The following is a 230,686-nucleotide window of genomic DNA, read 5'->3' as shown; positions in this document are numbered from 1 at the left end:
CGAACCGGCCGAGGTCGTGCGGTACTGCATCGTGCGCGACACGGCCATGCACCACGCTGTTCCGCGCGACGTGTTCGCCGCCCAGGCGGCACCGGCCGAATAGCGCGTATGACCGGTGAGCACCGACTATCAGCAGGCACGGGCGGCCCTGGGGGCGCGACTTCGCGAACTCCGGTTCACCTGCCCTGGTGGCCGGGTCACCGGCCAGCAGCTCGCCCAGCGGTTGGGCTGGCCCGGGTCCAAGGTCAGCAAGCTGGAGAACGGCAGACAGACGGCGACCCCGGAGGACCTGAGGGCGTGGGCCGACGCGACCGGGCAGCCGGGCGTGTACGCCGAGCTGGCCGCCCGGCTGGCGGGGTTCGAGTCGCACATCAGGTCATGGCGTCGCGCGCTGGCGAACGGCTTCAGGCCGATGCACGAGGGACTGAGCGCGGAGCTCGACCGCACCTCGGAAATGTGGCTCTGGGAAGAGTCCGTGATCCCCGGGCTGTTGCAGACACCCGAGTACGCGCGCCATGTCATCCGCCGGTACTCGGAGCTGCTGGGCGGTGCCGACGACGTCGAGGCCGCCGTGCGCTCCCGGGCGCAGCGGCAAGAGTGGCTGTATCGGCCTGGCCGCACGCTGCACGTCCTGGTGTGGGAGGCCGCGCTGAGGTCGATGATCTGCCCGCCCTCGGTACTGGCCGCTCAGCTCGACCGGCTCATGGGCCTGATCGGTATGGACACGGTCGAACTGGGGGTGGTCCCGTTCACCGCGTCGGTCAAGATCGTGCCCGCCAACGGCTTCTGGCTCCTTGACGACCGCTTGGTGGTCGCCGAGGACTGGCACGCCGAGCTGTGGTTGGACGATGCCGACAACATCGCCTTGTACGCGAAGGTCTGGCGCGTCCTGCGCGATTCGGCGGTGTACGGGACCGACGCCCACAGCGTCATCGACTCGGCCCGCCGCGCGCTGAGCCCGCGTTGACCCGCGTGTCCTGGCCGGGCCGGATGCCCCCGGAAGGGGTGTGCGCACGGGAACCGGTGTGCCACCGGCCGCCACCTGCCACCGGCAGCGGGCTACAGGCGGCCGAAACCGATTACCGGCGGCCACCAGCGCGGTTGCCGCCGAGGAGCGGGCATCAGCCCTCGGCAGGCACCACCAGCCCCCACGCCCCCTCGCGCACCGTCCAGGTCCGGGTGCGGACCGGGCCCGAGACCACCGCGTCCGCGCGGTAGCGGTAGTGCGCGCCGGAGACGGTCACCGCGCGCCCCTCGGCGAGCAGGGGGGAGAGCTCCGCGCCCGGCCCCGACAGCGGCCGTACCTCCACCTCGGCCACGCCCCGGACACCGGGCACCACGGAGACCGCCTCCACCGGCTGGTCCAGGTCCACCAGCGTCACCCCGTCGACCTCCACCCGCAGTCGCGCGGGCCCGGTCCCCGCCTGGGCCTCGGCCGTCGTGCGGGGCGGGCGGGCCACCAGGGTCCGGACGAGCGACTGGCAGGTCCGCAGCCAGTCGCGGTGCGCTCCCGCGCCGAGCACCGCCGGATCCGCCGGGGGCGGGACCAGCGGCGGGATCCGCAGCGCGCCCAGCACCACCCCGTCGCTGTCGTCGACGAGCAGGTCGAGCCGGCGCACGGAGCCGTCGAGCACCGCCCGCGCGGAGGCGACCGGACCGGTCGGCACGCCCAGCGAGCGGGCCAGGGCCAGGGCGCCGCCGACCGGGACGACCGACAGCACGCATCCGGCCAGCTCCCGCCGCCGGTGCAGCAGGGTCACCGCCCGCAGCAGTGCCCGGTCGTCACCGACCACCACCGGCCGCCGCGAGCCCCGCCGCGCCAGTGCGCGGGCGAACTCCTCCGGCCCCTCCGGCAGGCACACCTTCGTGGCGGCACCCGCGCTGAGCACGTCTTTTGCGATCCGTACGGACTCCCCGTCGGTCCGCCGGGCGGCCGGATCGATGATCACGAGCAGCGGATCGGACGTCGGATAGGTCGCCACCTCGGTCCTGCCTCGCTTCCTCGGGTAGCATCTTTGTGCAAGAGCCCCTTGCGCTATTGCGCCAGGGGCTTCGTCTATTCCGGGGCATCCGGTCCGACGGTTGCGCGACCGACGAGGGTCGCGCGGTGCACGCGGCGGTGAACCCGCGTACGCCCCTGACCTTGGACATGCCCCGCCCGGAAGGGGTGTACGCGCGTGCCCGCACTTGTGCTGCTCGGTGCTCAGTGGGGTGACGAGGGCAAGGGGAAGGCCACCGACCTGCTCGGTGGCTCCGTGGACTATGTGGTGCGTTACCAGGGCGGCAACAATGCCGGCCACACGGTCGTCGTGGGCGACCAGAAGTACGCACTGCACCTGCTCCCCTCCGGCATCCTCTCGCCCGGCTGTACGCCCGTCATCGGAAACGGCGTCGTCGTCGACCCGTCGGTCCTGCTCTCCGAGCTGAGCGGTCTGAACGAGCGCGGCGTCGACACGTCGAAGCTCCTGATCAGCGGTAACGCGCACATCATCACGCCGTACAACGTGACCGTCGACAAGGTGACGGAACGCTTCCTCGGCAAGCGCAAGATCGGCACCACCGGCCGCGGCATCGGCCCGACCTACGCGGACAAGATCAACCGCGTCGGCATCCGGGTCCAGGACCTGTACGACGAGTCGATCCTCACCCAGAAGGTCGAAGCGGCCCTCGACGCCAAGAACCAGATCCTCACCAAGCTCTACAACCGGCGCGCCATCGCCGTGGACCAGGTGGTCGAGGAGCTGCTGGGCTACGCGGAGCAGCTCGCGCCGTACGTCGCCGACACGGTCCTGGTGCTCAACCAGGCCCTGGAGGAGGACAAGGTCGTGCTGTTCGAGGGCGGTCAGGGCACCCTCCTCGACATCGACCACGGCACGTACCCCTTCGTGACCTCGTCCAACCCCACCGCGGGCGGTGCCTGCACCGGCGCCGGTGTCGGCCCGACGAAGATCAGCCGGGTCATCGGCATCCTCAAGGCGTACACCACCCGTGTGGGCTCGGGGCCGTTCCCGACCGAGCTGCTCGACGAGGACGGCGAGGCGCTGCGCCGCATCGGCGGCGAGCGCGGTGTGACCACCGGCCGCGACCGCCGCTGCGGCTGGTTCGACGCGGTGATCGCCCGCTACGCCACCCGCGTCAACGGCCTCACCGACTTCTTCCTCACCAAGCTCGACGTCCTCACCGGCTGGGAGCGGATCCCGGTCTGCGTCGCCTACGAGATCGACGGGCGCCGTGTCGAGGAGCTGCCCTACTCCCAGACCGACTTCCACCACGCCAAGCCGGTCTACGAGTACCTCCCGGGCTGGCAGGAGGACATCACGAAGGCCAAGACCTTCGCCGACCTGCCCAAGAACGCCCAGGACTACGTCAAGGCCCTGGAGGAGATGTCCGGCGCCCCGATCTCCGCGATCGGCGTCGGCCCCGGCCGCGACGAGACGATCGAGATCAACTCGTTCATCTGACCCGCACCCCCGTCCCCGAACGGCGGCCGTCGCCCACCGCGCCGGCCGCCGTCGGCGTTCCCGCCCGCCGCCAACCGGCCCGGCGGGTCACCGGTGCGGTGTTCGCCGCGCACCGGACGGCCGGCCCCCGGTCAGCTGAAGACGATCATCGAGCCCTGGGCCAGGCTGCGGGTGGCCGCCGCGTGCAGGCCGAGCCAGACGTGGCGTTCGCGGGCGAAGGGGCTGGGGTCGTAGGGGGCGGGCGCGGCGGGCTGTTCGAGTTCGGTGGGGCCCGGCGGCGGGGCCGGGGGAGCCGGGGGGGCGGCCGGATCGATGCCCAGGGCCGGGGCGACCTGCTGGAGTTCGCGCAGCAGGGCCTGGGAGGAGCCGAGCGGGCCGCCGCCGGCGAGGAGTTCGTCGTTGGACAGCGGGTGCGGGAAGTCCACGGGGACGTAGGCGCCCGCGTGGTCGTAGTGCCAGACCAGGTGGGACTGCTGTGCCGTCGTCTCGAACATCTCCAGCAACTGCTCGTAGTCGCCGCCCAGTTCGTCGACCGGGGTGAGCGGAAGGCCGCAGAGCTGGAGCAGGTGGGCGCGGCGCAGGAAGTGCAGGGCGTCGTAGTCGAAGCCGGCCACCGGCGCCACGTCACCGGACAGGCCCGGCATGTACTGGTACACCGGCACCGGCGGCAGTCCGTTCTCCGCGAGCGCCTTGTTGTACTGCGCGAGTTCCTCGGCGAACGGGTTGTCGGGGGTGTGGCACAACACGTCGACGAGCGGTACCAGCCACAGGTCACAGGCCAAAGGAGGGCTCCTCACTCAGCGTTCGGCACGCGCGAAGCACAGTGGTCAACGAAGGGTAGTCGGTGCGGAGCGGACCGGCCCCACCCGTGCAGTTCCCCCGCCCGCCCCGCTCATGCGGCGCAGAGCCGCTCGACGAGGGCCAGGGAGTGCGCGTTGTAGGCGGAGACGAGGGTCTGCGCGGTGGTGATGTCGCGGGACGCCAGGGCGTCGACGAGTTCGGTGTGGCCGCACCATAGGACACCGCGCAGATCACCGAGCCTGCGGAGCTGCTGCACCGCGCACACCCAGGACTGCACGCGCAGCCGGTGCAGGAAGTCGGCGAGGTGCGCGTTGCCGTAGAGGGCGCTCAGCTCGCGCCAGAACCGCAGGTCGTAGCCGATCAGCACGGTCAGGTCGCCGGCGGTCGCCGCCCGCTGGGCCTCCTCGCCGCGCCGGCGCACCCCGGCGAGCACGGCGGCCGTGCGCGGGTCCAGGGGCTCGCGCGGCATCGCCCGCGTCCGGGACCTCGCGCGGGCGCCCCCGGTCTCCGCGCCGCCGCCCGGTGCCTCGTCCGCGGCGGCCAGGACACGGAACATGCCCTCGGTGACCAGGGCGCGGGCCTCGATCATCTCGCGGAAGGCGGCCGCCGAGTACACGCGCACCCGGAAGCCGCGGTGCTGGTCGGCGTCCAGCAGCCCCTGCGCGGACAGGTCCACCAGCGCCTCGCGCACCGGCGTCGCGGACACCCCGTACTGCTCGGCTATCTCCTTCACCGTGAACTCGCGCCCCGGCTGGAGCCGCCCGGACAGCACCTCGTCCCGCAGCGCGTCCGCGATCTGCTGGCGCAGGGTGCTGCGCGTCACGGCACCGGTTCCGCTGAAGCCGGGCATGGTCGGGGCGTCTCCCTCACGCGTGCGGTGGCGTACGCGTACGTCTGCTCGTACGTCTGTCTGATCATGTACTCGTACGGGTGTATGTGTACGAGCACGCCACCTTACGCACTCCGGGGCGTTTCGAGGGACTCCCCGGTGCTCACCGGTGCTTTCCGGCCTACTCCGTGTGCTCGTCGGCCACGGACAGGGCCGCGTCCAGCGCCGCGAACCCCTCCTTCAGCTCGGCCTCGGTCACCGTGCACGGCGGGACGACGTGCGTGCGGTTCATGTTGATGAAGGGCCACAGGCCGTGCGCCTTGGCGGCGGCGCCGAAGGCGGCCATCGGGCCGTTCGCCGCACCGGCCGCGTTGTACGGCACCAGCGGCTCGCGGGTCTCGCGGTTCCGCACCAGTTCCAGCGCCCAGAACATGCCGGTGCCGCGCACCTCGCCGACGCTCGGGTGCCGCCCGGCCAGCTCGCGCAGCGCCGGGCCCACCACCTCGGCACCCAGCCGCCGCGCGTTCTCGACGACGCCCTCCTCGGCCATCACGTTGATCGTCGCGACGGCCGCGGCGCAGGCCAGCGGGTGCCCCGAGTACGTCAGACCGCCCGGGTAGGGCCGCTTGCCGAACGTCTCGGCGATCTTCCCGGAGATCGCCACACCGCCCAGCGGCACGTACCCCGAGTTCACGCCCTTGGCGAAGGTCATCAGGTCGGGGACGACCCCGGACAGGTCCGCGGCGAACCACTCACCGGTCCGCCCGAACCCGGCCATGACCTCGTCCAGCACGAACACGATCCCGTACTTGTCGCACAGCTCGCGCACCCCGGCGAGATAGCCCGGCGGCGGCACCATGATGCCCGCCGTGCCCGGGACCGTCTCCAGGATGAGCGCCGCGATCGTCGCGGGCCCCTCGAAGGCGATCGTCGTCTCCAGGTGCTCCAGCGCCCGCGCGCACTCCTCCTCCTCGGTCTGCGCGTAGAAGCGGGAGCGGTAGAGGTAGGGCGCCCAGAAGTGCACGACACCCGCCGCGCCGTCGTCGGAGGCCCAGCGGCGCGGGTCGCCGGTGATGTTCACGGCCTGCTGGGTGCCGCCGTGGTACGACCGGTACGCCGACAGCACCTTCGGGCGCCCGGTGTGCAGCCGGGCCATGCGGATCGCGTGCTCGACCGCGTCGGCGCCGCCGTTGGTGAAGAAGATCTTGTCCAGATCGCCGGGGGTCCGCTCGGCGATCAGCCGGGCCGCCTCCGAGCGGGCCTCGACGGCGAACGCGGGAGCGAAGGTGGCCAGCGTCGCGGCCTGCTCCTGGATCGCGGCGACGACCTTGGGGTGCTGGTAGCCGATGTTGGTGAAGACGAGGCCGCTGGAGAAGTCCAGGTAGCGCTTGCCGTCGTAGTCCCAGAAGTACGACCCTTCGGCACCGGCCACCGCCGGCGGGTCGATCAGGTCCTGCGCGGACCAGGAGTGGAAGACGTGCGCGCGGTCGGCGGCCTTCACGGCCGCGCCGGCCTCGGGGTCCGGCTGCGGGGCCCGGTGGGCGGAAGAGGGCTGAGGGGTCATACCGCGAGCGTAGAGGCCGCCCCGGCGGTGCCGGTATCGGCGCCCTGTCTGCGGTGACGGCGATTTGACGACACCTTGTCGCGGGGAGCACGGGGAGCACGGGGAGCACAGGGGCGCGTCGGGGAGCACGGGGGCGCGGGAGAGCGCGTACGGCCGGGCGGCCCGCTGTTACGGAACCGTCGACGGCGGGCCGCTGTCCGCCCGTGGTCCCCGCACTATCCTCGGGCTGACGCGCAGGGGCGTACCGGGGCACATCGGGGGAGGCGGTTCTGCCATGGAGAAGCTGGCGTCCGGCGATCCGCGGGAGATCGGGGCGTACCGGCTGCTGGCGCGGCTCGGGGCGGGCGGCATGGGACAGGTGTACCTGGCCCGCTCCGGCCGGGGCCGTACGGCCGCCGTGAAGGTGGTGCGGCAGGAACTGGCGCAGCAGGAGGAGTTCCGGGCCCGGTTCCGCCAGGAGGTGCGGGCCGCGCGCCGGGTCGGCGGGAACTGGACCGCGCCCGTGCTGGACGCGGACACCGAGGCAGCCGTGCCGTGGGTCGCCACCGGCTATGTCGCCGGGCCCAGCCTCCAGCGGATCGTCGGCCACGACCACGGGCCGCTGCCCGAGCGGTCGGTGCGCGTCCTCGCCGCCGGTCTCGCCGAGGCGCTGCGGGACATCCACGCGGCCGGGCTCGTCCACCGCGACCTCAAACCGTCGAACGTGCTCGTCACCATCGACGGCCCCCGGGTCATCGACTTCGGCATCGCCCGCGCCCTGGAGACCGTCGCGGACAGCGGCCTCACCCGCACCGGGGCGCTGCTCGGCTCGCCCGGCTTCATGGCCCCCGAGCAGGTGCGCGGCGACCGGATCACCCCCGCCTGCGACATCTTCTGCCTGGGGTCCGTGCTCGCCTACGCCGCGACGGGCACCCTGCCCTTCGGTACCGCCGACAGCGGTGTGCACGCGCTGATGTACCGGATCGCCCAGGAGGAACCGGACCTGGACGCGCTGCCCGAGGGCATCGCCGACCTGGTCCGCGCCTGTCTGCGCAAGGACCCGGCGGCCCGGCCCGCGCTGGAGGAGATCCTGGAGCGCACCGGCGCCGAGGACACGGTGTGCGACGGCCGGCTCCGCGACCCGTGGCTGCCGAGCGCCCTGGTGGCCCAGCTCGGACGGCACGCGGTACGGCTGCTGGACGCGGAGAATCCCGAGGCGCCGCCACCCGCCACCCCCGGCGAAGCCACCGTCCCCATCGCTCCCTCCCCTCTCACGGGTCCCACCGTGCCCGCTCATCCCGAGGGGCTCCCGCAGCACGACTCCGCCGCCGCCTCCTCCTCCTTCTCCCATTCCTCCTCCCGGGAGCAGCCGCCTGGGCACACCCTCGCGGCCTCCCCGGGCCGCGCCCCGGGCCCCGCCGCGGAAGCCACCCCGTGGCCCTCCCCGGAGCACGCCGCCGCCGTCCGGCCCCCGGCCCCCGGCGAGCCCGCCGGCCAGGGCCACGCGCCGCCGGACCACCCGCCCACCCGGGCCGACGGCCCGGCGCCCGCACCGGCACCCGGGTCCGCGCCCGTGCCCGCACAGCGGGCGTACGGCCATCCCCAGCACCCCCACCCCCACCAGCACCCGCATCCTCACCCGTACCGGCCCGCCGACCCTCCGTACTTCGCCCCGGCCCCGGACCCGGCTCAGGACGGGCCGCGGCGCGGTGGTACCTCCACGGTGGCGCTCCTCGCGGTGGCGCTGGTCGTCGCGCTCGGCGCGGGCGGTTCGGTCTACGCCCTGATGCAGGGCGGCGGGCACGAGGACCACCGCGGCGGCCCCGGCCCCTCGCCGACCGCCACCGCGTCCGGCACGGGCGGCCCGGACCCGTCCCCCACCGCCACGAGCGCGCCGCCCGGCCCCTCGGGCGGCGTGGTCCCCACCGGCTACCTCGGCACCTGGCGGTCGGCGATCGACAGCGAGCTGGGCTCGAACCCCCGGCGGCTCACCATCGCCCAGGGCGGTGTCGGGGACCGGGTGCTCACCCTGGTCGCGGACGGCCCCACCGCGACCGGCGGCACCTACCACTGCGTGTTCGAGGCCCGGCTGGTCCGGCGGCCGGACGCCGGCGGACCGCTGGAGCTCGGGCCCTCGACGGTCAGGAACGGCACGGGCGGCGCCTGCAATCCGGGCGCGGCCACCCAGGTGCTGCTGCTCCCGCAGGGCGGCCTCCAGCGCGTCAACAAGGACAGCGGCGAGCGGCTGACCTACACCAGGGAGTGAGCACGGGACGGGACACGGGACGGGAGAAGCCGCCGCGGTGCTCGGCATCGCCGCGTCCGTCCGGGACGCTCCGGTACGAGCGCCGGGTGCCGCGCCGCCGGGGGTACCCCTGCTCGAAGAGCTCGGGGGAGCGGTGTCAGGCCCCGCACCGGTGACCGGTGTCCCGGCCGGGGAGGCTCTACCGGGGCTCGGGGGGCCGCTGGCGCGGCATGTTCGGCCGGGTGCCGCCCGGCGGCAGCGGGAAGCGGCCCGGACCGGCGCCGCCGGGCTCCGGGCGCGCGCCGCCCGGCACCGCCGGATGGATCCCCGCCGGTGCCGCCCCGACGCGGAACTCCACCATCCAGCCAGCCGTCTCGGCCCGCACCAGCTCGGTCACGTCCTCCGTGAAGCGCCGCAGCACCGCCAGGCACCGCTCGGCGGCCTCGCCCGCCGTGCCCTCGGCCGGGCCGAGCACCTCCCGCACGCTCTCGGTGGCCCAGTCGAACTGGAGCAGCTGAAGCCGCCGCTGCACGGCCTGCGCGGTCGCCACGTCCCGCATCCAGCCCGAGGTCAGGCCGAAGTACCGGTCGGCCGCGACGCACGCCACCGACAGCAGCAGCGCCAGATACCCCCAGGGCGCCGCGCCGCGGGCCGGCCCGGTCAGGTCCAGCAGCGGCAGCCCCGCCCCGGCCAGCGCCCCGGCCGCCGCCCCGCACCGCAGCGCCCGCGCCCCGCGCCGCTTCCACACCCGCTCCGCGAGGTACCAGGCGGCGGTCTGGAGCGCGCCGCGCTCCACCCACCGGTACAGCTCGTCCAGCCGCCGGGCGGGATCGCCCCAGTCGCCGGGCGGGAACACCCGCCCGGTCAGGTCCCCGGGCAGCGGCCCGGTCGCCGCCGCCGCCCCGTCCTCCCGCCCGTCCCGAGCCCCGTCCTCCCGCCCGTCCCGAGGGTGACGCTCGGGCTGCATCTCCGGCTGACCCACCCGGCACTCCCTACTGATCACCTACTGATCACGTGCTGTGACGCTGGCTGACCGCCGGACCCCTTCCTACCCCCCAACGGGTGGCGAAGCGGGGGAATGCGGTGCTTTTCCGCCCGGAAGAGGGCCTTGATCAGGTATAGGACGCACCCGGAACTCACTCGAAAGAGTGGCGGGGCGCCGCCCGCCGGGACCACGTAGGCTCGTGCCAGCGGGGAATCGCCGGTACGCCGGCGGACGGGCCCCGCCCGGAGACCGGGCCGTCCGGATCATCCGGACGCACGGAGGAAAGCAGGAGCTGATCGTGATTCCCGGTGGTGGCCAGCCCAACATGCAGCAGCTGCTCCAGCAGGCCCAGAAGATGCAGCAGGACCTGGCGCAGGCCCAGGAGGAGCTGGCGCGCACCGAGGTCGACGGGCAGGCGGGCGGCGGCCTGGTGAAGGCCACCGTCACCGGCGCCGGCGAGCTGCGCGCCCTGAAGATCGACCCGAAGGCCGTGGACCCCGAGGACACCGAGACCCTCGCGGACCTGGTCGTGGCGGCCGTCCAGGCGGCCAACGAGAACGCCCAGGCGCTCCAGCAGCAGAAGCTCGGCCCGCTGGCCCAGGGCCTCGGCGGCGGCAGCGGCATCCCCGGGCTGCCTTTCTAGGCGCCCCCCGGGCAACTACGGTACGTACCGAAGCAGCACACACCGAAACAGCGGCACACGCAGAGCAGGAAGGACGGGCGTCCGGTGTACGAAGGCGTGGTCCAGGACCTCATCGACGAACTGGGGCGGCTGCCCGGCGTCGGTCCCAAGAGCGCGCAGCGGATCGCCTTCCACATCCTCCAGGCGGAGCCGACGGACGTGCGCCGGCTCGCCCACGCCCTGCTGGAGGTGAAGGCGAAGGTCCGCTTCTGCGCCGTCTGCGGCAACGTGGCGCAGGAGGAGCTGTGCGGCATCTGCCGTGACAGCCGCCGCGACCAGAGCGTCATCTGCGTGGTCGAGGAGCCCAAGGACGTCGTCGCGATCGAGCGGACCCGCGAGTTCCGCGGCCGGTACCACGTCCTCGGCGGGGCGATCAGCCCGATCGAGGGCGTCGGCCCCGACGATCTGCGCATCCGGGAGCTGCTGTCCCGCCTCGCCGACGGCACGGTCACGGAACTCATCCTGGCCACGGATCCGAACCTGGAGGGCGAGGCGACGGCGACGTACCTCGCCCGCATGATCAAGCCCATGGGCCTCAAGGTCACCCGCCTGGCCAGCGGCCTCCCGGTGGGCGGCGACCTGGAGTATGCGGACGAGGTGACCCTCGGCCGCGCCTTCGAGGGGAGACGACTCCTAGATGTCTGACGCCACGCTGCACGCGACCAGCCAGAACCCCGACGACTTCGCGGTCCAGATCGCCGACCAGATCGAGAGCTTCCTGGTCGCCGTCACCGAGGTCGCCAAGGGCGACGAACCGGACTCCGCGGTGCCCTTCCTCCTGCTGGAGGTCTCCCAGCTGCTGCTGGCCGGCGGTCGGCTCGGCGCGCACGAGGACATCGTCCCCGACGAGCGCTACGAGCCCGACCCGGGCCCGGAGCAGGACGCGGACGTCCTCCGCGAGAACCTGGGCCGCCTGCTGGAGCCCATCGACGTCTACTCCGAGGTCTTCGACCCCTACGAGCCGCGCCGCGCCCCGGTGCCCGCGCGGATCTCCGACGACCTCGCCGACGTCGTCGCCGATCTGCGCCACGGCATGGTCCACTACCGCGCGGGCCGCACCACCGAGGCGCTGTGGTGGTGGCAGTTCTCCTACTTCTCCAACTGGGGCGGCACCGCCTCGGCGGCCCTGCGCGCCCTCCAGTCCCTGGTCGCCCATGTGCGCCTCAACCAGCCCCTGGAGGAGCTGGACGGCCTCGACACCGACCAGGCCATGGGCGACGAGACGCTGGAGTTCGAGGCGGGCCGGGTCATGGCGGAGGAGATCGGCGGTCCGCTCGGGCTGCCCGGGGCCAAGTGAACCCGGCCCGCACGCGCTGAGTCCGGCCCGCCCGCTCCTTCGCGTCCTTCGCGGCACGGCGGGAAGCACGGAAGCACCGGGCGTCGGCCGTCCCGGTCAGGGGCGTACGTCCCCGGAATCGGCGGCCGGGACGGAGACGGCCGGGGCGGAGACGGCCGGGACGGGGGCCGAGGCCGCCGCGTCCCGCACATGGGCGGCGATGCCCCGCACCGTCGGGTCCTCGAAGAACTCCGCCAGCGTCATGTCCGCGCCGAACCGCCTGCTCACCTGGGCCAGCAGCCGGATCGCGAGCATCGACTGCCCGCCGGCCTCGAAGAAGTCCTCCTCGTGGCCGACGCCCGGCACGTCCAGCAGACCGCTCATGAGCGCGGCGATCTCTTCGTCCATCGCGTCCATCGCGTCCGCGCCCGCCGGGCCCGCCGCACCGCCCGCCGGGGCGGCCGGGGCCTGCGGGGCGGGCAGCCGCTCCCGGTCGATCTTCATGTTGGCGTTCTTCGGCAGCTCGGGCAGCCGGGTCAGCCGGGAGGGGAGCATGTAGTCGGGGAGCCGGTCGCGCAGGAACGCCCGCAGGGCGGCCGTGTCCGGGGCCTTTTCGCCCGCCCCCACGTAGTAGCTGAGGAGCGTCCGGTCCCCCGAGCGGGCGTCGGTGCCGGCGACCGTCACCGCCTCCCTGATCCCGGGGTGGCGCAGCAGCGCCGCGTCGACCTCGTTCGTCTCGACCCGGAAGCCCCGGATCTTGACCTGGAAGTCGGCCCGGCCGAGGAAGTCCAGTGAGCCGTCCGGCAGTTCGCGCACCAGATCGCCCGTGGCGTACATGCGGGCGCCGGGTTCGGCGGCGAAGGGGTCGGGCAGGAACCGCTCCTTCGTCAGGTCCGGGCGGCCGAGATAGCCGCTCGCCACGCCGTCACCGCCGACGTGGAGCTGACCGGTCTCCCCGGCGGGCACCGGCCGCAGCTCGTCGTCGAGCACGTAGCACGTGGTGTGCGAGACGGGCACGCCGATCGGCACCCGCACCTGGTCGGCGGGCATCGGCCTGACCCGGTGCGCGGTGGCGATCGTCGTGCACTCGGCGGGCCCGTACCCGTTGACCAGGTGGCAGCCCGGAACCGCGGCCACGGCGTTGGCCTGGTCGACCGCCAGGGCGTCGCCGCCGACCAGGACCTGGGAGACCGTGGCGAACGTCGCCGGGTCGTCCCCCGCGAGCTGGTTGAACAGCGGTGTCGCCATCACCACGGTGTCGATGCGGCGTTCGCGCAGCGCGGTCGCCAGCCGGCCCGGCGAGAGGACGGTGTCGCGGTCGAACCCGATGAGCTCGCCGCCGTTGAGCAGCGCGCCCCACACCTCGACGGTGGCGGCGTCGAAGGCCGCGTTGGAGATCTGCGCGACCCGGTCGCCCGCATCGAACGTGAGGTAGTCGGCGTCCCGGGTGCGCCGGACGACGTTGCGGTGCGTCGTGCAGATCCCCTTGGGCGTGCCGGTCGAACCCGAGGTGTACATCACGTAGGCCAGGTCCTCGGGTCCCGCGCCGCCGTCCGTGCGGACGTCCAGGGCGGCGTCGTCCCGTACGCTACGCCCCAGGTGTCCGGCGGCCGTGAGCACCGGGATGCCGAGGCCGCTGGGGTCGTCCGTGCCGGCCTCGGTGAGCAGGGCCACCGGCTCGGACTCCTGGAGGATCATGCGCAGCCGGGCGGCCGGCTGCGCCGGGTCCAGCGCGAGATAGGCGCCGCCGGCCTTGACGGTGGCGAGCATGCCCAGGATCACCCCGATGCCGCGGTCGGCGAGGATCGCCACCAGCCGGCCGGGCCGTACGCCCCGGTCGCGCAGCCGGATCGCCAGGGAGTTGGTGACCCGGTCGAGCTGCCGGTACGTCAGTGTGACGGAACCATAGGTGAGGGCGGGCGCCTCGGGCCGGCGTACGACGTGCTGCGCGAACAGGTCGCTCAGCGAACCGTCCTGGGGCCGAGCGGCGGGCTTGGGCATGGGCGTCCAGTCCTTTCTCGTCGGATGACGCGTTGTCGGCGAGGCGGGGCCGGCCGCCACACCGGCATAATGCCGCCGGCCTGCCCGGTCATTCCGCGGCAGCAGGAACCAGGCCCTAGCTGCGCTCGCCCACCGTGGCGGGCTCGGGGGCCGGGGGCGCGGCCACGGACGTCCGCCGTTCCACGACCCCGAGCGCCACCCCGGCGACGATGATCGCCCCGCCGAGCACCTGCCCGAGCCGGACCGTCTCCCCGTTGATCACCACGGCACCGAGCACGCCGAACACCGGTACCAGATTGAGGATGTTGACCGCGACGCTGGAGGTCATGCGGCGCAGCCCGTAGTTGTAGAGGAGGAAGCCGCCGACGGAGCACGCCACGGCCAGATAGACGAGCAGCAGCGAGGCCGATCCGTCCGGTACGTGCCAGTCCCCGGCCTCCAGGCAGGAGGCGAGCAGGAAGCCGGCGGCGCCGGCCACGGTCTGGTGGTAGGTGAGGTCCAGGGCGTCGTGGCCGCGGCCCATGGACTTGACGAGCACGTTGTACCCGCCCCAGAGCAGCCCGCCCAGCAGCAGCAGGACATCGCCGAGCCAGCGCGAACTGCCGCCCACCTGAGCGCCGTTGCGCACGACCAGGAAGGCGCCCGCGGTGGCGAGCAGGACGCCGCCGACCCGCAGCAGCGGCATCCTGGCCTTGAACAGCACCAGTTCCAGCAGCATGGTCATCAGCGGGTAGGTGGCCACGATCAGGGAGGCGTCGGAGGCCGTCGACAGTTCGACGCCGATGTTCTCCAGGACGAAGTAGGCCGTGATGCCGAGCAGTCCGCTGAGCTGGATCAGGCGCCGCTGCCGGGCGTCGAGCCGGGCCCCCGGGCGGCGGCGCAGCCGCATCATCACCGCGAGCAGCCCGGCGGCGAGCGTGAAGCGGATCGCGCCGATGCTCAGCGGTCCGACGTCCGACAGCACCTGCTTGGTCACCGCGTAGGAACTGCTCCAGAAGAGGGCCGCCGCCACCACGGCGCACAGCGCCAGGATCCGTCCTTTCCTCTCGTCCACCGCAGGTCTCCTTCTCCGTCGTCCGCACGCACAGGGTCCGCCCGGCTCGCGCCGCAGAGAGAGGCGAATCATGGACGGAATGGATGCAGTCATGCTAGCAATCCAACGGAGAACAGGGCATACTCGCCGAATATAATTCGGCCTCCCAGGAATGCGGCAGAACATGGATGAACTTAATTCGGCGTTGCTGCGCCTTCTCCAGCAAGACGGTCGGCGCACCAACCGCGAACTCGCGGAGGAACTGGGCATCGCACCCTCGACCTGCCTGGAGCGGGTGCGCGCGCTGCGCGAGCGCGGGGTGCTGCTCGGCTTCCACGCCGAGGTGGACCTCACCGCACTGGGCCGGGGGCTCCAGGCGATGATCGCCGTACGGGTGCGGCCGCCGACCCGCGCGATCATCGAGCAGTTCCAGACCTTCGTGGCGCGGATGCCCGAGGTCATCTCGGTCTTCGTGCTGACGGGTACCGACGACTTCCTCCTCCATGTGGCGGTGCGGGACGCCGACCATCTGCACTCGGTCGTGCTGGACAAGCTGACCGAGCGCCCCGAACTGGCCGACGTACGCACCTCGATGGTCTACGGGCATCTGCGCAAGACGGTCATCGACCCGATCTGAGCCCCTCCAGGGTCGCGATCAGCAGGTCGTTCGCCTCCGGGGCGCCGACCGTGATCCGCAGCCCGGCCCCGGGGAAGGCGCGCACCAGCAGCCCGGCGCGCTCCAGGGCGGCGGCGACCGGGCCGGCGTCCTCGCCCAGCGGCAGCCACAGGAAGTTGGTCTCGCTCGGCGGCAGGGTCCAGCCCCGCGCGCCCAGGGCCGCGCGCAGCCGCTCCCGCTCGGCGGTGATCCCGGCCACCTGCCGGAACAACTCGTCCTCGGCGTCCAGCGCGGCCAGCGCCGCCTGCTCCGCGATCCGGCTCACCCCGCACGGCACGGCGCACTTGCGCAGCGCCTCGGCGATCCGCGGGTGCGCGACGCCGTAGCCGACCCGCAGGCCGGCCAGCCCGTACGCCTTGGAGAAGGTGCGCAGCACCACCAGGTTGGGCCGGTCGCGGTGGAGTTCCACCCCGTCCGGCGCGTCCGGGCCCCGGTGGAACTCGAAGTACGCCTCGTCCAGCACCACCGTGACATGTTCCGGCACCCGGTCCAGGAACCGCTTCAGCTCGGCGGCGCCGACCGCGGTGCCCGTGGGGTTGTTGGGCTCGCACAGCAGCACCATGGCGGTGCGCGGGGTGATGGCGGCGGCCATGGCCTCCAGGTCGTGCGCCGCGTCGCTGAGCGGCACCTCGACCGGGACGGCCCCGGCCATCCGCACCACGATCGGGTACGCCTCGAACGACGGCCAGGCGTAGACCACTTCGTCGCCCGGCGACAGCATGGCCTGGCCGATCTGCTGGTAGATGCCGACCGATCCCGGGCCGGTGACCACGTGCGACAGCGGGACGTCCAGCCTGCGGGCGAGGGCGTCCGTCAGCTCTTCCGGGAAGATGCCCGGGTAGAGGTTGGTCCGCTGAGCGGCCCGGGAGACGGCGGCGAGGGCCGAGGGCAGCGGCGGGCAGGGGTTCTCGTTGAGGAACAGCCGGTACGAGGTGCCGGTGGCGGGCGGCTGCGGCGGCTTGGGCACATAGGCCGGTATGCCGTCGAGCACGGCACGCGGCGCGGGCGGGTGAGCACTCACTCCTGTCGTTCTCCTTAGCTGGGTCCCACTGCTGGGGCGCTCTGCCGGTGCCTGTGCCGGGCCGCTCCGCGGACGCGGGTCCCGGACGGGCCGGCGGGTCAGTCGAGCGTGACGGTCCGGCCCAGTCCGCGGGCCGCGGCCTCGCGGGCGACGGCGAAGCCGGACATGATGTCCTGCACGCCGAGGCCGAGCGATTTGAAGACGGTGATCTCGGTGGGTTCGGCGCGACCGGGCCGGGTGCCGAGCAGCACCTCGCCCAGCTCGGCCCGGATGTGGTCCGGTCCCACCAGGCCCTCGGTGAGCGGCCCCCGCAGGTCCCCGGACTCGGCGAGCGCCGACTCCCGGCTGTCGACGAAGAAGGAGGCGTCCGCCACGGCCCGGGAGGACAGCTCCCGGTGGTCGGCGAAGGAGGCCCCCACGGCGTTGACATGGACGCCGGGCGCGAGGTCGGCGGCCTCGACGACGGGCTCCCTGGCCGCCGTCGTGGTGCAGACGAGGTCGGCCCCGGCCAGGGCCAGCGCCGGGGTGTCCGCGGTCTCCACCTCGATGCCCAGCTCCTTCGCCGCCCACGCCCGGTAGTCCTCGGCGTGCTCGGCGCTGCGGCTCCACACCCGGACCCGGCGCAGCGTCCTGACCAGGCGCATGGCCTCCAGGTGGCTGCGCGCCTGCACCCCGGAGCCGAGCACCGCGAGGTCCCCGGCGTCCGGCCGTGCCAGCGCCTCGGTGGCGACGGCGGAGACGGCCGCCGTCCGCACGGCGGTCACCGCGCCGGCGTCCATCAGGGCCAGCGGGGCACCGGTCGCCGGGTCGAAGACCATGACGACCCCGACGTGCAGGTCCAGGCCGCGGGCCGGGTTCTCGGGCTTGAGCATCATCGCCTTCAGCCCGTAGCCCGCCAGGTCGTCCCCGGCGACGAAGCCCGGCATGGTGCCCAGCAGACCGCTGTCCTTCTCGGGCCTCAGGATGGTCCGCAGCGGCAGTTCCGCCAGGCCGCCGCTGTAGCGGCGCATGGCCTCCGCCATCACCGGCAGGGCGCGCTCGACCGGGTACAGCTCGCGCACGGTGGCACGGTCGATCAGGAGCATGGAAGTACCTGTTTCCTTGGGCGGTCCGGACGGCTGCGGTGGGCCGGTTTCCTGTGGCGGCCCGTCAGGCGTCCGGGTCGGCGAGGGTGAAGACCGACCAGAGCATGCGGATCGGCCGGGTGCGGGAGATGAACTCCAGGGCGTGGGCCTTGGCCGCCGGGCGCGTGGTGAGCGCCAGGTCGGTCTCCCTGCGGCGGGCCTGGCCGGCCGCCGCGCTGGTGGAGGTGGCGTAGCGGATCTCCGCCACCGAGTAGGCGTCCGGGAGGAGTTCCCGGACGAGGGCGACCGGCGCCGGGTGGGTGGCGATCCGGGCGGCGTCGGGGATGCGGTGCCCCGGGGAGACGGCGATGCCGTAGTCCGGGGTGTCGAAGAGGAACGCCCCCGCGAACCGCAGCGACGGGTCCATGTAGAAGCTGTGCACCGACGCGTACGCGTTGGCGATGACGACATGGCTGACGGCGCCCTCGCGCAGCGCCGTGCCGGCCTCCTCGTAGGTGCCGTAGAGCCGGATTCCGGGCGGTCCGCCCAGGCCGCGGTCCGCCCAGAGGTACAGGGCCGCCTGCTCGCTGCTGGTGCCGGCGGGCCCCAGGGTCCCGATGGCCTCGATCTCGGGCCCCGAGGACAGGGCGGTGTCTATCCATCCCGCTGTCTGAATCATGTTCTCCCCCTGCGGTCGGCGGTCAGCCCGTGCCGGGGCCGACGCTCTGGAGCCAATGGCGGTAGCGCTGGTCCTTGCCGCGGACGACCTCGTGGTAGGCGGCCGTCAGGGCGGTGGTGAGCGGTCCGGGGACGCCGTCCCCGACGGGGCGGCCGGCGATCTCGGTCACGGGGACGATCTCCGCGCCCGTGCCGGTGAGGAACACCTCGTCGGCCAGACACAGGTCCTCGCGGCCCAGGTCGTGGAAGTCGGTCGGTACGTCCAGCAGGTCGGCCGCCAGGGTGACGGCGGTGTCCCGGGTGATGCCCTCCAGGAGATCGGCCGTGACGGGCGGGGTGACCAGCCGGCCGCGGACGACGGCGAACACGTTGGACGTGCTGGCCTCCGCGACCTGGCCGCGGCTGTTGAGCAGGATCGCGTCGTCGTACCCGGCGGCGCGGGCCTCGTCCACGGCGAGCGCGTTGTTGACGTAGCCGCCGGTGACCTTCGCGCGGACCGGGAGCACGGCCGACTCCGGCCTGCGCCACGAGCTGATCGCGACCCGGATGCCGCCGCGGTCGGTGTAGGACCCCATCCGGAAGGCGTTGACCGACAGCGCGTCCGAGACGCCCGTGAGCTGGACACCGGGCGGTGTCCCGGGCAGCAGCGCGCGCTTGTAGGCCAGCGGGCGGATGTACATGTCGGTGTCCGCGCCGATCCGGCGCAGCAGCTCGGCCGTCAGCGCGCACAGCTCCCGCGCGTCCGGCTCCAGCCGGATGCGCAGGGTCCGCGCGCTGCGCAGGAAGCGCTGGTAGTGGTCGTGGCCGCGGAAGACGGCCAGGCCGCCGTCCGCCTGCGCGTAGGCGCGGATGCCCTCGAAGACACCGGTGCCGTACTGGAGGGCCTGCGTGGTGACGGGCACCTGGGCCCGCTCCAGGGGGACGAACTCCCCGTCGTGGTAGGCGAGGGCCGCCAGGGCGGGCGTCGCCTTGCCGCTGTCCGCTGCCACGGCACTGGTCACTGGGCCCTCCCGCCGGCCACGCCGAGGGCGGCGGCGCGCTCCTCGTCCGGCGCCGCGGTGCGCCGGTCCTCCACCCGGGCCGCCTTCCAGCTCACCATGGCGCCGGTCGTGGTGACCGAGCCGAGCGGGCCGTAGGCGAACCGGAGCGGGACGTCGAGCCGTTCGCGCACCAGGGCGGCGACGGCCGCCTCGTCGACGCGCACACCCTCGCCGTCGGGCGGTGTCTCCAGGTGCAGGGTCAGCTCGTCCTGCCCGTCCACCGCGTCGATGACGACCTGGTAGTCGAGGTAGCCGCGGGGCAGCGACAGCAGCAGTTCCTCCAGGTCGTAGCCGCTGATCCGGTGGCCGCCGATCGACAGGGTGTCGCGGGTCCGGCCGAGCACCTCCAGGACGGGCGCGGGCAGGGTGCGCCCGGCGGAGGCGGGGGCGAGCCGGACCAGGTCGCCGGTGCGGTAGCGGACCAGCGGCTTGCTGCCCCGGTAGAGCGCGGTGACGACGAGCTCACCGGTACGCACGCCGTCGGGTCCCGGCTCGACCGCGCGGGCGGTGTCCGGGTCGATCACCTCGTAGAAGTTGAGCAGCGGGGCCGTGTACAGCGCGCCGTCGGCGCCGGACGCGCCCATCACCGAGGCCTCCTGCGAGGCGTACAGGGCGTTGTAGACCTTGGCGCCCCACACCTCGCCGATGTTCTCCAAGAGGCTCGGGGAGGCGAGTTCGCCGGTGCACATCAGGACGTCGAGGCGGAAGTCCCGGCGCGGGTGCAGTCCGGCCGCGTACGCCTTCTTCGCCAGGGACAGGGCCATGCCGGGCGTGCTGAACAGGCCGGTGGCGGGCAGGACGCGCAGGGTCTCCAGGGCGCGGTCGTAGCCGACCATCGGGGAGTGCGGCCACATCTTGGCGACCGCGTGGCCCAGGTTGCGGCAGACGTCGCCGAAGGTGTCGCCGAAGGCGTGCAGTTCGGTCGGCCCGGAGACGCCGATCACCTGCTCGTCGCCGAACTGCCGGAAGACGGTGTCGTAGTACACGGTCAGCGCCGTGTTGTTGTGCAGCGAGTCGGTGTTGTCCCGCGGGCACGGTGTGCTGCGGCCGGTGGTGCCGGTGGTCTCGTAGAAGATCCAGGCCTTGGACAGCGGGAGCGAGAGCACCTTGTCGAACTCGTTGCGCAGGTCGTCCTTGGTGGTGAACGGCACGCCGGCCAGATGCTCGGGGGCGAGGGAGCGGATGGAGTCCGGGTCCACCGCCGCCAGGCGGCTCGCGTAGAAGGGGGACCTGTCCTTGACGTACGCCAGCGTGCTGCGGAATTCCCTCAGTTGGTGGTCGGCCAGGTCGGCGTCGCTCCAGCGGCCCGCGGCGAACGCCTGGTGCCGGTCGCGTATCTCGCGGGCGAGCCGGTCGAGTTCTTCGTTGAAGACGGTGAACATGCTTCCCTCGTGTCGGTTGCGTCAGCGGTACAGCGGCAGGCTTCCGGTGAGCTTGTTCACCGCGCTTCTGCTGCCGCAGACGGCCACGCCGATGTAGGGCAGCTCGGCGGTGCCCAGGTCGGCGGTCCGGCGGATGTACTCGTCGTAGCTCCGTGACGACTGGGCGACCGCGGTGAAGTCGGCCACGAAGACGTCGGGCAGGCCGGCCGCCTTCAGCACGATGTCCCGCAGATCCGTCGCCGCGCCCTTCAGAATGGGCAGCGGAATGGCCGTGATACCGGTGTGCGCCTCGCCGTCGCCGTCCTTGACGGCATCGCCGATGATTCCGTCCACGAACCGCCCCACGGACATCGAGAGAGCCGCCACGGTGTTCATCGCGAGCCCCGCGGCGAGGTCCTGTTCGACGACAAAGGCGCACTTCTCGTACTTGGCACTCACCGCTGGTCCTTGCCTCTCGTTCACTGTGCTGTTCTTCTTCTCGTTCTTCGCGTCATTCTTCGAGGTCGGCGATGACCCATTCACTGATCTCCCGCCACCGGCGGATCGCCTCCTGGTGGAACGGGTGCACCAGATAGCGGTCGAGCGCCGCCTCGTCCTCCAGCAGACCGATCACCGCGAAGTCGTACGCGATGGGCCGGGTGGATATGTTGCGGCCGGTGCTCCATTCCTGGAGGTCCGGTACCTCGCCGCCCACCTTCGCGGCCATGCCTTCCGCTTCCAGCGCCCGGGGATCGTCCCACGAGACACCGGGCTTGAACTTGAAAAGTACGATGTGACGAATCATGGTCATCCTCCGTGGACGGGAATGCGCGCGGGCAGGGGGCGGACCGTCTCGCCGCGGGCCGCGGCCCGTGCGGAGAACTCCTGGACGGCGGCCAGCTGGCGTTCTCCGAGCGAGTAGTCGAGGGTCCGGAAGTAGTCGAGGAGCACGGGCTCCCCGAGCGCGCCGGACCGGCCGCCGCGGGCCGCCGCCGCGGCCACCCGCGCGGGGTGCGCGCGGGCCCGTGCGACCGCGTCCACGAGCGCTGCCCCGACCTCGCGCACCGTCTCCGGCCGGTCCCGCGCGAAGTCGCGGCGCACGGCCCAGACGGCGAACACCATGGGCAGCCCCGTCCAGCTCCGCCACATCGCGCCCGTGTCGTGCACGGTCAGCCCGTCCGGCGCGGCCGCCCGCACCCGCAGCGCGTCGTCGCCGATGACCACCGCGGCCCGCGCGGTGCGCAGCATCGCGCCCACGTCCTGGCGCAGGGTGCGGTACTCGGGCCGCACCCCGACGGCGTCCTCCAGGAGCATCCTGGCCAGCAGGCTGGTGCTGCGGCTGGCCGCGGAGAGCGCGACCACCCGCCCGTCCAGCGCTTCGAGCGGATCGCGCGAGACGATGTGGCAGGAGCCCACCGGGCCGTCGCTGCCGATCGCGATGCCGGGCAGCAGGCACAGCTCCTCCGCGTGCCGCAGATATCTGACGACACTGATCGGGCTGATGTCCAGATCACCCGAAAGAAGGAGCGCGGACAGCTGTTCCGGTGGAGCGGAGACCATGTCGAGGCCGTGCACGGCTCCGCTGTCGGCCAGGCCCCAGCGGATCGGTGCGCAATTGAGGAAGGAGATGTCACCCAGGCGTGCCCGCGGATTTCCGCACGCCTTCACGAAGTGCCCTGCGGCTCGCCGTCCGCGGCGGAGGCGGCTCTTGAGATGCCGCCGGAACCGCCCCGGCACAGGCTCAGGATATTCAGGGCGAGGGCGGTTCCCTCGGTGCCGAGCCCGGTCGCGTAACGGTCGAGAATGAGCTTCTCGCGAGCGAGTACCGTCCGTGTACCGCCCTCGCTCATGCGTTGCCGCTGAATGCGGCGGGACAGGTCGCGGCGATTCTGCAGGATTTCGATGATCTGCAGGTCCAGGGTATCGATCGCCTCGCGAGCCTCGTCGATGGGAAATGCTGTCACACATGCGGCGTTGTCGTGCTGCTCCACATCAACCTCATCGGGGGAGTGGCGCCCGCCAAAGGCAGGTTCGCTGCATCACTGGTTTTCGCTGCCATCGAGACGACGTTGCGTCGGTGAAACGCCGTTGTTCGCCATCCTTGACGATTCCCGCCGCGAGAGGCAAGGACGTTCCCCAACGGTGTCCCACACCATCAGAATCGCTTCTGACCTGCGGGTTTCCTCGGACACCGAACGGACACCGAAGGGAAACACCCGGCACGGCGGTCACGGCTTCCGGGGCGCGCGCCCCGGCCCGTCACAGCACCGGCGGACAGTACGGGCCCGTCCCCGCGCCGAGCGCGTCCGGCGCCAGCGCCGAGCCCGTACCGGCCAGCGCCGCCGCCGCGCGGGCCCGCAGCACCTCCGCCTCCGCCCCCGCGTCGCCGCGCCGGTCGAGCAGTTCCGCGTGCGCGTACAGGCACCGCGCGTAGCGGACCGGGGTGCCGAGGCCGTGGTAGATCGCGGCGGCCCCGGCCAGCAGCCGCTCCGCCTCCTGTGTCCGGCCGTCGTGCCCGAGCGCCGCGGACAGTCCGACCATGCCGAGCGCCTCCAGCAGCGGGTCGCCGACCGAGCGCGCCGACTCCCGGCAGACGCCGAGGAGCCGGCGGCCCTCGGCGTACCGGCCGCTCTCCAGCGCGATGACGCCCAGGCCGAAGTGGGCGTAGCCGATGCCCGAGACATCGCCGAGGGCCTGCGCCCGCTCCCGCCCCGCGATGTACTCCGCCTCCGCCTCCGCCGGGCGGTGCCGCGCCCGCAGCAGGTCGGCCAGGGCCAGCCGCACCTGTCCGGCCGCCCGGCCGAGGAGGCCCCGGGCGGCCTCCTCGGCCTGCCGCAGATACGACTCGGCGCCCTCCAGGTCGCGCAGTTCGAGCAGGGTCAGCCCGAGCCAGCGCAGCACCTGGACCCGGGCCTGGAGGTCCCCGTGCGCGGCGAGCACGGGCAGGCAGTCGCGCCAGCGTTCCAGCGCGCGTTCGTAGCGGCCCAGGATCCGGTCCACGCAGGCCGCCCTGCGCAGCGCGAGCACCGCGCCGTAGTCCTCCCCGGCCGCGGTGAACGTGGCGTACGCCTGCTCCAGCGGACCGGCCGCCCGGGTGTACTCGCGCTTGTCGATGTACAGGTCGCCCAGGCCCAGGAGCAGCGCGGCCTCGCCCTTGCGGCTGCCGACCGCCCGGACGGCGGCCAGCGCGTCCTGGTGGGTCGCCAGCCACTCGTCGTGGTGCCCGCGCGTGCTGAACAGACAGCGGCACACGGCCGCGAGGTCCCACGCGATGTCGTCGAGCCCGTGGCCGGCGGCCTGCCGCACCAGGGTGGTCAGCGTGGTGCGTTCGGCCTCGTACCAGTGCAGCGGGTCGGCGTCCTCGTGCGGAGGGGAGTGGCCGGCACGGGCGCGGCTCGCCGCGCCGCTGCGGACGACGGTGTAGTCGCCGCCGCAGACGGCGCGGTGGGCCGCGTCGGCGCCGGCGAGCGCGGCGAGGGCGGTGCGGCGGACCGCGGTGCGGCGCTGGGACGGCGACTCGGCGCCGTCCGCGCGTTCGAGGCCGAACAGCCGGACCAGGTCGTGCAGGCGGTAGCGGAGCTGCCCGGCCACGTCCCGTCCGCGCACCTCGACGAGCCGGGCGTCCACCAGTTCCTCCACCAGGTTCTCGGCGTTCTCCGCCGCCGATCCGCCGAGGTCCACCAGATGCCGGGCGAGCCAGTCCGCGAAGTCCGGCACGGCGAGCACGGACAGGCGGCGCAGCAGCAGCTGGGCGCCGGCGCTGATGCCGTCGTAGGACAGCTCCAGGGTGGTGCGGACGGCCAGGTTGTCGTGCTCCAGCTCGTCCAGCCTGCGCCGTTCGTCGGCGAGCCGTGCCGCGACCCGGGCCATCGTCCAGTGCGGCTTGGCCGCGAGCCGGGCGCCGAGGATGCCGACCGCCAGCGGCAGGTTGCCGCAGTAGGCGACCAGCCGCCGCGCGGCGTCCTGTTCCGCCGCCGAGCGCTCGCGTCCGGCGCCGCGGTGGAGCAGTTCCAGGGCCTGCTCCGTGGACAGGCCGCCCAGTTCCACGACCCGCGTCGAGAACGCCGAGGCGACCCGGGAGCGACTGGTGACGATGACGGCGCAGGTGTCCGTTCCTGGCAGCAGAGGGCGTATGCCGGTGGTTTCGGAGGCGTTGTCCAGAATGATGAGCACGCGTTTGTCGGTCAGCAGCGCGCGGAATTTCTCGGCGCGCTGGTCGAGCCCGTCCGGGATGTCGGACGCCGGCACTCCCATCTCCCGCAGAAACCGGGCGAGGGCCTCCTCCGGCCGGACCGGATTCCGGTCGAGTCCGCGCAGATCGATATAGAGCTGGCCGTCGGGAAAGTTGACGCGCTGCTGATGTCCGACATGAATGGCGAGGGTCGTCTTGCCCGTTCCTCCCGCGCCCACCAGCTCGACCAGGGGCACGTTTCTGCCGGTGGGCCGCAGGAATTCCACCAGGTCGGACATCTCCCGCTCGCGGCCCACGAATTCCCCGATGTCGCTGGGCAGCAGGCAGGGCCCGGCGGGCGCGGCGGGCGCGGGCGCGGCGGGCTCCGGCGGGGGCGGCAGCGGCGCGGCGGATAAGTCGGTGCGGACGGCCTCGGGACCGGGCGGGAGGGCCCCCTTCAGGATCTCCTGGTGCAGGCGCTGGAGTTCGGCGCCGGGCGCGATGGCGAGCGCCTCGTCCAGCAGGCGGCAGGTGTCGCGGTACAGGCGCAGCGCGTCCGCCTGGCGGCCCGAGCGGTACAGGGCGGTCATGAGCTGGGCCCGCGGCCGCTCGAAGAACGGATGCTCCGGCAGGAAGGCCGACAGCTCGGCGATCACCGGCTCGTACTGCCCCAGCGCGAGCTGCAGTTCGGCCTTCTTGACCTGGAGCGCGACCTGCGTCTCCTCCCATACGCGGGCCTCGGCGCGCCACGCCTGCCGGGTGATGCCCGCCAGCAGCGGGCCGCGCCACTGGGCGAGTGCCCGCTCCAGGCAGGAGACCGCCTCGGCGCTCTCCCCGGCGTTCGCGTACGCGTCGGCCTCCGCCTTGAGCGCCTGCACCCGCTGGGTGTCCAGCTCGGCCTCGTCCGTGCTCAGGAGGTAGCCGGGCGGCTGGGTCAGGATCAGGTCGCCCACGGTCCCGGTCCGCTGGAACCGGCCGCGTATCTTCGAGACGCAGACGGCGATCTGGTTCGCCGGATCGGCCGGCATCCGGGCCTCCCAGAGGCTCTGCGCCAGCTCCTCCACGGACACGGTCCTGTCGGGCTTCAAAAGCAGCGTTCCGAGAGTGATCTGAAGCCGCGGGGCGGTGAGCTGGAGCCGTTTACCGCCCGCCCATATTTCCAGTGGGCCCAGCACCCGGAATAGCAGCTTTCCGGCACGTGACGACGCCATCAGAACTCCTTCCACCAGGTACTTCTTCCCGCCCGAACCGGGCTCACAGTGACACACCCTGACGGCCGTTCACGACAGCTTGTCCACATGAAGAGACGGGGAATGGACAACCGGGCCGGTATGCATTGCCTTCCCCGGTCCGCGACGGGTTCGGATCGAGTCGAAACCGGTCACACGAACGGAACGGATTCCCTTCGCCGGGCCCCGGAACAGGGCGGCGGGCGGCGCGGGGAGCGGATCGGACCGCAGCATTCCGGCCCCGATGGGGAGGTGGCCGGATCGCCGCCCGGCGGGTGTGTGACGCCGCCCACGTTTCGAGTGCCGCACCGCTCCCTGGGCATGAGCCGCCCTGACAAGCGGGCGCCGGACATCTCACGATGCGATATCGCGAAGGGGAAATCCGGGCGCTCGATAGACTGAGTCGACCGCACTGCATATGCGCGAGTGCGACAGACACGGACTGAGCGAGGAGCGCACGTGGGCCTTGTCGTGCAGAAGTACGGAGGCTCCTCCGTAGCCGATGCCGAGGGCATCAAGCGCGTCGCCAAGCGGATCGTGGAAGCCAAGAAGAACGGCAACCAGGTGGTTGTCGTGGTCTCCGCGATGGGCGACACGACGGACGAGCTGATCGATCTCGCCGAGCAGGTATCCCCGATGCCTGCCGGGCGGGAGTTCGACATGCTGCTGACTGCCGGTGAGCGGATCTCCATGGCCCTGCTGGCCATGGCGATCAAGAACCTGGGCCACGAGGCCCAGTCCTTCACCGGCAGCCAGGCAGGTGTCATCACCGACTCTGTCCACAACAAAGCCCGGATCATCGACGTCACGCCGGGCCGTATCCGCACCGCGCTGGACGAGGGCAACATCGCCATCGTCGCCGGTTTCCAGGGCGTCAGCCAGGACAAGAAGGACATCACCACGCTGGGGCGCGGCGGGTCCGACACCACGGCCGTGGCGCTGGCCGCCGCCCTGGACGCCGAGGTCTGCGAGATCTACACCGACGTGGACGGCGTGTTCACCGCCGACCCGCGGGTGGTGAAGAAGGCCCGGAAGATCGACTGGATCTCGTTCGAGGACATGCTCGAACTGGCCGCTTCCGGGTCGAAGGTGCTGCTCCACCGGTGTGTGGAGTACGCGCGCCGGTACAACATCCCGATCCACGTACGTTCCTCCTTCAGCGGGCTGCAGGGCACGTGGGTCAGCAGCGAGCCGATTCGGCAGCCGAGTGAGCAAGGGGAACAGCAGGTGGAGCAGGCCATCATCTCGGGTGTCGCGCACGACACCTCCGAGGCCAAGATCACGGTCGTCGGCGTCCCGGACAAGCCCGGTGAGGCCGCCTCCATCTTCCGGACGATCGCCGACGCAGAGATCAACATCGACATGGTCGTGCAGAACGTCTCCGCGGCCTCCACCGGCCTGACGGACATCTCGTTCACGCTGCCCAAGGCCGAGGGCCGCAAGGCCATCGACGCGCTGGAGAAGAACCGCCTGGGCATCGGTTTCGACTCGCTGCGCTACGACGACCAGATCGGCAAGATCTCCCTGGTCGGCGCGGGCATGAAGACCAACCCGGGCGTCACGGCCGACTTCTTCACCGCGCTCTCCGACGCGGGCGTGAACATCGAGCTGATCTCGACCTCCGAGATCCGTATCTCGGTGGTCACCCGCAAGGACGACGTGCCGGAGGCCGTCCGCGCCGTGCACACCGCTTTCGGACTCGACTCCGACAGCGACGAGGCCGTCGTCTACGGCGGCACCGGGCGATGACCGTCCCCCGCCGGGGCGCCGGGCGTCCGGGCGTACGCCGGTGACCGGACGGCCCACGCTCGCGGTCGTCGGCGCGACCGGCGCCGTCGGCACGGTCCTGCTCGGGATCCTGTCCCAGCGCGCGGACGTCTGGGGCGAGATCCGCCTGCTCGCCTCGCCTCGCTCGGCCGGCCGCAAGCTGACCGTGCGCGGCGAGGAGACCGAGGTCGTCGCGCTCACCGAGGACGCCCGCGCGGCGGGTGTGTTCGACGGCGTGGACATCGCCCTGTTCGACGTGCCCGACGAGGTGGCCGCCCGCTGGGTGCCGGTGGCCGCCGCGGCGGGCGCCGTCGTGGTGGACAACTCCGGGGCCTTCCGCGCCGACCCCGAGGTGCCGCTGGTGGTGCCCGAGGTCAACGCGCACGCGGTGCGCCGGCGCCCGCGCTCCGTCGTCGCCAGCCCGCACTGCACCACCCTGACCATGATCGTGGCGCTGGGCGCGCTGCACGCCGAGTTCGGGCTGCGCGACCTGGTGGTCTCCTCCTACCAGGCGGTCAGCGGCGCCGGCCAGGAGGGCGTCCGCGCCCTGCGCCGCCAGCTGTCCCTGGTCGCCGGTACGGAACTGGGGACGAGCCCCGGCGACGTACGGCGGGCGGTGGGCGACGACACCGGCCCGTTCGCGGAGCCGGTCGCGCTGAACGTGGTGCCCTGGGCCGGTGCGCTGTGCGACGAGGGCTGGTCCTCGGAGGAGATGGCGCTGCGCGAGGAGACCCGCCGGATCCTCGGACTGCCCCGGCTGCCGGTGGCCGTCACCTGCGTCCGCGTCCCGGTCGTCACCACGCACTCGCTGACCGTGCACGCCCGCTTCGAGGACGAGGTCACCGTCGACCGGGCGCGCGAGATCCTGGCCACGGCCCCCGGGGTGGTGCTGTGCGACGACCCGGCCTCCGGCGAGTTCCCCACCCCGGCCGACGCGGTGGGCACGGACCCGGCCTGGGTCGGCCGGGTGCGGCGGGCGCTGGACGACCCGACCGCGCTCGAACTCTTCGTCTGCGGCGACAACCTGCGCAAGGGCGCCGCGCTCAATCTGGCGCAGATCGCCGAGCTGGTGGCGGCCGGGCCGGAGTGAGCGGGCCGGTGCGGCCGGAGGGAACCCCGTGGGCCGGTGTGCTCCTCCCGCTCTCCGCACCCTCCCCGCCCTCCCCGCCCTCTTTCACGGAGGGATAACCCCTGGCCATTGATCGGTCCCTTTGTAGGATCTGTGCACAAGGTGTGGACCGGCTGACTACGGTCCGCGCCGCGTGAACCGTGCCGCCCCGGCGCCCGGCGATTTCCCTTCCCGCCCTCCGCAACCGCGCGGAGGGCGGGAGGCGTCTTTGCGGTCGCCCTGCGGGGGCGTGGGGACGCTGAGGGGCGTGGGGACGTCCCGGTCGCTTCGCGGCACGCCGCGACAGAGGGAAGAGCGGGGCGCATGAGGGCATGTGAGGCACCGGCCGCGGTGCCGCCTGACGCGGGAACACGGCCGCACGCGCCGCTCGGTCGGCCGGGCGCGGATGCGACGGGCGATCTGTACAACCCCGGCGGGGGGCGGTGCGTCCAACTGGCGTGGCAGACGTACTCGACTTCAGCGCGGCGGCCCGCGGCGCCGCTCTGCGGCCGCCCCGCGCGGCCCTCCGGCCGCGGATGCCCGCCCTCCCCGGGCGGCCGGCGTCCCCCGGCCGGTCCGGGAGCCCCGGCGCTTCCGTGCTGCCCGGTGCGTCCGGCCCGTCCGGTGGCATGCCGGTGATCGCCCCCATGCCCGCCGCGCGGCCCGCCCGCATACCGAACCAGCGCCCGGCCGCCGAGGAGGCGGCGGCGGCCGGTACCACCGTCGACCACCTCACCGAGACCTACCGCACGCACTACCGCTCGCTGCTGGGCCTGGCCGCGCTCCTCCTCGACGACACCGCCTCCTGCGAGGACGTCGTCCAGGAGGCGTTCATCCGCGTCCACTCCGCCCGCAAGCGCGTCCGCGAGCCGGAGAAGACGCTCGCCTATCTGCGCCAGACGGTCGTCAACCTCTCCCGCTCCGCGCTGCGCCGCCGCATCCTCGGCCTGAAGCTCCTGTCCAAGCCGATGCCGGACATGGCCAGCGCGGAGGAGGGCGCCTACGACCAGCTGGAGCGCGACTCGCTGATCAAGGCGATGAAGGGCCTCCAGCGCAGACAGCGCGAGGTGCTGGTGCTGCGCTACTTCGCGGACATGACCGAGGCGCAGGTCGCCGAGACCCTCGGGATATCCCTCGGCTCGGTGAAGGCGTACGGCTCGCGCGGCATCGCCGCGCTCCGGATCGCCATGGAGGCGCAGGCATGACCCTCAGGGAGGCGCGGGTATGAAGGAGCACGCCGAAGGGCGCGACGCGCGCGACCGCCATGAGGACGCGCGCGAACGCCACGAGGACGCGCGGCAATGCCATGAGGACGCGCGCACACGCCACGAGTCCGGCGCGCGGTCGGACGAGGCCCGTGAGCTGCACGAGGCCCGTGGGTCGGAGGAGGCCCGTGGGTCCGGCGAGGCCCGTGGGTCGGGCGAGAGCCGCGAGCCCCGCGAGCCGTATGAGGACCGGGCTCCGGTGGCGGGCCTGCCCGACGAGCCCCGTGCGGATGCGGACCGGGCGTCCCGGGCGTCCCGCGAACAGCAACAGCAACAGCAACAGCAACAGCAACAGCACCTTCACACGTCAGCGCATTCTGGGAACACCACGGTGAACGACAGCCCTGACGCCGAGGGCCCGGCCCCCGAGCGCACGGCCCCGGCGGACGAGGCCCTGGGCGGGCTCGCCCCGGACGAACTGGCCCTGCGCCGGCTGCTGCACCGGGCGGTCCAGGACGTCGAACCGAGCGACGGCACCCTGGAGCACCTGCGGCGCGCGATCCCGGCCCGACGGGCCCGCAAACGGCAGGCCACGATCGGCATGGCCGCCGCCGCCCTGTTCCTCGGCACCGCCGTCCCGGCCCTCGTCCACGTCTCCCGCTCCGCCGGGCCTGACGCCAACCCGGCCATCGCGGGCCAGGCGTCCCAGGCGCAGGGCGGCGCCGGGCGGTCCAAGGACCCGGCCGCCGGTCCGGACGCCGAGGGCAGCCCCTCCGACCGGGCCGCGGGCCGGGAGCAGGGCGGGAAGAAGGACGGCACCGCGGACGACGGGGCCACTGCCACCGGCGCGGCGCCCGGCGGCGCCTCGGACCACCCCTCCGCCTCCGCCCGCGCCGGCGCACCCGTATGCACGGCGGCGCAACTGGGCTCCGGCGGCGCGCGGATCGGCACCCCCGACTCCTCGGGCGCCGTCTACGGCGTCCTGCGCGTCACCAACACCTCGTCCGGCAGCTGCACCGTCGGCGGGCCCGGCACCGTCACCTCGTTCCCGCAGGGCGCGGCCGAGACCGCCCGGGTCAGCGTGGTGCAGCACACCCCGGGGGACGCGGCACCGGGGCTGCCCGACCCGTCCACCGAGTCCCCGGCGCTGGTGCTGACGCCGGGGTCGGGCTACGAGGTGAGGTTCGCCTGGGTGCCCTCCGACTCCTGCCCGACCACCGGTGGCAGTGGCGGCAGCGGCGGCACGGGCGGTACCGGGGGCGGTGGCAGCGGCGGTACGGAGACCGGACAGCCCTCGCCCGGCCCGTCCCCGAGCAAGGACCAGGGCGCGGCCGGCGGCACGGCCACGAACAGCGGCTCGGGCACGGACACCGGTTCTGCGGCCTCGGCCCAGCTGGTCAGGGAGGACGGCGCCAAGGCCGACGGCAGCGTGGTGGTCTCGCACACCCCGGAGCCCGGCTCGCCGACGGTCTCGGCGACGGTGCCGGACGCCTGCGCGGGGACGGTGTACCACACGGGGGTCCTGGCGGCGGCCACGCCGTAGCCGGACCCGGACCTCCACGGCGGGCGGAAGAGCCGTGGACGCGGCATGGCCACGGCACACGGCACGGCAACACGGCACGGACGCGGAAGGGGCCGGAGGGACGGCGGCGGAGGTCAGACCCCTGCGGTACGCCCCTCCAGAGGCTCGCCGGAGCCCTCCGCGTCGTCGGGCACCAGCCCGAGCGCGGCGTCCCGCGCGGCCTCCAGCTCGCGCCGCACCAGCCGGAACCACATGAAGACCACGAACCCGGCGAACACGAACCACTCACCGGTGTACCCGAGGTTCTGGAACGCCTTCAGGTCGAGCCCGCTGCCCTCGGGCGCCTTCGCGGGCACCGCCTTCATCCCGGCGTCGGCCTTGTCGAGCGTGACCCAGGCGTCGTAGACGTCGTAGGGCACCAGGTTCACCAGCGAGGCCGCGCTGATCGCCCCGGTCTGCCCGGACGGCAGCCCGCCCCGGGTGCCGACCCCGTTGCCGCCGGGCGACTCGGACGCCTGGAGCGCCCCGGTCACGGTGACCTCGCCGACGGGCGGCGCGGGGGCCTTCGCCGCGTCCGCGGTGCCCGGCAGCCAGCCGCGCACGACGGGCAGCGCCTTGCCGGAGCCGGTGCGCAGCAGCGTCAGCACGTAGTACCCCTGCTTGCCGTCCAGCTCGCGGTCCGGGACCAGCAGTTGCTTGCCGTAGCGGCCGGTCGTGGTGGCGGGCATGCCCGAGGTCCGCTTGTCGACGGGGAGCAGCGCGGCCAGCGGACGCGGCGGCTCCGTACGGGCGGAGGCGGTCTGCTCGGACAGGTTGCGGTGATCGTCCACGCGCGCGTCGAACCGGCTCAGCTGCCACGATCCCATGAAGACGCAGAACGGGATGGCGAGCAGCACGAAGACGTTGATGCCCCACCAGCGGGGCGTCAGAAGAAACCGGTACACGGCCCCAACGGTACGGCCCCCGCCGGTCGCGGCAGGCCGCGGGGTGGGAGTTTTCCACAGGCGCGTGGCCGCAGAAGGGTTCCGGACGGGCGGTTTTCCACAGGCTGGGGAACGGGGCGGCGCGTTGTCGGCCCGGCCAGGCAGTATGGGGCCATGACTGAGAGCAACGGGAACGGCGCGCAGAACCGGCGGAGCGAGCGGAGCGGGCGGGGCCCGGCCGGACAGGACGGGTCCGCGGCGCCGGGGACGCCGGAGGCGGGAAGGACGGCGGGGGCGCAGGGCACGTCGGCCGTGCCGGACTGGGAGAAGCGCTTCCGCGCGCCCCGGGTGTCCCTGCCCGACTGGGCGGAGGACGCGCCGGACCGCTCCCTGTTCGTGTCGAACGCGACGGGGACGTACGAGCTGTACGCCTGGGACCGCGCGAGCGGCGCCCAGCGCCAGGCCACCCACCGGCCGAACGGCACGACGGACGGCGTGCTCTCCCCGGACGGCGCGTGGATCTGGTGGTTCGACGACAAGGACGGCGACGAGTTCGGCGTCTGGCGCCGCCAGCCGTTCACCGGCGGCCCCGACGAGGCGGCGGTGCCGGACCTCGAACCGTCCTACCCGGCCGGCCTCGCGCTCGGCCGCGACGGGCGCACGGCGGTCGTGGGCCGCTCCACCGACGAGGACGGCACCACCATCCATCTCGCGCGCGTGGGCTCCGGCGAGGCCCCGGCGGAGATCTACCGCCACCGCGAGTCGGCGGGCGTCGGCGACCTCTCCCACGACGGCACCCTGATCGCCGTCGAGCACACCGAGCACGGCGACGCGATGCACTCGGCGCTGCGCGTGCTGCGCCCGGACGGCACGGCGGTCGCCGAGCTGGACGACACCAAGGGCGGCACCGTCGAGCTGGGCCTGGAGGTGCTGGGCTTCGCCCCGGTCGACGGCGACACCCGGCTGCTCATCGGGCACCAGCGCCGGGGCCGCTGGGAGCCGCTGGTCTGGGACGTGGCCACCGGCGAGGAGACGGACCTCGCCCTCGACCTGCCGGGCGATGTGAGCGCGGAGTGGTACCCGGACGGCAGCGGCCTGCTCGTCGCGCACAGCTTCGAGGCCCGCAGCGAGCTGTTCCGCTACGACCCGGTGAGCCGCGAGCTGACCAGGATCGCCACCCCGCCCGGCACGGTCTCGGGCGCGAGCGCCCGCCCGGACGGCGCGGTGGAGTACCTGTGGTCGTCGGCGGCCGAGCCGTCGGCGGTCCGCTCGACGGCCGGCGGCGTGGTCCTGGACCCTCCGGGCATGAAGTCCCCCGGCTCGGTCCCGGTGGAGGACGTCTGGGTGGAGGGACCCGGCGGGCGCATCCACGCCCTGGTGCAGAAGCCGGCGGGCACCACCGGCCCGCTGCCCACCGTCTTCGACATCCACGGCGGCCCCACCTGGCACGACAGCGACTCCTTCGCCGCGGGCCCCGCCGCCTGGGTCGACCACGGCTACGCGGTGGTCCGGGTCAACTACCGCGGCTCCACGGGCTACGGCCGCGCCTGGACCGACGCCCTCAAGCACCGGGTCGGCCTGATCGAGCTGGAGGACATCGCGGCGGTCCGCGAGTGGGCGATCGGCTCGGGCCTCGCCGACCCGGAGCGGCTGATCCTCACCGGCGGCTCCTGGGGCGGTTACCTCACCCTGCTGGGCGTCGGCACCCAGCCGGACGCGTGGACCCTCGGCATCGCGGCGGTCCCGGTCGCCGACTACGTCACGGCGTACCACGACGAGATGGAAGCCCTCAAGGCGATGGACCGCACCCTGCTGGGCGGCACCCCGGAGGAGGTCCCCGAGCGCTTCGAGGCGTCCTCCCCGCTCACCTATGTGGACCAGGTCAAGGCCCCGGTCTACATCTCCGCCGGGGTCAACGACCCGCGCTGCCCCATCCGCCAGATCGACAACTACGTCAAGCGCCTGGAGTCGCGGGGCGCCGTCCACGAGGTCTACCGCTACGACGCGGGCCACGGCTCCCTGGTGGTCGACGAGCGCATCAAGCAGGTCCGGCTCGAACTGGACTTCGCCGAGCGTCATCTGCCGAAGTAGCGGACACCGCGGGGGAGCCCGGCGTACCGGAAGCGCGCGGTGCGGGGCGCCGACGGGGTGGGTGCGAGGTGCGGGGTGCGGGTGCCGGGGGCTGGCGCACCGCCCCGGCCACCTACACCGCCCCGGCGCCCGCCCCCGCCGCCCCGGATCCCTCCGGACCGTCTCGTCCGTCCCGTCCGTCCCGTCCGTCCCGTCCTCGCCGCCCCAGCAGCTCGGCGAGTCCCCGGCGGGTCGCGGCCAGGACGACCCGGTCCTCGGTCCGCAGGACATAGGTGTCGGGCAGGTTCCACCGGGGCCCGCCCGCCGCCGTCCCGGGCGCCCGCCCGGCGGTATGCCCGCTCGGGCGCCCGCCCGTCCGCGCGGAGGGGCGCCCGGCGGTGTGCCCGGACGGTCCGCTGTGCCCGGTGCGTCCGGCCGCGGGTCCGGTCCCCGGATCCGGGTCCTCGGCCGCCGCCTGCGCAGCGGGCTCCCGCCGCTCCCCGCCCCCGCCCCCGGCTCCCGCGGCGCCCCGCGAGCCCGCCTCCAGCGCCAGCACCCGCCAGTACCCCGGCCGGAACGCCTCGGCGACCGTCCGGCCCTCCAGCTGCGGATGCCCGCCCACGTCCACGGAAGCGAACAGCAGCACCCGCCGCTCCACCGGGATCGCCCCCAGGATCTGCCGCCCGAACATCGCCCCGGCGAACGCGGGCGCCGCCAGATGCGTCACGCTCCTGCTCCGGGTCAGCGCCCGCGGATGCGCGGCCCGCAGCGTCCGGTACACGGCGGTCGCGAAGTCGTCGTCGTACAGCCGCAGCACCACCCGCAGATCGGGCCGCACCGAGCGGGCGTAGAGCACCGCCTCCAGGTTCGTGGTGTCCGCGCTGGTCACCGCGAGCAGCGCGTGGGCGCGATGGATCTTCGCCGACTCCAGTACGCCCTCCTGCGTGACGTCCCCGAGCACCACCGGAACCCGCAGCCGCCGGGCCGTCGCCAGCCCCCGCGCGTCCGGGTCCGACTCCACGCACACCACCGGGACCTGGAGTTCGCGCAGCCGGGTCAGCACCCGGGTGCCGATCTTCCCCAGCCCCAGCAGCACCACGTGCCCGCTCAGTCCGCGCGGCGGCTTGCGCAGCGTGGACGCCGTCCGGAAGGTGCCCAGCGCCTCCAGGACCGCCGCCAGCAGCACCGGCAGCAGCAGCAACCCGACGAGCCCGGAGAGCAGTTGGAGCAGTTGCCGGCCGACCGGTTCGCCGATCGCCGGATCGTCGATGGCGAACAGGTCGAGCAGCGTCAGATAGAGCGCGCCCAGCGGACGCACCCCCGTCACCAGCCACAACGCCACCGCGAGGGCGAACACACACGCCACGAGCCCGGCCACCGACCAGCGCAGCCGCCGCGAGAACAGCGACGTGAGCGGCGGTACGACGCCGACCCCGCGCCCGGCCGGCAGCGGCGGCCCGGCGGCGTACGAGACCTGTTCGAGGACCACGGTCCCGCGCCCGGTGGCCTCCCGCACCGCCGCCGCGTCCGGCAACAGCCGGGGCCGCTGCTCCCCGCTGACCTCGGACCCGTCGGCCCCGGCCGGGTCGCTGCTCGTCGCGGACAGCAGGGCCAGCGTGCACAGCCCCGGGTCGGCGACCTGGCCCGGCGCGGGCGGCGGGCGTTCGACCGCGTGCAGCAGCAGGCCCTCGGTCTGCACGACCTTGCTGGTGCCGACGACGGCTCCGGCGGCCAGCGCGGGCGCGGCCGTGTCGGCGTCGGACAGCACGGTCGTGGACGCGTCGCCACCGCCGAGCGCGGCGGCGCCGGACGGGGTGGACCCGGGCGGTGCGGAGCCGTCGCCGGTCGCCAACGCGGCGGCTTGATCGAGGAGTTCCTCGATGTGCTGGCCGAGCCGCCGGTTGTACAGCCGCAGCACGAGCCGCAGCCGCGGATTGAACCGCCGGACGGTGAGCGCGGCCCGGATGTTGGTCTCGTCGTCGTCGTACACCAGGGCCAGCGCGCTCGCCCGCTCCACCCCGGCGTCCACGAGGACCGCCTCGGTCAGCTCGGCGGCCTCCACCACCCGGTCCGCCGCACCCAGAGCCGCGGCGCCCGCCCCGCCGCCTCCGCCGCCACCCCCGCTGCCGCTGCCGCCGCCGTGCGCGCCCGCGCCGCCGTTCCCGCCGGCCCGGCCCACGGCCGCGCTGACCATCCGGTCCAGCAGCGCGGAGGCCGCCCGCGCCCGGCCGACCACCGGGGGCCGTACGGCCCGCTCGGAGGGCGGCACGACCAGCGTGACCTGCTCGCCGTACACCCCGCGCAACTCCGCGGCCAGACGGTGCGCGAGCCCGTCGTCGCCGCACACCACCATGTGCGCCCCCGTGCCGCCCGACGCACCACCTTGATACGGAACGCTCCCCACGAGCGGAAAGACTGCCGCACGGGCGCGCGCGGTTCCAGCCCCGCCCGCCGCCCGCCGCCCGCTGCGCGCCGCGCGCCCCCGTGTACGGCTGCGTACGGCTGCGTACGGCTGGGTGCGGCTGGGTGCGGCTGGGTGCGGCCGGAAAACCGGTGGCCGTCCGCGCCCCGGACGCCTACCCTGGACGCACTTCGAAGAGACCTCCCCGGAAGTACGCCGCAGAGTGGGAGCGTCCCGCCTCACCGAGGCGCAGGAGAGGGCGGCAGCGACCCGGCCGGACGCGACAGCGCGACCGGCCTCACCGCCTTGCCCTGCTCTGCCCTGCCCTCACGGAGGTTCCTTCATGAACGTCGGTATCGGCCTGCCCATCAGCGACCCCGCCACCCTGCTCACCTGGGCCCGGCGCGCCGAGGACGGCCCGTTCACCACGCTCGGCCTGCTCGACCGGCTGGTCTACGACAACCCCGAACCGCTGATCGCGCTCGCCGTCCTGGCCGGCGCCACCTCGCGCGTCCGCGTCCAGACCGAGGTGCTGCTCGCCCCGCTGCGCGACACCGCCCTGCTCGCCAAGCAGACGGCCACCTTGGACCGGATGTCCGGCGGCCGGCTGGTCCTCGGCCTCGGCGTCGGCGGCCGGGCGGACGACCACGAGGCCGCGGGCGTCGACCTGCACACCCGCGGCCGCCGCCTGAACGAGCAACTGCCGCTGCTGCGCCGCCTGTGGTCCGGCGAACCGTACGGCGCGGACGCGGGCCCCATCGGCCCGGCCCCCGCCCGCCCCGGCGGCCCCGAGATCCTCTTCGGCGGCTTCAAGCCCATGGCCCTGGAGCGGGTGGCCCGCTGGGGCGACGGCTTCCTGGCCGCCGCGCCGCCGTCCTGGGCGGGCGGCCTGTTCGACACCGTCCGCGAACAGTGGCGCGCGCACGGCCGCGAGGGCGCCCCGCGCCTGGTCGCCCAGGCGAACGTCGCGCTGGGCCCGCAGGCGGTCGTCGACGACGCGCGGGCCGCGATGCACGCGTACTACGCCTTCACCGGCATGCCCGACCGCATGGTCTCCGGCATGCTCACCACCCCGCAGGCCGTCCGCGACATCGTCACCGCCTACGCCGACCTGGGCGCCGACGAGGTCATGTTCTACTGCTACGGCCTCGACCCCGACCAGGTCGACCGCATCGCGGAAGCCCTGTGAACTCAACCGCTGACCCGCCGGGACGCGGGCAGACACGACCGGCCCTCGACGCCGGTCAGCCGCCGCTCCCGTACGACAGGTCGGAGCACAGGTCGTCGTCGGCGGACCGGGCGTCGTGGGCCACCGAGTCGGGGACGGCGGCGGACGGGTCGGCGGACGGCGTGGGGGAGGCGGGGGCGCCGCCGTCCCCGGTGGCCGAGGCGGCCGCGTAGGCCGTCCCCACGATGACGTCGACACCGGCGCCGGCCCCCGCGACGGTGCGCAGCTCGGCCCCCGGGAAGAGCCGCGCGACCGTCTCGGCCCGGCCGCGCAGCCCGCTGCCGTACTCGACGACGGTGGTGGTGTACCGCCGGTTGTCGGCGTTGCCGACCACGGTGACCGTGAACCCGTGCCCGGTGAGCGCGGCGGCGGCCTTGGCGGCGAGGCCGCGGGCGGTGGTGCCGTTGAGCACGGCGACGTCGATCCCGGCCCCGGACACGCTCGCGGAGGCGGTCCCGGAAGGAGCCCGCTTCGTGCCGTTCCCTCCGGCGTCCTTGCCGTCGACGGTGCGGTCGGCCTTCAGCGCGGCCCACAGATCGGACGCGTCCGGCTCCACGACGGCGACGCGCTCACCCTGGTAACGCCAGGGAATCGTCACGAACTTGGTGTTGTGCAGGTCGATGTCCTTCAGCGACATGGCGAAGGAGACGAGCTTGGCGGCCGAGCCCAGCCCCGGATCGACGGTCATGGAACCGGTGGCGGCGCTGGCGAGCGGCAGCAGCTTGGTCGGGGTGAGCCCGTCACTCTTGATCTTCTTCAACAGGCTGGAGACGAAGGCCTGCTGGCGCTTGATGCGCCCGATGTCGGACCCGTCCCCGATGCCGTGCCGAATGCGCACGTAGTCGAGTGCCTTGCGCCCCGAGACGGTCTGCTGCCCCTTCCTGAAGAGCAGGGACCCCTTGGTGGTGCGGTTGGGATTGAGATCGCCCTGGTAGATGTCCTGCGGCAGACACACCGGCACACCCCCCACCACGTCCGTCAGGGCGGCGAACCCCTTGAAGTCGACGACGACGGTGTGGTCGACCCGCAGCCCGGTCAGGGACTCCACGGTGTTCTGGGTGCAGGCCGGATTCCCCTTCTCCGTCTGCCCGACCGAGAAGGCCTCGTTGAACATGGTCTGCGGCCGGGCCTTGGTCCAGGCGCCGTCGGGCAGCCGGCACGGCGGGATGGTGACCAGGGTGTCCCGGGGTATCGACACGGCGATCGCGTGCCGGTGGTCGGCGTAGACGTGCAGCAGGAACGCGGTGTCGGACCGCCCGATGTCGTCCTTGCTGCCCCCGCCCAGCGCGTCGTTCCCGTCCGTGCGCGCGTCCGACCCGATCACCAGCACGTTCTCCCCCTCGGAGGAGCCCGCGCCGGGCCGGTCCGTGGCCAGCCCGCTGCCGTCGAAGGTCTTGATGTCGCCATTGAGCTTGAGGTAGATCCACCCCGCCCCGGCCGTACCGAGCACGGCCACCACCAGCGCGACCATCAGCACCACCCGCACGGGCCCCCGCCGCCGCCCCGCCCGACCGTGCCTCCGGGGGCTGGAAGCGGCCCGCCGCGTGCGTTCATACGTACGACTCATACCGAGAAGACGAACGAGCCCGCCAGATGGTTGCACACTTACGCAATCATCCGAACCAAGATCCAGAAGAAGGACTGACGGGGCGCAAGGCCCAAACGACTCAACGGCTGACGGGGCTCAAAACTGAAGCGACGCAAGGCCCGGCGGGGCTCAAAACTGAAACGGCGCAAGGTCCGGCGGGGCTCAAGACTGAAGCGACGCACCGTCTGGCGGGACCCAGGAACTGGAACGGCTCAGGGACTGGCGACATCGAACCCGTACCGCACCCCCCGTCCCGCACCCCCTCCCTCCCCGGCCTCCCCGAGAACCCGCCGATACACATAGACCCCCTCCACCCGTGCCCCCTCCACCCGCACCCCGTCCGGCCCGCCCTCGACCCCGCACGGATACGTCACCTGCACCACCCGAGGCCGCCCCGCGACCACCACCCGCACCCCGTCCGCAGGCCCACCCACGAGCACCGCGTCCTCCCGCACCGTCACATCGGCTGTCTCCATGCCCCACAGTTTAAAGATTGCGCAACTCACCGACAAAGCCCGATCCCGACGGCGTGAAGTCCGGTGCCGACCGCGCGAGCCTCTACGGGCGCGATGGTTCAGGGAGTTCCCGGGCGCTCGTACCCGACCCACAACCGGCCGCCGCCCTGCCCGAGCACCTCTTCGACGACGGCCGCGAGCGGCTCCACCCTCCCGCCGAGCACTTCCCGCAGCCCGTGGTGGAGACGTCTGCCGAGCCCTGGCACGGCCGCCTCCAGGCGGCGTGCCAGCCACTTGCCACCCCCGCCCCAAGACCCGGAGAGCGCCAGCGCCAGTTCACCGGTGCGACGGACCAGTTCGGTCGCGATGAAGAGACGCTCGCTCGGGTCGTTGCTTCCCACCAGGTCGTCGAGGAGGTCGGTGATCGCGTAGCGGCGATCGTCGATCTCTTCCGCCGGCACCGGAGGCGGTCCCGCGGCGACCAGCTTCCGGGCATGCTCCGCGAGGCGCGTCCCGACTCCATCGCCATCGAAGAGCAGCAGCCCGTCGGCACACATCCACAGCAGTGGCGACCGGCGTGTGGGCAGTTCCCGTTCGATGTAGGCGTGCCACGTCGCTTCGGTGTGCACGAACATCTCCACCGGCCAGTCGGCATACCGGAGGCTCACCCGGTACGGCGCCGGGGCCCCGTGCAGCAGCACCACGACGTCGAGATCCGACGTCACCGTGCGACGACCCGTCGCCCCACTGCCGCCCAGGAACGCGGCGCGCGCTTCGGGGTGCTGTTCCTCCACGACGGCGCGTGCGGCCTTGATCGCATCCATACGGCAACTATCACCACCGCGCCCGCCGGACGCACGCCCTTTCTCCGCCCGCCCGCGCCATCTCGCCCTCTGCGTCTCACTTCGGGCGGACGTGCTGCCGCCCTGGGCATCACGAGTCGTCGGTCACTCGTCCGGCGCTGGCCATGAACAACCCCTGAAACGCTCGCACGGCCGCTCAGCGGAGGAGGCAGCGGCGATGAACGTGATCTTCACAGCGACGCGGTGTGACTGCCCACGACGTTTGACCGGATTCCCTTGGCCCCTGTTCGGCCCTCAAACACGTCAAAGGGCCTGGCGCAACTTACACACCAAGCCCTCTGACCAGCGTCGGGGTGGCGGGATTTGAACCCACGACCTCTTCGTCCCGAATGAGGGTCGGGCGTGATCGACACCGGGTGGTTTGCTGTTTTGCCTGGTCAGGGCGTTGGGGTGCGGTGGTCTCGGGTGGTCTTGAAGAGGCTCGGGGAGCGGGTCGGCTCCCAGGTGGCTCCCAGCGGGGCATCAGCCAACGGCCGCCAAGTCCGTCTGGCCCGCCGTATCAGCTCACACGAATCCTTGGCGCCATGGCACTCGACCAGCGGGCTCAGATCACCATTGTGGGCGCCGCTCTGGCCGGCTCACAAAGCTGCCATGGCCGCTCGGCCGCGCCGATCGGCCACAGGGCATCCGGGCCGGCGGGATCCGCAAGACCACACCACTCGGTGGGACCTCGGTGTCGTCATGGGGCCTTGACCCCGAATCCTGGACACGGGTTATGCGGCTGGTGTCAGCGTAGTTGATGTTGTTTCGGACGCTGTCTCGTAAGCGATCGGGCTGCGTTGCCCGAGGCGGGAGTGACGGCGTCGGGTGTTGTAACGGTTGAGCCAGCGGAATGCGTCGAGGCGGGCCTCACGTTCGCTGGACCAGTGCTTGCGGCCCTGAAGCGTCTCGCGTTTGAACGTTGCGTTGAAGGACTCGGCGAGGGCGTTGTCCGCGGAGCTGCCGATTGCGCTCATGGACTGGCGGACGCCGGCTTGGCGGCAGGCGTCGGCGAAGACCCGGCTGGTGTACTGGGCCCCGTGGTCGGTGTGCATGACCGCTCCGGCGAGGCTGCCGCGGGTCCGTTCGGCGGCGGCCAGTGCGTCAGTGACGAGGTCAGCGCGCATGTGGTCCGCAATGGCCCAGCCGGCCAGGCGGCGTGAGGCGAGGTCGATGACGGTGGCCAGGTAGAGGAACTTCCCGCCGTCCAGCGGGAGATAGGTAATGTCGCCGACGTACTTCGTGTTCGGCTCGCTTGCCGTGAAGTCGCGGCCGACGAGGTCCGGGGCCTTCGCCGCGGCCGGGTCCGCAACAGTGGTGCGGTGCCTGCGGCGCAAGCGCACGCCCGCCAGACCGGCGCCCCGCATCACACGCGCGATCCGCTTGTGATTGACGTGCTCACCCGCTTCGCGGAGCTCGGCTGTGATCCTCGGAACGCCATAGGTGCCGTCCGACTCGCGGTGCACGACCCGTATCCGGGCGGCGAGGCGAGCGTCGGCCGCCTGCCGGGCGGCCCGGTCCGCGGCCGTCCGACGCCAGTAGTAGAAGCTGGAGCGGGCGATGCCGAGGATGGTGCACAGCCGCTTCACGCCGTAGCGGCGGTGGTGGTCGGCAACGAACTGGAAGCGGTTCACCAGCGCGTCTCCCCGGCGAAATACTTCGCCGCCTTGCGCAGGATCTCGCGTTCTTCCTCCAACTCGCGGACCTTCTTGCGCAGAGCGGCATTCTCCGCTTCCAACGGCGTCGGTGGCTCGGTCGACACCTCCGCCCGGCGTCCCCGAGGACGGCTCGCGCCGGCTGCCCGCACCCAGTTCCGCAGGGTCTCGGGGTTGATGCCCAGATCGGCGGCGACCTGCCGGATCGTCGCCTCGGGCCGCGACTGGTACAGCGCGACCGCGTCCGCCTTGAACTGCGGCGGATAGTTCTTCATGACCACGAGATGTCCATTCTCAGATCCTCAGGATCCAGTGTCTCGTGTGTCCAGGATCAAGGGGCAAAGCCCATCATCCTTCTGGGACCGAAGCCCCTGATCTTCGATGTCCGTCAAAGCGGATCAAGCCCAGACCGCATCTGTGCCTTACTGGTGATGCATGACACTGAGCCGGAGGACGTGGCCGAATCCGTTCGTGCGCCCCTGGTGCGTACTTGTTGCGCTCCCCGGCACTTTCCTAGCGTCCAACGGCTCACACCACACGGCATCGACAGAGGGGGCGCCGGTGAAAGAGGACGGAACCAAAACCGTCACCGAGATCTTGGGCGAACTGAGCACCACCTCCAACATTCAGGTCCGCTCGTCTCACGAACTCGCTGCCGAGGTCAACAAGGCGGCTTCAGACGAAGACAAGAAGCGTGCGGAGGACGGGCGGGGCCCGCTGCGCAGGCGCACCGACTACAGAGCCGTCCGGAAAGCGCCGCGATCACTGTCACTCACCCCTTGGCAAGTCCTGCACGCCATCGGCCTGGGCGCTGCCGCGGCCCGTCAGGGAGCCGGCCGAGGACTCGCCGAGCACTGGGGCAGCCTGCGCTACAGCCAGGCACTGGAGGCGAACAGGGGGCGATTCCTGCAGTTGTCGTCCGAGGGACGCGACCTCCTGCGCTTCTACAAGGCCACGCAGTCCGGAGAGATCGGCACCGGCTTCGCCTCGCTGCTGGCCGAGCACATAGTCAGGTCCCGGTACCCTGACCACTCGGTCTCCGTAATACCGGCGGACATCGCCCTTAAAGCTGGCTGGACACTGCGCAGCTCCGGCACCGGGCCTCGCCCGGAACCGTTGCAGCGACGCCCCCACTTCTTCGTCGAAGCCTGGCAACCCGGACAGCCGTCCAAGATCTTCCTGATGTCCTCGAAGGGGACGCACAGCAGCGTTCATCAGGTGTACAAGCAACTCAGCACCGCCAGTGCCCACGTGGAGTCAGTCCACATCGGCCCCTACGGCACCGTCCCCTACCTCCTCATAGGTACCGAGATCCCAGCCAAGGAAAGTCTCGCCCTGCATGTTCTGGAAGCGCCGGGCACAACTCTGCTCCGCCCGCCCGGCGGGAAACCGGGAATCGACCTCGACCTCGCACTCACGCAGGAAGAGTTCATGCCCGATGTCGTACTGCCCACCGACGGCGACAGGGCGACCATTCCCGGGTTCCAGATACAGCCCGAGTCCTTCGCATGGTTCAGCATCGTGCTGGCCCGGACGGAGGCAGCCGCACTCACCGCCTTCACCGGCGGTGGCAAACCCACCGCTCGGTACCTGACCAAGGAACAAGGGCGACGGCACTTCCAGCACGACACCCATGCCAGCACGGCCAGGCTGCGAGACGCGGAGCACCGCATCCACGACATCGACTTCGTCGGCACCGATCACATCTACCGCCTCAACGGCACCCGGGTAGAAGCCTTCTCCGGGCTAGAGAGAAGCCTCTACACGCATCTCCACCACGGACACGTCAACGAGTACCGCCGCCAGGTACACGACCTGCGAGGACAGTGGCCGCCGCGCAGCACATCGAAGTACTGGAACACGGTGTCGGTCCGAGCCGACGGGACAGTCCTGGCTATCCGCCTCCGGGACGAGTGACCCAGGAGCCGGTGAAAGCTCTAGATCCGCGTCCGCGGCCTGCCGGGCGGAGGTGCACACAGCCGCGCATGCGCTGGCGAAGAGAGTCGGTGCAGCTGAGCCGCCTCCTGATCGCGGTGACAACAGCCGAATCCGTCCGGCAGTGCCTTACGCAGAGCTTCCCGCAGCTGTATCCAGCAGGAGCAGCCCACAGCAAGCGGGAGTACCAGAGTCGCCATCCTGCCCGCCCTTCGCCGGGCAGGATGGCTGCATGACACCCACCGACCTGTCTCGCCTGCAATTGCCACGCGCGTGCCGTGAGGCTCTTGCCCAGCAGCGGTCAGAGCGAATCGACGATCACACCATTGCCATACCTGCCCACTGGTGGAACTCCGAGGTAGCCGCAGCTCACCTGCCTGGCGCTCCCGTCACTGGCCCAGGCACCACGCATCTCAGCCGGGGCGACCTCTTCGCGCATGCAGCCAGCCTCGATTTGGATTCGGAAGAGGAGCTGCTGCGATTCCTGTGGCGGATCCTTGCCTGGGGCAGCGGCATGAAGCTCCGCCACAACCGCAAGCGCATCCGAGCTGTGGCGGATGGCCTGCCATCGGCTACGGCGGCTCTTCGCCGGGCCCTACTGGCGGCCCGCGAAGATCCGGGGCAGGCTTACGAAGCTCTGCGCCCAGGAGGCCGCAACGCCATCGCACACCTGGGCCCGGCCTTCTCGACCAAGGTCCTGTATTTCGTCGGCGGCGGCGCCCTGGACCACCCGTGCTCGATCTTGGACTCCCGTGTCGCCGACACGCTCAGAACGGCCTGCCAGTGGGACTCGCTCGGCAATAGCGGATGGCCGACCAGTACCTACGCCCGGTACTGCGCGCTGCTGCAGCGCTGGTCCCAGGAGGAAAGTCAGCAGCTCGGGCGCCGCATTGGCGCCGATGAGATCGAGCGCTGGCTGTTCGCGCCGGACCCCGGGGATTCGGCCTCTTTGGGATCCCAGAGCAGAATCCGGCTCCCTTATCAACCCACCCGCCTGTCAGTGCCTGCCGCTACCGTCGATGGGGACAGTACCGCTCGACCGTGAGTGGTGAGCAAGACATGGCAAACCGAGTGGCCGAGGGCGGCGCAGACCGTTACAAGGTGGCGCGATCCTCTGAAACGCCTCGTAGGAAGCGGAGCCAGTGGCTAGCGTTTGATCTTATGACTGATGCCGCACCCGAACGGGTGGAGCTTCTGATGTCCCTGAACCGTCTGGAGTTACGTTTCGGCTCCGCCGCATCTCTTGTCGCATCGGACGCCCACGACGATCCAGCGACGCTGGAATGGGGCTGCCGTGCCGTCCTGCCCCTGTGGGAGCCGGAAGACGAGGAGGCCGTGGCCGACAACGCCCGCCTCCTCGGCCCGGGCATATCACTGGCCCAGACGCTCCAGGGCCAGCGCCAGGAGTTGACGATCCTCTCCATGTCCGGGCTCACGCTGGACCTGTGGCGCATCGGCCACATCTACGCGTCGCTGGACTCGCGCGACGCCGACTACGAACACTTCGCCCCGCTCTTCGACAAGTCCGGCGATCTCGGCCTCCACAGCGACCTGGAAGCGTGCCTGGTGAGCGGCACCCACGTCGTCATCATCGATCGGGCGCGGATCGCGCCGGCCTGGCGCGGCCTGGGCGGCGTCGGCCGGTTGTTGATCGGTCGCATGCTCCGGTGGGTGGCCGGCCAGGCGGCGCTCGTGGCGACGCATCCGTACCCCATCGACATCCCTGTCGACGAACGGGACGACAGAACACGGGAGACACGCGAGAAGACCGTCGTCCAACGGACCTGGCAATCCTTGGGATTCGAGCCTTTCCGCGAAGATCTGTGGGTGATGCGACCGCATATGAGTGCCCACGACGATGCCGTCGAGCGCTTGGAGACGGCCTTCGGCCGGTACCTCTGAGCCCCCCCACCCAATCAGCACACGAGAGGACGCACCGGTACCGCGATGCGCGAGTTCACCAACCACAAGGCGCAGCACACGCTCGGCGTTCTGCGCACCTTCCACCTGGAGACCTTGAACTTCTCCGGAACGCATCCTGAGGCGACGCTGGCTGACTTCGAGCGCCACTTGCGTCAGCGGGTCGACGCCATGGAGGCGGAACTGGAGGCAGGTGAGGAAGCAGCCCAGACGGCCGTCGTCACCAAGCCGCTGTCCGGCCCCCTCGCCGATCCCGAGCGCCAGCGAGCGTTCCGTCACCTACAAGACTCGAGGACACCGGCGGCAGGGCCCGAGAGGGAAGCCTGGTGGAAGGAGCGCAGGGCGGTGCTCGACGAGATTAGGGGGCAGGGGCTGGCCGAGGCCCTTGACTGGGAGTGCCGTGCCTGCGGCGCCGCGGTTGGGGTCGCTTGCCGTACGGGCGGCGGAAGACCCAGGAAGCAGCCGCACTTCCTCCGGTCCACCGACGCCGAAGCGCCCTACAACCACGCGTACGGGCTGCGCTGAAAGCCGGGTCTGAGGCCGGGACGATAGACGGCGTCTCGGCCTTCCGACTTCCCAGGTCGTAGGAACGAAAGCCCTGCGGCAAAGCGCTGGTCCACAGATCCTGACCCGCGCCCTTCGGCAATGGGACTGGCAGACCAGCTGGCAGCCGCTGGGGGAGCGACGCAAGTCCCTTCCCCCAGCGGCGCATCAGACGAGTCTCAGCACAGGGCGGCTGTCCGGCATCCCCAGCAGCTCGCGCACCCTCGCCGGCTTCCAAGCAAGTTCCGCGGCAAGCGCGCGGATCGTCAATCCCGTATCCTGTTCCGCCAGCTCAAATGCCTTGCGAAGCATCACCGGCTGTTCCCCGGGGTATCCGCGGACCGTTTCCGGGGCGAAGCCCGGCTGCCCGCTGAGACCCCGCAGCCGCTGGTACGCGCGGCTGATCGTCGCGTCTGAGACGAGCCCGAGTTCCCGGTACCGGTAGATGAGCGAACTCACCGACACGCCCCAGGTATGGGACAGGTCGGCCAGCTGTGCCAGGTCCACCCGCCGCGACAGCAGAGGAAGGATCGATTTCTGAGGGGTGAGGAACTCGGCGGCGAAAGCATCTGCCTCCCGCTCCAAACGGCTGTCACCAGTGGCACCTGCGTGGAGGACCAGGTGCCCAAGCTCGTGGGCCGCGCTGAAGCGATATCGGTAGACATCATCAGCGCGATTGGGTGTGAGCACGACGACAGGACGCAGTAGGCCGGAGCTGGAGAAGGCGTCAACCTTGGATGCCGCCTCGTCGGCCTCTACAGGTGCCACCACAATGAGGCCGTGTGACTCCATCCGGCGCGCCAGATGGCGCACCGGTCCGTCACCCAGTCTCCAGTGGCGCCGGAGCGCTCTCGCAGCACCCACGGGATCGTCAGGTAGGTCGATCCCGGGGTACACCTCGCCACCCGTGAAGCCCGGAAGGTTCACAGGTGGAAGCTGCACCCGCTTCTCGAGGGCATGAGTGAGCTCCCATACCTGTTCGACGAAGCCGAGGGCTCGCTCGCGCTGGGCCCCAGAGGTGGAACGCAAAGCCCGGAAGTGCGCCATGGAGGTATCGACCTTGCCCATCGGCCGGCCGGCGACGAAGAACTGAATCGGCACGTCCAACACTTCAGCGAGCCGAGGGATCAGTTCAGGGCGAGGGCGGCTGGTGCCGGCCTCGTACTGACCTACAGCAGCTGCCGACACACCAATGCTGTCCGCGACCTCACGCTTCGTGAGCCCGGCGAGACGTCGCGCCTGTGTCAGTCGGGGCGCGTGGAAGCCGTCCCAGACCGCTTTCGGCGACGTACCGCCCAGGCTCGTCCCTGGAAGTAGTGGTTGCTCAATCTTCATTGCCCTCAGCAGCGCTCACGAACGCGTCGTACTCGATCTCACTCTGCGGCGGAGTTCCCGTGGCACGGGCCGCCTCACTGCGCGTGGAAAGCGCCACCTCGGGAAGATCACCAGAGGCGAAGTTATCCCCTGTACGCTGATCCGGCACGGCGTAGAGACGGCTTTCGGTGCCGGTCGTGAGGAGAGACTTCTCGGTCACCCACTGAAGGTTTCCGGCCTCGTCCAGGAGATTAGCCTGTCCCCACCAGGCTCGTTGCAGGCCACTCATGTTCATCTCGTACGGGATGAGGACCAGGCCGGGGCGCGGGTCCCGTTCAGCCAGATCAGCCAGGGATCGTCGGAGAACCAGCTCCTCGCCCTCCACCTTCAACAACGGATCGGCGACCCAGCGTGGGGTCGGCGCGTCAGTGAGCGCGAACAGCTCCCGCATCACGCGCGACAGCTTCTTCGGCCACTTGTCACCCGGCTCGAAGCCGTCGACCGACTCCACGCGGTAGGGACAGAGGAGGGTGTTGTGCACCAGCACGAGTTCGTAGAAGGTGCCCGGCTTGATCAGCTCAGTGCCCGGGATGCCGAGGTCAAGCACATGCTCGGCGATCCGGTCGTACTGATTGGTCATGCGAGCCGCTCCCGCGGCGAACTTGTGCTTGGACCGACCGGCCACGTGTGACTCGAGCATCGCCGACTCGGTGTCGAGAAGCCCCATCTGGATCGCCAGTCGCAGACCGGCGACATCTTCCCCAAAGCGAGCACTGGCCCAGGCCGGCATCGGCCCGTCGACGTTCGCGTCCACGCATCACTCCGATCCACGACAGCTTGCGTTGCTCCGAGGATGCTACCGCACGAACTTTAGTTGATCTAGATTTTCTTGCACCTCTGCTACTTCTCGCCGATCTCCCGGTGGCAAGTTGCCGCACCGATCGCCTGCGATCGCGCGAGTCGTGCCTCCCCCGCCGTGTGGCGCGGGAAGGAGCTGGCGCACCAATCGCGCCGAGCTCGTAGCCGAGGGTGGCCGCGGTAGCGGGCCTGCCGCCCAACCTCATGTCGTCTTCTCGGCGGAGAGCCGCCATCAACGGGTGCACCTGCAACTCCTGGTTCGGAGGAAGCGACACCGAGCCCAAGCAGGACAGTAAGGGGCGACTCAGGATGCGGCGCGTGAGGGAACGACTCTGCGTGGAGAACCTGGGGGAGGCCGCTGCCGAAAACGTCGCCCTGGAGATGAGGCCCGTCGGCGAGGGCAACAATCCGGACGCATTCGATCCCTGACCACCAGCGGCATCCCACCCAAGTCCTTCGTGGACTTTCCCCTTGCTCTCGACCTCGAGACCGCTCGCCAGGGGACGATCGTGCACCGGTAAACCGAATCCGGCAGGCCGTGCGCGGAGGAACAGACGGGCTTTGCCCCTTGATCCTGGACACACGAGACACTGGATCCTGAGGATCTGAGAATGGACATCTCGTGGTCATGAAGAACTATCCGCCGCAGTTCAAGGCGGACGCGGTCGCGCTGTACCAGTCGCGGCCCGAGGCGACGATCCGGCAGGTCGCCGCCGATCTGGGCATCAACCCCGAGACCCTGCGGAACTGGGTGCGGGCAGCCGGCGCGAGCCGTCCTCGGGGACGCCGGGCGGAGGTGTCGACCGAGCCACCGACGCCGTTGGAAGCGGAGAATGCCGCTCTGCGCAAGAAGGTCCGCGAGTTGGAGGAAGAACGCGAGATCCTGCGCAAGGCGGCGAAGTATTTCGCCGGGGAGACGCGCTGGTGAACCGCTTCCAGTTCGTTGCCGACCACCACCGCCGCTACGGCGTGAAGCGGCTGTGCACCATCCTCGGCATCGCCCGCTCCAGCTTCTACTACTGGCGTCGGACGGCCGCGGACCGGGCCGCCCGGCAGGCGGCCGACGCTCGCCTCGCCGCCCGGATACGGGTCGTGCACCGCGAGTCGGACGGCACCTATGGCGTTCCGAGGATCACAGCCGAGCTCCGCGAAGCGGGTGAGCACGTCAATCACAAGCGGATCGCGCGTGTGATGCGGGGCGCCGGTCTGGCGGGCGTGCGCTTGCGCCGCAGGCACCGCACCACTGTTGCGGACCCGGCCGCGGCGAAGGCCCCGGACCTCGTCGGCCGCGACTTCACGGCAAGCGAGCCGAACACGAAGTACGTCGGCGACATTACCTATCTCCCGCTGGACGGCGGGAAGTTCCTCTACCTGGCCACCGTCATCGACCTCGCCTCACGCCGCCTGGCCGGCTGGGCCATTGCGGACCACATGCGCGCTGACCTCGTCACTGACGCACTGGCCGCCGCCGAACGGACCCGCGGCAGCCTCGCCGGAGCGGTCATGCACACCGACCACGGGGCCCAGTACACCAGCCGGGTCTTCGCCGACGCCTGCCGCCAAGCCGGCGTCCGCCAGTCCATGAGCGCAATCGGCAGCTCCGCGGACAACGCCCTCGCCGAGTCCTTCAACGCAACGTTCAAACGCGAGACGCTTCAGGGCCGCAAGCACTGGTCCAGCGAACGTGAGGCCCGCCTCGACGCATTCCGCTGGCTCAACCGTTACAACACCCGACGCCGTCACTCCCGCCTCGGGCAACGCAGCCCGATCGCTTACGAGACAGCGTCCGAAACAACATCAACTACGCTGACACCAGCCGCATAACCCGTGTCCAGGATTCGGGGTCAAGGCCCGATGTCCATCATGGAGAGCATGGGGAAGAAGAAGCCGCGTCCTCGCCGCTCGTTCACGCCGGAGTTCAAGGCCGAGATCGTCGAGCTGTGCCAACGCGGTGACCGCTCGGTAGGTCAGGTTGCCAAGGACTTCGACCTGACCGAGACCGCGGTACGCGACTGGGTCAAGCAGGCCGAGGTCGATGACGGCAAGCGCGACGGCCTGACCAGCAGCGAACGCGAGGAACTGGCCCAACTGCGGCGGGAGAACCGCCGCCTGCGGGAGGACGTGGAGATCCTCAAGCGGGCCACGGCTTTCTTCGCGAAGGAGACCCGGTGAACGTGCACCCGTTCATCGAGGCGGAGAAGCAGGCGGGCCACAGCGTCAAACGCGCATGTGAGCTGCTGAAGGTCTCCCGTGCCGCCTTCTACACCCGCCGCACCGGCGCCGTCAGCCCCCGGGTCGTGCAGGATGCGGAGCTGACCGATCAGATCACCGCCATCCACGTCCATTCCCGGGGCACCTACGGGGCCCCGCGCATCCACGCCGTCCTCAAGCGCGAGGGCACCGCCTGCGGCCGCAGACGCATCGCCCGGCTGATGCGGGCCGCCGGGCTCGTCGGCCGGCACCGCAGACGCCGACACCGCACCACCCTGCCCGACCCGCACGCGGCCACCCGCCCGGACCTGGTCCTGCGCGACTTCCGCCCCGACCCGACCGCGGTCGACACCCGCTGGTTGCGGCGACATTACCTACATCGCCACCGACGAGGGCTGGCTCTACCTGGCCACCGTCATCGACATCGCCTCCCGACGGGTGATCGGCTGGGCCACCGCCGACCACCTGCGCACCGAACTGGTCGCCGACGCACTGCGAGCCGCCTGCCGCCAGCGCCGCCCGGCAGGTTCCGTGATCTTCCATTCCGACCGCGGCTGCCAGTACACCAGCCGTGAACTCGCCCTTCTGGCAGAGAAGTTGGGTGTCCGGCTATCCGTTGGCCGCACCGCCAGTGCTGGGACAACGCGCTGGCCGAGTCGCTCTTCGCCACCCTGAAGAACGAGCTGATCGGCACCCAGCCCTGGCCGAGTAGGTCCGCCGCCCACACCGCGATCTTTGAGTGGATCGAAAGCTGGTACAACTTGCACCGACTCCACAGCAGCCTCGACTACCGCAGCCCCGCCGACTACGAGGCCGCACTCGCAGCCTGACCACCACACCGATGGTGTCCGTCAAAGCGGAACAAGCTCAACCATCCAAGGTAGAAGCGGCCGTCCTTCGAATTGACGTGCACGTCCGCGCGGTCGTCCACGACCAAGTGGAAGTCGTCAGCGGAGAACTGATCCATCACGAGCGTGGCCTGGCCCGGGCCGAGCAGCCACTCACGCAGCCGCAGAGCCTCGACGGTGGTGGAGAATCCGGGACCCGGGGACGCCGCAGCCACAGGCAATCACCTCTCTGACCTGGTGTTTTACGAGAAGGTCGTCCAGGTTCACCTGCCACTGCGGCGTCGGCCAGTCATTCGTGGATCTTCGTTGTCTGCCGCCGGCGAACTGAGACGCAAGAGCGGAGACGTCACGGTCCAGCCGCAGAAAACGGCGCGCGCCCGGTGGGGCACTGCTGATAGTTGCCCCATGGAGTCGGTCGAGGCCGCACGCACCGTAACGGAGGCAACGTGGCACGCCCATGTCGGACATTCCGCCGACCAGTCGGCGTACGAGGTACTGGGCGGGAGAGTGGAGTCCCTCGTGGCCGTCGTAGACGAGGTGCGCGGGCAAGCCGACAGTCGGCGTTCTTCCATGTGCAGATCACGTGTCGGAGAGCAATGCCCAAGTCTCCTCGGCGCACCCCCACGACAGCGTGACGCCGGCGCCTCCATGCCCGTAGTTGTGCACCACCGCAGTGCCGTCCTCCCACGCCTCTTCCTCCACACGGACCGTGGCGCGGGTCGGTCGAGCGCCGACTCGGTCGCCGTGAGGGTACAAGCACAGGAGGTCCGGGGAGAGGCCGGTGTCCTCGGAGAAGAAGTCGGTCAGCCCGGGGTTGGTGACGACGACGTGCTGGCCGCGGATGGGCCGGAGGTCAGGGTCCGGAGCCACGTTGCGCGCGCCGAGGCCAGCGCAGTTGACGATCGCCGAAGCCGGGTCGGCGCCTGAGAGCAACGTCAGCCGTCGCTGCTCGACAGCACCGCCGGCATCGCGGAGCCGGCGCAGGAGGTAGTCGAGGTAGGTGGGCATGTCGATCAGTGGCACTGAGAACCGGTAACCCGTCGTGAACCCGGCTGGCAGTTCGGCCCGTTCGCACGGTCGGAAACCTGGCAAAGTGGTGGCCCAGTCCGGCGCGGCTTCGGTCGTGCGGGATGCCTCGATGCCACTGGTGAGCCGGACGCCCGTCGCCGGATCCTGGGCCAGCTCCCGGAAGATCTCCAAGGACCGTTGTCCCCACTGGTCGACCTTGTCCTTCGGCTCGACCAGGTAAGGCCCCCACATCGCCCCGGCAGCCAGCGACGTGGTCCCCGGCACCTGCTCGGCGATCACGTGCAGCGCAGCCCCGGCCTCGGCGAGAACCACGGCTGTGGTGAGCCCAGCCGCCCCAGCCCCGACAACGACAACGCGCTCCCCTGCTGTCATGAGCCGACCGTAACGGCCTGCGCGTGACGGCGGTGCGTGGGCGAGGTTGTCCTCCAACACATGCGCCGCGGGATTGACCACGGGGCATCGTGAGGACCTTCCAAGCGGGAGGTAGTACCCCGCAGGCCCGCCCTGGTCACGGGGCTCATACCGCGGGGGACGGTAGGCACTTCCGTGACCAGGGCGGGGACTTAACCGCGGCGGAGGAATCCTCGTCGGCCCCGATGTCTGCCGGCCCGCCGTGCTGAGGCCGACGCGGGGGAGGTCGCATCGCTCGGCCGAGCACGACGAGTTGGTTCGTCCCGGCTGAGGAGAGACTGCCAGACCCGCTCCTGGAGTGCCGGGATGCAGGGCCCGCAGGCGTACATGGGCGCCTGGGCTCCGGCGACGCTCGCGGGACCGATCCACAGGACGCGAGTCCACCGCTGCCCGCAGTAGAGCCAGCACGATCCGTCGACCCACTCGTTGCCGTCATCGGTGGCTGCCGGTGCGGGCAGTCCGCCGCGTGTGAACTCGGCGATCCCCGGGATCACCCTGTGCAGTAATGCGGCTTCCGTGAGCATGGCGTGTCCGCCCCCTTGATCAGTGGCTGCGGACAGCGGAGGAAGCGTCCTCCCGCTTCTCGGCGTCGGAGAACAGGAGGGTGGGCTCGGCGAGGATGTTGCGGCCGACCTCGCTCTTGTAGATCTCGTCGACGCTGCCGAAGCGGGCTTCGGAGTAGTCGAGGTTCAGCAGCGCGGCGGCCTGCCGGACCGATGCCTCGTCGGGCCCTTCGATCTCCAGGAAGGTGGGGAGGTCGGGCCAGGTGTCGAAGTCGAAGGCGACCTCGCCCAGGCGCCACTCCCCGCGGTAGTTCTCCTGGTAGCGCACCTCGGTGAGGCCGACCCGCCGCAGGATGTCGGCCATGGCGTGCAGGTCGGACACCTCCGTCTCGATCTCCTTGGTGCCGTCGATCGTCGTGGCGTCGGTGACCTGCTTGAGCGTGAGGGTCGACCGGGTGCCTTCGTCCCGAAGGCGGATCCAGGCCCCTCCGTCGAGGGAGTCGTTCTCGAAGATCTTGCGGGTGAGGAGGGTGCGAGGGAACGCCTGGACGGCTCCGAGGGCGGTCAGCTTGGCCTGGAGGTCGGTGGCGTCGACGGCCAGGAACTTCGCCTCGTACTCGTGCTTCATGTGTCCTTCTCTCAGAAGTGGTCGGTGAAGGGGGACGTTCGGGCTGCCACGAGCAGGCCCATGCGGTGGGTGTGGTCGTTCGGCTGACCGACGTGGGCCCGTTCCGTGAACACGTTCGTACGCAGGGTGAGCAGGATTTCCCAGTCACCGATGAAGTGAGGGAGCAAGCGCTCGGGAGAGGTGTAGTGCTCGGTCATGTGGTGGCGTCTTTCGACGGGCATCATGAACTCCGCACCGAACACACCGCCCGGGCGGACCAGGCGTTGCATGCGGTCGACGAACTCGGCGAGCGGGCGGTGGTGGTTGGCACTGTAATGCCACGAGCAGCTCGTCCAGACTGCCTCGCACTGCACACCAAGGGGCTCGCCCTCAAGGAAGTCGTCCTCAACCACGTCGACACGGGAATGGAGTTCTTCGAGCTTCAGCCGATCGATCAGGCCCATCGCGTGGGCCTCGCTGTCACCCGGAAGGCGTACATCGCCTCCGTGCAGGGCAAGCGCGTCGCGTTCGATGGCGACCACGTGGTAGCCGGCGGCGGCCAACGGCAGGACGAACTTGCCGTCGCTGGCGCCGACGACCGCGACGGTGGCGTCAGGGGCGACACGCTCGCGCAGTGTGCCGAGGAACTGGGGGAAGAAAGTGAGGGTGTGCTCCCACAGGCTCTGGGTCTGCATGGGAGTTCGCTCCTTGACTGTCGGTTTCTGTGATCACACTGAGGACCTCTTCGGGGCTGCGCCCCGTGGTGTCGACGCGACGCATCGGGAACGAGGCGTAGGCGTCGATCACCTGGCCCGGGACGGTTTCGATCAGTGCGTCCCACTGCGTCGCTGGCTTGTCCCGAGCGGCCAGACGACGGCGGCGTTCGTCGTCGCCGCAGACGAGGTAGTACGTGACGGGTGTCGGGAGCCGGCGTGGCAGCGTGACGCCGAGCCGAGCCCCCATGGCCTGGTGGCTGGCGAGGCACCGGGCGAAGTAGCTCTCGACGACTACGGGGACGCCGGCGTCGAGGTGGCTCTCGATTTCCTCGGTCGCGGTGAACAGCGCGGAGAGGTAGAGGCACATCCGCGCGTCGACGTTGGTGCGCTGGTCCACGGCCGCTCTGAGGGGCTGGTACAGGGCGGGCACGGTGGGGACGAGGACGGCTTGTCGGGCGGCGGCGAGCATCGGGGCGATGGTCGACTTGCCGGTGCCCCGTAAGCCTTCCAGGCTCTCGAATCGCGGGTGGTCAGGCACGGGCGTACACCACGTCCGGCACCGCGAGCGTGAGCTCGTCGCTGGCCGAGGGCTGGTGGACGATGCGGCCAGCGCTCTTCTCGTACCAGAAGGCGTGAGAGTCCTTGCCCACGGCCTTGCAGGACATGGTCAGGGCACCACGCGGGTCGGCCTCGATGCGGTCGATCTCGCGGGGCCCGCCGGTCGGGGCGCAGAGCTGTGGGGCGCCGTGCTCGGAGAGGTCCTCGTCGACGATCACCTCCAGGGGCAGGTCGGCCGCCGCGAGCTCTTCGCGGAGCCGGCCGTAGGCGGCAGGCCCGGTGACCAGTAGCTCGGGGTGGTCGGCTGCATTGCCTACGGGCCGCAGGTGGTGGAGCTTGAGTTGCTGGACCCCGAGCCCGGCCAGGATGCCGGCGAGGGGGAGTACCTCACCGATGTTCCGTGAAGTCACGGTCATGGTCGCACCGGTCGGCACTCCGAGGTCCCGTGCCAGGCTCAGTGCGTCGAGGGCGCTCTGGTAGCTGCCGTGCCTGCGGATGCCGTCGTTGGTCGATCCGACGCCCTCCAGGGACACCCTGAGGAGGTCCAGGTGCGGCGCGATCTCCGTCAGGCGTCGCTCGATCCGGTACCCGTTGGTACAGATCTCGACACGCTGGCCCAGTTCTTCCTTGGCGTGGCGGACGACCTGCGGGAGATCCCGGTGGACGAAGGGCTCCCCACCGAGCAGGGTGACCTCCTCCGTGCCGTACTCGTCGCGCATCAGGGTGAGGAGGCTGGCGGCTTCGTCGGCGGTGAAGGCGTCCGCGTACTGAAGCCGCTTCCCGTGGAAGCAGTGCAGGCACGTGAAGTTGCAGCGGTAGAGCAGCTGCAGGTACAGCATCCGGATCTTCCTGATCCCGGTGACTTCCCTGATCACTTGGGCTCCTTCGGCTGGCTGCCTTTCGGGAACCCGATCGTGGCTGTCTGCCCGGGGACCTCGTCACCGCGTTCAGGGACGGCCCGAGGACGTCCTGGGACGTTTTCCGTCACCTGCGAACGACTCAAGGACGCTTAGAAGGCGCTGGGCGTCTGCCAGGTCCGGCAGGACCTCGGGGGCGCCGGCCGCTGCGAGCTCCGCGCGATCGTGCACACCGGAGGCGACGGCGACGATCCCGCACCCCGTGGTCAGGGCAGCCTCCACATCGCGAGGGGTGTCCCCGACCAGGACGACGGGCGCGTCGACCCGGGCGCCACGCAGCCGCTGCACTCGCTCGCGGGCGACCGCGACCAGGTCGGGACGGAGATCGGCGTCCGCTCCGTAGGCGCCCACCGGCAGGTCCAGCAAGGAGTCGAGGTCGAACGCGGAGAGCTTCACACGGGCGTTGGCTGCGATGTTGCCGGTCAGGACAGAGGAGACCCAGCCGCTCCGTGCCGAGGCGGCCTTCAATGCTTCATGGGCTCCTGGCAGGGCCCAGCCGCGCGAACGCAGAGCGTCCCGGCGTTCGCTCCCTGCCCGTTCGAGGGCGGCCTCGATGCCGGCCCAGTCGGGCACGGGCAGCCCATCCCGAACGAACATGTCGCGCATGATCAGTCGGTCCGTACGCCCCTCGGTGCGTGCCGGCTCCGACGGCTCAAACCCCGCAAGCTCCGAGAAGGCGGCGGCGTAGATCTCCTTGCTCACCCCCGCGTTCTCGATGAGGGTGTGGTCGATGTCCCACAGGACGATGAGCTCCATGACGCCAGCGTAAGCAGCAGCCGGTGGCACTGTGATTCCGCGACAACGTCCCACAACGTCCTTGCGCGATCACGCGTTGCACCGCTTGCGTGGTTGCTGTGAACGACCGACTGCATACCGTGCTCGCCCAACGAGGGGTCTCACCCGATGCGCTCGCGGAGATCTGCGAGGTCGACCCCAAGACAGTGAGCCGGTGGCTGGGAGGACGGGTTCCTCACGCTCGGCATCGCTTTCGCGTGGCCGGTCATCTGCGCGTGGAGGAGACCTTCCTCTGGCCGACGCCCTCCAAGCGGCCCGGTCCACCCCGCGACGGATTAGGCACCGAACTGGTCGGCACCTACCAGAACCGAGCCAGCGTGCCGCGGGACGTATGGCTCTCGCTGCTGCGGGAGGCCCGCAAGGAGATCAGCGTCCTCGTCTTCTCCGGCACGTTCTTCGCACAGTCCAACCCGCACGTCGCCAAGATGCTCTCCGAACGCGCCGCCGAGGGCGTCCGGGTCCGCCTGTGCTTCGGTGACCCCGACGGGCAGGCGGTCGCCGTCCGGGGCCGCGAAGAGGGAATCGGCGACACACTCGCCGCCAAGGTCCGCGCCTCGCTGACGTACTACCGCCCCCTGCTGGGCGAGGCCGGGTGTGCGGTGCGTCTGCACGACACCACGCTCTACACGTCCATGTTCCGCTACGACGACGACCTCCTCGTCAATCCCCACATCTGGGGGCAGCCGGCCAGCGCCAACCCCCTCCTCCACCTCAAGAGAGCCGACGGCACGGGGTGGTTCGACAACTACGCTCAGAGCTTCGACGCCGTCTGGGCCGCCGCACGGCCATGGGCACCCGACCAGGAGAGGACCGCCGACCATGGGCAGGACTGAGTACTACAACGACCCGGCCGCTCCGAAAGCGAACACCCTTATCCCGGCCAGCAACCTGCTCGTCGTCGACGAGACGGGTGCCATCCTCCTCCAGCGCCGCCGCGACACCGGACAGTGGGCACTCCCCGGCGGAGCCCAGGACATCGGTGAGACCGCGGCCCAGTGCGCGGTCCGCGAGTGCCTGGAGGAGACCGGCATCATCGCGGAGATCACCGGCTTCCTCGGCGTCTACACCAACCCGAACCACATCGTCGCCTACACCGACGGAGAGATCCGCCAGCAGTACGAGAACACCTACATCGGCCGCCCCATCGGCGGCGAGCCCGCAATCAACGACGAGGCCGACGGCGTCCGCTTCGTCCAGCCCGCAGACCTGGACCAGTACGACATCCACCCGAGCATGCGCCAGCAGATCGGCGACTACCTCGCCGGTACCTATCCCTACCTCGGCTGAGCCGCCAGAGCGGCCTCGATCCTCTCGGCAGAGGAGAAGATCTCCGGCGCCGCCCGCCGGATGAACCGACCGACCACGCTGTCCGCGCCATAACGGTCGACGATCTCCGCGACCCGCTCTCGCACGATCGTCCGGCCGCCGTCGGGCGTCGTCGTCATGTCGCAATACACGAGGGCGTCCACCAACAGCGGATCATCCAACAACGGGAACTCCCTCGCCAACTCCTCCCGCAGCCCCCGTTCTTCCGCCTCCAGCAGCGCGAACGAGTGGTTCGCCACCAGACGGGTCAGCCTCTCATCGACACCGTGCTCGTCCCGTAGGAAGCGCGCGCCATCGAGCGGATGGAACCCGGTGGTCGCCAAGCGAGGCGCGTATCCCACGTCATGCAGGATCGCGGCCGAGATCAGCAGGTCAGCGTCCTTCCCCAAGATCAGGCCGACCTCGGCCGCCCGGGCTGCGACTCCACAGCTGTGCTCCCACCGTCGTGGGAGCACATTCCCGAGTTCAGTCGCCGCGACTCGCCTGGCCCAGCCCACCATCTCCTCGTCCATGGCCCTCTACATGCCCCGCCGAGTGGCTGCCAGTCGTATTGGTCCCCGTCCCGCCTCAGCGAGCCCGCCGCTCGGCAGTGAGCTGAGCCGCCGGACGACAGGGTCAGCCCAAGAGGGCGCATGTCTGCTCGAAGTCCGACGGGAGCCAGCCACGGCTCAGCAAGCGCGGGTGTGCGGGAAACGCCGTGATCGCGGCAACGACGAAAGCGAGCGATGCCCATGGCGTGTGCACGCGCGTCATCACCTGCTGGCCGCGCGTGCTGATAAAGCTCGTCTGGAAGGTGTCCGGAGCAACGAGTTCGATTGCGCTCAGCGCCCTCCAGTCGAGGTCGAGCTCGCATGTCGGGTGAGCTTGTTCCGCTTTGACGGACACCATCGGTGTGGTGGTCAGGCTGCGAGTGCGGCCTCGTAGTCGGCGGGGCTGCGGTAGTCGAGGCTGCTGTGGAGTCGGTGCAAGTTGTACCAGCTTTCGATCCACTCAAAGATCGCGGTGTGGGCGGCGGACCTACTCGGCCAGGGCTGGGTGCCGATCAGCTCGTTCTTCAGGGTGGCGAAGAGCGACTCGGCCAGCGCGTTGTCCCAGCACTGGCGGTGCGGCCAACGGATAGCCGGACACCCAACTTCTCTGCCAGAAGGGCGAGTTCACGGCTGGTGTACTGGCAGCCGCGGTCGGAATGGAAGATCACGGAACCTGCCGGGCGGCGCTGGCGGCAGGCGGCTCGCAGTGCGTCGGCGACCAGTTCGGTGCGCAGGTGGTCGGCGGTGGCCCAGCCGATCACCCGTCGGGAGGCGATGTCGATGACGGTGGCCAGGTAGAGCCAGCCCTCGTCGGTGGCGATGTAGGTAATGTCGCCGCAACCAGCGGGTGTCGACCGCGGTCGGGTCGGGGCGGAAGTCGCGCAGGACCAGGTCCGGGCGGGTGGCCGCGTGCGGGTCGGGCAGGGTGGTGCGGTGTCGGCGTCTGCGGTGCCGGCCGACGAGCCCGGCGGCCCGCATCAGCCGGGCGATGCGTCTGCGGCCGCAGGCGGTGCCCTCGCGCTTGAGGACGGCGTGGATGCGCGGGGCCCCGTAGGTGCCCCGGGAATGGACGTGGATGGCGGTGATCTGATCGGTCAGCTCCGCATCCTGCACGACCCGGGGGCTGACGGCGCCGGTGCGGCGGGTGTAGAAGGCGGCACGGGAGACCTTCAGCAGCTCACATGCGCGTTTGACGCTGTGGCCCGCCTGCTTCTCCGCCTCGATGAACGGGTGCACGTTCACCGGGTCTCCTTCGCGAAGAAAGCCGTGGCCCGCTTGAGGATCTCCACGTCCTCCCGCAGGCGGCGGTTCTCCCGCCGCAGTTGGGCCAGTTCCTCGCGTTCGCTGCTGGTCAGGCCGTCGCGCTTGCCGTCATCGACCTCGGCCTGCTTGACCCAGTCGCGTACCGCGGTCTCGGTCAGGTCGAAGTCCTTGGCAACCTGACCTACCGAGCGGTCACCGCGTTGGCACAGCTCGACGATCTCGGCCTTGAACTCCGGCGTGAACGAGCGGCGAGGACGCGGCTTCTTCTTCCCCATGCTCTCCATGATGGACATCATCCTTCTGGGACCGAAGCCCCTGATCTTCGATGTCCGTCAAAGCGGATCAAGCCCAACCCCTGCTCGGCGAGCCTTGGCCCGGCGTCCCGGCACGGGAGCGGGGTGCCAGTGACCGAGCCGACGCCTGCTGGTTCCCGATAGCCAAGGGACTCACGCCCCACGGCCTTCGCCACACCCACCGGACGATCATGGAGGACCTGGGAACCGAGAAGGTCCTCATGGACGAACGCATGGGTCACTTCGACGGCTCCGTCTCCGCGCGGTACGCCCACGTCACACCAGGCATGCGGAAACGCCTCATGCTTGGATTGACCAAGCAGTGGGAGGCGGCGCTCGACGCCCGACTGGTGATGTATCCGACGTCACCAGTGCGCGTGCTAAACGATCTACTGCGCATGCGCGCGCTCGTCGCCCGATAATCCCGTGAGGCCCTGCAGCGGTGCTGCAGGGCCTCGCCGTCATTGCCAGGATCACGCGGCCCGTTCATTGAATTAAGCGGCAGATTGTCCACCCAAGCGGTTGCGGGCGCATGGAAGCCGTCCGGTGTTCGGCGTCCGTGTCGAAAGCTGAGTCTCGCGGGCAGAGGAAGCCGACAGCGCAGAAGTCTCTGGACGGAAACGGATCAAAAAGCCTTGAGAGGCAGGCTGACCAGGAAGTGGGCAAGTCGGCCTAGTCAGTGGGGTGCAGACGTCGACAGTGTGCCCCCGCCTGGGAAGTAGCCCCGGAGCGAGTGAGCCTGAGACGATCGAGGCATCGACGCGGGTGGACGTAGCCCAAGTTCCTGCGCGGGCAGCACAGTTGAACTGTCGAACCTACGAACTCACTTCTGGAGCGGCAGTATGTCCAGTTCCCCTTCGAGCGACAGCGACTTCGCCACAGTCATCTTCTGTTTCACGGGTTACCGCCAAGAACGGTGGACTGCGCCGCCAGTGCTGGTCGTGATCGTCGTACTCGTGTGGGCGCTGGCTGCTCACGCTGGTCCTGACCGAGTGGTTCCGGGCACCGTCGCAGTACTAGCCGCAGCCCTGGCCGACTTGCTGGTCGGTCGTCGTTCTGCATGTGCCTGGGCGCAACAGAGCAGGTAGTCGTGGGCCGACGTGCCAAGGGCCCCGACGTGGGTGCGGGGCCCCGACTGCTTGAGCTGGTGAAGTACCTGCGTGAGCTCAAGGCCACCAGCCGCCTCACTTACCGCGAGATGGCGGGGCGTACGGGGCCAAAGCCGTATTACTGCGGTGCTTCGACGCTCAGCCAAGCAGTAACCGGTGCTCGGCTTCCCCGGCTCCAGGTTGTGGAAGCCTACGCTCGCGCAGCTGGTAGCCGCGCCGACCAGGAGGCGCGTCAGCGCCGTGTGGGACGAGCGCGTCAACTGTGGAAAGCTGCGGCCATTGAGCAGGCTCGTCCCCTTCGGGCAGGCCGTGGGCGTCGGCTCCGACAGATCCGTACGTCAGAGGCACTCGGGCAGGGCCTAGCGAGGCTCCGCGCGCGTGCAGGCCAGCCGTCACTGCGTGAGATCGAACGGGAGACCGCTGCTAGTGGCCACCGCGTCCCGCGATCGACGTGCCAGTTGATCTTGGCTGGCCGCGTCCTGCCCACCTCGGAGCAGTTGACTGCCCTCCTGAACGCCTTCGCTGTCACCGAAGCTGCTTCCTTGGGCTGGCGTATCGCGCTTAATCGCATTATGACCGGCATATACCCAGTGCCGACCTGGCCTGCTGGGTGCGTGTGCCCGGACGGGGACCCCTCCGTAATTGGGTTCCTGGAACGTCGTGATCGCGACGAGAGGATCAAGCGAAAGACTGGGCAACTCCGCCAGGACGAGGACTACGACAAATGGCTGGAGGCGCGTGCGGCCAGGGCGTTCCACCGGCTCCGATGGGACTATCTGGATGAGGACGAGCTAAATCACTTTGAGCGGGTGGGTGGTCCACCTTGCTTGACGGGTCTGGATGACATTGCGGAAGGCCGTCGGCAAGCAGTGATCGAGTAGGGCAGCCACGGACGCTGGGGAGCCGGTTCCGGAAGTCGGCTCCCAAACGGCTCCCAAAACGACCCCAGGAACCACTCAGGGGCCCGACCCGCTAAGCGGATCAGGCCCCTGACCTGGTATTACAGCGTCGGGGTGGCGGGATTTGAACCCACGACCTCTTCGTCCCGAACGAAGCGCGCTGCCAAGCTGCGCCACACCCCGATGTCGCTGCTTGTCGCGGCGACGACGTTTACTTTAGCCCACCGGGGGCCTGAGGCGAAATCCGGTTCTGGTGCGGCGGGGGACCGGGTTGGGGCGGGCGTGGTCGAGGGCCACGAGGAGGAGGGCGAGGGCGTAGCAGGAGAGGCCCAGGAGGAGGGCGTTGGCCAGGACGTGGCGGTATCCGTGCTGGTCGACGTCCAGGAAGGCGTACAGGTAGCGGTGTGCCGCGCCGGCCGGGAGCAGTGCGCCCCGGGTGAGGGAGAAGGCCAGGTAGGCCAGTGGGTAGAGCAGCCAGGGGGCGGCCTGGCGCAGGTGGAGGCGGTTCGGGGCGGTCAGCAGGAGCCAGTCCAGCAGGGCGGCGACCGGGATCACCGTGTGCAGGAGGCGCGCGGCGACCGACTGCCACAGGGGGTGGGTGCCGGGGGCGTCCGTGATCGAGAACGGCGGGGTCGCCTCGGTCAGCAGCAGGTGGTGGACCAGTGCGTACAGGGTGACGTAGAGCACGGCCGCCCCGGTCAGGGCCGCGGGGGCGGGGCGGCGGGCGGTCCACGCCCTGCGGGCCGAGACGGCGAGTACCAGGATCAGCAGGATCGTGCTCTGGATCGCGAAATGGCTCAGGACGTGCAGCGGCGGGCCGATGATCATCTCGGCCGTCACCGCCGCCGCAGCCGCTGCGGCGACCAGGAAGCGGTACACCGCCGTCCAGGGGCGGCGGACGGGGGTCACCACCGCGGTCGCGGGGACGGCGGACGCCATCAGCGCGGTGATGCCCGGGATCACGGGGAGGTCCGGTATGTCCCGGGGGATCGGAGGCGTCGGGGAGGCGGACGCTCCGGGGACCGGTGGTATCGGGGCGGTCATGCCCTCACGGTAGGAAGTGGGGGCTTTCCGGGCGATTCGGGTGGGCTGTGTGGGTTACGGGTGGAGTGTCGTGACCGGTGCTCGTACGGCGACCGATGCGACCGATGCGACCGGTGCCTTGCGGCGTCCCGCCCCGTTCCGTTCCGTCCCCATCCCGTCTCGTCGGTCCGGTCAGCCCCGTCGGTCCGGTCAGCCCCGTCGGTCCGGTCGGTCCCGTCGGTCCGGTCAGTCCTTCGCCACCAGCGTCAGCAGTGTCGCCTCCGGCGGGCAGGCGAAGCGGACCGGGGTGTAGCGGTTGGTGCCGCAGCCCGCCGAGACGTGGAGGTAGGAGGTGTGGCCCTCGGCGGTGTGGGTGGACAGGCCCTTGACCCGGTCGGTGTCCAGGTCGCAGTTGGTGACCAGGGCGCCGTAGAAGGGGATGCAGAGCTGCCCGCCGTGGGTGTGGCCGGCCAGGATCAGGGGGTAGCCGTCGGCCGCGAAGGCGTCCAGGGCGCGCAGGTAGGGGGCGTGGACGACGCCCATCGAGAAGTCGGCCCCGGCGGACGGGCCGCCGGCCACCCGGGCGTAGCGGTCCCGTTTGATGTGCGGATCGTCCAGGCCCGTCAGCTCCACCGAGACGCCCTCGATCTTCAGGGTGCCGCGGGTGTTGGTGAGGTTGAGCCAGCCCGCCTCGTCGAAGCCGTCGCGCAGGTCCTCCCACGGGTTGTGGATCACGCCGACCGCGGGGGCGTTGCCGTTCAGGCCGTGCCGGCCGCTCGTCTTCTCCAGCAGATAGCGGGCGGGGTTGCGCGGCCGGGGGCCGTAGTAGTCGTTGGAGCCGAAGACATAGGCGCCCGGGAACTCCATGAGCGGGCCGAGCGAGTCCAGGACCTCCGGCACACCCTCGGGGTCGGAGAGGTTGTCGCCGGTGTTGATCACGAAGTCGGGGCGCAGCCCGGCGAGCGAGCGCAGCCAGCGCTGCTTCTTGCGCTGGTCGCCGACCATGTGGATGTCGGAGACCTGGAGGACGCGGAGGGGGTGCATACCCGAGGGCAGGACCGGGACGGTCACCCGTCGCAGGCGGAAGGAGCGGACCTCGAAACCCGCCGCGTAGATGAGACCGGCGGTCGCGACCGCCGTGATGCCGAGGGGTACTCCGTATCGCGCGCGCATGTGTCCATCGTCTCAAAGTCGTGCCCTGCCAGGGAAATCGCGCGCGCGGCGGGGCCCCGGTGCGGGGTGCCGGGAGCTCGGTCGCCCGCCCGCGACGGGCCGGTAAATCGGCGCGCGGCGATCACGTCGTACCTGCGACAATCGACCTCATGACCACCCTCAAGTCGAAGCTGCACGATGACCTCAACGCCGCGATCAAGGAGCGTGACGAGCTGCGTTCCGCGACGCTCCGGCTGACGCTCGCCGCGATCACCAAGGAGGAGGTCGCGGGCAAGGTGAAGCGCGAGCTGTCCGACGACGAGGTCCTCAAGGTGATCACCAAGGAGGCCAAGAAGCGCCGCGAGGCGGCCGATGCCTTCGCACAGGGCGGTCGTGCGGAGTCGGCCGAGCGGGAGAAGGCGGAGGGCGAGGTGCTCGCCGCGTATCTGCCCAAGCAGCTGTCCGACGAGGAGCTGGAGGCGATCGTCGGACAGGCGGTCGCGGAGGCCAGGGCGGCCGGCGCCGAGGGGCCGCGGGCCATGGGCGCGGTCATGAAGATCGTGAACCCGAAGGTCGCGGGGCAGGCCGAGGGCGGGCGGGTCGCCGCGGTGGTCAAAAGGCTGCTGGCGGGCTGATCCGGCCGCCGGACGTGAGGACCAGCGGACCGGTCCTCTGATCCGCCCGCCGGACCGACGACCAGCGGACCAGTCCTCTGATCCGGCCGCCGGGCCAGAGGGCCAGAGCAGAGGAGGGCCCCGGCGGGAAGCCGGGGCCCTCCTCTCGTTGTGCTCATGGGGTGCGCGGGGCCGGATCAGCCGTGCTGGCCGCCGTTGCCGTTCCCGTGGGTGCCGCCGGTCTGGCCCTGGATGAAGCCGCCGGGGAAGCCGGGGAACCCGGTGCCGCCGCCGGCCGGGCCACCGGGGAGGCCACCGCCGTCGTCGCCGCCGTCACCCCCGTGGCCGCGGCCTTTTCCCTTGTCGCCGCCCTTGTTCTTGTCCTTGTTCTTGTCCTTGTCGGGACCCTTGTTCTTGTCCTTGCCCGGGTCCGGGATGTCGATGATGTTGAAGGACGGGGCGGGCTTGCCCTGGAGGGCGCCGGTCATCGCGTCCCGCCAGATCGGGCCGGGCACGTCGGCGCCGAAGACGAGGTCGTGCATGATGCCGCCGATGCGGATGCCGGTCATCTTGACCTTCTGGCTGGCGCTGCCCACCCACACCGCGCCCGCCATGTTCGGCGTGTAGCCGACGAACCAGGCGTTCTTGCGCTCGTCGGTCGTACCCGTCTTGCCCGCGTTGTCGCGGTCGGAGAGACCGGCCTGCTGGCCGGTACCGGAGTCGATCACGCCCTGGAGCAGCGTGTTGACGGTGTCCGCGGTCTTCTCGGACATGGCCCGTGTGCAGGTGGTCTTCGGCACCGGCAGCGCCTTCGTCTGGCCGCCGATGCGCTGGGTGATCGACTCGATGGCGACCGGGGTGCAGTACGTGCCGCGCGAGGCGAAGGTGGCGTAGGCGCTCGCCATCGTCAGCGGGGAGATGCCGACCGCGCCGAGCGCGATGGAGGGCGCCTGCGGCAGTTTCTTGCCGTCACCCTGCACCACGTGCAGCTTGTCGGTCATGGTCGTCACCGGGCAGAGGCCGATCTCGGAGATCATCTGCACGAAGTAGGTGTTGATCGACTTCGCCATGGCCTCCTTCATGGCGTACGGGCCGTGCTCGGAGGTGTTCTCGTTCTCCACGTCCTCGTGGTACGAGTTCAGCCACCGCTTGCCGTCGCACGCCTGGACCGGGCTCGGGTACGGCATCTTGTACGGCGAGGAGTACTCCTGCGTGGGCGCCTTGCCGCCCTCGATGGCCGCCGCCGCGACGAACGGCTTGAACGTCGAACCGGTCGGGAAGCCGTAGTTCGAGCCGCCCGCGTCGTTGCCGACCGAGTAGTTGATCTCGGTCTCGTTCTTCCCGTAGCCGTACGGCTTGGACTGGCCCATCGCGACGATCCGGCCGGTGCCCGGCTCGACCAGCACGGCCGCCGAGGCGACGGAGTCCGACTGGTAGATGTGGTCCTTCAGGGAGGACTGCACCGACGCCTGGGCCTGCGGGTCCAGGGTGGTGCGGATGGTCAGACCGCCCTGGTTCCAGATCTTGGCCCGGTCGGCGCGGGTCTTGCCGTAGACCGGGCTGTTCAGGAACGCCTTCTCGACGTACTTGCAGAAGAAGGCCGAGTCCTTGACCGCGGTGATGCAGCCGTTGCGCGGCCGGGTGACCTTCAGCTTCAGCGGGACCTTCTTGGCCGCGTCCGCCTCCGCCTGGGAGATGTCCCCGACCTCGGCCATCCGCTGGAGCACGGTGTTGCGCCGCTTGGTGGCCTCGGCCTCGTCGTTGACCGGGTCGTAGCGGCTCGGCGACTGGACGATGCCGGCCAGCAGCGCCGCCTCGGGGAGGGTGAGGTCCTTGGCGTGCTTGGAGAAGTACCGCTGGGAGGCGGCCTCGACGCCGTAGGCCTGCTCACCGAAGAAGGTGATGTTCAGGTAGTTCTCGAGGATCCGCTTCTTGCCGAGGTCCTGCTCGACCTGGATCGCGTACTTCAGCTCCTTGATCTTGCGGCCGAGCGTCTGCTGCGTGGCCTGCGCGACCTTCGTCGGGTCGTCGCCGGCCTCCTCCACGAAGACGTTCTTCACGTACTGCTGGGTGAGTGTGGAGGCGCCCTGGGCCACCCCGCCGCTGGTCGCGTTCTTGTTGAGCGCGCGCAGGACGCCCTTCAGGTCGATCGCCCCGTGCTGGTAGAAGCGGGCGTCCTCGATCGCGACGATCGCCTTCTGCAGATACGGGGAGATGTCCTTGAGCTCCACCACCGTGCGGTCACGGGAGTAGACCTGGGCGAGCTGGCTGCCCTGGCTGTCCAGGATCGTGGTGCGCTGGCTGAGCGGGGGGCGCTTGAGGTTGGCCGGGATGTCGTCGAACCCCTGGACCGACCCCTTCGCCGCCAGGCCCAGCGCGCCGGCCGCGGGCAACGCGATTCCGGCGAGGACCGCTCCGGCGAGCACACTGACACCGAGGAACTTGGCGGCCTGTTGCGTTGGCGACTGACCACCGCCCGAGCGCTTCTTTGGCATGGGGGCAGCCTACGTTCTCATTCGCCGGACACGCGTATATGCCTTGGCCTAAGCTGCTCTCGGCTGTCACAGCAGCACCGCTGTTCCTTCCCTCGTCTCCCTCGCCTCCTTCGTCTCTCTCGTCTTCTACGTCCGGCGAACCCGAATCGTTCCGGACGCGCGCGATGTCCCTTTCCGGCCGGTCTCCGGGCCCGGCGACACGTGCCCGGAATCGCCTTGTGTGATGCGTGACGTCCGTTGTGGCGCAAGAGGAACCTCCCGTTGTGCCGGGAATGTCGCGCATGTCGCCACCTCACTCCCCCGGGTGATCTGCCGCTAACCCATAGTCCGTTCGGACCATTCAAGATTGGGCCCGCTGGGGGTGTTGCGCTGTGTCCACCTTCCGTAACGTCCTCAACTGGCGGCGGTGAATATGCCGCCGTCGCCGTGGGGGAGCCTCGATTCGGGAGAGGACGGCGCCGGTATGGGCTGGGTAACCGACTGGAGTGCGCAGGCGGCCTGCCGCACTACCGATCCGGATGAACTGTTCGTTCAGGGAGCAGCGCAGAACAGGGCCAAGGCGGTGTGCACGGGGTGCCCGGTACGCACCGAATGCCTTGCCGACGCACTCGACAACCGCGTCGAGTTCGGCGTCTGGGGAGGCATGACGGAGCGTGAGCGCCGCGCGCTGCTGCGCAGACGGCCGACCGTCACCTCATGGCGCAGGCTGCTGGAGACCGCGCGCCTGGAGTACGAGCGCGGGGCGGGCCTGGTCTCCCTCGACGAAGACGAGGTGTACGAGGCCTTCGCGGCGGTGGGCTGAGAGCGCTCTCGTGCCCGGGTGCCGCCGCCGTCCTCTCAGGCGCCCGGCTCGGGCAGTTCGCGGCGGTTGTCCGCGAGCCGGGCCCCGATGTCCCGCAGTCCCGTGAGGTCGTGCACATCGCCGGGGAGCGCGGCCACCTCCGCCACCGCGACCTCGGGATGCCGGGCGGCGAAGCGGTCACGCGTGCGCTGCTCGCGCGCGAGCACCTGCATACGCTCGGCGTGCAGCCGCAGCAGACCCGCGGCGACCTGGTCCACGGGGTCCGAGGGATCCGCGGGGTCCGCGGGATCCACGAGGCCGTCCGCCGGGTCCGAGGAGTTTGCCGGGCCGGCCGCGTCGTCGGGGCCGGCGGGATCGGCTGGATCGGTGGAATCCGTGTGCTCGGTCTCGGGGTCGGAAGAACCGGAGCCCGGGGCGCCGGAGTCCGGGAGGTCAGAACTGGAGGAGTCTGAACTTCCGTACGTGTCGGGAGAGTTACGAAGACCAGCTTTCCCATCCCCCTGATCCACAATGCGGGGCTCCTCAAGATTTTCCGCCGCGGCGAGCGCCCGCTCGGCCGACAGCTTCCCGGCCCCGCTGCCGTGCACCCGGTTGAGGACCAGACCGGCCAGCGGCATCCGCTCCGCGGCCAGCCGCTCCACGAAGTACGCGGCCTCTCGCAGGGCGTCCCGCTCCGGGGCCGCGACCACCAGGAACGCCGTCCCCGGCGCCTGGAGCAGTTTGTACGTGGCGTCGGCGCGCGTACGGAAGCCGCCGAAGGTGGTGTCCATCGCGGCCACGAAGGTCTGGACGTCCTTGAGGAGCTGGCCGCCCAGCAGCTTGCCCAGCGTGCCGGTCATCATCGACATACCGACGTTCAGGAACTTCATCCCGGCGCGCCCGCCCAGCTTGGCCGGGGCCGTCAGGAGCCGGATCAGCCGCCCGTCCAGGAAAGAGCCGAGCCGCTTGGGCGCGTCCAGGAAGTCCAGCGCGGAGCGCGAGGGCGGGGTGTCGACGACGATGAGGTCCCACTCGTCGCGCGCCCGCAGCTGCCCCAGCTTCTCCATCGCCATGTACTCCTGCGTGCCCGCGAAGCCCGCCGAGAGCGACTGGTAGAAGGGGTTGGCCAGGATCGCCGCCGCCCGCTCGGGATCCGCGTGCGCCTCGACGACCTCGTCGAAGGTGCGCTTCATGTCGAGCATCATGGCGTGCAGTTCGCCGTCGCCGTCGGTGCCCTTGACCCGGCGCGGGACGTTGTCGAGGGAGTCGATGCCCATCGACTGGGCGAGCCGGCGGGCCGGGTCGATCGTCAGGACGACCACCTTGCGGCCCCGCTCGGCCGCCCGCAGTCCGAGGGCGGCAGCCGTCGTCGTCTTGCCGACCCCGCCCGCGCCGCAGCACACCACGATCCGCGTCCCCGGATCGTCGATCAGCGGGTCGACGTCCAGCACGCGTGTGTGCGCGAGACGGCGGGCGCCCTCCTGCGACGGTCCTGAGGGCGCTTCGGGTCCCCCCGCGGGGGCCGGGTCCGGGCTCATGACATCCCCTGCTTCCGCAGCTCTCTCGCCAGTTCGTACAGGCCCGCCAGGTCCATGCCCTCGGCGAGCAGGGGCAGTTCGTGCAGCGGCAGGTCCAGCTCGCCGAGGACCGAGCGCTGCTCCTGCTCCAGCGCGTACCGCTCGGCGTACTCGTGCGCCTGTGCGAGCAGCGGGTCCACCAGCCGCTCGGCGTTCCCGCCGCGCCGTGCGCCGCCGAGCCCGGCGGAGGACAGCGAGCGGGCGAGCGCGGTGCGCGGCACGCTCCGCACGAGTTCCAGTCCGGCGGCGTCCAGCACCTGGGGGCGCACCATGTTCACGACGACGCGGCCCACCGGCAGCCGGGCGGCGCGCAGTTCGGCGATGCCGTCCGCGGTCTCCTGGACGGGCATCTCCTCCAGCAGCGTCACCAGGTGCACGGCCGTCTCGGCGGACTTCAGCACCCGCATCACGGCCTGCGCCTGATTGTGTATCGGGCCGATCCTGGCGAGCCCGGCCACCTCGTCGTTGACGTTGAGGAAGCGGGTGATGCGGCCGGTCGGTGGCGCGTCCATGACCACGTAGTCGTAGACGAACCGTCCGGCCCGGTCCTTGCGCCGCACCGCCTCGCACGCCTTGCCGGTCAGCAGGACGTCCCGGACGCCCGGTGCGACGGTGGTGGCGAAGTCGACGGCGCCGAGCTTCTTCAGGGCACGGCCGGCGCTGCCCAGCTTGTAGAACATCTGGAGGTAGTCCAGCAGGGCCAGTTCCGCGTCTATGGCGAGCGCGTACACCTCCCCGCCGCCCGGTGCGACCGCGATCTTGCGTTCCTCATAGGGCAGCGCCTCCGTTTCGAAGAGCTGTGCGATGCCCTGGCGGCCCTCGACCTCGACGAGGAGCGTCCGCTTCCCCTTCGTGGCCAGGGCCAGCGCGAGGGCCGCGGCGACCGTGGTCTTGCCGGTCCCGCCCTTGCCGCTGACGACCTGGAGCCTGCTCACGTCTTCGAGCCTAACCAGTCCGCGCTCCGGGCACGCGCGAGGCTGTGGACAACCGCCGCCGCGGTGGCGTCCTCACCGGCCGCGGAGCGGGCGCGCGGCGGGCGTGCGGCCCGGCGCTCGGGCGGTCGGCGTCCCGGGGTGCGAGCGGCCGGCGGCCGGGCGCACGTCCGGCGCACGGCAGGGCCGGCCGCAGCGGCTACAGTCGGCCCATGACCAAGTGGGAATACGCAACCGTGCCGCTGCTCGTCCACGCCACGAAGCAGATCCTGGACAACTGGGGCGAGGACGGCTGGGAGCTCGTCCAGGTCGTGCCCGGCCCGAACCCGGAGCAGCTGGTGGCCTACCTGAAGCGGGAGAAGCAGGCATGAGCGCGGTCGAGGCCAGGCTGGCCGAGCTGGGTCTGACGCTGCCGGAGGTCGTGCCGCCGCTGGCCGCCTACCAGCCGGCCGTGCAGTCCGGTCCGTACGTCTACACCGCCGGCCAGCTGCCGATGGTGGACGGCAAGCTCCCGGTCACCGGCAAGGTGGGCCTCGAGGTCACGGCCGAGGAGGCCAAGGACCTGGCCCGCACCTGCGCGCTGAACGCGCTCGCCGCCGTCAAGTCCGTCGCGGGCGACCTGGACCGCATCGCGCGCGTGGTGAAGGTCGTGGGCTTCGTCGCCTCGGCCGCCGACTTCACCGGGCAGCCCGGTGTCGTCAACGGCGCCAGCGAGCTGCTGGGCGAGGTCCTGGGCGACAAGGGCGTACACGCGCGCAGCGCGGTCGGTGTGGCGGTGCTGCCGCTGGACGCGCCCGTGGAGGTGGAGATCCAGGTCGAGCTGGTTCCCTGAGCGGCCCCGGCCCCGACGCCTCTCGAACATTCGCGCGCCACGGGATAGCCTCCGGCCATGGCGAATGGGCAGGCGAACGGGCAGTGGTTCCCTCCGGACTGGCCGGACCGCATCCGCGCGCTCGCGGACGGCACCCTCACCCCGGCCGCGCCCAGACGGGCGGCCACCGTCATGCTCCTGCGGGACACCGAGGCCGGTCCCGCCGTGCACATGCTGCGCCGACGCGCCTCCATGGCCTTCGCCGGGGGCGCGTACGCGTACCCGGGCGGCGGCGTCGATCCGCGCGACGACGACCAGCAGGTGCGCTGGGCGGGTCCCACGCGCGCGTGGTGGGCCGACCGGCTCGGCGTGGACGACGCGGCGGCGGCCCAGGCGATCGTCTGCGCGGCCGTCCGGGAGACGTACGAGGAGTCGGGTGTCCTGCTCGCCGGGCCCGGCGACGACTCCGTCGTCGGCGACACCACGGGCCCCGGCTGGGAGGCCGACCGCGCCGCCCTGGTCGCGCGGGAGCTGTCCTTCGCGGAGTTCCTCGACCGCCGCGGCCTGACCCTGCGCTCGGACCTGCTGGGCGCCTGGGCGCGCTGGATCACGCCCGAGTTCGAACCCCGCCGCTACGACACCTGGTTCTTCGTGGCCGCCCTGCCCGAGGGCCAGCGCACCCGCAACGCCTCCACGGAGGCCGACCGCACGGTGTGGATCCGGCCCCAGGACGCGGCGGCCGGGTACGACAGGGGCGAGCTGCTGATGATGCCGCCGACCGTCGCCACCCTGCGCCGGCTGCTGCCCTGCGCCAGCGCCGCGCGGGCGCTGGAGGCGGCCGGGTCGCAGGACCTGACCCCTGTGCTCGCCCGCGCCCGCCTGGTGGACGGCGAGGTCGAGCTGTCCTGGCCGGGCCACGACGAGTTCACCCGGCACGTCCCGGCCGAGGGCACCCCGCCCGGTCAGGAGGCCCGCGCATGACGGCCCGCCCGCATCCCCTCCGGCTCCCCGCGGCCGGTGTCCAGGAAGGCCCCCTCGTATGACGGACGCAGCAGCGCTCCCCGGGCAGCCCCGCGGCGGTGCGCTCTCCGGGCCCGCCACCGCGCGGGCGGTCAACGTCCTCGCGCCCAACGCCTCCGCCATGACCCTGGACGGCACCAACACCTGGATCCTCTCCGAGCCCGGCTCGGACCGGGCGGTGGTGATCGATCCGGGACCGCTGGACGAGGGCCACCTGCGCCGGGTCGTCGCCACCGCCGAGCAGGCGGGCAGACGCACAGCCCTGACCCTGCTGACCCACGGCCACCCCGACCACGCCGAGGGCGCCGCCCGCTTCGCCGAACTGACCCGCACGCGCGTGCGTGCCCTCGACCCGGCCCTGCGGCTGGGCGACGAAGGACTGGCGGCCGGTGACGTGATCTCGGTGGGCGGCCTGGAACTGCGGGTCGTCCCGACACCCGGCCACACCGCCGACTCGCTCTGCTTCCACCTCCCGGCCGACCGGGCGGTGCTCACCGGCGACACGATCCTGGGGCGCGGTACGACCGTCGTCGCCCATCCGGACGGACGCCTCGGCGACTATCTGGACTCGCTGCGGCGGCTCAGGTCCCTGACCGTCGACGACGGCGTGCACACGGTGCTGCCGGGCCACGGGCCGGTTCTGGAGGACGCCCAGGGCGCCGTCGAGTTCTACCTGGCCCACCGCGCGCACCGGCTGGCCCAGGTCGAGACGGCGGTCGAGGACGGCCACCGCGGGCCCGCCGAGGTCGTCGCCCACGTGTACGCCGACGTGGACCGCTCCCTGTGGCCGGCCGCCGAGCTGTCGGTACGGGCCCAGCTGGAGTACCTGCGCGAGCACGGGCTCATCTAGAGCTGCCGCCGCCCGGAGCTGTAGCTGCCGTCGCTGTGCTGCTGCCGCAGGTCACGGCCGGGGCGCCTTGACGCCGTGCACGCGCGCGTACTCCGCGGCCAGCCAGGGGCCCAGGTCGTCGGTGTAGAAGCGCAGGAGAGCCCGGTCGCCGACCGGGTCGTAGCCGTGCGCGGCCGCCGCGGCCATGTGCGCGGCCCGGTCGGGGTGGTACGTGCCGAAGGCGGCGGCCATCTCGTGGAGGTCGCTGGTCCAGCCCTGCCAGCGGCCCATGACCAGGGTGAACCCCGTCCGGACGAGATGGCGGGACATGAAGCGCACCAGGGGCCTGAGGGCCTCCTCGGTGCCGTCGGCGGCCTCGGCCGCGGCGATCCGCTCGCGCCACCGGGGGAGGAGCCGCGCCAGGTCGCCGTTGGTCTCCCGCGCGAGCAACGGGTCGCCGGGGCGGTAGCGGGGCAGGCGGGCGGCGAGGTCCTCGCCGAGCAGCGGGGTGCACAGACAGGCCGTGAACCAGCCCATGTCGTACCGCTCGGCCTCGCTCAGCAGCCGGTCCCGGCCGTACACCAGGAGGCCGACTCCGTCGATCTGGGCGAACTCCTGATCGAGGGCGGCGCCGAACACCCGGGCCGCCCGGCGGTCGGCGTCCGTCGGCTCGTCCCGCAGGGCGACCAGCAGGTCCAGGTCGCTGCGGCCGGCGCGTGCGGCGCCCCGGGGCACGGAACCGTAGAGGTAGGCGCTGTGCAGCCGCTCTCCATGGGCGTACGGCAGCCGGTCCCGGACCGCCGCGACGACGGGCCGGAAGGCGTCCTGCACGCGCGCGAGGGACCCTTCGCGCGCGATGTGCCCGTCGGCGGTGAGACCCGGCCGGCCGCCCGGACGGGCGTCGGTGCCGCGCGGGGTCAGCGGGACCTCTTGGCCAGCCGTTCCACGTCGAGCAGGATCACCGCGCGCGCCTCCAGGCGGAGCCAGCCGCGCTGGGCGAAGTCGGCCAGGGCCTTGTTGACCGTCTCGCGGGACGCGCCGACCAGCTGGGCCAGCTCCTCCTGCGTCAGGTCGTGCACGACGTGGATGCCCTCCTCGGACTGCACGCCGAAGCGGCGGGAGAGGTCCAGCAGGGCGCGGGCGACCCGGCCCGGCACATCGGAGAAGACCAGGTCGGACATCTGGTCGTTGGTCTTGCGCAGCCGACGGGCGACGGCGCGCAGCAGCGCTCCGGCCACCTCCGGCCGTACGTTCAGCCAGGGCTGGAGGTCGCCGTGGCCCAGGGCGAGCAGCTTGACCTCGGTCAGCGCGGTCGCCGTCGCGGTGCGCGGGCCCGGGTCGAAGAGCGACAGCTCGCCGATCAGCTCACCGGGGCCCACGACGGCCAGCATGTTCTCGCGGCCGTCCGGGGACGTGCGGTGCAGCTTGACCTTGCCCTCGGTGACCACATAGAGGCGGTCGCCCGGGTCGCCCTCGTGGAACAGCGAGTCGCCACGTGCGAGCGTCACCTCCGTCATGGAGGCGCGAAGCTCCGCGGCCTGCTCGTCGTCGAGCGCCGCGAAGAGCGGATTGCGCCGCAGAACGTCGTCCACGAGTTCTCTCCTTGTCGACCTGCTCAGGGGATCTTGCTCCCCCGTCGCCAGGGGACCGTGTTCCCCATTTTGCCGGACGGTCCAAACAGTGTGATCTGTCACAAGGATGCCGTACAGGTGTCCCGGGGTACGCGGCAGGGGTCCAATCGGGCGCCGATCTTCGGGGTCCGGGGCGGATGTCGGTGCCGGGCCTTAGGCTGGCCGGGTGTCCGAATCGCCGGTGAGAGCACAGGCCGAGGGGGCTGGGCGGGTGGCTGCACGACAGGATTCCGCTGTGGGCGAACAGGCGCCCGACAGCGGCAGCGGAGCGACGAAACCGGCAAAGAGGACCCCTGTGACAAGAGCGGCCAAGAAGACCTCCGAGAAGCCCGGAAAGCCCGAGAAGCCCGCGAAGAAGGCTGCCACCGGGAAGAAGGCGGCGCCCGCGAAGAAGGCTGCACCCGCTAGGACGTCCAAGACGTCCAGGACCTCCGCGGGCACGTCCGCAGGCAAGTCCGCGGCGAGCGGGTCCGCCGCCGTGAAGAAGGCCGTGCCCCCGAAGAAGGTGGCCGTCGCCCCGGAGAAGGCCACCGCCGCCGTGGGGAAGGCGTCGTCCGTGCGGACGGTCGCCCCGAAGTCACGGAAGAACGAGTCGCACACCGCCCTGGTCCGCCGGGCCCGCCGCATCGACCGCGAGCTGGCCGAGGTGTATCCGTACGCCCACCCCGAGCTGGACTTCGAGAACCCCTTCCAGCTCCTGGTCGCCACCGTCCTGTCGGCGCAGACCACCGACCTGCGGGTCAACCAGACGACACCGGCGCTGTTCGCGAAGTACCCGACCCCCGAGGACCTGGCCGCCGCCGACCCGGAGGAGGTCGAGGGCATCCTCAGGCCCACCGGGTTCTTCCGCGCGAAGACCAGGTCGGTCATGGGTCTTTCCAAGGCCCTGGCGGAGGAGTTCGGCGGGGAGGTCCCGGGCCGTCTAGAGGACCTGGTGAAGCTGCCCGGCGTCGGCCGCAAGACCGCCTTCGTCGTCCTCGGCAACGCCTTCGGGCGCCCCGGCATCACCGTGGACACCCACTTCCAGCGGCTGGTGCGGCGCTGGCAGTGGACCGAGGAGACCGAGCCGGACAAGATCGAGGCGGCCGTCGGAGCGCTCTTCCCCAAGAGCGAGTGGACGATGCTCTCGCATCATGTGATCTTCCACGGCCGCCGTATCTGCCACGCCCGCAAGCCCGCCTGCGGGGCCTGCCCGATCGCTCCGCTCTGCCCGGCGTACGGGGAAGGGGAGACCGACCCGGAGAAGGCGAAGAAGCTGCTGAAGTACGAGAAGGGCGGCTTCCCCGGTCAGCGCCTCAAGCCGCCGCAGTCCTACCTGGACGCGGGCGGCAGGCCGGCACCGCCGCTGGCGGCCGGATGACGGCAGCCGACCGGCCCGGCCGCACCGGTCGCCGCGCCCGGTGCGGAACGATCTCGGTGGCCCCGCGCGTTGGACCGGGCAGGACGGCGGCGACGGCCACCGGGACGAGGGCGGGACAGAGGACCGGCCGGGCCGGCGGCTCGGGCGCGGACCCCGTGGGCACAGACCTCGTGGGCACGGACCGCGCGGGTGCGAGCCGCGCGGACGCGGGCGCACGGACACGTACAGGTACACGTACAGGCTCAGGCACGGACGCAAGGACCCGGACGGACCGGGGACGGGGGTGGCGATGACGCGGGCGGGCGAGACGGCGCACGGGACCCGGACGGACCGGGCCGGCGCGGAGGACCGGACGGCCGGCCGGGTGCCGGGCGGCCCGGTGGCGCTGAGCACGGAGGGGCTGCCCGAGTGGCTGGACCCCGTCGTGCGGGTCGTCGGGACGGTCCAGCCCGTCCAGCTGAGCCGCTTCCTGCCGCCGGAGGACGGCGCGGGACGCCAGTCCGCCGTCCTCGTCCTGTTCGGCGAGGGGGCCCGCGGGCCCGAACTGCTGCTCATGGAGCGGGCGAGTTCGCTGCGTTCGCACGCCGGGCAGCCGTCCTTCCCGGGCGGGGCGCTCGATCCCGAGGACGGCGATCCGCAGGGCGACGGCCCGCTGCGGGCCGCGCTGCGCGAGGCCGAGGAGGAGACCGGACTCGACCCGGACGGCGTCCAGTTGTTCGGTGTGCTGCCCCGGCTCTACATCCCGGTCAGCGGGTTCGTCGTGACGCCCGTGCTCGGCTGGTGGCGCGCGCCCAGCCCGGTGGCCGTCGTCGACCCGGCGGAGACCGCCCGGGTCTTCACGGTCCCCGTGGCGGATCTCACCAACCCCGGCAACCGCGCCACGGCCGTGCACCCCAGCGGTCACCGAGGCCCGGCATTCCTGGTCGAATCGGCCCTCGTGTGGGGCTTCACGGCCGGAATCATCGACCGGCTGCTGCACTACGCGGGCTGGGAGACGCCCTGGGACCGCGAGAAGCAGGTCCCGCTCGACTGGCGGTCATGACAGGGTGGGCCCGTGCCGTTCGGGCCGGAGCCTTCCGGAACGATGTGTTCCCTCGCCGCGCGGCGGCGGGCCGGGCCCCGGCCGACCTGTGGTGACCGGAAGACGATGAGGCGAGGCTCGACGCGGTGAACGTGCTGGACATCCTGCTGCTGGTCGCCGCCGTGTGGTTCGCGGTCGTCGGATACCGCCAGGGATTCGTCGTCGGCATCCTGTCGGTGATCGGCTTCCTGGGCGGCGGACTGGTCGCCGTGTACGCACTCCCGGTGATCTGGGACGCCCTGACCGACCACACACCGGTCAGTACGACCGCGGCCGTGGTCGCGGTGGTCGTCGTGATCATCTGCGCCTCGGTCGGCCAGGCCCTCACCACCCACCTCGGCAACAAGCTGCGTGTGCACATCACCTGGTCCCCGGCCCGCGCGCTGGACGCGACCGGCGGCGCCGTGGTCAACGTCCTCGCGATGCTGCTGGTCGCCTGGCTGATCGGCTCGGCCCTGGGCGGCACGACGATACCGACGCTCGGCAAGGAGGTCCGCACCTCGCAGGTGCTGCTCGGTGTCTCCCGGGTGATGCCCCAGCAGGCGGACACCTGGTTCGCGGACTTCACCTCGGTCCTCGCGCAGAACGGCTTCCCGCAGGTCTTCAGCCCGTTCACCGACGAGCCCATCACCGACGTACAGCCTCCGGACCCGGCGCTGCGCGACAGCGCGGTCGCCCGCAGCGCCAAACGGTCGGTGGTCAAGGTCGTCGGCACCGCGAGCAGTTGCGGCAAGGTGCTGGAGGGCAGCGGGTTCGTCTTCGGCCCCCGCCGCGTCATGACCAACGCCCATGTCGTCGGCGGTGTCGACGAACCCACCGTCCAGATAGGCGGCGAGGGCCGGAAGTACGACGCCAAGGTCGTGCTGTACGACTGGCACCGCGACATCGCCGTGCTCGACGTACCGGACCTGAAGGCGCCCGTGCTGCGCTTCTCCGACTCGGTCGCGCACAGCAAGGACGGCGCGATCGTCGCCGGCTTCCCGGAGAACGGCGCGTACGACGTGCGCTCCGCGCGCGTGCGCGGGCGCATCACGGCCAACGGTCCGGACATCTACCACCGCGGCACCGTCCGCCGCGACGTCTACTCGCTGTACGCGACGGTCCGCCAGGGCAACTCCGGCGGCCCGCTGCTCACCACGGACGGCGAGGTCTACGGCGTGGTGTTCGCGAAGTCCCTCGACGACGCCGAGACCGGCTACGCGCTCACGGCCGGTGAGATCGAGCAGGACATCGCCGAGGGGCGCACCGCCGTGCAGCAGGTGGACACCGACCGCTGCGCGATGTGAGGTCAGCACAGCCGGACCCCGCCCCGCAGGGAAGGCGGTCCGGCCGGTGCGGGATCAGCCGCGGGGATGCCGCAGGCGTACGGAGACCCAACGGGCCCGGCGGCGCAGGATGCGCGGAATGCCGACCCGGGGGTCCGTGCCCGTCAGTTGCGGGGCTTCCCGGTGAAGGGAGCCCGGACCGCTCGCCGAACGGCGGGTGCGTGCTACGTCACTGTAGTCGTGCGTCCAGCCCATACCCCGACGTCTGCCCCCCTCCGAAGGTCGATAACCTCCCGGGCGCCCTCGATTTGGCCTATGCGCGGGGCAATTGGCCGTTCGACGGACAGGCGTTCACGTCCGGATACCGGGCGCGACGGCGCCGTCACGGACCGCCCTCGCGGGGGTGCCGCCGGTCCGGTCCCCGAGGGCCTCACCGGTCCGGTTCGGGGTCCTTCAGCCAGTTGACCAGTTCGGTCGAGAAGGCCACCGGGTCCTCCTCGTGCGGGAAGTGCCCGAGACCGTCGAACAGGCGCCAGCGGTAGGGCGCCTCGACGTACTCGCCGGAACCGGCGGCGCTGCGGGTGCGCTGCACCGGGTCGAGGGAACCGTGCAGATGCAGGGTCGGCACGAGCACCGGGCGCTTCATCCGGCGGTAGAACTGGATGCCGTCCGGCCGGGCCAGGGAGCGCACCAGCCAGCGGTACGGCTCCACGGAGCAGTGCGCCGTGGAGGGGATGCACATCGCCCTGCGGTACGTCTCCAGCGCCTCGTCGTCCGGCAGCCGCGGGCCCGACCAGTCCTGGACCAGCCGGGCCACCAGCGCGCCGTCGTCGGCGGTGAGCTGCCGCTCGGGGATCCACGGCCGCTGGAAGCCCCAGATGTAGGAACTCGCCGCGGTCTGCCGGGCGTCGGAGAGCATCGACGAGCGCCAGCGGCGGGGGTGCGGCATCGAGGAGACCGCGAGCCGCCGGACCAGCTTGGGGCGCATCGCCGCCGCCGTCCACGCCAGATAGCCGCCCAGGTCGTGGCCGACCAGGGCCGCGTCCGGCTCGCCCAGGGAGCGGATCACGCCGGTGACGTCGAGGGCGAGGTTGGCGGGGTCGTAGCCGCGCGGTGTGCGGTCGCTGCCGCCGACGCCGCGCAGGTCCATCGCCACGGCCCGGAAGCCCGCGTCGGCGAGCGCGGTGAGCTGGTGCCGCCAGGTCCACCAGAACTGCGGGAACCCGTGCAGCAGCAGCACCAGCGGCCCGTCGCCCGTCTCGGCGATGTGGAAACGCGCGCCGTTGGCGGCGACATCCCGGTGCGTCACCTTCCGGGCGCCGGGCAGGTCGGTCCGTACGACCGAGGTCGGTTGCGCCGAAGGAGTGGCGGGGTCCGTCATGAGGACGAGCGTGCCACAGCCTCGATGGCCTGCGGTGCCCGGTCCTCCAGCGCGGGGGTCTGCGGACGCGGGTGCGGCTTGGCGTTCTGGAGCACTCCGGCGGTCTGCTTCATGGAGGCGGCGACCTTCTGGGGGCCCTTGCCCTTCTTGGCCTTCTTGAAGAAGACGAGGCCGACCAGCAGCAGAAGAAGCGCGATCAGGACGTTGGCCGCGAAGGAGAGCAGGAAGCACCAGCCGAGGTTCCAGCCGCCGCTCCAGGTGCGGATGCCGTACGCGAGCGCGAAGTTGAGCATCGGCAGCGAGAACAGCAGCATGGCGCCGGCCGCCGTGGTCAGCGCGCCGGCGATCCCGCCGCGTGTGACGTCCTTCTTCAGCTGCGCCTTCGCCAACGCGATCTCGTCGTGCACCAGCGCGGACATCTCCGCCGTCGCCGCGGCGACCAGCTGGCCGATGCTGCGTTCGGCGCCGACCGGGCTGCCGTCGGGTGCGCTCATCGCGGTCTCCCTTTTCTGCCTGACCCTGCGTTCCGGGAACGGCCGGGTTTTTGTACCGTCCCGTCAGATCATGCCGGACTGTCGTTCTGCTCGCCTGCCCCGCCCTGCACTTCCGCACTCCGTCCTGCCCGTTCGGCCTCCTGGCGGGCGGCGACGGCGCGGTGTTCGGCGGCCTTGCGTTCGAGGATGGCCGCCATGCGGAGGTGGTACGCGGGGTCGCCCTCCTCGTACACGTCGGGGATGCCGTCGAGATCGTCGTCGCGCTCCTCGTCCGCGCACATCCGGCGGTACTTGGCGTTGCGGACCTTGAGCAGCACCGTCGCGATCAGCGTGGCGATCAGCGAGCCGGTGAGGACGGCGGCCTTGACCTCGTCGGTCAGCGTGGCGTCGCCGTCGAAGGCCAGCTCGCCGATGAGCAGGGAGACGGTGAAGCCGATCCCGGCCAGCGTGGCGAGCGCGAAGACGTCGGCCCAGGCCAGGTCGTCGCTGAGCGAGGCCCGGGTGAACCGGGTGGTGAGCCAGGTCCCGCCGAAGATGCCGACGGTCTTGCCGACGACCAGACCGAGCACGACACCGAGCGTCTCGGGCCGGGTGAACACATCGGCCAGGGCCCCGCCGGAGACGGACACACCCGCGCTGAACAGCGCGAACAGCGGCACGGCCAGACCCGCCGACAGCGGCCGGACGAGATGCTCGATGCGCTCGCCCGGCGAGTGCTCCTCGCCCTCGCGGGTGGAGCAGCGCAGCATCAGGCCCATCGCGACGCCCGCGATGGTGGCGTGCACGCCGCTGTTGTACATCAGGGCCCAGATGACCAGGGCGAGCGGTACGTACACGTACCACCCGCGCACGCCCTTGCGCAGGAGCAGCCAGAAGACGGCCAGGCCCGCGAAGGCTCCGCCGAGGGCGGCGAAGTTCAGGTTGTCGGTGAAGAAGACCGCGATGATCAGGATGGCGAAGAGGTCGTCGACGACGGCGAGGGTGAGCAGGAAGGCGCGCAGGGCGCTGGGCAGCGAGGTGCCGATGACCGCGAGCACGGCCAGCGCGAAGGCGATGTCGGTGGCGGTCGGCACCGCCCAGCCGCCGAGCGAGCCGCCGCCGGTGAGGTTGGTGAGTGCGTAGACGGCGGCGGGGGCCACCATGCCGCACAGCGCGGCGACCACCGGCAGCGCCGCGGCCCGGGGGTCCTTGAGGTCGCCGGCGACCAGTTCGCGTTTGAGTTCGATGCCGGCGACGAAGAAGAAGACCGCGAGGAGCCCGTCGGCGGCCCAGTGCGCGACGGACAGGTCGAGGCCGAGGGCGGCGGGGCCGAGGTGGAAGTGGCTGACGCGCTCGTAGCTCGTGTGCAGTGCCGGGATGTTCGCCCACACCAGCGCGGCGATCGCGGCGAGCAGCAGCAGGACACCGCCGACCGTCTCGGTGCGCAGCGCGTCCGCGACGAAGTTCCGCTCCGGCAGGGACAGGCGCCCGAAGGCCTTGCGGGGGGCGCGAGGGGTGCGGGGGCGGTCGGTGACCACGAAAACCTCCGGTCGGTGGGCAGCGCTGAGCACATGCCGACCAGACTTCCCGGCGCACCTGAGGATCTTGTTGCGTTGTAGCTCTGTCCAGTCTACGCATCCGGGGGCATCCGGCGTCAGCTGCGCCGGGTGCCCCCGGATGAGATGGCCTGCGAGGGCGGTGGCCTGGACGCGGGGTCCGGGGACGCGGTGTTCCCCTGCGGGCGGCGCCCTCGCGGGCCTGGGTCAGTCCTCGCTGGGCGCCGCCGGCAGCTTCGCCTGGATGAAGTCCATGACCGTGGAGTCCGTCAGCGTCGTGACGTCTCCGAGCTGCCGGTTCTCCGCCACGTCCCGCAGCAGACGGCGCATGATCTTGCCGGACCGGGTCTTCGGCAGCTCCGCCACCGGCAGGACCCGCTTGGGCTTGGCGATCGGCCCGAGCGTGCTGCCGACGTGGTTGCGCAGCTCGGTGACCAGGTCGTCGCTCTCGGCGGCCGAACCGCGCAGGATCACGAAGGCCACGATCGCCTGCCCGGTGGTCTCGTCCGCCGCGCCGACCACGGCCGCCTCGGCGACCGAGGGGTGCGAGACCAGCGCGGACTCCACCTCGGTGGTGGAGATGTTGTGGCCGGAGACCAGCATCACGTCGTCGACCCGGCCGAGCAGCCAGATGTCGCCGTCGTCGTCCTTCTTGGCGCCGTCACCGGCGAAGTAGCGGCCCTCGAAGCGCGACCAGTAGGTGTCGATGAACCGCTGGTCGTCGCCCCAGATGGTGCGCAGCATCGACGGCCACGGCTCGGTGAGCACCAGGTAGCCGCCGCCGCCGTCGGGCACCTCGTTCGCCTCGTCGTCGACGACGGTCGCGCTGATGCCGGGCAGCGCGCGCTGGGCGGAGCCGGGCTTGGCGTCGGTCACGCCCGGCAGCGGGGAGATCATGATGCCGCCGGTCTCCGTCTGCCACCAGGTGTCGACGACCGGGGTGCGGTCCGCGCCGATGTTCTTGCGGTACCAGATCCACGCCTCCGGGTTGATCGGCTCACCGACCGAGCCGAGCACCCGCAGGGAGGACAGGTCGAACTTCGCGGGGATGTCGTCGCCCCACTTCATGAACGTGCGGATCGCCGTCGGCGCCGTGTACAGGATCGTGACCCCGTACTTCTGCACGATCTCCCAGAAGCGGCCCTGGTGCGGGGTGTCCGGCGTGCCCTCGTACATGACCTGCGTCCCGCCGTTGGCCAGCGGGCCGTACACGATGTAGGAGTGGCCGGTGACCCAGCCGACGTCGGCGGTGCACCAGTACACGTCGGTCTCCGGCTTCAGGTCGAAGACGGCCCAGTGCGTGTAGGCGACCTGCGTGAGGTAGCCGCCGGAGGTGTGCAGGATGCCCTTGGGCTTCCCGGTGGTGCCCGAGGTGTAGAGGATGAACAGCGGGTGCTCGGCCTCGAACGCCTCAGGGGTGTGCTCGGCCGACTGGCGCCCGACCACCTCGTGCCACCACAGGTCCCGGCTGTCGTCCCAGGCGACGTCCTGGCCGGTGCGGCGGACCACGAGCACATTGCGCACGCCCGTGGCGCGGCCGACGGCCTCGTCGACGGCGGGCTTGAGCGCGGACGGCTTGCCGCGCCGGTAACCGCCGTCGGCCGTGATGACGACCTTGGCGTCGGCGTCCTGGATGCGGGTGGCGAGCGCGTCCGAGGAGAAGCCGCCGAAGACGACGGAGTGCGCCGCGCCGATGCGGGCGCAGGCCAGCATCGCGACGGCCGTCTCCGGGATCATCGGCATGTAGATCGCGACCCGGTCGCCCTTCCGGACGCCGAGTTCCAGCAGGGCGTTGGCCGCCCTGGACACCTCGTCCTTGAGCTCGGCGTAGGTGATGGCGCGGCTGTCGCCGGGCTCGCCCTCGAAGTGGATCGCGACCCGGTCGCCGTTGCCGGCCTCGACGTGCCGGTCCACGCAGTTGTACGCGACGTTGAGTGTGCCGTCCTTGAACCACTTGGCGAACGGCGGGTTCGACCAGTCGAGGGTCTCGGTCGGCTCCTTGGCCCAGGTCAGCCGGCGGGCCTGCTCGGCCCAGAAGCCGAGCCTGTCAGCCTTGGCCTGTTCGTACGCCTCGGCCGTGACGTTGGCGTTCGCGGCCAGGTCAGCGGGCGGCGCGAAGCGTCGCTCCTCCTTCAAGAGGTTGGCCAGGCTTTCGTTGCTCACGACATCTCCCTTTCCCAGGGTGTCCGTTGTGTCCCAGGCCACAGCTCATCAGACCCGGGGGCCGGATGACAAGGGCCGACCGGTAATTGGTTTAGACCTGTTGTGGAGTGTTCGCACAGTTCCTGCGGCGGGTGACGGGTGTCGCCCGGCTTCAGCATGGCCCCCGGGAGCCGGGGAGACCATGCCCGGGGCATGCGTGTCGCCGGGCGGCCGGGTCACACCGCGCTGGGCAGGTCTTTCACCGATTCCGTCGGCCGCGGGGCGTCCGGTCCCGCCGGGGCGCCCGGCGGCCCCGCCGTCCCGGCCGCCGGTACCGCCTCCGCCTTCGCCTCCGCCGCCGACCCTGTCGTCTGTGCTGCCCCTGCTGCCCCTGCTGCCCCTGCTGCCTCTGCTTCGTCTGCGGTCCGTGCCGCCTCCGCCGCCACGGGGACGAAGACCGCGCCGCCGTCTCCGGCCCCGGCAGGGTCCGTGAGCAGGTACGCCTGGGCCTCGGCCACCTGGAAGTACATCCCGTGCAGCTCCAGCGTGCCCGCGCGCAGGGCCCGTGCCACCGAGTCGTGGGCGCGCAGGTGCTCCAGTTACTGGACGACATTGGCCAGGCTCAGCCGCTCGGTCTCGTCGGCGGGCATCCGGCCGGCCAGCAGGGGGACGGTGCCGTCCGTGGCGCGCAGCCGCTCCAGGCTCGGTGCCCCGTGCCGCAGCCAGCGCCCGAGGGACGTCGCGCCGTCCCCGGCGCCGGGCCGCGAGCCGAGGAGGGCCTGCATCGCCCCGCACCCGGAGTGGCCGCACACCGTGAGGGAGCGCACCCCCAGCACGTCCACCGCGTACTCGATCCCGGCGGCCACCGAGTCGTCGCCGCGCTCCTGGCCGGGGAGCGGGACGAGGTTGCCCACGTTGCGCACGACGAACAGGTCACCGGGGCCGCTGGCGGTGATCATCGAGGTGACCAGGCGGGAGTCGGCGCAGGTGAGGAAGAGCTGGGACGGCTGCTGGCCTTCTCTGGCCAGCCGGGCCAGTTCGTCGCGCACATGCGGCGCGGTGGTGCGCTGGAACAGGCCGATGCCGCGGGCCAGTTGCTCCCCGCTGGGTCCGGGTGCCCCGGCCGCGCGGGACGGGGCACCCAGCGTGGGACGTACCTCGGAGCGGGTGGCGGGGGCGGGGCACTGGTGGTTGCGCCAGGGTGTCCAGGGCCGGCAGCGGCACACGGCGCCGTCCGGACCGGTCGGCTCACCGACCCGGACCGCTCTGCGGCGTCCGGTGAGCCGGACGGAACCGCCCTGCGCGGTGTGGGCGCGCTGCCAGTCCTGCAGCGATTCGTAGGCCGCGTGGTCCATGAAGGAGCCGTCCAGCTCGACGACCGAGACCGCGCCCCGGGGCACCCGGTGCAGGACCCGGCTGAGCCGTGGCACCGCGAGGAACGTCAGCTGGCCCCGGACGCGTACGTGATGCACCCCCTTCTTCTCGTCGTGCGTGATGCGGGTGCGGGCCAGGCGGTGCAGGGCGACGGCGACGGCGGTGGCGACGCCGAGGGCCACGCCCTGGAGGACTCCGAGACCCACCACCCCGAGGGCCGTCACGGCGTACACGGCCACCTCGCGGTGGCGGGTCACCGTACGGATGTGGTGCAGGGAGACCATCTGGACGCCGACGGCCATCACCAGGGCGGCGAGCGCGGCCAGCGGGATGGACTCCAGGACCGGGACGAGCAGCAGCGCGGCGGCCACGACGAGCGCGCCGTGCAGCATCGTGGCGTCCCGGCTGACGGCGCCCGCGCGCACGTTCGCCGAGCTGCGGACGGCGACTCCGGCGACGGGGAGCCCGCCGAGCGCGCCCGAGACGACGTTCGCCGCGCCCTGGCCGAGCAGTTCCCGGTCGAGGTCGGAGCGGGCTGCGGGGGCGGGCGGCCCCGGCCGGCCCGCGGCCAGTCTGTCCACGGCGACGGCACCGAGCAGCGACTGCACGCTGCACACCAGAGTGGTGCTGAGCACGGCCGCCGCCAGGCCGAGGACCGGCCCGTCGGGCAGCCCGGCCAGGGCGTGGCTGCGCCAGGACGGCAGGTCGACCCTGGGCAGGATCAGTCCGCACAGGGAGGCGACGGCGGTGGCCCCGGTGACGGCGACCAGCGCGGCGGGCACCGGGCGCAGCAGGCGCCCCGCCCGGCCGGGGAGCCGGGGCCAGGACAGCAGCAGGGTCAGGGTGAGCGCGCCGACGGCGAGCGCGGCGGGATCGGCGCCGGCCAGCTGGGAGGGCAGCGCGCGCAGGTTGTCCGGCACGGAACTCTGCGGGCTGCCGCCGAGGACGATGTGCAGTTGGGCCACGGCGATGGTGAGGCCGATGCCGGCGAGCATGCCGTGCACGACGGCGGGGCTGACGGCGAGCGCGGCGCGGGCCACCCGGAGGCAGCCCAGGGCGAGTTGGACGAGACCGGCGAGGACGGTGATGGCGCAGGTCGTGCGCCATCCGTAGCGGTGGATCAGGTCGGCGGTGACGACGGTGAGCCCGGCGGCCGGGCCGCTGACCTGCAAGGGCGAGCCGCCGAGGCGGCCGGCGACCAGTCCGCCCACGGCGGCGGCCACGAGGCCGGCCTGGAGCGGGGCGCCGGTGGCGAGGGCGATGCCGAGGGAGAGCGGCAGGGCGATCAGGAAGACCGCGACGGCGGCCGACAGATCGGCGCCCGCGACACGGGGGAGGCGTCGGCGCGGCGGCGGACTGTGGGGCGGGTGCGCGCGCCTGGTGCGCGCGGAGTCGGTGGGGGAGGAGGGGGTGCGGACAGGCATGGCTCGGCTCTCCTCTGGGAGAAGGCGAATGCAACGCTTGGTAAAGCAAAAGTAATGCAACGTAAAGTTCCAGCACAGCTTTTCTGTGCAAATGGGGCAGAGAATCACCTTGAAGGGTGAAGTGGGGTTTTTATCGGCTTGTCGTACTAATTCCTTCTCGCCTTCGTGCGACCTTGACGGCGCTGTCGGCACGGCCGGCACAGCACCAGCACACGCCGTCTCGGCGTAGGACGAGAGAAGGAAGAAGGTGGGCGGAACATGGCCGCCAACCAGAGGATCGCCGCGAGCGTCGTCGCCGCCGTGGCCTGTGCCTCGGCGCTCGCCGGTTGCGCGAGTGGCAGCGACGCACCCCGGCGCGAGGGCGCGCACGGCGCGCCCAAGGCCGCGCAGGCGCCCGGGAGCCCCGTCCGTCTCATCGGTGACGGGTCGACCTCGTACACCGGAGCCCAGCCGCACCTGCCCAAGCCGCAACGGCTGAAGGCCGGTGAGAAGCCTCCCCAGTTCGTCGTCTTCTCCTGGGACGGCGCGGGCGAGGACAGCCAGAAGCTGTTCTCCCACTTCCGCAAGGTGGCCAAGGACAATCACGCCAACATGACGTTCTTCCTCAGCGGCGTGTACATGCTGCCGGAGGAGAAGCGCGATCTGTACCGGCCGCCGCAGCACGCGCAGGGCAGTTCGGAGATCGGCTTCAACGACGCCCAGGGCATCGCGGACACCGCCGAGCAGGCACGCCTGGCGTGGCTGGAGGGCGATGAGATCGGCACCCACTTCAACGGCCACTTCTGCGGTCCCGACGGCGGGGCCGGCCAGTGGTCGGTCGACGAGTGGAAGAGCGAGATCGACCAGGCCAAGCAGTTCGTGAAGACCTGGAAGTCCAACAGCGGGCTGAAGAACGTGCCCGCGCTGCCCTTCGACTACGACAAGGAGCTGATCGGCGCCCGCACCCCCTGCCTGGAGGGCCAGAAGAACTTCATGAAGGCGGCGAGCCAGCTGGGCTTCCGCTACGACAGCAGCGGCGTCAACAACCAGTTGTGGCCCAAGAAGAAGGACGGGCTGTGGGACCTGTCGATGCAGCTGGTGCCCTTCCCCGGCCACACCTTCGAGCAACTGACCATGGACTACAACTTCATGGTCAACCAGTCGGGCACCCAGACCCAGGGCGACCCCGACAAGTTCGACTACTGGGGCAACCAGATGCGCGACGGCCTGCTCCAGGGCTTCAACCGGGCCTACGACGGGAACCGGGCCCCGCTGGTCATCGGCAACCACTTCGAGTCGTGGAACGGCGGCACCTACATGCGCGCCGTGGAGGACGTCGTGAAGGAGGTGTGCAACAAGCCCGACGTGCGCTGCGTCTCCTTCCACCAGCTGGCCGACTGGCTGGACGCGCAGGACCCGCAGACCCTGGCCAAGCTGCGCGGCCTGGAGGTGGGCGAGGCGCCCAAGCAGGGCTGGGCGTCCTTCCTGTCGGCCCGTCCGGCTCCGGCGCCCAAGGGAGTGCCCGGGGCGCCCAAGCCGTAGCGCCCGTCAGGCGGAGGCGGTGACGCCCTCGCCGAGCACGAAACCGGGGTCGATCTGGGCCGCGAGGTCGGCCCCGGTGCGCTCGTTGCCCCACGAGGTGGCGTTCTTCAGGTGGAAGTGCGCCATCTGCTGGGTGTAGCGCTCCCAGTCGCGCAGCTCGTACGTGGCGTCGGCGGCCACCTGGAGGGTGCGCAGGGCGCGGCGGTTGGCGTCCTCCACCAGCTCGAAGCGGAGCGGCCGGCCCTTCTCCATGGCGCGCACCCAGTCGGACTGCCCGACGGTCACGAGCAGGTCGTCGCCGACCTCGGAGCGCAGGAAGTCGAGATCGTCCGGCCCCTGCACCTTGTTGCCGACGACCCTCAGGACGACGCCGAAGTCCCGGGCGTACTCCTTGTACTGCCGGTAGACGGAGACGCCCTTGCGGGTCGGCTCGGCGACCAGGAACGTGATGTCGAAGCGGGTGAACATGCCGGACGCGAACGAGTCCGAACCGGCCGTCATGTCCACCACGACGTACTCGTCGCGGCCGTCCACCAGGTGGTTCAGATACAGCTCCACCGCGCCCGTCTTGGAGTGGTAGCAGGCGACCCCCAGGTCGGCGTCGGTGAAGGGGCCGGTGACCATGAGACGAACGGCGCCGCCGTCGAGTTCCACGCCCCGCGCGCAGACGTCGTAGAGCGGGTTGTTCTCGGCGACGCGCACCAGCCGCGAACCCTCGCCGGGCGGCGTGGTCTTGATCATCGTCTCGGCGGAGGCGATGCGCGGGTTGCTGCCGCGCAGATAGTCCTTGATCAGCGGCAGCCGGTCGCCCATCGCGGGCAGCTCCGCCGCGCGGGCCTCCTCCAGGCCCAGTGCCGCTCCCAGATGCTGGTTGATGTCGGCGTCGACCGCGACGACGGGCGCGCCGGTCGCCGCGAGATGGCGGATGAAGAGGGACGACAGCGTGGTCTTGCCGCTGCCGCCCTTCCCGACGAAAGCAATTTTCATGTTCACCAAGCGTAGTACCGCGATAGCTGTACGTGGCAGCTTGCGTGAAGAAGACCACTCCTTCGAGGCAGGGGAGGGCCGGGTGCGTAGGGTCGGACGCATGAGTACGACAGGCGCGACCGCTGATCCGCTCGCGACCCTGGGCTCCCTGCCCGGGGTGGCCGAGTCCGTGGAATCCGTGCGCAAGGCCGTGGACCGGGTCTACGGGCACCGGATCATGCGGCGCCGGAGCAACGCCGTCACCTCCGAGGCGGCGCTGCGCGGCGCGCGCGGCTCCGGGGCGCTGTCGGGGGCGGACTGGGCCCTGGAGGAAGTGCGCCGGCGCACCGACTTCAGCGGTGACGACGAGGCGCGCGTCCTGGGAGCCGCGCTGCGGCTGACGGCCGAGGCCGGACAACTGCTGTCCGTCTGGCGGCAGTCGCCGCTCAGGGTGCTGGCCCGCCTGCATCTGGTGGCCGCCGCGGGTGCGGAGGACTCCGTCGGCCGGCCGCGCCAGGAGGGCGAGGGTGTCGATGAACCGCTGATCGAGCTGGCGCCACCGGGCGCGTCCGAGGTCTCCGGCCGGCTGGAGGGGCTGTCCGAGCTGATCGTCGCGGGCAGTTCCGCACCGGCGCTGGTGACGGCGGCCGTGGTGCACGGCGAGATCCTGGCGCTGCGCCCCTTCGTCTCCCACAACGGCCTGATCGCCCGCACCGCGGAACGCATCGTCCTGGTCGGCAGCGGCCTGGACCCGAAGTCGGTCTGCCCGGCGGAGGTCGGCCACGCCGAACTGGGCCGCGCCGCCTATCGGGCCGCCCTCGACGGCTATGTGTCGGGGACCCCGGAGGGCATGGCGGCCTGGATCGCCCACTGCGCCGGGGCGGTCGAGCTGGGTGCGCGGGAGTCGACGGCGGTGTGCGAGGCGCTCCAGCGCGGAGCGGCGTAGCCGGACAGCGGTCGGACAAGGCTCGGACGACAGTCGGACAAGGGTCGCGGCGGTACGACACGTCGTACCGCCGCTGGCATGAGCACCGCGTTACCAAGCGTCCTCGATATGTCGCCCATCAGGCCGGGGACTTTGCCCGTCACCTGGTGCGGCTGGCCCGTAATCGACGGGTCGACGTCGCGTGGGTGCCCGGTGTTCATGCTCGGTCCGTGGGGCCGAATGCGTTGAAAAGGTGATCCTTTCGGATGTCCTCAGGTCTCGCGGGCCGTTGAGTCCTTTGTACTGCACCCGGGTGACAAGCGGAACCCCTGCCCACACTTCTTTACTTTGCGCCCCAAACGGGTCACAAAGGGGCGCCGTCCGGCCGCTCTCCGCCGCCCCGGCAGCCGCTCAGGAGAGAGCGCGCCGCCGGCTCGCGTACCAGACGAGACCCGCGGTGGCCGCCGCCGCTCCCACGGCCGCCATCGCGACCAGGGCCGGGCGCGGGGGCACGGAGAGCGTGCGCAGCCGCCGCTTGAGCCGCACCGGGCGGTGGAAGTCGAGGATCGGCCACTGGCGCGCGACGGCCTCGCGGCGCAGCGCCCGGTCCGGGTTGACGGCGTGCGGATTGCCGACCGCCTCCAGCATCGGCACATCGGTGACCGAGTCGCTGTACGCGTAGCACCGGGCGAGGTCGTACCCCTCGGACACGGCCAGTTCACGGACCGCCTCCGCCTTCGTCGGCCCGTACGCGTAGTACTCCACCTCGCCGGTGAAGCACCCGTCGTCGCCCACCACCATCCGGGTGGCCACCACCCGGTCGGCGCCGAGCAGTTCTCCGATCGGCTCGACCACCTCGGCGCCCGAGGTGGAGACGATGACGACGTCCCGTCCGGCGCTGTGGTGCTCCTCGATGAGGGAGGCGGCCTCGTCGTAGATGATCGGGTCGATCAGATCGTGCAGCGTCTCGGCGACGATCTCCTTGACCTGTCGTACGTTCCAGCCGCGGCACAGCGCGGACAGGTACTCGCGCATGCGCTCCATCTGGTCGTGGTCGGCGCCTCCGGCGAGGAAGACGAACTGGGCGTATGCGGTGCGCAGCACAGCCCTGCGGTTGATCAGTCCGCCTTGGTAGAACGACTTGCTGAAGGTGAGCGTGCTCGACTTCGCAATGACCGTCTTGTCCAGATCAAAGAACGCCGCTGTGCGGGGCAAGGAGTGGTTTTCCACAAGGTCGAGCATAGGGGCAGCCCATTCGGCGTAAGCTGCGCGTGTGGGTTTGCCTGAGAGGGCTCTCGGGTACACCATGGAAGTCACGGATCGTTCGCGACCGTGCTAACCCGGCCCGACTCCTCCCCCCCCCGAGTCGGCCGTGGAGACGACCCCCGCTCTCCCCCCCGGCGGGGGTCGTCGCATGTCCGGAGGGGTTTTCTCCCGCTCCCTGCCCGCCCGGTGCGGCCTTTCGGCCCCGGCGGGCCCTCGCGCGGCCCTCTCGGCATTCCTCATGATCCGTGACTGCACGTAGTCGTTGGGCTGCGCTGCGGAAGTCGTACGGGGATCGGCACAGGGGTCACCGGTTTGGGTGACCGCCATTTTCACAGGCACTGAGTTGTCCACAGATTTCGACCAAGATCCACATCAATTTCCGGATCGCTGCACCGTGATTCCTGCGCGCACCGCTGACGGCGGAGTTCATGGCCGGTTCCGTTTGTCGGGCGCGTTTGGCCGGTTTCTGTCGGCCGTCCACGCCGGTTTCCGGCGGCCGCTCATATGCGGACCGCTCGCCGGTTCTTGATCTGTCCGGAATCACGCGGGGCGACGAGCCGCGCGCACGACGCAGCGAAGGGGGAGCGGCCCATGGCCGTCACCGTCACCCATGATCCGTCCTCCGGCACCGGAGGGCGCCGGAGCGGCCCGCTGATCATCACCGAGGACGCCGACCTCCTCGACGACCTGCTGCGCCTGTGCGCGGCGGCCGGCGCCACCCCCGAGGTGCACCACGGCGTGCCCGAGCACCGGGGCGGCTGGGAGGCCGCGCCGCTGGTGCTGGTCGGGGACGACGCCGCACCGCGGGTGCGCGCCGCCTCGCGCAGACGGGGCCTCGTGCTGGTCGGCCGGGACCAGGACGACTCCGGCATCTGGCGGCGCGCCGTCGAGATCGGCGCCGACCATGTGCTGGTGCTGCCCGACGGCGAGCAGTGGCTGGTCGACCGGATCGCCGATGTCGCCGAGGGCGTCGGCCGTCCCGCGCTCACCGTCGGCGTCATCGGCGGGCGCGGCGGCGCGGGCGCCTCCACCCTCGCCTGCGCGCTCGCCGTGACCTCCGCGCGGGAGGGGTTGCGCACCCTGCTCGTGGACGCCGATCCGCTGGGCGGCGGGCTCGATGTGCTACTGGGCGGGGAGGCCGCCGAGGGGCTGCGCTGGCCCGCCTTCGCGACCTCGCGCGGGCGGGTCGGCGGCGGCGCCCTGGAGGAGTCGCTGCCCCGGCTGCACTCGCTGCGCGTGCTCAGCTGGGACCGCGGTGACTGTGTCGCCGTCCCGCCGCAGGCCGTCCGCGCGGTGCTGGCCGCGGCCCGGCGCGGCGGCGGGGCCGTCGTGGTCGACCTGCCCCGCCGGGTCGACGAGGGCGCCGCCGAGGCGCTGGCCCAGATCGACGTCGGACTGCTCGTGGTCCCCGCCGAGCTGCGCGCCGTGGCGGCCGCCGCCCGGGTCGCCTCGGTGGCCGGCATGGTCCTGCGCGATCTGCGCGTCGCGGTACGCGGCCCGTACGCACCCGGGCTCGACGACCGCGAGGTGGCCCGGCTGCTCGGACTGCCGCTGGCGGGGGAGGTGCCGGTGGAGTCCGGGCTGCGGCGCCCCGGCGAGGGCAGGACACCGCCCGGCGCGACCGCGCGCGGCCCGCTGGCCCGGTTCTGCACCGGCTTCTGGGAGCGGGCCCTGACCGAGGCGGGCGCCGCGTGAGGGCCCCGGCCGAGCAGTGGCGGCGTTCCTCCGGGAACGGCAGGACCGGACGGCACGGGGACGACCGGGACGGAGCGGGCCGGGACGGGGGCAGGTGGGACACGGCCGGGCGGCACACGGCGGCCGGCGGTCCGCGTGTGCCCCGGGCAGCGGAACCGCCGGGCATGCCCGCCCGGCTCCTGGACGGCGTACGCCAGTGGCTCGCCGAGAGCGGCGCCGAACCGACACCTTCGCGCGTGGCCCAGGCCCTGCGCGAACAGGGCCGTGTGCTCGGTGACGAGGAGGTGCTCGGCGCGGCCGAGCGGCTGCGCTCCGAACTGATCGGCAGCGGTCCGCTGGAGCCGCTGCTCGCCGACCCGTCCGTGACCGACGTCCTGGTGTCGGCGCCCGACGAGGTCTGGGTGGACCGCGGAGGCGGACTGGAGCGGGCCTCCGTCGCCTTCTCCGACGCGGCGGCCGTACGCCGTCTGGCCCAGCGGCTGGCGGCCGTGGCGGGGCGGCGCCTGGACGACGCCCGGCCGTGGGCCGACGCCCGCCTGCCCGACGGCACCCGGCTGCACGCGGTGCTGCCCCCGGTCGCCGTCGGCTGCACCTGCCTGTCCCTGCGCGTCGTCCGGCCCCGGGCCTTCACCCTCGGCGAACTGGTCGCCGCGGGCACGGTTCCGCCGGGCGGGGACCGGGTGCTGCGGGCCCTCGTAGAGGCCCGCCTGTCCTTCCTCGTCAGCGGCGGCACCGGCAGCGGCAAGACCACACTGCTCAGCGCGCTGCTGGGCCTGGTCGGGCCGGGCGAGCGCATCGTGCTCGCCGAGGACTCCGCGGAGCTGCGCCCCGACCATCCGCACGTCGTCCGCCTGGAGACGCGGCCCGCCAACCAGGAGGGAGCGGGCCTGGTCACCCTGGAGGACCTGGTCCGCCAGGCCCTGCGCATGCGGCCGGACCGCCTGGTGGTGGGCGAGGTGCGCGGCGCCGAGGTGGTGCATCTGCTGGCCGCGCTGAACACGGGCCACGAAGGCGGGTGCGGGACGGTGCACGCCAACGCGGCGGCGGACGTCCCGGCCCGCCTGGAGGCCCTGGGCACCACCGCGGGACTGGACCGGGCCGCCCTGCACAGCCAGGTGGCCGCCGCGCTGTCGGTGGTGGTCCACCTGGCGCGCGACCGCTCCGGGCGGCGGCGCATCGCCGAGGTGCGGGTGCTGGAGCGGGACGCGTCCGGGCTGGTGCGCACGGTCCCGGCGCTGCGCTGGGGCGCGGACGCCTTCGTGGAGGAACCGGGCTGGGAGCGGCTGCGGGCGCTGCTCCGTCCGGTGGACCTCGCGGACCCGGGGGACGCGAGGGGCACAAGCGACGCGAGGGACGCGGCCGGTCCGGTGGGCGGGAGGCGGGAGCGGTGAGCGTCCTGGAGCAAGTGGTGCGCCTGCTGAACGAGGCGGTCTCCTGCCTGCTGGTGCCGCCGGCCCTCCCGCAGTCGGTGTATGTCGCGGCGGCCCTGGTGTGCGCGCTCGCGGCAGTCCGGCTGCTGGGCGGATGGCACTTCGGGGCGCGGCGGGCCCGCCTGCTGCTCGCCGGTGGCGGAGCGGTGCCTTCGCCGCCCCCGCTGGAGGCCCGGCTGCGCGACGGGCTGGCGGGACTGCGCGCTCGGCTGCGGGCCGAGTGGTGGGCACCGGCCGCCGGACTGCTGCTGGCCGTGCTGGGCGGCTCCGTGCTGCCGGTCGTCGCGGGGGCGGCCGGGCTGCCCGTGCTGCGCAGGGCCCGGCTGGCACAGGCCGCCCGGCGGGCCCGGGAACGGCGTGCGGACGCGGTGATCGCCCTGTGCGGGGCGCTCGCCGGGGAGGTACGGGCCGGGCGGCAGCCGGGCCAGGCCCTGCTGTGCGCCGTCCGGGACGCGGGCGGCTTCGGGGGCTCCCAGGCGGCCGTGCTGGCGGCGGCGCGATTCGGCGGGGACGTGCCCGGCGCGCTTTCCGTCGCGGCCCGGCGACCGGGTGCCGAGGGACTGCGGGGGCTCGCCGCGTGCTGGCGGGTCGCCGTCGACCAGGGGGCGGGCCTGGCGGCGGGGCTCGACCGGCTCGAAGCGGCACTGCGCGCGGAGCGCGACCAGCGCGCCGACCTGCGGGCCCAGTTGGCGGGCGCCCGCGCGACGGCGGTGATGCTCGCCGGCCTGCCCGCCCTCGGCCTCCTGCTCGGTACGGCCATGGGCGCCGATCCGCTGCATGTGCTGCTGCACACCGGCGCGGGCATGGGCTGCCTGCTCGTCGGGGGCGTGCTGGAAGGCACGGGGCTGTGGTGGGCCCTGGGGATCGTGCGACGGGCGGAGGCGGCGTGAACGCGGGCGGCTCGGGCGTGCCGGACGCCATGAACGTTGTCCACAGGCTGGGGACGGTGGCGGCAGTGGCGACTGCCCTGGGCGTTCCGGTGTGGCGGCTGCTGGCGGTGCGCCGGGGGCGGCGGGTACGGCGGCGCACGGCCTCGCTGCTGGCGGCCTTCCCGGCGGCGCACTCACCGCCGGTGGCGGACGGTCCCTCAGGGGCGAAGCCCGCCGGACGTCTCCCGGTGTCGCGGGCCGCCGTACGGCGGAGAGTTCCGGCGGTGGCTGTCGCGGGCGCCGCCTGGATGCTCGTCGGGGGACCGGCGGGCGTCGTGACGGGGCTGGCCTGTGCGGTGGGGCTGTGGTGGTGGCAGCAGCGATCCGGGGACCGGCCACGGCCCGAGGCCGGGGTCGACGCGGCCGAGGCCGCCCGGCAGCTTCCGCTCGCCGCCGATCTGCTGGCCGCCTGCATCGCGGCCGGCGCCGGTCCGGTGATCGCCGCGCAGGCGGTGGGAGAGGCCCTGGAAGGACCGGTCGGTGAGGCCCTGGCGCGGGGAGCGGCGGAGGTGCGGCTCGGTGGCGCCGACGACGCCTGGCACGGACTCGCCGCGATACCGGGCGCCGCGCCCCTCGCACGGCTGCTGGAACGGGCCGGTGAGTCCGGGTTCCCCGCCGCCGTCCCGGCGGCTCGGCTGGCCGCCGATGTGCGCGCCGACCGCGGACGCACGGCCACGGCACGTGCCCGGCGTGCGGCCGTGCTGGTCACCGCACCGGTGGGGCTGTGCTTCCTGCCCGCCTTCGTCGCCATCGGCGTGCTGCCCGTGGTGATCGGCCTCGCGGGCGGGGTGTGGAGAGGCGGTGGCGGCTGAGAGGACGAGGACCCAGAGGACACGACCGACACGACTGACATGACTGATGCGACCGACATGACCGATGCGACTGATGCGACAAGCGATGCGAACGACAACGGAACGACACCTCACGGGGGTTGAGATGAACACGAAGGCGGCATGGACAAGGCTGCGTGGCCTGGCGGTCCGTATGCGCAGGGACACCGGAATGGTCACGTCCGAGTACGCGATGGGCATCATCGCGGCGGTGGCGTTCGCGGTGCTGCTGTACGAGGTGGTGACCAGCGGGCAGGTCAAGACGGAGCTCCAGAACATCGTGAAGCGGGCGCTCAGTGCCCGGATGTGAGCACCGCAGGGGCGGCGCGCGTGACGGGCGCGGCGTGCCCGGTGGCGACCGGGGGTTCGTGACGGCGGAGGCCGCCATGGTCCTGCCCGTGCTGGTGCTGGTGGTGACCACGCTGGTGTGGGGGCTGCTCGTCGTGCTCGCGCAGATCCAGTGCGTGGACGCGGCGCGGGTCGGGGCGCGGGCGGCCGCCCGCCAGGACCCGGACGGCGCGGTGGTCCTGGTGACCCGCCGGACGGCGCCTCGCGGCGCGAAGGTCACGGTGTCCCGGAGGGCGGGGCAGGTCCGTGTGGTCGTCAGCGCGTCGCCCCCGGGGCTGGGCCTGCTGCCCTTCCAGCTGAGGGAGGAGGCCGTGGCCGAGGCGGAGGAAGCGGCCGTGACGGCCGTGGCGGACGGGAGGCCAGGGCCGGCCGGGTCGAGCGGCGCGGCGGTGCGCGAGGGGCGGGAGGAGGGCTCATGACGCGCCGCTTCGCCGAGCGCGACCGGGGCTCCGCCACCGTCTGGAGCGTCGGGGCGATCGCCCTGCTGTGCGCGGTGTTCGGCACCGGCCTCGCGCTGGGACAGGCCGTGGTCGTCCGGCACCGGGCGGCCGGCGCGGCCGACCTGGCGGCGCTGGCCGCCGCCGACCACTGGGCGCTGGGCGGTGCCCCGGCCTGTGCCCGCGCCGACCGGGTGGCACGGGCGCAGGGCGCCCGCCTCGTCCGGTGCGCGCTCGTGGGCGACGTCTCGGATGTCACGGCGGCCTCGGGACACGGGCCGTTCGCGGCACGGGTCCGGGCCAGGGCGGGTCCATTGGACCAGCCGGACCGGGTGGGTCAGGTGGGTCAGGTGAGCTGGGGTAGCCAGAGGGCCCAGGAGACCCAGGCAGATCCGTCGGCGGGATCAGCCCCGGAGAGCCGTCGCCCCCGCCCCGTCTCCGCCTTCCGCGCTGTCCGCGCTGTTCGCGCCGTCCCCGTCTTCCGACCGGCCCGGGGCTCCCTCCGTACGTCCCGCGGGGTCTTCCGGTCCTTCCCCGGGGCCCTCTCCGGGTCCTTCTCCGGGCCGCTCGGGCGCCCCCTTCAGCAGCACCGTGAGCAGCCGGACGGCGCCGCGCTTGTGGAGCGGGTCGTTGCCGTTGCCGCACTTGGGGGACTGGATGCAGGACGGGCAGCCGGCGTCGCACTCGCAGGAGGCGATGGCCTCGCGGGTGGCGACGAGCCAGTCCCGGGCGGTGTGGAAGGCACGCTCGGCGAAGCCCGCGCCGCCCGGATGGCCGTCGTAGACGAAGACCGTCGGCAGGAGCGTGTCGGGGTGCAGCGGGACGGAGACTCCGCCGATGTCCCAGCGGTCGCAGGTGGCGAAGAGCGGCAGCATGCCGATCGACGCGTGCTCGGCGGCGTGCAGGGCGCCGCCGAGGATCTCCGGGTTGATCCGGGCCGCGTCGAGCTGGTCCTCGGTGACCGTCCACCACACGGCGCGGGTGCGCAGTGTGCGCGGTGGGAGATCGAGTTTCGTCTCGCCGAGCACTTCACCGGTGATGACCCGGCGGCGCAGGAAGGAGACCACCTGATTGGTGACCTCGACGGAGCCGTAGCACAGGCGGCCGTCACCCCAGGGGACGGTGACGTCGGTCTCCAGGACGGAGATCGCCGTCGTGTCCCGGGCGACCGTCGTGTACGGCGGGTTCGCCTCCTCGACCAGGGCGACCGAGTCGTCCAGGTCGAGCGAGCGCACCAGATACGTACGGCCCTGGTGCAGGTGGACGGCGCCCTCGTGCACGGTCGTGTGCGCTGCGGCCTCGTCGACCGTGCCGAGCAGCCGCCCGGTGCCGGCCTCGACGACCTGCACCGGCCGTCCGCCCTGGCCGCGGATGTCGGTGAGGTCCGCGGCCCGCTCCCGGCGCGTCCAGTGCCAGGCCGTGGCCCTGCGGCGCAGCAGCTTCGCGGCCTCCAGCTGCGGCAGCAGCTCCGGGCACGCCGGGCCGAACAGCTCCACGTCCTCCTCGGTCAGCGGCAGCTCGGCGGCGGCGGCGCACAGGTGCGGGGCGAGCACGTAGGGGTTGTCGGGGTCGAGGACGGTGGATTCGACCGGCTGGTCGAACAGGGCCTCCGGATGGTGGACGAGGAAGGTGTCCAGCGGGTCGTCGCGGGCGACCAGGACCGCGAGGGCGCCCTGTCCGGCGCGACCCGCCCGGCCCGCCTGCTGCCACAGGGAGGCCCGGGTGCCCGGATACCCGGCGATGACCACGGCGTCCAGGCCGGAGACGTCCACGCCGAGTTCGAGGGCGGTCGTGGCGGCGAGACCCAGCAGCTCCCCGGAGTGCAGGGCGCGTTCCAGGGCGCGGCGCTCCTCGGGAAGGTAGCCGCCCCGGTAGGCCGCGACGCGCCGGGCCAGGGGCCTGTCGACTTCGGCCAGTCGTTCCTGGGCGATGACCGAGATCAGCTCGGCGCCGCGCCGGGAGCGCACGAAGGCGACCGAACGCACCCTCTGGAGGGTGAGGTCGGTCAGCAGATCGGCGGTCTCGGCGGTGGCGGTGCGGCGGACCGGGGCGCCCTTCTCGCCCGACAGTTCGGTGAGCGGGGGCTCCCAGAGGGCGAACACCAGTTCACCGCGGGGCGACGCGTCGTCGGCGACCTCCACCACGGGCAGGCCGGTGAGGCGGCGGGCGGCCACCGAGGGTTCCGCCGCCGTGGCCGAGGCGAGCAGGAAGACGGGCGAGGCGCCGTAGCGCACGCACAGCCGGCGCAGTCGGCGCAGGACCTGGGCGACATGGGAGCCGAAGACACCGCGGTAGGTGTGGCACTCGTCGATGACGACGTACTTCAGGGACCGCAGGAAGGAGGACCAGCGCGGGTGGGACGGCAGGATCCCGCGGTGCAGCATGTCGGGGTTGGTCAGCACGTAGTTGCCGTACTGGCGGATCCACTCGCGTTCCTCGACCGGTGTGTCGCCGTCGTACACGGCGGCCCGTACGGCGTTGCCCAGCGGCCGGGCGAGTTCCCGCACCGCGCGGCACTGGTCGGCGGCGAGAGCCTTGGTGGGGGCCAGATAGAGGGCGGTGGCCCCGCGGCCGTTCGGTGCCTCGGAGCCCTCCAGCAGCGCTGACAGCACGGGGACCAGATACGCCAGCGACTTGCCGGACGCCGTGCCGGTGGCGACCACGACGGAGTCGCCGTCGAGGGCGTGCTCGGCGGCCTGTGCCTGATGGGTCCAGGGGTGCTCGATCCCGCAGGCTCGGACGGCGGCCAGGACCTCCGGACGAATCCGGTCGGGCCAGACGGCATGACGACCCGCTCGCGGGGGCAGGTGCTCCGTATGAGTGATGCGCGCAGCCCGGCTCGGCCCGGAGGCGAGCCGGTCCAGAACCGCGCCCGGCGTCAGGCGGGTTGCGGTCTCCGTCGGGGTTCGATCGGATCGGTGATTCTTGGCCATTGGCACCGAGTCTGTCACCGGCGTGACGGACAATGGAGCCAAGGCGTCGTGCACGCCTGCCGGTAAGTGATTGAATGCCATCGCGGCTGGCGAACCGTCCCGGGGGCCTCAAGCCGAGGTGCCCGATGGGCGACCGCTCGATAGCAAGGTGCTGGAGGATCCGTGGACCTGTCCCTGTCGACCCGTACCGTCGGCGATCGTACGGTCGTCGAGGTCGGTGGCGAAATCGACGTATATACCGCGCCCAAGCTGCGCGAGCAGCTGGTCGAGCTGGTGAACGACGGGAATTTCCACCTCGTCGTCGACATGGAGGGGGTGGACTTCCTCGACTCCACCGGTCTCGGCGTACTGGTCGGCGGTCTGAAGCGAGTGCGTGCCCACGAGGGCTCGCTGCGCCTGGTCTGCAACCAGGAGCGCATTCTCAAGATCTTCCGTATCACCGGTCTGACCAAGGTGTTCCCCATCCACACCTCGGTCGACGAAGCGGTGGCGGCGACCGACTGACCGCCGGTCCCGGGCCGGAGTCCGGGGCGGAAGACGTTCCTGCGGGGAGCCGGGCTCGGCGGCCCGGTCTCCCGACCGCACGCCCGTAGCTCCTAGGGGGATGCATGGCCACCGTCGAACTCCGCTTCAGCGCGCTGCCGGAGCACGTCAGGACCGCCCGGCTGGTGGCGGCAGCGGTGGCGCGCAGGGCGGGGGTCGACGAGGCCGTCCTCGACGAGGTCAGGCTCGCTGTCGGTGAGGCCTGCTCCCGTGCAGTCGGGCTGCATCAGAGCAACGGGATCGCGGCGCCGGTGACGGTGGTGCTGACCGAGGAGGAGAAGCAGTTCTCCATCGAGGTCGGCGACGAGGCCCGGCACGCTCCGCACCATCCGGGGGAGGCCCCGGGCGCCGTGGACGACGCGGACGCCGAGGAGGACGAGATGGGCCTCGCGGTCATCAGCGGCCTCGTCGACGACGTCGAGGTCTCGGCGGGCGAGGACGGCGGACTGATCAAGATGACCTGGCCGACCGCTTCGGCGGACGCCGTGCTCTCCTGAGCCGATCGCGCGTATGTGCGCGACCCGCCTCCGTCTCCACCCCTCGCTCCGTTTTCGTTTATCTGTTCCATTTGTTGCATTTGTTCTGTCTGTTCTGTTTGTGCCGAAGGGCCCCGGCCACGGGGCCCTTCGGCATGTCCGGGGCGGGGGGCGCCGTCCACGACCGGCTCTCTCGAACGGGCCTTTCGACCGGCCCATTCGGCCGATCCCGCGGCGGACCGGCAGCATTTCGTGAATTAATTCACGATCGATTAACCTGATAATGGATCAAGGGTCAATGCTTTTGAGGCGTTACCGCTTTCGGGTCACCTGTCGGGCGGCGATCTTTTGCTGAGAGCCGTGTGACGGCTGATTCCATTTACCGCACACTGTTTAGTTCGGGTTTCGCTCCCTACAATCCGTCCACATCTTGAGCTCAGCCCAAGCGTCAAGGAGGACGAATGGCGGGGCTTTCTACCCCTCATCAGTCGGCTCAACCGACAACTTTCGCAGCCGCGGTACTGACCGATGACAATCGGATCATCGTGGCGGTCATCGCCGCGGTCGCGGTGGCCGCGCTCTTGGTCGCGGGCGTCCTGGTGCGCCAGGTGCTCGCGGCCGGCGAGGGCACCGACAGCATGAAGAAGATCGCGGAAGCGGTCCAGGAAGGCGCGAACGCCTATCTGGGCCGCCAGCTGCGCACCCTCGGCGTATTCGCCGTCGTGGTGTTCTTCCTGCTCCTGCTGCTGCCCGCCGACGACTGGAATCAGCGCGCCGGACGATCGGTGTTCTTCCTGATCGGTGCCGGGTTCTCGGCGGCCACCGGTTATATCGGCATGTGGCTCGCCGTGCGCAGCAATGTGCGTGTGGCCGCCGCCGCCCGGGAGGCGACTCCCGCGCAGGGCGAACCGGAAAAGGATCTCACCGCCGTCTCGCACAAAGCCATGAAGATCGCTTTCCGAACGGGCGGCGTCGTCGGCATGTTCACGGTGGGGCTCGGCCTGCTGGGCGCCTCCTGCGTGGTGCTGGTCTACGCGGCGGACGCGCCGAAGGTGCTGGAGGGCTTCGGCCTCGGCGCGGCGCTGATCGCCATGTTCATGCGAGTGGGCGGCGGCATCTTCACCAAGGCCGCCGACGTCGGCGCCGACCTGGTCGGCAAGGTCGAGCAGGGCATTCCGGAGGACGATCCGCGCAATGCCGCGACCATCGCCGACAACGTGGGCGACAACGTCGGCGACTGCGCGGGCATGGCGGCCGACCTCTTCGAGTCGTACGCGGTCACGCTGGTCGCCGCGCTCATCCTCGGCAAGGCCGCCTTCGGCAACGACGGACTCGCCTTCCCGCTGCTGGTGCCCGCTATCGGTGTGGTCACCGCCATGATCGGCATCTTCGCGGTGGCCCCGCGCCGCAGCGACCGCAGCGGCATGAGCGCGATCAACCGCGGCTTCTTCATCTCCGCGGTGATCTCCCTCGCCCTGGTGGCGGCGGCCGTCTACACCTACCTGCCGTCCACGTACGCCGGTCTCACCGGCGTCACCGACGCGGCGATCCGCGGCAAGGACGGCGACCCGCGGATCCTCGCCCTGGTCGCGGTGGGCATCGGCATCCTGCTGGCCGCCGTGATCCAGCAGCTGACCGGGTACTTCACCGAGACCACCCGGCGGCCGGTCCGCGACATCGGCAAGACCTCGCTCACCGGCCCGGCCACCGTCGTCCTCGCCGGTATCTCCCTCGGACTGGAATCGGCCGTCTACACCGCGCTGCTGATCGGCCTCGGCGTGTACGGGGCGTTCCTGCTCGGCGGCACATCGATCATGCTGGCGCTGTTCGCGGTGGCGCTGGCCGGCACCGGCCTGCTCACCACGGTCGGCGTGATCGTCGCCATGGACACCTTCGGACCGGTCTCCGACAACGCCCAGGGCATCGCCGAGATGTCCGGTGACGTCGAGGGCGCGGGCGCCCAGGTGCTCACCAACCTGGACGCGGTCGGCAACACCACCAAGGCCATCACCAAGGGCATCGCCATCGCCACCGCCGTCCTCGCGGCGTCGGCGCTGTTCGGTTCGTACCGCGACGCCATCACCACCGGCGCGAGCGACGTCGGCGCCAAGCTGTCCGGGCCCGGCGCGCCGATGACCCTGATCATGGACATCTCCCAGCCCAACAACCTGGTCGGGCTCATCGCCGGGGCCGCGGTCGTCTTCCTCTTCTCGGGGCTGGCGATCAACGCGGTGTCGCGGTCGGCGGGGTCGGTGGTCTTCGAGGTGCGGCGCCAGTTCCGCGAGCACCCCGGGATCATGGACTACACCGAGAAGCCGGAGTACGGGCGCGTCGTCGACATCTGCACCAAGGACGCCCTGCGCGAACTCGCCACACCCGGACTGCTGGCCGTGATGGCGCCCATCTTCATCGGGTTCACGCTCGGGGTCGGCGCGCTCGGCGCCTATCTCGCGGGCGCCATCGGCGCGGGCACGCTGATGGCGGTGTTCCTCGCCAACTCCGGCGGTGCCTGGGACAACGCCAAGAAGCTGGTCGAGGACGGCCACCACGGCGGCAAGGGCAGCGAGGCCCACGCCGCCACGGTGATCGGCGACACGGTCGGCGACCCGTTCAAGGACACCGCGGGCCCGGCGATCAACCCGCTGCTGAAGGTGATGAACCTCGTGTCGCTGCTCATCGCGCCCGCGGTCATCAAGTTCTCCTACGGCGACGACAAGAGCATCGGCGTGCGCGTCCTGATCGCGATCCTCGCGCTGCTCGTCATCGTCGGCTCGGTCTACGTCTCCAAGCGGCGCGGTATCGCCGTGGGCGACGACGAGGACAGCGCCGAACGGGTGTCCAAGCCGGCCGACCCCGCGGTGGTCTCGTAAGGGGGCGCGCGGGGCCGTACGGCACGGTCCGGCTCGTGAGCGGGCGGGCGGCGCGTTCGACGCGCCGTCCGCCCGCGGCGTGTCCGGGGTACTGGCCCGCCGCGCGTGTCGTGAGGCCGTGAGCCTTCTCTCGCTTGGTGCAAATGGCTGCAAGACGGCACGTAAGGGGTCACCGGGCCCCGGCGGCCGTGCGATCGCCGTGTATGTTCCGGGGCCGAGAGCCATGGAAGGGACCGATCCGGTGAACAAGAAGCTCGCGGCCGCCCTGTCCGGCGGTGCGGTACTGGCACTGGCACTGACGGGATGCTCCGGCAGCAGCGACGACGGCAAGAACGACGCGCTGAACACCTGGGCCAAGCAGGTGTGCGACGGTGTCCAGCCGCAGGCGAAGAAGATCCAGGCCGCCAGCGCCGCGATCCAGAAGCAGACCTCGGACAACACCCCGACGAAGACGGTCCAGGAGACGGACGCACAGGCATTCCAGGACATGTCCGACGCCTACAAGGCGATCGGCGCCGCCGTGAACAAGGCTGGCGCGCCCGATGTCGAGGGCGGGCAGAAGAAGCAGCAGGACGCGGTCAAGGAGCTCAACGACCTCGGTGCCTCCTACGCCTCGCTCAAGGAGCAGGTCGACAAGCTCGACACCAAGGACCAGGCCAAGTTCGCGGACGGGCTCAAGGACATCGCCACCCAGCTCGACAAGCTGAGCAGGACGGGCAACGACGCGCTGAAGAACCTGGAGGAGGGCGACGTCGGCAAGGCCATGGCCGGGCAGCCGAGCTGCAAGTCCGCCTCGTCCACCGCCTCCGCGACCGCGTCGCCCGCGAACGGCTGAGCCGCCGCTGCCGCACCGCCACCGCACCGCCGCCCCGGCGACCGCATCGGCACGCGCGCGCGTGCCGTGCCGGGGCGTGCGGTGCGCGCGTGCGATGTCGGTGGGAGCCGACACAATGGGTGCGTGAGTGACTCCAGCGTGCCCGCCCCGAACGTCTCGACTGCCCCTGCCACCCCCGCCACCCCCGAGGCCCCGGCCGGCCCGGCGGCCCTGCCCGCGGCCGACCGCCCCGACGTCGCTGCCCGGCTCCGCGACGCCCTGCTCGGCGCGTCGTTCACCGCCGACGGGCTGCTCGAACTGCTCGGCGCGCCCGCGTACGCGGCGCTCGCCCGCAGCGAGACCGTGCCCGCGCTCCGCGCGACGCGCGGGGACACCCCGCTCGAACTGCTCGTCCGGCTCTTCCTGCTCCAGCAGCCCGTGCCGCACGCGCGCGTGGTGGACGTCCTGCCCGTAGACGCCTGCCTGGAGACCGGCTGGCTGGCGCGCGCCGGCGGGGACGAGCTGGCCGCGACCGTGGACGTACGGCCGTACGCCGGGCTCGACGGCGAGGACTGGTTCATCGTCTCCGACCTGGGGTGCGCGGTCGGCGGCGCGGGCGGCATCGGCAGCCGTGAGGAGGGCGTCGTCCTCGGCGTCGGCGGCGCCTCCACCACCCTGGCGGGTCTCACGGTCCGTACGCCCGTCGTCGCCGCGCTGGACCTCGGCACCGGCTCCGGCATCCAGGCGCTGCACGCGAGCCGGCACGCCACGCGGGTGACCGCGACCGACCTCAACCCGCGCGCGCTGCACATCACCGCCCTCACGCTCGCGCTGTCCGGAGCCCCGGCCGCCGATCTGCGCAAGGGCTCCCTGTTCGAGCCGGTCCGCGACGACGAGCGGTTCGACCTGATCGTGTCCAACCCGCCCTTCGTGATCTCCCCGGGCGCCCGGCTGACGTACCGCGACGGCGGGATGGCCGGGGACGATCTGTGCCGCACGCTCGTTCAGCAGGCGGGGGAGCGGCTGAACGAGGGCGGGTTCGCGCAGTTCCTCGCCAACTGGGAGCACACAGAGGGGGAGGACTGGCAGGACAGGCTCAGGTCGTGGGTGCCGCGCGGCTGCGACGCGTGGATCGTGCAGCGCGAGGTGCAGGACGTCACGCAGTACGCCGAGCTGTGGCTGCGCGACGCCGGTGACCACCGCGCCGACCCGGCGGAGTACCAGGCGCGCTACGACGCCTGGCTGGAGGAGTTCGAGGCGCGCAAGGTGAGGGCCGTCGGCTTCGGCTGGATCACCCTGCGCCGGACGGACTCCGCCGCGCCCTCGGTCGTCGCGGAGGAGTGGCCGCACCCCGTCGAGCAGCCGCTCGGCGACACCGTGCGCGCGCACTTCGACCGCGTCGGCTTCCTGCGGGACCACGACGACGCGGGCCTGCTCGACCGGCACTTCCGGCTCGTCGGTGAGGTCGTGCAGGAGCAGGTCGGGCTGCCCGGCGCCGAGGACCCGGAGCACGTGGTGCTGCGCCAGCACCGCGGGATGCGCCGGGCCACCGCCGTGGACACGGTCGGCGCGGGCTTCGCCGGTGTCTGCGACGGCACGCTCAGCGCCGGACGCATCCTGGACGCCATCGCCCAGCTCGTCGGCGAGGACCCCGTGCTCCTGCGCGACCGCACGCCCGCGCAGATCCGCCTGCTGGTGGAGCAGGGCTTCCTGGAGCCGGCCGACCGGCCCTCGGCGGACTGACCGGCCCTCGGCGGACCGACCGCCCTCGGCGGGCTGACCGCCGCGCCGAGAGGCGCGCAGCGGCCGGAAGGCCCGTCCCCGGCGGGCCGACCGCCGCGCCCCGAGGGACCCGTCCCGCGCGGAGTCCGCCCGGCGGGGCCCCGCCCGCTCCGGACCGCCGCCTCCGGCCCCGCCCGACCATTTTTCGGTCATCGCTCCGGCGTGCGCCGGGGCACGCCCGGCGGTCGCCGAGGGGCCGCGCGGCTGCCCGGCCGCCCCCTGTTCACCCCGGGTTGGGCCGCCCGTCGCCCGGAGGTGCCAGCCTCGCCGACCGGGGGCATCCGGGGCGGAGGGGTACGTACGTGGAAAGCGGTCCGGCGATCTTCTCAGGGGCGGTGTTCGCCCTGTTCGGAGCGGTGCTGCTGGGGTGGACGGCGCTGCGTGCGCGCCGTCGCGAACCCGTGGCGCTGGGGGTGCGCCAGAGCCTCGCGGCAGCCCTCGCGACCGGCGCGGCCGTGGGGTCCCTGGCGCTCGGGACGTGGTGCCTGACGCGGCTGTGAACACCGGCGCGGCGCGGCGTCCCCGGCGTCCGGTGGATCATCTTCCGCTTCGGCCCCGACCGGTCCGTGGGCACTCCGGGCGGCAGGAAGGGCGGTAGTCGGGTTACCGTTCGAGTGGCCGTTGCGGGCTTTTCCCGTTTGACACGGGGGCGGGATGTACCGTCACACTCCGCAGCGTCAGCACTGCCCGGCCCCGGGAACGCAGCCACAGCCTGGGGAGATCCAGCGAGACACAGCGAGACCAAGCGTCGACCGGAGAGAAGAGCGAAGTTGTCCCCGACCAGCGATACCGCACAGGGCGGTCGCCGACTCGTCATCGTCGAGTCGCCTGCCAAGGCGAAGACGATCAAGGGCTATCTCGGCCCCGGCTACGTCGTCGAAGCGAGCGTCGGGCACATCCGTGACCTTCCCAACGGGGCCGCGGAGGTCCCGGAGAAGTACACCGGTGAGGTCCGCCGCCTCGGTGTGGACGTAGAACACGACTTCCAGCCGATCTATGTGGTCAACGCCGACAAGAAGGCCCAGGTCAAGAAGCTCAAGGACCTGCTGAAGGACTCCGACGAGCTCTTCCTCGCCACCGATGAGGACCGCGAGGGCGAGGCCATCGCCTGGCACCTCCAGGAAGTGCTGAAGCCGAAGATCCCGGTCAAGCGGATGGTCTTCCACGAGATCACCAAGGACGCGATCCGGGCCGCCGTCGCCAACCCGCGCCAGCTCAACCAGAAGCTCGTCGACGCCCAGGAGACCCGCCGCATCCTCGACCGCCTCTACGGCTACGAGGTCTCGCCGGTCCTGTGGAAGAAGGTCATGCCGCGGCTGTCGGCGGGCCGCGTCCAGTCGGTGGCAACCCGGCTCGTGGTCGAACGGGAGCGCGAGCGCATCGCCTTCCGCTCCGCCGAGTACTGGGACCTGACGGGCACCTTCTCGACCGGCCGGGCGGGCGACGCCTCGGACCCGTCGTCCCTGGTCGCACGGCTCCAGACGGTCGACGGCCGGCGTGTCGCACAGGGCCGCGACTTCGACTCCCTGGGGCAGCTGAAGAGCGCGAACACCCTCCACCTCGACGAGGCGAACGCGCGTGCGCTCGCCGCCGCCCTGGCGGACACCGCCTTCGCCGTCCGCTCCGTCGAGTCCAAGCCGTACCGCCGCTCGCCGTACGCCCCGTTCCGTACGACGACGCTCCAGCAGGAGGCCAGCCGCAAGCTCGGCTTCGGCGCCAAGGCCACCATGCAGGTCGCGCAGAAGCTGTACGAGAACGGCTACATCACGTACATGCGTACGGACTCCACGACGCTGAGCGACACGGCGGTCAGCGCCGCCCGCGCCCAGGTCACGCAGCTGTACGGCGCCGACTACCTGCCTCCGCAGCCGCGTACGTACGCCGGGAAGGTCAAGAACGCGCAGGAGGCGCACGAGGCGATCCGCCCCTCGGGCGACCGCTTCCGCACGCCCGCCGAGACCGGTCTGACCGGTGACCAGTTCAAGCTCTACGAGCTGATCTGGAAGCGGACCGTCGCCTCCCAGATGAAGGACGCGACCGGGAACTCCGTCACGGTGAAGATCGGCGGCCGGGCCGCCGACGGCCGGGACGTCGAGTTCAGCGCGTCCGGCAAGACGATCACCTTCCACGGCTTCCTGAAGGCGTACGTCGAGGGCGCCGACGACCCGAACGCCGAGCTGGACGACCGCGAGCGCCGGCTGCCGCAGGTCGCCGAGGGCGACGCGCTCGGCGCCGAGGAGATCACGGTCGACGGGCACGCCACCAAGCCCCCGGCCCGCTACACCGAGGCCAGCCTGGTCAAGGAGCTGGAGGAGCGCGAGATCGGCCGCCCGTCGACGTACGCGTCGATCATCGGCACGATCCTCGACCGCGGCTATGTGTTCAAGAAGGGCACGGCGCTGGTGCCGTCCTTCCTGTCCTTCGCCGTGGTGAACCTCCTGGAGAAGCACTTCGGCCGGCTGGTCGACTACGACTTCACCGCCCGGATGGAGGACGACCTCGACCGCATCGCGCGCGGCGAGGCGCGGGCCGTGCCGTGGCTGAAGCGGTTCTACTTCGGCGAGGGCACGGGCGAGGGCGGTGCCGCGGACGCAGGCAACGGCGACGGCGACCACCTCGGCGGCCTCAAGGAACTGGTGACCGACCTGGGCGCGATCGACGCGCGCGAGGTGTCGTCGTTCCCGGTCGGCAACGGCATCGTGCTGCGCGTGGGCCGCTACGGCCCGTACATCGAGCGCGGCGAGAAGGACACCGACTCCCATCAGCGCGCCGACATCCCGGACGACCTGGCTCCCGACGAGCTGAGCGTCGAACTGGCCGAGGAACTGCTCGCCAAGCCGAGCGGCGACTTCGAGCTGGGCGCCGACCCGGTGACGGGCCACCAGATCGTCGCCAAGGACGGCCGCTACGGTCCGTACGTCACGGAGATCCTCCCCGAGGGCACCCCGAAGACCGGCAAGAACGCGGTCAAGCCGCGCACGGCCTCGCTCTTCAAGTCGATGTCCCTGGACACCGTGACGCTCGACGACGCGCTGAAGCTGATGTCGCTGCCGCGGGTCGTCGGCGCGGACGCCGAGGGCGTCGAGATCACCGCGCAGAACGGCCGCTACGGCCCGTACCTGAAGAAGGGCACGGACTCGCGGTCCCTGCAGACCGAGGACCAGCTTTTCACGATCACGCTGGAAGAGGCGCTGGCGATCTACGCCCAGCCCAAGCAGCGCGGCCGGGCGGCGGCCAAGCCCCCGCTGAAGGAGCTGGGCGAGGACCCGGTCAGCGCCAAGCCGGTCGTGGTCAAGGACGGCCGCTTCGGTCCGTACGTCACCGACGGCGAGACCAACGCGACCCTGCGGTCGGGCGACAGCGTGGAGACGATCACGCCGGAGCGCGGCTTCGAGCTGCTCGCGGAGAAGCGGGCCAAGGGCCCGGCCAAGAAGACCGCGAAGAAGGCCCCCGCCAAGAAGACCGCGGCGAAGAAGACGGCCTCCACGGCCAAGAAGACCGCCGCGAAGAAGACGGCGGCCAAGACGACGGCGAAGAAGACGACGACCGCGGCCGCGAAGAAGACGGCGGCGAAGAAGACCGCCGCGAACACGGCGGCGGCCGAGGACTGAGGGCTGAGGACCGAGCGGCACCGCCTCTTCCCGGCGTGCTCCTCTTCCTGGCTCTTCCTGACGGCTTCGTCGGCTTCACCTCCTTCATCTGCTTCATCTGCTTCATTCGGTTCGTCTTCACATCTGTTCACGCGACGCGCGCCCCGGCATCACACACATGCCGGGGCGCGCGTACGTTCGGGCGGTCACCACGTCCTGTCGGTGCGTCCCGATAGGCTGAACGCATGACGCGAGCCGAGCAGCCAACGGCCCACAATCCGGCCCCCGACGACGCACTGGTGACGGACTCCCGCGAGCGCGCCGTGCGTGCCCTGCTGCGCCGTCCTCAGCTGAAGCGGCTGTGGAGCGCGCAGCTGGTCGCGGGCGTGGGCGACACCCTGGCCCTCCTGGTGCTGGTCGCCCTGGTCCTCCAGGCGGCCGTCGCCCAGGGGTCCTTCGGCGGCGGCTACCGGGGCGCGGCGTTCGCAGTGGCGACCGTCTTCGGTGCGCGCATCGTGGCGACCGTCCTCTTCGGAGCGGTCCTCCTGGGCCCGCTCACCACCCTGACCGCGCCGGACGGCCCGCTCGACCGCCGCTGGACCATGGTCGGCGCGGACGGCGTACGCGCCGCGCTGCTGATCATCGCCCCGCTGTGGATCGACTGGACCCCGGCGAACGCACCGACGCTCCTCCTGGTCACCGTCTTCGTGACCGGGGCGGCCGAGCGGCTGTGGACGGTGTGCCGGGAGAGCGCGGCGCCCGCGCTGCTGCCCGCCCCGCCCCCCGAGGGCGCCACCGTGCGCCCCCTGCCCGACCACCTGGACGCCCTGCGCCGCCTGTCGCTGCGCACCACCTTCGCGGCGATCCCGCTCGCGGCCGTCGTCCTGGTCGTCGCCTCCCTGTTCAACAACCTCCTGGGCACCGGCGTCGCCTGGTTCGACCAGCACCAGGCCGCCCTCGGCGCGTATGTCGCGGCCGGTCTGTTCGCCGCGTCCCTGTCCGTCCTCACCTACCTGGAGCTGCCCGGCACGCGCACCCCGCGCGCGCGGTCGCCGCTCGAAGGGCTGCGCCGTCCCAGGACGGCCACCGGCGTGGACAAGGGCCGCACCGGCGCCGTGCCGGTGCTCGTGCTCGCCTGCGCCGCCGTCGCCGGGGCGATCGCCGCGGCCGTCGCCGTCTGCGCGCTGCACGCCCGCGACCTGGGCGGCGGTCCGGTCCTCTTCGGCCTGGACGTGCTCGTCCTGACCGGCGGGGTCGCCGTCGGCATCCGTACGGCCCCCAAGGCGCTCGTCACGCTGTCGCGGCGCCGGCTGCTGGCGCTGGCCATCGCCCTCACCGGCATCGCCCTGCTCGCCGCCGGGCTCGTGCCCGACGTGACCACCGTCCTGCTGCTGCTCGCCCTGGCCGGGGTGAGCGCCGGCGTCGCCGCCAACGCGGGGCACACCGTCCTCGACCTGGAGACCGAGGACCAGCGCAGGCCGCGCATGGCCGGGCACCTGCACGCGGTGGTGCGGGTCGTGGTCGCCCTCGCCGCGCTGTGCGCCCCGGTGGTCGCCGCAGGCATCGGCCCGCACCGGCTGGAGAACGGCCGGTTCGTCTTCGAGCACGGCGGCGCCGCCTTCACCCTGATGCTGGTCGGCGCGCTGCTGCTGCCGGTGGCCGCGCTGGTGCTGGCCAAGGTCGACGACCGCTCCGGCGTACCGCTGCGCAAGGACCTCGTCGATGCCCTGCGCGGCGGCGACGACCCCGTGACGGTGCCCGCCGCGACCGGCTTCTTCATCGCCCTGGAAGGCGGCGACGGCGCGGGCAAGTCCACCCAGGCAGAGGCGCTCGCCGACTGGATCCGGGCCAAGGGCCACGAGGTCGTCCTCACCCGTGAGCCGGGCGCCACGCCCGTGGGCAAGCGGCTGCGCTCGATCCTCCTGGACGTGTCCTCCCAGGGCCTGTCCCACCGCGCCGAGGCGCTGCTGTACGCCGCCGACCGCGCCGAGCACGTCGACACCGTCGTACGGCCCGCCCTGGAGCGCGGCGCCGTGGTGATCAGCGACCGGTACATCGACTCGTCCGTCGCCTACCAGGGCGCGGGCCGCGACCTGTCCCCGACGGAGATCGCCCGTATCTCCCGCTGGGCGACCGACGGGCTGGTGCCCCACCTCACCGTCCTCCTGGACGTCTCCCCGGAGACCGCCCGCGAGCGGTTCACGGAGGCGCCCGACCGGCTGGAGTCGGAGCCGGCCGAGTTCCACGCGCGCGTGCGCTCCGGATTCCTGGCGCTGGCCGCCGCCGACCCCGGCCGGTACCTGGTGGTGGACGCCGGCCAGGAGCCCGAGGCGGTCACCACCGTCGTCCGGGCCCGGCTCGACCAGATGCTGCCGCTGTCCGAGGCCGAGGTGAAGGCCCAGGAGGAGGCACGCCGCAAGGCCGAGGAAGAAGCGCGCCGCAAGGCCGAGGAGGAGGCCCGGCGCAAGGCCGAGGAGGAGCGCCTGGAGCGGGAGCGCCAGGAGCAGCTGGCCCGGCTGCGCGCCGAGGAGGAGGAGCGCAAGCGCCGCGAGCTGGAGGAGGCGCAGCGCCGCGAGGCCGAGCGCCAGGCGGAGGAGGCCAGGCAGCGCGCCGAGGAGGCGCGCCGCCGTGCCGAGGAGGAGCGCGCCCGGCTGCTCGCCGAGGAGCAGGCGCGCGCGGAGGCCGAGGCCCGGCGCAAGGCCGAGCAGGAGCGGCTGCGCAAGCAGGCCGAGGAGGAGGCCCGGCTGCGGGCCGAGGCCGAGGCGCTGCGCCTGGAGAAGCAGAAGAAGGCCGAGGAGGCGCTGCTGCGGGCCGAGGAGGCCCGGCGGGCGGCCGAGCAGGCCGCGGCGGCGGCGGCCTCGGGTCCGCGCCGCCCGGCCCCGCCCGCCGCGGCCGCCGTGCCGCCGTCGGACGCGGTGACCGTCCCGACGCCGGTGGTGTCCCCGGCCGACGCGCCGGACACCTCCGAGGCGTCGGACGCCCGGCCCTCCGCCTCGGCGGGCGCCCCGGCGGACGACGAGACGGCGGTGCTGCGGGCGGTGCGCGCGGACCGGAGCGACGCTCCGGGCGAAGGTGCCGACGCCCGGGAACCGGGTGCACGGGGTGCTTCCCGTGGCGCTGCCGGAAGGGACACCGAGCCGGAGTCCGAGCCGGAGTCCGAGGTGGAGGTCTCCGAGGCGGAGGTCACGGCCGAGCTGCCCCAGCCGGGGCGGTCCGGGCCGCCGTCGGCGCACGCCGGTCCGGCGGACGAGACGGCGGTGCTGCCGCAGATCCGCGCCGACGACGACGGCGAGGGCGCCGGTACCGGTGGCTCCGGCGCAGTCTCCGGTGCGTTCTCCGGCGAGGCCGACGAGACCGCGGTGCTGCCGCCGGTGCGGGACGCGGCTCCGGCGGACGTCCGGGGCGGCGACATCGCCGACCGGGTCCCGCCGGGCTTCTTCCGGGACGAGCGGCCGACGCCTCCCGTACGGCCCGACGGCTCCGACGACGGCACGCGCGAGCTGCCCCAGGTCGAAGCCGACACCGGCGCGCGGCGGCGGCCACGGCCGGACTGGGCCGAGGAGACACCGCTCGACGACCTGCCGACGCTGGCGGACGAGCTGCTCGGCCCGCGCCAGGACGAGCAGGAGGAGTACGGCGACGGCCGGGGACGCGGACGCCGGGGCTGAGGCCGATGGCCGCGGGCGCGGGCGCCGGGGCCGAGGACGAGGGCCGGGGCCGCGGACGCCGGGGCTGCTCGGGACCGGCGGCCTCGCCGGTTCCCGTTGTCCCGGTCCCCGTTGTCCCGGTGCCCGCTGTCCCGGTCCCCGTTGTCAGTGGGCACCCGCACAATGGATCCCGCACCACCACCAACAGGGCGAACACGAACAGGACGAAGGCGTGGCGAGCCATGACGAGGGCGCGGCGGACCGCGGCGGAAGGACGGCGTGACCCATGAGCGTGTGGGACGACCTCGTCGGGCAGGAGAAGGTCGGCGAACAGCTGGGCGCCGCCGCCCGGGACGCCGACGCCCTGGTGACGGCGGTCACCTCCGGCACCGCACCGCCGGAGGCGTCGAGGATGACGCACGCGTGGCTGTTCACCGGGCCGCCCGGCGCGGGGGTCGTCCAGACGGCGCGGGCCTTCGCCGCCGCGCTCCAGTGCGTCAGCCCGGACCGCGCCCTCGGCGGGGCCCCCGGCTGCGGCTTCTGCGACGGCTGCCACACAGCGCTGATCGGTACGCACGCCGACGTCTCCACGGTCGCCGCGGTCGGCACCCAGATCCTCGCCGACGACATGCGGGACACCGTCCGCAAGTCGTTCACCTCACCCGCCAACGGCCGCTGGCAGGTGATCCTGGTCGAGGACGCCGAGCGGCTGAACGAGAAGTCGGCCAACGCCGTCCTGAAGGCCGTCGAGGAACCGGCTCCCCGGACGGTGTGGCTGCTGTGCGCTCCCTCCATCGAGGACGTCCTGCCCACGATCCGCTCCCGCTGCCGCCACCTGAACCTGCGCACCCCCTCGGTGGACGCCGTGGCCGACATGCTCGTACGCCGGGACGGCGTCGAACCCGGCGTCGCCGCCGCGGCCGCCCGCGCCACCCAGGGGCACGTCGACCGGGCCCGCCGCCTGGCCACCGACCCGGCCGCGCGCGAGCGCCGCGCCACCGTGCTGCGGCTGCCGCTCCGCCTCGACGACATCGGCGGCTGCCTCAAGGCCGCCCAGGAACTGGTCGACGCCGCGGCGGACGACGCGAAGGCGCTCGCGGAGGAGACGGACGTCAAGGAGACCGAGGAGCTGAAGGCGGCGCTGGGCGCGGCCCAGGGCGGCCGGCTGCCGCGCGGTACGGCGGGTGTGATGAAGGACCTGGAGGACAAGCAGAAGCGCCGCCGCACCCGTACGCAGCGCGACAGCCTCGACCTCGCGCTGACCGACCTGACCGCCCTCTACCGCGACGTCCTCGCCCTCCAGCTCGGCTCGCGGGTGGCGATCGCCAACGCGGACGTGGAGGACACCCTGGACCGGGTCGCCCGGGGCAGCACCCCGGAGTCCACGCTGCGTCGCATAGAAGCGATCGCCGCCTGCCGCGAGGCCCTCGACCGCAATGTGGCCCCGCTGCTCGCGGTGGAGGCGATGACGATGGCCCTGAGGGCAGGCTGACGGACCCGACGGCGCCGACGGACCCGAGGGAGCCGCCCCACCGCCTACGGGGACATCACTCGTACGGGGCACGACACGCACGTAGCGCACCCGCGTGGTCGCGCAGAGTTACGCTCGCCAGATGTACTTCAGGCGCGCCCCTCGTCCGAGCACCCCCCCTGTCACGTCTGCGAACAGTTCTCCGCCCGCACCCCGGACCCGCCCCGGCGGCTCCCGCCCCGCTCTCCTCGCCCTCCTCTCCGGGCTCTCCGCCGCCGCCCTGCTGGTCTCGGGCTGCTCCGCGGGCGAGGCGCGGCAGCAGCGGGCCGCTCCGGCGGCGGACGCGGTGCTGGCCGCGCTGCCGCGTTCCACTCCGGCCGCGCTGATGCCGTACTACGAGCAGAAGCTGACCTGGCGCGACTGCGGGGCGCCCGGTTTCCAGTGCGCCACGATGAAGGCGCCGCTCGACTACGCGCAGCCCTCGCAGGGCGACGTGCGGCTGGCGGTGGCCAGGAAGAAGGCCACGGGGCCCGGCAGCAGGCTGGGTTCGTTGCAGGTGAACCCGGGCGGACCGGGCGGCTCGGCCATCGGCTACCTCCAGCAGTACGCGGGCCTCGGCTACCCCGCCGAGATCCGCGCCCGCTACGACATGGTGGCGATGGACCCGCGCGGCGTGGCCCGCAGCGAGCCCGTCGAGTGCCTCGGCGACCGGGACATGGACACGTACACGCAGACCGACGTCACTCCCGACGACGGGAAGGAGACCGACGCGCTGGTGGGCGCGTACCGCACGTTCGCCGAGGGCTGCGGCGCCCACGATCCGCGGCTGCTGCGGCACGTCTCCACGGTCGAGGCGGCCCGCGACATGGACGTCCTGCGCGCGGTGCTCGGCGACAAGAAGCTGACGTACGTGGGGGCGTCGTACGGGACGTTCCTGGGGGCGACGTACGCCGGTCTGTTCCCGGACCGGGCGGGCCGCCTGGTGCTGGACGGCGCGATGGACCCGTCCCTGCCCGCGAGCCGGATGAACCTCGACCAGACGGCGGGCTTCGAGACCGCCTTCCAGTCCTTCGCCAAGGACTGCGTGCGCCAGAGCGACTGCCCGCTCGGCGGCCGGGGCACCACACCGGCGCAGGCGGGCGACCACCTGGCGGCCTTCTTCCGCAAGCTCGACGCCCACCCGATCCCCGCCGGTGACACCAAGGGCCGCAAGCTCGGCGAGGCGCTCGCCACCACCGGCGTGATCGCCGCGATGTACGACCAGTCCGCCTGGCCGCAACTGCGCGGCGCCCTGAACGCGGCGATGAAGAACAGCGACGGCGCCCCCCTGCTGGCCCTGTCCGACAGCTACTACGAACGCGACTCCAGCGGCCGCTACACCAACCTGATGTACGCCAACGCCGCCGTGAACTGCCTCGACCTCCCCGCGGCGTACTCCACCCCCGCCGAGGTGGAGAAGGCCCTGCCCGCCTTCGAGAAGGCGTCCCCCGTCTTCGGCCGGGGCCTGGCCTGGGCCTCCCTGAACTGCGCGTACTGGCCGGTGAAGCCCACCGGCAGCCCGCACCGCATCGAGGCCAAGGGCGCGGCGCCCATCGTGGTGGTCGGCACCACCCGCGACCCGGCCACCCCCTACCGCTGGGCCCAGGGCCTGTCCGCCCAGCTCGCCTCCGCCCGCCTCCTCACCTTCGACGGCGACGGCCACACCGCCTACGGCCGCGGCAGCCGCTGCATCGACGCCGCCATCGACACCTACCTCCTCCGCGGCACCCCGCCCGCCCAGGACAAGCACTGCTCCTGACCACCCCGTACCCGCCCCGGCCCCCGTCCCCGGGGCGGGTACGAAGCACCCCCGGAAACTGTGTAGACTTGCCGACGTTGCCGATCGCACCATGGTGCGGCCAGCACGCCGCTTTAGCTCAGATGGCCAGAGCAACGCACTCGTAATGCGTAGGTCTCGGGTTCGAATCCCGAAAGCGGCTCCCTTGGGAAGAAGCCAGGTCACCTTGCACGTGACCTGGCTTTTTTGTTGTTTTGAGGGGGCGTGTCGGGCAGGGTGTGGTCGCCGGTGGGGGCCGGGGGCGGGGTGCTGTGGGCTTCTGGTGTGTCGGGGGTGGTCGATACGATCTGGCTCACCGGCGAGTTGGGGGAGTCTTGCGTGGAACCCTTCATGGGAGTGGTGCTGTCGGCCGTCGGGACGGTCGCGTCCGGCGCGTTGTCCGGTGCGGGCGGGGAGATGGGCAGACGCACCTCTGAGACGCTCTTCGGGCTGCTGAACCGGGCGCGTGACGAGCAGGGAACCGCGGCCGTCGCGCCGGGACGGGCCGGGGGCACCCGGGCGGACGGGGCCACGGGCGGCGGGCGGGCGCCGACGCTGCCGGTGACCGAGTCCGAGCAGCGCGCGGCGGCGTTATGGCTGACGGAGGTCGCACGCCGGTCGCCCGACTTCGCCGATGAGGTGGCTCGGTGGCTCGACGAGGCGGCCTCGCTGGCGCCGGGAGCCGCCAACGGCGGGGCTCACGGGACCGTCCGCCCGCGGATGCTGCCCCCGGCGACCGGAGTGTTCACGGACCGGGAGGACCTGACGGCGTCGGTGACCGCGCTGCTGGAGGAGACCGGCCGCACACGGGGCGCCCCGGCGGTCGCCGTGCTCAGCGGTCCGGGCGGCATCGGCAAGACCGCGGCCGCGGTCAACTGCGCCCACGTCCTGGCCGACCGCTTCCCGGACGGCGCGCTGTACGTGGACCTGGCCGGTGCCTCCGCCGAGACGGCACTGGCGCCGTCCGACGTGCTGGTCCGCTTCCTCGAACGGCTCGGGACGCCGCCCGCCGCGGTGCCCGGGGACGAGGCACGCCAGCGTGACCTCTACCGCGACCGCACGGCCGGCCGACGCCTGGTGATCGTGCTGGACAACGCCAACTCCGACGCCCAGGTCCTGCCGCTGCTCCCGGCCTCGCCCGACTGCCTGGTCCTGGTGACGAGCCGGCGCCGGCTGGACCGGCTGGTGGCCGGAACCGGGGCGCGCCACCTCACCGTCCCACCGCTCACCCCGGAGGATTCGGTGCGCCTGCTGACCCGGATCGTCGGGGACGAGCGGGCGGCGGGCGCGGAGGCGGGCGTGCGGGCCGTCGCCGAAGGGACCGGCGGGATCCCGCTGGCCCTGTGCACCACCGGCGCGCGCCTGGCCGTACGGGAGCACCTGGCGTGGGAGCGGGTGGCCCGGCAACTGTCCGAGCGGCGTACGGGATCCGGCGGCGGGGACGGCCAGGAGGAGGGCGCGGCGATGCCGGAGGGGACACCGGGGGACCCGGTACGGCTCGCGCACGACGGCGCGTACCGCGAACTGGCACCCGAGTGCGCCGCCCTCTACCGGGCGGTGGCGGTGTGGCCGTGGCCGACGGTCACGGTGCGCTGCGCGGCACTCGCGGCCGGTGTCGAGGAGGGCGAGGCACGCCTGCTGCTCGAACAACTGGCAGATGTGCACCTGCTGGAGGAGGTGGCGCCGGAGCGCTATCGGTTCCACGACGTGGCGCGTGCGTTCGCGCACGACCTGGCGGTCGCCGAGGACGGGCACGGGCGGATGGCCGCGGCCGTGCGCCGGGTCGCGGTCGGGCAGCTACGGTTCGCGGCAGGTGCCGATTTCCGGGTCATTCCGTCCCGGTGGCGGCTCGGTCCCGCCTACAGGGCGCTCGTCCGGCAGGAGAACCGCGACCCGGAGGACGGCAAGCGCGCGCTGCAAGAACTGCGCGAGGAGCGCGAGAACCTCGCGGCGGTCGTCCGGGCCGCCGCGCACCACGGGTTCGACGATCTCGTCTGGCAGCTGTGCGAGGCGATGTGGGGGCTGCATCTGCGGCTCGGCTTCCACGAGCAGTGGGTCGACACCCATCTGCTGGGCGTGGCGGCGGCCCGGCGCAGCGCGGCCGAGTTCGGCGACCGGCGGGCCGTGGGCCGGGTGCTGGTCCAGCTCGCCTTCGCCTACATGGGCCTCGGCCGCGCCGCCGACGCGGAGCGGGCCCTGACGCAGGCGGTGGCGGCGGACGCGGACTGCGGTCACCACCGCGGGCAGGCGAGCGCCGTCGAGGCACTGGGGCTGCTCCACCTGAAGCAGTGGCGGTGGGCGGAGGCCGAGGAGAGCTTCATCGAGGCCGGCCGGGTCCTGAGCAGGATCGGACAGGCCGACGAGGGCCGGGAGGACCTCCCGCGGGCCCGCGCGCTGCTGGAGCACCACACCGGGCGGGCGCAGGCCAAGCAGGGCCGGTTCGATGAGGCGGTCGACAGGTTCAACACCGCGCTCGTGCAGTTCCGCGATCTGCCCGGGGGCGCCGACCGGTACAACGAGGGCCGGGTGTACATGAGCCTGGGCGAGACGCATCTCGCCGCGGGGGCCGTCGAACACGCCCTGGTGTGCCTGGACAAGGCGGTCGACATCATGAGCGTGGAGGGCGCCGAGCCGCAGCTCGCCTACGCCCTGGAGCTGCGGGCCGACTGCCACCGCCGTTCCGGCCGGGCGGAGGGCGAGCGTGCGGACCTGCGGGCCACCGTGCCGCTCCACGAGCGCGGCGGTGATCAGCCCGCCCTGGCCCGCGTGCGCGCCCGGCTGGCCGAGCTGGAGGAATGACAGTGCCCCGCTCTCACCACTGCGGGTGCGGTGGTTCCAGGGGGTCGATCCGTACGCGGTGGGTCGCCCGGCCGGTCCGTACGACGATCTCGGCGACGGCCTCGTGCGCGGGCCTGCCGGCGGCGGCCTCGCCGGTGGTCCACGCGTACAGTGCGGACGCGTAGGCCGCCGGATCGCACAGGTCGGCCCTGCCGTCCGGAGCCGCGTCCGCCGTCAGCCGCAGCAGCGCGCCCTCCCGGGTGCCGACGACACAGCGGTCGACACCGTCGACGTAGACGGCCAGACCGCAGTACGGGTACCGGGCGAGTGCCTCCGCCACCCAGGCGCCCGGCGGTCCGACTCTCGGGTCGTCCGCGCTCCCACGGCGCACGACGATGTCGGCGATCCGCAGCCGCCCCGCGTGCTTCGTGTCCTCGTCGACCACGGTGTGGGCGGCGGTGTCGTGTTCGGTCCCGGACACGGTTTCGGTCCCGGACACGGTCTCGGTCCCGGGTACGGCTTCGGTCCCGGATACGGTCTCGGGATTCTCCTCTGTGGTGGCGCGGCGGACCACCGCGACCTCTGGTGGACCGGCGCCGAGCAGCCGGGTCAGGACCCGGACCGGCGCGGTGCGCCGGTCCGGTGTGTACGGCGGCAGCGGCAGCGGGTCGAGCAGGGCGGGCCGTCCGCTGGGCTCGGGCAGGTCCATGAGGCCGTAGAACAGACGGCGCAGCAGTGGGCCCGACTCGCCTGGTGACGAGGTCGTCTGCGCGGCCAGCCGCCGGTACCGGCCCGGCTCGTGCGAGGCGATCACCTGGTCGATCTGCGCCCGCAGAGCCCCCTGACCGGTGCCGTGCCGGACGATCCGGGGAGCGGTGCGCACCAGGGCGGCGACGGGGGAGTGCGGGTCGAGGGCCTCCTCGGGGAAGGCGCCCAGGAGGACGGGAACGCCGATGGACGCCGCGTAGTACGTCACGCTGCCGTGGTCCCCGAGGACGCAGTCGGCCGCGATCAGCGCCTGGCGCCAGCCGTCGAGCGGCGGGATCGTATCCAGTCCGGCCTGCCGCGCGTGGTCCAGCCAGGCCCGGACCTGCCCGGGGCCGTGGCCGTACCAGACGTTGGGGTGCAGCACGGCCGTCACGCGGTACTCGTCGGCGGGCAGTTCGGCGGTCAGCCGGGAGAGCAGCCAGGGCAACAGGTCGTCGGCGTCGGCCGGTTCGCCGCCCTGCCCGGTGGTGTCACCGAAGAGCGAGCGCGCCGACCAGGTCGAGTTGAGCACGATCAGCCGGCGGCCGGGACCGACGCCCAGCGCACGGCGGAAACTGTCGCGGCGCGGGAGGGCGGCGAGGATGCGGTCGTAGCAGGGATCACCGGCGAGGACGGCCGTGGGCGCGGCCTCCGGGCAGTACGCGCTCAGCCGCTCCAACTGCTCCGGATGGGAGAGCACCGTCGCGGTCGCCAGCGGGCGCCGCCCGTCATCGAGCAGCCACTCCGGCGACATACCGAAGACCGGTGCTCGGTGCTCGGTGCTCGGTGCTCGGTGCTCGGTGCTCGGTGCTCGGTGCTCGGTGCTCGGTGCTCGGTGCTGCCAGCTTCTTATTGTATCCGACCCCATGTGACAGAACCACCAATTTGCCCCGGAAAGCCTCCAGTTCGCCCCCATAGCTCGCCGTGATCGCCAGGTCGAAGTCGGTGTCCTTCGCCTGTGACCAGGGGAGGACGGGCAGGCCGGATCGGGAGAGGAGTTCGGGTACTCCGGCGAGGAAGGGGGAGGAGCCCGTGCAGGTGGCGAAGAGCTGGACGCGCAGGTCGCCGTCGAAGAGCGGGAGTGTGTCCAGCAGGCGGGTCGCCGAGGTCACGTTGTGGACGATGAACAGGACGCGGCGGCAGCCGGTGCGGGTGATCCACCGTTCGGCGTCCTCGCCCACCGGTACGCGCAGCCGTGCCACCCCGCCCATGTCCGCGCCGGCCCCTTCCCCCGCCTGTCGGTCCGTTCGGCGTTCCGCCGGGCCGTCAGCCCGGTTGTGTGTCTGTCGGTCGATGTTATCGAGCGGGCGGGCGGTGCCGGGGGCGGTCAGCCGAGGAGGCGGATCGGGGTCCCCGCCAGGTACGCCTCGATGTCCTCGACCGCCTGGCCGTAGTAGCGGGCGTAGTTCGCCCGGGAGACGTAGCCGAGGTGCGGGGTGGCCAGCAGGCGCGGGGCGGTGCGCATCGGGTGGGCGGCGGGGAGGGGTTCGGTGTCGAAGACGTCGACGCCCGCTCCGGCGAACCGGCCCTCGTGCAGCGCCGTGAGCAGGGCGTCCTGGTCGACGATGGCGGCGCGGGAGGTGTTGACGAGGTAGGCGGTCGGCTTCAGGAGGGACAGTTCGCGGGCGCCGAGGAGGCCGCGGGTGCGGTCGCCCAGGGCCAGGTGGACCGAGACGAAGTCGGCGGTGGAGAGCAGCTCCTCCTTGCTCGGGGCCAAGGCCACGCCCGCTTCGTCCGCCCGTTCCTTCGTGAGGTTCTGGCTCCACGCCGTGACCTCCATGCCGAAGGCCAGCCCCACCTGCGCCACCCGGCTGCCGATCTTGCCGAGTCCCAGCAGGCCGAGGCGGTGGCCGTGCAGGTCGGCGCCCACAGTGGACTGCCAGGGGCCGCCCGACCGCAGGGAGTTGTTCTCCTGGACGATCCCGCGGGCCAGGCCGAGCAGCAGGGCCCAGGTCAGTTCCACCGGCGGTGTCGGCGAGCTCTCGGTCCCGCACACGGTCACGCCGTTCGCCCGCGCCGCCGTGTGGTCGATCACCGAGTTGCGCATGCCGGAGGCGATCAGCAGCTTCAGGCGGGGCAGCCGGTCGAGGAGGGAGGCCGGGAACGCGACCCGTTCGCGCAGGGTCACCACGATGTCGGCGTCGGCGAGCGCCCCGGCCAGGGCGTCCTCCGTGGCGAAGTGCTCGCAGTGGGAGACGACTTCCACCCGGTCGTGCAGCGGTGACCAGTCGGCTGCGGTGGTCGCGGCGTTCTGGAAGTCGTCGAGTACGGCGCAGCGCAGGCGCATGGGTGCTCTTTCCCTCGATTCGGTGGCTGGGTCCGTGTGCGGGTGTCGGGTGTCGGGTGTTCGATCGCCGTGGATCTTCAGGAGTACCGCAGGAACCGGTGCGAGGTACACCGCGGGCAGCGGCGGGACGCACCGCGGTGGGGCGGGAAACCGGGCACGAGGCCACGCCGTGTCAGGACCACGGGCGGAACTGAGGCAACATCTTCGTGAACGAGGAGCGGAACGAGCGGAATCAGCGGAACGCCGTGAGACAGGGGCTCGGGCGCCGCCGGTGCGGATGGGGTGAGCGGAACGTGACGGCAGGGGCGGCCAGGGCGGAAGAGGCGGCAGAAGCCGAAGAGGCGGTGGGGGTGGAGGCGAGGCGAGCGCGCGGGCCGCGGATCGCCGTCGCCGTGGTGACCATGGGGAACCGGCCCGACGAGGTCGACGCCCTGCTGAGGTCCGTCGCCGCACAGGATCTCGCGCCCGCGCGCATCGTGATCGTCGGCAACGGCTGCCGGCTGCCCGAGTTCGCCCACCGGCTCTCCCTGCCCGGCGAGGTCACCACCGTCGAGCTGGACGAGAACCTCGGCTGTCCGGGCGGACGCAACGCGGCCCTCGCCCGGCTGCGTGAGTTCGGCGACGTCGATGTGGTCGTCGACCTCGACGACGACGGGCTCCTCGTCGACGCGGACGTGCTGCGCCGCGTACGGGACCTGTACGCCGCCGATCCCCGCCTCGGCATCGTCGGTTTCCGCATCGCCGACGAGAACGGCGAGACCCAGCAGCGGCACGTGCCCCGTGTCGGCTCCGCCGACCCGATGCGCGGCGGGTACGTCACCGGCTTCCTCGGCGGCGGGCACGCCCTCGGCATGCCGATGCTCGAACAGACCGGCGACTGGCCCGCGGAGTTCTTCTTCGCGCACGAGGAGACCGACCTGGCCTGGCGGGCCGCCGACGCCGGATGGAAGATCCTCTACGCCCCCGAACTGCTCCTGCGGCACCCGAAGACCTCGCCCGCCCGGCACGCCATCTACTACCGCGTCACCGCCCGCAACCGGGTCTGGCTCGCCCGGCGACGGCTGCCCCTCGCGCTCATCCCGGTCCACCTGGGCGTATGGGCGCTGCTCACCCTCGTGCGCACGCGGTCGGCCGCCGGGCTGCGGGCGTGGCTCGGCGGGTTCGCGGAGGGGCTGCGCCGGCCGGCGGGGGAGCGGCGGCCCATGCGCTGGCGGACCGTGTGGCGGCTCACCCGGCTGGGCCGGCCTCCGATCATCTGATCAAGGCCGTCCCCGCGGCGTCACTTGGCGTCGGCGTAGCACTCCACCACCGACATCGTGAACGGGAACCGCACCGGCGTCGGGCCGAACGTGAGCCGTCCGGCCAGCTCCGCCGCCTCCCGTATCGCCGCCGCGACGGTGTCGGCCTCGTGCGCCGGGCAGTGCACGATCACCTCGTCGTGCTGGAAGAAGACCAGCTCGGCCGCCATGTCCCTGCAGGCGCGGCGCAGGGCGGCGAGCAGCAGCAGCGCCCAGTCCGCCGCGCTGCCCTGGACGACGAAGTTGCGGGTGAAGCGGCCCCGGGCGCGGGCGTCACCGGATGCGTACCCCGGGGTCCAGCCCTGGTCGGGGCTCCGGCCGGTGTCCTGCTCGTCCGGATCGTCCTGGGGGAGGCCAGCCTCCTGGGTGGCCTCGTCCGTCGCCCCGGCCGCGGGCGGGCAGGTGCGGCCCAGCCAGGTCCGTACGAGCCGTCCCTCCTCACCGGCGCGCGCGGCCTCGTCGACATAGGCCACCGCGCGAGGGAAGCGGCGGCGCAGCGCGGCGAGGTTCTTCAGGCCGTCCCCGGAGGTCTGGCCGTAGACGGCGCCGAGCACGGCCAGCTTGGCCTGGGCGCGGTCGCCGGAGAAAGCCCGGTCGGACACCGACTGGTAGAGGTCGCCGTCCCGGCCCGCCACCTCCATCAGGCCCGGGTCGCGGGAGATCGCCGCCAGCACGCGCGGCTCCATCTGCGCCGCGTCCGCCACCACCAGCCGCCACCCCGGGTCGGCGACCACGGCACGCCGGATCACCTTCGGGATCTGGAGCGCGCCCCCGCCGTGGGTCACCCAGCGCCCGGTGACCGTGCCGCCCGCCAGGAACTCCGGGCGGAACCGCCCCTCCCGCACCCAGTCCTGCAACCAGGTCCAGCCGTGGGCGACCCAGATCCGGTACAGCTTCTTGTACTCCAGCAGGGGTGCCACGGCCGGGTGGTCCACGGAGTGCAGCTCGCGGCGGCGCGTCGATCTGATCCTGACCCCGGCCCGCGCGAAGGCCCTGACGACCTCGGCGGGCAGGTCGGGCCGCACCCGGTGGCCGAAGGCGGCGGACACCTCCTCCGCCAGCTCGGCCAGCCGCCGGGGCTCGCCGCCGCCCGCGTACCGCTCGCCGAGCAGCTCGCGCAGGACGCCGCGGTGCACGTCCGCGTCCCATGGCAGGCCCGCGCGGTTCATCTCGGCGGCCACCAGCATCCCGGCCGACTCGGCGGTGGTCAGCAGGTGCATGCGGTCGGGATGGGCGGTCCTGTCGTGCCGCCGCTGCTGCTCGGCGTAGACGGTGAGGAGGTCGGAGAGGGGCAGGTGGGTGCCGCGCGGTTCGAAGAGGGGGGACTGCGAGCCCGGCTCGGCGGCCCGCTGCGGCGGATCGCGCGGTACGGGGCCGCCGCGCAGCCGGGCCAGGGCCGCCGCGGCCGAACGGGGCTCGCCGTGCCGTCCCTCGTGGCCGAGCAGCAGCGTCTCGGCGTCCTCGATGTCGTAGCACCGCTCGACGCGCACACCCGCGTCGAGCAGGCGCGGATAGACCTCGGCGGTGGAGCGCCACACCCAACGGGTGACGTCCGGTCTGCTCCGTACGGACTCGGCGAGGTCCGGCTCGCGGCGCACCGGGCCCGAGGGCAGCCCGTCCGGACCGAGGGGGGCGACGTCGGCGCCACCGTCCTCGGCCGGAGCGAGAGCCCAGCGGTCGGTCATGCCGAGAGTCTCGCAGGCACCTGTGACAATCGGCCGGACCTGTGGACGGACGGAACTCAGGAGAGCCGGAGGGCCCGCTGGCCCTCCGATCAGGCCGGCCCGTCCGGTGCCTCACCGGACGGGGCCGCCGGTGCCTCGCCGTCCGTCAGGAACTCCGCCAGGAGGCGGGTGACGAACTCCTCGGCGCGTGCCTTGTCGAGACCGAGGCCGCTCAGCGGGCCGTCGCCGTTCTCCTGCTCCAGGAGGGCGAGAAGGATGTGCTCGGTGCCGATGTAGTTGTGGCCGAGGCGCAGGGCCTCGCGGAAGGTGAGTTCCAGGGCCTTCTTGGCGGCGGGGCCGTAGGGGACGAGGCCGGGTGCGTCGGCGGACGTCGGCGGCAGCGCGGCGGACGCGGCCCGCCGGACCGCCTCCAGGGTCACGCCCTGCTCCTGGATCACCTTGGAGGCGAGCGCCTCCGGCTCGCTGAGCAGGCCCAGGACGAGGTGGGCGGGCAGTCCCTCGGTGTTCCCCGCGGACTTGGCCGCCTCGTGCGCGGCCATGACGACCTTCCGCGCGCGGGCCGTGTAGCGGCTGAAGCCCTGGCTGGGGTCGAGATCGGCGGACTCCTTGGGCACGAACCGCTTCTGCGCGGCCTGCCGGGTGACGCCCATGCTCGCGCCGATGTCGGTCCAGGAGGCGCCGGAGCGGCGGGCCTGGTCGACGAAGTGCCCGATGAGGTGGTCGGCCACCTCGCCCAGGTGCTCGCCTGCGATGACGGCGTCCTGGAGCTGTTCGAGGGGTTCCTGGTGAGCGTTCTTGATGGCCGAGATGAGGTCGTCGAGACGGACCGTCGACCGGATGCTGGGGTTCGTCATGTGTCAACCATAGGTTGACAGTGGTGGGGTGTCAACCTCGGGTTGACATGAAGCCGTGGTGCCTCACCGCTCGCGAGTCGCAGAGTTGTCCACAGGCTGTGGACGGTCAGTCGGTCCGTCGGCCCGGCGTGGCACGATCGGTCCGTGACCCGTACGACCAGCTCCGCCGATCCTTCCGACCGCTCCGGTTCCTCCAGTTCCTCCGGTTCCTCCGGCGAACCCGGGACCGTCGTCGACCGCGCCCTCCGGGCCGCCCTCTACGCCGCCTCCGACGACGCCCTCGACACGGGCGCCTCCCTGCTCGCCGCCGCCCCCGCCGCGGACGCCGAACTCGGGCGGCGCGGCGAGGAGTTCGTGGCGGTCGCCTGGCAGCGCGGCTGGCAGCCCGCCGACGTGGTGCGGATCGTGGGGCGTGAGCTGGGTGAGGAGCACGTACGCCTCGCCGCCTCGCTGATCCGGGCCCAGGCCCGGCACGACGGGCCGCGCGGGCCGCGCTGGACCGCCCAGCTCGACGAGCTGACCCACGCGGAGCCGGGCCGGACCGACCGCTTCTCGTACGCCACCGCCGTGCTGGAGCTGTACCGCCTGCTGCTGCGGCTGCCCGCGCTGGAGCACCTGGACGAGGCGGCCGGCCCCGCCCCGGCGGGGGCGCCGGGGGCCGAGTCCCGGAGGCTCGGCCGGATCCGCGCGCTGCTGGCCAAGGCCGAGGCGACCGGGTTCCCGGAGGAGGCGGAGGCGCTGAGCGCCAAGGCGCAGGAGCTGATGGCCCGGCACAGCGTCGACGAGGCGCTGCTCGCCGCCCGTGCTCCCGCGCCCGACGCGCCCGGCGCCTGCCGGATCGGTGTCGAGCCGCCGTACGAGCAGGCCAAGGCCGTACTGCTGGACGCCGTCGCCACCGCGAACCGCTGCCGCGCGGTGTGGAACGAGCCCCTGGGCTTCTCGACCGTCGTCGGCTTCGAGGCCGAACTGGAGGTGGTGGAGCTGCTGTACACCTCACTCCTCGTGCAGGCCACGACCGCCATGGCGAGGGCCGAGGCGGCGCAGCGGGCCGGCGGACGCAAACGGACCAAGACCTTCCGGCAGTCCTTCCTGGCCGCCTACGCCCATCGCATCGGCACCCGCCTCGCCGCTGCCGCCGAGACCCAGATCACCGAGGACCTGCTGCCGGTCCTGGCGAGCCGGGACGTCGCGGTGGGCGACCGGCTGGACCGGTTGTTCCCGGAGACGACCACCACCCGGCTGCGGGGGGTGAGCGACGAGGCGGGCTGGACGGAGGGCGCGCAGGCGGCCGACCGGGCGCAGATGAGATCCCGCCGCCGGTTGGACTGAACCCGACTGCCCGACTGCCCGACTGCCCGACTGCCCGACCGCCCGACCAGCCCGGACGGCCGGCTCTGGTCGTCGCCGGTCGCCCTCCGCGCGGTCCTCCGCGCAGCCCTCCGCCCGTCGGCCCCGGCTCGTCAGTCCCCCGCCTGCTGGAAGGCCGTCACCGACGCGTCCGGCTCGCTCGCGTCCTTCTTGCCCTGCACCGGGCCGTAGGACCACTTGGAGTCGAGGGCGTCGGCCGCACCGGGCAGGGCGATCTTCAGCGAGGTCGCCGCGAGGCTCTTCCCGTCGCCCTCCTTGCCCCGCACATAGGTCAGGGTGAAGGACGCGGTGCCGCCCTTGGCGAGGGTGAGCTTCTGCGGCTGGCCCGCCTCGTCCGGTTTCACGGTCGCCGAGGTGCTTCCGGCAGCCAGGGTGACGGTGGGGAAGCCGTCCAGGGTGCACTGGGCACCCCGGTTGGTGAGGGTGACCGGGACGTCGCCCGTGTCACCGGCGGCGGGCGCGGCGTTGGCGGGGCCGACCTGGAGTCCGACCTCGCCGATACGGCAGGCGGAACCGGCGGGACCGGCCGAACCGGCGGAGCCGGCGGAACTGTCGGTGTTCTTGCTGCCCGTGTCGCTGTCGGATCCGCTGCCGCCGCTGTCGCAGGCGGCGAGGAGAAGGGCCGCGGCTACGGCGGTGACGGTGAGGGGAATGGCGCGCATGTGCTGCTTCCTCGGGTCGTGACGATGCTCGACGATCATCACGTACGAGCGGGCCGCGCGGTTGCCCGCCCCACCCGCCTCGGACGTCGCGGACCTTGCGGGACCCCGTGGGTCTCGCGGACGCTCAGGAACCGCTGCTCGCCGTGGGCAGCCCCGACGGTAGCGCCCCGCCCTCGGCCCGGGTGTAGGTCTCCTTGCCGAGTCCACCCTCCCAGGTCACCTGGAGCGTGGTCTTGTTGACGGTCTCGACCGTGCCCGCCGACCGCGCCTTGCACGCGTCCAGGCGGATCACGTCCTTGCCCGCCTGCCCGGTCGCGGTCCCGGTGCACGTGGTCCGGTCGGTGGAGAACAGGGCCGCCTGACGGCCGGTGATGATGAGCACCACGGCCTTGCCGCCGCTGGTGGTGAGCCAACTGCCGTTCAGCGCGCCGTCCGTGGCGCCCGCGCCCCCACCGCCCGTACCTCCGCCATCCGTACTCCCGCCGCCCGTGGCCGACGGCGTGGCGCCACCGGAGACATCCCCCTCGGCACCCCCGGCACCCGAGACTCCGCCCTGGTCCCCGCCCCCGCCGCTGCAAGCTCCCAGCACGAACGCGCCCAACAGCGCGACGGCACCGACCCGCACCGCCACGGCCGTCCTGCTCGCCGACGTGGCTGTCCTGGCTGCCTTGGCCGTCCTGGCTGTCTTGGCCGTCCTGTTCACCGAGCTCCCCCAACCTGGCGGCGGTGTTCCGACCGGCGGCCGGTGCACCACCGGCAGGCTATCGGGTCACGTTCACGCAACCCCCGCGTGGAGACGGAACACCGCGGGCCTCCCGTGCGTCTTTCCTGGAGTGCACGTGTCAGTACGGGCGCGGAGTACGGGCGCGCCCGGCGGACGGACAGGGCACGGGACGCGCATGCCCGGTCCTTTCGGGGGCAAACGCCGCATCAGCTTCGGTAAAGCGCTCGTCAAAGCTGTAACGGCCGCACCACTCCACGTGCACGTGCATCTGCTCATGCACCTGCACATGAACAAGGTTATGATCCGGATCAGTTGACCGATGCATCAATGGCCATACCAGCCAGTGCACCACCGGGGAGCGACCTGTGAACCACGACGTCGAGGGCGTGTACGGGGAGTGCGACGTGTACAACGGCATGGCGGCCGAACGGCTGCGAGGGGTGGCCTGGCAGAAGAGCCGGCACAGCAACTCACAGGGCTCGTGCGTGGAGTTCGCGCGCCTGCCGGGCGGGGACGTGGCGGTGCGGAACTCCCGCTTCCCCGACGGTCCCGCGCTCGTCTACACGCGCGCGGAGATAGAGGCCATGCTGCTGGGCATCAAGGACGGCGAGTTCGACCATCTGATCGCCGGCTGACGAAACGAATCGCCACACCACGGGGGCAGACACCCGGCAGGCCGGACCGGCCGCCACGGACCTCGTGACGCGCGTAGAACCGCGGCATCGCACAAGGCCGCGGTTCCTCGGACCGGGCCGCGGACCCGCAGCTCAGAGGGCCGACGGTACGGCGGGCGCGATCGGCGCGACCGGTACGGCGGGCCCCAGCCGGAACAGCGCCCAGACGACCTTGCCGCCCAGCGTGCCGGCCAGCGGATGCCAGCCCCAGCCGTCGCTGAAGGAGTCGACGAGGAACAGTCCTCGGCCCGACTCGGCGGAGAAGTCGTCGCTCTCGCGGGCCACCGGACTCTCCCGGCTCGGGTCGCGCACGGCGCACACCAGCCGTTCGGTCCAGTGCATCAGGTGCAGCCGCACCGACGGGCCGTGGTCGCACGCGCGCGGTCCCGGCGCGTCCGGCAGCGCGTGCCGCAGGGCGTTGGTGACCAGTTCGGAGACGACCAGGCAGACGTCGTCGAAACGCTCGCCCAGGTCCCACTGGTCGAGCGTGGCGCGGGTGAACTGCCGTGCCTCGCGCACGGCTTCGAAGCGGGCGGGCAGCGCGCAGGAGGCGGCATCGCACACGGCGGAGGGGTCCAGTGGCGGAAGGCCCTGCCGTAACGGCTGGAGCATGGTCGATCCATTCGTCCCCATGCGAGGCACTCCCGGGAAATCGCGATCGTTGCGATGCATTGGTCATTGCGATGCAGCGGTGGCGCGAGACCATGGTTTCGGATGCGTACAGCAGATGCAAGGGCAGATGCACGTGCACGTGACCGAATTGGGCCCTCCCGTACCGCTTACTGGCCATTTTTTCCGCCATCTTCTCGACCGTCGATCGCCTTCTTCTCGCCTCTCGCTGTGCGCTTTCTGCGATCTCTTTCCGTTTCCGTAATCATGCGAGTACTGCTCGAAGTGTTTTAGTGGCAGACTGCGGCTCTTGAAGACGGTTGGGGAGGCTGGCGAACGTGAGCGCGGGAGAGCCCGGATCGGTGGTGCGGCGCATGCTGCTCGGCTCGCAACTCAGGCGGCTGCGGGAGGCACGGGGGATCACGCGGGAGGCGGCGGGCTACTCGATCCGCGCCTCGGAGTCGAAGATCAGCCGGATGGAGCTGGGCCGGGTGAGCTTCAAGACCCGTGACGTGGAAGACCTGCTGACGCTCTACGGCATCACGGACGGCGCCGAGCGCACCTCGCTCCTCTCGCTCGCCAAAGAGGCCAACGTCGCGGGCTGGTGGCACAGTTACTCCGACGTCCTGCCCAGCTGGTTCCCCACCTATGTGGGCCTGGAGGGCGCGGCGTCGCTGATCCGCGTCTACGAGGTGCAGTTCGTGCACGGCCTGCTCCAGACCGAGGCGTACGCCCGCGCGGTGGTGAGGCGCGGCATGCAGGGCGCGAGCGAGGCGGACGTGGAGCGCCGGGTCGCGCTGCGCCTGGAGCGGCAGAAGTACCTCGTCTCCGAGAACGCGCCGGAGCTGCACATCGTCCTGGACGAGGCCGCCCTGCGCCGCCCCTACGGCGACCGCGCGGTCATGCGCGGCCAGTTGCAGCACCTGATCGAGTTCTCCGAGCGGCCCAACGTACGGCTCCAGGTCATGCCGTTCAGCTTCGGCGGGCACGCCGGTGAGTCCGGTGCCTTCACCATCCTCAGCTTCCCCGAGTCCGATCTGTCGGACGTCGTCTATCTGGAGCAGCTCACCAGCGCCCTCTACCTGGACAAGCGCGAGGACGTCGCCCAGTACGAGCGGGCGCTCAAGGAGCTCCAGCACGACAGCCCCGGCCCGGACGAGAGCCGCGATGTGCTGCGGGGCCTGCTCCAGCTCTCCTGAGCCGTCCCGGTTCGTCCCCAACTCGCCCCGCCCGCGCGTACGATGACGTTCGATCAGACAGCGAGCGCCTGGGATTCGAGGGGTCACATGTCGTCCTACTTCACCGACCTGGCACGGCAGTACATCGACGGCGAGTGGCGCCAGGGCAGTGGCTCCTGGGACATCATCGACTTCAATCCGTACGACGACGAGAAGCTGGCCTCGATCACGATAGCCACCGTCGACGAGGTCGACGCGGCCTACCGCGCGGCGGCCCGTGCCCAGAAGCAGTGGGCCGCGACCAACCCCTACGCGCGCCGGCTGGTCTTCGAGAAGGCGCTGCGCCTGGTCGAGGAGCGCGAGCGGGAGATCACCGAGGTGATCATCGCCGAGCTGGGCGGTACGCACCTCAAGGCCGCCTTCGAGCTGCACCTCGTCAAGGAGTTCCTGCGCGAGTCGGTCCATCTGGCGCTGGCCCCCGAGGGCAGGATCCTGCCGTCGCCGTCCGACGGCAAGGAGAACCGCGTCTACCGCGTCCCGGTCGGTGTCGTCGGCGTCATCAGCCCCTTCAACTTCCCGTTCCTGCTGTCGGTCAAGTCGGTCGCCCCGGCGCTCGCGCTCGGCAACGCCGTGGTGCTCAAGCCGCACCAGAACACGCCCATCGCCGGCGGCACCCTGGTCGCGAAGATCTTCGAGGACGCGGGTCTGCCCGGCGGTCTGCTCAACGTCGTCGTCACGGACATCGCCGAGATCGGTGACGCGTTCATCGAGCACCCGGTCCCGAAGGTGATCTCCTTCACCGGCTCCGACAAGGTCGGCCGGCACGTGGCCACCGTGTGCGCCGCGAACTTCAAGCGCTCCGTGCTCGAACTGGGCGGCAACAGCGCGATCGTGGTCCTGGACGACGCCGACCTCGACTACGCGGTCGACGCGGCCGTCTTCAGCCGCTACGTCCACCAGGGCCAGGTCTGCATGGCGGCGAACCGGGTCCTCGTGGACCGCTCGGTCGCCGAGGAGTTCACCGGGAAGTTCGTCGCCAAGGTGAAGTCGCTGAAGGTCGGCGACCCGCGCGACCCGGGAACGGTCATCGGCCCGGTGATCAACTCGGCGCAGGCGAACGCGGTGTCCGGCACCGTGGAGCAGGCCATCGCCGAGGGCGCGACGGCGCTGGTCCACGGCACCACCCGGGACAACCTGGTCGCCCCCTCCGTCCTGACCGGGGTGCCCGCCGACTCCGCGCTGCTCCAGCAGGAGGTCTTCGGTCCGGTCGCCTTCCTCATCCCCTTCGACGGCGAGGAGGAGGCGGTCCGGATCGTCAACGACACCCCGTACGGCCTCAGCGGCGCCGTGCACACGGCGGACATCGAGCGCGGTGTGGCCTTCGCCAAGCGGATCGACACCGGCATGTTCCATGTGAACGACGGCACCGTCCACGACGAGCCGCTGGTCCCCTTCGGCGGCGAGAAGCACTCCGGCATCGGCCGGCTCAACGGCGAGACGACCGTGGACGCCTTCACCACGGTGAAGTGGATCTCGGTCCAGCACGGCCGCAGCGGCTTCCCGTTCTGACGGGCGACCGGCTGACCGGCTGACCGGCTGACCGGCTGACGCCTGACGGGACCGGCCCGCTCCGCCCGCCGTCCTCCTCGCCCGCCGTCCTCCCCGCTCTTCGTCCGTCCCGCCGCCGTCCGTCCCGCCGCCGTCCGCCCGGCCCTCGCGCGGCCGGTCGCCGCGGCGGCCATAACCTGGACCGCATGTCAGCGATCCGTCTCCTGGTGCTGGGCGCCGTCCGCCAGCACGGGCGGGCCCACGGCTACCAGGTGCGCAACGACCTGGAGTACTGGGGCGCCCATGAGTGGTCCAACGCCAAGCCGGGCTCGATCTACCACGCCCTGAAGCAGATGGCGAAGCAGGGACTGCTGCTCGCGCACGAGATCGCGCCGTCCACGGCGGGCGGCCCGCCGCGCGTCGAGTACGAGATCACGGAGCTGGGCACCGAGGAGTACCTCACGCTGCTGCGCGAGTACCTCACCGCCTACGACCAGCGCCCCGACGTGCTCACCGCCGCGCTCGGCTTCATGGTCGACCTGGAGCGCGCGGAGGTCCTCGGCCTGCTGGAGAAGCGGGTGCGCAGCATCGAGGAGTGGCGCAGGTCGGTCACCGAGTACTACACCCCCGAGGAAGGCCCGGGGCAGCTCGGGCACATCGGCGAGATCATGAACTTCTGGGTGCACTCCGCCGACTCGGGCGCCGAGTGGACGCGCGGCCTCATCGAGCGCGTGCGCGGCGGGGCGTACACCTTCGCGGGGGAGGGCGAGCCGTTCCGCGGCGTCCTGGCGGACGGCCAGGAGAACCCCTTCGGGACCGGACGGCCGGGAGAGGCCGGCGGTGCACCGGACGAAGAGACCCACTAATCAAGTTTGACCAACCGCCTCGGCGGCGCTACCTTCCTCCGGCAGGGAGCAGTAGTCAAATTTGGTTAGTGAGGGGAGCGGCCGATGGCCGAGGCGGCGATCACCGTCGAAGGGGTACGCAAGAAATACGGCGGCAGAGGAGGGGCGTACGCGCTGGACGGGCTCCGTCTGAGGGTGGACCGGGGCACCGTCCACGGGGTGCTCGGTCCGAACGGCGCGGGCAAGACCACCCTGGTCCGGATCCTGTCCACGCTGCTGCGGCCCGACGCGGGCCGGATCACGGTGGCCGGGCACGACGTGGTGGCCGACGCCTACGCCGTACGCCTGCGCATCGGGCTGCTCGGCCAGCACGCGGCGCTCGACGAGGAACTGGGCGGCCGGGAGAACCTGGAGCTGTTCGGCCGCCTCCACCACCTGGGCGCCCGCGGGGCACGCGCGCGTGCCGGTGAACTCCTGGAGCGCTTCGGTCTGACCGGCACCGGACGCAGGCCGGTGAGCACCTACAGCGGCGGCATGCGGCGCCGCCTCGACCTGGCGGCCTCCCTGATCACCGAGCCCGAGGTGCTCTTCCTGGACGAGCCGACCACCGGCCTGGACCCGCGGGGCCGCGCCGAGGTGTGGGCGGCGGTCCGCTCCCTGGTCGGCGGCGGCACGACGGTCCTGCTGACCACCCAGTACCTGGAGGAGGCCGATCAGCTCGCCGACCGGATCTCGGTCGTCGACGCGGGCCGGGTGATCGCCGACGGCACCGCAGGCGAGCTGAAGGCGCTCGCGGGCGGCGACCGCGTCGACGTGGTGCTGCGCGACGCGCGCCGGCTGGCGGCCGTCGCCGCGCTGCTGCCGCTGACGGGCGTGTCCGCCGACCCCGACCGGCGGCTGCTCAGCGCCCCGGTCACCGACCGCATGGCCGCGCTGTCCGCCGTCGTACGGGCCCTTGAGGAGGCCGGTGCGGAGGCGGAGGACGTGGCTCTGCGCCGCCCGACGCTGGACGAGGTGTTCCTGCACCTCACCGGAGGGGACCACCGAGTGGAGGAGCCCGCGTGAGCACGGCCACGAACCCGAGCCCGAGCCCGACCCCGGGCACGAGCCTGAGTGCGGAGATCCGCCCGAGCGTCCGCGCGCTGTCCGACTCCTGGACGATGACCCGGCGCGAACTGGCCCGCTGGGCGCGGCGCCCCGTCCAGGTGGCCGTCGCCCTGGTCTTCCCCGTGATGCTGCTGCTGATGTTCGGCTACCTGGTCGGCGGCGGCCGGGACGTGCGCGGTGACTACGTCGACTACCTGGTCCCCGGCATGCTCGCCCTGACCATGGCCTTCGGCCTGGAAGGCACGATGCTCGCCGTCACCCAGGACCTGAACAAGGGGGTCATCGACCGGTTCCGCGCGATGCCGATGGCCGACGGCGCGGTGCTGGTGGGGCGTTCGGCCGCCGACATGCTCCAGTCGGCGCTGGTCCTGGTCGTCCTCGTGGGCGTCGGGCACGCGCTCGGCTGGCGCGCGCACGGCGGACCCGGCGGCCTGCTGGGTGCCCTGGCACTCCTGCTGCTGTTCCGCTTCGCCATGCTGTGGGCGGGCATCCACCTGGCGCTGCTGGCGGGGCGGCCCGAACTGGTCCAGGCGGTGCAGATCCTGGTGTGGCCGGTGGGCTTCCTGTCCAACGCGTTCGCCGCCCCGGACTCCATGCCCGGCTGGCTGGGCACGCTCGTGCGGTGGAACCCGATGTCCCACACGGCGACGGCGGTACGGGACCTCGTCGGCGGACCGGGCGGCGAGTCCGGGCACGTGCTCCCGGCCGTCCTGTGGCCGCTCGGGCTGCTCGCGGTGTTCCTCCCGCTGGCGCTGCGCCGCTTCCGGGGCCTGAGCCGCTGAGCCGCCGGGCGGCCGCGGGGGCGGTGCGGGACGGCGGTCAGCGGGCCGCCGTCCCGTCCGCGCGCAGTTGCATCTGCGGGCGGCCGGTCACCAGCAGCCAGGCGGGCAGCGAGGCGAGGCAGAGCAGGGACAGCAGGGTCGGCGAGGAGACGAGGACGGCGGCCGTGAACAGGCTCACCCAGCCCTGCCGGGTCACCGCCAGCAGCATGCCGAGCACGCCCGCCGCGACGCCGAGCGCGGGCGGCACCGAGGGCACCAGGGCGTGCGCGGTGAGCCCGAGCGCGGCGCCGATGAAGACGGACGGGAAGATCCGGCCGCCGCGGAAGCCGCAGGACGCGGCGACGAGCAGCGCCGCCAGCTTCACCACGGCCAGCGTCGCGAACTGCCCCGCCGTCCGGTCCCCGGGAGCGCGGGCCAGCTCCGCGACCTCCGAGAGTCCCTTGAACAGCGTCAGAGGGCCGCCCAGCACGCCCAGCAGCCCCAGCACCAGGCCACCGGCCGGCAGGGCGATCATCGGGTGCCCGAGCCGGGCGAAGACCCGGTGGACGTACGGGAAGGCGTACACGGCGGCGAGGCCGAGCAGGGCCGCCGCCGAGGCGATCACGAGCGCGGCGAGCACCTGGCCCGCGTGCGGGCGGCCGAGCGGCGGCAGCCCGAGGTCGAAGGTGGGGTGGGCGACCAGCGTCGTGGTCATGGCACCGGTGGCGCCCGCGGCCAGCGGCGCGAACAGGTTGTCCCACAGCGCCCCGCGCATCGGGCGCCCGGCCAGGGCCTCGGAGATGACCAGCGCGGCGGCCACCGCGGTCCCGAACAGCGCGCCGATGGTCGCCGCCTCGGCCAGCGCGGGCCACAGCGCCCGCGGCAGCCGGGGCAGCAGCCTGCGGCCCAGCCAGAAGACCAGCGCCACGTTGGCCGCGATGATCGGGTTCTCCGGGCCGAGGCTCGGCCCGCCGGCCAGCATCAGCATCGTCGCCAGCAGCAGGCCCGGCAGCACGCCCGGCGCCACCGGGGCGGCCGACAGGCCCAGCGTGGCCGGGTCGGGGCCCGCGTGCCCCGGCACCTTCCACACCACCAGTCCGACCAGGACACCGGTCGCGGTGAGCACGACCAGCATCCACACCGCCGAGTACCGGCCGATGCCGAGCGCGTCCGGCAGGTCCTCCCACAGGGCGCCCTGCAACCGCTCCGCCACCCCGCTCACCAGCAGGAGGAGCAGACTGCACCCGATCCCGGCGACGAGGGCGGGCAGGATCAGGGGCAGCAGCGCGCGGGCCGGTGCCGACGGTACGGCCGGTGCGGCGGCCGGCTGCCGCTCGGTGTCCTGGACCACGGGCACACGATAAGCGGGCGTATCCGGAGGAAACCGGAGGAACGCGCGCACCGCGTCCGGCGGCCGTCGCGGGCTTGCACCTCACGCGGCGTGAGGACGCACCGTGGAGCGCGTACCGAGAAGGGAGCGGAAGTGGGCTACACCGTGGGCCAGGTCGCCGGTTTCGCCGGAGTGACGGTGCGCACCCTGCACCACTACGACGACATCGGCCTGCTCGTCCCGGGCGGGCGTAGCCACGCGGGGCACCGGCGCTACGACGACGCCGACCTCGACCGGTTGCAGCGGATCCTGTTCTACCGGGAGCTCGGCTTCCCGCTCGACGAGGTCGCGGCACTGCTCGACGACCCGGACGCGGACCCGCGCGCGCATCTGCGCCGCCAGTACGAGCTGCTGACCGCCCGGATCGACAAGCTACAGCGGATGGCCGCGGCCGTGGAGCAGGCCATGGAGGCACGCAGGATGGGAATCGACCTCACGCCCGAGGAGCGTTTCGAGGTGTTCGGGGACAAGGACCCCGAGCAGTACGCGGAGGAGACCGAGCAGCGCTGGGGCGGCACCGAGGCGTACGCCGAGTCGCGGCGCCGCGCCGCCCGCTACACCAAGGAGGACTGGAAGCGGATCAAGGCCGAGGCGGACGCCTGGGAGGAGCGGTACACCGCGCTGGCGGCCGCCGGGGAGCCGCCGGCCGGTCCGGCGGCCATGGATCTGGCGGAGGAGCACCGGCGGCACATCGGCACGTGGTTCTTCACCTGCCCGTACGAGATGCACCGCTGCCTGGCGGAGATGTATGTCGCCGACGAGCGCTTCACGGCGTACTACGACGCGATGCGGCCGGGGCTCGCCGAGCACCTCAAGGAGGCGATCCTCGCGAACGCGGCCCGCCACGAGGGCTGACGGTCACGAGGGCTGACGGTAAGGGGCGTCCGCCCATGGCGGGTGCCCCTTACGTCCGTGTCCCGGGGCGGCGGGTCCGGTCCCGCCGGGGGCTGCGCGCGGGATCCGGCGGAACCCGGGGCGTACACCATCCGTTGATACTTTGTGCGGCAGTACCCGGAGGCCGACCCGCCGCCGACCGTCCTCACCCCCTCAGGAGCCCGGAACCGTGACGACGCTTGCCCTCGGCCCGAGCTGGCTGGATCCGAACTACCTGCTGGACACCTACGGCATCTGGGGGCTGCTGCTGGTCGTCTTCGCCGAGTCGGGCCTGCTCATCGGCTTCTTCCTGCCGGGTGACTCGCTGCTGTTCACCTGCGGTCTGCTGATCACCTCGCACCAGCTGGACTTCCCGCTGTGGGCGGCCGTCGCGCTGATCTGCCTCGCGGCCGTCCTCGGCGACCAGGCGGGCTACATGTTCGGCAAGAAGGTCGGTCCGTCCCTGTTCAACCGCCCCGACTCCCGCCTGTTCAAACAGGAGAACGTCGTCAAGGCGCACGAGTTCTTCGAGAAGTACGGCCCGAAGTCCCTGGTCCTGGCCCGCTTCGTGCCGATCGTGCGGACGTTCACGCCGATCATCGCGGGCGTCAGCGGCATGCGGTACCGCTCGTTCGTCACCTTCAACGTCATCGGCGGCGTGCTGTGGGGCGCGGGCGTCACCCTGCTCGGCTCCTGGCTCGGCAAGATCGACTTTGTGAAGGAGAACATCGAGGCGATCCTCATCCTGATCGTCCTCGTCTCGGTCGTCCCGATCGCCATCGAGTTCCTGCGCGCCCGCGCCAAGGCGAAGAACGAGCCGCAGCCCGCCGCCGCGGCGCCCGAGCCCGTCGCCGCCCACCAGCAGCAGTACGCGCGGCAGCCCCAGCAGCCCCAGCCGTACGGGCAGCAGTTCCAGCCGCCGGTCCTGGACGACGCGACCACCCAGCTCCGCCGCATCGAACCGCCGTACGAGCAGCAGCGTCCCCATCAGCAGCACGCGCAGCAGCACCAGCCCCAGCCGCCCCAGCAGCCGTACGGCTACGACCAGGGGCAGCAGCACCCCGGCGGCGCGTACCCGCAGCAGCACCAGCAGCCGCCCCATCAGCCCTACGGTCACCCCCAGCAGCCGCAGCAGCCGCAGCAGCCCCAGCAGCCGCAGCCCTACGGCGACCAGCAGGAGCAGCAGCAGTACGACCCGCAGTATGACCAGCGGCAGTACCCGTACGACCAGGACCAGGGGTACTACCGCGCCCCCTGAGCCGCCGCGCGGCCCGGCCGGGCTCAGAAGCCCCTGGTCCGCTTGGCCGCCCGGCGGCCCGCGGCGCTGCCCGCCCCCGGCAGCCGCAGGAAGAGCCGGGAGATCTCGGAGCCGAGGTTCACCCCGATGGCGATGGCCATGGCGAGCGAGACCGCCTTGGCCAGGGAGACGAGCCCCTTGTCGATATGGCTCTGCGCGATCGACAGCAGCCCGAAGTACGTGGCGGAACCGGGCAGCAGCGGCCCGATCGCGGCCGTGGTGTACGGCAGCGCGGAGGCGAAGCGGTAGCGGGACAGCAGTTGCCCGAACAGTCCCACCAGGCCCGCGGCCGCCGCCGTGGAGGCGACCGGCGAGATCTCGCCCACGTTGTGCATCGCGCCGTACACCACCCAGGCCACCCCGCCGTTGAGCGTCACCCACAGGACGGTGGACCGTTCCTGCTGGAGCAGCACGGCGAAGGTGAGCGACAGCAGCATCGACGCGACGATCTGGAGCACCGGCCGCTGGCTGCCCACCAGCGCCGCGTCCGGGTTGAGCTGGGCGCCCAGCTTCACCCCGAAGTACAGGACCAGCAGCACACCGGTGACGATGCCGACGAAGAAGTACATGACCTCCAGCAGCCGGGCCGAGGCGGTGATGTAGAAGCCGGTCAGCCCGTCCTGCACGCCCGCCACCAGCGCCCGCCCCGGCAGCAGCGCGAACAGGCCACCGGTGATGACCGCGGACGCCTTCACGTCCACGTCCGCCACCGTGAGCGCGACGCCGATCGCGGCCGGCGGCATCGCGGCGACCGTGAACTGGTAGAACTCCGGCAGGCCGCGCCCGGCGCACAGCCAGGCCAGCCGGTCGCCGAGCATCGCGCCGAGCGCGGCCACCACGAAGACCAGCGGACCACCGCCGACGAGCACGGAGGCCGCGCCCGCCAGCAGCCCGGCGGCGCCGGTCAGCGCCCAGCCGGGGTAGGGGTGCCGGTTGCGGCGGATCTCCGCGAGGCGCCGGTAGGCCTCCTCCAGGGACACATGGGTCTCGGGGTCGCTGAGGTCGTCGACGAGCTGGAAGACGGCCGCGAGCCGGGTGTAGTCCGTGCCGCGGCGGCGCACCACGCGGGAGGCCGACACCGGGTCGTCCACCAGGGACGGCTGGTAGGAGATGGACAACAGGGTGAAGGTGACGTTTGGCTCGCAGCGGTCCAGGCCGTAGGAGCGGCAGACCGCGAACATCGCCGTCTCCACGTCCTCGGCGCCCTCACCGCCCGCGAGCAGCAGTTCGCCGATACGCAGCGACAGGTCGAGGACGCGCGGGACGGCCGGACCGCCCTCCTCCGCCTTGTGCACCTGCTCCAGCGCGGGCCGCTCGGTCACCGACATGCGCAGCATCGTGCGCATCCGGTCCTGCCAGGGGGCGTCCTTGGTCAGACTGACCGCCGGGGTGCCCCGGGGCGGTGTGAAGGCGTACGGCGCCTCGCGCGCGGTGTAGGTGTGCGGGGTGCTGAACGCGGAGCCCTCGGGCTCGGCGGCCGGTGCCTCGGGCACCGCCAGGCCGTCCGGCAGGGCGAACTCCGAGGTCGTCTCGGACTCGCCTGCGGGCCGGGGCGCGGCCAGACCCTGCGGGAGCGCGAACTCGGACGTCGTCGACGACTCGTTGTCGACCGGTGTCACGGCGGTCACCGGGGCCGCCCGGACCACCGGGATCAGCTGCGTCGTCTGCGTCACCGACGCCTGCGCGGGACGCGCGGGGGAGGACACGAAGTCACTCCTCGCCTCGTCCGACTGCGGTTTGCGGTCCTCCGCGTCCGTCACTGGGCAACGCTCCCTGAACGACACCTTCCGTAAGCCTCAGTATGCGCGGGTATCCGCGCACGTATGCCGAAGGCCGCGTCACCTCTCGCGAGGTGGACGCGGCCCCTGGGCGCGGTGCGGTCAGTGACCGCCGTGCTCCTCGAAACGCTTGCGGGAGCGCTCGATCTCCGCCTCGGCGTCGGCGCGGCCCACCCAGTTGGCGCCCTCGACCGACTTGCCCGGCTCCAGGTCCTTGTAGACCTCGAAGAAGTGCTGGATCTCCAGGCGGTCGAACTCCGACACGTGATGGATGTCCCGCAGGTGCTCCACGCGCGGGTCGGACGCCGGCACGCACAGCAGCTTGTCGTCGCCGCCGGCCTCGTCCGTCATCCGGAACATGCCGATCGCGCGGCACTTGATCAGACAGCCGGGGAAGGTCGGCTCGTCCAGGATGACCAGCGCGTCCAGCGGGTCGCCGTCCTCGCCGAGGGTGTCCTCGACGAAGCCGTAGTCCGCCGGGTAGCTGGTCGAAGTGAAGAGTCGACGGTCCAGGCGGATACGACCGGTCTCGTGGTCCACCTCGTACTTGTTCCGCGAACCCTTCGGAATCTCGATCGTGACGTCGAACTCCACCGGTGGCTCCTCCATGATCAGCACATAGTTCTGGTGATTAAGTGTCCCTCACGCAGGTGTGTGATCGCGAAAGGGGCTGGTGGTCGTGCCGGAGCTGAGGGGCTGGCGGGCCGCGGAAGAGCGGCTGGCACGCCTGACGCGGTCCCTGCGGCCGCGCCTCGCGCGGGTCGCACGGTCCACGGGGCCGGTCCTGGCCGGGGCCGCGCGGACCGCGCGGCCGTGGATCGCACGGTTCGCGCAGGCCACCGGGCCACGGCAGGGGCGGCCCAGGACGTGGCGGTACACCGCCGGTGCGGCCACCGCCGGGCTGGCGCTGGCCGCGGGGGTGGTGACTGCCGCCGGTCCCTGGGACTCCACCGGTCAGCGTACGGCCGAGCGGGATCGGGCCGTGGCCCTGGAGCGCGCGGGTGGCGCAGATCACGGCCGCGGTTCCGATATGTCCCGGGGTGTGCGGCCCGGCGGCGCGGCGGCGGACTCCCCGCGGGCCGCGCCCAGCGCCGCCGCCGTCCTGGCGGGCCTCGGCGGCACCGGGGGCGCCGTCCGGCCGGCGGCCGAGGGTCCGGCCCTCGCCCCCGTCCTCGGCCCGCTCCTGGAGAACCCGGCGCTCGGCACCGGCCGCTCCGCCGCCGTCGTCGACATCACCACCGGACGGCAGCTCTACGGGCAGGGCGCCGGAAACGGCCTCACCCCCGCCTCCACCACCAAGATCGCCACCGCCGTCGCCGCCCTGTCCGCCCTCGGCCCCGATCACCGCCTCACCACCCGCGCCGCCCTGGAGCCCGACACCGGGGAACTCGTCCTCGTCGGCGGCGGCGACCCCACCCTCACCGCCCGCAAGGACGCCAAGGGCGCCGCCAGCCTGCGCGCCCTCGCCGACGCCACGGCCAAAGCCCTGGCCGGACGCGGGGTGCACCAGGTCACCCTGTCGTACGACACCAGCCTGTACGCCGGTGCCGATCTGCACCCCATCGGCGTGAACGAGAACCTGGCCCGGGTCAGCGCGCTCATGGCCGACGAGGGCCGTACCGACGACTCCGCCAGCGGCCCCGCCGACCGTGTCGCCGACCCGGCCGCCGAGGCCGCCCGCGCCTTCGGCCGCTTCCTGGGCGAACACGGCGTCCGGACCACCGCCCCCGGCCCCTCCAAGGCGACCGGCCGCGCGCAGACCCTCGCGACCGTGTCCTCGCCCCCGCTGTCCGACGTGGTCGAACGCATGCTCACCAACAGCGACAACGACATCGCCGAGGCGCTCGCCCGGCAGACGGCCAGGGCCTCCGGCCAGCGGGCCGACTTCGCGGGCGGCGCCCGCGCCGTCGCCGCCCGGCTGAAGGCGCTCGGCCTGCCCCTGGCCGGCGCCGCCTTCCACGACGGCAGCGGCCTGGACCGCGCCGACCGGCTCACCGCGAACCTGCTCACCGCCCTGCTGCGCACCGCCGCCGACCCCGCCCGCCCCGGGCTGCGGCCGGTCCTCACCGGACTGCCGGTCGCCGGGTTCACGGGCACCCTCGCCGACCGCTACACCGGCGACGGCGCCGCCGGGATCGTCCGGGCCAAGACCGGCACCCTGACCGGTGTGAACACGCTGGCGGGCACGGCCGTCGACCGCGACGGCCGGCTGCTGGCCTTCGCCTTCCTCGCCGAGGGCACCACCGACCCGCAGGCCGCCCAGGCGGCCCTGGACCATGTCGCGACGACCCTGGCGGCCTGCGGCTGCGGCTGAACCCCGTACGCCCGGGACGCCGTCCGGGACGGCCGACGGGGCCCCGCGCGGGCACCGGACGGCCTTGGGCGGCCCCTGGACGTGGCGGGCCGCGGCCGCGCTCCCGCAGCGGGGGCGTCCGTCGCTCTGCCTCCTGGGCGGCGACGCTCGCCGGGCCTTCGGCGCGGGCACCGGACGGGCCCCAGGGCGGACCCCGGACGCGGCGCCCGGGGCCGCGCTCCGGCACCGGAGGCGTCCCTCGCTCTGCCTCCCGGGCGGCGCCCGCTCGCCCGGCTTTGGACCGTGTCGCGGCAACACGGTGGCCGATGGCCCGCTGTGGCTGTGGCTGAACCCCGCTGTCCGGGACGCCCGCCGGGGCCCGCACGGATCCGGGCCGACCCCCAGGCCGATCCCCGGGCCGCCCCTCGGGGCGGACGCCGGGCGGATCCCGGAGGCGGTGGCCCGGGGCCGCGCTCCGGCGCCCGGTGCCGTCCGCCGCCCTGCCCTGAGTGGCGGCGCTCACGTACCGTTGACACATGACGAGCATCGGTGGTGCCGCAAGTCCCGGGATGGTCGACTGGAATCTCGCGGTGGCGACCGCGACCAGGCTGGTCCGGCCGGGCCCCGAGGTGAGCCGCGACGACGCCCGCGCGGTGGTCGCGGAGCTGCGCCGGCACGCCAAGGTCTCCGAGGAGCACGTGCGGGCCTTCACCCGGCTGGGCACCGAGGAGACCCACGACACCCCGGTCCTGGTCGTCGACCGCCCCGGCTGGATCCGGGCCAACGTCGCCGGTTTCCGCGAACTGCTCAGGCCGCTGCTGGACAAGATGCAGGAGCGGCGCGGCAGCAACCCCGGCGCCGCCGTCCTCGGAGCCGTCGGCGGCAAGGTCACCGGCGTCGAACTGGGCATGCTGCTGTCGTTCCTCGCCTCCCGCGTGCTCGGCCAGTACGAGACCTTCGCCCCGGCCGTCCGCGACCTGCCCGGGGGTGCCGACGGCGGCGGACGGCTCCTCCTGGTCGCCCCGAACATCGTCCACGTCGAACGCGAACTCGACGTGGAGCCGCACGACTTCCGCCTCTGGGTCTGCCTGCACGAGGAGACGCACCGCACGCAGTTCACCGCGGTGCCCTGGCTGCGCGACCACCTGGAGGGTGAAATCCAGTCGTTCCTGTCCGAGACCGACGTCGACCCCACCGCGTTCCTCGAACGGATCCGGGACGCCGCGCAGTCGCTCGTCGGCGGCCGCCCCGAGGGCGAGGAGGACGACGGCGGGCGCTCCCTGGTCGAACTGGTCCAGACTCCCTCGCAGCGCGAGATCCTCGCCCGGCTCACCGCCGTGATGTCCCTCCTGGAGGGCCACGCCGACTATGTGATGGACGGGGTGGGCCCCGAGGTCGTGCCGAGCGTCGCCGAGATCCGCGAGAAGTTCCAGCAGCGCCGCGCCAAGGGCGCCTCCCGGCTCGACTCGGCGCTGCGCAAGCTGCTCGGCCTGGACGCCAAACTGCGCCAGTACCGGGACGGCGAGCGGTTCGTCCGCGCGGTCGTCGACCAGGTCGGCATGGACGGCTTCAACCGCGTCTGGACCTCCCCCAACACCCTTCCCACCAAGGCGGAGATCGCCGAACCGGCGGACTGGGTGGCGCGGGTGCACCGCAAGGCCGAGTCGTGAACCGGCCGCGGACGGGGTGAACCGGATCCGGCCGACGGCAGACGAACGCCCCTCCAATCACCCGTCCGAGGGACCGTGAGCGATGGGTAGGCGTGCGATGCTCGGGGAACGGCCCGTTTCTGTCACCATCGACACACTCTGAGTGACCCGCTCGGGCTCACCCCCCGAAAACTCCGTGAAGGGAACCGGACATGGGTCCCCATCCTGCGGTCGCGGCGATACGCCTGGCGGTCCGCCGCGTCCTGAACGACATCCTCGACGAGCAGTCCCCGGCCCCGCCCCCCGCCGGGCCGCCCCGCCCCGAACTCCAGACCGCGCACGCGGCGCAGGCGGCGTACGGCGGACAGCCGCAGCACACCGCGCCCGCCCCGCGCCCCGCACAGCTGCCCGAGCGCCCCGCGCCCGGCGTGCCCACCCCCAGCCGGACACCCCGCGCGCCGCGCGCCCCGCACGGCGCGAGCGCCGCCCGTACGCCCGCGCCGCTCGTGCTCGTCGCCTGCTCCGGCGGCGCCGACTCCATGGCGCTCGCCTCCGCCCTCGCCTTCGAGGCGCCCAAGCTCGGCATCCGCGCCGGCGGCGTCACCGTCGACCACGGCCTCCAGCCCGGCTCCGACCTGCGCGCCGCCGAGGTCGCCCAGCGGCTGCGCGAACTCGGCCTCGACCCGGTCGACGCCGTCGCCGTCACCGTCGGCCGCGACGGCGGCCCCGAGGCCGCCGCCCGCGACGCGCGCTACGCCGCCCTGGACGCCGCGGCCGACCGCCACGGCGCCCACGCCGTCCTGCTCGGCCACACCCGCGACGACCAGGCCGAGACGGTCCTGCTCGGCCTCGCCCGCGGCTCCGGCATCCGCTCCCTGTCCGGCATGGCCGCGGTCTCGGGGGCCGGCGGCCGCTACCGGCGCCCGTTCCTGCACATCGACCGGCAGACCGCCCGCAGGGCCTGCATGGTCCAGTCGCTGCCCGTCTGGGACGACCCGCACAACACCGACCCCGCCTACACCCGCTCCCGGCTGCGCCACGAGGGACTGCCCGCCCTGGAGAAGGCCCTCGGCAAGGGCGTCGTCGAGGCCCTGGCCCGCACCGCCCAGCTCTCCCGCGACGACGCCGACGCGCTCGACGCCTGGGCCGGCCAGGCCGAGGCCGTCGCCCGCGACGAAGCGGGCTGCCTGGAGTGCGCCAAGCTGCACGACCTGCCGCCAGCCGTGCGCCGCCGGGTGCTGCGCCGCGCCGCCATCGACGCCGGGGCACCGGCCGGGTCCCTGTTCGCCCGCCACATCGAGGAAGTGGACCGGCTGATCACCGGCTGGCGGGGCCAGGGAGCCATCAACCTCCCGGGCAAAGTCGTCGCCCGGCGGCAGGGTGGCAGACTGGTGATTCGGCAAGGCTGAAACCTTCCCCCCGGGGGAGGCGCCGGTCTCCCCTCCGGGGAGGCTCCCGGCAGGTCTCCCCGCCGGGAGACCCACAGCAGCCGCGAGCCGTCAATGCGGGACGACCGACCGAAAGTGATGCGGGTGGACGCGAAAGACATGGGTGCCGACCTCCAGCAGGTGCTCATCACCAAGGAAGAGATCGACGCCAAGCTGACCGAGCTGGCCGCGAAGATCGACGCGGAGTACGCGGGCAAGGACCTGCTGATCGTCGGCGTCCTCAAGGGCGCGGTCATGGTCATGGCCGACCTGGCAAGGGCGCTGTCCACCCCGCTCACCATGGACTGGATGGCCGTGTCCTCCTACGGCGCGGGCACCCAGTCCTCCGGCGTGGTGCGGATCCTCAAGGACCTCGACACCGACATCAAGGGCCGCCACGTCCTGATCGTCGAGGACATCATCGACTCCGGCCTGACCCTGTCGTGGCTGCTGTCCAACCTGGGCTCGCGCGAGCCGGCCTCCCTCAAGGTCTGCACGCTGCTGCGCAAGCCGGACGCCGCGAAGGTCGCCATCGACGTGGAGTGGGTCGGCTTCGACATCCCCAACGAGTTCGTCGTCGGCTACGGCCTCGACTACGCCGAGAAGTACCGCAACCTGCCGTTCGTCGGTACGCTCGCCCCCCACGTCTACGGCGGCTGACCCATAAGGGCGCAGCCCGTACGGTGATCGGGAACCCCGGCGGCCCCGGAGCCGTTGGAGCATGCAGACGGGAACGCCAGCTCTCCCGTGCGGCTTCTCGCCACGATGCTGGGGTACCGTCAGAAGAACTGTCTTATCAAACTCACTATGGCAGGAGGGACGGGGCGTCATCGCTCCGTATGGATGGACGTGAAGCGATACTTCCGTGGGCCGGTCATGTGGATCGTGCTGGCCGTCCTTGCCGTGGTCGTGTTGATGCAGGTCGTCGGCTCGTCCGGCGGCTACAAGACGGTTGACACAGGCCAGGTCGTAGCAGCGATCAATGACAACCGGGTCCAGCAGGCCAAGCTGACCACCGGCGACGAGCAGACCATCAAGGTCGAGCTCAAGGACGGCCAGAAGGTCTCCGGCAGCTCCAAGATCCAGGCGAGCTACATCGGCGACCAGGGCGCAGCCCTCGCCAACACGCTGCAGGACAAGTACCAGCACAAGCAGATCCCGGACGGCTACACGGTCTCGCCGTCCAAGCAGAACCCCTTCCTCGGTGTCCTGCTCTCCCTGCTGCCCTTCGTCCTCATCGTGGTCGTCTTCCTGTTCCTGATGAACCAGATGCAGGGCGGCGGCTCCCGGGTCATGAACTTCGGGAAGTCCAAGGCCAAGCTCATCACCAAGGACACCCCGAAGACGACGTTCTCCGACGTCGCGGGCGCCGACGAGGCCGTCGAGGAGCTCCACGAGATCAAGGAGTTCCTCCAGGAGCCGGCCAAGTTCCAGGCCGTCGGGGCGAAGATCCCCAAGGGCGTCCTGCTCTACGGGCCGCCCGGAACCGGCAAGACCCTGCTCGCGCGCGCCGTCGCGGGCGAGGCGGGCGTCCCGTTCTACTCGATCTCCGGTTCCGACTTCGTCGAGATGTTCGTCGGTGTCGGTGCCTCCCGGGTCCGTGACCTGTTCGAGCAGGCCAAGGCGAACGCCCCGGCGATCGTCTTCGTCGACGAGATCGACGCGGTCGGCCGCCATCGCGGCGCCGGCCTCGGCGGCGGTCACGATGAGCGCGAGCAGACCCTGAACCAGCTGCTCGTCGAGATGGACGGCTTCGACGTGAAGGGCGGCGTGATCCTCATCGCCGCCACCAACCGGCCCGACATCCTCGACCCGGCCCTCCTGCGCCCCGGCCGCTTCGACCGGCAGATCGCCGTCGACCGCCCGGACATGCAGGGCCGTCTGGAGATCCTCAAGGTCCACCAGAAGGGCAAGCCGGTCGCGAAGGACGTCGACCTGGCCGCGGTCGCCCGCCGCACCCCCGGCTTCACCGGTGCCGATCTCTCCAACGTCCTGAACGAGGCCGCGCTGCTCACGGCCCGCAGCGACCAGAAGCTGATCGACAACAAGATGCTGGACGAGGCGATCGACCGTGTGGTCGCGGGCCCGCAGAAGCGGACCCGGATCATGTCGGACAAGGAGAAGAAGATCACCGCGTACCACGAGGGCGGACACGCCCTGGTCGCGGCGGCCTCGCCGAACTCCGACCCGGTCCACAAGATCACGATCCTGTCCCGCGGCCGGGCCCTCGGTTACACGATGGTGCTCCCGGACGAGGACAAGTACTCCACCACGCGCAACGAGATGCTGGACCAGCTGGCCTACATGCTCGGTGGCCGCGCGGCCGAGGAACTGGTCTTCCACGACCCGACCACCGGCGCTGCCAACGACATCGAGAAGGCCACCTCCACGGCCCGCGCGATGGTCACGCAGTACGGCATGACCGAGCGCCTCGGCGCGATCAAGTTCGGTGGCGACAACACCGAGCCGTTCCTCGGCCGTGAGATGGCTCACCAGCGCGACTACTCGGAAGAGGTCGCCGCGCTGGTGGACGAGGAGGTCAAGCAGCTCATCGAGAACGCGCACAACGAGGCCTGGGAGATCCTGGTCGAGAACCGCGACGTCCTCGACAACCTGGTCCTGGCCCTGCTGGAGAAGGAGACGCTGGGCAAGGAGGAGATCGCCGAGGTCTTCGCCCCCATCGTCAAGCGCCCCCCGCGGCCCGCCTGGACCGGCTCCTCCCGCCGCACCCCGTCCACCCGTCCGCCGGTGCTCTCTCCCAAGGAGCTGGCCCTCACCAACGGGGCGAACGGCGCGACGGCGGCGATCAGCACCGTGAAGTCCACCGCCACGGAGCCCGCCCCGGCGACGGAGCAGGCCCCGGAGGACCGCCCGGACAACTGACCGGGCCCACCGGCCCCGGAATGTATGCCGCGCCCCCCAGGTTCTAGCCTGGGGGGCGCGGCATTTCGCATGCCCGCGGCTGAGACAGACAGGAACGAGGCTTCACATGACCGACCCCGTGACGCTGGACGGCGAGGGCGCCATCGGCGAGTTCGACGAGAAGCGCGCCGAGAACGCCGTACGCGAACTCCTCATCGCGGTCGGCGAGGACCCGGACCGTGAGGGCCTGCGCGACACCCCGGGGCGGGTGGCGCGGGCGTACAGGGAGATATTCGCGGGTCTGTGGCAGCAGCCCGAGGACGTCCTGACGACGACGTTCGACCTGGGCCACGACGAGATGGTGCTGGTCAAGGACATCGAGGTGTTCTCGACCTGTGAGCACCATCTGGTGCCGTTCCGGGGGGTCGCGCACGTCGGGTACATCCCGTCCACCAGCGGGAAGATCACCGGTCTGTCCAAGCTGGCCCGTCTCGTGGACGTCTACGCACGCCGTCCGCAGGTGCAGGAACGGCTCACCACCCAGATCGCCGACTCGCTGATGGAGATACTGGAGCCGCGGGGCGTCATCGTCGTCGTGGAGTGCGAGCACATGTGCATGTCGATGCGGGGCATCCGCAAGCCCGGTGCGAAGACCATCACCTCGGCGGTCCGGGGCCAGCTGCGGGACGCGGCGACGCGGAACGAGGCGATGAGCCTCATCATGGCGCGCTGAGGGCCGACGAAGCCCCCCGCACGCCCGGCCGGGCGTGCGGGGGAGCCCCCGGTGGCTCAGGCCGCCGGTTCCGCGCCCTCGGGGTTCTGGTCGTCGTCCTCGGGGAGTCTGCAGACGCGTTCGAGGAAGAGGGCCGCCGCTATCACGGCGAGGCCGGCCAGGACGGAGGCCCCGGCGTAGATGGCCTGGTCGCGGCGGGTGGGGATGTCGAGCAGTTCCAGGAGGAAGACGCCGGCGCCGCCGTACATCCCGGCGACGAGGGCGGCGACCAGGGCGCTGGCCTGGCCGAAGACGACCGCGCGGGCGGCCATCAGCGGGTCGACGCCCTTGGCGCCGGGGCGGCGCTCGCGCTGGGCCTTGAGGCGGGCGCGCAGTGAGAGGGCCGTGGACACCAGGACCACGGCGATCAGGGCGAGGACGATGGGGGCGGCCAGGGGGACGCTGGGCAGGGTTCCCACCGCGTTCCACAGACGGGCGCCTGCCCAGGACAGCACTCCGGCGACGACGAACACGCCCGCCAGCACCCTGATGCGCAGCTCTTTCACGGTGTCCCTTCAGCTCCCCCGGACCGCGGTCGGGCGTCGGCGGCTCGTCCCGGGCCGGCCGGGGGAGCGGCGGTGCCGTCCCCGGACCGGGCGCCGGGATCTTCCTCGACCTTAACGACTACTCGGGCAGTCGAAGTTCCAGGTCCGCGCGCGGTGCGACACCCGTGCGGGTGACGGCGCCCAGCAGGCCCGCCACGTCGCCCCGGCCGGGGAGCTGGGCGTCGGGGTCCACGTCGTGCCACGGCGCGAGGACGAACGCGCGTTCGTGGGCGCGGGGGTGGGGGAGGGTGAGGAGCGGGTCGTCGGAGACGACGTCGGCGTAGGAGACGATGTCGACGTCGATGGTGCGCGGGCCCCAGTGCTCGTCGCGGACCCGGTGGAAGGCCTCCTCGATGGCGTGCGCCCGCTCCAGCAGGGAGGACGGCGGCAGCGTCGTCTTCAGGACCACCACCGCGTTGAAGTACGAGGGCTGGGTGTCGGGCTCGACGCCCCACGGCTCCGTCTCGTAGACCGGGGAGACGGCCTTGATGCGGACGCCCGGGGTGTCCTCCAGGGCGTCGACGGCGCCCTGGAGGGTCTCCAGGCGGTTGCCGAGGTTGGAGCCGAGGGAGAGCACGGCGCGTTTCGGGTTGCTGAGCGTGGTGTCGGCCGCGTCGACCTGCTCGACGACGGAGGCGGGCACCGGCTGGACGGTCGGGTCGCTGTGACCCTGGAGGAAAGGTCGGGTCATACTCGGCTCCGGGTGATGGTGACGGTCACGTCGTCGAAGGGGACCGTGATCGGGGCGTCCGGCTTGTGGACGCGGACCTCGACCTCCAGGACGCCTTCGTGCTTCAGGCAGGTCTGGGCGATGCGCTCGGCGAGGGTCTCGATGAGGTTCACCGGCTCGCCCTCCACCACGGCCACGACCTCTTCGGCCACGATGCCGTAGTGCACGGTCTTCGCCAGGTCGTCGTCGGCCGCGGCCTGCCGGGTGTCCACCCCCAGGACGATGTCGACGAGGAAGGTCTGGCCGTCCTCGCGCTCCTTGGGGAACACACCGTGGTGCCCGCGGGCCTTCAGGCCGCGCAGCGCGACACGATCCACGCGAATCACTCCTGCAATCGTCGGTGACGGCCGGGTCGTACCGCGTGCGGGCGGTACACCGGCCTCGGACGAATCTACCTGCGGGCGCCGACACCGCCGGGACACGGGGGCGCCGGGGCGAGCCGCACCCGGGAGCTTTCACCCGGTGTTTCCGCTGGAGAACCCGGTTGCTCACCAGCCGGTGGCCGCCCACGCCGCCGGACCCGTGATTCCGGCCACTTCCGCGTCGGTGCCCGTCGCCTACCCGTTCACGCGGGCGGGCCCTCCTCCTCGTCGCCGTCGTTCTCGGCCAGAACCGGGGAGGCATGGTGCGACCAGAGCTTCCAGCCGAGCGGGGTGCGCCGGAACACGTTGGTGGCGACGACGAGCTGTCCGACCAGCGGGCCCAGCTCGTCACCGGCGGCGGGCGCCGGACCGCCGCTGAGGATGTTCTCGGTGCAGGTCACCAGGGCGGTGTCGCCGGTGACCGAGACATGCACATCGGTCAGGAAGAACTGGATGTAGTCGGTGTTGGCCATGATCAGCGCATAGCTGCGCAGGACCTCGCCGCGGCCGGTGAGCACCGGCCAGCCGGGGTGCACGCAGGAGATCACACCGGTGTCCGCCGGGTCGTGGTACTCCTCGTCGACGCCCAGGTCGGACGGGGTGAGCCAGAGGGAGGTCAGCTCCTCGAAGTCGCCCTGCTCCAGGGCCTCGTAGAAGGCGGTGTTGGCCGCTTCCACCTGTTCCACGTCCGTGTGGGGAGCGCTCACCGGGCTCCTTCGGGGGAGCCGGCCGGGCCGTCCGCCGGGGCGGTGCCGGTCGCGCGCGCCTGTTCCACGGCGCGTGCGACCCGTACGGCGTCCGCTGTGGCGCGTACCTCGTGCACGCGGACCGCCCACGCTCCGGCGTGCGCCGCGAGCGCGGAGACGGCGGCCGTGGCCGCGTCGCGCTCGCGGGCGGGCGGCGGAGCGCCCTCCGGTCCGGCCAGGACACGGCCGAGGAACCGCTTGCGGGAGGCGGCGACCAGGACGGGGTGGCCCAGGCCGAGGATCCGGTCGAGGCGGGCCAGGAGCATCAGGTCGTGCTCGGCGTCCTTGGAGAAGCCGAGGCCGGGGTCGACGACGACGCGGTCGGGGGCGATGCCGCCCTCCAGGACGGCCTCCACGCGCGCGTGCAGCTCGTCGGCGACCTCGGTGACGACGTCGGCGTAGACGCCCCGGACGTTGCCGCCCTGGAGGAAGCCGCGCCAGTGCATCACGACGAAGGGCGCGCCCGCGTCCGCGACCGCGGGGATCATCGCGGGGTCGGCGAGGCCGCCGCTGACGTCGTTGACGAGGGCGGCGCCGGCCGCGAGCGCCTGCTCGGCGACGCGGGCCCGCATGGTGTCCACGGAGAGGGTGACGCCCTCGGCGGCGAGCCCCCGGACGACCGGCAGGACGCGCCGCAGCTCCTCGTCCTCGTCGACGCGCGGGGCGCCGGGGCGGGTCGACTCGCCGCCGACGTCGACCAGGTCGGCCCCCTGGGCGACCAGGTCGAGGCCGTGCTTGACGGCGGTCGTCGTGTCGAACCAGCGGCCGCCGTCGGAGAAGGAGTCGGGTGTCACGTTGACGACCCCCATGACCGCGCAGCGGTCCCATGCCGGTAGGCCCGCCACTCGGCCGCGCCCGCTCTGGTTGCTCATACGTTCAGCGTAGGCCCCGTGCCCGGGGCCGATCCCGTTGACCCGGGCGGCCGGCCGCCGGTACGGGAGCGGCCCGAGCGGTCGCCGCCTCCGGCCGGGAGGCGGGCGGTCGCTCGGGCCGCGCGCGGGTCAGGCGGCGCGTACGTCCCGTTCGGCCACTGCGTGCGCGCACGGGCGCTGGGCGGCCTTGCGGCGGCGCAGGAAGCGCGGCACGGGCAGGGCCAGGTTGACGAAGCCCTCGGCCTGCATGGCGGCGAAGCCGATGCGGGCCAGGTCGGAGGAGGAGCGGTAGACGACGAACCGCGGCTCCCAGCGGGGCTGGAACTTGGCGTTGAACTTGTACAGCGACTCGATCTGGAACCACCGCGACAGGAACACCAGCAGCCCGCGCCAGGCGCGCAGCACCGGGCCCGCGCCGATCTTCTCGCCGCGGGCGAGGGCGGAGCGGAACATCGCGAAGTTGAGCGAGACCCGGCTGATGCCGAACTTCGGGGCGGCCTGGAGCGCCGCGACGATCAGCAGTTCGTTCATGCCGGGGTCGGCGGAGCGGTCGCGGCGCATCAGGTCGAGGGAGACGCCGTCCTCGCCCCACGGCACGAAGTGCAGGATCGCCTTCAGGTCGCCGAACTCGCCCGGCTCGTCGTCCTGCTTGTGCGCGGTGGCTATGAGGCAGTCGCCGTCGGCGGCGTCGCCGATGCGGCCGAGCGCCATGGAGAAGCCGCGCTCGGTGTCGGTGCCGCGCCAGTCCTCGGCGGCCTCCCGGACGCGCTCCAGTTCGGCGTCGCCGAGGTCACGGATACGCCGTACCCGGGTTTCGTAGCCGGCCCGTTCGATGCGCTTGACCATTTGGCGGACGTTGCGCATCGCGCGTCCGGCGAGTGAGAAATCCGCGACGTCGACCACCGCCTCGTCGCCCAGCTCCAGGGCGTCCAGACCGGTCTCGCGGGTCCAGACCTCGCCGCCGGTCTCGGAGCAGCCCATGACGGCGGGCGTCCAGGAGTGGGCCTTGGCCTCGTCCATGAAGCGCTCGATGGCGCCCGGCCAGGCCTCGACGTCACCGATGGGGTCGCCGCTGGCGAGCATCACGCCGGAGACCACGCGGTAGGTCACCGCGGCCTTGCCGCTGGGGGAGAACACGACGGCCTTGTCGCGGCGGAGCGCGAAGTGGCCGAGGGAGTCGCGGCGGCCGTGCTTGGCCAGCAGCGCGCGCAGCTGGACCTCGTCCTCCTCGGTCAGCCGGGCCGCCGGGTGTTCGGGCCGGAAGGCCAGGTAGATCGTGGTGACCGCGGTGATCCAGCCGAGGGCGCCCAGGGAGAAGGCGACGGTCCAGGAGGTGTTGCCCTGGTAGTCGACGGGGCCCTCGAAGCCGACGAGGCCGTAGACGACGTGGGTGAGCCGGTCCGCGACGCTCGGGTCGCCGACCATGCGGTCCGTGTGGACGCTGACGATGAGCATGCCGAGCGCCAGCGAACCGGCGCTCATCAGCACGAAGTTGGTCAGCGCCCGCCACCTGCTGCGCGGGTCGGGCAGCGCCGAGAACTCCTTGCGGTGCAGCACCAGCGGGGTGAGCAGCGCGAGGGCGATGACGACGCCGACCACGGAGTGCCGGTAGACGAACTCGGCCGCCGCGCCCGCCGGGAGCAGCGCCACGGCGGCGCGCCAGGCACGGCGCTTGCGCCGGCGCAGGCCGTGCGCGAGCAGCAGCAGGAGGACGCCGGCGCTGAGCGAGAGGGCCGCGGCGAAGGGCCCGAACGAGCCCGGCAGCACCTCGGCCCAGGCGTGCATCCGGCTGTGCCGGAAGCGTGGGAAGACGCCCGCGGCGATGTCCAGCAGGCCCACGACCGCGCAGGCCCTGCCGATCAGCGTGGGGACCGCCTCAGGGCGTGGACCGCGCAGTATGCGCCGTACCCGGCCTGATCCGCTCGGAACCCCGCCCGGCTTTTCCCCATCTATCCTGACAGACATCGCATCCCATAGTTCTGCGAGAGACCTTGAATCCGGTGCCGATCCGGGCATCCGGCGACATTGCGCCCTCTAGGACGGTGTCTGGGGCAGGAAGGTTCACTCCCCACCCGGAATCCGGGTCGAAGGCCAGGGAAAGCCTGGGCCCCGCTGCCGCCGTCGAGGCGCCGGCGGGCCGGGCATGGAATGCAGGCAGGAAAGAGCTCATGGGTCTCACGAGCAAGAAGGTGCTGGTACTGGCGGTGCTGTTCGCCGTACTGCTGTTCGTCGCCACGGTGTGGCTGTGGCCACGGCTGGCACGGCGCAACTGGCGGGCGGTCGGCGGCCGGATCGGCATCCTGGCGGCCACCCAGGCGGCGATCTTCGCCTGCGTCGGCCTGGCCGCCAACCAGGCCTTCGGCTTCTACGCCAGCTGGGCCGACCTGTTCGGCCAGGAGACGGACCAGGGTGTGGTCGTCGACCATATGGCGGGCGGTGCGACCGGGCCGCTGCGTGTGGTCGGCACCCAGCAGGTGCAGATGGCAGGCGGATCCCGGCCGCAGCTGACGGGGCAGATACAGAAGGTCGACATCGTGGGCCGTACGTCCCACATCGCCTCGCCCGCGTTCATATACCTGCCGCCGGAGTACTTCCAGCCGCAGTACCGCACCCGTACGTTCCCCGCGTCCGTGATCCTCACCGGCTATCCGGGCACCGCCCAGGCGCTCGTCAGCAAGCTCAACTACCCGCGTACGGCGCAGGAGCTGGCCAAGCAGGGCCGGATGGAGCCGATGATCCTGGTGATGCTGCGGCCGACGGTCGCGCCGCCGCGCGACACCGAGTGCGTGGACATCCCGGGCGGTCCGCAGACCGAGACCTTCTTCGGCCGCGATCTGCCGGACGCGGTGTCCGCGCACTACCGGGTCGGCAAGAAGCCGGGCGGCTGGGGCATCATCGGTGATTCCACGGGCGGATACTGCGCGCTGAAACTCGCCATGCACCACCCCGAGGTGTATGGCGCGGGGGCCGGTCTGTCGCCTTACTACAAGGCGCCGATCGACCCGACGACCGGTGATCTGTTCCAGGGGAACAAGGAGCTGAAGAATCGCGCCGACCTGGCCTGGTTCATCAAGCACCAGCCGGCTCCCGACACTTCGCTGCTCGTCACCAGCAGCAAGCAGGGCGAGAGCAACTACAAGGCGACGCTCAGGTTCATAGACGCGGTCAAGGCGACGAAGAAGACCCATGTCTCGTCGATCATCCTGGACAGCGGCGGCCACAACTTCAACACCTGGCGGCGCGAGATCCCGCCGACCCTCCAGTGGGTCAGCGCGCGGCTGGCGGAGCGCTGAGACGGTGCTTGCGAGGTGCCGTGGAGAGGCATCGATAAATGATCTTGGAAATGCCCCGGAGTTCGGCCGAACTCGCCCCATGCCCGGTCCGAACTCCTGATGTGCTGTGAAGATTTCGGTATGGCCGCCTTTTTGCGGGGCGGCCCACCATGATTCGCCTACGCGCGGTAAGTTTCTGGCCATGCCACGTGGACGTCATCGCCATTCCCCTCCCTTGCACAGGCTGCTGCCCCCCACGGCGATCGCCGGCGTCTCTGTCGTCTGCGCCCTGGGGCCCTGGGTGTTCACGGCACCGGTGGTGCTGCGGTCTCTCGCGGCGGCCGCCGCGGTGACGGCGGTCGCCGGTGCGGTCGTCCTGCGCCGCTGGGACACCCAGGCGGGCCGCCGGGTGGCCGACCTCACGCGCGCGCGGGCGAGCGACGAGTGGCGCTTCGAGGAACGCGTCGCCGAACTCGAGTCGGACCTGGAGGAGTCGCGCGGACTGCGCTCCCGACTGGAGCAGAAGCTGCGGGCCAAGCGGTCCGAACTGGCGCGGCTGCGCAACGAGCACGCGGCCCTGCTGCGGCGCTACGCCACGGCCGAGACGGAGCGGGCGAGCGCCCTGGAGGGCCGCCGCCTGCTGGAGCTCGAGGCGGCCACCGACCTGCCCGCGCTGCCGGCGGGCCTGAGCGCCCAGGCGCAGGCGCAGGCGCCGCAGGAGCAGCGGGTGGGCGTGGCTTCCGCCGTGTTCTCCCCCGAGGGCTCCGAGCTGTTCGCGCGGGCCGGGGCGGCGCTGGCGCGGCTCGGCGCGGACGGCGAGCGCGGCACGCGGGATCACCGCGACGCCGGTGACGGGGCTGGCGCCGATGGCAGCGCTGGTCCCGATGACGCCGACGGCGCCGATGACGACGTTGTCGACGGTGTCGACCGCAGTGAGGGTGCCGACCGCGGCGAGCGGGCCGGGCGCGCGGACGCGGCCCCGGACGCCGACGCCGAGGCGGGCGCGGCCCGTGCGCGGGAGACGGCGGACGGGCCGGAGGGGGAGACGGGGACGGCCCGGTCCGCCGAGGCCGGGCCCACGGACGCCGCTGGGCGGACCGATGGCGCCGACGACGCCGGTGCCGCCGACGCGGCCGCTCCGGGCGGCAGGCCGCAGCACCCCGCCGGACACTTCGCCGTGCCGACCGCGGTGGCCGTCGTGCCGCCCGCGCCCGCACGGCGCCAGGTGACCGCGGGCGGGTTCGACTTCTTCGGTACGAAGAAGGGCGCGCCGCCCGCCGCCCTGGAAGCCGTCCAGAACGAGGACCTGGCGGACGTCGTCGGCCCGGAGGCGCTCGCCCTGCACAAGGCCGAGGCCGAGGCAGAGTCCGATTCCGGGAGGTCCGATTTCGGGAGGTCCGATTCCGATTCCGGGAGGGCCGGGGCCGGGGCCGGGCACGAGCGCGCCGACGCGGCGGCCGGGGCCGAGGCGGCGAACCAGGTCATCGACCTCACCGCCCACGACGAGACCGAGCAGCTCGACGTCCTGGACCTGCGCACGGCGGCGTCCTGAGGGCGGACCCACGTCGAAGAGCGAGCATCGGCAGATCGGTAAGGGGCACGGTCCTTTGGACCGTGCCCCTTACCTCTACCTCTTGTTACCTCTACTACCTCTTGTTACCTCTACCTGGCCGGGCCCGCCTGCCCCTCCCGCTCCATCCACCGGTCTGGCCGGGCGTCCCGCCGTCCCGTACGGGAGCGCTCGGCCTGCGTCCGCAGCAGCCGCTCCGCCTCACCGGTGCCCCGCAGCCGCGCCGTCACCGTCTTGTTCGCGCCGGTGTCCACCTGGACGTCGGCGACGCCCCAGAGGCGCTCCCAGGGCCCCTGGGTGAGCCGTACGCTCTGCACCTTGGCGTGCGGGACCAGCGCGAGCCGCCGCCGCAGCAGTCCGTGCCGGGCGGCGAACACCGTGCCGGTGACGGCGACCCCGTACCCCCGCCACCGCACCGGCGCGCACCACCGGGCACCGCGTGGCGGCCGGGCCAGGGACGAGGTCTCCGGCACGGCGACGCCCGGCAGCACCCGGGAGATCACCGACTCGGCGATCTCCCGGGGAGCCACCGGCAGCAGCACCGAGTTCGAGGACCCGGCCACGTCCAGCTCGACCCGGACCCAGCCGCGGCCGGTGCCGGGGCCGCCCGCGCCGGGCGCCCGCCAGCGCCGCCACAGCAGCGGTTCCACGATCCGTACGGTCTGCACGCGTCCCGGCGGCACGGTCTCGTGGGTGCGGTCCAGCAGGCCCCGGTCGATGCGCAGCCCGTCGGGCGACTCGCTCAGCGTCCAGTCGTAGGCGGCGACGAAGCGGCCCACGCTGCTCGTCACGGCCCCGCCGAGCAGCGGCAGGGCGGTGGCCAGGACCGTCCACAGGCTGTGGGTGGCCAGCCACAGCAGGGACGGCACGACGACGGCGGCGAGGAGCGAGCCCCAGGTCGCGCCCATCAGGAGCAGCGAGACGGCTATCACGCGCGCGGGGACGCGGACGAGCTCCCGCGCGGGTGCCTCGCCGACCTCCTGGGCGGTGTCGGCGGAGAAGCCGGCGGCGCGCGCGAGCAGTTCGGCGCGCAGCGCGCGGGCGTCGTCCTCGCCGAGGAAGGCCAGTTCGTCCTTCTTGTCGGTCCCTATGACGTCGAGCTTCAGCTTGGCGACGCCCGCGAGCCGGCCGAGCAGGGGCCGGGTGACGTCGACGGCCTGGATGCGCTCCAGGCGGATGTGCGCGGTGCGCCGGAACAGCAGTCCGGTGCGGATGCGCAGTTCGGTGTCGGTCACCGCGAAGTGCGTGAACCACCAGGACAGGAAGCCGTAGAGGGCCGCCGCCGGGAGGAGCACGGCGAGGCCGGCCAGCAGCCAGGCCGTGGTCAGCCGGGTCAGCTGCTGCTGCGCCTGGCCGGGGTCGTGGACGGCCCAGCCGGCGAGCACGGCGACCGGCGCCCAGGCGCGGCGCAGCGGGGTCACCGGGTGCAGCCGCCGCTCGACCACGGGCCGCGTGGCGGCGGGCCGTCCCGCGGCGCCCGCGTCCTCGGTGGCGTCCGCCTCCGGCGCCGTCACAGTCCCGCCGATCGGGCCTGGCCCAGCTCGATGAGCCGGTCGCGCAGCCGTTCGGCCTCGGCCGGGTCGAGGCCGGGGATCGTCGCGTCGGTGGCGGCGGCCGCCGTGTGCAGTTGCACGGTGGCCAGCCCGAAGTGCCGTTCGACCGGGCCCGAGGTGACCTCGACCAGCTGCATCCGGCCGTAGGGCACGACGGTCTCCTCGTGCCACAGCACGCCCCGGACGATCAGCAGGTCGTCGGCGCGCTCGGCGTACCGCCAGGAGCGCCAGTTGCGCCCCAGCAGCACCCAGCCCCAGGCCGCCGCCGCGAGCGGCAGCAGCGCGAACGCCGCCCAGGCCGGCCCCGCCACCGCGCCGAGCACCCAGCCCACGGCCACCGCCGCCGACCCCAGCCACACCATGAGCAGCAGGCGGCGCATCCGCAGCAGGCCGGGCGGCAGCGCCGTCCACCCCGGCTCGGCCCCGGCCGCCCGCTCGTTCTCCGGACTCCCCGTCTCCATGGGGCAAGCGTACGTAGGGGAGACTGGGGCCATGACTCCTACGACGGAGACGACGGTCGGGATCGGCGGTGCCGCGGAGAGCACCGACATGGTGCTCAACATCGGTCCCCAGCACCCGTCCACGCACGGGGTGCTCCGGCTGAAGCTGGTGCTGGACGGCGAGCGCATCAGGAGCGCGGAGCCGGTGATCGGCTATATGCACCGCGGCGCCGAGAAGCTGTTCGAGGCGCGGGACTACCGGCAGATCATCATGCTGGCCAACCGCCACGACTGGCTGTCGGCGTTCTCGAACGAGCTGGGCGTGGTCCTGGCCGTGGAGCGGATGCTCGGCATGGAGGTGCCCGAGCGGGCGGTGTGGACGCGCACGCTGCTCGCGGAGCTGAACCGGGTGCTCAACCACCTGATGTTCCTCGGCTCCTATCCGCTGGAGCTGGGCGGCATCACACCGGTCTTCTACGCGTTCCGGGAGCGCGAGGTCCTCCAGAACGTGATGGAGGAGATCTCCGGCGGCCGGATGCACTACATGTTCAACCGGGTCGGCGGCCTCAAGGAGGACATCCCGGCCGGGTGGCCCACGCGTGCGCGCGGCGCCGTCGCCGCCGTGCGCTCGCGCATGGACGTCTTCGACGACCTGGTGCTCGGCAACGAGATCTTCCGGGGGCGCACCCGGGGCGTGGGCGCGCTGTCGCAGCGCGCCGTGCACGCCTACGGGGTGAGCGGGCCGATCGCGCGCGCCTCGGGCGTCGACCTCGACCTGCGCCGCGACGAGCCGTACCTGGCGTACGGGGAGCTGGCGGACGTCCTGAAGGTGGTCACCCGGCAGGAGGGCGACTGCCTGGCCCGCTTCGAGTGCCTGCTGGAGCAGACCCACAACGCCCTGGACCTCGCCGACGCCTGTCTGGACCGGCTGGCCGGCCTGGCGCCGGGACCGGTCAACCAGCGGCTCCCCAAGGTCCTCAAGGCGCCCGAGGGGCACACCTACGCCTGGACCGAGAACCCGCTCGGCATCAACGGCTACTACCTGGTCAGCAAGGGTGAGAAGACCCCGTACCGGCTGAAGCTGCGCTCCGCCTCGTACAACAACATCCAGGCGCTGGCCGAGCTGCTGCCGGGCACGCTGGTGGCCGACATGGTGGCGATCCTGGGCTCAATGTTCTTCGTGGTCGGGGACATCGACAAGTAGGGCGGCCCGTGCCCGGGGGAGGCCCACCGGCTGGAGCAGCCAGTCGAAGTCGCCGAGTCCGCCGGGTGCGGTGAGCTCCGCGGCCTCCCCGGCGCTCGCGAGGGCGCGCACGTACTCCGCGGGGCGCGTGGAGGCCAGTGCCAGCGGAGGGCGTGCGCCGGTGAGACCGAGGGCGTGCAGTGCGGTGCGCTGGGTGAGCAGGCGTGCGCGGGGGAGTGCGTCAGGGGCGTGCGCGGCGCGGGTGCCTGAGAGGTGCGCGGCGTGCGCGGCGCAGGCGTCCAGGGCCACGTGCGCCGTGAGATCGCAGGTGCCGTCCGGTACGGGCCGGGTCTCCCGTCCGTCCCGGAAGCCGGTGAGGGTGCCGAACGGCGGCCGGGCGCCCGAGCGGTGCGCGTAGTCCACGGCGACCGCCAGACCCCGGTCGAGGCAGGAGACCGCCTCGGCCCAGGCGGTGTCCCTGGGCAGGCCGATCTCCGCGCGCAGGCCCTCCTCGGGGGGCAGCGGCCACCACCGGGCCAGCCACGCGGCCTCGGCGCCCGCCACCGGCTCCCCGAGGCGTTCCGTGCCGTCGCGCCGGACGAGCACGTGCCGGGGCACACCCGCCGCGTCCGTCTCGGCCACCTCCACCGGCACGTTGTCCAGCCACTCGTTGGCGAAGAGCAGCCCGGTGACGTGCGGGGGCGGGGCGCTCAGCCACTCGATCCGGTGATCGAGTCCCGGTGGCCGGCCGGCGACCTCGACGGCGTACACCCGGGTGCGGGCGGCCACCGGGGCGGGCAGCGCGGCCAGCACCCCCGCCGCCAGCTCCCCGTGACCGGCCGCCATGTCGACGAAGCCGAGCACCCCGGGCCGCTCCAGCACCTCGTCGAGGCGGCACAGCAGCCGTGCCACGGCGGCCGCGAAGAGCGGCGAGGCGTGCACGGACGTGCGGAAGTGCCCGGCCGGTCCCTCGGGCCGCCGGTAGAAGCCGCCCGGCCCGTACAGGGCGTCCCGGGCCGCCGCGCGCCAGGTGCGCCACTCCCGCCCGCTCTCCCGCGGGTGTTCCCGCGCTGTGTCGTCCGCCACCTCGCCAGCGTAGGCGTACAGGCGATCACGACCTCCACCTTGGGGAGTACGCCCGGGGGGTGCGGATCGGCCCTCCGGTTGACCCGTGCACCACTCACGTTTCCCTACTCTGGGTTACGTGCAGCGTCTCTACGACTTTCTCCGCAGGCACCCGGCATGGGTCGACGGCTTCTGGGCCCTCGTCCTGCTCGGGTTCTCCGGCCTGGGCGCGGTGAGTGTCGACGGGACGCCGGGCCACCACGGGACGCTCCCCGCGGCGCTCGCGGTGTCCGTGGTGCTGAGCGTGGTGGTCGCGCTGCGCCGCCGGATGCCCGAGAAGATGGTGCTGCTGGCGGCGGCGACGGGCGCGGCCCAGCTGGTGCTGGACATCGAGACCACGGTCGCCGACTTCGCCATGCTGGTGATCATCTACACGGTCGCCGCGATCGGCGCCCGCTGGGCCTCCCGGTTCGCCCTGGCCGGCGGGATGTCCGCGGCGACGCTGGCCCAGATCCGCTGGCCGCAGGAGAACTCCAGCGTCGCCGGGAATGTGGCGATAGCCATCTTCACGACCGTGCCGTTCGCCCTGGCCTGGGTGCTCGGCGACTCCATGCGCACCCGCCGCGCCTACTTCGCGCAGCTGGAGGAGCGGGCCGCCCGGCTGGAGAAGGAGCGCGAGGCGCAGGCCAAGGTCGCGGTCGCCGCCGAGCGCGCCCGCATCGCCCGCGAGCTGCACGACGTGGTCGCGCACAACGTGTCGGTGATGGTGGTGCAGGCCGACGGCGCCGCCTACGTGCTGGACGCCGCGCCCGACCAGGCCAAGAAGGCCCTGGAGACGATCTCCTCCACCGGCCGCCAGGCCCTCGCCGAGATGCGCCGCCTGCTGGGCGTGCTGCGCACCGGCGAGCACCAGGAGGGCGGCGAGTACGTGCCGCAGCCCAACGCCGAGCAGATCGAGGACCTGGTCGAGCAGTGCCGGGGCTCCGGGCTGCCGGTCGACTTCCGGGTCGAGGGGACACCGCGTCCGCTGCCCAGCGGCGTCGAGCTGACCGCGTACCGGATCGTGCAGGAGGCGCTCACCAACACCCGCAAGCACGGCGGACCGAACGCGGGTGCGAGCGTGCGCCTGGTGTACTTCGACGACGGTCTGGGCCTGCTGGTCGAGGACGACGGCAAGGGCGCCCCGCACGAGCTGTACGAGGAGGGCGGCGCCGACGGGCAGGGGCACGGCCTGATCGGGATGCGCGAGCGCGTCGGTATGGTCGGCGGCACGCTGGACGCGGGACCGCGCCCCGGTGGAGGCTTCCGTATCAGTGCGCTGCTGCCGCTCAAACCGGCGCACTGAAGCCGACGCGCACGGCCGGTGACACCTGTCACGCCGTTGTGCGCCCGGCGCACCGCCTGACCGGCCGCGCCCGCTGCCCGCTCGCTCGCGCCGCTGTGCCGCCCGTATGACGCTCCTAGGACGAAGAGGAACCCCGATGACGATCCGCGTGATGCTCGTCGACGACCAGGTGCTGCTGCGCACCGGATTCCGGATGGTGCTGGCCGCCCAGCCGGACATGGAGGTCGTCGCGGAGGCGGGTGACGGCGTCGAGGCCCTCCAGGTGCTGCGGGCCACCGCCGTCGACGTGGTGCTGATGGACGTCCGGATGCCGAAGCTGGACGGGGTGGAGACCACCCGCCGTGTCTGCGCGGAGCCGAACCCGCCCAAGGTGCTGATCCTGACCACCTTCGACCTGGACGAGTACGCCTTCTCCGGGCTCAAGGCGGGCGCCTCCGGGTTCATGCTCAAGGATGTGCCGCCCGGCGACCTGCTCGCCGCGATCCGCGCGGTGCACAGCGGCGACGCGGTCGTCGCGCCCTCCACCACCCGGCGCCTGCTCGACCGGTTCGCGCCGATGCTGCCCTCCGGCGGCCAGGAGCCCCGGCACAAGGAGCTCCAGCGGCTCACCGAGCGGGAGCGCGAGGTCATGATCCTGGTCGCGCAGGGTCTGTCCAACGGCGAGATCGCCGCCCGGCTGGTGCTGTCCGAGGCGACCGTGAAGACCCATGTGGGCCGCATCCTCACCAAGCTGGGCCTGCGCGACCGCGTGCAGGTGGTCGTCCTGGCCTATGAGACGGGGCTCGTCCGCGCGGGCGGCCACGGCTGAGATGCGCTCCGCCCGGCGGACGCGCCCGAGGCCCCCGAGGCCCCCGGGTGCGCCGGTCAGCGCAGGATCCCCTCCAGGAAGTCGCTGCCCAGCCGGGCCACCATCGTCACGTCCAGCTGGTGGTAGACGTACCGGCCGCGGCGCCGGGTGGTGACCAGGCCGGCCTTCTTCAGCACGCTCAGATGCCGGGATATCTCCGGGGCGGTCATGCTGTGCGCCTGGGTCAGCTCGCTGGTGGTGAACGCGCTGCGGGCCAGGCTGCGGCACAGCCGCATCCGCACCGGGTGGGACAGCGCGGACATCCGCAGCGTCAGCTGCTCCACCGAGGGCGGCGAGGCCGGCTCGGGCGAGCCGACCGGGTAGTGCAGCACCGGCTGCCAGGCGTGGCGGTGCAGCACCATCAGATGCGGCCAGCCCAGGCTCGTCGGGACGAGCAGCAGGCCGCCGCCCGCCGTGGCCGTCCGCCCGTCGCCCAGCTTGTCGACCGTGATCCGGCCCGCAGCCTCGTCCAGCGCGACCGCCGGGGACACCGCGGTCAGCGCCTCGGCCAGGCCCCGGCGGCGCAGCAGCTCCGTCTTGTGCCGGGCGTCCGCCGCGAGCTGGTGGCGCAGCCGCGACCAGGTCTCCGCGAAGAACGCCTCGTCGCAGTCCTGGAGGAACTGCCGCAGCCAGCGCCTGATGTGGGGCGGGTCGGCCAGCAGCCGCTCACTGAAGAGCACCTGCTGCGGCCCGCGCGCGGCGGCCAGCTCCAGCGCGCGGCGGCGCAGCCGCGCATCGCCCAGCGGGCCGGGGCCCGGCCCGCTGTAGGGCAGGGCGCAGGTGAACTCCAGGGCCGCGTCCACGAACTGCTCGTCGGACAGCTTGTCCAGCAGGTCCAGCTCCTCGGCGAGCGTCTGCCCCGGCAGTCCGCTCGCGCCGGGCAGGCCGGCGAAGGGCAGGAAGAGGTCGGAGAACGTCGTACGCCACAGGAAGTCCGCCTCGCACATCCGGTCGGCCAGATGCGGGTCGAGCCGGGCGGTGACGCCCGTGACCCAGCCCTGGAGGCCCGGGTGGTGCGCCGGCTCGGACAGCGCGTGCAGCGCCATGCCCAGCTCGGCCAGGGGAGAGGGCACGACGGCGATCCCCTCCGGCCGCAGCCCCGTGATGTCGATGCGCACGCTCATGCCCCCATGGTGCACGCGCCCACTGACAACGCGGAGCCCGATTGACGGCCGCCGTCAATCGGCGGGACTTCGGCCGGGCGGCGGCGCAGGGTGGAGGCACCGGGGCAGCCGCGGAGCCTCTTCCATCCACCCGTCCCGAGAAGGCGATACGGCCATGAGCCTCACCGAGCAGTACTTCCTCGACGTCCACCGCGCCCGCCGCCACGGCGAGCCGGGACCCCCCGCGCCGGGCCTCAACGACTGGCAGGTGGTGCGCGAACTGCGGGAGCGGCGGCGCTTCGGCGCGGTGCTCGCGGGCCGCCCGGCGCACGGGCGGCTGCGCCTGGCCCTGGACCGGTGGCGGCACCGGCAGGCCCGGCGGCCGCGTCCCACGGGGTGCTGAGTCCCACCGGACCGCGGCCGTCGCCGCACCGCGCCGACCTCGTGGGTGCGCCGGGTCAGGTCCGGGCGCACGCCTCCGCGAGGCACGCGGCGAAGCCGGCGACCGCCGACCGCACGTCGTCCGCCGTCCACTCCAGGCCCTCGGCCCGCACGGTGACCTCGGTGAAGGCGAGCCCGGGGCCGCCGCGGTCCCAGGGGCGGGCGAACAGCAGGGTCCGCGTCGCCTCCCCCTGGAGCACCGCCGCCTCGGCGAGCACGTCCGCGTCGTACGGCAGCCAGACCTGGAACTCATGGGTGTGCGGCACCTCGGGGTGCACGCGGAACCAGGGCAGCCCGGCCGCCGCGAAGCCCTCGCGCAGCGCGGCGGCCACCACGCGCGCGTGCCGCACGTACGAGGGCAGGCGGGGCAGCTCCCGGTCGAGCCCGGCCAGCGCCGACAGCGCGGTCGGGAACTGCTGGAAGACCGTGCCGCCGTACCGGTGCCGCCAGGTCCTCGCCTCGGCCACCAGCTCGGCCGGCCCGGCGAGCACCGCGCCGCCGAGGCCCTCCAGGGACTTGTAGAGCGACACGTACACGCTGTCGGCCAGGTCCGCGATCTCCGCCAGCGGCCGTCCGAAGTGCTCGGTGGCCTCCCACAGGCGCGCGCCGTCGAAGTGCACCACGGCGTCCCGCTCGCGGGCCGCGGCGACGACGTCCGTCAGCTCCTGCCAGGTGGGCAGGAGGAAACCGGCGTCCCGCAGGGGCAGCTCCAGCATCAGCGTCCCGAAGGACTCGTCCAGGTCGCGCACCTCGTCGGCGGTCGGCTGCCGGGGCTCGCTCGTCACCCGGACCGGGCGCAGGCCGCTGACCTGGCTGAACGCATGGCGTTCGTGGACCTCGGGGTGGGCCAGGGCGTGCAGGGCCACGGCCCGGTCGCCGGTGCGGGCCGCCCAGCAGCGCAGGGCGACCTGCTGGGCCATCGTGCCGGTCGGGAAGAAGGCGGCGGCCTCCTTGCCGAGCAGGGCCGCGGTCCGCTCCTCCAGGGCCTCGACGACACCGCTGCCGTACATGTCCGACGTCTCGTCGAGGTCGTGGACGTCCCGTGCCTGTTCCAGGTCCGCCAGCCGCTCCCGGAGCGTGCCGAGATACGCGGGGCGCGACAGGACGCGCTCCGCGCTCCGGTACGCGGCGAGGCGCCTTTCGCGCAACCGCGTGCGCCGCTCCCCGGCCGCGGCCGGGTTCTCGGCCGGGTCCTCCTGATGATCTGTCCGGCCCGTGCTGTCCGCCCGGCCGTGGTGCTGGTCCTGGTCCGCCGTGTCGTCCATGCCGTGGATCATCCCCCGCGCCGCTCGCACGGGGCACCCGGATTTCACCGCCGGCCGCGCGGGTGCGCCGCGGGCCGTGGTGTGACCCACAGCCTGTGGACGAACGGACGCCTCCCGGACGGATAGCGTTAACATGACGAGAAATCGTCCGGTACCCGGAGCGGACTGGAACGGGAAGGCCACTGCCGCGTGAGTACAAGCCAACAGCCAGACCCCAGGGACCGCCCCGCGCGGCTCACCGTCGGCGTCGTCGGCGCCGGCCGGGTGGGTCCCGCGCTCGCCGCGTCCCTCCAGCTCGCGGGCCACCGTCCGGTGGCCGCCTCGGGCGTCTCCGACGCCTCCAGGCGGCGGGCCGGGCACCTGCTGCCCGGCGTCCCCCTGGTGCCGCCCGCCGAGGTCCTCCAGCGCGCCGACCTGGTGCTCCTGACCGTCCCCGACGACGCCCTGCCCGCCCTCGTCGCGGGCCTCGCCGAGACCGGCGCCGTACGCCCCGGCCACCTCCTCGTGCACACCTCGGGGCGGTACGGCACGCGGGTGCTGGACCCCGCCCGGCGCGCGGGCGCGCTGCCGCTGGCCCTGCACCCGGCGATGACCTTCACCGGCACCCCCGTGGACGTGCAGCGGCTGGCCGGGTGCTCGTTCGGCGTCACGGCCCCCGAGGAACTGCGGATGGCCGCCGAGGCCCTGGTCATCGAGATGGGCGGCGAACCGGAGTGGATCGCCGAGGAGATGCGCCCGCTCTACCACGCGGCCCTCGCCCTGGGCGCCAACCATCTGGTGACGCTGGTCGCGCAGTCCATGGAGCTGCTGCGCGCGGCCGGTGTGGCCGCCCCCGACCGGATGCTCGGCCCGCTGCTCGGCGCCGCCCTGGACAACGCCCTGCGCTCCGGCGACGCGGCCCTCACCGGCCCGGTCGCGCGCGGGGACGCGGGCACGGTCGCCGCACACGTCGGCGAGTTGCGCCGGCACGCCCCGCAGACCGTCGCGGGCTATCTGGCGATGGCCCGCGCCACCGCCGACCGCGCCCTCGCCCACGGGCTGCTCAAGCCGGAGCTGGCCGAGGACTTGCTCGGCGTCCTGGCCGAAGGGACCGCGGGCCCCGGCCCCACCGGCGCCGGTGAGGACGAGGGTGATGCCCGATGACCCGCGCGGGGCACTCGGCGAACCGGACGGCGCGGACCGCCGCGGAGGAGGGCCGCCCGGTGACCCCGGCGCCCGGGAACGGAGACGCCCGATGACCACAGCCCTGCTGCGCACCGCCGACGAGCTGCACGCGCGCGTGCGCACCGGCCGCCGCGCCGTCGTGATGACCATGGGCGCCCTGCACGACGGGCACGCCGCCCTGATCCGCGCCGCGCGCCGGAGCGCGGGCGACGGCGGCGAGGTCGTCGTCACCGTGTTCGTCAACCCGCTCCAGTTCGGCGCGGGCGAGGACCTGGACCGCTACCCGCGCACCCTGGAGGCGGACGTCAAGCTCGCCGAGCAGGCGGGTGCCGACGTCGTCCTCGCGCCCTCCGTCGACGAGGTCTACCCCGGCGGCGAGCCGCAGGTGCGCGTCACCGCCGGGCCCATGGGCGGGCGCCTGGAGGGCGCCTCGCGCCCCGGGCACTTCGACGGCATGCTCACCGTCGTCGCCAAGCTGCTGCACCTCACCCGCCCGGACGTCGCCCTGTTCGGGCAGAAGGACGCCCAGCAGCTCGCGCTGATCCGCCGCATGGTGCGCGACCTGAACTTCGGCGTGGAGATCACCGCCGTCCCCACCGTCCGCGAGGACGACGGACTGGCCCTGTCCAGCCGCAACCGCTACCTCTCCCCGCAGGAGCGGCGCACCGCCCTCGCGCTCTCCCAGGCCCTGTTCGCCGGCCGCGACCGGCACGCCGCCCAGGAGGCGCTGCGCGCCCGCGCCCGCGAAGTGCCCTCCACGCGCGCGCGTGCCGACGCGCTGAGCGCGCTGGGCGAGTCCCGTGCCGCGGCCGACGCCGCCGCCGTCGCCAAGGCGGCACCCGGCGCGCCCGACGCCGTCCGCGCGGCGGCCCGGCTGGTCCTCGACGAGGCCGCCCGCCTCGACCCGCCGCTCGAACTGGACTACCTGGCCCTGGTCGACCCGGCCGACTTCACCGAGATCGGCGACGGCTTCACCGGCGAGGCCGTCCTCGCCGTCGCCGCCCGGGTCGGGGCGACCCGGCTGATCGACAACATCCCCCTGGCCTTCGGCGCCCCCGGGGACCCGGCAACCCTTGGAGCCGCCTCGTGACCAGCACCGCCATACGTCTGCCCGCGCCCGCGCCCGGGTGGTCCGTCGCCGCGGACGTCGTGGTCGTCGGCTCCGGCATCGCCGGGCTCACCGCCGCCCTGCGCTGCGAGGCCGCCGGACTGACCACGGTGGTCGTCACCAAGGCCCGCCTGGACGACGGGTCCACCCGCTGGGCCCAGGGCGGCATCGCCGCGGCCCTCGGCGAGGGCGACACCCCCGGACAGCACCTGGACGACACCCTGGTCGCCGGGGCCGGCCTGTGCGACGAGGAGGCCGTACGGATCCTCGTCACCGAGGGCCCCGACGCGGTCCGGCGGCTCATGTCCGCCGGGGCCCGCTTCGACACCGACGACGCGGGCGGCATCCAGCTCACCCGCGAGGGCGGCCACCACCGCCGCCGCATCGTCCACGCGGGCGGCGACGCCACCGGCGCCGAGGTGTCCCGGGCGCTGGTCGAGGCGGTCCGCGCGCGCGGGATCCGCACCGTGGAGAACGCCCTCGTCCTGGACCTGCTCACCGACGCCGAGGGCCGCAGCGCGGGCGTCACCCTGCATGTGATGGGCGAGGGCCAGCACGACGGCGTGGGCGCCGTGCACGCGCCGGCCGTGGTCCTGGCCACCGGCGGCATGGGCCAGGTGTTCTCCGCGACCACCAACCCGGCCGTGTCCACCGGAGACGGCGTGGCCCTCGCCCTGCGCGCCGGCGCGGAGGTCTCCGACCTGGAGTTCGTGCAGTTCCACCCGACGGTGCTCTTCCTCGGCGCGGACGCCGAGGGCCAGCAGCCGCTGGTCTCCGAGGCGGTCCGCGGTGAGGGCGCCCACCTGGTCGACGCCGACGGCGTGCGCTTCATGCTGGGACAGCACGAGCTGGCCGAGCTGGCGCCCCGGGACATCGTCGCCAAGGGCATCACGCGCCGGATGCAGGAGCTGGGCACCGAGCACATGTTCCTCGACGCCCGGCACTTCGGTGCCGCGATGTGGGAGCGGCGCTTCCCGACGATCCTGGCCGCCTGCCGGGCCCACGGCATCGACCCGGTCACCGAACCCGTCCCCGTCGCCCCGGCCGCCCACTACGCCTCCGGGGGCGTACGCACCGACTCCCGCGGCCGGACCACCGTGCCCGGCCTGTACGCGTGCGGGGAGGTCGCCTGCACCGGCGTGCACGGCGCCAACCGGCTCGCCTCCAACTCCCTCCTGGAGGGGCTGGTCTACGCCGAGCGGATCGCCGCCGACATCGCCCGCGAGCGGTCCAAGGGCGCTCTGCACGCGCGCGTGCCCGAACTCGTCCCGCACCCCGGGCAGCCCGCGCACCCGCTGCTGGCCCCCGAGGCCCGGTTCGCGATCCAGCGGATCATGACCGAGGGCGCCGGTGTGCTGCGCTCCGCCGCCTCCCTGGCCACGGCCGCCGACCGGCTGGACGCGCTGCACGCCGAGGCCCGCGCCGCCCTCGACGAGAACGGCAAGACCGCCGAGCCCGGCATCGACACCTGGGAGGCCACCAACCTCCTGTGCGTGGCCCGCGCCCTGGTGGCCGCCGCCGGCCTGCGCGAGGAGACCCGGGGCTGCCACTGGCGCGAGGACCACGCCGAGCGCGACGACGCCCGCTGGCGGCGCCACATCGTCGTACGGCTGAACCCGGACCGTTCGCCGGTCGTGCACACCACGGACACCGCAGACTTCCCCCCGACCCGTCCCGGGGCCACCGGGCCCCGCCGTCCCCAGGAGCAGTGAACAAGTGAGCACCGAAGACCTTCCCCTCGCCCCGAGCGGCGGCTGCGGCGACGGCTGTGCCTGCGGCGCGGACACCGACGAGGACCACGACGGCTACGACGAGTGCGGGCTCGACCCGGCGCTCGCCGAACTGCTGGCCGGTGCCGGACTCGACCCCCTGGAGGTCGAGGACATCGCCAATGTCGCCGTGCAGGAGGACCTGGCCCACGGCGTGGACGTGACGACGGTCGCGACCATCCCCGAGGAGGCCGTGGCAACCGGCGACTTCACCGCCCGCGAGGCCGGTGTGGTGGCGGGCCTGCGCGTCGCCGAGGCGGTGCTCTCGGTGGTCTGCACGGACGAGTTCGAGGTCGAGCGGCACGTCGAGGACGGCGACCGCGTCGAGGCCGGGCAGAAGCTGCTGTCGGTCACCACGCGCACGCGCGACCTGCTGACCGCCGAGCGCAGCGCGCTGAACCTGCTGTGCCGCCTGTCCGGCATCGCGACCGCCACGCGCGCGTGGGCGGACGCCCTGGACGGCACCCGGGCCAAGGTGCGCGACACCCGCAAGACGACGCCGGGCCTCAGGTCCCTGGAGAAGTTCGCCGTCCGGGCCGGCGGCGGCGTCAACCACCGCATGTCCCTCTCGGACGCGGCCCTGGTCAAGGACAACCACGTGGTCGCCGCCGGCGGCGTCGCGGCGGCCTTCGAGGCCGTCCGGGGAGCCTTCCCGGACGTGCCCGTCGAGGTCGAGGTCGACACCCTGCACCAGCTGCGCGAGGTGGTGGACGCGGGCGCCGATCTGATCCTGCTGGACAACTTCACGCCCGGCGAGTGCGAGGAGGCCGTGGCCATCGTCGACGGCCGCGCGCTGCTGGAGGCCTCCGGCCGGCTCACCCTGGACAACGCACGCGCCTACGCGGAGACCGGCGTCGACTTCCTGGCGGTCGGCGCCCTCACCCACTCCTCGCCGATCCTGGACATCGGCCTGGACCTGCGCGCGCCGGAAGCGGAGCAGGCATGCTCCTGACCATCGACGTGGGCAACACGCACACGGTCCTCGGCCTGTTCGACGGCGAGGACATCGTCGAGCACTGGCGCATCTCCACGGACGCCCGCCGCACCGCCGACGAACTGGCCGTCCTGCTCCAGGGCCTGATGGGCATGCACCCCCTGCTCGGCGACGAGCTGGGCGACGGCATCGACGGCATCGCGATCTGCGCGACCGTCCCCTCGGTGCTGCACGAGCTGCGGGAGGTGACGCGCCGCTACTACGGCGACGTCCCGGCCGTCCTGGTCGAACCGGGCGTCAAGACCGGTGTGCCGATCCTGACCGACAACCCCAAGGAGGTCGGCGCGGACCGCATCATCAACGCGGTCGCGGCGGTCGACCTGTACGGCGGCCCGGCCATCGTCGTCGACTTCGGCACGGCGACGACGTTCGACGCGGTCTCCGCGCGCGGGGAGTACATCGGCGGCGTCATCGCCCCCGGCATCGAGATCTCCGTGGACGCCCTCGGCGTCAAGGGCGCCCAGCTGCGCAAGATCGAGGTGGCCCGGCCGCGCAGCGTGATCGGCAAGAACACGGTCGAGGCGATGCAGGCGGGCATCGTCTACGGGTTCGCCGGGCAGGTGGACGGCGTCGTGGGCCGCATGGCCCGCGAACTGGCCGACGACCCGGACGAGGTCACCGTGATCGCGACCGGCGGGCTGGCCCCCATGGTGCTCGGCGAGTCCTCCGTGATCGACGAGCACGAGCCCTGGCTCACCCTGATCGGCCTGCGGCTCGTCTACGAGCGGAACGTGTCCCGGCTCTGAGGCACGCGCCCGCGTGACGCAGCGCCGTACGCGCCACCACACGCGTACGGCGAGCCGGGCCCTCACCGGCCGGACCGCGTCCCGGCGGCCGTTCCCGGTGGCCGGGCCGGGCCGGACCGCGCCGCCCGGCCGCCCCGGACCGCGTGCCGACCGGACCGGGCGGCCGAGCCGACCGGATGCGCGGGTCGGCCGAGCCGGCAGGTACGCGGCCGGACGCGCCCGCGCGTACGCCCCGCCGCGCCGCCCGAGCACGGCGGATCCCCCGGCCATACCGACGCCTGCGGCCGGGCCCGCTGACTGGGGCCGCTCGACCACCGGCGCCGGCCGAACGCGCGGTCGGATGCGCCCGCGCGTGCGCTCGTTCGGTCGCGCCGCCCGCGCATGGTGGATTCCCCGGCCGGACTGCCCCTGCGGCCGGACCCGCCCCCCCTGGGCCAGACGGGCCAGACCGCCTGGACGGACCGCCGGGTCGGCCGAATGCCCGGCCGGGCGCGCCGTTCATGCATCGACAGGACCGGGCAGCCGAGCCGGTCGGATGCGCCCGCGCGTGCGCCGTCGGGTCGAGTCGCCCGCGCATGGTGGATTCACCTGGGATGGATTGCCTCCAGGCCGTATCCGCCGCTGCGGTCGGACCTCCCGCCGGACGGCCCCTGGGCGGGCCAACCCCCCGGCCGGGCCGCTCCGACCACCGGCGCTGGCCGAATGCACGGTCGGATGCGCCCGCGCGTGCACCGGCTCGGTCGCGCCGCCCGCGCATGGTGGATTCCCCGGCCGGACCCGCCCCCTGGGCCAGACCGCCTGGACGGACCGCCCGCGCCCGGCCCAGCGCCCGGCCCGGCGCACACCCTGCGCGCCGACGGGACCGGGCACCCAAGCCGGCCGGGCCGCCCGCGCGTGCGCCCGTCAGGTCGCGCCGCCCGCGCATGGCGCCCTCCCCGGGGACCGCCCCCCGGCCGCCCCCCGACTGGGCCCCCGACCACCCCCGTCAGCCGAACGCGCGGCCGCCCGCGCCCGCGCGCATACGCACCGTCAGGCCGCGCCACGCGCATGCCCGCCATGTCCGCCACGCGCGCGCCTTATGTCGAATTTGTCTGATTAGCGCGTATCGTCGGGCCCATGCCCACGCCATATGGAACCCGCGGCGGCATGGCGTTCGGCGCGGAGGAGCTGCGTGTGCTCCGCCGCGCCCTCGCCGTTGCCCTTCATCTCCGCCCCGCCCGTGCCGAGGACGTGCAGGACTGCCTCCGCCTCGCCGAGTCGCTCGACGAGGCGATGCGCGAGGGTGCCCGGCTGCGCGCGTTCCTGGTGGCCGACCTGGCCCGCTACCGCGACGCGCTGCCCGGTTCGGCTTCCGGCTACTTCGCGCTCCTCGACGAGGCCCTGGGCGCCGGCTACCGGCCCGTCCCCGACGACCTCGCCGCCCTGCGCGCCCTGCGCGGCAACCCGGCCGCAGCCGCCCTGCTGCGCCGCTGCGCCGGGCACGGCGCCGTCCCGGCCGTCCCGGCCTCCCGCGCCCCGCGCGGGGACTTCGCCCCGCTCGCCGCCGTCCGGGCGCCCGCGCCCGGCGTGCCGGCCGCCCGTTCGGCCCAGGACGGCGGAGCGGGTCCCGGGCCCGCCAAGCGGCCCGCGCCCAAGCCGGGCGAACGCCCCGCCCCCGCGCAGCCCGCCCCGGCCCAGCCCGCCAGGCCCGCGCAGCCCGCCCGGCCCGGCCCGGCGCCCGCCCCCGGGGGCGGCAAGCCCGCCCGCCGCCCCGTCCCGACGCCCGGCGAGGTCTTCCCGCGCCGCAGACCGGCGCAGCCGTCCCCCGGCTCCGGCCAGCGGCTCGTCGCCCGTCTGGCCGCCGTGTAGCCGTCCGGGCGACCCCGCCCCTGTTTGTCCCCGGGCCCTGGCTACTCTGGATCCATGGACTACGTCTCCGCACTCGTTCCGCCGATCGTGATGGCCGCGTTCTTCGTCGGCCTGGTCAGGGTGATCGTGAAGACCCAGGGCGGCGCCGCCAAGGCCAAGGAGGACGCGGCCGTGGACGCCGCGCTGGCCCGTACGGGAGGCGGCCAGGACGCCGCCTCCGCGGGGACCTCCACCTCCGGCGCCTGACCCCGCGCCCGGCCCGGCGTACGGCCGGCCCGCCGGGGCGGAACCTCCCGTCCCGCCGCCCGCCGTACGCCCTTTTTGTTCGCTTTCGTGGCGTAATCGGATGTTCAGCACGCCTCTGACCGCATCTCCCACTAAGGTCTGAGGTGTGCCTCGCCCCTTGGGAGAACTCGAAGACGCGGTCATGACACGGGTGTGGAAGTGGAACCGCCCGGTGACCGTTCGAGAAGTCCTGGAAGACCTCCAGCAGGAACGGACCATCGCGTACACCACGGTGATGACCGTTTTGGACAATCTCCATCAGAAGGGCTGGGTGCGCCGGGAAGCGGAAGGCCGGGCCTATCGATATGCGGCCGTCTCCACCCGGGCCGCCTACGCGGCCGCACTGATGAACGACGCCTGGTCCCAGAGTGACAACGCCGCCGCCGCTCTCGTCGCCTTCTTCGGCATGATGAGCGAGGAACAGCGGCAGGCCCTGCGGGACGCCGTACGGATCGTCGAAGGCGCGCCGGAGGCCACGGCGGCGGGGTTGCGCACGGAAGGCGCCGAAGCCGCCGCCGGTGAAACCGCAGGCGAAACCGGCGGTGAAACCCATGGCGAAGCCGACGGTGAAACCGGCGACCGGAACCCCGGCGCCGGAGCCGGCGGCACCGGGCGATAGCGTCCGCCCATGCCCGCAGAGCAACCCGCAGAGCATCCGGCGAAGCGACCCGCAGCGCAGCGCGAAGTCACCGCGAAAGCCATCACCGTCCGGCGGGCCCGGACCAGCGATGTCCCGGCGGTGCGCCGACTGCTCGACGACTACGCCCGCGGGCGCATCCTCCTCGACAAAGCGACCGTGACGCTTTACGAGGACATCCAGGAGTTCTGGATCGCCGAACGGGACGACAACGCCGAGGTCGTCGGGTGCGGCGCACTGCACGTGATGTGGGAAGACCTGGCGGAAGTGCGCACACTCGCGGTGAAGCCGGGGCTCAAGGGCGCCGGTGTCGGGCACCGGCTGCTGGAGAAGTTGCTCCAGACCGCACGCTGGCTCGGCGTTCGCCGCGTATTCTGCCTGACCTTCGAAGTCGACTTCTTCGAGAAGCACGGCTTCGTGGAGATCGGTGAGACACCCGTCGACACGGATGTCTACGCCGAGCTGATGCGTTCCTATGACGAGGGCGTCGCGGAGTTCCTGGGTCTCGAACGAGTGAAACCGAACACCTTGGGCAACAGTCGGATGCTTCTGCATCTGTGATCCACCCCGGCGCCCGGAGAGGACGGCGGTGCCGAGCCGTGGAAGCCGCATTCCGCCGGACCGGCCATGCCCGCGTTCCCTATGTCCGAAACGCGTATGTTTCCGGGCGGGGATGAGGGCCCGGTCTCTCCCAGGGGTTTGTGTTTTTCCCGCAAAAGCGGTTTGCTTTCCGACGTACTGCAGTACTGCATATAACAGGGGACGGTGAAACGGCGGACGCCGACCCACCCCGGCCCTGACGTTATCGATGAAAGGAAATCCGGTGGCACAGAAGGTTCAGGTCCTTCTTGTCGATGACCTCGACGGCGGCGAGGCGGACGAGACCGTTACGTTCGCACTGGACGGCAAGACCTACGAGATCGATCTCACCACCGCCAATGCGGACAAGCTCCGCGGTCTTCTCGAGCCGTACGTGAAGAGCGGCCGGCGTACCGGCGGCCGTGCTTCGGGCGGGCGCGGAAAGGCGCGTGCGGCGGCGGCCGGCGGCAGCCAGGACACCGCGCAGATCCGTGCGTGGGCCAAGGAGAACGGCTACGACGTCAACGACCGCGGCCGTGTCCCCGCGACCATCCGCGAGGCGTACGAGAAGGCGAACGGCTAGTCACCGCAGGCAAGACCTACCGGACCGGTGACCGGCCTCGCGCGTGCCGCAGCCGGACCCGGTGGCACTGCGTCGCAGCGGTGCGCACCAGCCGTACGAGATCGGGGGCGCCCCCACCGGCCCCCTGCGCCGACAACGTCGGCAGCGAGGACTCGACCTCGCCTCCGGACTCGGGGGGCCGCAGCCACTCGGCGGCCCCCTGCGCGCGGGTCCGCGCCCCGGTGCCGGGCACCGGCGGCGCGTCCATCAGCGCCCCCGCCCCAAGGCCCACCAGGTCCAGGTCCAGCGCGTCCCACTCCAGCCAGCGCAGCAGCCCCGGAAGCTCCTCCGCGCCGCCCGCGGCCACCAGCAGCCGCATCCGGTCCCCCTGGACGGCCACCGGGGACGCGGGCACGCCCGGACACGTGCCCAGGCGGCGCAGCGTCGCACGGCCCGCCTCCAGCGGCACGTCCAGGACGTCGAAGCCGTGGCCCACGACAAGTCGTACCGGTGCTCCGGGCACCGTCGCCCACCCCAGCTCGTTCTCGTACCAGCGGCGCGCCCGGTCGGCGGGATCGAGCGGCCGGCGAGGGGACGGGAGGGGGAGCGGGGCCGTGGGGATCGCGGAGAGGCTGCCGACCATGCCGGTCCAACCGCCGCGCCCGCCCGGAGGTTACGGTGCGTCGCCCTCCGTGCGCCCTGTGTGTCCGAAGCGGGGGCGCCCGGCGGCGGTACGGCGCGCAAGGGTGTTCGCCCATAGCGGAGGGAACCGGGGCGTCCCGCATGGAGTGTCCGTTCCCGCGGGTAAGACATGCCTAGTGGGAGGGGGCGACACGCAGGCCGCACCCCGGGCAGAGGAGTCTCACGTTCGCCATCGGCGTACTGGCGACTGGGGTAACTGCCTGGCCTGCGGGAACATCGTCTCGCACCATCGGGTTGGAGCAGATGTCGGCGTTCGGGGTCAGGAGGCCATCGACGGTGTCGGCAGTTGGAATGAGCGGTCCCCGCTTGCGGGACTAAGCTGCGGAAGGACAGGGAGGGGAAGTTCCCCCCACTGCCTGACCGCTCTGAGGAGCGATTAACGATGTTCGAGAGGTTCACCGACCGCGCGCGGCGGGTTGTCGTCCTGGCTCAGGAAGAAGCCCGGATGCTCAACCACAACTACATCGGCACCGAGCACATCCTCCTGGGCCTGATCCACGAGGGTGAGGGTGTCGCCGCCAAGGCCCTTGAGAGCCTCGGGATTTCGCTCGAGGCGGTCCGCCAGCAGGTGGAGGAGATCATCGGCCAGGGCCAGCAGGCGCCCTCGGGCCACATCCCCTTCACCCCCCGTGCCAAGAAGGTCCTGGAGCTGTCGCTCCGCGAGGCCCTCCAGCTGGGGCACAACTACATCGGCACGGAGCACATCCTGCTCGGCCTGATCCGCGAGGGCGAGGGCGTCGCCGCCCAGGTCCTGGTCAAGCTGGGCGCCGACCTCAACCGGGTGCGGCAGCAGGTGATCCAGCTGCTCTCCGGTTACCAGGGCAAGGAGACCGCCACCGCCGGCGGCCCTGCCGAGGGCACCCCCTCGACGTCCCTGGTCCTCGACCAGTTCGGCCGGAACCTCACCCAGGCCGCCCGCGAGTCCAAGCTCGACCCGGTCATCGGGCGCGAGAAGGAGATCGAGCGGGTCATGCAGGTGCTGTCCCGCCGCACCAAGAACAACCCGGTGCTGATCGGTGAGCCCGGCGTCGGCAAGACCGCCGTCGTCGAGGGCCTCGCCCAGGCCATCGTCAAGGGCGAGGTGCCCGAGACCCTCAAGGACAAGCACCTCTACACCCTGGACCTCGGCGCGCTGGTCGCCGGCTCCCGCTACCGCGGTGACTTCGAGGAGCGCCTGAAGAAGGTGCTCAAGGAGATCCGCACCCGCGGCGACATCATCCTGTTCATCGACGAGCTGCACACGCTGGTCGGTGCGGGTGCCGCCGAGGGCGCCATCGACGCCGCCTCGATCCTGAAGCCGATGCTGGCCCGCGGTGAGCTCCAGACCATCGGCGCCACCACGCTGGACGAGTACCGCAAGCACCTGGAGAAGGACGCGGCCCTGGAGCGCCGCTTCCAGCCCATCCAGGTCGCGGAGCCGTCCCTGCCGCACACCATCGAGATCCTCAAGGGCCTGCGCGACCGGTACGAGGCGCACCACCGCGTCTCGATCACCGACGAGGCCCTGGTGCAGGCCGCCACGCTGGCCGACCGGTACATCTCGGACCGCTTCCTGCCGGACAAGGCGATCGACCTGATCGACGAGGCCGGTTCCCGGATGCGCATCCGCCGGATGACCGCGCCGCCGGACCTGCGCGAGTTCGACGAGAAGATCGCGGGCGTCCGCCGCGACAAGGAGTCCGCGATCGACTCGCAGGACTTCGAGAAGGCCGCCTCCCTGCGCGACAAGGAGAAGCAGCTCCTGGCCGCCAAGGCCAAGCGGGAGAAGGAGTGGAAGGCCGGCGACATGGACGTCGTCGCCGAGGTCGACGGCGAGCTGATCGCCGAGGTCCTCGCCACGGCCACCGGCATCCCGGTCTTCAAGCTGACCGAGGAGGAGTCCTCGCGTCTGCTGCGCATGGAGGACGAGCTGCACAAGCGGGTCATCGGCCAGGTCGACGCCGTCAAGGCGCTGTCCAAGGCGATCCGCCGTACGCGCGCCGGTCTGAAGGACCCGAAGCGTCCCGGTGGCTCGTTCATCTTCGCCGGTCCGTCCGGTGTCGGTAAGACCGAGCTGTCCAAGGCGCTCGCCGAGTTCCTCTTCGGTGACGAGGACGCGCTGATCTCCCTCGACATGTCGGAGTTCAGCGAGAAGCACACGGTCTCGCGTCTCTTCGGTTCGCCCCCCGGCTACGTGGGCTACGAGGAGGGCGGCCAGCTGACGGAGAAGGTGCGCCGCAAGCCGTTCTCGGTCGTCCTCTTCGACGAGGTCGAGAAGGCCCACCCGGACATCTTCAACTCGCTGCTGCAGATCCTGGAGGACGGTCGCCTGACCGACTCCCAGGGCCGGGTCGTGGACTTCAAGAACACGGTCATCATCATGACGACCAACCTCGGCACCCGGGACATCTCCAAGGGCTTCAACCTGGGCTTCGCGGCCACGGGTGACACGAAGACCAACTACGAGCGCATGAAGAACAAGGTCTCGGACGAGCTGAAGCAGCACTTCCGGCCCGAGTTCCTCAACCGCGTCGACGACGTGGTCGTCTTCCCGCAGCTCACCCAGGACGACATCCTGCGGATCGTCGACCTGATGATCGGCAAGGTGGACGAGCGCCTCAAGGACCGGGACATGGGCATCGAGCTGTCCCAGTCCGCCAAGGAGCTGCTGTCCAAGAAGGGCTACGACCCGGTCCTGGGCGCCCGGCCGCTGCGCCGGACGATCCAGCGGGAGGTCGAGGACACGCTCTCGGAGAAGATCCTCTTCGGCGAGCTGCGCCCCGGTCACATCGTGGTCGTGGACACCGAGGGCGAGGGCGACGAGAAGACCTTCACCTTCCGGGGTGAGGAGAAGTCGGCGCTGCCCGACGCCCCGCCGATCGAGCAGGCGGCCGGCGGAGCCGGGCCGAACCTGAGCAAGGACGCGTGATCCCGCGGGACGACGCGTGACGGAAAGGGCCGGTGCCTTCGGGCACCGGCCCTTTCCCTGCGCGGGCGCGGTCAGGAGCGCAGGTAGGTGATCTCGGCCGCCGGGAAGAGCTGGGTGTGCAGCTCGCGCTGGTCGGCGTAGTCCCAGCGGGACCGGAAGACGACACGGCGCACGTGCGGCAGCCGTTCGGCCAGGACGCGCAGAAGGTGCGCGTCGTGGCGCGAGGTGAGCCTGAGGTCCCGTACGCCCGGCAGCTCCGGCATGGTCCGCAGGCCGTGTTCGAGCGTGAGCCGGCGCAGGACGAGGCTTGTCAGCGCGGGCAGCGCGGCCACCTCCCGCCAGTCGGCCCCGGTGAACCCGTGCGGGTCGCCGAGGCTGAGCGAGGCCAGGGTGGGCCAGGCGCTCAGCCCGCGCAGGGCGTGGCCGCGCATCAGGGCGACGGTGCCGAGGTGCAGGTGCTGCAGCGGGGCGCCCGCGGGCAGTACGCCGGTGAGGTCGCCGTCGGGCAGGAGCTGGTCCAGGGAGAGCCGCCGCAGCCGCCGCAGCGCGGTGAGCCCGGACAGATCGGCGATCTCCCCGAAGGCGAGGTCGGTGAGGGGCAGCGGGGCGAGCCGGTCCAGGCCGTGGGCCCAGCCGCAGCCCCTGAGCCACAGGCCGTCGAGCCCGGAGAACGGCAGCAGGGCGCCCAGGTCGTCGATCAGCGGGTTGTCGCACAGGTCCAGGAGGCGTACGCCGTCGCGCCCGGGGACGGCAGCGGCCATTTCCGCGGCCGGGTGCGCGCCCCGGAAGGTCACCCGCTGCCAGGGCCGCATCCGGGCCAGTGCCGCCCGCTGCGCGTCCGTCTCGCAGGTGATCAGGAGGTCGTCGCGTTCGAGGTGGTCCAGGACCTCGGCCGCGTACTCCTCGGTGCCGAAGCGGCGCCAGGTGCCGACGAGCTGGCGCCGGACGCCGAGGTCCGGGTGGGAGCGGAAGCGGCGCAGCACGCCGAGGGCGCCCGCGGGTTCGTCCGCGCCGAGCACCGAGGCCGTGACCGTGACGCCCAGTGCCTCCGCGTCGGTCAGTCCCTCGGGCCCCGGCAGCAGCTCCAGCACCAGGGGGCCCGCCTCGGCCAGCGCCTTGGCGTCCTCGGGGGTGCGCGGCGGGATCAGCGCGGCGGTGCGGGCCTCCACCTCGGCGCGCACCGCCGGTTCCAGCGCCGGGGTGTGCTCCAGGCAGGCCAGCGCCAGCAGGGCCAGCCGCGGGGTGTCCCGGGCGAGCAGCCGCCGCAGCACCGAGGCGCGCTCGCGGGGGCGGGCATGGGCCACCGCCATCCGGACGACGTCCTCCCACTGGGTCTCGTGGGCGCGGTCGGCCAGCAGGTCGAGGTGGCCCTCCTCCACGGCGTGGCGGGCGCCCAGGTAGTCCTGGAAGGTGCGGTGCACGAAGTCCACGGCGCCCTCGGCCGGGCGGCGCAGCAGTCCGCTGCGCAGCAGCAGCGTGCGCAGGACGGCCGAGGCGGTGGCGGGGTCGGGGGACAGGGCGAGCGAGGGCAGGCGGCGCTCCACGATGCCCTCGGCGGTCTCGGTGTCCATCTCGGTGCGGCCGCTCAGCACCAGTGCGTAGGCCAGGCGCTGGAGGAGTTCGAGGGCCGCCTCCTCGCCCAGGTCCACCTCGTCCGTGCCGGGCAGGCCGCGTTCGCGGTCCCGGCGGGTCAGCAGCATCGCGAGGGCGGCGTCGTACAGCTCCTTGCGGCCGGTGGGCAGATAGCCGCGCCGCTCGCGGTGCAGGGCGCAGATCAGGCCGCACATGAGCGGGTTGGTGGCCAGGCGCGCCAGATCGCGTTTGGTGCGCAGCGAGTCGATGAGTGCGCCCGCGTACTCCGGGGCGCACGCGGCCTGGTGCCAGCGGTGGACGAAGGTGGCGACCTCTGTGTCGCGCATCGGGGCCAGGGTGAGTTCCCGGAAGCCCTCCTGGGCCAGCCAGTCGGGGCGTACGGCGGTGGGTCGGGAGGTCAGCAGCCACTGGTTGCCGGGGTAGGCGGCGAGCAGGGCGCCCAGCCAGTCGCGGGTGCGGTGGCGGTCGGCGGCGGGGATCTCGTCCAGGCCGTCCACCAGGAGCAGGGCCCGGCCCGCGGTGAGGACGCGCTCGGCCCAGCCCTCCGGCTCGGTGAGCGGGCAGCCGGCCGCCTTCAGGAAGCCGACGGGGGCGGGGAGGGGGCCGGTGCGGACCAGGGTGCGCAGGGGCAGCACGAAGGGGACGCGGTCGCCGTCGCGGGCCGCGGTGACGGCCAGCCACTGCACCAGGGTGGTCTTGCCGGATCCGGCGTCGCCGCGCAGCAGGACGCGGGGGTCGGCGCGCAGCGCCTCCTCGGCCGGCAGCCGGGCGGCGTCGGCGACCGCGTGGTCCTCCGGTGCCGGGTCCGGTGTGTCCTCCTGGGCGCCGGTGGCCTCCAGGCTCAGATAGGCCACTTCCAGGGGCCAGCGGTCGGGGGAGTCGCGCAGGTCGATGCCGTAGATGGTGATGTGGTTGTGCCGCTGGGCCAGGTGGGTCAGGTAGCGGCGTTCGAAGGCGGTGTCGCGGGCGTCGGGGCGCGGGGTGCGGACGATCAGCTCGTCGATCCGGGCGATCAGCTCGGACTGGGTCCGGGTCTGCTCCACCAGGGTGCGGGCGATGAAGGTGGAGCGGCGGGTGAAGAACTCCAGGATGTGCAGGCAGGCCCCTTCGGTGGCGCTGTCCAGGAAGTACGCGGCGTCGGCGGACAGCCCGTGGGCGGCGGGAGCCGCCCCGGACAGCCGCCGGGCCAGTTCGCGGTGGCCCAGGCGTACGGCCTGGACGTCGTCCATGCCGAGGTCGCCGAGGGCGAGCAGGCGCGCGGCCAGGGCGTCGGTGACGGCGTCCTGCTCGCCGGGCGGGAAGGGCGGCTCGCCCGGCGGGTCCGCGGCCCCGCCGACCAGCCGTCCGGCGAGTCCGCGCACCTCTTTCTCGCCCAGGGAGCGCTTCTCGCCGCGGAAGGAGACGAGGTCGCTCATCCGCACGGGCCGGTCCACCAGTGCGGCGCCCGGCCCCTCGGCCACGAACAGCTTCTTGACCAGCGGCGCGATCAGACCGGACGCCAGTCTGCCGCCGAGTGCCATGGGCTCCATCCGCCGCACCCCCCGTGATGTCGCGAACGGCTGGAGCCTATGCCCTGGCCGGAGGGTCAGGACAACTGGCCGTCGTAGTCCGGCAGTTTGAACGTCTTCTCGGCGTGGCCGCCGGACAGGTCGGTGGCGCTGTTGCCGATGTTCGCGATGATCGTGTAGCCGTCGGCCTCGATGCCGGCGCGCTGGGCGGTCTTGTAGTCGGCGACGTTCTTGAACAGGTCGAACAGACCGCGCACGGCGAGGCCGTCGACGCGGTAGCCGTCGTGCTCCAGGTTGTAGCGGGTCGGGGCCTTGACGATGCCGGGGCGGGCGGTGACGAAGAACAGCGCGACGCCGTGCTCCTGGGCGTACCGGGCGACCTCCAGTACGGGCTTGTTGGCGGGCTGGGGCCAGGTGAAGCCGAAGTCCGTCTCCAGGGTGGTGTTGTCGACGTCGAACACGACGGCCCGCTTCTCGCCGGGGGCGCCGTGCGCGATGCGCTGCTTCAGATAGGGCAGGGCCTGGTCCATCACGGCCTGGCAGTCCCGCTGCCAGGTGGCGTGGTCGACCTTCCCGGGCGCGGTGGCGGCGGGCGCGGTGGTGGCGGTCGCGGGGGCGGACACGGCGGGGGCGGTCGCGGCGGTGGTGGCGGCCGGGGCGGGCGCCGGGGCGCCGGCCGCGGCCTCGGCGCCCGCCGGGACGGCCAGTGCGGCGACGGCGACCGCGGCGAGGGCGGTCGTACCGGTGCGGCGCGTCCAGGTGCCTGGGGTCATGGAGGGGTCCTCTCGCGTGCTCAGCGCTGGGGATGGGCTGGGAGCATGCTCGTGCGCGCGGGTAGCGGGAGGGGAACCGAATGATTACTTGCGGGTAACTCTGCTGAGACGGGCACCACATGAGCCCGGTCACAGGAAAAGGCGCGCCAGGGGGGTCCACCGGTGACATGGGGCACAGGCGTTTGCGCCCGCACTAGGGCACTTAGTAGGGGACAGGCGCCCTTAAACCGGACATTTCGTCCACCGGGGTGGAGGGGTGTGAGGGTTTTACAGCGGTTTTGTCCCGGATGCCCGAGGTGTCAAGAGAGCTGTATCACTGCCCGCTGTTACTAGTTCGTGTCGTAGTGGGGGTGTTTGAGGGCCGGTGACCGGCGGGGTTACCAAGGTGGGGCCCCGCCCGGCGCAGCACCTGCGTCCCGGGTGGTCCACACGTCCCCCACCCTCAGAGGTTTCGATGTTCCAGCGCGCCACCGTCCGTTCTTCCCGTGCGACCAAGCTCCGTACCCGTGCCGCCGTCCTGGCCGCCGGCCTGGGAGTGACCGCCGCAGTGGGTGCGGGCGCCGCGTCGGCCGCCGAGATGGCGGCCCCGACCGCCACCGTCGCCAAGTCGGCGGCGGCCTGGGTCGACCCGGTCAAGAGCTACACCCTGAGCGCCAGCTTCAACCAGGGCGGCAGCCACTGGGCCCACAAGCACAGCGGCCAGGACTTCGCCGTGCCGATCGGCACCAACGTCGTCGCCGCGCACGGCGGCACGGTCGTCAAGGCCGGCCCCAACGGCGGCGGTGACGGTCCGGCCTACGGCAACGCCATCGTCGTCAAGCACGCCAACGGGCTGTACTCCCAGTACGCCCACCTCTCCCGCATCGACGTGAAGGTCGGCCAGGTCGTCACCACCGGGCAGCACATAGCCAAGTCCGGCAACACCGGCAACAGCACCGGCCCGCACCTGCACTTCGAGATCCGCACCACCCCGAACTACGGCTCCGCCGTCAACCCGGTCGTCTTCCTGCGCGCCCACGGCGTGAAGGTCTGAGCCACCGGCCACCGGCCACCGGCCACCGGCCACCGGCCGAAGGCCCGCCGGGCCCCGAGTCTGCCTGGCTGAACGTTTCACCACTGTGCCGTCCCGTCGCTTCCGCGGTGGGGCGGTGCAGTGCTGTCCGGGGGGTGCGCGGTTCGCTGCGGTCCGGAGCCGTGCGGCCCGCTCAGGCGCCGTGCGTGCCCCGATGGGCCTGGGTCACCAGATCGATGGAGACCTCCAGGACGGCCTTGCGCCGCTCCTCCGGGTCGCCCTCCAGGTCCTGCATCACGAACATGCCGGCGTGCAGCGTGAAGAGCGCGCTGATGCAGCGGACCTGGTCGGTCAGGCTCGCCTCCGGGTCGGTGATGATGTCCCGCAGGGCGCGCATCCAGTCCTTGAAGCTCTCGCCGATGCGCAGCTCCCGTACCGTCGCCTGGTTCTCCTGCATGAAGCGGAACAGCGGTGACGCCCCGGCGAGCGCTTCGCTGTAGCGGCGGACGATCTCCTGTTTGGTCTCCAGTGTGTGCGGCTGCTCCCGGCCCCACACGATCAGGTCCTGGAGCGGCTGTGTCAGATCCTCGAAGAGGCTGACGACGATCTCTTCCTTCGTTCTGAAGTGGTAGTAGAGAGCCGCTTTGGTGACGTCCAGGCGCTCGGCGATCTCGCGCAGGGACGTCTTCTCGTAGCCCTGCTCCGCGAAGAGTTCGAGGGCCACGTCCTGGATGCGCTGGCGGGTGTTGCCGCGGCGCTGCTGCTTCGTGCCGTCCATCGTGACGCCCATCCTCGTACTCCTCGCGCTGTCCGGGAAATTTACCTGCCGACAGGCCGGCGGGAACTTACTTGACGCCCGGCTAGTTAAGCTCTACCTTCCCGAGTGTAGTAACTTGCCGGTCGGCAAGTAAGTAGGCAGGCACCTGGGGGAGCTGGGGAACGATGGCGGACACAGCGACAGCGGACACCAAGACCGGCGCGGACGCCGGTCCACAACCGAAGAGCGTGCGGGTCGTCCTGCTCGCGCTCATGATCGCCATGATGCTCGCGATGCTCGACAACATGATCGTGGGCACCGCGATGCCGACGATAGTCGGCGAGCTGGGCGGGCTCCAGCACCTGTCCTGGGTGGTGACCGCCTATACGCTCGCCACCGCCGCGGCCACGCCGCTGTGGGGCAAGCTCGGCGACATGTACGGGCGCAAGGGCGCCTTCATGACCTCGATCGTGATCTTCCTGGCCGGCTCCGCGCTGAGCGGCATGGCGCAGGACATGGGCCAGCTGATCGGCTTCCGCGCCATCCAGGGTCTGGGCGCCGGCGGTCTGATGGTCGGCGTCATGGCCATCATCGGCGACCTGATCCCGCCCCGGGAGCGCGGCAAGTACCAGGGCATGATGGCCGGTGTCATGGCGCTGGCGATGATCGGCGGCCCGCTGGTCGGCGGCACCATCACCGACAACTGGGGCTGGCGCTGGGCCTTCTACATCAACCTGCCGCTCGGCGCGGTGGCGCTGGTCGCGGTCAGCGCCGTGCTGCACCTGCCGAAGAAGCGCTCGCAGGCGCGCGTGGACTACGTGGGCGCGGCGCTGCTCACCCTCGGCATCAGCTCCATCGTGCTGGTCACCACCTGGGGCGGCACGGAGTACGCCTGGACGTCCGCGCGGATCATGGAACTGATCGGGATCGGCGTGGTTGCGCTCGTCGGGTTCGTGTTCTGGCAGACCAGGGCCGCCGAACCGATCGTGCCGCTGCACATCTTCCGCAGCCGCAACTTCACCCTGATGTCGCTGATCGGCTTCGTCACCGGCTTCGTGATGTTCGGCGCGGTGCTCTTCCTGCCGCTGTACCAGCAGGCGGTGCAGGGCGCCTCCGCGACCAACTCCGGTCTGCTGCTGCTGCCGATGCTCGGCGCCATGCTGGTGGTGTCGATGGTCGCGGGCCGGGTCACCACCGGCAGCGGCAAGTACAAGGTCTTCCCGGTGGTCGGCAGCGTCCTCCTGGTCGTCGGTCTCTACCTGCTGTCCCTGATGGACACCGGCACCACCCGGCTCACCTCGGGCCTGTTCATGGCCGTCCTCGGCGCGGGCATGGGCTGTCTGATGCAGGTCACCATGCTGGTCGCGCAGAACAGCGTGGAGATGAAGGACATGGGCGTGGCCTCCTCGTCCACCACCCTCTTCCGTACGCTCGGCTCGTCCTTCGGCGTGGCGATCATGGGCGCGCTGTTCAACAACCGGGTCCAGCACGAGATGACGGAGCGGGCCGGCGCCGCGGGCTCGAAGATGACCGAGAAGTCCGCCCAGCTCGACGCGGCGAGCCTGGCCAAGCTCCCGGTCGCCGCCCGCGAGGCCTACCAGCACGCGGTGTCCTCCGGTACGCACTCGGCGTTCCTGCTCGGCTCCGTGGTCGGCGTCGTCGCGCTGATCGCGGCGGTGTTCGTCAAGGAGGTGCCGCTCAAGGGCGCGGGACCGGCCCCGGCCGAGACGGCGGTCGAGGCACAGATGTAGCGGGTGCGGGCGGCGACACGGACACGCCGCCGCCCGCACCGCACGAAGGCCCCCCGGCCGTCGCCGGGGGGCCTTCGCCGCGTGGGGACCGGTGGGTCACTCCGGCAGGGTCGGGTAGCTGCCCGTGTTGGTCGGCGCGTGTTCCGGGAGCCACAGGACGGCGACCGCGCCCTCGGCCGGTACGTGCTCGGGGGCGCCCGCGGGCCGCACGTTGCGGAAGGTGAGCCGGGCGCCCAGCACCCGGGCCTGCCCGGCGGCGATGGTGAGACCGAGGCCGTGGCCGCGCCCGGCGCGGTCCGCGCTGCCGGTGCGGAACCGGCTCGGGCCCTCGGCGAGCAGCGCCTCGGGGAAGCCGGGGCCGTGGTCGCGGACCCGGATGACCCGGCCCTCGACGGTCACCTGGATCGGCGGCCTGCCGTGCCGGGAGGCGTTGGTGATCAGGTTGAACAGCACCCGCTCCAGGCGCCGCGGATCGGTGGTGACCATCGACTCGTGCACCACCCGCACCTCGACGTCCGGGTCCTTGGCCGCCACCCGGCGGGCGATGAACTCGCCGAGCATGATGTCCTGGAGCTCGGCCCGCTCCGAGGCGCCGTCCAGCCGGGCCACCTCCAGGACGTCCTCGACCAGCGTGCGCATGGCCTTCGCCCGGTCCAGGACCAGTTCGGTGGGGCGTCCGGGCGGCAGCAGCTCGGCCGCCGTCAGCAGCCCGGTCACCGGGGTGCGCAGCTCGTGCGCGATGTCCGCGGTGACCCGCCGCTCCGCCTCCAGCCGCTGCTGGAGGGCGTCCGCCATGGCGTCCACCGCGCGCGCGAGATCGTCGGTCTCGTCCCGTACGACACCGCCGATGGCGTCCCGGACCCGGACGTCCGGCTCGCCGTTGGCGACCTGGTTCGCCGCGGTGGCCGCCTTGCGCAGCCGGCGCGAGAGCTGGGCGCCGATGAGCACGCCCAGCGCGCTGCCGCCGAGGACGACCGCGATCGAGCCGATGACCAGGGCCTGGTCGAGGTCCCGGAGGATGTTCGCGCTGCGGTCGGTGAAGTGGGTGTGCACGGACAGCACATGGCCGCCCTTGATCGGCATGGCCGCCCAGATGTCCGGCACCCCGCCCCGGTGGTCGGAGACATAGGTGGCCCGGCGGCCCTCCCGGACCTTCTGCTGGAGCGCGGGCGGCAGCATCGGGTCGTCGAGCTTGATGATCGTGGAGGTCGGCCGGTGCCCGGGGCGCTCGTAGAGCGGCTGGGCGTACACGAGCCGCGAGTCGGCGAGGTCGCGCGCGTTGTCCAGCATGGACACCCGCGCGGCGTTGTGCACGACCAGGCTCAGCGCGACGGCGATCAGCGCGCCGACCAGCGCGATGGCCGCGCTCAGCTTCCAGCGCAGACCGGTACGGATCTTCGTGTGCTCCAGGCGCCCGGGAAGCCGGCGCCGCGTGTTCCCCCGCATGTCCGCCCCGCTCAGGCCTTCAGCTTGTAGCCGAAGCCGCGGACCGTCTCGATGCGGTCCTGGCCGATCTTGGTGCGCAGCCGCTGCACATGGACGTCGACGACCCGGGTGTCACCGCCCCAGCCGTAGTCCCACACGCGTTCCAGGAGCTTGTCCCGCGACAGCACGGTGCCCGGCGCGGAGGAGAACTCCAGGAGCAGCCGCATCTCGGTGGGGGTGAGGCCCACCGGCAGCCCGGCCCGGCGCACCTCCATGCCCTCGGTGTCGACCTCCAGGTCGCCGAAGGTCAGCACCGCGCCGTCCACCCCGGCCGCGTCCGCCTCGGCGCGGTCGCCGCCGGCGTGCCCGAAGCGGCGCAGCACCGCGCGGATCCGGGCGACCAGGACGGCGCCGTCGAACGGCTTGGTCACGTAGTCGTCGGCGCCCGCCTCCAGACCGAGGACGACGTCGATGGAGTCGGCGCGCGCCGACAGCATGATCACCGGCACCGTGGACTCGTCGCGGATGCGGCGGCACAGGCTGACGCCGTCGAGGCCGGGGACCATGACGTCCAGCAGCGCGATGTCGGGCCGCCGCGCCCGGAATGCCTCCAGGCCGGACAGTCCGTCGGGCATCGCCGTGACCGCGAAGCCGTCCCGCTCCAGGGCGAGCTGGGTGGCCTCGCGGATGACATCGTCGTCCTCGACGAACAGGACATGGGTCTGGTCTGCCATCCCGGTGCTCTCAGTCCTCTGTGCTTCAGGCGCGTCCACGGGGGTGGACGCGCCGGACGGGTGGTGCGTTCAGCGGTGCCGTGCCCGCCGGTGCCGTGCCGGTCCCGCGGGGAGCGGGTCCGTGCGGCGCCTACCCGGTCGGTGCTGTGTTCATGGGGTCCGCCCGATCCGCTCGATCCGCCCGGTCCGCCGGGCGCCGCCGACGGGCCGGGCCCGCCGGGGCACCGCGTTCACGGGGTGTTCGGACCGGGAGGCCCGATCGGTTCACGCCGCCGACGGGCCGTCGCGACCGGTGCCGCCGGTGCTACGGCTCGGCCGGTGCTACGGCTCGGCCGGTTCCGGTTCCGGCTCCGAGGGCGGCGTCGCCTTCGCGCCCCCGCCGACGGTCTTGCTGTACTCGTTGCGGGTGCTGAACGCCTTCGTGAACCCGCTGCCGGACCAGCGGTAGGTGATGACGTCCTCGCCCGAGGGGTTCGAGACCGGGTCGCCGCGCTCGTAGACCTGCTTGGTCACGACGAGGTCTCCGCGGTCGATCTCGGCGTAGACCGGCGGTTCCTCGGCCGAGAACACGTTCTCGTAGCCCTCGCCCTGCTTGCGCTCACGGTACACATAGGCACCGAGCCCGACCGCGTCCCCGCAGGTCAGCACGTTGACCACGATGTCCTCGACGGAGGTGCCGGTCAGCTTGCCGTACGACACGTCGACAGGGTACTCGTCGGCGACGCACGGCTTGAGGCCGTTCTTGACGGCGGGCGAGACCTTCGGGTCGTCCTTGATCAGCCGGACCGCGTCCACCGCGCGCGGGGTCTCGCTCGGGCTGGGCGTGGGCGCGGCCGGGGTGCCCGCCACCGAAGGGGCGTCGGCGGGTCCCTCGTCGCGGGCGCCGGTGCCGCCGGTGCCGCAGGCGGACACCAAAAGCCCGAGGGCGGTGAACACGGCCACCGCCGTACTCACCGCCTGGAAGGTCCCTGGGGCCCCGGTGGGCTCAGGGCCGGTACCAGCCCCGCCGGTCAGGCCGCGCAACGCTCCCGCTCCTCACGCTCCAGCGCGCGTGCGTCCAGATCGCGGGCCTCCAGCTCCTCGCGGAGCCGGGCGAGCGCCCTGTGCAGCGTGCTCTTGACCGTTCCCGCTGACATGCCGAGTGCCGCGGCGGTCTCTTCGGTGGACATCTGCTCCCAGTGTCGCAGCACCACGACACTGCGCTGCTTCGGAGCGAGAACTTTCATGATGTCCATCAGCAGCGCGCGGTCGGCGTGCTGCTCGGTGGCGTCCTCGACGGAGGCGTCCGGCAGCTGCTCGGTGGGGACCTCCTCCAGCTTGCGCGCCCGCCACCACTCGGTCCGCGTGTTGATCATGACACGGCGCAGATAGGCGTCCGCGAGCCGCTTGTCGGCGATGCCGTCCCAGCGGCCGTACGTCCGCACCAGCGCGGTCTGGAGCAGGTCCTGGGCGTCGACCGGGTCCGGCACCAGTCGGCGTGCGCTGCGCAGCAGCGCGTCCTGCCGGGTACGCACGTACTCCTCGAACTCGAGCACCTCACCCTGCGCCATGATCAACCGCCTCCGCTCCCCGTTTCCCGGCCTGTTTCCCGCCGGACCCCGAGCCTGTGATGCGGGCGGGCTGTGGTCGGCAGCCGCCCGGTGCCTGTCGGGCACGAAGATGAAGCTACGGAGGGGTTGTCACGGCGTTGTCCGAAGCAGCCTGCGGAAAGCGCGCGGCTGTACGTCGGTTGTGTAACGGACGACGTAACGGGGTAGAGAACCGGGCCGGTTGGCTTGGATATGGGGTGATTTGCCCCCCAGATCGGCGCGCGGGTCTGTGACACAGAGACCCGCGGCGCCCCCTGAGGCTGTGACGCGGCTGTGAGGTGACGGCCCGTCAGGAGGAGTCCGTCAGGTGAGGTCCGTCAGGTGAGCGGCAGCCGGTACAGGCCGCCCGCCAGGGGCTCGACCAGTCCGTCCGCGACGAGCCCGTCCAGGGCTCGCGCCCGCTGCACCGGTTCGTGCCACACCCGGTCCAGTGCCGCCTGCGGCACCGGCGTGCGGGCCTCGCGCAGCACGGCGAGCAGCTTGCCGCGCACCTGCCGGTCCGTCCCGGCGTACGTCTGGCCCCGGCGCGGCGGCCCCTCGTGCTCCGGCTTGCCCGCCTGCCGCCAGGCGCAGTGCGCGGCGATCGGGCAGCGGTGGCACGACTCGTTCTTCGCCGTGCACACCAGCGCGCCCAGTTCCATGGAGGCGGCGGCCCAGCGGGCGGCGGTGCGCTCGTCCTCGGGCAGCAGGGTGCGGGCCAGCCGCCGTTCGGCGGCGGTGGTGGCGTTCGGCGGGTAGCGCACCCCGGTGACGGCGCGGGCCAGCACCCGGCGGACGTTGGTGTCCAGCACGGCGTGCCGCTGTCCGTACGCGAAGGAGGCGACCGCCGCCGCCGTGTACTCGCCGATGCCGGGCAGTGCCAGCAACTGCGCGTGCTCGGCGGGTACGTCGCCGCCGTGCCGTTCCGTTATGGCGACCGCGGCGCCGTGCAGGCGCAGCGCGCGGCGCGGGTAGCCGAGCCGGCCCCAGGCGCGCACCGCCTCGCCGGGCGCCTCCTTGGCGAGGTCGGCGGGGCGCGGCCAGCGCTCCAGCCACTGCTCGTAGACGGGCAGCACCCGGCTCACCGGGGTCTGCTGGAGCATGAACTCGCTGACCATCACGCCCCAGGCGCCGGCGTCGGCGCGCCGCCAGGGCAGGTCGCGGGCATTGCCCTCGAACCAGGTGATGACCTGGGTGTGCAGGGTCTCGCCGAGCGGGGCGCCGACGGGCGAGGAGACCGCGGCGGAGGACTCGGGGCCGGTCTCGGGACCGGCCGCGGAGACGGTCCCGGCGGCGGGGGCGGCCGTGGTCTCGGTCGGGGTTTCGGTCGGGGTCTCGGAAGCGGGGGCCGGGGCGGAGGGGGTGCTGTGTGGGGGGCAGTGTGGGCGCAGTCATGTCGCCTTCGATCCTGCCACGCGGGGGCGCACGGGCGGGTGAACCGGCGCGGACCGTTTCGTCACCGTGCGTCTTCGCGCGGTCACCGGGCCCGCAAGGCGGGCCTGCGGGGCGGGCGTTGTTGAAATGATGATCCGGAAAAGTTGCGTCCGGCGCGGCGGGTGGGTCGGGGGGAAGCGCGGGATCTCTCGTAGGGTTGGGGCGTGGGATCTCTGCGCAATCCGGTCGGGCCGCTTCCCTCCTCCATCTACTGGCGACGGAGGGTCGTCCTGGTGTCCGTGGCCGCCCTGTTGGCCCTGCTGGTCATCTGGATCGTCACCTCGGGCGGCGGAGGCGGGGGCCACAAGGACGCCGGGGGCGCGGCCAACGGCAAGAACCCCACCCCCTCGGCCATCGAGCCGGGACCGTCCCAGTCCGGACCCGCGATCAGTCAACACCCCGGCGGACGCGACGAGTCCGGCGGCGGTGAATCCGGCGGGAGCGGCGCCTCGGCGGGCGGCAGCGGCGGCGCGGGCGGCGCGGGCGCGGGAGGCTCCGGCGCGGGCACGTCCGCGGGCGGCGCGGGCGACGACGGCAAGGGCGGCTCCACGGGCGGCGGCGGTGGTGCGGGCGCGGTGCTGCCCGCCGGGAGCACGCTGCCCGACTGCACCGCCTCCGCGGTGAGGCTGAGCCTGCGCAGTGTGCGCAACTCCTACGGGCCCACCGAGACACCCGCCTTCGAGCTGATCGCGAAGAACACCTCCGGCAGCGACTGCAAGGTCGATCTCGGCCCGAGGACAGCGGTCCTGACGGTCAGCCAGGCCGGTGGCGACGGCGGCTACTGGTCCTCGGCCGACTGCCCGAAGACCGCCGGCAGCCTGCTGTACCGGGTGCCGGCCGGCAGCGGCGTCACCTCGACCGTGCGCTGGGACCGCAGGCCGAGCGCCCCGCAGTGCGCGACCCCGCCCTCCGGCTCCGCCGCCCTCGGCAAGACGTATCTGGTGGAGGCGAAGGTGCCGGGCTACGGCAAGCTCCAGACGTCGTTCGTGCTGTCGGCGGACTGAGCCGGGCGACCGGCCCGGCTCCGGCAGGGGAGCTTCTGGGACAGGTCCTAGACGTACCGCTCCAGGATCGACGACTCCGCCAGCCGCGACAGCCCCTCGCGGACGCTGCGGGCGCGGGCCTCGCCCACGCCGTCCACCGTCTGGAGGTCGTCGACGCTCGCGGCGAGCAGCTTCTGGAGGCCGCCGAAGTGCTCGACCAGGCGGTCGATGATGGCGCCGGGCAGCCGGGGGACCTTGGCCAGCAGCCGGAAGCCGCGCGGGGAGACCGCCGAGTCCAGGGTCTCGGGCGAACCGGTGTAGCCGAGGGCGCGGGCGACGGTGGACATCTCCAGCAGCTCCGCGTGCGAGAGCTTGTCCAGCTCGGCGAGGGCCTCCTCGACCGTACGGGAGCGCTTGGCCGTGGGCTCGGGCACATAGTCCCGGACGACCAGCTCGCGCTCGGGCTCCACGCCCGCGATCAGCTCGTCGAGCTGGAGCGCCAGCAGCCGGCCGTCGGTACCCAGCTCCACCACGTACTCGGCGATCTCGGTGGCGATGCGGCGGACCATCTCCAGGCGCTGCGCGACCGCGGAGACGTCCCGGACCGTGACCAGGTCCTCGATCTCCAGCGCCGACAGGGTGCCCGCGACCTCGTCCAGGCGCAGCTTGTAGCGCTCCAGCGTGGCCAGGGCCTGGTTGGCGCGGGAGAGGATCGCCGCCGAGTCCTCCAGGACGCGGCGCTGGCCGTCGACGTACAGGGCGATCAGGCGCATCGACTGGGAGACCGAGACCACCGGGAAGCCGACCTGCTTGCTGACCCGGTCCGCCGTGCGGTGCCGGGTGCCGGTCTCCTCGGTGGGGATCGTCGGGTCCGGGACGAGCTGCACGCCCGCCCGCAGGATCTTCGACAGGTCCGAGGACAGCACGATGCCGCCGTCCAGCTTGCACAGCTCCCGCAGCCGGGTCGCCGTGAACTCGACGTCCAGCACGAAACCGCCCGTGCACATCGTCTCCACGGTCTTGTCGGAGCCGAGCACGATCAGACCGCCGGTGTTGCCGCGCAGGACCCGCTCGAGTCCGTCCCGCAGCGCCGTGCCGGGTGCCACGGCGCTCAGTGAGGCGCGCATCAGGCCATCGGCGCCGGAGCTCCCACCGGACTTTCCGGGAGCTGCTGCCCGGTCGTTGGCTGCCACTGCACTCCTCCGGTCGCAGGTCTTCGGGCGCCCCCGCCGCCGCACTCGGTGCGTACGTCGTGCCGGACGGGCGGGCGGGACCAGCGCAAAGTCTACCGGCGGTCCTCCGGCTCCCGCGGGGCCTCTCGGCGACGCGAGCGCGGCAGGACCCGCAGCGCGTCCCCCATGTCGGCCACTTCGAGGACCTTCATCCCGGGCGGCACCTTGCCCGGATCGCCCGGTACGAGTGCGTGTGTGAAGCCCAGGCGGTGCGCCTCGGAGAGTCGGCGCTGCACGCCCGTGACCCGTCTGACCTCGCCCGCGAGGCCCACCTCGCCGATCGCGACCAGGTTCTTCGGCAGCGGGGTGTCGCTCGCGGCCGAGGCCAGCGCGAGCGCGATGGCGAGGTCGGCGGCGGGCTCGGACAGCTTCACGCCGCCGACCGTCGCCGAGTAGATGTCCCGCTTGCCCAGCGCGCTGATCCTCCCGCGCTGCTCCAGCACGGCCAGCATCATCGACACCCGGGAGGTCTCCAGGCCCGACGTGGTGCGCCGCGGGGAGGGGATCTGGGAGTCCACGGTGAGCGCCTGGACCTCGGCGACCAGCGGGCGGCGGCCCTCCAGGGTGACGGTCAGGCAGGTGCCGGGCACCGGCTCGGCACGGCGGGTCAGGAACAGTCCGCTGGGGTCGGCGAGGCCGGTGATGCCCTCGTCGTGCAGCTCGAAGCAGCCGACCTCGTCGGTGGCGCCGTAGCGGTTCTTGACGCCGCGGACCAGGCGCAGGCGCGCGTGCCGGTCGCCCTCGAAGTGCAGCACCACGTCCACCAGGTGCTCCAGCAGGCGCGGGCCGGCGATCGCGCCGTCCTTGGTGACATGGCCGACCAGCAGGGTGGACATGCCGCGCTCCTTGGAGGCGCGGATCAGCGCCCCGGCCACCTCGCGGACCTGCGCCATGCCGCCGGGGGCGCCGTCGATCTCCGGGGAGGCCACCGTCTGCACCGAGTCCATGATCAGCAGCGAGGGCTTCACCGCGTCCAGGTGCCCCAGGACGGCGGCCAGATCGGTCTCGGCGGCCAGATAGAGATGGTCGTCCAGGGCGCCGATGCGGTCGGCGCGCAGCCGCACCTGGCTCGCCGACTCCTCGCCCGTGACGTACAGCGTGCGGTGCTCGTCGCTCGCCGCCTTGGCGGCCACGTCCAGCAGCAGCGTGGACTTGCCGACGCCGGGCTCACCGGCGAGCAGGACCACGGCGCCGGGCACCAGACCGCCGCCCAGCACCCGGTCCAGCTCGGGCACGCCGGTGGTGCGGGCCGTCGCCTGCCGCCCGTCGACCTGGCCGATGGGCAGGGCGGAGGTGGTGACCCGGCCCGGCGTGGTCGTACGCACCGCGGGCGTGCCGTACTCCTCGACCGTGCCCCACGCCTGGCACTCGGGGCAGCGGCCGAGCCACTTCGCCGTCTGCCAGCCGCACTCGGTGCAGCGGTAGGACGGACGGTCCTTGGTGGTCTTCGTACGGGCAGCCATGCGTAAGACCGTAGCCGCAGCCACTGACAGCGCGGGCGTCCGCACGGCCACCGGCTCGAACGGCATCGAACACACGCGCCCGAAGGGAGCAGCCACCGGTGCCCGTCCCCGTATGAGGGATCGTTTCACCCGTACGGATTAAAAGTGCGCAACAGGGAAGAACGGACGAACCTCCGCCGCCTACGGTCGCACAGGTGATGAGCAGCAGTCCGGAGACCTCGACCCGTACGAGCCGTACGACCGGTGAGCACCGGGCGGACCGCGAGGCGCGCGAGGCGCGCGACCGCGCTGCCGCGCGCACCCTGGCGCAGCACCCGCCCGCCGCCTACGACCCCCACCTCGACGGCCTGTTCACCTACTGCCTGTCCGTGCTGTGCGACCACGACGCGGCGACCGCCGCGCTGGGGGACGCGCTGGCCTTCGCCGAGCGGCGCGCGCCGCGCCTGCCGCAGGATCCGGCCGAGTACCGGGCGTGGCTGTACGCGCTGGCCCGCTGGGCCTGTCTGCGCGAGCTGGCCGAGGCCCGGCTCAGACGCCGGGCGGGCCATGCCGCGGGCCGCCCCGGCGGGTCCCGGCACCGCCCCGGGCCGGGCGCTGCGGTGCCCGTCCCGGCGGACGTCCAGGAGCAGCGGCGCCGCGAACTGGCCCTGCTGGCCTGGCCGGAGGCGGCCGGCACCACCCCCGAGCAGCGCGAGGCGCTGGAGCTGGCCGTGCGCCACCACCTGAGCGGCCACGAGACCGCCGCCGTGCTCGGTCTGAGCACCGCCGCCGCCCGCGAACTGCTCGCCGCCGCGGCCTGCGAGGTGGAGCGCACCCGCGCGGCGCTCGCCGTCGCCGAGGCCGGCGGCTGCCCCGGTGTCGCCGCGCTCACCGGCGACGGCAGGCTCGTCCTCGGCACCGCCCTGCGCCGCGAACTCGTCCGGCACGTCGACGACTGCCCGCGCTGCCGCCGCACCGCCGAGCGCGCTCATCCCGCGCGCTGGCCCGGTGCCAGCGTCACCCCGGCCGCGCTGCCCGTGCTGGCCGCGCCCCGTACGGCCCTGGGCCTGGCCATGGCGCACCACTCGCGCGCGCGGGGCGCCGCGCCGCGCCTGGACCGGCGCGGATTCCCGATGGACCCCAAGGACCGCGCGGCCCGCAGGGAGCGCCTGCGCGCGCGTGCGGTCACGACGACGGTCGTCGCCACCGTGGTGGCCGCGCCGGTGCTGGCCCTGTGGGCGGCCTACCGGGGCACCCCGACCGGCGAGGGCCGGGACGGTCCGTCCGCCACCGCGCGCGAGGGGCACGACTCAGGTGCCCTGGCCGGGGAGGACACCGGCGGCTACGAGAACACCGGCAGCGCCCGGACGCGCCCCGGCGGGCCGTCCGGCGGCGCGGGGCCCGACGTCTCGGTGGAGGTGCTGGGCGACACGGGCGCGGGCGACGCCCAGGGCGCGAACGGCGCGCTGACCGTGACCGCCGCCTCGGGCACCGCCGACACGACCCTCGTCACGCTCACCGCCTCCGGCCCGGAGCCGGTCCGCTGGATCGTGTCCGCGCAGGCGTCCTGGCTGTACTTCAGCCGCTCCTCGGGGACGCTGGAGCCGGGCGCGTCGATCACGGTCAAGGTGTACGTCGACCATCTGCGCGAGCCCTCCGGGCCCTGGAACGCGCGCGTGGAGATCACCCCGGCGGGAGCGGTGGTCTTCATCTCCGGCCACGGCCGGGCCCCGAGCCCCACCGCCCCCCGGCCGACCCGTACCGCGGGCCCGGCACCGGGCGACGGTTCGCACAGCCCCACACCGGATCCCACGGGCACCGCGGACCCCTCGGGCCCGCCCACGACCGATCCGCCCTCGTCGGGCCCCTCCACCCCGCCGCCCACCGGATCGTCCCCGTCCGACCCGGGCGACTCGCCCGCGCCCACCGGCGGCGACGGGACACCGGGCCCGAAGGGCGGCTGAGCACCACAAGGGCGACGGATCTCCGGAAGGGACCCGCCCCGGCCGGGTCCCTTCCGGTCCCGTCCCGGCTCAGTCCTGTCCTGTCCCGCTCCTGTCCCGGCCCCGCCCCAGCCCCGCCCCGGCTCAGTCCCGGCGGTCCGCCGGGTGCGCGGCCAGCAGCGGCAGCCGCGAGGCGAGCCGCTCCTCGCACAGCTCGACCAGCCGGTCGTAGCCCTTCTTGCCCATCAGCTCGGTCAGCTCGGCCCGGTAGGAGACGTAGACGGGGTCGCCCGCGCCGTGCGCCGACGTCGCCGAGGTGCACCACCAGTGCAGGTCGTGGCCGCCCGGACCCCAGCCCCTGCGGTCGTACTCGCCGATCGACACCTGGAGCACGCGCGTGTCGTCCGGGCGGTCGATCCACTCGAAGGTCCGCCGGACCGGCAGCTGCCAGCACACGTCCGGCTTGGTCTCCAGCGGCTCGCGGCCCTCCCTGAGCGCCAGGATGTGCAGCGAGCAGCCCATGCCGCCGGAGAATCCGGGCCGGTTCTGGAAGATGCACGAGCCCTGGAAGGGACGGGTCTGCCGGGAGCCCTCCTCGTCCTCGGACACCCAGCCGTTCTCCGTGCCCTCGGCGTGGTTCTGCCAGATGTCCGGGGTGAGCCGGGCCACGTGCCCCGCGACCCGCTGCTCGTCCTCCTCGTCGGAGAAGTGCGCGCCCAGCGTGCAGCAGCCGTCCTCGGCGCGGCCCTCCTGGATGCCCTGGCAGCCGCTGCCGAAGATGCAGTTCCAGCGGGAGGTCAGCCAGGTCAGATCGCAGCGGAAGACCTGCTCGTCGTCCGCCGGGTCCGGGAACTCCACCCACGCGCGCGCGAAGTCGAGCCCTTTCTCGTCCGGCTGCGGGCCCGCCGGGGCTCCGGTCTTCGCCTTTTTCGTCTTTGGCACGCGTCCAGGGTAAGTCGCCCGGCCCCGCACCCGGGGCCGCCGCGTCCGGGCACCCGGAGCCGCCGCGCCCGGCCCGCGCCCGGTGCGCTCCGGGAGGTGCCGGGAATCCGGGTCAGGGCCGGACCACGCGCCCGGTGGCAGTAGCGTTTCCGTACATGAGACTCGGTGTCCTCGACGTGGGTTCGAACACGGTGCATCTGCTGGTGGTCGACGCGCACCCGGGCGCGCGCCCGCTGCCCGCGTACTCGCACAAGGTGGAGCTGCGCCTGGCCCAGCTGCTCGACGAGGGCGGCGCGATCGGAGCCGAGGGCGTGGAGCGGCTGGTGGCCGTGGTCAGGGACGCGCTCCAGGCCGCCGAGGACAAGGGCGTGGAGGACCTGCTGCCGTTCGCGACGTCGGCGGTGCGCGAGTCGAACAACGCCGACGACGTCCTCGCGCGCGTGCAGGCCGAGACGGGCGTACGGCTCCAGGTGCTCAGCGGCGCCGAGGAGGCCCGGCTCACCTTCCTCGCCGCCCGCCGCTGGTTCGGCTGGTCGGCGGGCAAGCTGCTGGTCCTGGACATCGGCGGCGGCTCCCTGGAGATCGCCTTCGGCATCGACGAGGAACCCGACGCCGCCGTCTCGCTGCCGCTCGGCGCGGGCCGGCTCACCGCCGGCTGGCTGCCCGGCGACCCGCCGGACCCGGAGGCCGTCAGGGCGCTGCGCCGCCATGTCCGTACGGAGATAGCGCGGACGGTCGGCGAGTTCAGCCGCTTCGGCGCCCCGGACCATGTGGTCGCCACCTCCAAGACGTTCCGGCAGCTGGCCCGGATCGCCGGGGCCGCCCGCTCCGCCGAGGGCCTGTACGTGCAGCGCGAGCTGAAGCGCGAGTCCCTGGAGGCATGGGTGCCGCGGCTGGCCGCGATGACGGCCGGTGAGCGCGCCGAGCTGCCGGGCGTCTCCGAGGACCGCGCGGGCCAACTGCTCGCCGGTGCCCTGGTCGCCGAGGGGGTGATGGACCTCTTCGGCGTGGAGCGGCTGGAGATCTGCCCCTGGGCCCTGCGCGAGGGAGTCATCCTGCGGCGCCTGGACCACATGGGAACGGCGTAGCCGTACCCGCGGGGCGTACGCGGGTACGGAGTGAGACCGGCCACGACGGGCGGGCGCAGGCCCTGGAGCGCCCCCGGCACCCCGTAACCTGTCCCTCGTGGTGGAACCCGTCGTGCGCATCCCGGATGCGAAGGTCGCCCTGTCGACGGCCTCCGTGTACCCGGAGTCGACGGCGACGGCCTTCGAGATCGCCGCGCGCCTCGGCTACGACGGCGTCGAGGTCATGGTGTGGACCGACCCGGTCAGCCAGGACATCGACGCGCTGCGCCGCCTCAGCGACCACCACGGCATACCGATCCTGGCCGTGCACGCCCCCTGTCTGCTGATCACCCAGCGGGTGTGGTCCACCGACCCGTGGGTCAAGCTCCAGCGCGCCCGGTCGGCGGCCGAGCGGCTCGGGGCGAGCACCGTCGTCGTGCACCCGCCGTTCCGCTGGCAGCGCCAGTACGCCCGTGGCTTCGTCTCGGGGATCTGGCGGATGGCGGACGAGACGGACGTGCGCTTCGCGGTGGAGAACATGTACCCCTGGCGCTACCGCGACCGCGAGATGCTCGCCTACGCGCCCGACTGGGACGTCACCAAGGACGACTACCGCCACTTCACGATCGACCTCAGCCACGCGGCGACGGCCCGCACCGACGCCCTCGCCATGGTGGACCGCATGGGCGACCGCCTCGGCCACGTCCATCTCGCCGACGGCAGGGGTTCGGCCAAGGACGAGCACCTGGTGCCGGGCCGCGGCGGACAGCCCTGCGCCGCGCTGCTGGAACGCCTCGCCGGCTCCGGCTTCGACGGCCATGTGGTCATCGAGGTCAACACCCGCCGCGCGATGTCCGGCGCCGAACGTGAGGCCGACCTCGCCGAGGCCCTGGCCTTCACCCGCCTGCACCTGGCCTCGTCGGCACGCCTGCGCGGGCGCTGACGGCTCCCGCGCCGCACCCCCGGCCGGGCACCGGCCCGAGACGGCCGTCCCGTATTCCGGACAGGGCGTCCCGCCCCGTGGATGACCGGCGTACGCTCGACGGAGTCAGAACTCTGCCCGCCGCAGGCATCCGGACGCACCGGCGCCACCAGCGGCAGAACCCTTTGAAGGAGCGAGCGACGATGCCCGAGCTGAGGTCCCGCACAGTCACCCACGGCCGCAACATGGCGGGCGCCCGCGCCCTTATGCGCGCCTCCGGTGTACCCGGTGCGGACATCGGCCGGAAGCCGATCATCGCCATCGCCAACAGCTTCACCGAGTTCGTGCCCGGCCACACCCACCTGGCCCCGGTCGGCCGGATCGTCGGCGAGGCGGTCCGCGAGGCCGGCGGCATCCCGCGCGAGTTCAACACCATCGCCGTCGACGACGGCATCGCCATGGGCCACGGCGGCATGCTGTACTCGCTGCCCTCGCGCGACCTGATCGCCGACAGCGTCGAGTACATGGTCGAGGCGCACTGCGCCGACGCCCTGGTCTGCATCTCCAACTGCGACAAGATCACCCCGGGCATGCTGATGGCCGCGCTGCGGCTGAACATCCCGACGGTCTTCGTCTCCGGCGGCCCCATGGAGGCCGGCCGCGCCACGCTGGTCGACGGCACCGTGCGCACCCTCGACCTGATCGACGCCATCGCCGACGCCGCCAACGACAAGATCTCCGACGAGGACATCCTCCGTATCGAGGAGAACGCCTGTCCGACCTGCGGCAGCTGTTCCGGCATGTTCACCGCCAACTCGATGAACTGCCTGACCGAGGCCATCGGCCTCTCCCTGCCGGGCAACGGCTCGGTCCTGGCCACCCACACCGCCCGCCGCGCCCTGTACGAGGACGCCGCCCGCACGGTCATGGACATCACCCGCCGCTACTACGACCAGGACGACGAGACGGTCCTGCCGCGCAACGTCGCCACCTTCGCGGCCTTCGAGAACGCCATGGCCCTCGACATCGCCATGGGCGGCTCCACCAACACGATCCTGCACCTGCTGGCCGCCGCCCAGGAGGCGGGCGTCGAGTTCGGCCTGGAGCAGATCGACGCCGTCTCCCGCCGCGTCCCCTGCCTGGCCAAGGTCGCCCCGAACGTCGCCAAGGACCGCACGTACTACATGGAGGACGTGCACCGCGCCGGCGGCATCCCCGCCCTGCTCGGCGAGCTGCACCGGGCCGGACTGCTCAACGAGGACGTGCACGCCGTGCACAGCCCCTCCCTGGCGGACTGGCTCAAGACCTGGGACGTGCGCGGCGGCTCGCCCTCGCCCGAGGCCGTCGAGCTGTGGCACGCGGCGCCCGGCTGCGTCCGTTCCGCCGAGGCGTTCTCCCAGTCCGAGCGCTGGGAGGCGCTGGACACCGACGCCGAGGGCGGCTGCATCCGCTCCGCCGAACACGCCTACTCCAAGGACGGCGGCCTCGCGGTCCTGCGCGGCAACCTCGCCGTGGACGGCTGCGTGGTCAAGACCGCGGGCGTCGACGAGTCGATCTGGACCTTCGAGGGCCCGGCCGTCGTCTGCGAGTCGCAGGAGGAGGCCGTCGAGAAGATCCTCACCCAGCGGGTCACGGCCGGTGACGTCGTCGTCATCCGCTACGAGGGCCCCAAGGGCGGCCCCGGCATGCAGGAGATGCTCTACCCGACCTCGTACCTGAAGGGCCGCGGTCTGGGCAAGGTCTGCGCGCTGATCACCGACGGCCGCTTCTCCGGCGGCACCTCCGGCCTGTCCATCGGGCACGCCTCCCCCGAGGCGGCCTCCGGCGGCACCATCGCGCTGGTCGAGGACGGCGACCGCATCCGCATCGACATCCCCGGCCGCTCCATCGAGCTCCTGGTGGACGACGCGGAGCTGGCCCGCCGCGAGCAGGCACTCGGCGGGGCGTACGCCCCGAAGAACCGCGACCGCAAGGTGACGGCCGCCCTGCGCGCCTACGCCGCGATGGCCACCAGCGCCGACAAGGGCGCCGTCCGGGACGTCTCGAAGCTCGGCTGACCCGCGGAACACACCGAGGGGCCGTCCCGTCCGAGGCGGCCCCTCGCGCCTGCCGCCGGGAGGCCGCGCGCCGTCGGCGGACCCCCGGGGCGTACGGACGTCACCAGGCGGACGGATCCCGCGCGTCCACCGCGAAGACCGTGCCGTCCGGCGCGCCCCCGCACACATGCCCGGCCACCGGCACCGGATCCGGGACCGAGGAGGCCACCCGGTCCCCGCCCGCGCCGAGCCGCGCCGGTGTCTGGCCGACCAGCGCGCCGCCGCGCGCGTCCACGGCCAGCAGCCGCCCGTCCGCCGACAGCACGTACACGTGCCGCGCGTCCGCGACCGGCGCCGAACCCCGGCTCACCGACGTCTCCAGGGACCACAGCTGCCGCCCGGCCGCCAGATCGACGGCCACCAGCGAACCTCCCGCGGACAGCAGCTGGACCACGTCCCCGCGCACCGTGGCGTGCGCCTGCTGGAGCGGGACCGACAGCGCCACCTCGCGGGTCGTGCCCGGACCGGGGGAGTAGCGGACCACCGCGCGCGTGTCGCCGTAGACCCCGTCGACCGACTGGAGGAACAGGGACCCGCCCGAGGAGCCGAACGGCCGCAGCGTCCCCGCCAGCCGCGCCTGCCAGCGCACGGCGCCCGTACGGGGGTCGACCGCCGTCACCCGGGTGCCCTTCCCGCCGTCGCCAGGACCCGTCGCGTACGCCAGCGGATCCCCGGCGAACGAGGTGAAGTACGGCAGGCCGAGGCCGGGCACCCGTCTGCTCCACCGGGTCGCGCCGGAACCGGCGTCCACCCCGGTCACCGTGCCGTCCGCGGCGGTCAGCAGCAGCATGTCCCCCGCGAACCGCATCCCCCGGTACGCCGACGCGTCCCGCTGCCAGCGCACCTCGCCCGTGGCCGGGTCCAGCGCCCGCAGCACCCCGTCCCGGCCGGCCGGCGCCACCACCAGACCGCCCGCCGCCACCGGAGCGCCGGTGACCGGCGCGGCCGCGGCCGGGTGCCGCCACAGCACCGAGCCGTCCGCCGGGGCGAGCGCGAACACCAGCCCCGGCTCCGCGCACACCACCCGCCCGGCCGCGGACACGCAGTGCGGCACGCCGCCGCCCTGCGCCACCGGCCGCGCCTGCCACCCGGCGAACGCCGCCGAGGCGGTGCGCGGCGCGTCGTCCCGGTGCGCGGCCTCCCCGCCGCCGCCCAGCAGTTCCACCGCCGTCAGCGCGGAGCCCACGACCAGGACGCAGACCCCCGCCGCCAGCGCCAGCCGCCTGCCCATCCACCGGCCCGGCCCCCGTCCGGCGCGCCGCACCGGCTTCCCGGCGGCGCCGTCCGCGGGCTCGGGCCCGGCCGGATCCGCCGTCGGCGCGGGGCCCGGCGCGAGGTCCGGTGTGGAATCCGTTGCTGGTTCCGGTTCCGGTTCCGGTTCTGGTTCCGGCTCCGGCCCGGCGGCACCCTGCGCGCCCGCCCGCTGCCCCGGCACGAACAACTGCGTGTCGTACGAGGCCGCCACCGACCGCAGCTCGCGCATCAGCTCGTCCGGGGTCGGCCGGTCCTCCGGCTCCTTGGCCAGGCAGCGCCGGACCAGCGGGGCCAGATCCTCCGGCACACCGGTCAGATCCGGCTCGTCGTGCACCACCTGGTACGCCACCACGTACGGGCTGTCGGAGTCGAAAGGGCCGCGGCCCGTCGCCGCGTGCACCAGCACCGACCCGAGCGTGAAGATGTCGGCGGCCGGTCCCACCTCGCGCGGGCGCCGGAACTGCTCGGGCGCCATGAACGGCGGCGTACCGATCAGCTTGCCGGTCTCGGTCCGCAGTTCGCTGTCCTTGGGGCGCGAGATACCGAAGTCGATGACCTTCGGGCCGTCCTCGGCGAGCAGCACGTTGCTCGGCTTGAGATCGCGGTGCACGACCCCCACCCGGTGGATGTCACGCAGCGCCTCGGCGAGCCCGGCCGTCAGCCTGCGCAACCGTGCCGGAGCCATCGGTCCGTTCCGCTTGACCTCCTCGGCGAGCGTGGGGCCCGGGATGAACAAGGTCGCCATCCAGGGCCGCCCGGCCTCCGGATCGGCATCCACGACCGACGCGGTGAAGGCACCGCTGACCCGGCGGGCCGCCGCCACCTCCTGCCGGAAACGCCCCCTGAACTCCGGATCCCGGGCGAACTCCGCGTGCACCACCTTCACCGCGAGCCGCAGCCCCGAGGTGCTCCGGGCCAGGTGCACCACCCCCATGCCACCGGAGCCCAGGCGCGCTTCGAGCCGGTAGTGCCCGGCATATTCCGGAAGTTCCGCTTCCGCGCCCGCTCCGATGTTGCGCTGTGGCGACATGGACCACCCCCGTGCTGTTCGTCCGCGCGCGCGACGCACCGACCCTAGTCGATGACTCGAACGGGACTGAGGCGGCTTGCTAGCGTTCGCGTGCGAGTCGCGCACACCTGTCCCACCGCGCGGCCCAGGGGAACGAACACCTCCGCGGCGGTCATGCCGCGGGGCACGACGGGGGAGGTCCTTTCATGACGGTCGACCATGCCGAGGAGACGGCCGGCGGCACCGGCACAGCCGCGGGCGGCGAGAAGGAGCAGCAGGTCGCGGCCCACGCCGCCGCCCTGCGCTACTACTCCGTCGCACCCGGCGTCGCCCTGAACGTCCGCAGCGGCCCCGGCACCGGATACCCGGTCGTACGCACCCTGCCGGTCGGCGCCAAGGTCCCGGTGCACTGCCAGTCGCCCGGCACCAAGGTCTCGGGCCCGTACGGGACGTCGAGCATCTGGGACAACATCGACAACGGCGAGTTCGTCTCCGACGCCTACATCTACACCGGCGCCGACGGCTACATCGCCCCGCGCTGCTCCTGAGCCCGCCCGGAGCCCGCGGCCCCCGGGGCGCCATAATCGTGGCGTGAGCGACGAGAACGGCACCCCGGACACCCCCGCGGGCCCCACGGCCACCGGCACCACCGGGCCGCGCCCCGAGCCCCTGCGCTTCTTCGGCACGACCTGGGTGCGGCACGACAACGGCTACGCGCTGCGCCGCGCCGGGGTCGCCGCCGGTTCGCTGCTGGCGGCGGCAGCGGCCTGCTTCGTGCTCCGCCTCGCCTACGAGGGCATCCAGATCGCGGACTCGGGCGCCTTCGTCAGCCTGCTGGTCGTCATCATGTTCGCCGTGTGCAGCGCGCTCGCCTTCGGCCACACCTGGGGCGGCTTCAGCACCCGTCCCGACCCCGAGCGCCAGTCCTCCCTGCGCGGCCTGCTCGCCGTCGGCTTCGTCGGCTCCCTCCTCGCGTACTTCTTCCGCTCCCTGACCGAGGCCCCCGGCGAGGGCCTGCACCGCAAGGAGTACGAGCAGGCCCGCGAGCAGTACGAACGCCGCAGCACCCGGCGCACGGGCAACCCCTCGAAGAAGAAGCGCCGCGGCTGACCGGCGGCGCCCGCCCGCCGCGCCTCCGCGGCCCCCGCCACCCGCCCGGCCCGCACGGTCCCTGCCCGGGGGCGCACGCCCCGCGCAAACCGCCGGGAAAATCCCGCCCGCCCGGCGACCGCTTGGACGACCATGGGTCCATGACCGTCTCTCCGTCGCCCGCCCCGGACCCCGCCGCCCACGCCGTCCGCGCCCGCTCCTTCGACGCGGCCGCCGCCCAGTACGCGGCCAACCGCCCCTCCTACCCGCCGGCCCTGTTCGACACCGTCGAGGAGCTCGCGGGCCGCCCGCTCGCCGGTGCCCGTGTCGCCGACGTCGGCGCCGGTACGGGCATCTCGACGGCCCTGCTGCACGAGCGCGGCGCCCAGGTCCTGGCCGTCGAACCCGGTGACGGCATGGCCGCCCAGTTCCGCGCCGGCCACCCCGGCATCCCGATCGTGCGCGGCAACGGCAACGCCCTGCCGCTGGCCGACGCCTCGGCCGACCTGATCACCTACGCCCAGGCCTGGCACTGGACCGACCCGGCCCGCTCGGTCCCCGAAGCGCTGCGCGTCCTGCGCCCCGGCGGCTCCCTCGCCCTGTGGTGGAACACCGACGCCCTCGACATCGACTGGATAGCGGAGGCGAGCCGCCGGACCGGACGCTTCTTCGGCGTCGACATCCCCGCCGAGAAACAGCGCGCCGCCCGCACCGAACTGGCCGACCCCACCGGCCGCCTCCGCCTCACCCGCCGCACGGTGCGCTGGAGCCGCCGGATCCCGCTCGACACCCACCTGGCCAACATCGGCAGCCACTCGTTCTTCCTCGTCTGCCCCGAGGACCGCCGCGCCGACTTCTTCGCCCAGGAGCGCGCCCATCTGCTGGAGGTCTTCCCGGACGGCATCGTCGAGGAGACCTACGACGTCCTCCTCCTGGTCGCCGCCAACGACTGACCCGCCCGCGCGCCCGGCCGCACCGCCGCCCGCGGGCATGTCCCGCCAGCCGGACAACACCCCGCATCCCGGACCGCCGGTGCGAGGATGAGCCCCATGAGCCAGAAAGTCGCAGTCCTCGGCACCGGCAAGATCGGCGAAGCCCTGCTCAGCGGAATGATCCGGGCCGGCTGGGCGCCCGCCGACCTCCTGGTCACCGCCCGCCGGCCCGAGCGCGCCGAGGAACTCCGCGCCCGCCACGGCGTCACCCCGGTCACCAACGCCGAGGCGGCGAAGACCGCCGACACCCTGATCCTCACGGTCAAGCCGCAGGACATGGGCACCCTGCTCGACGAGCTCGCCCCGCACCTGCCCGCGGGCCGGCTGGTCATCAGCGGCGCGGCCGGCATCCCCACCTCCTTCTTCGAGGAGCGGCTGACCCCGGGCACCCCGGTCGTGCGCGTCATGACGAACACCCCGGCCCTGGTGGACGAGGCCATGTCCGTCATCTCCGCCGGCACCCACGCCACCGCCGGGCACCTCAGCCACGCCGAGGAGATCTTCGGCGCCGTCGGCAAGACGCTCCGCGTCCCCGAGTCGCAGCAGGACGCCTGCACCGCGCTCTCCGGTTCGGGCCCGGCGTACTTCTTCTACCTGGTCGAGGCCATGACCGACGCGGGCATCCTGCTCGGCCTGCCCCGCGACAAGGCGCACGAGCTGATCGTGCAGTCCGCCGTCGGCGCGGCCGTGATGCTCCGCGACAGCGGCGAGCACCCCGTGAAACTCCGCGAGAACGTCACCTCGCCGGCCGGGACGACGATCAACGCCATCCGCGAGCTGGAGAACCACGGGGTGCGCGCCGCGCTGATCGCCGCGCTGGAGGCCGCCCGCGACCGCAGCCGCGAACTGGCCTCCGGCAACAGCTGACCCGCCGCCCGCCGCGTGCCCGCCGTCAGGCGGGCAGCAGCCCGATGGCCCGGTACGCCGCGTCGACCGTCGGCCGCGCCATCGTCCGGGCCTTCTCCGCGCCCGCCCGCAGCACCTGCTCCAGGTACCCGGGGTCGGCGCACAGCTCCCGGTGCCGCTCCTGCACCGGCCTGAGGACCTCCACCACGGCCTCCGCTGTGTCCTTCTTCAGCGCGCCGTACGACGAGTACGCCGCGGCCAGGGCCTCCGGGTCCCCGCCCGCGCAGGCGGCCAGGATCTCCAGCAGGTTGGTGACGCCGGGCCGCGCCGCGCGGTCGTGGACGACGTCCTGCCCGCTGTCGGTCACCGCGCGCATGACCTTCTTCCGTACGACCTCCGGCTCGTCCAGCAGATAGACGATGCCCGGCCCGGTGTCGTCGGACTTCCCCATCTTCGACGTCGGGTCCTGGAGGTTCATCACCCGCGCCGCCACCTTCGGCGGAGTCGCCTTCGGCACCGTGAACGTCTGCCCGTACCGGTGGTTGAACCGCACCGCCAGGTCCCGGGCCAGCTCCACGTGCTGCGTCTGGTCCTCGCCGACCGGTACCTCGTCCGTGTCGTACGCGAGGATGTCCGCCGCCATCAGCGCGGGATACGTCAGCAGGGACAGCCGGACGCTGCCGCCGCGCACCTGCTCGCGCCCGGACTTCTCCTTGTACTGGATCATCCGGCGCATCTCGCCGTCGGTGGCCACGCACTCCAGCAGGTAGGACAGCCGGGCGTGCTCGTCCACATGGCTCTGCACGAACACCGTGCACCGCTCGGGATCGAGGCCGGCCGCCAGCAGCAGCGTCGCGGCCTGCCTGCTGAGTCTGCGCACCCGGGCGGGGTCGTGGTCCACGGTCAGGGCGTGCAGGTCCACCACGCAGAACAGGGAGTCCGCCCGGTGCTGGTCGGTCTCGGCCCACTGCCGCAGGGCGCCCAGGTAGTTCCCGAGCGTCAGGTGCCCGGTCGGCTTGACCCCGCTGAAGACCCTTGTCATCTCTGTTCCCTCTCCGGTGGAGGCCGCCGTCCCTGCGGGCCGGCCCCCGGAGTCCTGGAGGGGAAACGAGAACGGCCGCCGAGGCGGCGGCCGTTGTCTGCGTACGTGAGCAGGGCCGCCGTCAGGCGGGCCACCACTGCTGGTTGTACGTACGCGTCGTCATGCCCGTCAGCGTACGCCTCCGCCGCCCGCCCCAGCCATGGTTGACACGCCGCCCGGGGATCCGTAAGGTACTTCGAGTTGTCCGACGTGAGAGCCGACTCCGGTCGGTCCCCGGGCAGCCACTCCGCAGGTACTCATCACTACACGGCGACAGTCGTTTTACGTCTGTCTGGCGTCGTGCATTGCCATGTGTATTCACGGAATGAGGAATCCGCGTTCGCGAGAACGCAGGCCCCCGATTCGCTCGGGAGCACGGAATCCGCTAAAGTCTCACTCGTCGGAACGGCCCAACAGCCGGGAAGACGGACCCCGCTGACTGGGGGTCAGGTCGAGAAAAGATCTGATAGAGTCGGAACCGCCGGAAAGGGAAACGCGGAAGCGGGAACCTGGAAAGCACCGAGGAAATCGGATCGGAAAAGGATCTGATAGAGTCGGAAACGCAAGACCGAAGGGAAGCGCCCGGAGGAAAGCCCGAGAGGGTGAGTACAAAGGAAGCGTCCGTTCCTTGAGAACTCAACAGCGTGCCAAAAGTCAACGCCAGATATGTTGATACCCCGTCTCCGGCCGTCATGGCCGGGACGAGGTTCCTTTGAAGAAAACACAGCGAGGACGCTGTGAACCGGGGAACATTCCTTCCCTTGGTTCCGCTCTCGTGGTGTCGCCCCGATTACGGGGAAGCATTCACGGAGAGTTTGATCCTGGCTCAGGACGAACGCTGGCGGCGTGCTTAACACATGCAAGTCGAACGATGAACCACTTCGGTGGGGATTAGTGGCGAACGGGTGAGTAACACGTGGGCAATCTGCCCTGCACTCTGGGACAAGCCCTGGAAACGGGGTCTAATACCGGATACGAGTCTCCAAGGCATCTTGGAGACTGTAAAGCTCCGGCGGTGCAGGATGAGCCCGCGGCCTATCAGCTTGTTGGTGAGGTAGTGGCTCACCAAGGCGACGACGGGTAGCCGGCCTGAGAGGGCGACCGGCCACACTGGGACTGAGACACGGCCCAGACTCCTACGGGAGGCAGCAGTGGGGAATATTGCACAATGGGCGAAAGCCTGATGCAGCGACGCCGCGTGAGGGATGACGGCCTTCGGGTTGTAAACCTCTTTCAGCAGGGAAGAAGCGAGAGTGACGGTACCTGCAGAAGAAGCGCCGGCTAACTACGTGCCAGCAGCCGCGGTAATACGTAGGGCGCAAGCGTTGTCCGGAATTATTGGGCGTAAAGAGCTCGTAGGCGGCTTGTCACGTCGGTTGTGAAAGCCCGGGGCTTAACCCCGGGTCTGCAGTCGATACGGGCAGGCTAGAGTTCGGTAGGGGAGATCGGAATTCCTGGTGTAGCGGTGAAATGCGCAGATATCAGGAGGAACACCGGTGGCGAAGGCGGATCTCTGGGCCGATACTGACGCTGAGGAGCGAAAGCGTGGGGAGCGAACAGGATTAGATACCCTGGTAGTCCACGCCGTAAACGGTGGGCACTAGGTGTGGGCGACATTCCACGTCGTCCGTGCCGCAGCTAACGCATTAAGTGCCCCGCCTGGGGAGTACGGCCGCAAGGCTAAAACTCAAAGGAATTGACGGGGGCCCGCACAAGCGGCGGAGCATGTGGCTTAATTCGACGCAACGCGAAGAACCTTACCAAGGCTTGACATACACCGGAAAACTCTGGAGACAGGGTCCCCCTTGTGGTCGGTGTACAGGTGGTGCATGGCTGTCGTCAGCTCGTGTCGTGAGATGTTGGGTTAAGTCCCGCAACGAGCGCAACCCTTGTCCCGTGTTGCCAGCAGGCCCTTGTGGTGCTGGGGACTCACGGGAGACCGCCGGGGTCAACTCGGAGGAAGGTGGGGACGACGTCAAGTCATCATGCCCCTTATGTCTTGGGCTGCACACGTGCTACAATGGCCGGTACAATGAGCTGCGATACCGTGAGGTGGAGCGAATCTCAAAAAGCCGGTCTCAGTTCGGATTGGGGTCTGCAACTCGACCCCATGAAGTCGGAGTCGCTAGTAATCGCAGATCAGCATTGCTGCGGTGAATACGTTCCCGGGCCTTGTACACACCGCCCGTCACGTCACGAAAGTCGGTAACACCCGAAGCCGGTGGCCCAACCCCTTGTGGGAGGGAGCTGTCGAAGGTGGGACTGGCGATTGGGACGAAGTCGTAACAAGGTAGCCGTACCGGAAGGTGCGGCTGGATCACCTCCTTTCTAAGGAGCACATAGCCGAATGCAGGCAAATGTTCTGCACGGTTGCTCATGGGTGGAACGTTGACTATTCGGCACGGTTCGGATGTCTTCTGCTAGTACTGCTTCGGCGTGGAACGCAAGGGGATGGATGGAACGTGTCGGGCACGCTGTTGGGTCCTGAGGGAATGATGCCCTCAGTTTGCCGGCCCCGGTGAAGCATCGTTTTTCGGTGTGTGACGGGTGGTTGGTCGTTGTTTGAGAACTGCACAGTGGACGCGAGCATCTGTGGCCAAGTTTTTAAGGGCGCACGGTGGATGCCTTGGCACCAGGAACCGATGAAGGACGTGGGAGGCCACGATAGTCCCCGGGGAGTCGTCAACCAGGCTTTGATCCGGGGGTTTCCGAATGGGGAAACCCGGCAGTCGTCATGGGCTGTCACCCGCTGCTGAACACATAGGCAGTGTGGAGGGAACGCGGGGAAGTGAAACATCTCAGTACCCGCAGGAAGAGAAAACAACCGTGATTCCGGGAGTAGTGGCGAGCGAAACCGGATGAGGCCAAACCGTATGCGTGTGAGACCCGGCAGGGGTTGCGTATGCGGGGTTGTGGGATCTCTCTTCTACGGTCTGCCGGCCGTGGGACGAGTGAGAAACCGTTGATGTAGGCGAAGGACATGCGAAAGGTCCGGCGTAGAGGGTAAGACCCCCGTAGTCGAAACATTAGCGGCTCGTTTGAGAGACACCCAAGTAGCACGGGGCCCGAGAAATCCCGTGTGAATCTGGCGGGACCACCCGCTAAGCCTAAATATTCCCTGGTGACCGATAGCGGATAGTACCGTGAGGGAATGGTGAAAAGTACCCCGGGAGGGGAGTGAAATAGTACCTGAAACCGTGTGCCTACAAGCCGTGGGAGCGTCGGATGCAGCTTGCTGTATCTCGTGACTGCGTGCCTTTTGAAGAATGAGCCTGCGAGTTTGCGGTGTGTTGCGAGGTTAACCCGTTGTGGGGTAGCCGTAGCGAAAGCGAGTCCTAACAGGGCGGTGGAGTAGCACGCTCAAGACCCGAAGCGGAGTGATCTAGCCATGGGCAGGTTGAAGCGGAGGTAAGACTTCGTGGAGGACCGAACCCACCAGGGTTGAAAACCTGGGGGATGACCTGTGGTTAGGGGTGAAAGGCCAATCAAACTCCGTGATAGCTGGTTCTCCCCGAAATGCATTTAGGTGCAGCGTCGTGTGTTTCTTGCCGGAGGTAGAGCACTGGATAGGCGATGGGCCCTACCGGGTTACTGACCTTAGCCAAACTCCGAATGCCGGTAAGTGAGAGCGCGGCAGTGAGACTGTGGGGGATAAGCTCCATGGTCGAGAGGGAAACAGCCCAGAGCATCGACTAAGGCCCCTAAGCGTACGCTAAGTGGGAAAGGATGTGGAGTCGCAGAGACAACCAGGAGGTTGGCTTAGAAGCAGCCACCCTTGAAAGAGTGCGTAATAGCTCACTGGTCTAGTGATTCCGCGCCGACAATGTAGCGGGGCTCAAGCGTACCGCCGAAGTCGTGTCATTCACATAAATAGCCCTAACGGGTGTGTGGATGGGTAGGGGAGCGTCGTCTGCCGGGTGAAGCGGCACTGGAAGGTAGTCGTGGACGGTTGACGAGTGAGAATGCAGGCATGAGTAGCGATTCACACGTGAGAAACGTGTGCGCCGATTGACTAAGGGTTCCTGGGTCAAGCTGATCTGCCCAGGGTAAGTCGGGACCTAAGGCGAGGCCGACAGGCGTAGTCGATGGATAACCGGTTGATATTCCGGTACCCGCTGTGAAGCGTCAAACATCGAGCATCGTGATGCTAAGGCCGTGAAGCCGCCCTGATCTCTTCGGAGTTGAGGGGAGTGGTGGAGCCGCTGAACCGAGCGGTTAGTAGGTGAGTGATGGGGTGACGCAGGAAGGTAGTCCATCCCGGGCGGTGGTTGTCCCGGGGTAAGGGTGTAGCCCGAGTGGTAGGTAAATCCGCCTCTCTTGCAGGGTGAGACCTGATGCCGAGCCGATTGTGGTGAAGTGGATGATCCTATGCTGTCGAGAAAAGCCTCTAGCGAGTTTCATGGCGGCCCGTACCCTAAACCGACTCAGGTGGTCAGGTAGAGAATACCGAGGCGTTCGGGTGAACTATGGTTAAGGAACTCGGCAAAATGCCCCCGTAACTTCGGGAGAAGGGGGGCCACATCTGGTGAGGATTTTCTCTGAGCTGGGGGTGGCCGCAGAGACCAGCGAGAAGCGACTGTTTACTAAAAACACAGGTCCGTGCGAAGCCGTAAGGCGATGTATACGGACTGACGCCTGCCCGGTGCTGGAACGTTAAGGGGACCGGTTAGCTCCATTTCGGTGGGGCGAAGCTGAGAACTTAAGCGCCAGTAAACGGCGGTGGTAACTATAACCATCCTAAGGTAGCGAAATTCCTTGTCGGGTAAGTTCCGACCTGCACGAATGGCGTAACGACTTCTCGACTGTCTCAACCATAGGCCCGGTGAAATTGCACTACGAGTAAAGATGCTCGTTTCGCGCAGCAGGACGGAAAGACCCCGGGACCTTTACTACAGTTTGATATTGGTGTTCGGTTCGGCTTGTGTAGGATAGCTGGGAGACTTTGAAGCGTGCACGCCAGTGTGTGTGGAGTCGTCGTTGAAATACCAGTCTGGTCGTGCTGGATGTCTAACCTGGGTCCGTGATCCGGATCAGGGACAGTGTCTGATGGGTAGTTTAACTGGGGCGGTTGCCTCCTAAAGGGTAACGGAGGCGCCCAAAGGTTCCCTCAGCCTGGTTGGTAATCAGGTGTTGAGTGTAAGTGCACAAGGGAGCTTGACTGTGAGACCGACGGGTCGAGCAGGGACGAAAGTCGGGACTAGTGATCCGGCGGTGGCTTGTGGAAGCGCCGTCGCTCAACGGATAAAAGGTACCCCGGGGATAACAGGCTGATCTTCCCCAAGAGTCCATATCGACGGGATGGTTTGGCACCTCGATGTCGGCTCGTCGCATCCTGGGGCTGGAGTCGGTCCCAAGGGTTGGGCTGTTCGCCCATTAAAGCGGTACGCGAGCTGGGTTTAGAACGTCGTGAGACAGTTCGGTCCCTATCCGCTGTGCGCGTAGGAGTCTTGAGAAGGGCTGTCCCTAGTACGAGAGGACCGGGACGGACGAACCTCTGGTGTGCCAGTTGTTCTGCCAAGGGCATGGCTGGTTGGCTACGTTCGGGAGGGATAACCGCTGAAAGCATCTAAGCGGGAAGCCTGCTTCGAGATGAGGGCTCCCACCCACTTGATGGGGTAAGGCTCCCAGTAGACGACTGGGTTGATAGGCCGGATCTGGAAGCACGGTAACGTGTGGAGGTGACCGGTACTAATAGGCCGAGGGCTTGTCCTCAGTTGCTCGCGTCCACTGTGTTGGTTCTGAAACCACGAACAACCCCATGCCAGGTCACGGCGTGGTGCGGTTGATTGTTTCATAGTGTTTCGGTGGTCATAGCGTGAGGGAAACGCCCGGTTACATTCCGAACCCGGAAGCTAAGCCTCACAGCGCCGATGGTACTGCAGGGGGGACCCTGTGGGAGAGTAGGACACCGCCGAACAAATTTTAGGGAAAACCCCGCACCTCACGGTGCGGGGTTTTTCTGCGTCTAGGCTCTTTTCTATGCGCTATGACCTCGTCATCTTCGACAACGACGGTGTGCTCGTCGACAGCGAGCCCCTCTCGAACCGCCTGCTCGCCGGTTACCTCACCGAGCTGGGCCACCCGACCTCGTACGAGGACTCGCTCCGCGACTACATGGGCGCGGCGATGCACCGGGTGCACGACCTGGTGCTGGAGCGCACCGGGAAGCGGCTGCCGGACGACTTCGACGACGTCTTCCACGCCCGGGTCTTCGCCGCCTTCGAGCGGGAGCTGAAGCCCGTGCCCGGCGCCGTCGGCGTACTGGAGAAGCTGGCGGCGGACGGGACGCCGTACTGCGTGGCCTCCTCGGGGAGCCATGAGCGCATACGGGTGGGGCACCGCGCCACGGGGCTCGACCGGTGGTTCGAGGAGGGCCGGGTCTTCAGCGCGCAGGACGTCGGCCGGGGCAAGCCGGCGCCGGACCTCTTCCTGTACGCGGCCGAGCGGATGGGGGTGGCGCCCGGCCGGTGTGTGGTCGTCGAGGACTCCCCGCTGGGCGTGCAGGCGGCCGTGGCGGCCGGGATGGACGTGTACGGGTTCACGGCGATGACCCCCGCCGACCGGCTCGCGGGTGCCACCCGACTCTTCTCCTCCCTGGCCGACTTGACCGACCTGCTGGTTCGCCCGGAGGCATGACCCGGGCCACCGGCGCGGTGCTGACATTTGTCATGCGGAGCTCCGGACGATCGGTTCTGCCGCCGGACCCCCTGAGCGGGCGAAGCTGAGGGCATGACGAAGACCACGGGGAACCACAGCCGGAGCACCGCCCACGACGACGCCGTCCGGAACCCGAGCGTGCTGGACAACTTCCGGCCGCTCATCCTGGACATCGCGGTGCCGCTCGGCTCGTACTACGTGTTCAAGGACGCCTTCGGGACGAGCACCTTCGCGGCGCTGGCCTGGAGCAGCGCGGTCCCGGCGCTGCGGACCGTGTGGAGCCTGGTGAAGGAGCGGCGGGCCAACGCCCTGGCGGCCCTGATCCTCTTCGTGAACGTCGTCTCGCTGCTGCTGAGCTTCGTCTCCGGGGACCCGCGGCTGATGCTGGCCAAGGACAGCGGGGTCAGCAGCACGGTCGCGATCGGCATCCTGGTCTCGGTGTTCCTCGGCAGGCCGATGATGACGGCGGGGCTGAAGCCCTTCATGGTGAAGGGGGACGCCGCCAAGGAGGCCGCGTGGGAGCGGCTGGTGTCCGGTGCGGCGGCCGGCTCGGCGGTCTTCCGGCGCAAGGAGCGGCTGTTCTCGGTCGTCTGGGGCGTGGCGCTGCTGGCCGAGTGCGTGGCGCGGGTCGTGGGCGCGTACACCGTGCCGGTGGACACGATGGTCTGGCTCGGCACGGTCTTCATGGTCGGCACGCTGGCGGTCGCCTTCGTGATCAGCGGCGGGCTGGCCGCCGGGCCGATGGAGGAGATGGTGGCCGCCGAGGCCGAGACCGCTGGGGCCGAGACCGCTGGTGCGGAGACCGTCGAGGCCGGGGCCGTCGAGGCAGCCCGCGCCGCCGTCCCGGCGACCGCCGTCACCGCCTGAGCGGGCCGGTCCCGTCGAAGCTGAAGAAAATTCATCTTTGACTGGATCTACCCACAGGTAGCCACGGGCCCTACGCTCGCCGCCATGACAGATGTGCTGCGGCGCGGCAGGGCCTCGCTGGCGTTCAGCTTCTTCGCCCAGGGCGCCGCCTTCGCCCTCCTCGTGACGCGCATTCCGGCCATCCAGGACCGCTACGGCGTCTCGGACGGCCTGCTGCCGGTCTTCCTGGCGGCCGTGCCCATCCTCGCGGGGGTCGGCAGCGTCACCACCGAGCACCTGGTCAAGCGGTTCCGGCCCAGCCGTCTGCTGCGCTGGTCGCAGCCGGTCGTGCTGCTGGCGCTGCTCGGAGCCGGATCCGGTGACCGGATAGCCGAAATGGCCCTGACGCTGGCTGTGTTCGGGCTGGCCGTGGGCATGCTGGACGCCTCGATGAACATGCTCGGGGTGAGTCTCCAGCGGACGTACGGCCGCAGCATCATGCTCGGCTTCCACGCCGCCTACAGCCTGGGCGGGATCGTCGGCGCCTCGCTGGCCTGGGCGGGCGCGCACTGGCATCTGGCGCTGTGGGCGTCGTATCTGCCGGTGGTGGCGGTGCTGCTCCCGGCGGCGTTCGTCGCGAGCCGCTGGTACGTGGACGCCGAGGCTCCCGCCGGCTCCGGTGATCCGGCCGCCGCCGGGGCCCCGGGCGGCGCGGGCGCGGGCGGGACCGTCGTGTTCAGGCTGCTGCTGCCGCTCTGCCTGGTCATGACCTTCGCGTACATCGGCGACTCGACCGTCTCCAACTGGAGCGCCAAGTACCTCCAGGACACGCTGGGCAGTTCGGAGCAGCTCGCGACGGTCCCGTACAACGTCTACATGGTCACCACGCTGCTGGGCCGGACCCTCGGGGACGCCGGGGTGCGGCGGTTCGGGGCGGCGGCGGTGGTACGCCTGGGCACGCTGGTGGCGGCGGCCGGTTTCGCGGTGGTGGCCGGGGCGCCGGGGGCCTGGGTGGGCATGCTCGGGTTCACGCTGCTGGGGCTCGGGCTGTGCGTGCTGGTGCCGCAGACCTTCGCGGCGGCCGGGCGGCTGTTCCCGGGCGCCTCGGACGCGGCGATCGCGCGCCTCAACATCTTCAACTACGTCGGTTTCCTGGTCGGCTCGCCGCTGGTGGGCGCGCTGGGCGACGCCTGGAGCTACCGCGGGGCGATGCTGGTGCCGATGGTCCTGGTGCTGGTGACGCTGGTGTACGCCAGGTCGTTCGCGCCGCCGGGCGACCGATACGGTGGCGGTCATGAGCGGCTGCGCACAGCTGATGTGGGACGAGGCGGTAACGGGGTATGACTTCGGCCGCGACCATCCGATGGACCCGGTCCGGCTCGCCCTGACCCGGAGCCTGGTCGGTGCCCTCGGGCTCGACCGCCAGGTGCGCCTGGTGTCCGCCAAGCCGGCCGGGGAGTCGACGCTGCGGCTGGTGCACCGGCTGGACTACATCGACGCGGTGAGGACGGCGTCGGCGGATCCGGCGGCGGCCGACCCGGCGTACGGCCTTGGCACGGTGGACGATCCGGCCTTCGCCGGGATGCACGAGGTCTCGGCGCTGATCGCGGGCCAGTCGGTGGGCGCGGCGGAGGCGGTGTGGGGCGGGGACGCGCTGCACGCGGTGAACTTCACGGGCGGGCTGCACCACGCGATGCCGGGCGCGGCGTCCGGCTTCTGCGTCTACAACGACGCGGCGCTGGCCATCGCCCGGCTCCTCGAACTCGGCGCCGAGCGGGTCGCGTACGTCGATGTCGACGTGCACCACGGCGACGGGGTGCAGGCCGCGTTCTGGGAGGACCCGCGGGTGCTGACGGTCTCGCTGCACGAGCATCCCCGGACGCTGTTCCCGCAGACCGGGTGGCCGCAGGAGACCGGCGCGGACAGCGCGGAGGGCTCGGCGGTGAACGTGGCGCTGCCGGCCGGGACCGGGGACGCGGGCTGGCTGCGGGCGTTCCACGCGATCGTGCCCGAACTGCTCGCGGACTTCCGGCCGCAGGTGCTGGTGACCCAGCACGGCGCCGACACGCACTTCGAGGACCCGCTCGCGCATCTCGCGGTCTCGCTGGACGCGCAGCGGGCCGTGCAGGTCGCCTGCCACGACCTGGCGCACGAGCACGCCGAGGGCCGCTGGGTCGCCCTGGGCGGCGGCGGTTACGCGGTGGTCGAGGTCGTCCCGCGCTCGTGGACGCATCTGGTGGGGATCGCGGCGGGGCGGCCGGTGGAGCCGGAGACGGTGATCCCGGAGAGCTGGCGCCAGGAGGTGTACGCGCGGACGCGGCAACTGGGGCCGCTGCGGATGACGGACGGGCGGTGGCCGGTGCCGTGGTCGGACTGGGATGCCGGGTACGACCCGGCGGACCGGCTGGACCAGGCGATCCTGGCGACCCGGCGGGCGGCGTTCCCGCTGCGCGGGCTGCTGCCCTAGCCCTAGCAGGACCTGCCGGGGCGGGGCCTGCCGGGGCCGGCCCTGCCGGGGCCGGGGCGGCCGGGCGCGATCGGGTGTGGCCGGGCGGGTGGCGTTAGGCCGGCCGTGGGGTGTTGTGCCGTTTTCGGGACGCGGTCGGTGGCCGTCCGCCACCATCGCCTCGTGTCGAGCACCACCGCGCTGCGCGCGCATCTGGTCCGTGCCCGTCTGGCCGGTGTCGTGGCCACCACGCGCGAGGTGAGCCTGCGCAGTTACCGGCTGTTCGCCGCCGGGGATCCCCGGGCGCTGATCGGCTTGGACCCCGAACTCCCCTGGGGGCAGCGGGAGCTGATCGAACTGATGGCTGAGAAGTGCGGCGTTTCGGCCGATCCGCTGTGCACCTTCGGCCATGATGTGATTGACCCGGAGCTGACCCTGAGCGCGCTCGGCGTCTTCGCCGACCGGCTCGGCGCGGCGGCCCGGCGGGGCGCGGCGGTGCTGATCGGTACCGGGCACCCGCACCGGCTCCTCGGTTTCTACGCCGCTCTCGCGGACGCCCTGTCGGCGGCGGGATGTACCGTCCTCACCCCGGCGCAGGGTCGCTGTGTCGACATAACGACCCGGTTCGGTCTACGTACGCACCACCTGGACTACGTACGACAAGTGGCCCTCGTGCGGCTCCCGGGCCCCGCGCGCCCCGGTTGTGAGCCCGGCGCACACACGCATTCCCCGCTGCCGGTCCGGGTGGCCCTCGACGCGGCCGCGGCGGCCGGAGGACCGCTGCCCGAGCTGGTGATCGGGGACCACGGCTGGGTGTGCGGAGCAGGTCAACTGGGGTTCGAGGCCATCGGTCTGGCGGACACGGACGATCCCGCTCCGTTCGTCGGGCAGGCGGAGGGGCGCGTGGCCGTCGTGGTGCCGCTGGATGACGGAGTGCGATCCGTGTACTACCGTCCGCTCATCCGCTATGTGCTCGGCCGGGCGGGTCTGTCGCCCTAGGTTGCCGATGCGTGCACCTCTTCCCCACTCGCATCACCCGCCCCTAGTCTGGGGAGTGAGCACGCAGCGACGAAGAGTCACCGGAAGGGGAAGCCGGCGACCGTCGAGTGCGGAAGGTGCAGGTGTGTCATGGCTGCAGCTGACCAGAGGCCTCTCAACGAGGTCCAGTTCCTTACCGTGGCGGAGGTCGCCTCGGTGATGCGAGTGTCGAAGATGACCGTGTACCGCCTGGTGCACAGCGGTCATCTGCCCGCGATCCGGGTGGGGCGGTCCTTCCGCGTCCCGGAGCAAGCGGTTCACGAGTATCTTCGCGAGAGCTATGTGGGGGTGGAACCCGCCTGACGACCGGCCGGGGGGCCCGTACCGGCCCGGCCGGGACCCCCGGACACCTCGATTAACGGCCTCAGCACTCGGGCGGGTAGGCTAGCCCCTCGTAGGTCGTGTGGGCCCATGGCGCCCAAACACCGAGTGATGAGAAGTGAGCGAGGGTAGTCGTGGGCTCTGTTATCAAGAAGCGGCGCAAGCGGATGGCCAAGAAGAAGCACCGCAAGCTGCTGAAGCGCACCCGCGTCCAGCGTCGCAACAAGAAGTAGCGACGCCGGTCGCCACTGGTCAGTGCGCGACAACGCGAGAGCGTGTCTGTGGCCCCCCACCCGTGCGGTGGGGGGCCACACTAGGTTGGCCGCACACGGGGTACGCGGGACGCGACGTGAAGGCGGCCCGAAGGCGGCCCGACGGCGACGTGAAGGAAGGCGCTGATCTTGGGACAGACCGTGCTCGTGACCGGGGTGGCCCGCCGGCTCGCCGGCCGGTTCGTCCGGCGGATCCTGCGTGACCCGGAGGTGGACCGGGTGGTGGGCGTGGACGCGCTGCCGCCCGAGCACTCGCTGGGCGGCGCCGACTTCGTCCAGGCCGACATCCGCCAGCCGACCATCGCGCGGGTGCTCGCCGAGGCGTCCGCCGACACGGTCGTCCACCTGGACGTGACCGGCACCGCGCTGGGCGGCGGCAGCCGGGCCACGGTCAAGGAGACCAACGTCATCGGCACCATGCAGCTGCTGGGCGCCTGCCAGAAGTCACCCAGCGTGCGGCGTCTCGTGGTGAAGTCCAGCACCAACGTCTACGGCTCCGCGCCCCGCGATCCGGCGGTGTTCACCGAGACCACCCCGGCCAAGTCCCTGCCCAGCGGCGGCTTCGCCAAGGACGCCGTCGAGGTCGAGGGCTACGTCCGGGGCTTCGCGCGGCGGCGGCCGGACGTGGCGGTGTGCGTGCTGCGCTTCGCCAACATCCTCGGGCCGACCGTGGACACCCCGCTCGCCGCGTACTTCGCGCTGCCGGTGCTGCCGACCGTGTTCGGCTACGACCCGCGGCTCCAGTTCGCGCACGAGGACGACGTCGTCGAGGTGCTGCGGCTGGCCGCGCGGGAGGCCCGGCGGGGCACGCTCAACAGCGGCACGTTCAACATCGCCGGTGACGGGGTGCTGCTGCTCTCGCAGTGCGCGCGGCGGCTGGGCCGGCCCACCGTGCCGCTGCTGCTGCCCGCGGTCACCTGGGCGGGCTCGCTGGTGCGTACGCTGGGTATGACGGACTTCTCACCCGAGCAGATCCGGCTGCTCACCCACGGCCGGGTCGTGGCCACGGACGAGATGCGCCGCACGCTGGGATTCGCCCCCCGGTACACGACCGCCGAGACCTTCGAGGACTTCGTCCGCAGCCGCGGCCCCGGGCTGCTGCCGCCCGAAGCCCTCGCGGGGGCCGTCGACCGGATCGCCGCGCTGTCCCGCCGGGGCGGCGCTCACCTCCCGACGCCGAGCGCCAACTGAGGAGCGCAGCAACGATGGCGGACGCCAAGGTCATCCCGTTCGACGACGACCGCTCCCGCGGGGGCTCCGGATCGCGGCCGGCGCGGCGCCGCGCCGCGCACCGGCGCGGCGGCGCCGAGCCCGCGGCGGTCGGCGAGGTCCAGCCGCTGCCGGGGCGGACGGCGGCGCGCGAGGAGGACACCGGGGCGGACGGGCCCGCGTCCGGGCAGCCGGCCGGGCAGCCGGAGGCGGGCGGTGCCGGGGACGGCGGCGGCCTGGAGCGGCGGGTGGCGAGCGGCCTGGCGTTCCTGCGGCGGCGGCTGACCGGCGAGTACGACGTCGACGACTTCGGGTACGACGCCGAGCTGACCGACCAGGTGCTGATGTCCCTGCTGCGGCCGGTGTACGAGAAGTACTTCCGGGTCGAGGTGAAGGGCATCGAGAACATCCCCGCCGAGGGCGGGGCGCTGATCGTCGCCAACCACTCGGGGACGCTGCCGCTGGACGGGCTGATGATGCAGGTCGCCGTGCACGACCACCATCCGGCCGACCGGCATCTGCGGCTGCTCGCGGCCGACTTGGTGTTCGTGCTGCCGGTGGTCAACGAGCTGGCCCGCAAGCTGGGTCACACCCTGGCCTGCGCCGAGGACGCCGAACGGCTGCTGGGCCAGGGGGAGCTGGTCGGGGTGATGCCGGAGGGCTTCAAGGGCATCGGCAAGCCGTTCAGCGAGCGCTACAAGCTCCAGCGGTTCGGGCGGGGCGGGTTCGTCTCGACGGCGCTGCGGCAGGGCGCGCCCATCGTGCCGTGCTCGATCGTCGGGGCGGAGGAGATCTATCCGATGATCGGCAACGCCAAGACCCTCGCGCGGCTGCTCGGCTTCCCGTACTTCCCGCTGACGCCGACCTTTCCCTGGCTGGGGCCGCTGGGCGCGGTGCCGCTGCCGACGAAGTGGACGATCCAGTTCGGCGAGCCGATCCCCACGGACGGCTATCCGCCGGAGGCGGCCGAGGACCCGATGCTCATGTTCAACCTGACCGACCAGGTGCGCGAGCAGATCCAGCACACGCTCTACAAGCTGCTGGTGCAGCGGCGGTCGGTGTTCTTCTGACGCTCGCGCTTCCTCCGGGGTGCGTGCCGGTGGGGCGCCCTCGCTCTTCGGTGCGAGGGCGCCCCACCGCTGTCGTACGGCCGGTGCGCCGCTGCTACTTCGCGTCCTCGCCGTCGATGCCCAGACCGGGCAGGAGGCCCGGGAGGAGCGGGGGGATGGTGACGTCGGGGGCGCCGGGCGGCGGTGTCCTGCCCGCGGGCGGGGAGGCGCTGCCGCTGGCCTTCGGCGGGTCGAGGAGGCCGCCGGTGGTGCCGCCGAGCAGGCCCTCGCCGCTGTCGCCGCCACTGCCCGAGGAGGCGCTGGGGCTGCCGCTGCCGGACCGGTGGCCGCTCTCGGGCGCGCCGCCGCCGGTGCCGGGCGGGGCGGACCGGTCGGTGGCGCCGGCGGTGCCGGACGGCGAGGCCGGTGCGCTCCCGTGCCGCCCGCCGTCGCCGCCGGCCGGGGCCGAGGGCTGCGGCAGCAGCGACTGGAGCGGGGCGACCTCTTCGTCTATGGCGTCGAACACCGACGACACCCGGTCGCTGACGTCACCGAGCTGCACGGGCAGCTTCTGGCGCAGCGCGCCCCACGCCTCGCGGTGCGACCGGGAGAAGCTGGACAGGGCCTGGATCGGGCCCAGGGACTCCGGGTCGCGCTCGTACGCCTCGTGGAGCAGGCGGTGGCCCTCGGTGGCGTCGTGCTGCATCCCGGACAGGGTGCGGCGGATCTCGCCGAGGGACTCGTGGTCGAGGTGGCCGCCGCGGCCGCGCTCCAGCAGCCGTCTGGCCTCGCTCAGCCGGGTCGAGGCGAGGTCGAGGTACGCCTCGCCCCGGCCGTCCGCCCCGTCAGTCAGATAGTGCAGCTTGAAGTCCTCGATGCCGCGCTTGAGGCCGTACAGCGAGTCACCGGGGAGGGCGTCCGAGCTGGCGGCGGCCACGCCGCCGAAGGCGCTCGCGACCACCCCGACGCTGAGCCCGCCCGCGGTCAGGCCCTTGGCCAGCCGCGTACGCGGTCGCAGCCTGCCCAGGCCGCTCGCCCGGTGCGCGCCCCTGCCGCGGGGGCTGCGCTGGCCGGGCACCGACAGCTCGTTCGCCTCGCCCGCCGCGGTGCCCTCTTGCAGCATGGCCTCCATGGCGGCCACCAGCCGGGCCCGCTGGACGGCCTTGACCTCGGGGCCCAGCTCCGGCTTCGGCAGTGCGGACAGACCGCTCGCCAGGGCCAGGAACCGGCCCTGCTCGGTCTGCTCCGCCGCTGCCGGGGCCGGTGGCGGTCCCTCGGACTGCTCGGCCGCCGCGCCCCGGTCGGACAGCTCCTCCAGGGCCTGGGCGAAGGCGTTCGCCCGCCGGTGCGCCGATACGTTCGCGATCACTGGCGGCACCTCCTCTCGTCATGACGGTCGACTCCCCAGGGGTCCTGAGGGTTGCACGCCCACGACCGTGCCACACGATCGAGTGATCAGCGTGGGCCAAGGCGTGACCACAGGGAGCCTGTATCCCGCACAACGAGCGGCTCGGCACTTCGGTTACGGACGACCGGGGATCGGGTGGAGAAGTCAACGCACGGCAACGCAGGGTGAGTTGGCCGTGGCGCTCGGTCGGGGGCCCGGCGGGCTCAGCGGGCGTCGTCCGGCAGCAGCCGGGCGAGGGTGCGTACGGCCCGGTACTGGAGGGTCTTGATCGCGCCCTCGTTCTTGCCCATCACCCGGGCGGTCTCCGCGACGGACAGGCCCTGGAGGAAGCGGAGGGTGACGCACTCCTGCTGCTGCGGGTTGAGCCGCCGTACGGCGTCCAGCAGCGCGGCGTTGGACAGGGACTCCAGGACGGAGTCCTCGGGGGAGCGCTCGACCTCGTTGGCGTCGAGCATCTCGCCGGTGGTGACCTCCAGCCGGAAGCGGCTGGACTTGAAGTGGTCGGCGACCAGGTTGCGGGCGATGGTGACCAGCCAGGCGCCGAAGTCGCGGCCCTGCCAGGTGAAGGTGCCGATGCGGCGCAGGGCCCGCAGGAAGGTCTCGCTGGTGAGGTCCTCGGCGGTCGCCTTGCCGCCCACCCGGTAGTAGATGTACCGGTACACGGTGTCGCTGTACTGGTCGTAGAGGCGCCCGAAGGCGTCGGCCTCGCCCGCCTGGGCGCGCTCGACCAGGTCCATCATCCGGGCGCTGTCGCTGTCCGCCGCCGGGCGGCGGACGGCGGCCGCCGGGGCGGAGCGGCCTCGTCTGGCCGCCCTCCCCTCGGCGGAGCGCCGGCCCTCGACGACGGCGCTGCGCGCGGGGCCCTGCTCCATGCCGTCGGCCAGCGCGTAGCACGGGCCGACCGGCGCTGCGGTGGCGAAGGCGGGGCCGGCGTACGCGGTGGGGACGAGGGCGCGCAGCAGGTCGAGGACCGTTGCGCGGAGCGTAGCCAGGCCCGAGGCGTCAACCCCGACGTGTGGGTACACGGGACTCCCAGAGGCAGAGCTTGCATCACGTGCAGTGCGGAACCATTCACCCGTCGTAGCGACGGAGGGGGTGCCGGATTGCGTCTGAGGAGAATAACGCTTCGTGTAGGCCCTGCTACACCGAGTTGCTCAAATCATCGATTACGTCGTTTCTGTGGCCAGTTGACGCCCGATCGAGTGCCACAGACTGACCGTTTGCTGATCGGTCCGGTTCGGATTCGGTGCCGGAGCAGGGCATGTCGTGGCGGTGTACCGCCAACGGGAATGGCCGGCGCGGTGTGTGGGCGTGTTCGGTCGTCTGACCGGAATCCGGGTGCGGAGTGCGACTGTGACCGGTGATGTTCCTGTGACGTCCTGTGCTGTTCTGTGGCGTCCGGTGGCGTCTGGCGTCTGGTGGCGGACGGTGGGCGGCGGCGGTCGCTAGCGCCTGCGGCGGTGCAGGGCGATGGCCGCCGCGGTGCCGCCGGCGACCGCGCCGACGCCCGCCGCCGCGGGGATGCCGACCTTCGCGGCCTTGCGGCCGGTGCGGTAGTCGCGCAGGCGCCAGTCCTTCTCGCGGGCGTGGCGGCGGAGCTTGGCGTCCGGGTTGATGGCGTAGGGGTGGCCGACCAGGGACAGCATGGGGATGTCGTTGTGCGAGTCGCTGTAGGCGGCGCAGCGGGACAGGTCCAGGCCCTCGGCCGCCGCGAGGGCGCGTACCGCCTCCGCCTTGGCCGGGCCGTGCAGCGGTTCGCCGACCAGGCGGCCGGTGTAGACGCCGGCGACCGACTCGGCCACCGTGCCCAGCGCGCCGGTCAGGCCGAGGCGCCGCGCGATGACCTGGGCGATCTCGACCGGGGCCGCGGTGACCAGCCACACCTTCTGGCCGGCGTCGAGGTGGGCCTGGGCGAGCGCCCGGGTGCCCGGCCAGATGCGCTCGGCCATGTACTCGTCGTAGATCTCCTCGCCGATGGACTCCAGCTCGGCGACGCGGTGGCCCTTGACGATGGAGAGCGCGGAGTCGCGGGCGTCCTGCATGTGCTCGGGGTCCTCGACCCCGGCCAGCCGGAACCACGCCTGCTGCCAGGCGAACCGGGCGAGGTCGCGGGTCTCGAAGAACTTCCGTTTGTACAGGCCGCGGCCGAAGTGGAACAGCGCGGCGCCCTGCATCACGGTGTTGTCGAGGTCGAAGAAGGCGGCGGCGCGGTCGTCCCCGGGCACGGGGAACTGAGGCTCCTCGGGCGCGGGCGGCGGGGCGTCCGCCTCCTGCGTGGACTTGCGCGCTGCCTCCGCCGAGGCCTCGCCTGCCAGCACGCTCCGCGCGGTGGCGGAGCGCCTACGGGGGGTGAGCCATCCGAGAGCGGCCATGGCGTGAGCATAGCCAGTCTGTTCGGGACTTCCGGAGCCGCGAGGTGGGAACCCCGTGAACTCCGCCCGGCCGTGGAGTGGCAGGGATCACTGAAGGGGCTGCAAGGGGCTGCAAGGGGGTGCACGGGACGCATGGGGGGCGACAGGAGGGGCGAGCGGCACCCGGGGGCCGGCACCCGGGGATCCGGGGTCCGCGGTCGTGGAGCCCGGCCGGGCGGCGGGGCGACAATGCCGGTATGAGCGCCCTCTTCCGCCGCAAGGCGTCCGTGCCGTCCGCCGCCGCGCCCGCCCCCCGGGACCGGCTGGTCACGCTCGTCCGCAAGCCCGGCTGCCATCTGTGCGACGACGCGCAGGCGGTCGTCGAGAAGGTGTGCGCGGACCTGGGCGTGCGGTGGGAGGGCAGGGACATCACCGAGGACGCGGCGCTGTACGACGCGTACTGGGAGCAGATCCCGGTGGTGCTGATCGACGGGGAGCAGCACACCTTCTGGCGGGTGAACGAGGAGCGGCTGCGGCGGGCCCTGGCCGGCTGAGCGGGGCGGGAGCGCCGCAGCGGGCCCGGCGGGGTCCCGCCCGGGACCGGCCGAGGGGGCGAACGTGACTGACCGGCGGGTACAAAGTGGCCGAAAGTCGCTTAGGATCGACGGCGGCTTGGTCTCGGGGGCGGCGATCACAGAGGAGCGTGTGCGGTTTTGCCCCCAACAAGTAAGGAACGCGGCGGCGAGTGCGCCGGTTCCAGATGTGTGCGCCGGGGGCGCGTGACCCCGGTCACGTTGGCCGGGCAAATCGGACACCATCTTTGTGCACGCGTTCACAAAGACATAGCCTGCTGTCGACGGGGCGGTCCGGGGAC

198 protein-coding genes, 2 tRNA genes, 3 rRNA genes and 5 pseudogenes (1 of these 208 cut by a window edge) are annotated in these 230,686 nt (G+C 72.3%); 114 read left to right on the top strand and 94 right to left on the bottom strand.

The annotated features are described in order from the left end of the window. Window positions 1-103, top strand: the 3' end of a protein-coding gene (locus R4Z62_RS15240) for a DUF6879 family protein (protein ID WP_491520054.1). The gene continues 650 nt to the left of window position 1, outside the view; the window shows 103 of its 753 coding nt (coding positions 651-753); the start codon falls outside the window, past its left edge; the stop codon is at window positions 101-103. Between the two features lie 12 nt (window positions 104-115). Then, the gene (locus R4Z62_RS15235) at window positions 116-967 is read left to right on the top strand and encodes a helix-turn-helix domain-containing protein (protein WP_491520053.1); all 852 of its coding nucleotides are present in this window, start codon (window positions 116-118) and stop codon (window positions 965-967) included. A 154-nt stretch (window positions 968-1,121) separates the two neighbouring features. Here the strand turns inward: R4Z62_RS15235 and R4Z62_RS15230 are convergent, their stop codons facing one another. Continuing rightward, on the bottom strand, window positions 1,122-1,982 hold the full coding sequence (locus R4Z62_RS15230; protein WP_491520052.1) for a diacylglycerol kinase family protein: 861 nt from the start codon (window positions 1,980-1,982) through the stop codon (window positions 1,122-1,124). A 195-nt stretch (window positions 1,983-2,177) separates the two neighbouring features. On the opposite strand from R4Z62_RS15230, the gene R4Z62_RS15225 reads away from it, so the two are divergent. Beyond that, entirely contained in the window at window positions 2,178-3,461 is a 1,284-nt protein-coding gene (locus R4Z62_RS15225) for an adenylosuccinate synthase (RefSeq protein ID WP_026252719.1), read from the top strand. A gap of 131 nt (window positions 3,462-3,592) precedes the next feature. Here R4Z62_RS15225 and R4Z62_RS15220 read toward each other — a convergent pair whose 3' ends face one another. From R4Z62_RS15220 to R4Z62_RS15210, 3 genes are all read right to left on the bottom strand, one after another. Continuing rightward, on the bottom strand, window positions 3,593-4,243 hold the full coding sequence (locus R4Z62_RS15220; protein WP_064534323.1) for a putative DNA-mimic protein: 651 nt from the start codon (window positions 4,241-4,243) through the stop codon (window positions 3,593-3,595). A gap of 110 nt (window positions 4,244-4,353) precedes the next feature. Beyond that, complete coding sequence (locus R4Z62_RS15215; protein ID WP_064534324.1) at window positions 4,354-5,112, bottom strand: GntR family transcriptional regulator; 759 nt, start codon at window positions 5,110-5,112, stop codon at window positions 4,354-4,356. Between the two features lie 160 nt (window positions 5,113-5,272). Further along, window positions 5,273-6,655 (bottom strand): aspartate aminotransferase family protein, encoded by a 1,383-nt coding sequence (locus tag R4Z62_RS15210; RefSeq protein WP_064534325.1) that lies wholly within the window; start codon window positions 6,653-6,655, stop codon window positions 5,273-5,275. A gap of 274 nt (window positions 6,656-6,929) precedes the next feature. Between R4Z62_RS15210 and R4Z62_RS15205 the strand changes: the two genes are divergently transcribed. Continuing rightward, a complete protein-coding gene (locus tag R4Z62_RS15205) occupies window positions 6,930-8,900 on the top strand; it encodes a serine/threonine-protein kinase (RefSeq protein ID WP_491520051.1) in 1,971 nt (656 codons plus the stop codon). Between the two features lie 178 nt (window positions 8,901-9,078). Here R4Z62_RS15205 and R4Z62_RS15200 read toward each other — a convergent pair whose 3' ends face one another. Beyond that, entirely contained in the window at window positions 9,079-9,861 is a 783-nt protein-coding gene (locus R4Z62_RS15200; protein WP_491520050.1) for an SLATT domain-containing protein, read from the bottom strand. Between the two features lie 301 nt (window positions 9,862-10,162). On the opposite strand from R4Z62_RS15200, the gene R4Z62_RS15195 reads away from it, so the two are divergent. The 3 genes from R4Z62_RS15195 (at window position 10,163) to R4Z62_RS15185 (ending at window position 11,843) form a co-directional block, all read left to right on the top strand. After that, window positions 10,163-10,507, top strand: a complete 345-nt coding sequence (locus R4Z62_RS15195) for a YbaB/EbfC family nucleoid-associated protein (protein ID WP_026252718.1) — start codon at window positions 10,163-10,165, stop codon at window positions 10,505-10,507. Between the two features lie 84 nt (window positions 10,508-10,591). After that, window positions 10,592-11,191 carry a recombination mediator RecR gene (gene recR / locus R4Z62_RS15190; RefSeq protein WP_064534328.1) on the top strand — a complete coding sequence of 200 codons (600 nt, stop codon included), beginning with the start codon at window positions 10,592-10,594 and terminating at the stop codon, window positions 11,189-11,191. Next, the gene (locus R4Z62_RS15185) at window positions 11,184-11,843 is read left to right on the top strand and encodes a DUF5063 domain-containing protein (protein WP_064534329.1); all 660 of its coding nucleotides are present in this window, start codon (window positions 11,184-11,186) and stop codon (window positions 11,841-11,843) included. The genes recR and R4Z62_RS15185 overlap by 8 nt, the downstream gene beginning before the upstream one ends. 96 nt (window positions 11,844-11,939) lie before the next feature. Here R4Z62_RS15185 and R4Z62_RS15180 read toward each other — a convergent pair whose 3' ends face one another. Further along, window positions 11,940-13,823 carry a non-ribosomal peptide synthetase gene (locus R4Z62_RS15180; RefSeq protein ID WP_491520049.1) on the bottom strand — a complete coding sequence of 628 codons (1,884 nt, stop codon included), beginning with the start codon at window positions 13,821-13,823 and terminating at the stop codon, window positions 11,940-11,942. A gap of 115 nt (window positions 13,824-13,938) precedes the next feature. Further along, window positions 13,939-14,877 carry a DMT family transporter gene (locus tag R4Z62_RS15175; protein WP_064534331.1) on the bottom strand — a complete coding sequence of 313 codons (939 nt, stop codon included), beginning with the start codon at window positions 14,875-14,877 and terminating at the stop codon, window positions 13,939-13,941. A gap of 163 nt (window positions 14,878-15,040) precedes the next feature. Between R4Z62_RS15175 and R4Z62_RS15170 the strand changes: the two genes are divergently transcribed. Beyond that, on the top strand, window positions 15,041-15,493 hold the full coding sequence (locus tag R4Z62_RS15170) for an Lrp/AsnC family transcriptional regulator (protein WP_026252717.1): 453 nt from the start codon (window positions 15,041-15,043) through the stop codon (window positions 15,491-15,493). Here the strand turns inward: R4Z62_RS15170 and R4Z62_RS15165 are convergent. The 10 genes from R4Z62_RS15165 to R4Z62_RS15120 form a co-directional block, all read right to left on the bottom strand. Continuing rightward, complete coding sequence (locus tag R4Z62_RS15165; RefSeq protein ID WP_064534332.1) at window positions 15,477-16,553, bottom strand: histidinol-phosphate transaminase; 1,077 nt, start codon at window positions 16,551-16,553, stop codon at window positions 15,477-15,479. The genes R4Z62_RS15170 and R4Z62_RS15165 overlap by 17 nt on opposite strands. A gap of 98 nt (window positions 16,554-16,651) precedes the next feature. Continuing rightward, on the bottom strand, window positions 16,652-17,638 hold the full coding sequence (locus tag R4Z62_RS15160; protein ID WP_064534333.1) for an ornithine cyclodeaminase family protein: 987 nt from the start codon (window positions 17,636-17,638) through the stop codon (window positions 16,652-16,654). Between the two features lie 64 nt (window positions 17,639-17,702). Beyond that, complete coding sequence (locus R4Z62_RS15155; protein WP_064534334.1) at window positions 17,703-18,296, bottom strand: prephenate dehydratase domain-containing protein; 594 nt, start codon at window positions 18,294-18,296, stop codon at window positions 17,703-17,705. Between the two features lie 22 nt (window positions 18,297-18,318). Continuing rightward, complete coding sequence (locus R4Z62_RS15150; RefSeq protein WP_398334839.1) at window positions 18,319-19,296, bottom strand: branched-chain amino acid transaminase; 978 nt, start codon at window positions 19,294-19,296, stop codon at window positions 18,319-18,321. Then, window positions 19,293-20,717, bottom strand: a complete 1,425-nt coding sequence (locus R4Z62_RS15145) for a phenylacetate--CoA ligase family protein (RefSeq protein ID WP_491520048.1) — start codon at window positions 20,715-20,717, stop codon at window positions 19,293-19,295. The genes R4Z62_RS15150 and R4Z62_RS15145 overlap by 4 nt, the downstream gene beginning before the upstream one ends. 21 nt (window positions 20,718-20,738) lie before the next feature. Beyond that, a complete protein-coding gene (locus tag R4Z62_RS15140; protein ID WP_381740907.1) occupies window positions 20,739-21,155 on the bottom strand; it encodes a DUF2000 domain-containing protein in 417 nt (138 codons plus the stop codon). A 52-nt stretch (window positions 21,156-21,207) separates the two neighbouring features. Then, complete coding sequence (locus tag R4Z62_RS15135) at window positions 21,208-21,501, bottom strand: Dabb family protein (RefSeq protein ID WP_491520047.1); 294 nt, start codon at window positions 21,499-21,501, stop codon at window positions 21,208-21,210. A 2-nt stretch (window positions 21,502-21,503) separates the two neighbouring features. Further along, window positions 21,504-22,364: a menaquinone biosynthesis protein gene (locus tag R4Z62_RS15130; protein WP_491520046.1), complete on the bottom strand. Its 861-nt coding sequence runs from the start codon at window positions 22,362-22,364 to the stop codon at window positions 21,504-21,506. Further along, the gene (locus R4Z62_RS15125) at window positions 22,361-22,687 is read right to left on the bottom strand and encodes a chorismate mutase (RefSeq protein WP_064534339.1); all 327 of its coding nucleotides are present in this window, start codon (window positions 22,685-22,687) and stop codon (window positions 22,361-22,363) included. Before R4Z62_RS15125 ends, R4Z62_RS15130 begins: the two co-directional genes overlap by 4 nt. Before the next feature lie 268 nt (window positions 22,688-22,955). Beyond that, entirely contained in the window at window positions 22,956-25,931 is a 2,976-nt protein-coding gene (locus R4Z62_RS15120) for an AfsR/SARP family transcriptional regulator (protein WP_491520045.1), read from the bottom strand. Window positions 25,932-26,555: 624 nt separating this feature from the next. Here R4Z62_RS15120 and R4Z62_RS15115 point away from each other — a divergent pair. The 4 genes from R4Z62_RS15115 (at window position 26,556) to R4Z62_RS15100 (ending at window position 31,719) form a co-directional block, all read left to right on the top strand. Then, window positions 26,556-27,845, top strand: a complete 1,290-nt coding sequence (locus R4Z62_RS15115; protein ID WP_037894268.1) for an aspartate kinase — start codon at window positions 26,556-26,558, stop codon at window positions 27,843-27,845. Window positions 27,846-27,885: 40 nt separating this feature from the next. Next, window positions 27,886-28,953, top strand: coding sequence for an aspartate-semialdehyde dehydrogenase (locus R4Z62_RS15110; protein WP_491520044.1), 1,068 nt, complete (start codon window positions 27,886-27,888; stop codon window positions 28,951-28,953). Window positions 28,954-29,600: 647 nt separating this feature from the next. Then, window positions 29,601-30,176 (top strand): SigE family RNA polymerase sigma factor, encoded by a 576-nt coding sequence (locus R4Z62_RS15105; RefSeq protein WP_355478157.1) that lies wholly within the window; start codon window positions 29,601-29,603, stop codon window positions 30,174-30,176. A gap of 391 nt (window positions 30,177-30,567) precedes the next feature. Then, window positions 30,568-31,719: a hypothetical protein gene (locus R4Z62_RS15100; protein WP_491520043.1), complete on the top strand. Its 1,152-nt coding sequence runs from the start codon at window positions 30,568-30,570 to the stop codon at window positions 31,717-31,719. 113 nt (window positions 31,720-31,832) lie between these two features. Here the strand turns inward: R4Z62_RS15100 and R4Z62_RS15095 are convergent, their stop codons facing one another. Beyond that, window positions 31,833-32,642 (bottom strand): SURF1 family protein, encoded by an 810-nt coding sequence (locus R4Z62_RS15095; RefSeq protein ID WP_491520042.1) that lies wholly within the window; start codon window positions 32,640-32,642, stop codon window positions 31,833-31,835. Between the two features lie 153 nt (window positions 32,643-32,795). Here R4Z62_RS15095 and R4Z62_RS15090 point away from each other — a divergent pair, with 153 nt between their 5' ends. Continuing rightward, complete coding sequence (locus R4Z62_RS15090) at window positions 32,796-34,712, top strand: S9 family peptidase (RefSeq protein WP_491520041.1); 1,917 nt, start codon at window positions 32,796-32,798, stop codon at window positions 34,710-34,712. Between the two features lie 112 nt (window positions 34,713-34,824). Here R4Z62_RS15090 and R4Z62_RS15085 read toward each other — a convergent pair whose 3' ends face one another. Continuing rightward, a complete protein-coding gene (locus R4Z62_RS15085; protein WP_491520040.1) occupies window positions 34,825-37,044 on the bottom strand; it encodes an NAD-binding protein in 2,220 nt (739 codons plus the stop codon). A 391-nt stretch (window positions 37,045-37,435) separates the two neighbouring features. Between R4Z62_RS15085 and R4Z62_RS15080 the strand changes: the two genes are divergently transcribed. Next, window positions 37,436-38,281, top strand: coding sequence for an LLM class flavin-dependent oxidoreductase (locus R4Z62_RS15080; protein WP_491520039.1), 846 nt, complete (start codon window positions 37,436-37,438; stop codon window positions 38,279-38,281). 55 nt (window positions 38,282-38,336) lie between these two features. On the opposite strand, the gene R4Z62_RS15075 is transcribed toward R4Z62_RS15080, so the two are convergent. The 3 genes from R4Z62_RS15075 to R4Z62_RS15065 all read right to left on the bottom strand — a co-directional run bounded on the left by R4Z62_RS15075 (window position 38,337) and on the right by R4Z62_RS15065 (window position 43,141). Next, window positions 38,337-39,887, bottom strand: a complete 1,551-nt coding sequence (locus R4Z62_RS15075; RefSeq protein ID WP_491520038.1) for an LCP family protein — start codon at window positions 39,885-39,887, stop codon at window positions 38,337-38,339. 595 nt (window positions 39,888-40,482) lie between these two features. Continuing rightward, entirely contained in the window at window positions 40,483-41,187 is a 705-nt protein-coding gene (locus R4Z62_RS15070) for a nucleotidyltransferase domain-containing protein (RefSeq protein WP_491520037.1), read from the bottom strand. Window positions 41,188-41,939: 752 nt separating this feature from the next. Continuing rightward, window positions 41,940-43,141, bottom strand: a protein-coding gene (locus tag R4Z62_RS15065) for an IS3 family transposase (protein WP_491520030.1) whose coding sequence is annotated in 2 segments (ribosomal slippage) — window positions 41,940-42,856 and window positions 42,856-43,141 — 1,203 coding nt in all. Because the reading frame shifts where the segments join, the coding sequence is not laid out codon by codon here. Between the two features lie 280 nt (window positions 43,142-43,421). Here R4Z62_RS15065 and R4Z62_RS15060 point away from each other — a divergent pair. The 4 genes from R4Z62_RS15060 (at window position 43,422) to R4Z62_RS15045 (ending at window position 47,240) form a co-directional block, all read left to right on the top strand. Then, window positions 43,422-44,777 carry a hypothetical protein gene (locus R4Z62_RS15060; RefSeq protein ID WP_491520036.1) on the top strand — a complete coding sequence of 452 codons (1,356 nt, stop codon included), beginning with the start codon at window positions 43,422-43,424 and terminating at the stop codon, window positions 44,775-44,777. A 250-nt stretch (window positions 44,778-45,027) separates the two neighbouring features. Next, window positions 45,028-45,840, top strand: a complete 813-nt coding sequence (locus tag R4Z62_RS15055; protein ID WP_491520035.1) for an 8-oxoguanine DNA glycosylase OGG fold protein — start codon at window positions 45,028-45,030, stop codon at window positions 45,838-45,840. A gap of 116 nt (window positions 45,841-45,956) precedes the next feature. Next, window positions 45,957-46,697 carry a hypothetical protein gene (locus R4Z62_RS15050; RefSeq protein WP_491520034.1) on the top strand — a complete coding sequence of 247 codons (741 nt, stop codon included), beginning with the start codon at window positions 45,957-45,959 and terminating at the stop codon, window positions 46,695-46,697. A gap of 45 nt (window positions 46,698-46,742) precedes the next feature. Beyond that, complete coding sequence (locus R4Z62_RS15045; RefSeq protein ID WP_491520033.1) at window positions 46,743-47,240, top strand: zinc finger domain-containing protein; 498 nt, start codon at window positions 46,743-46,745, stop codon at window positions 47,238-47,240. A gap of 186 nt (window positions 47,241-47,426) precedes the next feature. Here the strand turns inward: R4Z62_RS15045 and R4Z62_RS15040 are convergent, their stop codons facing one another. Then, a complete protein-coding gene (locus R4Z62_RS15040; RefSeq protein ID WP_491520032.1) occupies window positions 47,427-48,593 on the bottom strand; it encodes a helix-turn-helix domain-containing protein in 1,167 nt (388 codons plus the stop codon). Beyond that, window positions 48,583-49,386, bottom strand: coding sequence for a hypothetical protein (locus R4Z62_RS15035; protein ID WP_491520031.1), 804 nt, complete (start codon window positions 49,384-49,386; stop codon window positions 48,583-48,585). Before R4Z62_RS15035 ends, R4Z62_RS15040 begins: the two co-directional genes overlap by 11 nt. Window positions 49,387-50,052: 666 nt before the next feature. On the opposite strand from R4Z62_RS15035, the gene R4Z62_RS15030 reads away from it, so the two are divergent. The 5 genes and pseudogenes from R4Z62_RS15030 (at window position 50,053) to R4Z62_RS15010 (ending at window position 52,471) form a co-directional block, all read left to right on the top strand. Next, window positions 50,053-51,254, top strand: a protein-coding gene (locus tag R4Z62_RS15030) for an IS3 family transposase (protein WP_491520030.1) whose coding sequence is annotated in 2 segments (ribosomal slippage) — window positions 50,053-50,338 and window positions 50,338-51,254 — 1,203 coding nt in all. Because the reading frame shifts where the segments join, the coding sequence is not laid out codon by codon here. 48 nt (window positions 51,255-51,302) lie between these two features. Continuing rightward, window positions 51,303-51,602, top strand: coding sequence for a transposase (locus R4Z62_RS15025; protein ID WP_491520029.1), 300 nt, complete (start codon window positions 51,303-51,305; stop codon window positions 51,600-51,602). After that, window positions 51,599-51,892 (top strand): annotated as a pseudogene (locus R4Z62_RS15020) (IS3 family transposase); the annotation flags it as partial. The gene R4Z62_RS15025 and the pseudogene R4Z62_RS15020, both read left to right, overlap by 4 nt. Window positions 51,893-52,010: 118 nt before the next feature. Next, window positions 52,011-52,316: a transposase gene (locus tag R4Z62_RS15015; protein WP_491521882.1), complete on the top strand. Its 306-nt coding sequence runs from the start codon at window positions 52,011-52,013 to the stop codon at window positions 52,314-52,316. Beyond that, a complete protein-coding gene (locus R4Z62_RS15010) occupies window positions 52,253-52,471 on the top strand; it encodes an integrase core domain-containing protein (protein WP_491521881.1) in 219 nt (72 codons plus the stop codon). The genes R4Z62_RS15015 and R4Z62_RS15010 overlap by 64 nt, the downstream gene beginning before the upstream one ends. A 26-nt stretch (window positions 52,472-52,497) precedes the next feature. Here the strand turns inward: R4Z62_RS15010 and R4Z62_RS15005 are convergent. The 7 genes and pseudogenes from R4Z62_RS15005 to R4Z62_RS14975 all read right to left on the bottom strand — a co-directional run. Further along, window positions 52,498-52,704: pseudogene (locus R4Z62_RS15005) on the bottom strand (DUF317 domain-containing protein); the annotation flags it as partial. A 364-nt stretch (window positions 52,705-53,068) separates the two neighbouring features. Continuing rightward, window positions 53,069-53,890, bottom strand: a complete 822-nt coding sequence (locus tag R4Z62_RS15000; RefSeq protein ID WP_491520028.1) for an FAD-dependent oxidoreductase — start codon at window positions 53,888-53,890, stop codon at window positions 53,069-53,071. A gap of 582 nt (window positions 53,891-54,472) precedes the next feature. Then, window positions 54,473-55,060 carry a class IV adenylate cyclase gene (locus tag R4Z62_RS14995; protein ID WP_491520027.1) on the bottom strand — a complete coding sequence of 196 codons (588 nt, stop codon included), beginning with the start codon at window positions 55,058-55,060 and terminating at the stop codon, window positions 54,473-54,475. Between the two features lie 11 nt (window positions 55,061-55,071). Beyond that, a complete protein-coding gene (locus tag R4Z62_RS14990; protein ID WP_491520026.1) occupies window positions 55,072-55,734 on the bottom strand; it encodes a class I SAM-dependent methyltransferase in 663 nt (220 codons plus the stop codon). Next, window positions 55,652-56,224: a hypothetical protein gene (locus R4Z62_RS14985; protein ID WP_491520025.1), complete on the bottom strand. Its 573-nt coding sequence runs from the start codon at window positions 56,222-56,224 to the stop codon at window positions 55,652-55,654. Before R4Z62_RS14985 ends, R4Z62_RS14990 begins: the two co-directional genes overlap by 83 nt. Window positions 56,225-56,285: 61 nt before the next feature. Next, a complete protein-coding gene (locus R4Z62_RS14980; protein WP_389596577.1) occupies window positions 56,286-57,188 on the bottom strand; it encodes a radical SAM protein in 903 nt (300 codons plus the stop codon). A 72-nt stretch (window positions 57,189-57,260) separates the two neighbouring features. Next, window positions 57,261-57,986 carry an HAD family hydrolase gene (locus tag R4Z62_RS14975; protein WP_389596579.1) on the bottom strand — a complete coding sequence of 242 codons (726 nt, stop codon included), beginning with the start codon at window positions 57,984-57,986 and terminating at the stop codon, window positions 57,261-57,263. Between the two features lie 98 nt (window positions 57,987-58,084). Here R4Z62_RS14975 and R4Z62_RS14970 point away from each other — a divergent pair, with 98 nt between their 5' ends. Then, a complete protein-coding gene (locus R4Z62_RS14970) occupies window positions 58,085-58,858 on the top strand; it encodes a DUF5919 domain-containing protein (protein WP_491520024.1) in 774 nt (257 codons plus the stop codon). After that, complete coding sequence (locus tag R4Z62_RS14965) at window positions 58,845-59,312, top strand: NUDIX hydrolase (RefSeq protein WP_491520023.1); 468 nt, start codon at window positions 58,845-58,847, stop codon at window positions 59,310-59,312. The genes R4Z62_RS14970 and R4Z62_RS14965 overlap by 14 nt, the downstream gene beginning before the upstream one ends. Here R4Z62_RS14965 and R4Z62_RS14960 read toward each other — a convergent pair. From R4Z62_RS14960 to R4Z62_RS14935, 6 genes and pseudogenes are all read right to left on the bottom strand, one after another. Beyond that, window positions 59,300-59,863: an HD domain-containing protein gene (locus R4Z62_RS14960; RefSeq protein WP_491520022.1), complete on the bottom strand. Its 564-nt coding sequence runs from the start codon at window positions 59,861-59,863 to the stop codon at window positions 59,300-59,302. The genes R4Z62_RS14965 and R4Z62_RS14960 overlap by 13 nt on opposite strands. A gap of 103 nt (window positions 59,864-59,966) precedes the next feature. Next, window positions 59,967-60,239, bottom strand: coding sequence for a hypothetical protein (locus tag R4Z62_RS14955; RefSeq protein ID WP_491520021.1), 273 nt, complete (start codon window positions 60,237-60,239; stop codon window positions 59,967-59,969). 11 nt (window positions 60,240-60,250) lie between these two features. Continuing rightward, window positions 60,251-60,469 (bottom strand): integrase core domain-containing protein, encoded by a 219-nt coding sequence (locus tag R4Z62_RS14950; protein ID WP_491521881.1) that lies wholly within the window; start codon window positions 60,467-60,469, stop codon window positions 60,251-60,253. Further along, window positions 60,406-60,663, bottom strand: coding sequence for a DDE-type integrase/transposase/recombinase (locus R4Z62_RS14945; RefSeq protein ID WP_491521880.1), 258 nt, complete (start codon window positions 60,661-60,663; stop codon window positions 60,406-60,408). Before R4Z62_RS14945 ends, R4Z62_RS14950 begins: the two co-directional genes overlap by 64 nt. A gap of 166 nt (window positions 60,664-60,829) precedes the next feature. Further along, window positions 60,830-60,994 (bottom strand): annotated as a pseudogene (locus R4Z62_RS14940) (IS3 family transposase); the annotation flags it as partial. Window positions 60,995-61,119: 125 nt separating this feature from the next. Beyond that, window positions 61,120-61,428 carry a transposase gene (locus R4Z62_RS14935; RefSeq protein ID WP_491520020.1) on the bottom strand — a complete coding sequence of 103 codons (309 nt, stop codon included), beginning with the start codon at window positions 61,426-61,428 and terminating at the stop codon, window positions 61,120-61,122. A 68-nt stretch (window positions 61,429-61,496) separates the two neighbouring features. On the opposite strand from R4Z62_RS14935, the pseudogene R4Z62_RS14930 reads away from it, so the two are divergent. Further along, a pseudogene (locus R4Z62_RS14930) lies at window positions 61,497-61,859 on the top strand (LacI family transcriptional regulator); the annotation flags it as partial. 638 nt (window positions 61,860-62,497) lie between these two features. After that, window positions 62,498-63,427, top strand: a complete 930-nt coding sequence (locus R4Z62_RS14925; RefSeq protein WP_491520019.1) for a helix-turn-helix domain-containing protein — start codon at window positions 62,498-62,500, stop codon at window positions 63,425-63,427. A gap of 127 nt (window positions 63,428-63,554) precedes the next feature. Here R4Z62_RS14925 and R4Z62_RS14920 read toward each other — a convergent pair. From R4Z62_RS14920 to R4Z62_RS14910, 3 genes are all read right to left on the bottom strand, one after another. Next, window positions 63,555-63,628: transfer RNA gene (locus R4Z62_RS14920), tRNA-Pro, on the bottom strand. Window positions 63,629-63,661: 33 nt separating this feature from the next. Then, a complete protein-coding gene (locus R4Z62_RS14915) occupies window positions 63,662-64,489 on the bottom strand; it encodes a Pr6Pr family membrane protein (protein ID WP_491520018.1) in 828 nt (275 codons plus the stop codon). A 225-nt stretch (window positions 64,490-64,714) separates the two neighbouring features. After that, window positions 64,715-65,641: a metallophosphoesterase gene (locus R4Z62_RS14910; RefSeq protein ID WP_064534349.1), complete on the bottom strand. Its 927-nt coding sequence runs from the start codon at window positions 65,639-65,641 to the stop codon at window positions 64,715-64,717. A gap of 149 nt (window positions 65,642-65,790) precedes the next feature. Between R4Z62_RS14910 and R4Z62_RS14905 the strand changes: the two genes are divergently transcribed. Then, window positions 65,791-66,255 (top strand): GatB/YqeY domain-containing protein, encoded by a 465-nt coding sequence (locus R4Z62_RS14905; protein WP_064534350.1) that lies wholly within the window; start codon window positions 65,791-65,793, stop codon window positions 66,253-66,255. A 176-nt stretch (window positions 66,256-66,431) separates the two neighbouring features. Here R4Z62_RS14905 and R4Z62_RS14900 read toward each other — a convergent pair whose 3' ends face one another. Beyond that, window positions 66,432-68,729: a transglycosylase domain-containing protein gene (locus R4Z62_RS14900; protein WP_389596561.1), complete on the bottom strand. Its 2,298-nt coding sequence runs from the start codon at window positions 68,727-68,729 to the stop codon at window positions 66,432-66,434. A gap of 463 nt (window positions 68,730-69,192) precedes the next feature. Here R4Z62_RS14900 and R4Z62_RS14895 point away from each other — a divergent pair, with 463 nt between their 5' ends. Then, window positions 69,193-69,531, top strand: coding sequence for a WhiB family transcriptional regulator (locus R4Z62_RS14895; RefSeq protein WP_064534352.1), 339 nt, complete (start codon window positions 69,193-69,195; stop codon window positions 69,529-69,531). Between the two features lie 35 nt (window positions 69,532-69,566). Here R4Z62_RS14895 and bagB read toward each other — a convergent pair whose 3' ends face one another. Further along, the gene (bagB, locus tag R4Z62_RS14890) at window positions 69,567-71,048 is read right to left on the bottom strand and encodes an ATPase BagB (protein ID WP_491520017.1); all 1,482 of its coding nucleotides are present in this window, start codon (window positions 71,046-71,048) and stop codon (window positions 69,567-69,569) included. Further along, window positions 71,045-72,022, bottom strand: a complete 978-nt coding sequence (gene bagA / locus R4Z62_RS14885) for an ATPase BagA (RefSeq protein ID WP_064534354.1) — start codon at window positions 72,020-72,022, stop codon at window positions 71,045-71,047. The genes bagB and bagA overlap by 4 nt, the downstream gene beginning before the upstream one ends. Before the next feature lie 209 nt (window positions 72,023-72,231). Between bagA and sp36 the strand changes: the two genes are divergently transcribed. From sp36 to R4Z62_RS14865, 4 genes are read left to right on the top strand one after another with little or no spacing between them, the layout of a single operon-like run. After that, window positions 72,232-72,390, top strand: a complete 159-nt coding sequence (gene sp36 / locus R4Z62_RS14880) for a Sp36 family protein (protein WP_086024262.1) — start codon at window positions 72,232-72,234, stop codon at window positions 72,388-72,390. Next, a complete protein-coding gene (locus R4Z62_RS14875; RefSeq protein ID WP_491520016.1) occupies window positions 72,387-72,851 on the top strand; it encodes a RidA family protein in 465 nt (154 codons plus the stop codon). Before sp36 ends, R4Z62_RS14875 begins: the two co-directional genes overlap by 4 nt. A 57-nt stretch (window positions 72,852-72,908) precedes the next feature. Beyond that, window positions 72,909-73,811 (top strand): NUDIX hydrolase, encoded by a 903-nt coding sequence (locus R4Z62_RS14870; protein WP_491520015.1) that lies wholly within the window; start codon window positions 72,909-72,911, stop codon window positions 73,809-73,811. Window positions 73,812-73,869: 58 nt separating this feature from the next. Beyond that, window positions 73,870-74,700: an MBL fold metallo-hydrolase gene (locus tag R4Z62_RS14865; RefSeq protein ID WP_491520014.1), complete on the top strand. Its 831-nt coding sequence runs from the start codon at window positions 73,870-73,872 to the stop codon at window positions 74,698-74,700. Between the two features lie 51 nt (window positions 74,701-74,751). Here the strand turns inward: R4Z62_RS14865 and R4Z62_RS14860 are convergent, their stop codons facing one another. Both R4Z62_RS14860 and R4Z62_RS14855 read right to left on the bottom strand, forming a co-directional pair. Beyond that, a complete protein-coding gene (locus R4Z62_RS14860) occupies window positions 74,752-75,510 on the bottom strand; it encodes a nucleotidyltransferase domain-containing protein (RefSeq protein ID WP_355478205.1) in 759 nt (252 codons plus the stop codon). 86 nt (window positions 75,511-75,596) lie between these two features. Then, complete coding sequence (locus R4Z62_RS14855) at window positions 75,597-76,271, bottom strand: Crp/Fnr family transcriptional regulator (RefSeq protein ID WP_009189818.1); 675 nt, start codon at window positions 76,269-76,271, stop codon at window positions 75,597-75,599. 334 nt (window positions 76,272-76,605) lie between these two features. Between R4Z62_RS14855 and nth the strand changes: the two genes are divergently transcribed. The 3 genes from nth (at window position 76,606) to R4Z62_RS14840 (ending at window position 80,037) form a co-directional block, all read left to right on the top strand. Beyond that, on the top strand, window positions 76,606-77,670 hold the full coding sequence (nth, locus tag R4Z62_RS14850; protein WP_355478208.1) for an endonuclease III: 1,065 nt from the start codon (window positions 76,606-76,608) through the stop codon (window positions 77,668-77,670). Window positions 77,671-77,959: 289 nt separating this feature from the next. Continuing rightward, on the top strand, window positions 77,960-78,712 hold the full coding sequence (locus R4Z62_RS14845) for an NUDIX hydrolase (RefSeq protein WP_237305554.1): 753 nt from the start codon (window positions 77,960-77,962) through the stop codon (window positions 78,710-78,712). Between the two features lie 125 nt (window positions 78,713-78,837). After that, window positions 78,838-80,037: a MarP family serine protease gene (locus R4Z62_RS14840; protein ID WP_064534360.1), complete on the top strand. Its 1,200-nt coding sequence runs from the start codon at window positions 78,838-78,840 to the stop codon at window positions 80,035-80,037. Window positions 80,038-80,091: 54 nt separating this feature from the next. Here the strand turns inward: R4Z62_RS14840 and R4Z62_RS14835 are convergent, their stop codons facing one another. From R4Z62_RS14835 to R4Z62_RS14805, 7 genes are all read right to left on the bottom strand, one after another. After that, the gene (locus R4Z62_RS14835; protein ID WP_078510012.1) at window positions 80,092-80,271 is read right to left on the bottom strand and encodes a hypothetical protein; all 180 of its coding nucleotides are present in this window, start codon (window positions 80,269-80,271) and stop codon (window positions 80,092-80,094) included. Window positions 80,272-80,446: 175 nt separating this feature from the next. Beyond that, complete coding sequence (locus tag R4Z62_RS14830) at window positions 80,447-81,397, bottom strand: alpha/beta fold hydrolase (RefSeq protein ID WP_385490911.1); 951 nt, start codon at window positions 81,395-81,397, stop codon at window positions 80,447-80,449. Beyond that, the gene (locus R4Z62_RS14825; RefSeq protein WP_064534362.1) at window positions 81,394-81,891 is read right to left on the bottom strand and encodes a phage holin family protein; all 498 of its coding nucleotides are present in this window, start codon (window positions 81,889-81,891) and stop codon (window positions 81,394-81,396) included. The genes R4Z62_RS14830 and R4Z62_RS14825 overlap by 4 nt, the downstream gene beginning before the upstream one ends. Before the next feature lie 68 nt (window positions 81,892-81,959). Beyond that, entirely contained in the window at window positions 81,960-83,408 is a 1,449-nt protein-coding gene (gene nhaA / locus R4Z62_RS14820) for a Na+/H+ antiporter NhaA (protein WP_382843028.1), read from the bottom strand. Window positions 83,409-83,633: 225 nt separating this feature from the next. Next, entirely contained in the window at window positions 83,634-85,589 is a 1,956-nt protein-coding gene (gene acs / locus R4Z62_RS14815) for an acetate--CoA ligase (protein ID WP_491520013.1), read from the bottom strand. Window positions 85,590-85,804: 215 nt separating this feature from the next. Then, the gene (locus R4Z62_RS14810) at window positions 85,805-86,140 is read right to left on the bottom strand and encodes a hypothetical protein (RefSeq protein WP_491520012.1); all 336 of its coding nucleotides are present in this window, start codon (window positions 86,138-86,140) and stop codon (window positions 85,805-85,807) included. 27 nt (window positions 86,141-86,167) lie between these two features. Continuing rightward, a complete protein-coding gene (locus tag R4Z62_RS14805) occupies window positions 86,168-88,366 on the bottom strand; it encodes a bifunctional SulP family inorganic anion transporter/carbonic anhydrase (RefSeq protein ID WP_491520011.1) in 2,199 nt (732 codons plus the stop codon). A gap of 258 nt (window positions 88,367-88,624) precedes the next feature. Here R4Z62_RS14805 and R4Z62_RS14800 point away from each other — a divergent pair, with 258 nt between their 5' ends. Continuing rightward, a complete protein-coding gene (locus R4Z62_RS14800; RefSeq protein ID WP_491520010.1) occupies window positions 88,625-89,887 on the top strand; it encodes a polysaccharide deacetylase family protein in 1,263 nt (420 codons plus the stop codon). A 6-nt stretch (window positions 89,888-89,893) separates the two neighbouring features. Here the strand turns inward: R4Z62_RS14800 and R4Z62_RS14795 are convergent, their stop codons facing one another. Next, complete coding sequence (locus R4Z62_RS14795; RefSeq protein WP_491520009.1) at window positions 89,894-90,874, bottom strand: ATP-binding protein; 981 nt, start codon at window positions 90,872-90,874, stop codon at window positions 89,894-89,896. A 100-nt stretch (window positions 90,875-90,974) separates the two neighbouring features. Between R4Z62_RS14795 and R4Z62_RS14790 the strand changes: the two genes are divergently transcribed. After that, complete coding sequence (locus tag R4Z62_RS14790; protein WP_385490923.1) at window positions 90,975-91,799, top strand: Fic family protein; 825 nt, start codon at window positions 90,975-90,977, stop codon at window positions 91,797-91,799. Window positions 91,800-92,189: 390 nt separating this feature from the next. On the opposite strand, the gene R4Z62_RS14785 is transcribed toward R4Z62_RS14790, so the two are convergent. Beyond that, complete coding sequence (locus R4Z62_RS14785; RefSeq protein ID WP_491520008.1) at window positions 92,190-93,020, bottom strand: HAD family hydrolase; 831 nt, start codon at window positions 93,018-93,020, stop codon at window positions 92,190-92,192. 615 nt (window positions 93,021-93,635) lie between these two features. On the opposite strand from R4Z62_RS14785, the gene ssd reads away from it, so the two are divergent. The 7 genes and pseudogenes from ssd to R4Z62_RS14750 all read left to right on the top strand — a co-directional run. Further along, window positions 93,636-94,739 carry a septum site-determining protein Ssd gene (ssd, locus tag R4Z62_RS14780; RefSeq protein WP_491520007.1) on the top strand — a complete coding sequence of 368 codons (1,104 nt, stop codon included), beginning with the start codon at window positions 93,636-93,638 and terminating at the stop codon, window positions 94,737-94,739. Between the two features lie 164 nt (window positions 94,740-94,903). Then, entirely contained in the window at window positions 94,904-96,130 is a 1,227-nt protein-coding gene (locus tag R4Z62_RS14775) for a TadA family conjugal transfer-associated ATPase (protein ID WP_491520006.1), read from the top strand. 77 nt (window positions 96,131-96,207) lie between these two features. Next, window positions 96,208-97,059 (top strand): type II secretion system F family protein, encoded by an 852-nt coding sequence (locus tag R4Z62_RS14770; protein WP_491521879.1) that lies wholly within the window; start codon window positions 96,208-96,210, stop codon window positions 97,057-97,059. A 29-nt stretch (window positions 97,060-97,088) separates the two neighbouring features. After that, complete coding sequence (locus tag R4Z62_RS14765; protein WP_064537554.1) at window positions 97,089-97,910, top strand: type II secretion system F family protein; 822 nt, start codon at window positions 97,089-97,091, stop codon at window positions 97,908-97,910. Window positions 97,911-98,034: 124 nt separating this feature from the next. Beyond that, window positions 98,035-98,238 carry a DUF4244 domain-containing protein gene (locus tag R4Z62_RS14760; protein WP_078510009.1) on the top strand — a complete coding sequence of 68 codons (204 nt, stop codon included), beginning with the start codon at window positions 98,035-98,037 and terminating at the stop codon, window positions 98,236-98,238. Continuing rightward, the gene (locus tag R4Z62_RS14755) at window positions 98,225-98,695 is read left to right on the top strand and encodes a TadE family type IV pilus minor pilin (protein WP_491520005.1); all 471 of its coding nucleotides are present in this window, start codon (window positions 98,225-98,227) and stop codon (window positions 98,693-98,695) included. Before R4Z62_RS14760 ends, R4Z62_RS14755 begins: the two co-directional genes overlap by 14 nt. Next, window positions 98,692-98,967, top strand: a pseudogene (locus tag R4Z62_RS14750) (Rv3654c family TadE-like protein); the annotation flags it as partial. The gene R4Z62_RS14755 and the pseudogene R4Z62_RS14750, both read left to right, overlap by 4 nt. 150 nt (window positions 98,968-99,117) lie before the next feature. Here R4Z62_RS14750 and R4Z62_RS14745 read toward each other — a convergent pair. Further along, a complete protein-coding gene (locus R4Z62_RS14745) occupies window positions 99,118-101,727 on the bottom strand; it encodes a DEAD/DEAH box helicase (protein WP_491520004.1) in 2,610 nt (869 codons plus the stop codon). Between the two features lie 81 nt (window positions 101,728-101,808). Here R4Z62_RS14745 and bldG point away from each other — a divergent pair, with 81 nt between their 5' ends. From bldG to R4Z62_RS14685, 12 genes are all read left to right on the top strand, one after another. Continuing rightward, entirely contained in the window at window positions 101,809-102,150 is a 342-nt protein-coding gene (bldG, locus tag R4Z62_RS14740) for an anti-sigma factor antagonist BldG (RefSeq protein ID WP_009189842.1), read from the top strand. A gap of 104 nt (window positions 102,151-102,254) precedes the next feature. Next, window positions 102,255-102,686: an ATP-binding protein gene (locus R4Z62_RS14735; RefSeq protein ID WP_064534372.1), complete on the top strand. Its 432-nt coding sequence runs from the start codon at window positions 102,255-102,257 to the stop codon at window positions 102,684-102,686. Between the two features lie 440 nt (window positions 102,687-103,126). After that, entirely contained in the window at window positions 103,127-105,535 is a 2,409-nt protein-coding gene (locus tag R4Z62_RS14730) for a sodium-translocating pyrophosphatase (protein WP_064534373.1), read from the top strand. Window positions 105,536-105,758: 223 nt separating this feature from the next. Continuing rightward, on the top strand, window positions 105,759-106,370 hold the full coding sequence (locus tag R4Z62_RS14725; protein WP_064534374.1) for a hypothetical protein: 612 nt from the start codon (window positions 105,759-105,761) through the stop codon (window positions 106,368-106,370). 210 nt (window positions 106,371-106,580) lie between these two features. Beyond that, entirely contained in the window at window positions 106,581-108,092 is a 1,512-nt protein-coding gene (locus tag R4Z62_RS14720; protein ID WP_491521878.1) for a DUF7059 domain-containing protein, read from the top strand. Window positions 108,093-108,433: 341 nt separating this feature from the next. Then, window positions 108,434-108,631, top strand: a complete 198-nt coding sequence (locus R4Z62_RS14715; RefSeq protein ID WP_064534375.1) for a hypothetical protein — start codon at window positions 108,434-108,436, stop codon at window positions 108,629-108,631. 270 nt (window positions 108,632-108,901) lie between these two features. Next, window positions 108,902-111,742, top strand: a complete 2,841-nt coding sequence (gene topA, locus R4Z62_RS14710; protein ID WP_491520003.1) for a type I DNA topoisomerase — start codon at window positions 108,902-108,904, stop codon at window positions 111,740-111,742. Window positions 111,743-111,966: 224 nt separating this feature from the next. Then, window positions 111,967-115,389 carry a dTMP kinase gene (tmk, locus tag R4Z62_RS14705; protein ID WP_491520002.1) on the top strand — a complete coding sequence of 1,141 codons (3,423 nt, stop codon included), beginning with the start codon at window positions 111,967-111,969 and terminating at the stop codon, window positions 115,387-115,389. A gap of 265 nt (window positions 115,390-115,654) precedes the next feature. Then, window positions 115,655-116,860, top strand: coding sequence for a DNA polymerase III subunit delta' (locus R4Z62_RS14700; RefSeq protein ID WP_491520001.1), 1,206 nt, complete (start codon window positions 115,655-115,657; stop codon window positions 116,858-116,860). A gap of 121 nt (window positions 116,861-116,981) precedes the next feature. Next, window positions 116,982-118,637, top strand: a complete 1,656-nt coding sequence (locus R4Z62_RS14695) for an alpha/beta hydrolase (RefSeq protein WP_491520000.1) — start codon at window positions 116,982-116,984, stop codon at window positions 118,635-118,637. A gap of 107 nt (window positions 118,638-118,744) precedes the next feature. After that, window positions 118,745-118,818, top strand: a tRNA-Thr gene (locus R4Z62_RS14690). A 176-nt stretch (window positions 118,819-118,994) separates the two neighbouring features. Further along, window positions 118,995-121,454 (top strand): XRE family transcriptional regulator, encoded by a 2,460-nt coding sequence (locus R4Z62_RS14685; protein WP_491519999.1) that lies wholly within the window; start codon window positions 118,995-118,997, stop codon window positions 121,452-121,454. 13 nt (window positions 121,455-121,467) lie between these two features. Here R4Z62_RS14685 and R4Z62_RS14680 read toward each other — a convergent pair whose 3' ends face one another. The 3 genes from R4Z62_RS14680 to R4Z62_RS14670 all read right to left on the bottom strand — a co-directional run bounded on the left by R4Z62_RS14680 (window position 121,468) and on the right by R4Z62_RS14670 (window position 124,467). After that, the gene (locus R4Z62_RS14680) at window positions 121,468-122,934 is read right to left on the bottom strand and encodes a hypothetical protein (protein ID WP_491519998.1); all 1,467 of its coding nucleotides are present in this window, start codon (window positions 122,932-122,934) and stop codon (window positions 121,468-121,470) included. Then, window positions 122,909-123,391 (bottom strand): hypothetical protein, encoded by a 483-nt coding sequence (locus R4Z62_RS14675; protein WP_491519997.1) that lies wholly within the window; start codon window positions 123,389-123,391, stop codon window positions 122,909-122,911. The genes R4Z62_RS14680 and R4Z62_RS14675 overlap by 26 nt, the downstream gene beginning before the upstream one ends. Window positions 123,392-123,507: 116 nt before the next feature. Beyond that, entirely contained in the window at window positions 123,508-124,467 is a 960-nt protein-coding gene (locus tag R4Z62_RS14670) for a D-2-hydroxyacid dehydrogenase family protein (RefSeq protein ID WP_491519996.1), read from the bottom strand. Between the two features lie 344 nt (window positions 124,468-124,811). Here R4Z62_RS14670 and R4Z62_RS14665 point away from each other — a divergent pair, with 344 nt between their 5' ends. Then, window positions 124,812-125,726: a glycosyltransferase family 2 protein gene (locus R4Z62_RS14665; RefSeq protein WP_491521877.1), complete on the top strand. Its 915-nt coding sequence runs from the start codon at window positions 124,812-124,814 to the stop codon at window positions 125,724-125,726. A gap of 20 nt (window positions 125,727-125,746) precedes the next feature. On the opposite strand, the gene R4Z62_RS14660 is transcribed toward R4Z62_RS14665, so the two are convergent. Together R4Z62_RS14660 and R4Z62_RS14655 are read right to left on the bottom strand one after the other, a co-directional pair. Beyond that, entirely contained in the window at window positions 125,747-127,450 is a 1,704-nt protein-coding gene (locus R4Z62_RS14660; RefSeq protein WP_382848160.1) for a bifunctional 3'-5' exonuclease/DNA polymerase, read from the bottom strand. An 89-nt stretch (window positions 127,451-127,539) separates the two neighbouring features. After that, on the bottom strand, window positions 127,540-128,304 hold the full coding sequence (locus tag R4Z62_RS14655; RefSeq protein ID WP_491519995.1) for a Clp protease N-terminal domain-containing protein: 765 nt from the start codon (window positions 128,302-128,304) through the stop codon (window positions 127,540-127,542). 144 nt (window positions 128,305-128,448) lie between these two features. Here R4Z62_RS14655 and R4Z62_RS14650 point away from each other — a divergent pair, with 144 nt between their 5' ends. Beyond that, window positions 128,449-129,633, top strand: a complete 1,185-nt coding sequence (locus R4Z62_RS14650; RefSeq protein ID WP_491519994.1) for a DUF2786 domain-containing protein — start codon at window positions 128,449-128,451, stop codon at window positions 129,631-129,633. Window positions 129,634-129,764: 131 nt separating this feature from the next. Here R4Z62_RS14650 and R4Z62_RS14645 read toward each other — a convergent pair whose 3' ends face one another. Both R4Z62_RS14645 and R4Z62_RS14640 read right to left on the bottom strand, forming a co-directional pair. Then, window positions 129,765-130,334: a DUF4232 domain-containing protein gene (locus R4Z62_RS14645; protein WP_064534393.1), complete on the bottom strand. Its 570-nt coding sequence runs from the start codon at window positions 130,332-130,334 to the stop codon at window positions 129,765-129,767. Window positions 130,335-130,458: 124 nt separating this feature from the next. Then, entirely contained in the window at window positions 130,459-131,037 is a 579-nt protein-coding gene (locus R4Z62_RS14640; protein WP_491519993.1) for a hypothetical protein, read from the bottom strand. Window positions 131,038-131,423: 386 nt separating this feature from the next. Between R4Z62_RS14640 and R4Z62_RS14635 the strand changes: the two genes are divergently transcribed. Then, the gene (locus R4Z62_RS14635) at window positions 131,424-131,693 is read left to right on the top strand and encodes a DUF397 domain-containing protein (protein ID WP_064534395.1); all 270 of its coding nucleotides are present in this window, start codon (window positions 131,424-131,426) and stop codon (window positions 131,691-131,693) included. A gap of 132 nt (window positions 131,694-131,825) precedes the next feature. Here the strand turns inward: R4Z62_RS14635 and R4Z62_RS14630 are convergent, their stop codons facing one another. Then, complete coding sequence (locus R4Z62_RS14630; RefSeq protein ID WP_355478261.1) at window positions 131,826-132,365, bottom strand: ATP-binding protein; 540 nt, start codon at window positions 132,363-132,365, stop codon at window positions 131,826-131,828. Window positions 132,366-132,703: 338 nt separating this feature from the next. Here R4Z62_RS14630 and R4Z62_RS14625 point away from each other — a divergent pair, with 338 nt between their 5' ends. The 5 genes from R4Z62_RS14625 (at window position 132,704) to R4Z62_RS14605 (ending at window position 137,801) form a co-directional block, all read left to right on the top strand. Continuing rightward, complete coding sequence (locus R4Z62_RS14625) at window positions 132,704-133,540, top strand: Sco1979 family transcriptional regulator (RefSeq protein WP_491521876.1); 837 nt, start codon at window positions 132,704-132,706, stop codon at window positions 133,538-133,540. Between the two features lie 87 nt (window positions 133,541-133,627). Then, a complete protein-coding gene (locus R4Z62_RS14620) occupies window positions 133,628-135,088 on the top strand; it encodes an aldehyde dehydrogenase family protein (RefSeq protein WP_064534397.1) in 1,461 nt (486 codons plus the stop codon). A 185-nt stretch (window positions 135,089-135,273) separates the two neighbouring features. Next, complete coding sequence (locus R4Z62_RS14615) at window positions 135,274-135,933, top strand: PadR family transcriptional regulator (RefSeq protein WP_491519992.1); 660 nt, start codon at window positions 135,274-135,276, stop codon at window positions 135,931-135,933. Between the two features lie 84 nt (window positions 135,934-136,017). Next, window positions 136,018-136,977: an ATP-binding cassette domain-containing protein gene (locus R4Z62_RS14610; RefSeq protein WP_491519991.1), complete on the top strand. Its 960-nt coding sequence runs from the start codon at window positions 136,018-136,020 to the stop codon at window positions 136,975-136,977. 95 nt (window positions 136,978-137,072) lie between these two features. Beyond that, a complete protein-coding gene (locus tag R4Z62_RS14605; protein ID WP_491521875.1) occupies window positions 137,073-137,801 on the top strand; it encodes an ABC transporter permease in 729 nt (242 codons plus the stop codon). Window positions 137,802-137,838: 37 nt separating this feature from the next. Here the strand turns inward: R4Z62_RS14605 and R4Z62_RS14600 are convergent, their stop codons facing one another. Continuing rightward, window positions 137,839-139,131: an ion channel protein gene (locus R4Z62_RS14600; protein ID WP_491519990.1), complete on the bottom strand. Its 1,293-nt coding sequence runs from the start codon at window positions 139,129-139,131 to the stop codon at window positions 137,839-137,841. A 132-nt stretch (window positions 139,132-139,263) separates the two neighbouring features. Here R4Z62_RS14600 and R4Z62_RS14595 point away from each other — a divergent pair, with 132 nt between their 5' ends. Continuing rightward, window positions 139,264-140,025 carry a MerR family transcriptional regulator gene (locus R4Z62_RS14595; protein WP_037894206.1) on the top strand — a complete coding sequence of 254 codons (762 nt, stop codon included), beginning with the start codon at window positions 139,264-139,266 and terminating at the stop codon, window positions 140,023-140,025. A gap of 208 nt (window positions 140,026-140,233) precedes the next feature. After that, on the top strand, window positions 140,234-141,301 hold the full coding sequence (locus R4Z62_RS14590; protein WP_491519989.1) for a DedA family protein: 1,068 nt from the start codon (window positions 140,234-140,236) through the stop codon (window positions 141,299-141,301). Between the two features lie 23 nt (window positions 141,302-141,324). Here R4Z62_RS14590 and R4Z62_RS14585 read toward each other — a convergent pair whose 3' ends face one another. Then, window positions 141,325-143,100, bottom strand: a complete 1,776-nt coding sequence (locus tag R4Z62_RS14585; protein WP_381740797.1) for a threonine/serine exporter family protein — start codon at window positions 143,098-143,100, stop codon at window positions 141,325-141,327. Window positions 143,101-143,220: 120 nt separating this feature from the next. Next, a complete protein-coding gene (locus tag R4Z62_RS14580; RefSeq protein WP_018568890.1) occupies window positions 143,221-143,712 on the bottom strand; it encodes an inorganic diphosphatase in 492 nt (163 codons plus the stop codon). A gap of 79 nt (window positions 143,713-143,791) precedes the next feature. On the opposite strand from R4Z62_RS14580, the gene dacB reads away from it, so the two are divergent. From dacB to folE, 6 genes are all read left to right on the top strand, one after another. Beyond that, window positions 143,792-145,432, top strand: a complete 1,641-nt coding sequence (dacB, locus tag R4Z62_RS14575; RefSeq protein WP_491519988.1) for a D-alanyl-D-alanine carboxypeptidase/D-alanyl-D-alanine endopeptidase — start codon at window positions 143,792-143,794, stop codon at window positions 145,430-145,432. A 548-nt stretch (window positions 145,433-145,980) separates the two neighbouring features. Beyond that, window positions 145,981-147,081, top strand: a complete 1,101-nt coding sequence (locus tag R4Z62_RS14570; protein ID WP_064534404.1) for a zinc-dependent metalloprotease — start codon at window positions 145,981-145,983, stop codon at window positions 147,079-147,081. A gap of 191 nt (window positions 147,082-147,272) precedes the next feature. Continuing rightward, entirely contained in the window at window positions 147,273-148,469 is a 1,197-nt protein-coding gene (gene tilS / locus R4Z62_RS14565) for a tRNA lysidine(34) synthetase TilS (protein WP_491519987.1), read from the top strand. 117 nt (window positions 148,470-148,586) lie between these two features. Further along, window positions 148,587-149,147: a hypoxanthine phosphoribosyltransferase gene (hpt, locus tag R4Z62_RS14560; protein WP_037873829.1), complete on the top strand. Its 561-nt coding sequence runs from the start codon at window positions 148,587-148,589 to the stop codon at window positions 149,145-149,147. Window positions 149,148-149,330: 183 nt separating this feature from the next. Next, the gene (gene ftsH, locus R4Z62_RS14555; RefSeq protein WP_018568885.1) at window positions 149,331-151,370 is read left to right on the top strand and encodes an ATP-dependent zinc metalloprotease FtsH; all 2,040 of its coding nucleotides are present in this window, start codon (window positions 149,331-149,333) and stop codon (window positions 151,368-151,370) included. A 106-nt stretch (window positions 151,371-151,476) separates the two neighbouring features. Next, window positions 151,477-152,082, top strand: coding sequence for a GTP cyclohydrolase I FolE (folE, locus tag R4Z62_RS14550; protein WP_064534406.1), 606 nt, complete (start codon window positions 151,477-151,479; stop codon window positions 152,080-152,082). Between the two features lie 56 nt (window positions 152,083-152,138). Here the strand turns inward: folE and R4Z62_RS14545 are convergent, their stop codons facing one another. From R4Z62_RS14545 to R4Z62_RS14520, 6 genes are all read right to left on the bottom strand, one after another. Then, the gene (locus tag R4Z62_RS14545) at window positions 152,139-152,627 is read right to left on the bottom strand and encodes a DUF3180 domain-containing protein (RefSeq protein ID WP_381740791.1); all 489 of its coding nucleotides are present in this window, start codon (window positions 152,625-152,627) and stop codon (window positions 152,139-152,141) included. A gap of 118 nt (window positions 152,628-152,745) precedes the next feature. Continuing rightward, window positions 152,746-153,357, bottom strand: a complete 612-nt coding sequence (folK, locus tag R4Z62_RS14540; protein WP_381740789.1) for a 2-amino-4-hydroxy-6-hydroxymethyldihydropteridine diphosphokinase — start codon at window positions 153,355-153,357, stop codon at window positions 152,746-152,748. Then, window positions 153,354-153,713 (bottom strand): dihydroneopterin aldolase, encoded by a 360-nt coding sequence (gene folB / locus R4Z62_RS14535; protein WP_018568881.1) that lies wholly within the window; start codon window positions 153,711-153,713, stop codon window positions 153,354-153,356. The genes folK and folB overlap by 4 nt, the downstream gene beginning before the upstream one ends. Window positions 153,714-153,961: 248 nt before the next feature. Further along, window positions 153,962-154,465 (bottom strand): nuclear transport factor 2 family protein, encoded by a 504-nt coding sequence (locus R4Z62_RS14530; protein ID WP_018568880.1) that lies wholly within the window; start codon window positions 154,463-154,465, stop codon window positions 153,962-153,964. Continuing rightward, window positions 154,462-155,376, bottom strand: a complete 915-nt coding sequence (gene folP / locus R4Z62_RS14525; RefSeq protein ID WP_491519986.1) for a dihydropteroate synthase — start codon at window positions 155,374-155,376, stop codon at window positions 154,462-154,464. Before folP ends, R4Z62_RS14530 begins: the two co-directional genes overlap by 4 nt. 129 nt (window positions 155,377-155,505) lie before the next feature. Then, window positions 155,506-157,341, bottom strand: coding sequence for a phosphatidylglycerol lysyltransferase domain-containing protein (locus tag R4Z62_RS14520; protein WP_355478279.1), 1,836 nt, complete (start codon window positions 157,339-157,341; stop codon window positions 155,506-155,508). A gap of 203 nt (window positions 157,342-157,544) precedes the next feature. Here R4Z62_RS14520 and R4Z62_RS14515 point away from each other — a divergent pair, with 203 nt between their 5' ends. Continuing rightward, window positions 157,545-158,669, top strand: coding sequence for an alpha/beta hydrolase (locus R4Z62_RS14515; RefSeq protein WP_382849556.1), 1,125 nt, complete (start codon window positions 157,545-157,547; stop codon window positions 158,667-158,669). A 181-nt stretch (window positions 158,670-158,850) separates the two neighbouring features. After that, a complete protein-coding gene (locus R4Z62_RS14510; protein ID WP_491519985.1) occupies window positions 158,851-160,200 on the top strand; it encodes a hypothetical protein in 1,350 nt (449 codons plus the stop codon). Between the two features lie 110 nt (window positions 160,201-160,310). Here the strand turns inward: R4Z62_RS14510 and R4Z62_RS14505 are convergent, their stop codons facing one another. Further along, on the bottom strand, window positions 160,311-161,732 hold the full coding sequence (locus R4Z62_RS14505) for a PH domain-containing protein (protein WP_491519984.1): 1,422 nt from the start codon (window positions 161,730-161,732) through the stop codon (window positions 160,311-160,313). Then, window positions 161,729-162,232 (bottom strand): PH domain-containing protein, encoded by a 504-nt coding sequence (locus R4Z62_RS14500; RefSeq protein WP_491519983.1) that lies wholly within the window; start codon window positions 162,230-162,232, stop codon window positions 161,729-161,731. The genes R4Z62_RS14505 and R4Z62_RS14500 overlap by 4 nt, the downstream gene beginning before the upstream one ends. A 31-nt stretch (window positions 162,233-162,263) precedes the next feature. Between R4Z62_RS14500 and R4Z62_RS14495 the strand changes: the two genes are divergently transcribed. Next, window positions 162,264-163,415: an NADH-quinone oxidoreductase subunit D gene (locus R4Z62_RS14495; protein WP_064534416.1), complete on the top strand. Its 1,152-nt coding sequence runs from the start codon at window positions 162,264-162,266 to the stop codon at window positions 163,413-163,415. Here the strand turns inward: R4Z62_RS14495 and R4Z62_RS14490 are convergent. Beyond that, window positions 163,380-164,480: an SAM-dependent methyltransferase gene (locus tag R4Z62_RS14490; protein ID WP_491519982.1), complete on the bottom strand. Its 1,101-nt coding sequence runs from the start codon at window positions 164,478-164,480 to the stop codon at window positions 163,380-163,382. The genes R4Z62_RS14495 and R4Z62_RS14490 overlap by 36 nt on opposite strands. A gap of 118 nt (window positions 164,481-164,598) precedes the next feature. On the opposite strand from R4Z62_RS14490, the gene R4Z62_RS14485 reads away from it, so the two are divergent. Continuing rightward, window positions 164,599-165,804 (top strand): sensor histidine kinase, encoded by a 1,206-nt coding sequence (locus tag R4Z62_RS14485; protein ID WP_064534417.1) that lies wholly within the window; start codon window positions 164,599-164,601, stop codon window positions 165,802-165,804. Between the two features lie 136 nt (window positions 165,805-165,940). Beyond that, window positions 165,941-166,612 (top strand): response regulator, encoded by a 672-nt coding sequence (locus tag R4Z62_RS14480; protein WP_018568870.1) that lies wholly within the window; start codon window positions 165,941-165,943, stop codon window positions 166,610-166,612. Between the two features lie 56 nt (window positions 166,613-166,668). Here the strand turns inward: R4Z62_RS14480 and R4Z62_RS14475 are convergent, their stop codons facing one another. Then, window positions 166,669-167,775: a DUF5937 family protein gene (locus R4Z62_RS14475; RefSeq protein ID WP_491519981.1), complete on the bottom strand. Its 1,107-nt coding sequence runs from the start codon at window positions 167,773-167,775 to the stop codon at window positions 166,669-166,671. 154 nt (window positions 167,776-167,929) lie between these two features. On the opposite strand from R4Z62_RS14475, the gene R4Z62_RS14470 reads away from it, so the two are divergent. Continuing rightward, a complete protein-coding gene (locus tag R4Z62_RS14470; RefSeq protein WP_491519980.1) occupies window positions 167,930-168,157 on the top strand; it encodes a hypothetical protein in 228 nt (75 codons plus the stop codon). A gap of 55 nt (window positions 168,158-168,212) precedes the next feature. On the opposite strand, the gene R4Z62_RS14465 is transcribed toward R4Z62_RS14470, so the two are convergent. Continuing rightward, window positions 168,213-169,460 (bottom strand): threonine aldolase family protein, encoded by a 1,248-nt coding sequence (locus R4Z62_RS14465; protein ID WP_491519979.1) that lies wholly within the window; start codon window positions 169,458-169,460, stop codon window positions 168,213-168,215. A gap of 189 nt (window positions 169,461-169,649) precedes the next feature. On the opposite strand from R4Z62_RS14465, the gene R4Z62_RS14460 reads away from it, so the two are divergent. The 10 genes from R4Z62_RS14460 (at window position 169,650) to R4Z62_RS14415 (ending at window position 179,173) form a co-directional block, all read left to right on the top strand. Beyond that, the gene (locus tag R4Z62_RS14460; RefSeq protein WP_385504760.1) at window positions 169,650-170,603 is read left to right on the top strand and encodes a Rossmann-like and DUF2520 domain-containing protein; all 954 of its coding nucleotides are present in this window, start codon (window positions 169,650-169,652) and stop codon (window positions 170,601-170,603) included. A gap of 91 nt (window positions 170,604-170,694) precedes the next feature. Next, complete coding sequence (gene panC / locus R4Z62_RS14455; RefSeq protein ID WP_064534421.1) at window positions 170,695-171,714, top strand: pantoate--beta-alanine ligase; 1,020 nt, start codon at window positions 170,695-170,697, stop codon at window positions 171,712-171,714. Continuing rightward, window positions 171,711-173,444, top strand: a complete 1,734-nt coding sequence (locus tag R4Z62_RS14450) for an L-aspartate oxidase (protein WP_491519978.1) — start codon at window positions 171,711-171,713, stop codon at window positions 173,442-173,444. Before panC ends, R4Z62_RS14450 begins: the two co-directional genes overlap by 4 nt. Window positions 173,445-173,448: 4 nt before the next feature. Further along, complete coding sequence (gene nadC, locus R4Z62_RS14445) at window positions 173,449-174,453, top strand: carboxylating nicotinate-nucleotide diphosphorylase (RefSeq protein WP_064534423.1); 1,005 nt, start codon at window positions 173,449-173,451, stop codon at window positions 174,451-174,453. Beyond that, window positions 174,444-175,241: a type III pantothenate kinase gene (locus R4Z62_RS14440; protein WP_018568862.1), complete on the top strand. Its 798-nt coding sequence runs from the start codon at window positions 174,444-174,446 to the stop codon at window positions 175,239-175,241. Before nadC ends, R4Z62_RS14440 begins: the two co-directional genes overlap by 10 nt. 1,116 nt (window positions 175,242-176,357) lie before the next feature. Then, window positions 176,358-177,089 carry a serine/threonine-protein kinase gene (locus R4Z62_RS14435; protein WP_355478298.1) on the top strand — a complete coding sequence of 244 codons (732 nt, stop codon included), beginning with the start codon at window positions 176,358-176,360 and terminating at the stop codon, window positions 177,087-177,089. A 54-nt stretch (window positions 177,090-177,143) separates the two neighbouring features. Then, window positions 177,144-177,335, top strand: a complete 192-nt coding sequence (locus tag R4Z62_RS14430) for a hypothetical protein (protein WP_355478300.1) — start codon at window positions 177,144-177,146, stop codon at window positions 177,333-177,335. Window positions 177,336-177,480: 145 nt separating this feature from the next. Beyond that, on the top strand, window positions 177,481-177,993 hold the full coding sequence (locus R4Z62_RS14425; RefSeq protein ID WP_079159023.1) for a BlaI/MecI/CopY family transcriptional regulator: 513 nt from the start codon (window positions 177,481-177,483) through the stop codon (window positions 177,991-177,993). Window positions 177,994-178,002: 9 nt separating this feature from the next. Beyond that, complete coding sequence (locus R4Z62_RS14420; RefSeq protein WP_078509999.1) at window positions 178,003-178,572, top strand: amino-acid N-acetyltransferase; 570 nt, start codon at window positions 178,003-178,005, stop codon at window positions 178,570-178,572. A 262-nt stretch (window positions 178,573-178,834) separates the two neighbouring features. After that, a complete protein-coding gene (locus R4Z62_RS14415) occupies window positions 178,835-179,173 on the top strand; it encodes a histone-like nucleoid-structuring protein Lsr2 (protein WP_018568857.1) in 339 nt (112 codons plus the stop codon). A 16-nt stretch (window positions 179,174-179,189) separates the two neighbouring features. Here the strand turns inward: R4Z62_RS14415 and R4Z62_RS14410 are convergent, their stop codons facing one another. After that, the gene (locus R4Z62_RS14410; protein WP_491519977.1) at window positions 179,190-179,795 is read right to left on the bottom strand and encodes an SCO3374 family protein; all 606 of its coding nucleotides are present in this window, start codon (window positions 179,793-179,795) and stop codon (window positions 179,190-179,192) included. A gap of 441 nt (window positions 179,796-180,236) precedes the next feature. Between R4Z62_RS14410 and R4Z62_RS14405 the strand changes: the two genes are divergently transcribed. Beyond that, window positions 180,237-182,762, top strand: a complete 2,526-nt coding sequence (locus R4Z62_RS14405) for an ATP-dependent Clp protease ATP-binding subunit (RefSeq protein ID WP_018568855.1) — start codon at window positions 180,237-180,239, stop codon at window positions 182,760-182,762. A 71-nt stretch (window positions 182,763-182,833) separates the two neighbouring features. Here R4Z62_RS14405 and R4Z62_RS14400 read toward each other — a convergent pair whose 3' ends face one another. After that, window positions 182,834-185,884 (bottom strand): NACHT domain-containing protein, encoded by a 3,051-nt coding sequence (locus R4Z62_RS14400; RefSeq protein WP_491519976.1) that lies wholly within the window; start codon window positions 185,882-185,884, stop codon window positions 182,834-182,836. Between the two features lie 56 nt (window positions 185,885-185,940). Continuing rightward, window positions 185,941-186,636 (bottom strand): HAD family acid phosphatase, encoded by a 696-nt coding sequence (locus tag R4Z62_RS14395; RefSeq protein ID WP_491519975.1) that lies wholly within the window; start codon window positions 186,634-186,636, stop codon window positions 185,941-185,943. Between the two features lie 454 nt (window positions 186,637-187,090). Here R4Z62_RS14395 and R4Z62_RS14390 point away from each other — a divergent pair, with 454 nt between their 5' ends. Beyond that, window positions 187,091-187,669 (top strand): M23 family metallopeptidase, encoded by a 579-nt coding sequence (locus tag R4Z62_RS14390; protein ID WP_018568852.1) that lies wholly within the window; start codon window positions 187,091-187,093, stop codon window positions 187,667-187,669. 172 nt (window positions 187,670-187,841) lie between these two features. On the opposite strand, the gene R4Z62_RS14385 is transcribed toward R4Z62_RS14390, so the two are convergent. Then, entirely contained in the window at window positions 187,842-188,438 is a 597-nt protein-coding gene (locus R4Z62_RS14385) for a TetR/AcrR family transcriptional regulator (RefSeq protein WP_064534429.1), read from the bottom strand. A gap of 152 nt (window positions 188,439-188,590) precedes the next feature. Here R4Z62_RS14385 and R4Z62_RS14380 point away from each other — a divergent pair, with 152 nt between their 5' ends. After that, complete coding sequence (locus R4Z62_RS14380) at window positions 188,591-190,156, top strand: MDR family MFS transporter (protein ID WP_491519974.1); 1,566 nt, start codon at window positions 188,591-188,593, stop codon at window positions 190,154-190,156. Window positions 190,157-190,252: 96 nt separating this feature from the next. Here R4Z62_RS14380 and cseC read toward each other — a convergent pair whose 3' ends face one another. From cseC to R4Z62_RS14355, 5 genes are all read right to left on the bottom strand, one after another. After that, window positions 190,253-191,602: a two-component system sensor histidine kinase CseC gene (cseC, locus tag R4Z62_RS14375; protein ID WP_064534431.1), complete on the bottom strand. Its 1,350-nt coding sequence runs from the start codon at window positions 191,600-191,602 to the stop codon at window positions 190,253-190,255. Window positions 191,603-191,613: 11 nt separating this feature from the next. Next, complete coding sequence (cseB, locus tag R4Z62_RS14370; RefSeq protein ID WP_018568848.1) at window positions 191,614-192,315, bottom strand: two-component system response regulator CseB; 702 nt, start codon at window positions 192,313-192,315, stop codon at window positions 191,614-191,616. Window positions 192,316-192,636: 321 nt separating this feature from the next. After that, window positions 192,637-193,338 carry a hypothetical protein gene (locus R4Z62_RS14365; protein ID WP_079159024.1) on the bottom strand — a complete coding sequence of 234 codons (702 nt, stop codon included), beginning with the start codon at window positions 193,336-193,338 and terminating at the stop codon, window positions 192,637-192,639. Next, window positions 193,326-193,865, bottom strand: a complete 540-nt coding sequence (locus R4Z62_RS14360; protein ID WP_018568846.1) for a SigE family RNA polymerase sigma factor — start codon at window positions 193,863-193,865, stop codon at window positions 193,326-193,328. The genes R4Z62_RS14365 and R4Z62_RS14360 overlap by 13 nt, the downstream gene beginning before the upstream one ends. Window positions 193,866-194,221: 356 nt before the next feature. Continuing rightward, the gene (locus R4Z62_RS14355; RefSeq protein ID WP_491521874.1) at window positions 194,222-195,274 is read right to left on the bottom strand and encodes an HhH-GPD family protein; all 1,053 of its coding nucleotides are present in this window, start codon (window positions 195,272-195,274) and stop codon (window positions 194,222-194,224) included. 207 nt (window positions 195,275-195,481) lie between these two features. On the opposite strand from R4Z62_RS14355, the gene R4Z62_RS14350 reads away from it, so the two are divergent. Beyond that, entirely contained in the window at window positions 195,482-196,321 is an 840-nt protein-coding gene (locus tag R4Z62_RS14350) for a hypothetical protein (RefSeq protein ID WP_491519973.1), read from the top strand. Between the two features lie 47 nt (window positions 196,322-196,368). Here the strand turns inward: R4Z62_RS14350 and disA are convergent, their stop codons facing one another. Continuing rightward, on the bottom strand, window positions 196,369-197,493 hold the full coding sequence (gene disA / locus R4Z62_RS14345; protein WP_026252689.1) for a DNA integrity scanning diadenylate cyclase DisA: 1,125 nt from the start codon (window positions 197,491-197,493) through the stop codon (window positions 196,369-196,371). Between the two features lie 92 nt (window positions 197,494-197,585). Next, the gene (gene radA, locus R4Z62_RS14340; protein WP_018568842.1) at window positions 197,586-198,995 is read right to left on the bottom strand and encodes a DNA repair protein RadA; all 1,410 of its coding nucleotides are present in this window, start codon (window positions 198,993-198,995) and stop codon (window positions 197,586-197,588) included. A gap of 197 nt (window positions 198,996-199,192) precedes the next feature. Here radA and R4Z62_RS14335 point away from each other — a divergent pair, with 197 nt between their 5' ends. Beyond that, window positions 199,193-200,938: a BACON domain-containing protein gene (locus tag R4Z62_RS14335; protein WP_491519972.1), complete on the top strand. Its 1,746-nt coding sequence runs from the start codon at window positions 199,193-199,195 to the stop codon at window positions 200,936-200,938. 123 nt (window positions 200,939-201,061) lie between these two features. Here R4Z62_RS14335 and R4Z62_RS14330 read toward each other — a convergent pair whose 3' ends face one another. Then, window positions 201,062-201,859 (bottom strand): DUF3109 family protein, encoded by a 798-nt coding sequence (locus R4Z62_RS14330; RefSeq protein ID WP_389473155.1) that lies wholly within the window; start codon window positions 201,857-201,859, stop codon window positions 201,062-201,064. A 155-nt stretch (window positions 201,860-202,014) separates the two neighbouring features. On the opposite strand from R4Z62_RS14330, the gene R4Z62_RS14325 reads away from it, so the two are divergent. From R4Z62_RS14325 to ilvD, 3 genes are all read left to right on the top strand, one after another. Beyond that, the gene (locus tag R4Z62_RS14325; protein WP_064534438.1) at window positions 202,015-202,947 is read left to right on the top strand and encodes a Ppx/GppA family phosphatase; all 933 of its coding nucleotides are present in this window, start codon (window positions 202,015-202,017) and stop codon (window positions 202,945-202,947) included. Between the two features lie 97 nt (window positions 202,948-203,044). Next, on the top strand, window positions 203,045-203,869 hold the full coding sequence (locus R4Z62_RS14320; RefSeq protein ID WP_064534439.1) for a sugar phosphate isomerase/epimerase family protein: 825 nt from the start codon (window positions 203,045-203,047) through the stop codon (window positions 203,867-203,869). Window positions 203,870-204,051: 182 nt separating this feature from the next. Next, window positions 204,052-205,905, top strand: coding sequence for a dihydroxy-acid dehydratase (gene ilvD / locus R4Z62_RS14315; RefSeq protein WP_491519971.1), 1,854 nt, complete (start codon window positions 204,052-204,054; stop codon window positions 205,903-205,905). 100 nt (window positions 205,906-206,005) lie between these two features. Here ilvD and R4Z62_RS14310 read toward each other — a convergent pair whose 3' ends face one another. Continuing rightward, entirely contained in the window at window positions 206,006-208,228 is a 2,223-nt protein-coding gene (locus R4Z62_RS14310; protein WP_491519970.1) for an outer membrane protein assembly factor BamB family protein, read from the bottom strand. 185 nt (window positions 208,229-208,413) lie between these two features. Here R4Z62_RS14310 and R4Z62_RS14305 point away from each other — a divergent pair, with 185 nt between their 5' ends. From R4Z62_RS14305 to proC, 4 genes are all read left to right on the top strand, one after another. Beyond that, the gene (locus tag R4Z62_RS14305; protein WP_064534442.1) at window positions 208,414-208,755 is read left to right on the top strand and encodes an SH3 domain-containing protein; all 342 of its coding nucleotides are present in this window, start codon (window positions 208,414-208,416) and stop codon (window positions 208,753-208,755) included. 43 nt (window positions 208,756-208,798) lie between these two features. Next, on the top strand, window positions 208,799-209,317 hold the full coding sequence (locus R4Z62_RS14300) for an EamA/RhaT family transporter (protein WP_491519969.1): 519 nt from the start codon (window positions 208,799-208,801) through the stop codon (window positions 209,315-209,317). 140 nt (window positions 209,318-209,457) lie between these two features. Beyond that, entirely contained in the window at window positions 209,458-210,249 is a 792-nt protein-coding gene (locus R4Z62_RS14295) for a class I SAM-dependent methyltransferase (protein WP_355478324.1), read from the top strand. 96 nt (window positions 210,250-210,345) lie between these two features. After that, window positions 210,346-211,155 carry a pyrroline-5-carboxylate reductase gene (gene proC, locus R4Z62_RS14290; protein ID WP_385504737.1) on the top strand — a complete coding sequence of 270 codons (810 nt, stop codon included), beginning with the start codon at window positions 210,346-210,348 and terminating at the stop codon, window positions 211,153-211,155. A gap of 25 nt (window positions 211,156-211,180) precedes the next feature. Here proC and trpS read toward each other — a convergent pair whose 3' ends face one another. Further along, window positions 211,181-212,176 (bottom strand): tryptophan--tRNA ligase, encoded by a 996-nt coding sequence (trpS, locus tag R4Z62_RS14285; RefSeq protein ID WP_491519968.1) that lies wholly within the window; start codon window positions 212,174-212,176, stop codon window positions 211,181-211,183. Between the two features lie 842 nt (window positions 212,177-213,018). Here trpS and R4Z62_RS14280 point away from each other — a divergent pair. From R4Z62_RS14280 to R4Z62_RS14225, 12 genes are all read left to right on the top strand, one after another. Continuing rightward, window positions 213,019-214,543: ribosomal RNA gene (locus R4Z62_RS14280) — 16S ribosomal RNA — on the top strand. 266 nt (window positions 214,544-214,809) lie between these two features. After that, window positions 214,810-217,927, top strand: a 23S ribosomal RNA gene (locus R4Z62_RS14275). A gap of 88 nt (window positions 217,928-218,015) precedes the next feature. After that, window positions 218,016-218,132 (top strand): 5S ribosomal RNA (rrf, locus tag R4Z62_RS14270). Together the 16S, 23S and 5S rRNA genes form the textbook arrangement of a ribosomal RNA operon. Before the next feature lie 62 nt (window positions 218,133-218,194). Next, the gene (locus tag R4Z62_RS14265; protein ID WP_382851339.1) at window positions 218,195-218,851 is read left to right on the top strand and encodes an HAD family hydrolase; all 657 of its coding nucleotides are present in this window, start codon (window positions 218,195-218,197) and stop codon (window positions 218,849-218,851) included. 93 nt (window positions 218,852-218,944) lie between these two features. After that, window positions 218,945-219,739: a VC0807 family protein gene (locus R4Z62_RS14260; RefSeq protein WP_491519967.1), complete on the top strand. Its 795-nt coding sequence runs from the start codon at window positions 218,945-218,947 to the stop codon at window positions 219,737-219,739. A gap of 84 nt (window positions 219,740-219,823) precedes the next feature. After that, window positions 219,824-221,062 carry an MFS transporter gene (locus R4Z62_RS14255; protein ID WP_491519966.1) on the top strand — a complete coding sequence of 413 codons (1,239 nt, stop codon included), beginning with the start codon at window positions 219,824-219,826 and terminating at the stop codon, window positions 221,060-221,062. Continuing rightward, entirely contained in the window at window positions 221,013-222,185 is a 1,173-nt protein-coding gene (locus R4Z62_RS14250; RefSeq protein WP_064534450.1) for an acetoin utilization protein AcuC, read from the top strand. Before R4Z62_RS14255 ends, R4Z62_RS14250 begins: the two co-directional genes overlap by 50 nt. Window positions 222,186-222,347: 162 nt before the next feature. Then, window positions 222,348-223,163: a phosphatase gene (locus tag R4Z62_RS14245; protein WP_491519965.1), complete on the top strand. Its 816-nt coding sequence runs from the start codon at window positions 222,348-222,350 to the stop codon at window positions 223,161-223,163. Window positions 223,164-223,292: 129 nt separating this feature from the next. Continuing rightward, window positions 223,293-223,505, top strand: coding sequence for a helix-turn-helix domain-containing protein (locus tag R4Z62_RS14240; protein WP_018568181.1), 213 nt, complete (start codon window positions 223,293-223,295; stop codon window positions 223,503-223,505). A 152-nt stretch (window positions 223,506-223,657) separates the two neighbouring features. Continuing rightward, the gene (locus R4Z62_RS14235; protein WP_003948845.1) at window positions 223,658-223,756 is read left to right on the top strand and encodes a 30S ribosomal protein bS22; all 99 of its coding nucleotides are present in this window, start codon (window positions 223,658-223,660) and stop codon (window positions 223,754-223,756) included. A gap of 168 nt (window positions 223,757-223,924) precedes the next feature. Further along, window positions 223,925-224,986 (top strand): NAD-dependent epimerase/dehydratase family protein, encoded by a 1,062-nt coding sequence (locus tag R4Z62_RS14230; protein WP_491519964.1) that lies wholly within the window; start codon window positions 223,925-223,927, stop codon window positions 224,984-224,986. Between the two features lie 14 nt (window positions 224,987-225,000). Further along, window positions 225,001-226,074 carry a lysophospholipid acyltransferase family protein gene (locus tag R4Z62_RS14225; protein ID WP_491519963.1) on the top strand — a complete coding sequence of 358 codons (1,074 nt, stop codon included), beginning with the start codon at window positions 225,001-225,003 and terminating at the stop codon, window positions 226,072-226,074. Between the two features lie 94 nt (window positions 226,075-226,168). Here R4Z62_RS14225 and R4Z62_RS14220 read toward each other — a convergent pair whose 3' ends face one another. The 3 genes from R4Z62_RS14220 to R4Z62_RS14210 form a co-directional block, all read right to left on the bottom strand. Then, window positions 226,169-227,422 (bottom strand): DUF5667 domain-containing protein, encoded by a 1,254-nt coding sequence (locus R4Z62_RS14220; protein ID WP_491519962.1) that lies wholly within the window; start codon window positions 227,420-227,422, stop codon window positions 226,169-226,171. Between the two features lie 242 nt (window positions 227,423-227,664). Beyond that, a complete protein-coding gene (locus tag R4Z62_RS14215; protein WP_381736837.1) occupies window positions 227,665-228,486 on the bottom strand; it encodes an ECF subfamily RNA polymerase sigma factor, BldN family in 822 nt (273 codons plus the stop codon). 420 nt (window positions 228,487-228,906) lie between these two features. Then, complete coding sequence (locus R4Z62_RS14210) at window positions 228,907-229,833, bottom strand: HAD family hydrolase (protein WP_064534455.1); 927 nt, start codon at window positions 229,831-229,833, stop codon at window positions 228,907-228,909. Window positions 229,834-230,069: 236 nt separating this feature from the next. Here R4Z62_RS14210 and R4Z62_RS14205 point away from each other — a divergent pair, with 236 nt between their 5' ends. After that, window positions 230,070-230,366 carry a glutaredoxin family protein gene (locus R4Z62_RS14205; protein ID WP_389470955.1) on the top strand — a complete coding sequence of 99 codons (297 nt, stop codon included), beginning with the start codon at window positions 230,070-230,072 and terminating at the stop codon, window positions 230,364-230,366. Window positions 230,367-230,686: the final 320 nt, after the last annotated feature.

The sequence above is a fragment of the Streptomyces sp. PL-25 genome (assembly GCF_058344915.1).
Note: the sequence above shows the minus strand (reverse complement) of the source record. Positions and strands in the feature narration are given on the sequence as shown.

Coding starts and splice junctions, on each gene's coding strand:
- cseB (WP_018568848.1), bottom strand. CDS start 192,315: ATGGCAGACCAGACCCATGTCCTGTTCGTCGAGGACGACGATGTCATC.
- trpS (WP_491519968.1), bottom strand. CDS start 212,176: ATGACAAGGGTCTTCAGCGGGGTCAAGCCGACCGGGCACCTGACGCTC.
- R4Z62_RS14975 (WP_389596579.1), bottom strand. CDS start 57,986: ATGGAGCTCATCGTCCTGTGGGACATCGACCACACCCTCATCGAGAAC.
- ilvD (WP_491519971.1), top strand. CDS start 204,052: ATGCCCGAGCTGAGGTCCCGCACAGTCACCCACGGCCGCAACATGGCG.
- R4Z62_RS15085 (WP_491520040.1), bottom strand. CDS start 37,044: ATGGTGGTGTGCGGCGACGACGGGCTCGCGCACCGTCTGGCCGCGGAG.
- folE (WP_064534406.1), top strand. CDS start 151,477: ATGACCGACCCCGTGACGCTGGACGGCGAGGGCGCCATCGGCGAGTTC.
- R4Z62_RS14240 (WP_018568181.1), top strand. CDS start 223,293: ATGGCTGCAGCTGACCAGAGGCCTCTCAACGAGGTCCAGTTCCTTACC.
- bagB (WP_491520017.1), bottom strand. CDS start 71,048: ATGAGCCCGGACCCGGCCCCCGCGGGGGGACCCGAAGCGCCCTCAGGA.
- R4Z62_RS15025 (WP_491520029.1), top strand. CDS start 51,303: ATGGGGAAGAAGAAGCCGCGTCCTCGCCGCTCGTTCACGCCGGAGTTC.
- R4Z62_RS14895 (WP_064534352.1), top strand. CDS start 69,193: ATGGGCTGGGTAACCGACTGGAGTGCGCAGGCGGCCTGCCGCACTACC.
- R4Z62_RS14910 (WP_064534349.1), bottom strand. CDS start 65,641: ATGCGCGCGCGATACGGAGTACCCCTCGGCATCACGGCGGTCGCGACC.
- R4Z62_RS15055 (WP_491520035.1), top strand. CDS start 45,028: ATGACACCCACCGACCTGTCTCGCCTGCAATTGCCACGCGCGTGCCGT.
- R4Z62_RS14390 (WP_018568852.1), top strand. CDS start 187,091: ATGTTCCAGCGCGCCACCGTCCGTTCTTCCCGTGCGACCAAGCTCCGT.
- R4Z62_RS14615 (WP_491519992.1), top strand. CDS start 135,274: ATGTCAGCGATCCGTCTCCTGGTGCTGGGCGCCGTCCGCCAGCACGGG.
- R4Z62_RS14405 (WP_018568855.1), top strand. CDS start 180,237: ATGTTCGAGAGGTTCACCGACCGCGCGCGGCGGGTTGTCGTCCTGGCT.
- R4Z62_RS14995 (WP_491520027.1), bottom strand. CDS start 55,060: ATGAAGCACGAGTACGAGGCGAAGTTCCTGGCCGTCGACGCCACCGAC.
- R4Z62_RS14925 (WP_491520019.1), top strand. CDS start 62,498: ATGTGCCTGGGCGCAACAGAGCAGGTAGTCGTGGGCCGACGTGCCAAG.
- R4Z62_RS15205 (WP_491520051.1), top strand. CDS start 6,930: ATGGAGAAGCTGGCGTCCGGCGATCCGCGGGAGATCGGGGCGTACCGG.
- R4Z62_RS15185 (WP_064534329.1), top strand. CDS start 11,184: ATGTCTGACGCCACGCTGCACGCGACCAGCCAGAACCCCGACGACTTC.
- R4Z62_RS14660 (WP_382848160.1), bottom strand. CDS start 127,450: ATGACCGACCGCTGGGCTCTCGCTCCGGCCGAGGACGGTGGCGCCGAC.
- R4Z62_RS15145 (WP_491520048.1), bottom strand. CDS start 20,717: ATGTTCACCGTCTTCAACGAAGAACTCGACCGGCTCGCCCGCGAGATA.
- R4Z62_RS14775 (WP_491520006.1), top strand. CDS start 94,904: ATGCCCGCCCGGCTCCTGGACGGCGTACGCCAGTGGCTCGCCGAGAGC.
- R4Z62_RS14915 (WP_491520018.1), bottom strand. CDS start 64,489: ATGACCGCCCCGATACCACCGGTCCCCGGAGCGTCCGCCTCCCCGACG.
- R4Z62_RS14955 (WP_491520021.1), bottom strand. CDS start 60,239: ATGGTGTCCGTCAAAGCGGAACAAGCTCACCCGACATGCGAGCTCGAC.
- R4Z62_RS14805 (WP_491520011.1), bottom strand. CDS start 88,366: ATGCCTGTCCGCACCCCCTCCTCCCCCACCGACTCCGCGCGCACCAGG.
- R4Z62_RS14480 (WP_018568870.1), top strand. CDS start 165,941: ATGACGATCCGCGTGATGCTCGTCGACGACCAGGTGCTGCTGCGCACC.
- R4Z62_RS14210 (WP_064534455.1), bottom strand. CDS start 229,833: ATGGCCGCTCTCGGATGGCTCACCCCCCGTAGGCGCTCCGCCACCGCG.
- R4Z62_RS15075 (WP_491520038.1), bottom strand. CDS start 39,887: ATGAGTCGTACGTATGAACGCACGCGGCGGGCCGCTTCCAGCCCCCGG.
- R4Z62_RS14960 (WP_491520022.1), bottom strand. CDS start 59,863: ATGGACGAGGAGATGGTGGGCTGGGCCAGGCGAGTCGCGGCGACTGAA.
- sp36 (WP_086024262.1), top strand. CDS start 72,232: ATGACCAAGTGGGAATACGCAACCGTGCCGCTGCTCGTCCACGCCACG.
- R4Z62_RS14265 (WP_382851339.1), top strand. CDS start 218,195: ATGCGCTATGACCTCGTCATCTTCGACAACGACGGTGTGCTCGTCGAC.
- R4Z62_RS15160 (WP_064534333.1), bottom strand. CDS start 17,638: ATGCTCCTGATCGACCGTGCCACCGTGCGCGAGCTGTACCCGGTCGAG.
- tilS (WP_491519987.1), top strand. CDS start 147,273: ATGGGTCCCCATCCTGCGGTCGCGGCGATACGCCTGGCGGTCCGCCGC.
- R4Z62_RS14430 (WP_355478300.1), top strand. CDS start 177,144: ATGGACTACGTCTCCGCACTCGTTCCGCCGATCGTGATGGCCGCGTTC.
- R4Z62_RS14645 (WP_064534393.1), bottom strand. CDS start 130,334: ATGCGCGCCATTCCCCTCACCGTCACCGCCGTAGCCGCGGCCCTTCTC.
- folP (WP_491519986.1), bottom strand. CDS start 155,376: ATGAGCAACCAGAGCGGGCGCGGCCGAGTGGCGGGCCTACCGGCATGG.
- R4Z62_RS14620 (WP_064534397.1), top strand. CDS start 133,628: ATGTCGTCCTACTTCACCGACCTGGCACGGCAGTACATCGACGGCGAG.
- R4Z62_RS15105 (WP_355478157.1), top strand. CDS start 29,601: ATGCCGGTGATCGCCCCCATGCCCGCCGCGCGGCCCGCCCGCATACCG.
- ftsH (WP_018568885.1), top strand. CDS start 149,331: ATGGACGTGAAGCGATACTTCCGTGGGCCGGTCATGTGGATCGTGCTG.
- R4Z62_RS14830 (WP_385490911.1), bottom strand. CDS start 81,397: ATGACGGACCCCGCCACTCCTTCGGCGCAACCGACCTCGGTCGTACGG.
- R4Z62_RS14785 (WP_491520008.1), bottom strand. CDS start 93,020: ATGCTCGACCTTGTGGAAAACCACTCCTTGCCCCGCACAGCGGCGTTC.
- R4Z62_RS14255 (WP_491519966.1), top strand. CDS start 219,824: ATGACAGATGTGCTGCGGCGCGGCAGGGCCTCGCTGGCGTTCAGCTTC.
- R4Z62_RS14875 (WP_491520016.1), top strand. CDS start 72,387: ATGAGCGCGGTCGAGGCCAGGCTGGCCGAGCTGGGTCTGACGCTGCCG.
- R4Z62_RS14695 (WP_491520000.1), top strand. CDS start 116,982: ATGTACTTCAGGCGCGCCCCTCGTCCGAGCACCCCCCCTGTCACGTCT.
- R4Z62_RS14680 (WP_491519998.1), bottom strand. CDS start 122,934: ATGTCGCCGGAGTGGCTGCTCGATGACGGGCGGCGCCCGCTGGCGACC.
- R4Z62_RS14800 (WP_491520010.1), top strand. CDS start 88,625: ATGGCCGCCAACCAGAGGATCGCCGCGAGCGTCGTCGCCGCCGTGGCC.
- tmk (WP_491520002.1), top strand. CDS start 111,967: ATGACGCGAGCCGAGCAGCCAACGGCCCACAATCCGGCCCCCGACGAC.
- R4Z62_RS14605 (WP_491521875.1), top strand. CDS start 137,073: ATGACCCGGCGCGAACTGGCCCGCTGGGCGCGGCGCCCCGTCCAGGTG.
- R4Z62_RS15070 (WP_491520037.1), bottom strand. CDS start 41,187: ATGGATGCGATCAAGGCCGCACGCGCCGTCGTGGAGGAACAGCACCCC.
- R4Z62_RS14965 (WP_491520023.1), top strand. CDS start 58,845: ATGGGCAGGACTGAGTACTACAACGACCCGGCCGCTCCGAAAGCGAAC.
- R4Z62_RS14870 (WP_491520015.1), top strand. CDS start 72,909: ATGGCGAATGGGCAGGCGAACGGGCAGTGGTTCCCTCCGGACTGGCCG.
- R4Z62_RS15090 (WP_491520041.1), top strand. CDS start 32,796: ATGACTGAGAGCAACGGGAACGGCGCGCAGAACCGGCGGAGCGAGCGG.
- R4Z62_RS14410 (WP_491519977.1), bottom strand. CDS start 179,795: ATGGTCGGCAGCCTCTCCGCGATCCCCACGGCCCCGCTCCCCCTCCCG.
- cseC (WP_064534431.1), bottom strand. CDS start 191,602: ATGCGGGGGAACACGCGGCGCCGGCTTCCCGGGCGCCTGGAGCACACG.
- R4Z62_RS14260 (WP_491519967.1), top strand. CDS start 218,945: ATGACGAAGACCACGGGGAACCACAGCCGGAGCACCGCCCACGACGAC.
- R4Z62_RS14670 (WP_491519996.1), bottom strand. CDS start 124,467: ATGCGCCTGCGCTGCGCCGTACTCGACGACTTCCAGAACGCCGCGACC.
- folK (WP_381740789.1), bottom strand. CDS start 153,357: ATGACCCGACCTTTCCTCCAGGGTCACAGCGACCCGACCGTCCAGCCG.
- proC (WP_385504737.1), top strand. CDS start 210,346: ATGAGCCAGAAAGTCGCAGTCCTCGGCACCGGCAAGATCGGCGAAGCC.
- R4Z62_RS15180 (WP_491520049.1), bottom strand. CDS start 13,823: ATGCCCAAGCCCGCCGCTCGGCCCCAGGACGGTTCGCTGAGCGACCTG.
- R4Z62_RS15045 (WP_491520033.1), top strand. CDS start 46,743: ATGCGCGAGTTCACCAACCACAAGGCGCAGCACACGCTCGGCGTTCTG.
- R4Z62_RS14730 (WP_064534373.1), top strand. CDS start 103,127: ATGGCGGGGCTTTCTACCCCTCATCAGTCGGCTCAACCGACAACTTTC.
- R4Z62_RS15210 (WP_064534325.1), bottom strand. CDS start 6,655: ATGACCCCTCAGCCCTCTTCCGCCCACCGGGCCCCGCAGCCGGACCCC.
- R4Z62_RS14570 (WP_064534404.1), top strand. CDS start 145,981: ATGGTCGACTGGAATCTCGCGGTGGCGACCGCGACCAGGCTGGTCCGG.
- R4Z62_RS14795 (WP_491520009.1), bottom strand. CDS start 90,874: ATGAAAATTGCTTTCGTCGGGAAGGGCGGCAGCGGCAAGACCACGCTG.
- R4Z62_RS14495 (WP_064534416.1), top strand. CDS start 162,264: ATGACTCCTACGACGGAGACGACGGTCGGGATCGGCGGTGCCGCGGAG.
- R4Z62_RS14675 (WP_491519997.1), bottom strand. CDS start 123,391: ATGGGCGGGGTGGCACGGCTGCGCGTACCGGTGGGCGAGGACGCCGAA.
- R4Z62_RS14935 (WP_491520020.1), bottom strand. CDS start 61,428: ATGGAGAGCATGGGGAAGAAGAAGCCGCGTCCTCGCCGCTCGTTCACG.
- R4Z62_RS15080 (WP_491520039.1), top strand. CDS start 37,436: ATGAACGTCGGTATCGGCCTGCCCATCAGCGACCCCGCCACCCTGCTC.
- R4Z62_RS14745 (WP_491520004.1), bottom strand. CDS start 101,727: ATGGCATTCAATCACTTACCGGCAGGCGTGCACGACGCCTTGGCTCCA.
- R4Z62_RS15155 (WP_064534334.1), bottom strand. CDS start 18,296: ATGATTCAGACAGCGGGATGGATAGACACCGCCCTGTCCTCGGGGCCC.
- R4Z62_RS14360 (WP_018568846.1), bottom strand. CDS start 193,865: ATGGCGCAGGGTGAGGTGCTCGAGTTCGAGGAGTACGTGCGTACCCGG.
- R4Z62_RS15050 (WP_491520034.1), top strand. CDS start 45,957: ATGACTGATGCCGCACCCGAACGGGTGGAGCTTCTGATGTCCCTGAAC.
- R4Z62_RS15000 (WP_491520028.1), bottom strand. CDS start 53,890: ATGACAGCAGGGGAGCGCGTTGTCGTTGTCGGGGCTGGGGCGGCTGGG.
- R4Z62_RS14515 (WP_382849556.1), top strand. CDS start 157,545: ATGGGTCTCACGAGCAAGAAGGTGCTGGTACTGGCGGTGCTGTTCGCC.
- R4Z62_RS14205 (WP_389470955.1), top strand. CDS start 230,070: ATGAGCGCCCTCTTCCGCCGCAAGGCGTCCGTGCCGTCCGCCGCCGCG.
- R4Z62_RS14250 (WP_064534450.1), top strand. CDS start 221,013: ATGAGCGGCTGCGCACAGCTGATGTGGGACGAGGCGGTAACGGGGTAT.
- R4Z62_RS14700 (WP_491520001.1), top strand. CDS start 115,655: ATGAGCGTGTGGGACGACCTCGTCGGGCAGGAGAAGGTCGGCGAACAG.
- R4Z62_RS14420 (WP_078509999.1), top strand. CDS start 178,003: ATGCCCGCAGAGCAACCCGCAGAGCATCCGGCGAAGCGACCCGCAGCG.
- R4Z62_RS14470 (WP_491519980.1), top strand. CDS start 167,930: ATGAGCCTCACCGAGCAGTACTTCCTCGACGTCCACCGCGCCCGCCGC.
- R4Z62_RS14435 (WP_355478298.1), top strand. CDS start 176,358: ATGCCCACGCCATATGGAACCCGCGGCGGCATGGCGTTCGGCGCGGAG.
- R4Z62_RS14985 (WP_491520025.1), bottom strand. CDS start 56,224: ATGCTCGCCGCCGCCCGACAAGCCGTCCTCGTCCCCACCGTGCCCGCC.
- R4Z62_RS15215 (WP_064534324.1), bottom strand. CDS start 5,112: ATGCCCGGCTTCAGCGGAACCGGTGCCGTGACGCGCAGCACCCTGCGC.
- R4Z62_RS14990 (WP_491520026.1), bottom strand. CDS start 55,734: ATGCAGACCCAGAGCCTGTGGGAGCACACCCTCACTTTCTTCCCCCAG.
- R4Z62_RS14610 (WP_491519991.1), top strand. CDS start 136,018: ATGGCCGAGGCGGCGATCACCGTCGAAGGGGTACGCAAGAAATACGGC.
- R4Z62_RS14325 (WP_064534438.1), top strand. CDS start 202,015: ATGAGACTCGGTGTCCTCGACGTGGGTTCGAACACGGTGCATCTGCTG.
- R4Z62_RS14500 (WP_491519983.1), bottom strand. CDS start 162,232: ATGGAGACGGGGAGTCCGGAGAACGAGCGGGCGGCCGGGGCCGAGCCG.
- R4Z62_RS14765 (WP_064537554.1), top strand. CDS start 97,089: ATGAACGTTGTCCACAGGCTGGGGACGGTGGCGGCAGTGGCGACTGCC.
- R4Z62_RS14825 (WP_064534362.1), bottom strand. CDS start 81,891: ATGAGCGCACCCGACGGCAGCCCGGTCGGCGCCGAACGCAGCATCGGC.
- R4Z62_RS14845 (WP_237305554.1), top strand. CDS start 77,960: ATGACGCGGGCGGGCGAGACGGCGCACGGGACCCGGACGGACCGGGCC.
- R4Z62_RS14335 (WP_491519972.1), top strand. CDS start 199,193: ATGAGCAGCAGTCCGGAGACCTCGACCCGTACGAGCCGTACGACCGGT.
- R4Z62_RS14380 (WP_491519974.1), top strand. CDS start 188,591: ATGGCGGACACAGCGACAGCGGACACCAAGACCGGCGCGGACGCCGGT.
- R4Z62_RS14475 (WP_491519981.1), bottom strand. CDS start 167,775: ATGAGCGTGCGCATCGACATCACGGGGCTGCGGCCGGAGGGGATCGCC.
- R4Z62_RS14905 (WP_064534350.1), top strand. CDS start 65,791: ATGACCACCCTCAAGTCGAAGCTGCACGATGACCTCAACGCCGCGATC.
- R4Z62_RS14400 (WP_491519976.1), bottom strand. CDS start 185,884: ATGGAGCCCATGGCACTCGGCGGCAGACTGGCGTCCGGTCTGATCGCG.
- ssd (WP_491520007.1), top strand. CDS start 93,636: ATGGCCGTCACCGTCACCCATGATCCGTCCTCCGGCACCGGAGGGCGC.
- R4Z62_RS14310 (WP_491519970.1), bottom strand. CDS start 208,228: ATGTCGCCACAGCGCAACATCGGAGCGGGCGCGGAAGCGGAACTTCCG.
- R4Z62_RS14465 (WP_491519979.1), bottom strand. CDS start 169,460: ATGGACGACACGGCGGACCAGGACCAGCACCACGGCCGGGCGGACAGC.
- R4Z62_RS14735 (WP_064534372.1), top strand. CDS start 102,255: ATGGCCACCGTCGAACTCCGCTTCAGCGCGCTGCCGGAGCACGTCAGG.
- R4Z62_RS14900 (WP_389596561.1), bottom strand. CDS start 68,729: ATGCCAAAGAAGCGCTCGGGCGGTGGTCAGTCGCCAACGCAACAGGCC.
- R4Z62_RS14865 (WP_491520014.1), top strand. CDS start 73,870: ATGACGGACGCAGCAGCGCTCCCCGGGCAGCCCCGCGGCGGTGCGCTC.
- R4Z62_RS14835 (WP_078510012.1), bottom strand. CDS start 80,271: ATGGGCTGGACGCACGACTACAGTGACGTAGCACGCACCCGCCGTTCG.
- R4Z62_RS14655 (WP_491519995.1), bottom strand. CDS start 128,304: ATGACGAACCCCAGCATCCGGTCGACGGTCCGTCTCGACGACCTCATC.
- R4Z62_RS14305 (WP_064534442.1), top strand. CDS start 208,414: ATGACGGTCGACCATGCCGAGGAGACGGCCGGCGGCACCGGCACAGCC.
- R4Z62_RS15040 (WP_491520032.1), bottom strand. CDS start 48,593: ATGAAGATTGAGCAACCACTACTTCCAGGGACGAGCCTGGGCGGTACG.
- R4Z62_RS14760 (WP_078510009.1), top strand. CDS start 98,035: ATGAACACGAAGGCGGCATGGACAAGGCTGCGTGGCCTGGCGGTCCGT.
- R4Z62_RS14395 (WP_491519975.1), bottom strand. CDS start 186,636: ATGACCCCAGGCACCTGGACGCGCCGCACCGGTACGACCGCCCTCGCC.
- R4Z62_RS14520 (WP_355478279.1), bottom strand. CDS start 157,341: ATGTCTGTCAGGATAGATGGGGAAAAGCCGGGCGGGGTTCCGAGCGGA.
- panC (WP_064534421.1), top strand. CDS start 170,695: ATGACCACAGCCCTGCTGCGCACCGCCGACGAGCTGCACGCGCGCGTG.
- R4Z62_RS14725 (WP_064534374.1), top strand. CDS start 105,759: ATGGAAGGGACCGATCCGGTGAACAAGAAGCTCGCGGCCGCCCTGTCC.
- R4Z62_RS14295 (WP_355478324.1), top strand. CDS start 209,458: ATGACCGTCTCTCCGTCGCCCGCCCCGGACCCCGCCGCCCACGCCGTC.
- R4Z62_RS14440 (WP_018568862.1), top strand. CDS start 174,444: ATGCTCCTGACCATCGACGTGGGCAACACGCACACGGTCCTCGGCCTG.
- R4Z62_RS15170 (WP_026252717.1), top strand. CDS start 15,041: ATGGATGAACTTAATTCGGCGTTGCTGCGCCTTCTCCAGCAAGACGGT.
- radA (WP_018568842.1), bottom strand. CDS start 198,995: ATGGCTGCCCGTACGAAGACCACCAAGGACCGTCCGTCCTACCGCTGC.
- R4Z62_RS14225 (WP_491519963.1), top strand. CDS start 225,001: ATGGCGGACGCCAAGGTCATCCCGTTCGACGACGACCGCTCCCGCGGG.
- hpt (WP_037873829.1), top strand. CDS start 148,587: ATGCGGGTGGACGCGAAAGACATGGGTGCCGACCTCCAGCAGGTGCTC.
- R4Z62_RS14630 (WP_355478261.1), bottom strand. CDS start 132,365: ATGGGGACGAATGGATCGACCATGCTCCAGCCGTTACGGCAGGGCCTT.
- R4Z62_RS15135 (WP_491520047.1), bottom strand. CDS start 21,501: ATGATTCGTCACATCGTACTTTTCAAGTTCAAGCCCGGTGTCTCGTGG.
- R4Z62_RS14385 (WP_064534429.1), bottom strand. CDS start 188,438: ATGGGCGTCACGATGGACGGCACGAAGCAGCAGCGCCGCGGCAACACC.
- R4Z62_RS14790 (WP_385490923.1), top strand. CDS start 90,975: ATGAGTACGACAGGCGCGACCGCTGATCCGCTCGCGACCCTGGGCTCC.
- R4Z62_RS14510 (WP_491519985.1), top strand. CDS start 158,851: ATGCCACGTGGACGTCATCGCCATTCCCCTCCCTTGCACAGGCTGCTG.